The sequence below is a fragment of the Phytohabitans kaempferiae genome, assembly GCF_042433955.1.
GTDB classification, from domain to species: Bacteria; Actinomycetota; Actinomycetes; order Mycobacteriales; family Micromonosporaceae; genus Phytohabitans; species Phytohabitans kaempferiae.
The window spans coordinates 454184-684869 of sequence record NZ_JBHLUH010000004.1; the positions used below are offsets into that span (position 1 = coordinate 454184).

General features: G+C 70.8%; 214 protein-coding genes, 1 tRNA gene and 3 pseudogenes (2 of these 218 cut by a window edge). 80 read left to right on the top strand and 138 right to left on the bottom strand.

All coding sequences use genetic code 11. From position 1 onward, the window contains the following. The 3 genes in view from ACFFIA_RS03290 to ACFFIA_RS03300 are tightly spaced (at most 41 nt apart) and all read right to left on the bottom strand, a layout consistent with a single transcriptional unit that may run on beyond the window. Positions 1–214 carry the start of a glycoside hydrolase family 65 protein gene (locus tag ACFFIA_RS03290; RefSeq protein ID WP_377245000.1) on the bottom strand. It extends 2156 nt beyond the left edge of the window, so the window shows 214 of its 2370 coding nt (coding positions 1–214); its start codon is at positions 212–214; its stop codon lies beyond the left edge, outside the window. Beyond that, on the bottom strand, positions 211–954 hold the full coding sequence (locus ACFFIA_RS03295) for a beta-phosphoglucomutase family hydrolase (protein WP_377245003.1): 744 nt from the start codon (positions 952–954) through the stop codon (positions 211–213). Before ACFFIA_RS03295 ends, ACFFIA_RS03290 begins: the two co-directional genes overlap by 4 nt. Positions 955–995: 41 nt before the next feature. Beyond that, positions 996–2492 (bottom strand): multicopper oxidase family protein, encoded by a 1497-nt coding sequence (locus ACFFIA_RS03300; protein WP_377245006.1) that lies wholly within the window; start codon positions 2490–2492, stop codon positions 996–998. Between the two features lie 141 nt (positions 2493–2633). On the opposite strand from ACFFIA_RS03300, the pseudogene ACFFIA_RS03305 reads away from it, so the two are divergent. Further along, a pseudogene (locus tag ACFFIA_RS03305) lies at positions 2634–2813 on the top strand (DUF4442 domain-containing protein); the annotation flags it as partial. A gap of 316 nt (positions 2814–3129) precedes the next feature. Here ACFFIA_RS03305 and ACFFIA_RS03310 read toward each other — a convergent pair. The 3 genes from ACFFIA_RS03310 to ACFFIA_RS03320 form a co-directional block, all read right to left on the bottom strand. Then, the gene (locus ACFFIA_RS03310; RefSeq protein WP_377245009.1) at positions 3130–4059 is read right to left on the bottom strand and encodes a hypothetical protein; all 930 of its coding nucleotides are present in this window, start codon (positions 4057–4059) and stop codon (positions 3130–3132) included. 54 nt (positions 4060–4113) lie between these two features. Then, entirely contained in the window at positions 4114–5433 is a 1320-nt protein-coding gene (locus tag ACFFIA_RS03315; RefSeq protein WP_377245012.1) for an ABC transporter ATP-binding protein, read from the bottom strand. Positions 5434–5613: 180 nt separating this feature from the next. After that, complete coding sequence (locus ACFFIA_RS03320; RefSeq protein WP_377245015.1) at positions 5614–7410, bottom strand: DUF5941 domain-containing protein; 1797 nt, start codon at positions 7408–7410, stop codon at positions 5614–5616. Positions 7411–7553: 143 nt separating this feature from the next. On the opposite strand from ACFFIA_RS03320, the gene ACFFIA_RS03325 reads away from it, so the two are divergent. Further along, positions 7554–7757 (top strand): PspC domain-containing protein, encoded by a 204-nt coding sequence (locus ACFFIA_RS03325; RefSeq protein WP_377245018.1) that lies wholly within the window; start codon positions 7554–7556, stop codon positions 7755–7757. Positions 7758–8045: 288 nt separating this feature from the next. Here ACFFIA_RS03325 and ACFFIA_RS03330 read toward each other — a convergent pair whose 3' ends face one another. The 8 genes from ACFFIA_RS03330 to pdxH form a co-directional block, all read right to left on the bottom strand. After that, positions 8046–9281 (bottom strand): glycosyltransferase family 2 protein, encoded by a 1236-nt coding sequence (locus tag ACFFIA_RS03330; protein WP_377245021.1) that lies wholly within the window; start codon positions 9279–9281, stop codon positions 8046–8048. Positions 9282–9483: 202 nt separating this feature from the next. Next, positions 9484–10242 carry a DUF4230 domain-containing protein gene (locus tag ACFFIA_RS03335; RefSeq protein ID WP_377245024.1) on the bottom strand — a complete coding sequence of 253 codons (759 nt, stop codon included), beginning with the start codon at positions 10240–10242 and terminating at the stop codon, positions 9484–9486. Positions 10243–10342: 100 nt separating this feature from the next. After that, on the bottom strand, positions 10343–11509 hold the full coding sequence (locus ACFFIA_RS03340) for an acyl-CoA dehydrogenase family protein (RefSeq protein ID WP_377245027.1): 1167 nt from the start codon (positions 11507–11509) through the stop codon (positions 10343–10345). Further along, the gene (locus tag ACFFIA_RS03345; protein WP_173077469.1) at positions 11509–11802 is read right to left on the bottom strand and encodes a type II toxin-antitoxin system VapB family antitoxin; all 294 of its coding nucleotides are present in this window, start codon (positions 11800–11802) and stop codon (positions 11509–11511) included. Before ACFFIA_RS03345 ends, ACFFIA_RS03340 begins: the two co-directional genes overlap by 1 nt. A 180-nt stretch (positions 11803–11982) precedes the next feature. Further along, positions 11983–12600 carry a nitroreductase family protein gene (locus ACFFIA_RS03350; protein WP_377245030.1) on the bottom strand — a complete coding sequence of 206 codons (618 nt, stop codon included), beginning with the start codon at positions 12598–12600 and terminating at the stop codon, positions 11983–11985. A gap of 8 nt (positions 12601–12608) precedes the next feature. Then, the gene (locus ACFFIA_RS03355; RefSeq protein ID WP_377245033.1) at positions 12609–13535 is read right to left on the bottom strand and encodes an aldose 1-epimerase family protein; all 927 of its coding nucleotides are present in this window, start codon (positions 13533–13535) and stop codon (positions 12609–12611) included. Continuing rightward, the gene (locus tag ACFFIA_RS03360) at positions 13528–14781 is read right to left on the bottom strand and encodes an MFS transporter (protein ID WP_377245036.1); all 1254 of its coding nucleotides are present in this window, start codon (positions 14779–14781) and stop codon (positions 13528–13530) included. The genes ACFFIA_RS03355 and ACFFIA_RS03360 overlap by 8 nt, the downstream gene beginning before the upstream one ends. Beyond that, positions 14778–15401: a pyridoxamine 5'-phosphate oxidase gene (gene pdxH, locus ACFFIA_RS03365; protein ID WP_377245690.1), complete on the bottom strand. Its 624-nt coding sequence runs from the start codon at positions 15399–15401 to the stop codon at positions 14778–14780. The genes ACFFIA_RS03360 and pdxH overlap by 4 nt, the downstream gene beginning before the upstream one ends. Before the next feature lie 212 nt (positions 15402–15613). Here pdxH and ACFFIA_RS03370 point away from each other — a divergent pair, with 212 nt between their 5' ends. From ACFFIA_RS03370 to sepH, 3 genes are all read left to right on the top strand, one after another. After that, on the top strand, positions 15614–16720 hold the full coding sequence (locus tag ACFFIA_RS03370; RefSeq protein WP_377245039.1) for a citrate synthase 2: 1107 nt from the start codon (positions 15614–15616) through the stop codon (positions 16718–16720). 177 nt (positions 16721–16897) lie between these two features. Further along, positions 16898–18025 (top strand): phosphoserine transaminase, encoded by a 1128-nt coding sequence (serC, locus tag ACFFIA_RS03375; RefSeq protein WP_377245042.1) that lies wholly within the window; start codon positions 16898–16900, stop codon positions 18023–18025. A gap of 158 nt (positions 18026–18183) precedes the next feature. Continuing rightward, entirely contained in the window at positions 18184–19263 is a 1080-nt protein-coding gene (gene sepH / locus ACFFIA_RS03380; RefSeq protein ID WP_377245045.1) for a septation protein SepH, read from the top strand. An 81-nt stretch (positions 19264–19344) separates the two neighbouring features. Here sepH and thpR read toward each other — a convergent pair whose 3' ends face one another. The 5 genes from thpR to ACFFIA_RS03405 all read right to left on the bottom strand — a co-directional run bounded on the left by thpR (position 19345) and on the right by ACFFIA_RS03405 (position 23894). Continuing rightward, on the bottom strand, positions 19345–19908 hold the full coding sequence (gene thpR / locus ACFFIA_RS03385) for an RNA 2',3'-cyclic phosphodiesterase (RefSeq protein WP_377245048.1): 564 nt from the start codon (positions 19906–19908) through the stop codon (positions 19345–19347). Positions 19909–20009: 101 nt separating this feature from the next. Further along, on the bottom strand, positions 20010–20486 hold the full coding sequence (locus ACFFIA_RS03390; RefSeq protein ID WP_377245051.1) for a hypothetical protein: 477 nt from the start codon (positions 20484–20486) through the stop codon (positions 20010–20012). A gap of 128 nt (positions 20487–20614) precedes the next feature. Then, positions 20615–21901 (bottom strand): MFS transporter, encoded by a 1287-nt coding sequence (locus tag ACFFIA_RS03395; RefSeq protein ID WP_377245054.1) that lies wholly within the window; start codon positions 21899–21901, stop codon positions 20615–20617. 71 nt (positions 21902–21972) lie between these two features. Then, positions 21973–22422, bottom strand: a complete 450-nt coding sequence (locus ACFFIA_RS03400) for a MarR family winged helix-turn-helix transcriptional regulator (RefSeq protein WP_377245057.1) — start codon at positions 22420–22422, stop codon at positions 21973–21975. Positions 22423–22481: 59 nt separating this feature from the next. Then, entirely contained in the window at positions 22482–23894 is a 1413-nt protein-coding gene (locus ACFFIA_RS03405) for an NCS2 family permease (protein WP_377245060.1), read from the bottom strand. Between the two features lie 150 nt (positions 23895–24044). Between ACFFIA_RS03405 and ACFFIA_RS03410 the strand changes: the two genes are divergently transcribed. Next, positions 24045–24248 (top strand): DUF2530 domain-containing protein, encoded by a 204-nt coding sequence (locus ACFFIA_RS03410; protein ID WP_377245693.1) that lies wholly within the window; start codon positions 24045–24047, stop codon positions 24246–24248. 3 nt (positions 24249–24251) lie between these two features. On the opposite strand, the gene ACFFIA_RS03415 is transcribed toward ACFFIA_RS03410, so the two are convergent. Next, positions 24252–25094 carry a DUF3027 domain-containing protein gene (locus tag ACFFIA_RS03415; protein ID WP_377245063.1) on the bottom strand — a complete coding sequence of 281 codons (843 nt, stop codon included), beginning with the start codon at positions 25092–25094 and terminating at the stop codon, positions 24252–24254. Between the two features lie 9 nt (positions 25095–25103). Here ACFFIA_RS03415 and ACFFIA_RS03420 point away from each other — a divergent pair, with 9 nt between their 5' ends. Then, positions 25104–26669, top strand: coding sequence for an MFS transporter (locus ACFFIA_RS03420; RefSeq protein WP_377245066.1), 1566 nt, complete (start codon positions 25104–25106; stop codon positions 26667–26669). Next, entirely contained in the window at positions 26666–27337 is a 672-nt protein-coding gene (locus tag ACFFIA_RS03425; protein ID WP_377245069.1) for a futalosine hydrolase, read from the top strand. The genes ACFFIA_RS03420 and ACFFIA_RS03425 overlap by 4 nt, the downstream gene beginning before the upstream one ends. Positions 27338–27382: 45 nt before the next feature. Here the strand turns inward: ACFFIA_RS03425 and ACFFIA_RS03430 are convergent, their stop codons facing one another. Then, positions 27383–28243, bottom strand: a complete 861-nt coding sequence (locus tag ACFFIA_RS03430) for a helix-turn-helix domain-containing protein (protein WP_377245072.1) — start codon at positions 28241–28243, stop codon at positions 27383–27385. Between the two features lie 343 nt (positions 28244–28586). Here ACFFIA_RS03430 and ACFFIA_RS03435 point away from each other — a divergent pair. Further along, positions 28587–29348 (top strand): annotated as a pseudogene (locus ACFFIA_RS03435) (1,4-dihydroxy-6-naphtoate synthase); the annotation flags it as partial. On the opposite strand, the gene ACFFIA_RS03440 reads toward ACFFIA_RS03435, so the two are convergent. After that, the gene (locus ACFFIA_RS03440; protein WP_377245075.1) at positions 29347–29733 is read right to left on the bottom strand and encodes a cold-shock protein; all 387 of its coding nucleotides are present in this window, start codon (positions 29731–29733) and stop codon (positions 29347–29349) included. The pseudogene ACFFIA_RS03435 and the gene ACFFIA_RS03440 sit on opposite strands and share 2 nt — an antisense overlap. Positions 29734–29769: 36 nt before the next feature. After that, positions 29770–30354: an HAD family hydrolase gene (locus tag ACFFIA_RS03445; RefSeq protein WP_377245696.1), complete on the bottom strand. Its 585-nt coding sequence runs from the start codon at positions 30352–30354 to the stop codon at positions 29770–29772. 129 nt (positions 30355–30483) lie between these two features. On the opposite strand from ACFFIA_RS03445, the gene ACFFIA_RS03450 reads away from it, so the two are divergent. Together ACFFIA_RS03450 and ACFFIA_RS03455 are read left to right on the top strand one after the other, a co-directional pair. Beyond that, positions 30484–32856, top strand: coding sequence for a helicase-associated domain-containing protein (locus tag ACFFIA_RS03450; protein WP_377245078.1), 2373 nt, complete (start codon positions 30484–30486; stop codon positions 32854–32856). Positions 32857–33068: 212 nt separating this feature from the next. Then, positions 33069–34112 (top strand): S1 family peptidase, encoded by a 1044-nt coding sequence (locus tag ACFFIA_RS03455; protein ID WP_377245081.1) that lies wholly within the window; start codon positions 33069–33071, stop codon positions 34110–34112. A gap of 42 nt (positions 34113–34154) precedes the next feature. Here the strand turns inward: ACFFIA_RS03455 and ACFFIA_RS03460 are convergent, their stop codons facing one another. After that, positions 34155–35051, bottom strand: a complete 897-nt coding sequence (locus ACFFIA_RS03460) for a L,D-transpeptidase family protein (protein WP_377245084.1) — start codon at positions 35049–35051, stop codon at positions 34155–34157. 116 nt (positions 35052–35167) lie between these two features. Here ACFFIA_RS03460 and ACFFIA_RS03465 point away from each other — a divergent pair, with 116 nt between their 5' ends. Continuing rightward, complete coding sequence (locus tag ACFFIA_RS03465; RefSeq protein ID WP_377245087.1) at positions 35168–36808, top strand: DNA repair helicase XPB; 1641 nt, start codon at positions 35168–35170, stop codon at positions 36806–36808. 72 nt (positions 36809–36880) lie between these two features. Here ACFFIA_RS03465 and ligD (ACFFIA_RS03470) read toward each other — a convergent pair whose 3' ends face one another. Together ligD (ACFFIA_RS03470) and ligD (ACFFIA_RS03475) are read right to left on the bottom strand one after the other, a co-directional pair. Continuing rightward, entirely contained in the window at positions 36881–37780 is a 900-nt protein-coding gene (gene ligD / locus ACFFIA_RS03470) for a non-homologous end-joining DNA ligase (protein WP_377245090.1), read from the bottom strand. Between the two features lie 59 nt (positions 37781–37839). After that, positions 37840–38778, bottom strand: coding sequence for a non-homologous end-joining DNA ligase (gene ligD, locus ACFFIA_RS03475; RefSeq protein ID WP_377245093.1), 939 nt, complete (start codon positions 38776–38778; stop codon positions 37840–37842). Positions 38779–38902: 124 nt separating this feature from the next. On the opposite strand from ligD (ACFFIA_RS03475), the gene ku reads away from it, so the two are divergent. The 3 genes from ku (at position 38903) to ACFFIA_RS03490 (ending at position 41705) form a co-directional block, all read left to right on the top strand. After that, on the top strand, positions 38903–39859 hold the full coding sequence (ku, locus tag ACFFIA_RS03480; protein ID WP_377245096.1) for a non-homologous end joining protein Ku: 957 nt from the start codon (positions 38903–38905) through the stop codon (positions 39857–39859). Positions 39860–40051: 192 nt separating this feature from the next. After that, complete coding sequence (locus ACFFIA_RS03485; RefSeq protein WP_377245099.1) at positions 40052–40966, top strand: DNA-processing protein DprA; 915 nt, start codon at positions 40052–40054, stop codon at positions 40964–40966. Further along, on the top strand, positions 40953–41705 hold the full coding sequence (locus ACFFIA_RS03490; protein WP_377245102.1) for a phosphoribosyltransferase: 753 nt from the start codon (positions 40953–40955) through the stop codon (positions 41703–41705). The genes ACFFIA_RS03485 and ACFFIA_RS03490 overlap by 14 nt, the downstream gene beginning before the upstream one ends. A 26-nt stretch (positions 41706–41731) precedes the next feature. On the opposite strand, the gene ACFFIA_RS03495 is transcribed toward ACFFIA_RS03490, so the two are convergent. Continuing rightward, complete coding sequence (locus ACFFIA_RS03495) at positions 41732–43363, bottom strand: fatty acid--CoA ligase (protein ID WP_377245105.1); 1632 nt, start codon at positions 43361–43363, stop codon at positions 41732–41734. A 65-nt stretch (positions 43364–43428) separates the two neighbouring features. Here ACFFIA_RS03495 and ACFFIA_RS03500 point away from each other — a divergent pair, with 65 nt between their 5' ends. Next, a complete protein-coding gene (locus ACFFIA_RS03500; protein WP_377245108.1) occupies positions 43429–43923 on the top strand; it encodes an NUDIX domain-containing protein in 495 nt (164 codons plus the stop codon). A gap of 3 nt (positions 43924–43926) precedes the next feature. On the opposite strand, the gene ACFFIA_RS03505 is transcribed toward ACFFIA_RS03500, so the two are convergent. The 4 genes from ACFFIA_RS03505 to ACFFIA_RS03520 all read right to left on the bottom strand — a co-directional run bounded on the left by ACFFIA_RS03505 (position 43927) and on the right by ACFFIA_RS03520 (position 48784). Beyond that, complete coding sequence (locus ACFFIA_RS03505) at positions 43927–45534, bottom strand: MDR family MFS transporter (RefSeq protein WP_377245111.1); 1608 nt, start codon at positions 45532–45534, stop codon at positions 43927–43929. 140 nt (positions 45535–45674) lie between these two features. After that, positions 45675–46223, bottom strand: coding sequence for a type 1 glutamine amidotransferase domain-containing protein (locus tag ACFFIA_RS03510; RefSeq protein ID WP_377245114.1), 549 nt, complete (start codon positions 46221–46223; stop codon positions 45675–45677). Positions 46224–46291: 68 nt separating this feature from the next. Beyond that, a complete protein-coding gene (locus ACFFIA_RS03515; RefSeq protein WP_377245117.1) occupies positions 46292–46834 on the bottom strand; it encodes a DUF2231 domain-containing protein in 543 nt (180 codons plus the stop codon). 147 nt (positions 46835–46981) lie between these two features. Continuing rightward, positions 46982–48784, bottom strand: coding sequence for a metallophosphoesterase (locus ACFFIA_RS03520; RefSeq protein ID WP_377245120.1), 1803 nt, complete (start codon positions 48782–48784; stop codon positions 46982–46984). Between the two features lie 4 nt (positions 48785–48788). Here ACFFIA_RS03520 and ACFFIA_RS03525 point away from each other — a divergent pair. Continuing rightward, positions 48789–48861, top strand: a tRNA-Thr gene (locus ACFFIA_RS03525). A 257-nt stretch (positions 48862–49118) separates the two neighbouring features. On the opposite strand, the gene ACFFIA_RS03530 is transcribed toward ACFFIA_RS03525, so the two are convergent. Further along, entirely contained in the window at positions 49119–49964 is an 846-nt protein-coding gene (locus ACFFIA_RS03530; RefSeq protein WP_377245123.1) for a PSP1 domain-containing protein, read from the bottom strand. Positions 49965–50121: 157 nt separating this feature from the next. Between ACFFIA_RS03530 and ACFFIA_RS03535 the strand changes: the two genes are divergently transcribed. Then, complete coding sequence (locus tag ACFFIA_RS03535) at positions 50122–51441, top strand: LPXTG cell wall anchor domain-containing protein (protein ID WP_377245126.1); 1320 nt, start codon at positions 50122–50124, stop codon at positions 51439–51441. 167 nt (positions 51442–51608) lie between these two features. On the opposite strand, the gene ACFFIA_RS03540 is transcribed toward ACFFIA_RS03535, so the two are convergent. From ACFFIA_RS03540 to tmk, 5 genes are all read right to left on the bottom strand, one after another. After that, positions 51609–52247, bottom strand: coding sequence for a hypothetical protein (locus ACFFIA_RS03540; protein WP_377245129.1), 639 nt, complete (start codon positions 52245–52247; stop codon positions 51609–51611). Continuing rightward, complete coding sequence (locus ACFFIA_RS03545; RefSeq protein ID WP_377245132.1) at positions 52247–52549, bottom strand: hypothetical protein; 303 nt, start codon at positions 52547–52549, stop codon at positions 52247–52249. Before ACFFIA_RS03545 ends, ACFFIA_RS03540 begins: the two co-directional genes overlap by 1 nt. A gap of 1 nt (position 52550) precedes the next feature. After that, positions 52551–52877 (bottom strand): YbaB/EbfC family nucleoid-associated protein, encoded by a 327-nt coding sequence (locus ACFFIA_RS03550; RefSeq protein WP_377245135.1) that lies wholly within the window; start codon positions 52875–52877, stop codon positions 52551–52553. A 118-nt stretch (positions 52878–52995) separates the two neighbouring features. Beyond that, on the bottom strand, positions 52996–54180 hold the full coding sequence (locus ACFFIA_RS03555) for a DNA polymerase III subunit delta' (protein ID WP_377245139.1): 1185 nt from the start codon (positions 54178–54180) through the stop codon (positions 52996–52998). Beyond that, complete coding sequence (gene tmk, locus ACFFIA_RS03560; protein WP_377245142.1) at positions 54177–56204, bottom strand: dTMP kinase; 2028 nt, start codon at positions 56202–56204, stop codon at positions 54177–54179. The genes ACFFIA_RS03555 and tmk overlap by 4 nt, the downstream gene beginning before the upstream one ends. A 277-nt stretch (positions 56205–56481) precedes the next feature. Between tmk and ACFFIA_RS03565 the strand changes: the two genes are divergently transcribed. After that, the gene (locus tag ACFFIA_RS03565; RefSeq protein WP_377245145.1) at positions 56482–57687 is read left to right on the top strand and encodes an amino acid deaminase/aldolase; all 1206 of its coding nucleotides are present in this window, start codon (positions 56482–56484) and stop codon (positions 57685–57687) included. A gap of 103 nt (positions 57688–57790) precedes the next feature. Here ACFFIA_RS03565 and ACFFIA_RS03570 read toward each other — a convergent pair whose 3' ends face one another. Next, positions 57791–58342 carry a TetR/AcrR family transcriptional regulator gene (locus ACFFIA_RS03570; protein WP_377245699.1) on the bottom strand — a complete coding sequence of 184 codons (552 nt, stop codon included), beginning with the start codon at positions 58340–58342 and terminating at the stop codon, positions 57791–57793. Positions 58343–58581: 239 nt separating this feature from the next. On the opposite strand from ACFFIA_RS03570, the gene ACFFIA_RS03575 reads away from it, so the two are divergent. Next, positions 58582–59889 carry a D-arabinono-1,4-lactone oxidase gene (locus ACFFIA_RS03575; RefSeq protein ID WP_377245148.1) on the top strand — a complete coding sequence of 436 codons (1308 nt, stop codon included), beginning with the start codon at positions 58582–58584 and terminating at the stop codon, positions 59887–59889. Positions 59890–60045: 156 nt separating this feature from the next. Here ACFFIA_RS03575 and ACFFIA_RS03580 read toward each other — a convergent pair whose 3' ends face one another. The 7 genes from ACFFIA_RS03580 to ACFFIA_RS03610 all read right to left on the bottom strand — a co-directional run bounded on the left by ACFFIA_RS03580 (position 60046) and on the right by ACFFIA_RS03610 (position 67951). Continuing rightward, on the bottom strand, positions 60046–60354 hold the full coding sequence (locus ACFFIA_RS03580; protein WP_377245151.1) for a hypothetical protein: 309 nt from the start codon (positions 60352–60354) through the stop codon (positions 60046–60048). Positions 60355–60378: 24 nt separating this feature from the next. Beyond that, positions 60379–63165, bottom strand: a complete 2787-nt coding sequence (topA, locus tag ACFFIA_RS03585; protein WP_377245154.1) for a type I DNA topoisomerase — start codon at positions 63163–63165, stop codon at positions 60379–60381. A gap of 208 nt (positions 63166–63373) precedes the next feature. Next, a complete protein-coding gene (locus tag ACFFIA_RS03590; protein ID WP_377245157.1) occupies positions 63374–63982 on the bottom strand; it encodes a hypothetical protein in 609 nt (202 codons plus the stop codon). Next, positions 63973–64506, bottom strand: coding sequence for a hypothetical protein (locus ACFFIA_RS03595; protein ID WP_377245160.1), 534 nt, complete (start codon positions 64504–64506; stop codon positions 63973–63975). The genes ACFFIA_RS03590 and ACFFIA_RS03595 overlap by 10 nt, the downstream gene beginning before the upstream one ends. A gap of 97 nt (positions 64507–64603) precedes the next feature. Then, positions 64604–66943, bottom strand: a complete 2340-nt coding sequence (locus tag ACFFIA_RS03600) for a sodium-translocating pyrophosphatase (protein WP_377245163.1) — start codon at positions 66941–66943, stop codon at positions 64604–64606. Positions 66944–67166: 223 nt separating this feature from the next. Beyond that, entirely contained in the window at positions 67167–67604 is a 438-nt protein-coding gene (locus tag ACFFIA_RS03605; RefSeq protein WP_377245166.1) for an ATP-binding protein, read from the bottom strand. After that, positions 67601–67951 carry an STAS domain-containing protein gene (locus ACFFIA_RS03610; protein WP_377245169.1) on the bottom strand — a complete coding sequence of 117 codons (351 nt, stop codon included), beginning with the start codon at positions 67949–67951 and terminating at the stop codon, positions 67601–67603. The genes ACFFIA_RS03605 and ACFFIA_RS03610 overlap by 4 nt, the downstream gene beginning before the upstream one ends. A 161-nt stretch (positions 67952–68112) precedes the next feature. Here ACFFIA_RS03610 and ACFFIA_RS03615 point away from each other — a divergent pair, with 161 nt between their 5' ends. Both ACFFIA_RS03615 and ACFFIA_RS03620 read left to right on the top strand, forming a co-directional pair. Continuing rightward, positions 68113–70395 (top strand): DNA 3'-5' helicase SftH, encoded by a 2283-nt coding sequence (locus ACFFIA_RS03615; protein ID WP_377245172.1) that lies wholly within the window; start codon positions 68113–68115, stop codon positions 70393–70395. Between the two features lie 50 nt (positions 70396–70445). Further along, entirely contained in the window at positions 70446–70643 is a 198-nt protein-coding gene (locus ACFFIA_RS03620; protein WP_377245175.1) for a hypothetical protein, read from the top strand. Between the two features lie 286 nt (positions 70644–70929). Here ACFFIA_RS03620 and ACFFIA_RS03625 read toward each other — a convergent pair whose 3' ends face one another. The 8 genes from ACFFIA_RS03625 to ACFFIA_RS03660 all read right to left on the bottom strand — a co-directional run bounded on the left by ACFFIA_RS03625 (position 70930) and on the right by ACFFIA_RS03660 (position 77553). Continuing rightward, positions 70930–71319 carry an Rv3654c family TadE-like protein gene (locus ACFFIA_RS03625; protein WP_377245178.1) on the bottom strand — a complete coding sequence of 130 codons (390 nt, stop codon included), beginning with the start codon at positions 71317–71319 and terminating at the stop codon, positions 70930–70932. Then, the gene (locus ACFFIA_RS03630; RefSeq protein WP_377245181.1) at positions 71316–71720 is read right to left on the bottom strand and encodes a TadE family type IV pilus minor pilin; all 405 of its coding nucleotides are present in this window, start codon (positions 71718–71720) and stop codon (positions 71316–71318) included. The genes ACFFIA_RS03625 and ACFFIA_RS03630 overlap by 4 nt, the downstream gene beginning before the upstream one ends. Further along, positions 71717–71935 (bottom strand): DUF4244 domain-containing protein, encoded by a 219-nt coding sequence (locus ACFFIA_RS03635; protein ID WP_377245702.1) that lies wholly within the window; start codon positions 71933–71935, stop codon positions 71717–71719. Before ACFFIA_RS03635 ends, ACFFIA_RS03630 begins: the two co-directional genes overlap by 4 nt. 162 nt (positions 71936–72097) lie before the next feature. Then, a complete protein-coding gene (locus ACFFIA_RS03640) occupies positions 72098–72679 on the bottom strand; it encodes a type II secretion system F family protein (RefSeq protein WP_377245705.1) in 582 nt (193 codons plus the stop codon). Positions 72680–72804: 125 nt separating this feature from the next. Then, a complete protein-coding gene (locus ACFFIA_RS03645) occupies positions 72805–73824 on the bottom strand; it encodes a type II secretion system F family protein (RefSeq protein ID WP_377245184.1) in 1020 nt (339 codons plus the stop codon). Further along, positions 73821–75011, bottom strand: a complete 1191-nt coding sequence (locus ACFFIA_RS03650; protein WP_377245187.1) for a TadA family conjugal transfer-associated ATPase — start codon at positions 75009–75011, stop codon at positions 73821–73823. The genes ACFFIA_RS03645 and ACFFIA_RS03650 overlap by 4 nt, the downstream gene beginning before the upstream one ends. Further along, complete coding sequence (gene ssd / locus ACFFIA_RS03655) at positions 75008–76057, bottom strand: septum site-determining protein Ssd (protein WP_377245708.1); 1050 nt, start codon at positions 76055–76057, stop codon at positions 75008–75010. Before ssd ends, ACFFIA_RS03650 begins: the two co-directional genes overlap by 4 nt. Positions 76058–76239: 182 nt before the next feature. Beyond that, positions 76240–77553: a M48 family metallopeptidase gene (locus ACFFIA_RS03660; protein ID WP_377245190.1), complete on the bottom strand. Its 1314-nt coding sequence runs from the start codon at positions 77551–77553 to the stop codon at positions 76240–76242. A gap of 809 nt (positions 77554–78362) precedes the next feature. On the opposite strand from ACFFIA_RS03660, the gene ACFFIA_RS03665 reads away from it, so the two are divergent. Together ACFFIA_RS03665 and ACFFIA_RS03670 are read left to right on the top strand one after the other, a co-directional pair. Then, positions 78363–78689 carry a hypothetical protein gene (locus tag ACFFIA_RS03665; RefSeq protein WP_377245193.1) on the top strand — a complete coding sequence of 109 codons (327 nt, stop codon included), beginning with the start codon at positions 78363–78365 and terminating at the stop codon, positions 78687–78689. A gap of 330 nt (positions 78690–79019) precedes the next feature. Continuing rightward, positions 79020–80675 (top strand): DUF262 domain-containing protein, encoded by a 1656-nt coding sequence (locus tag ACFFIA_RS03670; protein WP_377245196.1) that lies wholly within the window; start codon positions 79020–79022, stop codon positions 80673–80675. A 121-nt stretch (positions 80676–80796) separates the two neighbouring features. Here the strand turns inward: ACFFIA_RS03670 and ACFFIA_RS03675 are convergent, their stop codons facing one another. Next, positions 80797–81276 carry an NUDIX domain-containing protein gene (locus ACFFIA_RS03675; RefSeq protein ID WP_377245199.1) on the bottom strand — a complete coding sequence of 160 codons (480 nt, stop codon included), beginning with the start codon at positions 81274–81276 and terminating at the stop codon, positions 80797–80799. A 168-nt stretch (positions 81277–81444) separates the two neighbouring features. Here ACFFIA_RS03675 and ACFFIA_RS03680 point away from each other — a divergent pair, with 168 nt between their 5' ends. From ACFFIA_RS03680 to ACFFIA_RS03750, 15 genes are all read left to right on the top strand, one after another. Continuing rightward, entirely contained in the window at positions 81445–82656 is a 1212-nt protein-coding gene (locus ACFFIA_RS03680) for a helix-turn-helix domain-containing protein (RefSeq protein ID WP_377245202.1), read from the top strand. 5 nt (positions 82657–82661) lie between these two features. Continuing rightward, positions 82662–83213, top strand: a complete 552-nt coding sequence (locus ACFFIA_RS03685) for a flavoprotein (protein WP_377245205.1) — start codon at positions 82662–82664, stop codon at positions 83211–83213. A 515-nt stretch (positions 83214–83728) separates the two neighbouring features. Continuing rightward, the gene (locus ACFFIA_RS03690) at positions 83729–84658 is read left to right on the top strand and encodes a helix-turn-helix domain-containing protein (protein WP_377245208.1); all 930 of its coding nucleotides are present in this window, start codon (positions 83729–83731) and stop codon (positions 84656–84658) included. After that, on the top strand, positions 84658–84867 hold the full coding sequence (locus ACFFIA_RS03695; protein ID WP_377245211.1) for a hypothetical protein: 210 nt from the start codon (positions 84658–84660) through the stop codon (positions 84865–84867). Before ACFFIA_RS03690 ends, ACFFIA_RS03695 begins: the two co-directional genes overlap by 1 nt. Before the next feature lie 149 nt (positions 84868–85016). After that, entirely contained in the window at positions 85017–85745 is a 729-nt protein-coding gene (locus ACFFIA_RS03700) for a GntR family transcriptional regulator (protein ID WP_377245214.1), read from the top strand. Positions 85746–85872: 127 nt separating this feature from the next. Further along, positions 85873–86295 carry a hypothetical protein gene (locus ACFFIA_RS03705; protein ID WP_377245217.1) on the top strand — a complete coding sequence of 141 codons (423 nt, stop codon included), beginning with the start codon at positions 85873–85875 and terminating at the stop codon, positions 86293–86295. Between the two features lie 96 nt (positions 86296–86391). After that, positions 86392–86574 (top strand): hypothetical protein, encoded by a 183-nt coding sequence (locus ACFFIA_RS03710; RefSeq protein WP_377245220.1) that lies wholly within the window; start codon positions 86392–86394, stop codon positions 86572–86574. Then, complete coding sequence (locus ACFFIA_RS03715) at positions 86574–86789, top strand: AMED_5909 family protein (protein WP_377245223.1); 216 nt, start codon at positions 86574–86576, stop codon at positions 86787–86789. The genes ACFFIA_RS03710 and ACFFIA_RS03715 overlap by 1 nt, the downstream gene beginning before the upstream one ends. Positions 86790–86949: 160 nt before the next feature. Continuing rightward, positions 86950–87354 carry a hypothetical protein gene (locus tag ACFFIA_RS03720; protein ID WP_377245226.1) on the top strand — a complete coding sequence of 135 codons (405 nt, stop codon included), beginning with the start codon at positions 86950–86952 and terminating at the stop codon, positions 87352–87354. Next, a complete protein-coding gene (locus ACFFIA_RS03725; protein WP_377245229.1) occupies positions 87354–88763 on the top strand; it encodes an FtsK/SpoIIIE domain-containing protein in 1410 nt (469 codons plus the stop codon). The genes ACFFIA_RS03720 and ACFFIA_RS03725 overlap by 1 nt, the downstream gene beginning before the upstream one ends. After that, positions 88760–89458 carry a DUF2637 domain-containing protein gene (locus tag ACFFIA_RS03730; protein WP_377245232.1) on the top strand — a complete coding sequence of 233 codons (699 nt, stop codon included), beginning with the start codon at positions 88760–88762 and terminating at the stop codon, positions 89456–89458. The genes ACFFIA_RS03725 and ACFFIA_RS03730 overlap by 4 nt, the downstream gene beginning before the upstream one ends. A 47-nt stretch (positions 89459–89505) precedes the next feature. Beyond that, positions 89506–91221, top strand: a complete 1716-nt coding sequence (locus ACFFIA_RS03735; protein ID WP_377245711.1) for a replication initiator — start codon at positions 89506–89508, stop codon at positions 91219–91221. Then, positions 91218–91502, top strand: a complete 285-nt coding sequence (locus ACFFIA_RS03740) for a helix-turn-helix domain-containing protein (RefSeq protein ID WP_377245235.1) — start codon at positions 91218–91220, stop codon at positions 91500–91502. Before ACFFIA_RS03735 ends, ACFFIA_RS03740 begins: the two co-directional genes overlap by 4 nt. A gap of 6 nt (positions 91503–91508) precedes the next feature. After that, on the top strand, positions 91509–92900 hold the full coding sequence (locus ACFFIA_RS03745) for a site-specific integrase (protein ID WP_377245238.1): 1392 nt from the start codon (positions 91509–91511) through the stop codon (positions 92898–92900). 202 nt (positions 92901–93102) lie between these two features. Next, positions 93103–93912 (top strand): HAD family hydrolase, encoded by an 810-nt coding sequence (locus ACFFIA_RS03750; protein WP_377245241.1) that lies wholly within the window; start codon positions 93103–93105, stop codon positions 93910–93912. Between the two features lie 266 nt (positions 93913–94178). Here the strand turns inward: ACFFIA_RS03750 and ACFFIA_RS03755 are convergent, their stop codons facing one another. Beyond that, positions 94179–94610, bottom strand: coding sequence for a PH domain-containing protein (locus ACFFIA_RS03755; RefSeq protein ID WP_377245244.1), 432 nt, complete (start codon positions 94608–94610; stop codon positions 94179–94181). Positions 94611–94849: 239 nt separating this feature from the next. After that, positions 94850–95584, bottom strand: coding sequence for a Fic family protein (locus tag ACFFIA_RS03760; protein WP_377245247.1), 735 nt, complete (start codon positions 95582–95584; stop codon positions 94850–94852). A 220-nt stretch (positions 95585–95804) separates the two neighbouring features. Here ACFFIA_RS03760 and acs point away from each other — a divergent pair, with 220 nt between their 5' ends. From acs to ACFFIA_RS03775, 3 genes are all read left to right on the top strand, one after another. Then, on the top strand, positions 95805–97766 hold the full coding sequence (gene acs, locus ACFFIA_RS03765) for an acetate--CoA ligase (RefSeq protein ID WP_377245250.1): 1962 nt from the start codon (positions 95805–95807) through the stop codon (positions 97764–97766). A gap of 287 nt (positions 97767–98053) precedes the next feature. After that, positions 98054–100432 (top strand): immune inhibitor A domain-containing protein, encoded by a 2379-nt coding sequence (locus tag ACFFIA_RS03770; RefSeq protein WP_377245714.1) that lies wholly within the window; start codon positions 98054–98056, stop codon positions 100430–100432. Positions 100433–100602: 170 nt separating this feature from the next. Then, entirely contained in the window at positions 100603–100926 is a 324-nt protein-coding gene (locus ACFFIA_RS03775) for a hypothetical protein (RefSeq protein ID WP_377245253.1), read from the top strand. Here the strand turns inward: ACFFIA_RS03775 and ACFFIA_RS03780 are convergent. Next, positions 100904–102007, bottom strand: coding sequence for a C45 family autoproteolytic acyltransferase/hydrolase (locus tag ACFFIA_RS03780; RefSeq protein ID WP_377245256.1), 1104 nt, complete (start codon positions 102005–102007; stop codon positions 100904–100906). The two genes, ACFFIA_RS03775 and ACFFIA_RS03780, sit on opposite strands and share 23 nt — an antisense overlap. A gap of 60 nt (positions 102008–102067) precedes the next feature. Here ACFFIA_RS03780 and ACFFIA_RS03785 point away from each other — a divergent pair, with 60 nt between their 5' ends. After that, positions 102068–102976, top strand: coding sequence for an alpha/beta fold hydrolase (locus tag ACFFIA_RS03785; protein ID WP_377245259.1), 909 nt, complete (start codon positions 102068–102070; stop codon positions 102974–102976). A 57-nt stretch (positions 102977–103033) separates the two neighbouring features. Here the strand turns inward: ACFFIA_RS03785 and ACFFIA_RS03790 are convergent, their stop codons facing one another. From ACFFIA_RS03790 to eccB, 5 genes are all read right to left on the bottom strand, one after another. After that, complete coding sequence (locus ACFFIA_RS03790) at positions 103034–103399, bottom strand: UCP033725 family protein (RefSeq protein WP_377245262.1); 366 nt, start codon at positions 103397–103399, stop codon at positions 103034–103036. After that, a complete protein-coding gene (locus tag ACFFIA_RS03795) occupies positions 103396–106305 on the bottom strand; it encodes an SseB family protein (protein ID WP_377245265.1) in 2910 nt (969 codons plus the stop codon). The genes ACFFIA_RS03790 and ACFFIA_RS03795 overlap by 4 nt, the downstream gene beginning before the upstream one ends. Positions 106306–108129: 1824 nt before the next feature. Next, complete coding sequence (locus ACFFIA_RS03800) at positions 108130–108420, bottom strand: WXG100 family type VII secretion target (protein ID WP_377245268.1); 291 nt, start codon at positions 108418–108420, stop codon at positions 108130–108132. A 12-nt stretch (positions 108421–108432) separates the two neighbouring features. Next, the gene (locus ACFFIA_RS03805; RefSeq protein ID WP_377245271.1) at positions 108433–108750 is read right to left on the bottom strand and encodes a WXG100 family type VII secretion target; all 318 of its coding nucleotides are present in this window, start codon (positions 108748–108750) and stop codon (positions 108433–108435) included. Between the two features lie 82 nt (positions 108751–108832). Continuing rightward, complete coding sequence (gene eccB, locus ACFFIA_RS03810; RefSeq protein WP_446686956.1) at positions 108833–110104, bottom strand: type VII secretion protein EccB; 1272 nt, start codon at positions 110102–110104, stop codon at positions 108833–108835. A gap of 73 nt (positions 110105–110177) precedes the next feature. Between eccB and ACFFIA_RS03815 the strand changes: the two genes are divergently transcribed. The 3 genes from ACFFIA_RS03815 to rarD all read left to right on the top strand — a co-directional run bounded on the left by ACFFIA_RS03815 (position 110178) and on the right by rarD (position 112084). Next, entirely contained in the window at positions 110178–110555 is a 378-nt protein-coding gene (locus tag ACFFIA_RS03815; RefSeq protein WP_377245274.1) for a phage holin family protein, read from the top strand. A gap of 66 nt (positions 110556–110621) precedes the next feature. After that, positions 110622–111176 carry a GNAT family N-acetyltransferase gene (locus ACFFIA_RS03820; protein WP_377245720.1) on the top strand — a complete coding sequence of 185 codons (555 nt, stop codon included), beginning with the start codon at positions 110622–110624 and terminating at the stop codon, positions 111174–111176. Between the two features lie 44 nt (positions 111177–111220). After that, the gene (gene rarD, locus ACFFIA_RS03825; protein WP_377245723.1) at positions 111221–112084 is read left to right on the top strand and encodes an EamA family transporter RarD; all 864 of its coding nucleotides are present in this window, start codon (positions 111221–111223) and stop codon (positions 112082–112084) included. Between the two features lie 3 nt (positions 112085–112087). Here the strand turns inward: rarD and ACFFIA_RS03830 are convergent, their stop codons facing one another. Both ACFFIA_RS03830 and ACFFIA_RS03835 read right to left on the bottom strand, forming a co-directional pair. Continuing rightward, positions 112088–112813, bottom strand: a complete 726-nt coding sequence (locus tag ACFFIA_RS03830) for an anti-sigma factor family protein (protein WP_377245277.1) — start codon at positions 112811–112813, stop codon at positions 112088–112090. Beyond that, a complete protein-coding gene (locus ACFFIA_RS03835) occupies positions 112810–113304 on the bottom strand; it encodes a sigma-70 family RNA polymerase sigma factor (protein WP_377245726.1) in 495 nt (164 codons plus the stop codon). The genes ACFFIA_RS03830 and ACFFIA_RS03835 overlap by 4 nt, the downstream gene beginning before the upstream one ends. 235 nt (positions 113305–113539) lie before the next feature. Here ACFFIA_RS03835 and ACFFIA_RS03840 point away from each other — a divergent pair, with 235 nt between their 5' ends. After that, positions 113540–115648 (top strand): PhoX family protein, encoded by a 2109-nt coding sequence (locus tag ACFFIA_RS03840; RefSeq protein ID WP_377245280.1) that lies wholly within the window; start codon positions 113540–113542, stop codon positions 115646–115648. Positions 115649–115930: 282 nt separating this feature from the next. Here the strand turns inward: ACFFIA_RS03840 and ACFFIA_RS03845 are convergent, their stop codons facing one another. From ACFFIA_RS03845 to mqnC, 20 genes are all read right to left on the bottom strand, one after another. After that, positions 115931–116713: an IclR family transcriptional regulator gene (locus tag ACFFIA_RS03845; protein WP_377245283.1), complete on the bottom strand. Its 783-nt coding sequence runs from the start codon at positions 116711–116713 to the stop codon at positions 115931–115933. 273 nt (positions 116714–116986) lie between these two features. Continuing rightward, entirely contained in the window at positions 116987–117973 is a 987-nt protein-coding gene (locus tag ACFFIA_RS03850) for a polyprenyl synthetase family protein (RefSeq protein ID WP_377245729.1), read from the bottom strand. A gap of 129 nt (positions 117974–118102) precedes the next feature. Next, positions 118103–119635: an NADH-quinone oxidoreductase subunit NuoN gene (nuoN, locus tag ACFFIA_RS03855; RefSeq protein WP_377245286.1), complete on the bottom strand. Its 1533-nt coding sequence runs from the start codon at positions 119633–119635 to the stop codon at positions 118103–118105. After that, positions 119635–121158 (bottom strand): NADH-quinone oxidoreductase subunit M, encoded by a 1524-nt coding sequence (locus tag ACFFIA_RS03860; protein ID WP_377245289.1) that lies wholly within the window; start codon positions 121156–121158, stop codon positions 119635–119637. The genes nuoN and ACFFIA_RS03860 overlap by 1 nt, the downstream gene beginning before the upstream one ends. Continuing rightward, complete coding sequence (nuoL, locus tag ACFFIA_RS03865; RefSeq protein ID WP_377245292.1) at positions 121155–123107, bottom strand: NADH-quinone oxidoreductase subunit L; 1953 nt, start codon at positions 123105–123107, stop codon at positions 121155–121157. Before nuoL ends, ACFFIA_RS03860 begins: the two co-directional genes overlap by 4 nt. Positions 123108–123114: 7 nt before the next feature. Further along, the gene (gene nuoK, locus ACFFIA_RS03870) at positions 123115–123423 is read right to left on the bottom strand and encodes an NADH-quinone oxidoreductase subunit NuoK (protein ID WP_377245295.1); all 309 of its coding nucleotides are present in this window, start codon (positions 123421–123423) and stop codon (positions 123115–123117) included. A 36-nt stretch (positions 123424–123459) separates the two neighbouring features. After that, positions 123460–124221, bottom strand: coding sequence for an NADH-quinone oxidoreductase subunit J (locus ACFFIA_RS03875; protein ID WP_377245298.1), 762 nt, complete (start codon positions 124219–124221; stop codon positions 123460–123462). After that, positions 124218–124805 (bottom strand): NADH-quinone oxidoreductase subunit NuoI, encoded by a 588-nt coding sequence (gene nuoI / locus ACFFIA_RS03880; protein WP_377245301.1) that lies wholly within the window; start codon positions 124803–124805, stop codon positions 124218–124220. The genes ACFFIA_RS03875 and nuoI overlap by 4 nt, the downstream gene beginning before the upstream one ends. Then, positions 124806–126170 (bottom strand): NADH-quinone oxidoreductase subunit NuoH, encoded by a 1365-nt coding sequence (gene nuoH, locus ACFFIA_RS03885; RefSeq protein ID WP_377245304.1) that lies wholly within the window; start codon positions 126168–126170, stop codon positions 124806–124808. 206 nt (positions 126171–126376) lie between these two features. Then, entirely contained in the window at positions 126377–128815 is a 2439-nt protein-coding gene (locus tag ACFFIA_RS03890; RefSeq protein WP_377245307.1) for an NADH-quinone oxidoreductase subunit G, read from the bottom strand. 178 nt (positions 128816–128993) lie between these two features. Beyond that, positions 128994–130310 carry an NADH-quinone oxidoreductase subunit NuoF gene (nuoF, locus tag ACFFIA_RS03895; protein ID WP_377245310.1) on the bottom strand — a complete coding sequence of 439 codons (1317 nt, stop codon included), beginning with the start codon at positions 130308–130310 and terminating at the stop codon, positions 128994–128996. Positions 130311–130573: 263 nt separating this feature from the next. Beyond that, positions 130574–131374, bottom strand: coding sequence for an NADH-quinone oxidoreductase subunit NuoE (gene nuoE / locus ACFFIA_RS03900; RefSeq protein WP_377245313.1), 801 nt, complete (start codon positions 131372–131374; stop codon positions 130574–130576). Beyond that, positions 131374–132702: an NADH-quinone oxidoreductase subunit D gene (locus ACFFIA_RS03905; protein ID WP_377245316.1), complete on the bottom strand. Its 1329-nt coding sequence runs from the start codon at positions 132700–132702 to the stop codon at positions 131374–131376. Before ACFFIA_RS03905 ends, nuoE begins: the two co-directional genes overlap by 1 nt. Further along, positions 132699–133439 (bottom strand): NADH-quinone oxidoreductase subunit C, encoded by a 741-nt coding sequence (locus ACFFIA_RS03910; protein ID WP_377245732.1) that lies wholly within the window; start codon positions 133437–133439, stop codon positions 132699–132701. Before ACFFIA_RS03910 ends, ACFFIA_RS03905 begins: the two co-directional genes overlap by 4 nt. Positions 133440–133697: 258 nt before the next feature. Next, positions 133698–134372 carry a NuoB/complex I 20 kDa subunit family protein gene (locus tag ACFFIA_RS03915; RefSeq protein WP_377245319.1) on the bottom strand — a complete coding sequence of 225 codons (675 nt, stop codon included), beginning with the start codon at positions 134370–134372 and terminating at the stop codon, positions 133698–133700. 13 nt (positions 134373–134385) lie between these two features. Next, entirely contained in the window at positions 134386–134751 is a 366-nt protein-coding gene (locus tag ACFFIA_RS03920) for an NADH-quinone oxidoreductase subunit A (RefSeq protein ID WP_377245322.1), read from the bottom strand. Positions 134752–134824: 73 nt separating this feature from the next. Further along, a complete protein-coding gene (locus tag ACFFIA_RS03925) occupies positions 134825–136087 on the bottom strand; it encodes a geranylgeranyl reductase family protein (RefSeq protein WP_377245325.1) in 1263 nt (420 codons plus the stop codon). A 97-nt stretch (positions 136088–136184) separates the two neighbouring features. Beyond that, on the bottom strand, positions 136185–136412 hold the full coding sequence (locus tag ACFFIA_RS03930; RefSeq protein WP_377245328.1) for a hypothetical protein: 228 nt from the start codon (positions 136410–136412) through the stop codon (positions 136185–136187). A gap of 40 nt (positions 136413–136452) precedes the next feature. Then, complete coding sequence (locus tag ACFFIA_RS03935; RefSeq protein ID WP_377245331.1) at positions 136453–137145, bottom strand: demethylmenaquinone methyltransferase; 693 nt, start codon at positions 137143–137145, stop codon at positions 136453–136455. Between the two features lie 319 nt (positions 137146–137464). Beyond that, positions 137465–138661, bottom strand: a complete 1197-nt coding sequence (gene mqnC / locus ACFFIA_RS03940) for a cyclic dehypoxanthinyl futalosine synthase (protein WP_377245334.1) — start codon at positions 138659–138661, stop codon at positions 137465–137467. Positions 138662–138845: 184 nt separating this feature from the next. Here mqnC and ACFFIA_RS03945 point away from each other — a divergent pair, with 184 nt between their 5' ends. Then, positions 138846–140402, top strand: a complete 1557-nt coding sequence (locus ACFFIA_RS03945; protein WP_377245337.1) for a phospholipid carrier-dependent glycosyltransferase — start codon at positions 138846–138848, stop codon at positions 140400–140402. Here ACFFIA_RS03945 and paaE read toward each other — a convergent pair. The 5 genes from paaE to paaA are packed head-to-tail and all read right to left on the bottom strand — an operon-like array spanning position 140390 to position 143942. Beyond that, the gene (gene paaE / locus ACFFIA_RS03950) at positions 140390–141496 is read right to left on the bottom strand and encodes a 1,2-phenylacetyl-CoA epoxidase subunit PaaE (protein WP_377245340.1); all 1107 of its coding nucleotides are present in this window, start codon (positions 141494–141496) and stop codon (positions 140390–140392) included. The two genes, ACFFIA_RS03945 and paaE, sit on opposite strands and share 13 nt — an antisense overlap. After that, on the bottom strand, positions 141493–141960 hold the full coding sequence (paaD, locus tag ACFFIA_RS03955; RefSeq protein WP_377245343.1) for a 1,2-phenylacetyl-CoA epoxidase subunit PaaD: 468 nt from the start codon (positions 141958–141960) through the stop codon (positions 141493–141495). Before paaD ends, paaE begins: the two co-directional genes overlap by 4 nt. After that, a complete protein-coding gene (gene paaC / locus ACFFIA_RS03960) occupies positions 141954–142649 on the bottom strand; it encodes a 1,2-phenylacetyl-CoA epoxidase subunit PaaC (protein ID WP_377245346.1) in 696 nt (231 codons plus the stop codon). Before paaC ends, paaD begins: the two co-directional genes overlap by 7 nt. Next, positions 142646–142933, bottom strand: a complete 288-nt coding sequence (gene paaB / locus ACFFIA_RS03965) for a 1,2-phenylacetyl-CoA epoxidase subunit PaaB (protein WP_377245349.1) — start codon at positions 142931–142933, stop codon at positions 142646–142648. The genes paaC and paaB overlap by 4 nt, the downstream gene beginning before the upstream one ends. After that, positions 142926–143942 carry a 1,2-phenylacetyl-CoA epoxidase subunit PaaA gene (paaA, locus tag ACFFIA_RS03970; RefSeq protein WP_377245353.1) on the bottom strand — a complete coding sequence of 339 codons (1017 nt, stop codon included), beginning with the start codon at positions 143940–143942 and terminating at the stop codon, positions 142926–142928. Before paaA ends, paaB begins: the two co-directional genes overlap by 8 nt. A 280-nt stretch (positions 143943–144222) precedes the next feature. Here paaA and ACFFIA_RS03975 point away from each other — a divergent pair, with 280 nt between their 5' ends. Further along, positions 144223–145152, top strand: coding sequence for a serine hydrolase (locus tag ACFFIA_RS03975; RefSeq protein ID WP_377245356.1), 930 nt, complete (start codon positions 144223–144225; stop codon positions 145150–145152). Positions 145153–145155: 3 nt separating this feature from the next. Next, positions 145156–146067, top strand: coding sequence for a serine hydrolase (locus ACFFIA_RS03980; RefSeq protein WP_377245359.1), 912 nt, complete (start codon positions 145156–145158; stop codon positions 146065–146067). Between the two features lie 105 nt (positions 146068–146172). Here ACFFIA_RS03980 and ACFFIA_RS03985 read toward each other — a convergent pair whose 3' ends face one another. From ACFFIA_RS03985 to ACFFIA_RS03995, 3 genes and pseudogenes are all read right to left on the bottom strand, one after another. Further along, complete coding sequence (locus ACFFIA_RS03985; protein WP_377245362.1) at positions 146173–147012, bottom strand: menaquinone biosynthetic enzyme MqnA/MqnD family protein; 840 nt, start codon at positions 147010–147012, stop codon at positions 146173–146175. Positions 147013–147177: 165 nt separating this feature from the next. Further along, positions 147178–147495, bottom strand: a complete 318-nt coding sequence (locus tag ACFFIA_RS03990) for a helix-turn-helix domain-containing protein (protein ID WP_377245365.1) — start codon at positions 147493–147495, stop codon at positions 147178–147180. Continuing rightward, positions 147488–147852, bottom strand: a pseudogene (locus ACFFIA_RS03995) (type II toxin-antitoxin system RelE/ParE family toxin). Before ACFFIA_RS03995 ends, ACFFIA_RS03990 begins: the two are co-directional and overlap by 8 nt. A 186-nt stretch (positions 147853–148038) precedes the next feature. Here ACFFIA_RS03995 and ACFFIA_RS04000 point away from each other — a divergent pair. From ACFFIA_RS04000 to ACFFIA_RS04010, 3 genes are all read left to right on the top strand, one after another. After that, positions 148039–150042 (top strand): HelD family protein, encoded by a 2004-nt coding sequence (locus ACFFIA_RS04000; protein ID WP_377245368.1) that lies wholly within the window; start codon positions 148039–148041, stop codon positions 150040–150042. Positions 150043–150150: 108 nt separating this feature from the next. Beyond that, complete coding sequence (locus ACFFIA_RS04005) at positions 150151–151314, top strand: 4-hydroxybenzoate 3-monooxygenase (protein WP_377245371.1); 1164 nt, start codon at positions 150151–150153, stop codon at positions 151312–151314. 55 nt (positions 151315–151369) lie between these two features. Beyond that, positions 151370–151633 (top strand): hypothetical protein, encoded by a 264-nt coding sequence (locus ACFFIA_RS04010; RefSeq protein WP_377245374.1) that lies wholly within the window; start codon positions 151370–151372, stop codon positions 151631–151633. On the opposite strand, the gene ACFFIA_RS04015 is transcribed toward ACFFIA_RS04010, so the two are convergent. Beyond that, a complete protein-coding gene (locus ACFFIA_RS04015) occupies positions 151630–152412 on the bottom strand; it encodes a DUF6082 family protein (protein ID WP_377245377.1) in 783 nt (260 codons plus the stop codon). The two genes, ACFFIA_RS04010 and ACFFIA_RS04015, sit on opposite strands and share 4 nt — an antisense overlap. A gap of 367 nt (positions 152413–152779) precedes the next feature. Here ACFFIA_RS04015 and ACFFIA_RS04020 point away from each other — a divergent pair, with 367 nt between their 5' ends. Genes ACFFIA_RS04020 through ACFFIA_RS04030 form a run of 3 tightly spaced genes read left to right on the top strand, consistent with a single transcriptional unit; the run spans position 152780 to position 156517 of the window. Next, positions 152780–154225, top strand: a complete 1446-nt coding sequence (locus ACFFIA_RS04020) for an FAD-binding oxidoreductase (RefSeq protein ID WP_377245380.1) — start codon at positions 152780–152782, stop codon at positions 154223–154225. Next, a complete protein-coding gene (locus tag ACFFIA_RS04025) occupies positions 154222–155259 on the top strand; it encodes an FAD-binding oxidoreductase (RefSeq protein ID WP_377245383.1) in 1038 nt (345 codons plus the stop codon). The genes ACFFIA_RS04020 and ACFFIA_RS04025 overlap by 4 nt, the downstream gene beginning before the upstream one ends. A 10-nt stretch (positions 155260–155269) precedes the next feature. After that, the gene (locus ACFFIA_RS04030; protein WP_377245386.1) at positions 155270–156517 is read left to right on the top strand and encodes a (Fe-S)-binding protein; all 1248 of its coding nucleotides are present in this window, start codon (positions 155270–155272) and stop codon (positions 156515–156517) included. A gap of 89 nt (positions 156518–156606) precedes the next feature. Here the strand turns inward: ACFFIA_RS04030 and ACFFIA_RS04035 are convergent, their stop codons facing one another. Genes ACFFIA_RS04035 through ACFFIA_RS04045 form a run of 3 tightly spaced genes read right to left on the bottom strand, consistent with a single transcriptional unit; the run spans position 156607 to position 158908 of the window. Then, positions 156607–156894, bottom strand: a complete 288-nt coding sequence (locus ACFFIA_RS04035) for a hypothetical protein (protein WP_377245388.1) — start codon at positions 156892–156894, stop codon at positions 156607–156609. After that, positions 156891–157424, bottom strand: coding sequence for a SigE family RNA polymerase sigma factor (locus tag ACFFIA_RS04040; RefSeq protein WP_377245391.1), 534 nt, complete (start codon positions 157422–157424; stop codon positions 156891–156893). Before ACFFIA_RS04040 ends, ACFFIA_RS04035 begins: the two co-directional genes overlap by 4 nt. Beyond that, positions 157421–158908, bottom strand: a complete 1488-nt coding sequence (locus ACFFIA_RS04045; RefSeq protein WP_377245394.1) for a sodium:solute symporter family protein — start codon at positions 158906–158908, stop codon at positions 157421–157423. The genes ACFFIA_RS04040 and ACFFIA_RS04045 overlap by 4 nt, the downstream gene beginning before the upstream one ends. Before the next feature lie 38 nt (positions 158909–158946). On the opposite strand from ACFFIA_RS04045, the gene ACFFIA_RS04050 reads away from it, so the two are divergent. The 4 genes from ACFFIA_RS04050 to ACFFIA_RS04065 all read left to right on the top strand — a co-directional run bounded on the left by ACFFIA_RS04050 (position 158947) and on the right by ACFFIA_RS04065 (position 161950). Beyond that, a complete protein-coding gene (locus ACFFIA_RS04050; RefSeq protein ID WP_377245397.1) occupies positions 158947–159141 on the top strand; it encodes a DUF3311 domain-containing protein in 195 nt (64 codons plus the stop codon). Between the two features lie 16 nt (positions 159142–159157). Then, a complete protein-coding gene (locus tag ACFFIA_RS04055; RefSeq protein WP_377245400.1) occupies positions 159158–161344 on the top strand; it encodes a carbon starvation CstA family protein in 2187 nt (728 codons plus the stop codon). Beyond that, entirely contained in the window at positions 161341–161523 is a 183-nt protein-coding gene (locus ACFFIA_RS04060) for a YbdD/YjiX family protein (protein ID WP_377245403.1), read from the top strand. Before ACFFIA_RS04055 ends, ACFFIA_RS04060 begins: the two co-directional genes overlap by 4 nt. 244 nt (positions 161524–161767) lie before the next feature. Continuing rightward, complete coding sequence (locus ACFFIA_RS04065; protein ID WP_377245406.1) at positions 161768–161950, top strand: hypothetical protein; 183 nt, start codon at positions 161768–161770, stop codon at positions 161948–161950. A gap of 143 nt (positions 161951–162093) precedes the next feature. Here ACFFIA_RS04065 and ACFFIA_RS04070 read toward each other — a convergent pair whose 3' ends face one another. The 11 genes from ACFFIA_RS04070 to ACFFIA_RS04120 all read right to left on the bottom strand — a co-directional run bounded on the left by ACFFIA_RS04070 (position 162094) and on the right by ACFFIA_RS04120 (position 175936). Further along, positions 162094–162864: an FHA domain-containing protein gene (locus tag ACFFIA_RS04070; RefSeq protein WP_377245409.1), complete on the bottom strand. Its 771-nt coding sequence runs from the start codon at positions 162862–162864 to the stop codon at positions 162094–162096. Beyond that, positions 162864–164159, bottom strand: a complete 1296-nt coding sequence (locus tag ACFFIA_RS04075; RefSeq protein ID WP_377245412.1) for a vWA domain-containing protein — start codon at positions 164157–164159, stop codon at positions 162864–162866. The genes ACFFIA_RS04070 and ACFFIA_RS04075 overlap by 1 nt, the downstream gene beginning before the upstream one ends. After that, the gene (locus ACFFIA_RS04080; RefSeq protein WP_377245415.1) at positions 164156–165130 is read right to left on the bottom strand and encodes a PP2C family protein-serine/threonine phosphatase; all 975 of its coding nucleotides are present in this window, start codon (positions 165128–165130) and stop codon (positions 164156–164158) included. Before ACFFIA_RS04080 ends, ACFFIA_RS04075 begins: the two co-directional genes overlap by 4 nt. After that, a complete protein-coding gene (locus tag ACFFIA_RS04085) occupies positions 165127–167397 on the bottom strand; it encodes a serine/threonine-protein kinase (RefSeq protein ID WP_377245418.1) in 2271 nt (756 codons plus the stop codon). Before ACFFIA_RS04085 ends, ACFFIA_RS04080 begins: the two co-directional genes overlap by 4 nt. Next, positions 167394–168599: a hypothetical protein gene (locus ACFFIA_RS04090; protein WP_377245421.1), complete on the bottom strand. Its 1206-nt coding sequence runs from the start codon at positions 168597–168599 to the stop codon at positions 167394–167396. Before ACFFIA_RS04090 ends, ACFFIA_RS04085 begins: the two co-directional genes overlap by 4 nt. A gap of 2 nt (positions 168600–168601) precedes the next feature. Beyond that, the gene (locus ACFFIA_RS04095) at positions 168602–169585 is read right to left on the bottom strand and encodes a glutamate ABC transporter substrate-binding protein (RefSeq protein WP_377245424.1); all 984 of its coding nucleotides are present in this window, start codon (positions 169583–169585) and stop codon (positions 168602–168604) included. Continuing rightward, the gene (locus ACFFIA_RS04100) at positions 169582–170919 is read right to left on the bottom strand and encodes a GlnX family signal transduction membrane protein (RefSeq protein WP_377245427.1); all 1338 of its coding nucleotides are present in this window, start codon (positions 170917–170919) and stop codon (positions 169582–169584) included. Before ACFFIA_RS04100 ends, ACFFIA_RS04095 begins: the two co-directional genes overlap by 4 nt. Positions 170920–170974: 55 nt before the next feature. Next, complete coding sequence (locus tag ACFFIA_RS04105) at positions 170975–171781, bottom strand: ABC transporter ATP-binding protein (protein ID WP_377245430.1); 807 nt, start codon at positions 171779–171781, stop codon at positions 170975–170977. Then, a complete protein-coding gene (locus tag ACFFIA_RS04110; protein ID WP_377245735.1) occupies positions 171778–172872 on the bottom strand; it encodes a FecCD family ABC transporter permease in 1095 nt (364 codons plus the stop codon). Before ACFFIA_RS04110 ends, ACFFIA_RS04105 begins: the two co-directional genes overlap by 4 nt. After that, entirely contained in the window at positions 172836–173759 is a 924-nt protein-coding gene (locus ACFFIA_RS04115; RefSeq protein WP_377245433.1) for an ABC transporter substrate-binding protein, read from the bottom strand. The genes ACFFIA_RS04110 and ACFFIA_RS04115 overlap by 37 nt, the downstream gene beginning before the upstream one ends. A gap of 320 nt (positions 173760–174079) precedes the next feature. Then, a complete protein-coding gene (locus ACFFIA_RS04120; protein WP_377245436.1) occupies positions 174080–175936 on the bottom strand; it encodes a M14 family metallopeptidase in 1857 nt (618 codons plus the stop codon). Positions 175937–176184: 248 nt separating this feature from the next. Here ACFFIA_RS04120 and ACFFIA_RS04125 point away from each other — a divergent pair, with 248 nt between their 5' ends. Next, a complete protein-coding gene (locus ACFFIA_RS04125) occupies positions 176185–177498 on the top strand; it encodes a C39 family peptidase (protein WP_377245439.1) in 1314 nt (437 codons plus the stop codon). A gap of 61 nt (positions 177499–177559) precedes the next feature. After that, positions 177560–177982 carry a PPOX class F420-dependent oxidoreductase gene (locus tag ACFFIA_RS04130; RefSeq protein WP_377245442.1) on the top strand — a complete coding sequence of 141 codons (423 nt, stop codon included), beginning with the start codon at positions 177560–177562 and terminating at the stop codon, positions 177980–177982. Between the two features lie 84 nt (positions 177983–178066). Here the strand turns inward: ACFFIA_RS04130 and ACFFIA_RS04135 are convergent, their stop codons facing one another. From ACFFIA_RS04135 to ACFFIA_RS04145, 3 genes are all read right to left on the bottom strand, one after another. Beyond that, positions 178067–178330: a DUF4229 domain-containing protein gene (locus ACFFIA_RS04135; protein ID WP_377245445.1), complete on the bottom strand. Its 264-nt coding sequence runs from the start codon at positions 178328–178330 to the stop codon at positions 178067–178069. 8 nt (positions 178331–178338) lie between these two features. Continuing rightward, entirely contained in the window at positions 178339–178761 is a 423-nt protein-coding gene (locus ACFFIA_RS04140; protein WP_377245448.1) for a hypothetical protein, read from the bottom strand. An 81-nt stretch (positions 178762–178842) separates the two neighbouring features. Beyond that, complete coding sequence (locus ACFFIA_RS04145) at positions 178843–179340, bottom strand: hypothetical protein (protein ID WP_377245451.1); 498 nt, start codon at positions 179338–179340, stop codon at positions 178843–178845. Between the two features lie 315 nt (positions 179341–179655). On the opposite strand from ACFFIA_RS04145, the gene ACFFIA_RS04150 reads away from it, so the two are divergent. From ACFFIA_RS04150 to ACFFIA_RS04165, 4 genes are all read left to right on the top strand, one after another. Next, positions 179656–181197, top strand: coding sequence for a C40 family peptidase (locus ACFFIA_RS04150; protein ID WP_377245454.1), 1542 nt, complete (start codon positions 179656–179658; stop codon positions 181195–181197). A gap of 2306 nt (positions 181198–183503) precedes the next feature. After that, positions 183504–183734, top strand: a complete 231-nt coding sequence (locus tag ACFFIA_RS04155) for a hypothetical protein (RefSeq protein ID WP_377245457.1) — start codon at positions 183504–183506, stop codon at positions 183732–183734. Between the two features lie 228 nt (positions 183735–183962). Further along, complete coding sequence (locus ACFFIA_RS04160) at positions 183963–185366, top strand: DEAD/DEAH box helicase (RefSeq protein WP_377245460.1); 1404 nt, start codon at positions 183963–183965, stop codon at positions 185364–185366. Positions 185367–185538: 172 nt separating this feature from the next. After that, entirely contained in the window at positions 185539–186162 is a 624-nt protein-coding gene (locus ACFFIA_RS04165; RefSeq protein WP_377245463.1) for a putative glycolipid-binding domain-containing protein, read from the top strand. Here ACFFIA_RS04165 and cds1 read toward each other — a convergent pair. Together cds1 and ACFFIA_RS04175 are read right to left on the bottom strand one after the other, a co-directional pair. Beyond that, positions 186128–187240: an L-cysteine desulfhydrase Cds1 gene (gene cds1 / locus ACFFIA_RS04170; RefSeq protein WP_377245466.1), complete on the bottom strand. Its 1113-nt coding sequence runs from the start codon at positions 187238–187240 to the stop codon at positions 186128–186130. The two genes, ACFFIA_RS04165 and cds1, sit on opposite strands and share 35 nt — an antisense overlap. Continuing rightward, positions 187218–187694, bottom strand: coding sequence for an Lrp/AsnC family transcriptional regulator (locus ACFFIA_RS04175; protein ID WP_377245469.1), 477 nt, complete (start codon positions 187692–187694; stop codon positions 187218–187220). The genes cds1 and ACFFIA_RS04175 overlap by 23 nt, the downstream gene beginning before the upstream one ends. Positions 187695–187877: 183 nt before the next feature. Here ACFFIA_RS04175 and ACFFIA_RS04180 point away from each other — a divergent pair, with 183 nt between their 5' ends. Further along, a complete protein-coding gene (locus ACFFIA_RS04180; RefSeq protein WP_377245472.1) occupies positions 187878–188189 on the top strand; it encodes a BldC family transcriptional regulator in 312 nt (103 codons plus the stop codon). A gap of 139 nt (positions 188190–188328) precedes the next feature. Here the strand turns inward: ACFFIA_RS04180 and ACFFIA_RS04185 are convergent, their stop codons facing one another. Further along, positions 188329–188949, bottom strand: coding sequence for a UbiX family flavin prenyltransferase (locus tag ACFFIA_RS04185; RefSeq protein ID WP_377245475.1), 621 nt, complete (start codon positions 188947–188949; stop codon positions 188329–188331). Between the two features lie 61 nt (positions 188950–189010). Here ACFFIA_RS04185 and ACFFIA_RS04190 point away from each other — a divergent pair, with 61 nt between their 5' ends. Beyond that, positions 189011–189925 carry a terpene synthase family protein gene (locus tag ACFFIA_RS04190; protein WP_377245478.1) on the top strand — a complete coding sequence of 305 codons (915 nt, stop codon included), beginning with the start codon at positions 189011–189013 and terminating at the stop codon, positions 189923–189925. Positions 189926–189992: 67 nt separating this feature from the next. Here ACFFIA_RS04190 and mqnP read toward each other — a convergent pair whose 3' ends face one another. From mqnP to ACFFIA_RS04205, 3 genes are all read right to left on the bottom strand, one after another. Then, positions 189993–190883 (bottom strand): menaquinone biosynthesis prenyltransferase MqnP, encoded by an 891-nt coding sequence (gene mqnP / locus ACFFIA_RS04195; RefSeq protein WP_377245481.1) that lies wholly within the window; start codon positions 190881–190883, stop codon positions 189993–189995. After that, on the bottom strand, positions 190880–192343 hold the full coding sequence (locus tag ACFFIA_RS04200; protein WP_377245484.1) for a menaquinone biosynthesis decarboxylase: 1464 nt from the start codon (positions 192341–192343) through the stop codon (positions 190880–190882). The genes mqnP and ACFFIA_RS04200 overlap by 4 nt, the downstream gene beginning before the upstream one ends. Positions 192344–192446: 103 nt before the next feature. Then, positions 192447–194363 carry a S8 family serine peptidase gene (locus tag ACFFIA_RS04205; RefSeq protein WP_377245487.1) on the bottom strand — a complete coding sequence of 639 codons (1917 nt, stop codon included), beginning with the start codon at positions 194361–194363 and terminating at the stop codon, positions 192447–192449. Between the two features lie 373 nt (positions 194364–194736). Here ACFFIA_RS04205 and ACFFIA_RS04210 point away from each other — a divergent pair, with 373 nt between their 5' ends. Continuing rightward, entirely contained in the window at positions 194737–195372 is a 636-nt protein-coding gene (locus ACFFIA_RS04210; RefSeq protein ID WP_377245490.1) for a hypothetical protein, read from the top strand. 1049 nt (positions 195373–196421) lie between these two features. Here the strand turns inward: ACFFIA_RS04210 and ccsB are convergent. The 6 genes from ccsB to hemL are packed head-to-tail and all read right to left on the bottom strand — an operon-like array spanning position 196422 to position 202322. Further along, positions 196422–197402 carry a c-type cytochrome biogenesis protein CcsB gene (gene ccsB, locus ACFFIA_RS04215; protein WP_377245493.1) on the bottom strand — a complete coding sequence of 327 codons (981 nt, stop codon included), beginning with the start codon at positions 197400–197402 and terminating at the stop codon, positions 196422–196424. Next, a complete protein-coding gene (gene resB, locus ACFFIA_RS04220; RefSeq protein ID WP_377245497.1) occupies positions 197402–199054 on the bottom strand; it encodes a cytochrome c biogenesis protein ResB in 1653 nt (550 codons plus the stop codon). Before resB ends, ccsB begins: the two co-directional genes overlap by 1 nt. A gap of 1 nt (position 199055) precedes the next feature. Further along, entirely contained in the window at positions 199056–199808 is a 753-nt protein-coding gene (locus ACFFIA_RS04225; protein WP_377245499.1) for a cytochrome c biogenesis CcdA family protein, read from the bottom strand. Further along, a complete protein-coding gene (locus ACFFIA_RS04230) occupies positions 199808–200365 on the bottom strand; it encodes a TlpA family protein disulfide reductase (protein ID WP_377245502.1) in 558 nt (185 codons plus the stop codon). The genes ACFFIA_RS04225 and ACFFIA_RS04230 overlap by 1 nt, the downstream gene beginning before the upstream one ends. Next, positions 200365–201015, bottom strand: a complete 651-nt coding sequence (locus ACFFIA_RS04235) for a histidine phosphatase family protein (protein ID WP_377245505.1) — start codon at positions 201013–201015, stop codon at positions 200365–200367. Before ACFFIA_RS04235 ends, ACFFIA_RS04230 begins: the two co-directional genes overlap by 1 nt. After that, positions 201012–202322, bottom strand: coding sequence for a glutamate-1-semialdehyde 2,1-aminomutase (hemL, locus tag ACFFIA_RS04240; protein ID WP_377245508.1), 1311 nt, complete (start codon positions 202320–202322; stop codon positions 201012–201014). The genes ACFFIA_RS04235 and hemL overlap by 4 nt, the downstream gene beginning before the upstream one ends. A 102-nt stretch (positions 202323–202424) precedes the next feature. On the opposite strand from hemL, the gene ACFFIA_RS04245 reads away from it, so the two are divergent. Then, on the top strand, positions 202425–202742 hold the full coding sequence (locus ACFFIA_RS04245; protein WP_377245511.1) for an STAS domain-containing protein: 318 nt from the start codon (positions 202425–202427) through the stop codon (positions 202740–202742). Positions 202743–202792: 50 nt separating this feature from the next. Here ACFFIA_RS04245 and ACFFIA_RS04250 read toward each other — a convergent pair whose 3' ends face one another. Continuing rightward, positions 202793–203338 carry a response regulator gene (locus tag ACFFIA_RS04250; RefSeq protein WP_377245738.1) on the bottom strand — a complete coding sequence of 182 codons (546 nt, stop codon included), beginning with the start codon at positions 203336–203338 and terminating at the stop codon, positions 202793–202795. A gap of 69 nt (positions 203339–203407) precedes the next feature. Continuing rightward, positions 203408–207763 (bottom strand): HAMP domain-containing protein, encoded by a 4356-nt coding sequence (locus tag ACFFIA_RS04255; protein WP_377245514.1) that lies wholly within the window; start codon positions 207761–207763, stop codon positions 203408–203410. 186 nt (positions 207764–207949) lie between these two features. On the opposite strand from ACFFIA_RS04255, the gene ACFFIA_RS04260 reads away from it, so the two are divergent. Beyond that, on the top strand, positions 207950–209944 hold the full coding sequence (locus ACFFIA_RS04260; protein ID WP_377245516.1) for a SpoIIE family protein phosphatase: 1995 nt from the start codon (positions 207950–207952) through the stop codon (positions 209942–209944). Between the two features lie 2 nt (positions 209945–209946). Here ACFFIA_RS04260 and ACFFIA_RS04265 read toward each other — a convergent pair whose 3' ends face one another. Beyond that, positions 209947–210393, bottom strand: coding sequence for a YciI family protein (locus ACFFIA_RS04265; protein ID WP_377245519.1), 447 nt, complete (start codon positions 210391–210393; stop codon positions 209947–209949). Between the two features lie 238 nt (positions 210394–210631). Next, entirely contained in the window at positions 210632–211912 is a 1281-nt protein-coding gene (locus ACFFIA_RS04270; RefSeq protein ID WP_377245522.1) for an FAD-binding oxidoreductase, read from the bottom strand. A gap of 77 nt (positions 211913–211989) precedes the next feature. On the opposite strand from ACFFIA_RS04270, the gene ACFFIA_RS04275 reads away from it, so the two are divergent. After that, positions 211990–214077 carry a S9 family peptidase gene (locus ACFFIA_RS04275; RefSeq protein ID WP_377245525.1) on the top strand — a complete coding sequence of 696 codons (2088 nt, stop codon included), beginning with the start codon at positions 211990–211992 and terminating at the stop codon, positions 214075–214077. Between the two features lie 40 nt (positions 214078–214117). Here ACFFIA_RS04275 and ACFFIA_RS04280 read toward each other — a convergent pair whose 3' ends face one another. Continuing rightward, positions 214118–214885, bottom strand: coding sequence for an Ldh family oxidoreductase (locus ACFFIA_RS04280; RefSeq protein WP_377245528.1), 768 nt, complete (start codon positions 214883–214885; stop codon positions 214118–214120). Positions 214886–214996: 111 nt separating this feature from the next. Next, on the bottom strand, positions 214997–215938 hold the full coding sequence (locus tag ACFFIA_RS04285; protein ID WP_377245531.1) for a threonine ammonia-lyase: 942 nt from the start codon (positions 215936–215938) through the stop codon (positions 214997–214999). Between the two features lie 101 nt (positions 215939–216039). On the opposite strand from ACFFIA_RS04285, the gene ACFFIA_RS04290 reads away from it, so the two are divergent. Together ACFFIA_RS04290 and ACFFIA_RS04295 are read left to right on the top strand one after the other, a co-directional pair. Continuing rightward, positions 216040–216597, top strand: a complete 558-nt coding sequence (locus ACFFIA_RS04290; protein ID WP_377245534.1) for a DUF4352 domain-containing protein — start codon at positions 216040–216042, stop codon at positions 216595–216597. A 63-nt stretch (positions 216598–216660) separates the two neighbouring features. Then, positions 216661–217020 (top strand): STAS domain-containing protein, encoded by a 360-nt coding sequence (locus tag ACFFIA_RS04295; RefSeq protein ID WP_377245537.1) that lies wholly within the window; start codon positions 216661–216663, stop codon positions 217018–217020. Positions 217021–217228: 208 nt separating this feature from the next. Here ACFFIA_RS04295 and glpK read toward each other — a convergent pair whose 3' ends face one another. From glpK to ACFFIA_RS04340, 9 genes are all read right to left on the bottom strand, one after another. Next, positions 217229–218743: a glycerol kinase GlpK gene (glpK, locus tag ACFFIA_RS04300; protein WP_377245540.1), complete on the bottom strand. Its 1515-nt coding sequence runs from the start codon at positions 218741–218743 to the stop codon at positions 217229–217231. A gap of 134 nt (positions 218744–218877) precedes the next feature. Continuing rightward, on the bottom strand, positions 218878–219201 hold the full coding sequence (locus tag ACFFIA_RS04305) for a hypothetical protein (protein ID WP_377245543.1): 324 nt from the start codon (positions 219199–219201) through the stop codon (positions 218878–218880). A gap of 157 nt (positions 219202–219358) precedes the next feature. Continuing rightward, positions 219359–219853 carry a hypothetical protein gene (locus ACFFIA_RS04310; protein ID WP_377245740.1) on the bottom strand — a complete coding sequence of 165 codons (495 nt, stop codon included), beginning with the start codon at positions 219851–219853 and terminating at the stop codon, positions 219359–219361. An 11-nt stretch (positions 219854–219864) separates the two neighbouring features. Then, entirely contained in the window at positions 219865–221055 is a 1191-nt protein-coding gene (locus ACFFIA_RS04315; protein WP_377245546.1) for an ABC transporter permease, read from the bottom strand. Beyond that, positions 221052–221747: an ABC transporter ATP-binding protein gene (locus tag ACFFIA_RS04320; protein WP_377245549.1), complete on the bottom strand. Its 696-nt coding sequence runs from the start codon at positions 221745–221747 to the stop codon at positions 221052–221054. Before ACFFIA_RS04320 ends, ACFFIA_RS04315 begins: the two co-directional genes overlap by 4 nt. Then, the gene (locus tag ACFFIA_RS04325; protein ID WP_377245552.1) at positions 221744–222892 is read right to left on the bottom strand and encodes an efflux RND transporter periplasmic adaptor subunit; all 1149 of its coding nucleotides are present in this window, start codon (positions 222890–222892) and stop codon (positions 221744–221746) included. The genes ACFFIA_RS04320 and ACFFIA_RS04325 overlap by 4 nt, the downstream gene beginning before the upstream one ends. 41 nt (positions 222893–222933) lie before the next feature. Further along, complete coding sequence (locus ACFFIA_RS04330; protein ID WP_377245555.1) at positions 222934–224439, bottom strand: sensor histidine kinase; 1506 nt, start codon at positions 224437–224439, stop codon at positions 222934–222936. After that, positions 224436–225146 carry a response regulator transcription factor gene (locus ACFFIA_RS04335; RefSeq protein ID WP_377245558.1) on the bottom strand — a complete coding sequence of 237 codons (711 nt, stop codon included), beginning with the start codon at positions 225144–225146 and terminating at the stop codon, positions 224436–224438. Before ACFFIA_RS04335 ends, ACFFIA_RS04330 begins: the two co-directional genes overlap by 4 nt. Before the next feature lie 44 nt (positions 225147–225190). Beyond that, complete coding sequence (locus ACFFIA_RS04340; protein ID WP_377245561.1) at positions 225191–226423, bottom strand: efflux RND transporter periplasmic adaptor subunit; 1233 nt, start codon at positions 226421–226423, stop codon at positions 225191–225193. 242 nt (positions 226424–226665) lie between these two features. Here ACFFIA_RS04340 and ACFFIA_RS04345 point away from each other — a divergent pair, with 242 nt between their 5' ends. Further along, positions 226666–227217, top strand: coding sequence for a hypothetical protein (locus tag ACFFIA_RS04345; protein ID WP_377245564.1), 552 nt, complete (start codon positions 226666–226668; stop codon positions 227215–227217). 98 nt (positions 227218–227315) lie between these two features. Here ACFFIA_RS04345 and ACFFIA_RS04350 read toward each other — a convergent pair whose 3' ends face one another. Then, positions 227316–228557: a CynX/NimT family MFS transporter gene (locus ACFFIA_RS04350; RefSeq protein WP_377245567.1), complete on the bottom strand. Its 1242-nt coding sequence runs from the start codon at positions 228555–228557 to the stop codon at positions 227316–227318. 41 nt (positions 228558–228598) lie between these two features. On the opposite strand from ACFFIA_RS04350, the gene ACFFIA_RS04355 reads away from it, so the two are divergent. The 5 genes in view from ACFFIA_RS04355 to ACFFIA_RS04375 are tightly spaced (at most 29 nt apart) and all read left to right on the top strand, a layout consistent with a single transcriptional unit that may run on beyond the window. Continuing rightward, positions 228599–229258 carry a FadR/GntR family transcriptional regulator gene (locus ACFFIA_RS04355; protein ID WP_377245570.1) on the top strand — a complete coding sequence of 220 codons (660 nt, stop codon included), beginning with the start codon at positions 228599–228601 and terminating at the stop codon, positions 229256–229258. Positions 229259–229283: 25 nt separating this feature from the next. Further along, the gene (mscL, locus tag ACFFIA_RS04360; RefSeq protein ID WP_377245573.1) at positions 229284–229727 is read left to right on the top strand and encodes a large conductance mechanosensitive channel protein MscL; all 444 of its coding nucleotides are present in this window, start codon (positions 229284–229286) and stop codon (positions 229725–229727) included. 29 nt (positions 229728–229756) lie between these two features. Next, complete coding sequence (locus tag ACFFIA_RS04365; RefSeq protein WP_377245576.1) at positions 229757–229984, top strand: hypothetical protein; 228 nt, start codon at positions 229757–229759, stop codon at positions 229982–229984. A 23-nt stretch (positions 229985–230007) separates the two neighbouring features. Beyond that, the gene (locus ACFFIA_RS04370) at positions 230008–230346 is read left to right on the top strand and encodes a PadR family transcriptional regulator (RefSeq protein ID WP_377245579.1); all 339 of its coding nucleotides are present in this window, start codon (positions 230008–230010) and stop codon (positions 230344–230346) included. A gap of 7 nt (positions 230347–230353) precedes the next feature. Beyond that, positions 230354–230686, top strand: partial view of an ATP-binding cassette domain-containing protein gene (locus ACFFIA_RS04375; protein ID WP_377245582.1) — the start only. It continues 492 nt past the right edge of the window; the window shows 333 of its 825 coding nt (coding positions 1–333); its start codon is at positions 230354–230356; its stop codon lies off the right edge, out of view.

Genomic DNA, 230686 nt, shown 5'->3' on the forward strand with positions numbered 1-230686 from the left:
CGGCCTCCGCGTAGGGTAGGGGTCGCAGCTCGTAAAACGAGTTGAGATAGGTGCCCGGCAACCCGTGTGGTTCACCCTCGTCAAGGTTACCGCGGAGTCCGATGTGGCCATTGGACAGCGCGAAGACCGACTCAGACTGAGCCAGCACATCGAGGTCGAGCCGGGTCTCCCGGACGTGCCAGGGCTCGACCGGGTAAGCCCGCTCACGGATCATGGATTCTCCAGCAACTCACTGAGGTCGCGCACGACGACGTGGGCGCCGTGCTTGTATAGCGCGTCGGATTGCCCGACCCGGTCGACCCCGACGACAAAGCCGAAATCGCCGGCGCGGCCGGCCTCCACACCGGCCAGGGCGTCTTCGAAAACGGCCGCAGCCGACGGCGCGACGCCGAGCAGCTTAGCCGCGTCGAGGAAGGTATCGGGGTGCGGCTTGCCGCGCAGATTGTCGCGTCGGGCGACGATGCCGTCGACGACCACTTCGACCTCGTCGATGAGGCCCGTAACGGTCAGGATATCGCGACAATTGGCGCTTGCGGAGACCACAGCGCGACGCAATCCTGACGCGCGGACCGCCTTCAGATATGCGAGCGAGCCCTCGTAAACCTCCACGCCGTCTTCGCGGATGTGGCGGAGCAGCAACTCGTTCTTACGGTTGCCGATGCCGTTGATCGTCTCGACATCCGGCGGATCGTCCGGGGTGCCCTCCGGCAGGCTGATCCCCCGCGACCCGAGGAACGTGCGCACCCCGTCCGCCCGCGGCCGACCATCGACGTACTTGTTGTAGTCGTCGCCGGAGTCGAACGGGCGAAACGGCTCACCCGTGCGCTCGGCACGGTCGCGCAGGTAGGCGTCGAAGGTCTCCTTCCACGCGGCGTTGTGCACCTTCGCGGTCTGCGTCAGCACACCGTCCAGATCGAACAGACAGGCGGTTACACCATCGGGGAGTCCCAACACTCGGACAGAGTAACCGCTCAACGCCTGACGAAACTGCCGGCTCACCCGTGGCTTTTGTGGTGACCCTGAGTGTCCGGTCGGCCTGCCTTCTGCCCCGGCTCGACCACCACGAACTGGCCCATCATCCCCGCGTCCTCGTGGCTCAGGATGTGGCAGTGGTACATGTAGGGAACGTCCGGATCTGCATAATCTGCAAATCGCGCAATGATCCGTACGGTCTCGTTGGGCGGCAGCAAGATCGTGTCTTTCCAGCCGCTCAACTCCACTGGCGGCTTCACCCCACCGACTGACAACACCTGAAACTGCACGTCATGGACGTGAAAGTTGTGCAACGTGCCATCTTCCTTGGTGATCTCCCAGATCTCCGTCGTGTCCCGGGTGACCACCTCGTCGATCCGCCCCATGTCCATCCGCTCACCGTTGATCTGGCGGCCGGAGAGCGCGAACTTGCGCGTGGTCACGGCCGAAGCCGGACCCAAAGGCTCGATCGGCGCCAGCACCGCGGGGACCTCCGGCGAGCGCGCAAGGTTACTCTCCGCACGCAATTGGAGTACGTCGAGCATGTCCCGAATACCCGCGAAGCGGTCACTGAGGATGTTGTGAAGGTTGGTCGGAAAGCTACGCAGAGTGACGTTCTCGCCGGCCTCCATCCCGACCACGATCTCCGCCCGTTCGCCCGGCGACAGGCGGATCCGGGTCATGCTGTGGGGCGCCGGCAGCAGCCCGCCGTCCGAGCCGATCAAGGTGAACGGCCGGTCGTCCGAAAGCCCGAAGGTGTACATGCGCGAGTTCGAGGCGTTCAGCAGCCGGAGCCGCACGCGTTCGGTGCGCACGTCGAGGTATGCCCCCGGGATCCCGTTCACCAGGATGGTGTCGCCGGTCCCGCTCCCCTCCCGAAACCGGCCGCGGCTGTCGAACTGGCGGTCCTGGACGATCACCGGGATGTCGTCGACGCCGTACTCGCGCGGCAGCGCCAGCCCCTCCGAGCGCTCGTCGTCGAGGATGAACATGCCGGCCAGCCCGCGCAGGACGTGCTTGGCCGTCTCGCCGTGCGGATGCGGGTGATACCAGAGTGTCGCCGCCGGCTGGCCCACCGTCCAATGGGGCGACCAGGTCGCGCCCGGGCGTACCTCCTGGTGCGGCCCGCCGTCCATCCGCGCCGGCAGGTGCATGCCGTGCCAGTGCACGCTGGTCGGCTCGTCAAGGCCATTGACGACGTTCACCAGCACTCGCTCGCCGCGCTTCGCGCGCAGGGTCGGCCCGAGGTAGTCGCCGTCGAAGCCCCAGGTGCGGGTCGCCTCGTCCCGCCCGAAGTCCGTCCGCCCCTCCTGCGCGCGCAGGTCGAACACGCGGCGCCCCTCGCGGTCGATCCGCGACTCCGCTAGCGGCGGCACCGCGAGCCGGTTGCGAAAGTCGACCTGGCCGGCCGTGTCGAGCCCCGCCTGGCTCCACGCCACCAGCGTGGCCACGCCGCCACCACCACAGACCGCGAGTACAGCGCCGGCGCCGACCAGCGCCACGACCCTTCGTCGCCTCATCTCCACTAACTCCTTCCCTCTCTACATGTAGCTTTACTACTGGTCGGGTCGCGCGCCACGGCAAGCCGCCCATCTCCGGGCTCAATGGGGGGTCCCACTCAGGGTTACCTGCGGGTAACATCAGGCGCATGTCCATCGACGCGGCTCGCGCTCGGCGCCGTGCGCGCAACCGCCCGCCTCGGCCGTCCGGTCGCCGTGGTCGTCGCCGAGATGGAGGTGGGGACGCGGCCGGAGTTTCCGGTGCTGGTCGAGATCGGCACCGAAGACGGCGAGACGACCGCCGAGATGACGGTGATCTGGACCTTGCGACCGCAGCGCTGACTGGCGGCGGCCTTCGCCCTCGGTGCGTGCGATGCCCCTGGCGGGCGGCTACCGACTCGACGGCGCCTGTTCGTGGGTCACCGGCTGCCGGGCTGCTCTCGATACGGCCACGCCCACGACCCTCCCGGCCTCGGCGCGGGAGCTGGCGATGCGGGCGGCCACGAGCCTGGTGGTGGCGAGCGGAGCGCGGGGCGGTGCTGCGCGACCAGCACGCTCTGCGGCTGGTGCGCTCAGGCCGGCGCTGCTCGATCCGATCCCGCGGGGCGGCGGGGAGGCCGCCGGGCTGAGCGCATCGTCGCGCCCAGCCCGGCAGCGCTCAGAAGAGGTCGGCGATGATCTTCAGGATCGCGGCGTAGAAGTTGCCCTCGATGCTGCGGAAGAGCGCGAACTCCTGACCAGGGCTGCCGAAGAAGGGCCGCAGCGTCCAGGCCAGCTGCGTGCCGACAAAGCCGAACAGCAGGATCCAGATGTACAGCAGTGTCATGCTCGCCGGACGCTGACCGTCGCGCGGGGCCGGACGCGGTGGCTGCGGCCCGGCGTACAACCCGCGCCCGCCCGGATCCCAGCCTGGCGGCGGTGCCAGCGGTGGTGGCGGTGGCGCGGCGATCACCGTGGACGTCGCGGTGCCGTTGGCCGCGCCCGCGGGGAGGGCGGCCGGCACAGCCGCGGCAGGGACGGCGGAGACCGGCGTGACCGGCACCGCCTCCGCCGGAGGTGCGGCTGGCGCGGCGGGGACAGCGGCCGGCACCGCGGGGACCGGCACGGCCGGGGCGAGCAGCCCGTGCTGGTTGAGCACCTGCATGCCGCCGGTCAGGAAACGCAGCCCCACGATCGCCGACAGGGTCAGGATCGCCACGTTGAGCAGCTTGAAGAAGCCGTAGTCGGGCGCGGTGATCAGAAAGAACAGGCTGATCGGCGCGAACGCCACGGCCAGCATCGCGATCACGGTGATCGCCACCATGACCATCGCGAGCGCCTGGCGCACCGACAGGCGCGCCCCGAACACCAGGTTGAACAGGTAGAGCGTGGGCAGGCAGATCGCCAGCGTGATGAGGAAGAGCAGCGGCAGCTTGACCGCCGACGTCAACGCCATCAGGACACTGTGGAACGCGCCCAACACCGCTCCGTAGAGCGCCAGCGCGATGGCGGAGCTGGCCAGCATGTTGCCGGTCAGCTGGCCTAGCTCCCGCTCATCGACGATCTGCTGCCAGATGCTCTGGCGGTCGCGCAGGATACGCTCGATCACGAGCAAACCCGAACCATTTGCGGACATCCGCTGACGGTAGGGCAGCGAATGTGACTAGCGCCACCCCACATCGATGCGATCGCCGCGTTCGTCGAAGAAATGCAAAGCGTCCATCCGTACGGAGATCGCCAGCGGATGCCCCGCCGCGACCGCCGGGTACGGCGCCAGCCGCACCGCGAGTTCGGCCGGGCGGCGGTGGTGCCGTCCGGGGTCGCTGAGCACGCTGGTGCGGCTGCCCTGCCCGGCGGCGGGCTCGGGGCGACCCGCCTCGCCGGCCGTACGACCACCGGTGAGCCGCTGCATCACGTGCCCGAAGCGGCGCAACCGGCTGGAGCCGTTGGCCGCCTCGGCGTCGGCGACCGGGCCGCCCAGGTCGTCGACGAGGATGGCGGTGGCACCGATGTCGAGGAACGCCAGCGACTCGTGCCCGTGGTGCTCCAGGTAGCGGATGCGCCCCTGGAGTACGTCGCCCGGCGTGCCCGGCGCCACCGGTGTGAGCGCCTCGGCCCGCATGCCCACCACGATGCGCTCGCCGTGGTAGTGCGCGACCGCCCGCGCCCGTATGTCGTCCCACGGCAGGTAGAGGGCCTGCTCACCGAGGTTGAGCGCGACGTACCGGTCGAGGTGCACGTAGACCGACGCCTCCAGCAGGTTCATCCGAGGGCTGCCGAGGAACGCGGCGACGTAGAGGGTGGCGGGCCGGCCGTACACCTGAGTGGGCGTGCCGACGTCCTGGAGCACGCCCTTACGCATGATCGCGACGCGGTCGGCCATGGTCAGCGCCTCGGCCTGGTCGTGCGTCACGTAGATCGTGCTTACCCCCAGCTCGCGCACCAGGCCGGAGATCTCCGCCCGCAGCTCGGCGCGCAGACCACTGTCGAGGTTGGACAATGGCTCGTCCATGAGGAAGAGACCGGGCCGCCGCACGATCGCCCGCCCCATCGCCACTCGTTGGCGCTGGCCGCCGGAGAGCTGGCTGGGCTTGCGGGCGAGCACGTCACCGATGCCGAGCGCGCTCGCCACGTCGGCCACGCGCTCGCCACGCGGCTGCTGCTCGACGCCGGAGAGGCGCAGAGGAAAGCCAATATTTTCACCCACGGTCATGTGGGGGTAAAGCGCAAAATCCTGGAAAACCATCGCAATCCGCCGGTCACGCGGCGGAAGGTCGTTGGCAAGCTCGCCGTCTAGCAGGATCGCTCCCGTGGTCGGGTCTTCCAGCCCGGCGACCATGCGCAGCACGGTCGACTTGCCGCAGCCCGACGGGCCCAGGAGCACCATGAACTCGCCGTCGTTAACGTCAAGGCTGACGTTGTCGACGGCTACCGTGCCATCTGGAAAAACTTTGGTGACATCCTTGAGCGCGACGGTGGTCACCGTCACCTCCCCGCAGCTTCGTTGCCGGCCCCCGAATAGGTAACTGTGACGAGCGTTACGACTCCAGCCCATCGGGTAAACGTGCCATGTTCGGGGTGTGACAAGGTGATTACTGCCCAGTTCAGCTGGTTTACCGCGTAGCCACGGCTATGGTCGCCGAAACCGGCACGAAACTCCGCGTCAACGACCGGCCGCGCCGTGACTCCACGTCCGCCACGCATCGACGGCCACCAGCGCCACTACGTACAGGCCGAGCATCGCGAACGCGGCCGTGGCCGCCCCGGCGAACGCGCCCGCCACCAGCACCACCGCCCGGCCGTCCCAGCCGAGCCCCAGCCGGTGCAGGGGCGGACCCTCCACGCGCTTCTCCAACCGGGTCGTGAAGTCGCAGTGGTGCAGTGCCAGCGCGACGAGCAGTAGGTAGACGATCGGCAGCGGCACATCGTACGCCACGCCGGCGGCGGTCACGTAGAGCAGCTCGGCCGCCCGCAGCCCCGCCGGCACGAGCCAGTCGAGCGGGCCGTCGTGCGGATGCCAGGCGCCCAGCCCCGCGGCGAGTACGAGCGGGAGGAGCGCCACCACCGCCAGCTCACTCGCCCCGGACCTGGCCGTCACCAGCGCCGCCACCGCCCCGGCCAACCCGAGCCCGGCCGCGGCCAGCGGTGGCACCGCCCACCGGCGCAGGAGGTGGGCCGCCGCGCCGTCGTCCCGGTACAGCGTGGCGTCGACCGTCGCGAGCACCGGCACGCGCATGGTCAACGCTCGGGCGGTGCGCAGGACCAGCGTGTACGCGCCCGAGAGCACCGCGCACGCCAGCACCCCCACCAGGGCCGCCCGCTGGTCGAGGAGCGCGACGCACACGGCGGTGACCGCCCAGCGCGCGCCGATCGGGAAGAGGGCGGTCTGCTTGAGCCAGTACGCCGGCGAGCCCTGATCGGACTGCACGCGGTGGGAGAGCCGCCCCAGCCGCCCGCGGGACGGGGTCGCGCGGGCGGCCGCCTCGTCGTGCAGCGCCAGGTACCAGCTGTCACTCTGCTGCCGCACCGTGATCAGGAGCAACACGGCGACCGCGAGTGCCCAACCGCCGCCCCCGGCGCCCGCCGCGAGGCCCGCGTAGACGGCCGCCTCCTTGACCCGGTCGGCCATCGTGTCCAGCCAGCCGCCGAAAGGGCTGAACCGCCGCGTGTACCGGGCCAACTGCCCGTCGACCCGGTCGAATACGAAGCCGAGGTAGAGCAGCACCGCGCCGAGTAGCAGCGCGGGGCGGCCGCCGAGCCAGAAGAGCAGCGCCGCGGCGACCACGAGCGCGGCGGAGAAGGCGGTGACCAGGTTGGGCCCCAGACCCACGCGCGCGGCCCAGCCGGTGAGCCGGGGCGACCACGAGCTGACGAGGTACGTGGCGACGACGTCGTCCCGCTCGCGCACCGCCAGCCGCAGCTCCACCTCCTCCGGATGGATCTCGGCGATCGCCGCCCGCACAGCCGCGCGGGAGGTAGTGTCGCGGGCCCGGGCCGCCACGAGTTGCCGTACCCGCTGCGTGTAGATCGTGACGTCGAGGCCGCGCAGGGCCGCGGGCAGCGAGTCGAGACCGGCGCCGACCCCACCTCGGGCGGCGGCCATCAGGGCGGGCAGGTCGGGCGGGTCGACCCGCAGCGCGCCGCCGAAGGCGGCATTCGGCTCACCCGGCACCAGCCGGCCACGATCGTCGCGGACCCGCTCGCCACGGGAGCCGGCGGCCGCGTCGAGCACCAGGGCCACCGTCGTCCCGGCAGGGTTGGTCGCGAGATGACGGAGTACGGCGGTGTGCGCGACCAGGTCATCGGCGCAGATCAGCAGCGGCTCCTCGGCCGTGCTCGCGATCCCGGCCAGCCCGGCGAGGTCGGGGACCGCGACAACCTTGTCAGTGCCCGCGTCGAGCAGTTGCTCGGCGAGCTGCCCGGTCATCTCCAGCCCGGACGTGACGATGACACCTAACATCGATGAACGCCGTCCCTACCCCAGTGACGCGGGACAGGTTAGCAGCCATCAGCCTGGCTCAGGGAAAGCCCGCAATCGCTGATCAGGGCCGGGTCCGTCGCGCTGTGGAGGCGGGGAGCCAGGTCCGCCCATACCGTTGACACATGAGCAAAAAACTCGTACGACCCCGCCACAACCGGATGATCGCCGGCGTCTGTGCTGGGCTGGGCCGCCGCTTCGGCATCTCGCCGAACGCGATGCGCCTGATCTTCCTGATCTCCTGCCTGCTCCCCGGCCCGCAGTTCCTGATCTACATCGCGCTGTGGATCATCATGCCCAGCGAGGAGCGGTACGCCACGACGTACTAGATGATCCGTTCCAAGGCTGACGTGTCACGACCCCGTGAGCGTCGCCGCACGCCCGGGCCGGTCGACCGCGGCCTCCAGATCAGGGGTCGAGTCCGTGCGTGGCGAGAAGTTGACCCTGTAGGGTCAAAGAAATCGCCACGGACGCACAGCGGCCAGAGCCGGGAGTGCGTCGGGGTCGGGCTTGAACGCTTCCACGTGGGAACGGCCCTGCGTCCCGGACAGCGGGCGCCCAAAGCAGGGCGAAGCCGTCCGGACCACGACGAGCATCGCGGCAGCCCCGCTGGCCGGTCAGGAGCCGGTGGTGGCCAGCTCGCTGTCGCGGGCGTTGCTCGCCGTCGGCATGTTGACCCGCCGCAGGCTCAGCAGGCTGGAGAAGAGCCCGGCGAAGATCACGGTCACGCCGACGCCGATGCAGGTCGACGAGGGCAGCACCACGCGGAGCGCCTCGCCCAGATCCTGCGCGCCGAAGCCCCGCGCACCCCAGGCGGAGAACGCCAGGATGCTGCCGGCCAGGCCGACCAGCACGAGCAGGACACCGGCCGCGGAGCAGGTCTCCAGCCGGACCAGCCGGATCCACCGGTCGGCTTGGCGCTCGCTGGTGATGCCCTCGTTGTGCCCGTAGATCAGGGCAAACGCGCCAAACATCAGCAACTGTGCGCCGACGAGCATGGCCAGGCACGTGTAGACCAGCGTGTTGATGTCGAAGCCGACGCCGGCGACCCGCAGCGGGCCGACGGTCAGGATCGACGTGCCGATCAGGCCGAGGACGAAGAGGATCGCACCGGGCAAGATCAGCGTCTTGCGCGGCGAGAAGACCAGCAGGAAGCGCAGGTGGCGCCAGCCGTCGCGCCAGGTGCGCAGGTGCGGCGGGCGGCTGCGGCCGTCGGGCTGGAGGGTGGTCGGCACCTCGACGATGTCGTAGTTGTTGAGCGCGGCCCGCACGACCAGCTCGGAGGCGAACTCCATGCCGGGCATGCAGAGGCCCAACTGGCGGATGCGGTCGCGGTTGAAGCCGCGGATGCCGCAGTGGAAGTCGCCCACGTGGCTGAGGCTCTTGCCGAACAGGCGCCGGCCGAGCCAGGAGAGCACCGGGTTGCCCAGGTAGCGGTGGAGCGGGGGCATGGCGCCCGGCGCGATACCGCCGCGGAAGCGGTTGCCCATCACCAGGTCGTGACCGGCGCGCAGCTCCTGGATAAACGGCTCAAGATTGGACAAGTCGTACGAGTCATCGGCATCGCCCATGATGATGTACTTGCCGCGCGCCTCGGCGATGCCGTTGAGCAGCGCCCCGCCGTAGCCGCGGATCGGCGCGTGGGAGACCCGGGCGCCTGCCTTGATCGCGATGTCCTGCGAGCCGTCGGTCGAGCCGTTGTCGCTGACCAACACCTCGCCGACCACGCCCAGCTCCTCGAGCGCGCGGCGCGCCTTGGTGACGCAGACCTCGAGCGTCTCGGCCTCGTTGAGGCAGGGCAGCAGGACGGTGACCTCGATGTCGACGTCGTCCTTCGCCACGGTGCTGGCCACAGGCATACTCCCAGTCACAGTGCTGATTGTCCTTGCCGGCGCACTCTACGCGTGCTGAAACGCCGATGGATCAGACCTACCGGCGTCACCCCGTCGGCCCGCGCCACCCGCACGAGGATAGCGGGTGGCGTGGTGATCCTGGCCCACACTCCGCGCGGGCGACTCGCCCGGCTTCGATGCGTGCCCCGACCGGAGCCTGCCACTATGCGGCCGTGTAGGCGACCTTGACCTGCGTGTAGCCGAGTGATCGCAACAAGCCAGTCAACATGTTGCGTGTGTTTTCCTCGGCTCGCCGCGCCAAACCACTGTCTCGCGCGGCGCCGGTGATCCGCTCCTGGGCCAGCCGGTAAACCCCCTGCTGGCGGTTTGGATCGCCGCCGAACACCTCACCGAGCCGGTTGAGCAGCCCACGCTCCTCGGCGAAGACGTAGCTCTGCTCCAGATCGAGGGAGGCCTCGGTGAGCTGCGGCGCGGGCAGGGTGATCTCGGCGGAGGTGCGGTCGGCGGACTCGACGATCGCCCCGTCGCCGATCTTGCCGAAGTCGACGTATGCCTCGACCCGGCCCGCGCCGACGAAGAGGGTGCGCTGGTTGACCAGGAAGTCCGGCACGTACTTGCGGTCGCGCTCCAGGTCGATGACCACCTGGAAGTTGCCCTCCGCGGCCACGTAGCGGCTCAGATCCTGGATGGACTGGAGCAGCGGCGGCTGGCTGCGGTCTTTGGTCTCCTCGCCGAACGGGTTGCGCCAGCTCGGCCACAGCCCGACCGCTTGGACGCTCAGCACCAGGACGACGATCAGGCCGATCGTGCCGGCCAGCCAGAACAGCGCCCGCCCCCGCCTGGCGCGGGGCCCCTCGGGCAGGGTCTCGTGGTCGTCTTCGAACCGCGGGTCGGGCCGGGGCTCCTGCGCCGTGGCCTGGCCCTTTCGGTATTCGGGAAACTCGCTGGTCGGGTTGTCCATGTCCCGATCACCGTCCTCTTCAGACTGCCCCTTAAGAGAACGGTAAGACCCGGGTACGACACCCGCATCTTGATCATTTACGGACTTTGGCGTCCATCTTTCAGGTGAACGCGGACAGCCCGGTCAGCTTCTGCCCGATGACCAGCTGATGGATCTCGGAGGTGCCCTCGTACGTCAGCACGCTCTCCAGATTGTTGGCGTGGCGAAGCACCGGGTACTCCCCGCTGATGCCGTTGGCGCCGAGGATCGTGCGGCACTCGCGCGTGATCGCGAGCGCCTCCCGCACGTTGTTGAGCTTGGCGACGCTGACCTGCTCGGGCCGGACCTCCCCCGCGTCGGCCAGGCGCCCGATGTGCAGCGCGAGCAGGTAGCCCTTTTGCAGCTCAAGGGCCATGTCGGCGAGCTTGGCCTGGGTCAGCTGGAAGCCGCCGATCGGCCGGCCGAACTGCTCTCGTGCCACCGCGTAGTCGAGCGCCGTGTGCAGGCACTCCCGCGCCGCGCCGAGCGCGCCCCACGCGATGCCCTGCCGCGCCTCGGTGAGGCAGGAGAGTGGGCCCTTCAAGCCCCGCACCTCGGGCAGCACCGCGTCGGCGGGCAGCCGCACGTCGTCGAGCACCAGCTCGCCGGTGGAGGAGGCACGCAGCGACATCTTGTGCTTGATCTCGCGCGCCGTCACGCCCGGCGTGTCCATCGGTACGACGAAGCCGAGCACGCCCTCGTCGGCCCGCGCCCAGACCACGGCGACATCGGCGACCGGCGCGTTGGTGATCCACATCTTGGTGCCGGTGAGCAGCCAGTCGTCGCCGGAGCGGCGGGCCCGGGTCTTCATCGACGCGGGGTCGGAACCGTGATCGGGCTCGGTCAGGCCGAAGCAGCCGATCGCCTCGCCGGTGGCCATCGACGGCAGCCACTGGCCCTTCTGCTCGGGGCTGCCGAAGCGCCAGATCGCGTACATCGCGAGCGAGCCCTGCACCGAGACCAGCGAGCGCACGCCCGAGTCGCCCGCCTCCAGCTCAAGGCAGGACATGCCGTACGCCACGGCGGAGGCGCCGGCGCAGCCGTATCCGGTCAGGTGCATGCCGAGCAGCCCGAGCTTGCCGAACTCGCGGGCCAGGTCGCGGGCGGGCATCTGCCCCCGCTCGTACCACTCCGCGGCGTGCGGGCGGACCAGATCGTCGACCATCTTGCGCACGACCGCGCGGATCGCCCGCTCCTCGTCGCTGTGCAGCGAGTCGACGTCGATCAGGTCGAGGGGCGGGGCGCGCATCAGGTCAGCACCAGCACTCTCGCGTGGATCTGGTTGCGCTGCTGGAGGGCGGCGCGGAGCGCGCGGTGCAGGCCGTCTTCGAGATAGAGGCCACCATTCCACTGCACGACGTGCGGAAAGAGGTCGCCGTAGAACGTGGAGTCTTCGGCGAGAAGCTTGTCGAGAGCGAGCTCGCGCTTGGTGGTGATGAGCTGGTCGATCCGGATCGGCCGGGGTGGAATCTCGGCCCACTGCTTCAGCGTGAGCCCGTGCTCGGGATACGGACGCCCGTCCCGAACCGCTTTGAAGATCACGACGGCACGCTCCCCTCCCATGTCGCCGTACCGCTTACACCCGTTGTCGGCCGCATGCCAGCCTAGCGACCGGCGCCGACACCTCGGTTTGTTCCCTAGTGAACCCTTTTCACCGGCCACTTGCGGTCCATCCGCGCCGGCGGGCGTCGCGCTGTCCCGGTGGAAGGGGTCAGATGTCAGCTATATTGCACGCCGTCCAGTCCAATGGCCCCGGTGGATGACCTGGTCGAGTGGCCGGTGTCCCCGCTTGAGCGACGGCGACCGGTGATCCGGCGCCCGATAGCCGACCGTCATCGCCCCGATCGGGGCGAAATCCGGCGGAACGCCAAACTCCTGGCGGTACGGGGCGACGCGCTGGGGCGGGATGCCGAAGAAGCACGCCCCCAACCCCTCGTCGACCGCCGTGAGCAGGATCAGCAGGCTGGCGAAGCCGGCGTCGATGTCCCAGTACGGCGCCGGCCACCGGCCCGGGTCGCGGTCGCTCCAACCCTTGTCGGGCTCGGCGTACCGGTCGAGGTAGGCCGAACGGTTGGAGTGCGCGACCACGATCAGCGGAGCCCGCCGCATGCCCTCCAGCCATCCGGTCATGCCCTGCCCCTCGGGCGTGGTGGCCGCCCAGAACCGCTCCCGGTCGGCCACCTCGGCAAGGACCAGGAAGCCCCAGCCCTGGGCGAAACCGGCAGATGGCGCCTTCACCGCGTGCGCCAGCAGGCGCTCGATCACCTCGGGCGGCACCGGGCGGTCGGGGTCGTAGTTGCGCACCATCCGCCGGCGACGCACCACGTCGCGGAACTCCACCGCTCAGCTCACCCCTTCGCGGGGGTGATCCCCCAGGTGCCGCTCCAGGTCTGGCCGGGCTCCAACACGATCAGCCCGCGCCCGGAGCGGAACGCGTCGGGCGGGCAGGTCATCGGCTCGATCGCCACCGCGCGGCGGAACCGGTCGCCGGTGAGCGTGTCGCTGCTGAACACCTGCCACCAGCCGAAGCCGGCGTCGCCCCAGATCGCGACGCGCTCGCCGTCCGCAGTGGACAGCTCCACAGTGGAGCCGCCATCCGCGGCGCGGTCGAGGTCGGCGAAGGCGGTGTCCAGCACGGTGCCGCCGATGCGGCGGGGCGCGGTGAAGTCGTACTCGGTGCCGGCCACCTTCTGCGCGCCGATCGGCAGCAGGCGCCCGTCGACCAACACGCGGCTGCGGGCCGGCACGCGCAGCAGCAGGTCGTCGGCGCGGGCGCCAGGCAGCCGCAGGTAGGGATGGACGGAGAAGCCGAACGGGCACGGCTCGCGGCTGGCGTTGGTCACCGAGTGGGTCGCGCGCAGCCCTTCAGCACCGACCCGCCACTCGGCGCGCAGGCGCAGCGGCCACGGATAGCCCGGCTGGGCCGGCATCGCACACTCGATGGTGACCGCGTCGGCCGCCTGCTCGGCGAGCGTCCACGGCTGCCAGTTGACCAGCCCGTGGATCGCGTTGTTGCGCATCGGCTCTGTGAGCGAGAGCTGGTACGGGCGCTCGCCGAAGGTGTACTTGCCGTCGCGGATGCGGTTTGGCCACGGCGCCAGGATCTGCCCCGCACAGCCCGGCGGCAGCTCGTCGTCGCCGTATCCGTCCACGTAGTCGACCCCATGCCACCGGTAGTGCCGCAGCCCCCCGCCGACCTCGACCACCACGGCCTCGTGGCCCTCGGCCGCGATCGTCCACTGTGCCCCGGAGAGTGGGGTCTTCCCGTTATCCATCGGCTGACGATATCCGGTAGCGCAGCAATGCGGGGAAGGCCAACACCAGCGCCAACGCGAGGATCGCCGCGGCGAACCCGCCACCGGCCCAGGCGAGCGTCACGCCCCACGGCCCGGCCATCGCGCCGGCCCGCAGGTCGCCCAGGCGCGGGCCGCCCGCTACCACCGTGATGAACACGCCCTGCAGGCGCCCCTGGTACTTGTCCGGCGCGTACGTCTGGAGGATCGACTGCCGGTAGACCGCGCTCACCAGGTCGGCCGCGCCGGCACACGCGAGCAGCAGCACCACCAGCCACAGCTGGTCGGCGAAGCCGGAGAAGCCGATCGCCACGCCCCAGGCGATGACCGCGGCGGTGAGCGCGACGCCCTGGCGGCGTACCCGGCCGATCCAGCCCGAGGTCAGCCCGCCCACGACCGCGCCGATCGCGATCGCGCTGTAGAGCCATCCCACCGCGCCGCCGCCCCCGAAGCGTTCCTCCGACACCTGGGGGAAGAGCGCGCGGGGCATCGCCAGCACCATCGCGATCAGGTCGATGGCGAACGAGAGCAGCAGCACCGGCGTGGTCGCGAGGTAGCGGATGCCGTCGACGACGCTGCGCAGCCCCATCGACGCCCGCTCCTCGCCGGGCGGGATCGGCGGCAGCCGGTACGTGGCCCAGAAGGAGATGGCGAAGAAGAGAACGTCGACGCCGTAGGCGACCGGGAGCCCGGCCTCCGTACCCATGGTCCCGAAGATCAGGCCCGCGGCCAGCGGGCCGACGACGGCGCTGGCGCTGGTGGTGGTGTGGCTGAGGGTGTTGGCCGCCGGCAGGAGGTCGCGCCCCACCAGCCGGGGGATGATCGCCTGGCGGGTCGGCGAGCTGATCGCGAACGCGACCGTCTGCACCGCCACCAGCCCGAGCAGCAGCGTCGGGCTCTCCACGCGCAGCACCGCCTGGACGAGCAGGCCTGCGGTCGACGCCCACATCAGCACCGAGCTGGCCAGCAGCAGGCGGCGGCGGTCGACCGCGTCAGCGACCGCGCCGCCCCACAGACCGAAGACCATCAGCGGTACGAGTCCGGCGATGCCCAGCAGCCCGACCCAGAACGAGTCGTCGGTGATCGCGAACATCTCCACCGGTACGGCGACCGCGGTGAGCTGGAAGCCGAAGAAGGAGACCGCGTTGCCGACCCACATGCGGCGGTATGCGGGGATGCTCAGCGGGCGGACATCGATCGCCCAACGCTTGGTCAGGCTCTGCGTCAAGGGGCCAGCCGCTCGATGATCCACACTCCCTGGTCGGTGCGGCGATATCGCAACCGATCATGCAACCGACCCGTCCGCCCTTGCCAGAACTCGATCGTGTGGGGCACGACACGAAAGCCGCCCCAGTGGTCGGGAGTCGGCACGCCGTCGGGGAACCGCTCGCTGGCATCTTCGTACGCCCGGTCGAGCGCGGCGCGGTCCGGTACGACCCTCGACTGAGGGCTGGCCCAGGCGCCGAGCTGGGACTCGCGGGGGCGGCTCGCGAAGTACGCCTCGGTCTCGGCACGGGGCACGCGGGTCACCTCCCCGGCGACCACGACCTGCCGGCGCATCGGATACCACGGGAAGACCAGGCTGGCGTACGGGTTGGCGGCCAGCTCGGTGCCCTTGCGCGAGGCGTAGTTGGTGTAGAAGACGAGCCCTCGTTCGTCGTACCCCTTGAGCAGCACCGTGCGCCCGCTGGGCCGGCCGGCCGGGTCGGCGGTCGCCACGATCATCGCGTTGGGCTCGGGCAGGCCGGCGTCGACCGCGTCGGCGAACCAGCGGTCGAACTGGGTCCACCAGTCCGGCGCCAGGTCGGCGGGGGAAAACGCGTCGCCGCTTCCGTAGTCGCGGCGCATACGGGCGGGCTCCGGTGTGTCAGCGATCACTGTCCCATCCTCTTGGCCCGAGGGGTAACCCCCCGTTAACTCGGCGGAAAAGGGATGATGTCGCATGTACCACAAGACCCACTGCTCGCAAAGTTAGTTACTCACCAGGCAAGATGACACGCACCTGCCGCGATCACCACGTGGCTTGCTGTCAGTGCGGACAACAGATCCAGGAGAGCGATATGTCCGACTTCAAGCCGGGACTGGAAGGCGTGATCGCCTTTGAGACCGAGATCGCCGAGCCCGACAAAGAGGGCGGCGCACTACGTTACCGCGGCGTCGACATCGAAGATCTGATCGGCCAGGTCTCGTTCGGCAACGTGTGGGCCCTGCTCGTCGACGGCCGGTTCGGCCCCGGGCTGCCGCCCGCCGAGCCGTTCCCGGTGCCGGTGCACTCCGGCGACATACGGGTCGACGTGCAGTCGGCCGTAGCGATGCTCGCGCCGTACTGGGGGCTGTCCCAGCTGTTGGACATCTCCGACGTGCAGGCGCGCGAAGACCTCGCGCGCGTGTCGGTCACCGCACTCTCCTTCGTCGCGCAGTCGGCGCGCGGGCTGGGCCTGCCGGCCGTGCCGCAAAAGGAGATCGACAAGGCCTCCACGATCGTCGAGCGGTTCATGAAGCGGTGGCGCGGCGAGCCCGACCCGCGGCACGTCAAGGCCGTCGACGCCTACTTCATCTCCGCCGCCGAGCACGGCATGAACGCCTCCACCTTCACCGCCCGGGTCGTCGCCTCCACCGGCGCCGACGCGGCCGCCTGCATCTCCTCCGGCATCGGCGCACTCTCCGGGCCGCTGCACGGTGGCGCGCCCTCCCGCGTGCTGCACATGATCGAGGCGGTCGAGCGCAGCGGCGACGCCGAGGGGTACGTCAAGGGCGTCCTCGACCGCGGCGAGCGGCTGATGGGCTTCGGCCACCGCGTGTACCGGGCCGAGGACCCGCGCGCCCGCGTGCTCCGCCGCACCGCCAAGGAGCTGGGCGCGCCCCGCTTCGAGATCGCCGAGGCGCTGGAGAAGGCCGCGCTGGAGGAGCTGCACAACCGCAAGCCCGACCGCGTGCTGGCCACCAACGTCGAGTTCTGGTCGGCGGTGGTGCTCGACTTCGCCGAGGTACCGGCGCACATGTTCACGTCGATGTTCACCTGCGCGCGGATGGGCGGCTGGAGCGCGCACATCCTGGAGCAGAAGGGGCTCAACCGGCTGGTGCGCCCCTCCGCCACGTACGTCGGCCCGGCGCCGCGCAAGCCCACCGACGTGGAGGGCTGGGACACCGTCCCACACGGCCTCTGAGCAGTGGATCTTCGGCGGTCGTAGGGAGCCGGGCGCGGCGGCGTCCGGACCGAGTCGGCACGGCTCTCGACCCGCGCCGGCACGCGACCGAGCGATCCACCGGGCACGGCGTGCCCTTGCTTACACTCCGGCGGGCCAGGCCCCGGCTCGCCGGAGTGAGGTGGGAGGATTGCCGCCGTGGCTGACACACCCAGCATCCGGATCCCCGACGACCTCAAGCCCACCGACGGCCGCTTCGGCTGCGGGCCGTCCAAGGTGCGTCCCGAGTCCGTGTCGGCGCTGGCCGGCGTGGCGACGACCTACCTCGGCACCTCGCACCGGCAGAAGACGGTGCGCGACCAGGTGGCCCGGCTGCGCCGCGGCATCGCCGATTTCTTCTCCCTCCCCGAGGGCTACGAGGTCGTGCTCGGCAACGGCGGCACCACCGCCTTCTGGGAGGTGGCGACGTTCGGGCTGATCCGCGACCGGGCGCAGTTCGCGAGCTTCGGCGAGTTCGGTGCCAAGTTCGCCTCCTCGGTCAAGGCGGCACCGTTCCTCGGTGACCCGACCGTGCGCAAGTCCGACCCGGGCTCGGCGCCCTCGCTCGAGGCCGAGGCCGGCGTCGACGCCTACTGCACCCCGCACAACGAGACCTCCACCGGTGTGGCCGTGCCGATCAAGCGCGTGGCCGGCGCCGACGAAGGCTCGCTGCTGCTGGTCGACGCCACCTCCGGCGCCGGCGGCCTGGATGTCGACGTGCGAGAGACCGACGTCTACTACTTCGCCCCGCAGAAGTGCTTCGGCTCCGACGGCGGCATCTGGATCGCCCTGATGTCGCCCGCCGCGCTCGCCCGGGCCACCGAGATCAAGGAGTCGGGCCGCTACATCCCCGCCTTCCTCGACCTGGTCACCGCGATCGACAACTCGCGGCTCGAGCAGACGTACAACACGCCCGCCCTCGCCACGATCTTCCTGGCCGCCGAGCAGACCGACTGGATGCTCTCCCAGGGCGGGCTGGCCTGGGCCGCCAAGCGCACGGCCGAGAGCGCGGGCATCGTCTACGGCTGGGCCGAGCGCTCCTCGGTGGCGACACCGTTCGTGAGCGACCCGGCGTTCCGCTCCAACGTGGTGGCCACTGTAGACTTCGCGGACGGCGTCGACGCCTCCACGATCGCCAAGGTGTTGCGGGCCAACGGCATCGTCGACACCGAGCCATACCGCAAGTTGGGACGCAACCAGCTGCGCATCGCGCTCTTCCCGGCCGTCGAGCCGGGCGACGTCGACGCGCTGACCGCCTGCATCGACTACGTGGTAGAGCGGCTCTGACAGCCGCGAGGCCATCCCTCAATGGGGGCAGGTCACGCGACATGCGGGTGTGACCTCCCCCCATGGGGAGCTAGATCGGCGTACCGTGTGCCAAAGACATCTCTGGCGGAGCTGGCTGGAGGTGGCGGAGGCCAGCGAAGCGGGACGGAGGCAACGCGATGCGGCCAGTACGCTTCGTCGCCCTCTCCGAGGACGGCCAGGCCTTGGTGCTCGCCGACGAGGTGGGCCGCCTACTCGCGCTCCCACTCGACGAGCGGATCTCCACCGCGTTGCAGGGCGAGCCTGGCGCTGGCCCGGTCACGCTCACCGTCGCCGGCACCGGCCACGAGCCGGCCCCGACCCTGTCTCCCCGCGACATCCAGGCCCGCATCCGCGCCGGTGAATCGGCCGACGACGTGGCGCGGATCGCCGGCGTGCCGGTCGACCGCGTGCTGCGCTACGCCGGCCCGGTCCTCCAGGAGCGGGCGATGCTGGCCCAGCACGCCCGCCGCACGCGCCTCAAGACCTCCGAAAAGGGCGCGCCGCTCGCCGAGGTGGTCGATGGCCGCCTCGCCCAGCACGGCATCGACTCCGAAAAAATCTCCTGGGACGCCTACCGGCGCGACGACGGCACCTGGCGGATCGTGGCCACCTGGCCCTCCGGCAAGGCCACGGCGCAGGCTATCTGGGAGCTCGACAAGACCCGCCAGATGGTGTCCCCACACGACGACATGGCGCAATACCTGTGCGCCGAGCGCCCGACGCAGATCCTCGGGCAAGACCCGCCGGCCGAGCGCAGCGGCCACGGCCTGCCCGGACCGTCGCGCACCGAGCCCAGCCGGGGCGGCCACGGCCTGCCCGCCGCGGGCGACAAGTCGCGCACCCGCGACCCGATCCGCGCCGGGCGCGACGCCCTGCTCGCCTCGCTCGACCGCCCGGTCAGCTCGCCCGGCCGAGGCCTCGACCCGGCCGCCGCGTCCACCGAGGCCGGTCGCCAGCGCCCGGCCGCCATGTCCGGTGGCGCGGCAGCGTTGCTCGGCGGCGGTCAGGGTTCGGCGTTCGACGACGACAGCGACCTCCCCAAGGAGGTGCCGGCCGTGCCGTCGCTGGCCGTGCTCCGCCCTCGGCGCACCACGGGCGGCCCGGCCGCCGCGGCCGCGAGCGAGTCGACCGAGCCCGGCGGCAAGCCGCGCAAGCGCCTGCCCAGCTGGGATGACGTGCTCTTCGGCACCGGCCCGGCGGCCCGCGAGACCTCCTGACCCCGTTGGGCGCGGTCGCCGTGGCCCTCCACGGAGGGTGAGGCTGCGGGAGCAGCGGCATGGACCACAGCCCCGGAGCCATCAGAGCGGCCAGGCGCCGATCCGGTCGTAGGTGGGGTTGGGGCCGGGATTGCTGCGCATCAGCACCACCTCCGAAACCGTCCACGATGGACCCTCGTAGGCGTCGAGCGCGGCCCGGTCGGCGTCGACCGCCACTCGGTCGATGCGCTCGCCGGGGCGGGCCACGGTGAGGTGCGGGCGGAGCGGCTTGGGATCGTATGCGAGGCGGGCCCGCTTGAGCTCCCGGCGCACGACCCGGCTCAGGCCGCCCAGCGCGGATATGTCACCGCCCACCCCGGCCCACAGCAGCGTGAACTTGCCCCGTCCGAAGCGGCCGCCCCCGGTGAGCCGCACCTCGAAGGGCGAGGCCAGCGCGGCGGCCCGCTCGACGGCGGTGGCGGCGTCAGCCAGCCGGTCGTCGGGCGCGTCGCCGAGGAACGCGAGTGTCACGTGCCAGTTGACCCGGGCGGCGACCCGCGTGTTGACGCCGTCGCGCAGGGCCTGGCTCACGCGAAGCCCTTCCACACGCGCCGCGAAGTCGTCGGCCACGTGCTCCGGCGGATAGAGCGCGACGAACAGCCGCAAGGTCTAACGCCCGCCCGCCGAGCAGGTGCCGGCCGGCGCGTCCAGCGGCCGACAGGTGGCCGTCAGCCGCTGGTCGCCGGCAAAGGTCTGTGGCGACCGCACTAGTGATCCTGGTGGCGGGGCGTGGTGGGACGGAGGTGGAGGCCGGCCGCCTCGAGCTCGCCTTCGACGCGCACGCGCTCGATCTCGCGGTCGACGCCCTCCAGCTCGTCGAGGTGCTCGGGGACGCCGAGGCAGCGGCTGGCGAGGCGGAGGCGGTCATCGTAGGCAAGCAGGACCGCGGCGTGCCAGACCTTGGAGTGAGTGGCGATGCCGAGGCGATGGCGGTCGAGCCGGCGCAGGTCGGCCGCGATCTGCTGGATGCTCGGCTGGTGCTGGTCGAGCGCGGCGAGCGACATGCTCTGCTGGCTCAGCGTCTGGTCGAGGCGGTGGAGCGCACGGCGGTCGCGACGGTCGTGCAGGCGGCCCCGCAGGTGGCTGGCCGCGCCATCAGCGAAGATGACGAGGGCCACCACGCACGGAAGGAACACCAGCGCCAACAGCGCCAGTGCCAGCACGACCCCGTGCACGACGGCCACGACCCTTCACGCTAGGCCGAACTTACGACTATCGCCAGCAGTTTCAGCTGACGCCCAACGGACAACCCGCACCCGCTGTGTGGCGTGGCGGGGCTCACATCCACCACGCCACACAGCAAAGCACAGACCTACGACACTCCCGCGTGGATCACGTACACCTGGGGCGTCGGGCGGAACCGCAGCCGCAGCCGACCGCCCGTACGGCGGAGCTGCCAGGCCAGTGCGACCAGCGCGGCGGCGACCGAGATCAGGCCGCCGAGCCAGATGCTCGCGCCAGCGCCGAACTTCTCCGCCACCAGGCCGATGAGCGGCGCACCGATCGGGTTTGTACCCAGGAAGACCAGCACCCACAGCGCCATCACGCGCCCCCGGTAGGCCGGGTCGACGCTGAGCTGGATGCGCTGGTTGGACGCCTGCGCGAAGTACACCATGAAGAAGCCGGTCGGCAGCAGCAGGAGCGCCACCAGCCAGTACGCCGGCGCGAGGCCGACCAGCGTGCCGAGTGCGCCGAAGGCGATGGCAGCGCCGATCACCACGTACGCCGAGGGACGCTCCCGCCGCCCGCTGCTCGCCAGTGCCCCGCCCAGCGCGCCCACCGCGAGCGCCGTGGTGAAGAGGCCGAACGAGGCGGCGCCGGTGTTGAAGACGGTCTTGGCCAGCGCGGCGAGCGTGAGCTGGAAGTTGAAGAGCACCATGCCGATCACCGAGATGAGCACCAACGGCATGACGAGGTCGGGGCGGCGGGCGACGTACTTGAGGCCGTCGGTCACCTTGGCCGCGGCCCGCTCGTCGAGCGGCGGCAGGTCCTGGCGGTGCAGGTCGGCCGCGTTCATCCGGGCCAGCATGAGGAGCGGGGCGAGCGAGCTGACCGCGCTGATCATGAAGACCGGACCCACGTCGAACACCGCGATCGCCACGCCGGCCAGCGCCGGGCCCACGATCCGCGCGGTGTTGAAGGTCGCCGCGGAGAGCGAGAGCGCGTTGGGGAGCAGCGACATGCCGACCAGCTCGGAGACGAACGCCTGCCGCACCGGCGTCTCCACCGCGTTGGCGATACCGAGCAGCGCGGCGAAGACGAATACGTGCCACAGCTCGGCGGCACCGCTCAGTACGAGGATGCTCATGCCGAGCGCGAGCACGCTCCACGCGGCGTTGCCGATGAGGAGAAGCAGGCGCTTGTCGTACCGGTCGGCGAGGCGGCCGGATAGGAGCGTGAGCAGCAGCACGGGCGTGAACTGGAGCGCGGTCACCACGCCGAGGGCGGTGGCGGAGTCGTCCGACAGCTCGAGGACCAGCCAGTCCTGGGCGATGAACATCATCCAGACACCGATCAGCTTGATCAGCTGACCGACGGCGAAGAGCCGGTAGTTACGAACTTTCAGGGACTGGAATGTGGTGCTCAGCTTTGCCCGCACTTGAGAGTGCGCCCCCTCACCGGTGATACGCGTCATCCACAGTGGACGAAGCGAGCACCGATGGGGTGCCGTCAGGCGCGGGCCAGCTCTCGCAGGATCTCCGCCGCTCGCCGTAGCGTGTCGCGCTCCTCCGGGCGCAGCTCGGCTAGTCGGCTGGCCAGCCACTCGTCGCGCGCCCGCTCGAACTGCCCGAGCATCGCGCGACCGGCATCCGTGGTCGCCAGGATGACCTGCCGTCCGTCGGTCGGGTGGGGCGAGCGCTGCACGAGGCCGCGCTCCTCCAGCTTGGCGATGATCTTTGTCATCGTCGGCGGCTGGACCCGCTCAACGTCGGCGAGCTCCCTGGGTGTCACCGCTCCGGCCAGCTCGATGCTGGTCAGCGCGTTGATCTGGGTCGCCGTGAGGTCACCGACGGGCCGGGTCTGCCGGACCCGCCGGTTGAGCCTGGTGATCGCATCGCGCACCATCGGCGCGAGCTGCACAGCGGTTACTGGCACCGCCATCACCGTCCGCTCCGTCACGGTCGTTAGCATAACTAATAAGCTAGGCTAACGACCAGCCAATATGACTGCGGTCACGCTCAGAAGACCAGCGTCTCGATCGGACCGCGCAAGAAGTACAGCACGAACAGCAGGCCGACGGCATACAACAGGGGGTGGACCTCGCGTGCCTTCCCCTTCACCAGCTTGATCAGCACAAACGTGATCACGCCGGCCCCGATCCCGTTGGAGATCGAGTACGTGAAGGGCATCAGCACGATCGTCAGGAACGCCGGGATGGCGATCTCGTAGTCGGTCCAGTCGATCGTCCGTACGGCGGTCAGCATCAGGAAGCCGACGATCACCAACGCGGCCGACGCCGCCTCGAACGGCACGATCTCCACCAGCGGCGCGAGGAAGACCGCGACCAGGAAGAGCGCGCCGGTCACCAGGTTGGCCACGCCGGTGCGGGCGCCCTCCGCGACACCGGCGGCACTTTCGATGTACGAGGTGTTGCTGGACACACTCGCCGCACCACCGGCGGCGGCCGCGACCGAGTCGACGAGCAGGATCTCCCGGGTACGCGGCGGCGTGCCGTTCTCGTCGAGCAGTTTGCCCTCCTGGCCGACCGCGACCATGGTGCCCATCGTGTCGAAGAAGTCGGTGAGCAGCAGTGTGAAGACGAACATCAGCGTCACCAGCACGCCGGCCCGGTCCCACGCGCCCAGCACGTTGAAGTTGCCAAGCAACGACAGGTCCGGCGTCAGGTCCCAGTTGGACGGCCACTGCGGCACGTTGAGCGACCAGCCGTGCGGGTTGCCCTCGGGGCCGCCGGCCGGGCCGACGTCGGCGAGCGCCTCGACGACGAACGCGAGCGCGGTAGTGCCGAGGATGCCGATGAGGATCGCGCCCCGGACCTTGCGTACGATCAGCAGCAACGTCGCCAGCAGGCCGATCACGAAGACCAGCATCGGCCAGGTGACGATCACGCCGCCGATGCCGAGCCCGAGCGGCGGGGTACCGGCGTTGCCCTTCACGAAACCGGCGTCCACGAAGCCGATCAGCGCGAGGAAGAGCCCGATGCCCACGCCGATGGCCGTCTTGAGCGGAGTGGGCACCGAGCGGAAGACGGCGGTACGCAGGCCGGTGAGCACCAGGATCGCGATGATCACACCCTCGATCACCACGAGACCCATCGCGTCCGCCCAGGTCATCTCCGGCGCGATCTCGTACGCCACCAGCGCGTTGACGCCGAGTCCGGCGGCGAGCGCGAGCGGGAAGCGGGCCACGACGCCCATCAGGATCGTCATCACGCCGGCCACGAGCGCGGTGGCGGCGGCGATGGCCGGGATGGCCAGCTTCGCGTTGTCGCCGTCGGTGGCGCCGAAGAGGATCAGGGGGTTGAGGACGACGATGTAGGCCATCGTGAAGAACGTGGCGAACCCGCCCCGGACCTCGCGACCCAACGTCGATCCACGGGCGGATATCTCAAAGAACCGGTCGAAGCGGCCCACGGAACCTCACCTATGATCATGAATACGGTTCCGCGCATCGTCCCAGATCAGTAGGTACCGAGGAAGCACCGGCAAGTTACAAAGCCGTACCCTTGCCTCGTGTCTGATCAACACAAGCCACTACCCCGGGTGGAGCCGCTCGATCCGCCGATGGTGCCCTTCGCCGTCGCCGGCATCGTGGGCTGGGCGGTGGCCGGTCTGGTGCTGCTGGTCTTCTTCCGCGGTTGGCTGGAGGACAACGGGCACACCGACTGGCTCTGGACCTGCCTGGCCGGTTTCCTGCTTGGTTTTCTCGGCCTGGCGGTGATGCTGCGCCACGACCACAACCGAAGGCGGCGCCGCGGCGAGTCGTAGCGGTCAGCCGTGCCCGTACGGCTCGGCGGGCTCGCCAGCCTCGACCGAGCCGGGCGCGCGGCTCACCGCGACCGCCTCGACCTCGCTGTCGTCGTACACCGTGGACAGCTCGTCGACCGGCGCCTCGGCCTCACGGGTCGCCTCGGAGTGCGCGCCGCACCCGTGGTCGACGCTGACCGCGCGGCCGTCGTCGGGGGCGTAGAGGTTGCCACACACGCCGAACGCCTGCCGCAGCGAGCCCGCCAGCGGGAGGTAGAAGCCGCACGAGCCGCACCGGGCCGAGCGGGGGGCGGCGGTCGAGATGGGCGCGTCGGGGCCGTGGTCGCCGTCGTACCACCGCTGGGCGGTCTCGCTCCGCCCCTCCTTCGACATCACCCGCGGGCGGCCGAGCCCGAGCTCCCAGCTGACCTCCTCGACCGCGGGGTCGTCGGAGAGCATGTAGCCCGGCGCGAGCCGGTCGTCGTCGGGCGGCGTGGGGAGCAGGTCACCGACGCCGAGATCGCCGGGCTGGAGCCGCTCCTGCCACGGGACCCAGCCGGGCGCGAGGAGGGCGTCGGGGCCGGGGAGCAGCACGGTCTCGCAGATCGTGACGTGCTTGCTGCGCGCTACGCGGGTCACCGTGACGGCCCACCGCCAGCCGCGGTAGCCGGCGAGGTGGCACTCGAAGAAGTGCGTCACCACGCGGTCGGCCTCGGCCACCACCTCGATGTGCTCGCCCACGTCCGAGGCGTCGACCTCGGTGATGGCGGAGCGGGCCAGATCCACCGCCTCGGCGCAGACCTGGTCGAGACGAGCGGCGCGAACGGCGGTGGTCCTGGTCACGCCGGCTATTGTGCCATGCGCCAAAATGGTGGGATGCCGCTGTTGCCATCGCTCGGCCGAGCTGTCGGCTCGATGATCCGGTGGACGCGGCTCCTCGGGCGCGGCTCGCTCCGCAGCGGCCGGTGGGCGGGGCGCAAGGTCGGCGCCGTGCGCACCAAGGGGGCCGGCGGCGAGATCGGCATGACCCGCCTGCTCGACCTGCACGCCGCGTCGTACGCGGGCGACATCCTCATCGCGATCGGCCTCGCCGGCACCATCTTCTTCAGCGCGCCGATCGGCGAGGCGCGCAGCGGGGTCGCCATCTACCTGCTGGTCACGATGATCCCGTTTGCGGTGCTCGCGCCGGTCGTCGGCCCGCTACTCGACCACTTCCGCCACGGCCGGCGGTACGCGCTCGCCACCACCATGCTCGGCCGCGCGTTCCTCGCCTGGCTGATGTCCGACTACATCCACGGCTTCGGGCTCTATCCCGCGGCGTTCGGCGTGCTCGCGCTCTCCCGGGCCTACGGCGTGGCCCGCTCAGCCGCCGTGCCCCGGCTGCTCCCCGAGGGCATGGGGCTGTCGCAGGCGGCCGCGCGCGCCGGCGTCTACGGCATGATCGCCGGCGCCGCGGTGACGCCGATCGGCCTGCTCGCCTTCAAGTTCGGGCCGCAGTGGCCGCTCCGGGTCGCCTCGATCATCTTCCTGGTCGGCATGGTGGTCGCGCTGCGGCTGCCGCCCAAGGCCGACTCCGACCCGCCAGAGGCGCTCCCTCGCCCGTTCGCCGCGATGGGCCTGCGCCGCGGCGACCGCGCCCTCACCGGCCGGCTCGTGATCGCCACGCTTATCAGCAGCGCGGCCCTCCGCGGCCTGTACGGCTTCCTGCTGCTCTTCCTCGCGTTCGCCATCAAGGCCGGCGACCTGACCACGATGTTCCTGGGCCGCGACGTGGGCGACGAGCTGGCGCTAGGCATCGCCGGCGGCGGGCTGGCGGTGGGCGGCTTCCTCGCCACCGCCATCGGCACGCGCATGCGCATCCACCGGCCGGCCGCGCTCCAGTCCAGTGGGCTCATCATCGTGGCCGGCGTGGCGGTGCTCGCCACGCTGAAGTTCTCGCTCGCGATGGTGGCGCTGCTCTGCCTGGTGACCGCGTTCATGAGCGGCATCTCCAAGCTCGCCGTCGACGCTTCCATCCAGGAGCGCATCGGCGACCGGCAGCGGGCCAGCGCGTTCGCCCACTCGGAGACCGTGCTGATGGTCGCCTGGGTCGCCGGCGGCGCGCTGGGGCTCATCCCGTTTCAGGGGCGCATGGGCATCGCCGTGGTCAGCGTCGTCGCGGTGGTCGCCGCCGTCCGGGCCGTGATCGTGGCCGGCAAGCTCCGCAAAGACAAGCTGCACGGGCGCGCCGACCCCAGCGTCGACTCGCCACCGCCCGCCTCCCCGCAATCCTCGTCTTCGCCGTCGACGCCGCCGGATGCCCCGCCGCCCCCGCCGGCCCAGGCCACGCGGCGACGGCGCGAGGCGCCCCCGGAGCCGGCCCCGAAGCCCGCCGAGGAGAAGGACGCGGGCCCCCCGCCCGGCTTCCACGTCTACCGTCCGTCGTCCGGCCCGCCCACATGACCCTGCTCGTCGTGACGGCGGTCGAGGCGGAGGCCCAGGCCGTACGCGCCGGACTGCGGCAGCCGGTGGCAGCCGCCTCGGGCGCCGAGCCGCCGCAGAGAGCGCCCGTGACCGTCGCCGCCGCCGGCGTGGGCGCCGCCGCCATCGCCGCCGGCACCGCCCGCCTGCTCACGCTCGCCGAGGCCGCCGGAGACCCGTACCAGGCGGTAGTCCTCGCCGGCATCGCCGGTGGCTTCCCGGGCCGCGCCCCGGTCGGCGCCACCGTACTCGCCGCCCACAGCATCGCCGCCGACCTGGGCGCAGACTCCCCGGAGGGTTTCATCCCGCTCGACGACCTCGGCTTCGGCACGACGATCGCGCCCGCCGACCCCGCCCTCCTGGCCCGCCTCCGGGCCGCCCTCCCCACCGCGATCACCGGCGACATCCTCACCGTCAACACCGTGACCGGCACGGCCCAGGGCGTGCAGACCCTCGCCGGCCGCTTCCCGGCCGCGGTCGCCGAGGGCATGGAGGGGTACGGAGTGGCGCGTGCCGCCGCCGCCGCGAGCGTGCCCTTCGCCGAGCTGCGCACCATCTCCAACGCGATCGGCCCCCGCGACCGCGCCGCGTGGCGCATCCCCGACGCCCTGGCCGCCCTGACCGCCGCCGCCCGCGCGCTCGGCGCCTAGCCGGCCCTTTCGGCTTCCGCTCGACCCTTTCGGCGCCTCGACGCTCTAGCCCTGAGGGGCGTCCGCCGGCCGTGCTCCACCGCGCCCGGCCGCACCGCCTCGTCTCAGCACCAGGGCCACGGCGCGCCAGGAATCGTCCTCGAACCCGCACCGGCGCAGGAACGCGGCTGGCAGCCCGGCCCCGACGACCGCTCGCGCCACGATGCCGGAGCGTGCCACCTCCGCCGCGAACTCCCCGACCAACCGCCGCCCGATCCCCAACCCGCGCAGCCCGGCCGCCACCACCACACCATCGAGCAGCACCTCGCGCAGCCCCGCCGGCTCCTCCGGATGCGCGGCGCGCACCGTAGCCCGCAACTCCCCGACCGTCTCCCCATCCGCTGTCTGTGCCAGCCACCGCCAGATGCCGCCCACTTCGACGCCGGCGTCATCTGCGCGACGGACCCGAAGCCCTCGCCGCGCCCACTCCCGGTGGCGCCGCCGCCCCCGCCGCGTGCGGCTCAGGTCATAGGTGTACTCCGGCGGCTCCAGCGGCCAGGCCGCCCGCGGCAGTCGGTGCCAATGGGCCCACCAGGCACCTGCCCAGTCGGTCAGATCCTCCACCGGCCGCACATCCAGGTGCGCCGGGTAGTGCCGCTCCGCCCGATCCCGCAGCTCCTCGCTCGGCACCGCCTCGACGCCATCGCCGCTCTCGACGCCGCCGCCCAGCGCCAGCGCCGCCCCCGCCGCCCGCACCAGCCGCTCCACGGTCCGGAACCGCGGATCTGTCACCAACCCGGCCTCGATGCGGGTCACGGTGCTCTTGGGAAGGCCCGCCCGCTCCGCCAACTCCCGCTGGCTCAGGTCAGCGCGCCGCCGCAGCGCGCGCAGGGCGACGCCCAGCTCGATCCCGCCTGTCTCCGCCATCACAGAGCAGCGTGCCGACCCTCCGCCCGCGCTTCAAGGCCGCCCCGATTCCTGTGGATAACCCCGGGGGGGGACGGGACCAGGTTGCGTTTACGAGAAGCTGTCGAGCTGGGCGCGTGGATGCGCCCAGGCCGCGTGGGCGCACCGGTGCGCCCAGCTCGACAGCTTTCCTGAAACAGCCCTCGGGCTCGGCGAGACGCTCAAGGTCCGGCGAGACGCTCAAGGTGGTGCCCGAGGACGCGAGCGACGTCAACGGTCAGGCCGGATTCCCGGCGGCCGGTGGGCGAGTCGGCGCTGGTCGGGGGCGGCGGGGTTGAGCGGTGGTAGGGGATAGCGTGGGGGCGTGGCGCTCTCACTCGCGATCTCGCCCTGCCCCAACGACACCTTCGTGTTTCACGCGCTCGTGCACGGCCTCGTGCCGGGCGCGCCGGCGTTCGACGTGACGTACGCGGACGTGGACGTGACCAACACGGCGGCCGAGAAGGGGGCGTTCGACCTGGTCAAGGTGAGCTATGCGGCGCTGCCCTGGCTGCTCGACGACTACCACCTGCTGCCCTGCGGCGGGGCGCTCGGGCGGGGCTGCGGGCCGCTCGTGGTCACCAAGGAGGCGCGGGCCGACCTGAGCGGGGCGACGATCGCGGTGCCGGGCGAGCGGACCACGGCGTACCTGCTGATGCGCCAGTGGGCGGCCAAGCGACCGCCGGCGAAGGTGGAGGTCGTGCCGTTCGAGCAGATCATGCCGGGCGTGGCGGCGGGGCGGTACGACGCCGGGCTGGTCATCCACGAGGCGCGCTTCACCTACCAGCGGCACGGGCTGACCGCGCTGGCCGACCTCGGTGAGTGGTGGGAGGCGGAGACCGGGCTGCCGATCCCGCTCGGGGCGATCCTGGCCCGCCGCGGCACGGTCGACCCGGAGGCCGCGGCGGAGTGGATCCGGGCTTCGGTGCGGTACGCGTGGGCGCACCCCGAGGCGAGCCGCGACTATGTGCTGGCGCACGCCCAGGAAATGGAGCCGGACGTGGTCGACCAGCACATAGCGCTCTACGTGAACGGATTTACCGAAGACCTCGGCAGCGAGGGACACAAAGCGGTGGAGACGCTGCTCAGGTCTCCAGCTCTTTAGCCACCGCGTGCACGACCTGGGCGACCATCTGGGCCGTCTTCTTGTCGGGGAAGCGGCCGCGGCGCAGGTCGGGCATGACCTTCGCCTCGAGCACCTTGATCATGTCTTCGATGAGGCCGTGCAGCTCCTCGGCGGGGCGCCGCCGCAGCTCGGCGACCGATGGGGGCGCGTCGAGCAGCGTCACGCCCATCGCCTGCGCGCCCTTGCGGCTGTCGACCACACCGAACTCGACCCGCTGACCGCTCTTGAGGTCTGTGACGCCGCCCGGCAGCGCATTTTTGGGCAGGAAGACGTCGCCACCCTCGTCACTGGTGACGAATCCGTAGCCCTTCTGCGCGTCGTACCACTTCACTCGACCCGTAGGCACCGCTGACCTCAACTCCGTTTGCGGGATTGCTGATTGTCACAAGGCTAACCGGAGCAGGCCCGTCAGCGCGCCTCGGAATCCGTTCAGGTCATCCAGCACCTCGCTGGCACCGGCCGCCCACAGCTCTTCTGCTGAGCACGGGCCGGTGGCGACGCCGAGGCCGGGGATGGCGGCGGTACGGGCGGCAACCATGTCGGCCACGTGGTCGCCTACGTAGAGGCGCACGTCATGCTCGGTCAGTGCGGTCGCCTTGCCCTCGGCGAAGAGGTCGCCGACCACCTCGTCGACCGCGAGCCCAAGGTGCTCCAGGTGCAGGCGGGCGAGCCGGCCGAGCTTGGACGTGACAACCACCACTCTGCCGCCGACCGCGCGTACGGCTCGCACCGCCTCCTCCGCGCCCGGCAGCAGCACCGTGGGGCCGATCGCGTACGTGGGGTAGAGCGCCCGGTACGCCTCCACCGCCTCCTCGACCTGCTCGGGCGCGAACCACAGGCGCAGCTCGTGGCGAAGCGGCGGGCCGAGGCGAGTGACCGCGGCGTCGGCGTCGACGTACACACCGGTCCGGGCGGAAAGCTCGCGGTAGGTGGCGGCGATGCCGGGGCGGGAGTCGATGAGAGTCATGTCGAGGTCGAACCCGACAACCAGCGGATCAGCCACGCCGGCGCTCCTCCCCAGGCAGTTTGTCGATCATCGTCACACACGCGAACGCCGGCCGCACCATCACACCGCCTCGGCTAGCGTTGAACGACGATGGCCACCACACTCGCCGACCACCTGCGCTCGCTGCCCGACCAGGCGCTGGCCGGGCTGCTCCAGATGCGCCCCGACCTCGTGCTGCCCGTGCCGTCCGACATCTCGGCGCTGGCCGTACGGGCGCAGTCGCGGGTATCGGTGGCGCGCGCGCTCGACGGGCTGGACCAGTTCACACTCCAGGTGCTCGACGCGGTGCGGCTGACCCGCGACCCCGACGACCACACCACCTCGGTCGACGCGGTGCTGGCGATGGCGAAGGGCGAGACATCGGCCGTACGCGAGGCGCTCGGGCGGCTGCGTGACCTGCTGCTCGTACCCGGTCCGGATGGCGCTCTGCACGTGGTTGCCGGTGTCGACGAGGTCTCGTCGCCGTACCCGGCGGGGCTCGGCCGACCCGCCGCCGAGCTGGACGCGGCCGCGGCGGCCCTCTGCGCGGACCCGGCCCGCCTGCGCCGGACGCTGCTGGCAGCGCCGCCGGCGGCGCGTGCGGTGCTCGACCGCCTCGCCGCCGGCCCGCCCGTGGGCACGCTCACCAGCGGCACGGCCGCCGCCGACTCGCCGGTGCGGTGGCTGATCGACAACGGGCTGCTCGTGCGGATCTCCGGTGACGCGATGGAGCTGCCCCGGGAGATCGGGCTGCTCCTGCGCCGCGACTCGGGGCCGCTCGGCCCGCTGCACGTACGCCCACCGGTGATCGGCGAGGCGGGTCCCCGCGCGGCCCGCGAGCCCAAGGCCGTCGACTCGGCCGGGGCGGGGCAGGCCATGGAGGCGGTACGGCAGGTGGAGGCGCTGCTCGCCGCGCTCGACGCCGAGCCGGTGACGATGCTGCGCTCGGGCGGGCTGGGCGTGCGCGACCTGCGCCGGCTGGCCAAGGCGACCGGGCTCGACGAGCCGGCCGCCGCGCTGCTGCTGGAGGTGGCACACGCGGCCGGGCTGGCGGGCGAGGGCGAGGTGCCGGCCGCCCGGGTCGGCGCCGAGTTGATTTTCCTGCCCACCGCCGCATACGACACCTGGCGCGCGCTCCCGCTCGCCCGCCGCTGGGAGCGGCTGGCCGCGGCGTGGCTCGCGATGACCCGGCAGGCCGGGCTGGTCGGGCAGCGCGACGAGCGAGACCGGCCGATCAACGTACTCGCGAGCGACGCGGAACGCGCCGGTGCGCCAGCCGCCCGCCGCGCCGTGCTGGAGGTGCTCGCCGGGCTGGAGCCGGGCACCGCCCCCACCGCCGACGAGGTGCTCGCGCTGCTCGCCTGGCGGGCGCCGCGCCGGGCCAAGGGCCGGGAGGTGGCCCACCGCGAGGTGCTCACCGACGCGGCGCTGCTCGGCGTGACCGGGCTGGGCGCGCTCACCACGTACGGGCGCCTGCTCGCCAGCCGGGAAGGGCGCGAAGACGACGACCCCCTGGGCGTACGGGCGGGCGAGGCGCCAGAACTCGCCGACGCGCTCGACGCCCTGCTCCCCGCGCCCGTCGACCACGTACTGGTGCAGGCCGACCTGACCGTGGTCGTGCCCGGGCCGCCCGAGCCGGCGCTCGCCGCCGAGCTGGAGATCGTGGCCGAGCACGAGTCCGCCGGCGGCGCGAGCGTGCACCGGGTCACCGAGGCGAGCGTGCGGCGCGCACTGGATGCCGGCTACACCGCCGACGACCTCCACTCGCTCTTCCGCCGCCGCTCCCGCACACCGGTCCCGCAAGGGCTGACCTACCTCGTCGACGACGTGGCCCGCAAGCACGGCGGGCTGCGCGCGGGCGGTGCCGGGGCGTACGTGCGCAGCGACGACGAGGCCCTGCTCGTGCAGCTCCTCGCCGACAAGCGGCTGGGCGCGCTCACCCTGCGGCGGCTGGCCCCGACCGTGCTGGTCACGCCGTACCAGATCGGTCGGTTGCTGGCCGCGCTCCGCGAGGCCGGCTACCCGCCGGTGCACGAGGACGCGAGTGGCGCGGCGGTGCTGACCCGTGCGAAGTCGCGGCGGGCGCCGATGCGTACGCCGGCCGCGCTCCGCACCGACCCACTCGGACCGCCGCCGCTCACCCCGCCCCGGCTGGCCGGCATCGTCGAGCAGATCCGGCGGGGCGACGCGGCAGCCCGGGCCGCCCGCCGTGCGCCGGTGACCGTACGGGCCGCCAACGGGCACGGCGTCGAAGGGCTCACCGCCGTGCAGGCGCACAGCCAGGCGCTGGCCGTACTCCAGCAGGCGGTGCGCGACAAGGCGCTGGTGTGGGTCGGGTACGTCGACGCGCACGGCGCCACCGCCTCCCGCCTGGTGCGGCCGGTGTCGATCGGCGGCGGCTACCTGCGCGCCGAGGACGAACGCACCGAGATGCTGCACACCTTCGCGCTGCACCGGATCACCGCCGCGGTCCTCGACGACTGAGCCCTTTCGACGGTCCGGTTTCAGCCGCTTTCACCATCCCGACCAGGTCATATCGCCGGCTTCGGGGTCATATTGCGGCATACATCAACCGCATATTAGTTCTTGTGAATTCTTAGATGTGATGGAAGTCTTCTTCACATCTCGGCACCAAAGCGGTCGAGATCACCCATCACGTCCCCGACGTGTGCCCAAAACACCCCCTGGAGGCTCACGTGAGACTCAACCGACCCGCCGCCATCCTCGCGGCACCGGTACTCCTGCTCGGCTCGGTGCTCTGGCCGTCCGCCGCGCAAGCCGCTCCAGAACCTCTCCTCGCCGCGGCCGCTGACCAGGCCACCAGCCTCAGCGCGGACCTCGGCAGCCGCTCAGCCGGCGCGTACATCGACCTCGCCACCGGGCGCATGGTGGTCACGGTGACCGACGCCGCCGCCGCACGCCAGGTGCGGGCCGCCGGCGCCACCGCCAAGACCGTCAAGTACAGCGCCGCCCAGCTCGACGCCGTTACCGCGAAGGTCGCGAAGACCGTCGACATCCCCGGCATCGCCCGCCACACCGACGTGACCACCAACCAGGTCGTGGTCACCGCCGACAGCACCGTCACCGGCGCCCGCCTCGACGCGGTCAAGGCCGCCGTGGCAGCGGCCGGCGACGCGGCCCGCCTGGAGACCACGTCCGAGAAGTTCCAGCTCTTCATCGCGGGCGGCCAGGCCATCTACACCGGCGGCTCGCGCTGCTCGCTCGGCTTCAACGTGCGTACGTCGAGCGCGCTCTACTTCGTCACCGCCGGCCACTGCACCAACGCCGGCACGACCTGGACGAACGGCTCGGTCACGCTCGGCACGCGCGCCGGCTCGAGCTTCCCGGGCAACGACTATGGGATCGTCCGGTACACCAACACGAGCATCGCCCGCCCCAGCGCGGTGTGGCTGTACTCGGGCAGCAGCACCCGGTCGATCACCTCGGTCGGCAACGCGACCGTCAACCAGTCGGTGCAGCGCAGCGGCAGCACCACCGGTGTACGCAGCGGCCGGGTGACCGCGACCAACGCCACGGTGACCTACCCGCAGGGCACGGTCAGCGGCCTCATCCGCACCACCGTGTGCGCGCAGCCGGGTGACAGCGGCGGCTCGCTCTTCTCCGGCAGCGTCGGCCTCGGCCTGACCTCCGGCGGCAGCGGCAACTGCACCACCGGCGGCACGACCTTCTTCCAGCCGCTCAACGAGGTGATGTCGGTCTACGGCCTGAGCCTGGGCTGACCGCTCGCCGAAACGACACCGGCCGCCGGCCGGGCGCCTGGATCAGGTGCCTTGCCGGTGGCCGAACACGTAAACCCGCGTGCCGACCTTGCCGAGCTTGTAGAACGCGCGGGCGTCGGAGGGCAGCAGGTTGATGCAGCCGTGCGAGCCGATCGACTTCGTGTGGATGTACGTCGTGGTCTCGTGGAAGCCGATGCCCCCGTTGAAGCGCTGCCAGTAGGGCAGCCACACCTCGTACGGGTTGGACCACTCCTTGAGCGCCTTGTTTCGCACCGAGTACGCGCCGGTCGGGGTCGCGTAGCCGGGCATGCCGGTGCGCGTGACGGTGGGCCCCAGCACCACCTTGCCGCCCTGGATCGCGAAAACGGTCTGGTGGGTCAGGTCGACGCAGAAAGTGGTACCCGATCCGGTCTTGCACTTGCTCGTGTCGGTCGCGGCCAGGCGCTTGGCGACGTCGGCCGTGGTGGGACCGGCGCGGCCGGCGGCCGGCCGGATGCCGTAGCGCTGCTGGAACTTCTTGATCGCCGCGCAATCGGCGGCCGACTGCCTGCCGTCGACGGTGACCGCCCCGAACGTGCCCAGCTTGGCCAGCGCGGTCTCCACCTCGCGCTGGTTTTCCCCCTGCGGGCAGCCGGGCGTGGTGGTGGTCTTTGGCTTCGGCGCCTTGGTGGTGGTCGTCGGCGTCGGCTTGACCGTGGGCGACGCGGACGGGCTCGACGGCGGGGTCGTGGGAGACGCGGACGGGCCGGGCGACGCGCTCGCCCCCGTAGCGCCCTGCCCCGCACTCACCGACTGGGCGTCTCCCCCAGCCTGGCCAGATTGCGACTCGAGCGCGCACGCACCGGCACCGACCAGCACGACGACTGCAACGGCGGCCAAGCGCAAACCTTTGTCAACCACGGCGCCCTCCCCAGAGCAGTTGTCGTGACGTAGACGCATGACAGTGCCGGTCTGGTTGCGTCCGAATGAAGACTTTCTTCGCGGCAGTGTGACCTAGGGAGGCAAGTCTGGAGGTCGTGCAACACTGGAGGGTCTGCGTGGAGTAGGGGGCGATCTTGAACGGCGGACCATTGATCGTGCAGTCGGACAAGACCCTGCTGCTGGAGGTCGACCACCCCGACGCGCTCGCCTGCCGCATGGCAATCGCGCCATTTGCCGAGCTGGAGCGCTCGCCGGAGCACGTGCACACCTATCGGCTGACCCCGCTCGGCCTGTGGAACGCGCGGGCCGCCGGCCACGATGCCGAGGGCGTGGTCGACGCGCTGCTCCGCTTCTCCCGCTACCCCGTGCCGCACGCGCTGCTGGTCGACGTGGCCGAGACGATGGACCGGTACGGCCGGCTCCAGCTCGTCAACCATCCGACACACGGGCTGGTGCTGCGCGGGCTCGACCGGGCGGTGCTGGTCGAGGTCGCCAAGTCGAAGAAGCTCGCCGGGATGCTCGGCGCCAAGATCGACGACGACACGCTCGCGGTGCACCCCTCCGAGCGAGGGCGGCTCAAGCAGGCGCTGCTCAAGCTCGGCTGGCCGGCGGAAGACCTCGCCGGATACGTCGACGGCGAGGCGCACCAGATCGATCTCGCGCAAGACGGCTGGCAGCTCCGCTCGTACCAGCAGGAGGCTGTCGACCACTTCTGGGCTGGCGGCTCGGGCGTGGTCGTGCTCCCCTGCGGCGCGGGCAAGACGCTGGTCGGGGCGGCCGCGATGGCCCAGGCGTCGGCGACCACGCTCATCCTGGTCACCAACACCGTCGCCGGCCGCCAGTGGAAGCGCGAGCTGCTCGCCCGCACCTCACTGACCGAGGAGGAGATCGGCGAGTACTCCGGCGAGCGCAAGGAGATCCGCCCGGTCACGATCGCCACGTACCAGGTGCTCACGACCCGCCGCAGCGGCGCCTTCACCCACCTCGACCTCTTCAACGCGCGCGACTGGGGCCTGGTCATCTACGACGAGGTGCACCTGCTGCCCGCGCCGATCTTCCGCTTCACGGCAGACCTCCAGGCCCGCCGCCGGCTGGGGCTCACCGCGACCCTGGTACGGGAGGACGGCCGCGAGGGCGACGTCTTCTCGCTGATCGGGCCGAAGCGGTACGACGCGCCGTGGAAGGACATCGAGGCGCAGGGCTGGATCGCCCCGGCCGACTGCACCGAGGTGCGCGTCACGCTCTCCGAGGAGGAGCGCATGGCGTACGCGACCTCCGAGGCGGAGGAGCGCTACCGCTTCGCCGCGACCGCCCGTTCCAAGCTCCCGGTCGTGAAGGCGCTGGTCGAGCGCCACTCCGACGACCAGGTGTTGGTGATCGGGGCATACATCGACCAGCTCCACCAGCTCGGCGAGGCGCTCGACGCCCCGATCGTCCAGGGCTCCACCACCAACAAGGAGCGGGAGCGGCTCTTCGACGCGTTCCGGTCGGGCGAGGTCCGCACGCTCGTGATCTCACGGGTCGGCAACTTCTCGATCGACCTGCCCGAGGCGGCGGTGGCGATCCAGGTCTCTGGCACCTTCGGCTCGCGGCAGGAGGAGGCGCAGCGCCTCGGCCGCGTGCTGCGCCCCAAGTCGGACGGGCGGCAGGCGCACTTCTACACGGTGGTGTCGCGGGACACGATCGACACCGAGTACGCGGCGCACCGCCAGCGATTCCTGGCCGAGCAGGGATACGCGTACACCATCGTCGACGCCGACGACGTGCTCGCCTGAGGCTTCCGGGCGGATCGTGTTGGACGCGCGGCCTCGTGCGATCGGCTTCGTCGGTGCCAGTCGGGCCGTCACTCACTGACTGGGCAGCGAAGGGCCGGGGGCCAGCAGGTCTTCGAGCAGGTCGCCGTACTCCTCGATCCGCTCCAGCACCTCGTCTGAGGTGAACGCCCGCGCCGCCCCTGCCTCCACCTCGTCCCAGGTCAGCGGCGTGGAGACGGTCGGTGTGGGCTGGGCGCGCAGCGAGTACGGCGCGACCGTCGTCTTGGCCGCGCTGTTCTGGCTCCAGTCGATGAAGACCTTGCCCGGCCGCAGCCGCTTCGCCATCTTTGAGGTGATCGACCGGGAGTGACCCCGCTCCACCTCCTCGGCGATCCGCTTGGCGTACGCGGAGACCTCCTCGGCCGACTGCGTACCCGCGATCGGGCAGCTCAGCTGCATGCCCTTCTTCCCCGAGGTCTTCGGATAGGCGGTCAGCCCGTCCTCGGCCAGCCGGTCGCGCATCAGCACCGCCACCGCACAGCACTCGCGCAGCCCCGCCGGCGCGCCGGGGTCGAGGTCGACCACCATCAGGTCGGGTTCTTCGCCGACCCGCCACTGCGGTGTGTGCAGCTCCAGCGCGGCGAGGTTGGCGAGCCACACCAGCGTCGGCAGGTCGTCGGCGACCACGTAGTCGATGGTCTCCCGGTCCTTGGTCGACCCCGGCACCGGCATCGTCTCGACCCGCACCCAGTCGGGGGTACCGCCGGGCTTGTTCTTCTCGAAGAAGGACTGCCCGCCGACGCCGTTGGGGAAGCGGATCCGGGTCAGCGCCCGGCCGCGCAGGTGCGGCAGGAGCACGGGCGCGACCCGCGTGTAGTAGTTGATGACCTCGCCTTTGGTGAAGCCGGCCGACGGATAGAGCACCTTGTCCAGGTTGGACAGCTCCAGCGCCTGCCCGTCGACCTCGACCCGGATCCGCTGCTCCTTAGGCATTGCTTACCCCGCTCCGTCGCTCGGCGCCAGTCCGCCGCCGTGGTCAAGGCCCGTCCTGCTCATCCGTCCACGTCCTCGGGTCGCATGTCTGGGCGCAGCCGCAGGAACCTTGGGAAGCGCAGTCTCCCGTCTGGCGTGCGCTGGCCGTACTTCACCTCCACCACGATCTCCGGTCTTACCCAGATCGCGCCACGGGCATCTTCACGCGGGATTTCGTCGCCGAACGGTGACGGCGCGTCCCGCCGCGGCTCCAGCTCCCTCAGCAACGCGCGCTCGGCCGCGGCGCCGATGCCCCCGCCGACCCGGCCGCGGAACACCAGCCGCCCGTCCGGCCTCGGCACGCCGACCAGGAGCCCGCCGACCTTCCGGGCGCCCGGCCGCCAACCGCCGACCACGAACTCGGCGGTGAACTCCGCCTTCACCTTCACCCAATCGGGGGAACGGACGCCGGGCCGGTAGATCGAGTCGAGCCGCTTGGCGACCAGGCCCTCCAACTGGTTCTCCTTCGCCGCCTCGTAGGTCGCCGGGCCGTCCGGGAAGCTCGGCGGCACCGCCCAGCACGGCCCGGCGAGCGCCAGCGACTCCAGCGCGGCCCGCCGCTCCCGGTACGGCCACGCGGTCAGATCGACACCGCGGAGGCGGAGCAGGTCGAAGATCATGTACGTCACCGGGATGCTCGCCGCCAGCCGGGCCGCCCTCGCCTTCTCGCGTACGTGCATCCGCTCGGCCAGCGCGGTGAAGCTCGGCCGCCCCGCCTCATCGAGCAGTACGACCTCGCCGTCGAGCACCGCGTCGTCGAGGGCGGTACCGAGGCGGGCCAGCTCGGGATAGGCGGCGGTGATTTCCGCACCGGACCGGGCCCACATGCGCGCGGCGCCCTGGGCGATTTCGGTAATCGCGCGTACGCCGTCCCATTTGAACTCGTACGTCCATCCGGAACCGGCCGGAAGCCGCTCCCCGGTGGTCGCGAGCATTGGTTTCAGCGGCGCACCAGCCACGATCTCACCATAGATCCACTCTGAAGCCCTCGCGTCCCGTTCGATGCGGTGTAATCCTGGTGAGACCGGGCTGTGGACGCACGGCGGGGGTTCCGAGCAGGCCAGGGATAGGGAGCCGGTATTTATGCGCGCGATCTGGAAGGGTGCGGTCTCGTTCGGCCTCGTGTCGATCGCCGTGAAGCTCTATTCGGCGACAGAGGAGAAGGACATCCGCTTTCACCAGGTTCACCGGGAAGACGGCGGGCGCATCCGATACAAGCGCACCTGCTCGATCTGCGGCGAAGAGGTCACCTATGACGACATCGCCAAGGGCTACGACATCGGCGGCGGCGAGATGGTCATCCTCACCGACGAAGACTTCGCCGACCTCCCGCTGAGCACCTCGCACGCGATCGACGTGCTGGAGTTCGTGCCGGCCGACCAGGTCGACCCGATCCTCTACAACAAGGCGTACTTCATGGAGCCCGAGGGCGCGGCCACCAAGCCGTACGTCCTGCTCCGCGACGCCCTCGCCGACGCCGACCGGGTAGCGATCGTGAAGGTGGCCCTGCGGCAGCGCGAGCAGCTCGCCACGCTGCGCGTACGCGAGGGCGTGCTGCTGCTCAACACCATGCTGTGGCCCGACGAGATCCGTAAGCCCGACTTCAACTTCCTCGACGAGAACATCGAGGTGCGCCCGCCGGAGCTGGCCATGGCCGGCTCCCTGATCGACTCGATGGCCGGCGACTTCGCCCCGGACGACTTCAAGGACAACTACCGCGAGGCGCTCCAGGAGGTCATCGACGCCAAGGTCGAGGGTCGCGAGGTCGTACAGCCCGAGGAGGTCGAGGAGGCCCCGGCCGCCGCGGTCGACCTGATGGCCGCGCTGAAGGCGTCGGTCGAGCGGGCCCGGGCCGCGCGCGGCGAGGAGGGCGGCGAGCCCACGCCGATCTCGGCGGCCCGGTCGGCGAAGAAGGCGGAACCGGCGAAGAAGGCCGAGCCCGCGAAGAAGGCGGCCGCCAAGAAGGCCGAGCCCGCCAAGAAGACCGCGGCGGCGAAGAAGGCCCCGGCCAAGAAGGCGCCGACCAAGAAGACGGCCTGACCGGCTACTCCGTCGCCCTGGGATGCGCCGGACCCGCTGCCACGACCATCCAGGCGTCGCGCCGTCCTTGACAAAGACCCTAAAGCGAACATACGTTCGACCAACGACGGCTACGCGTCATCGCGGGCGTCGGGCGACGACATCTCGAGAGGGTGAAGGCACGATAGCTGGATGGGCCCTACGATCGTGAACGTGGATGGGGCGACGATCGAGCGGGCGGCACTGGTCGCTCTGCTGCGCCGCCCCGGCACAAGCTGGTCGGAAATCGCTCTCAGCATCCAGGAGATCGGGAGCGCCGTCACCGTCCTCGATCGCACAGTCGGTCGATCTGACACTCTCTTCCCCGAGACCGACTCTGTTGAAGAGCTGATCACTGCTGCAGCTCAAGAGATCGCGGGCTGGCAGGCCGGGGGCATCGGCGTACACGCCTTCTTCGACGACACCTACCCCGCTCAACTGCTCGGCGTCAGGGAGATGCCGCCGCTGCTGTTCACTCGTGGCGACCTACGCCTCCGTGATCGCGCGGTCGCGGTGGTCGGCAGCCGCAGCGCCACGGCGGAAGGATTGCGCATCGCCCGCGCGGTCTCGACGTCACTGGCCAACCGAGGAGTGACGGTCGCCAGCGGGCTCGCCAAGGGCATCGACACCGTCGCCCACACCTCGACGCTGGAGGCTGGCGGACGCACCGTGGCCGTCATCGGCACCGGCATCCACCACTACTATCCGGCCACAAACCGACGACTCCAGGACCAGATCAGCGAGGTCGGCCTCGTCCTCAGCCAGTTCTGGCCCGACTCACCACCTACCAAGCAAAGCTTTCCCATGCGTAACGCGGTCATGAGCGGCTACGCCGCCGCGACCGTTGTCGTCGAGGCCGGCGAGAAGAGCGGTGCCCGCATCCAGGCCCGCCTTGCCCTTCAGCACGGCCGCCCCGTCGTACTCACCAGCCAGGTCATGCAGTGCGACTGGGCCAAGTCGTTCGCGGAAAACCCTGGTGTCTACACGGCGCATGGCACGGTGGATCTGCTGGAGGCCGTTGACGACATCCTTGGCCGCCTCCCCACCGAAGCCGGGCTGGAGAACTTCCCTGACCTTGCCCTCCACTGACAAACGCTGGACCGCCATCCGCCAGTATGTCGAGGTACAGCGCAACTATCTGCGCAACCCGCTGCCGCCGCATCCCTGGATTTGCCCCATTTGTCGCGGCGTGCGCACCGAGGGCTATCCCCTCTGCTTCCGCTGCCAATCCCATCGAGACCGTTCTGGGGGCGTCCTCGCCGACCTTGTCGTGCCGATCTCCTACTCTCCCCGCACTGGCCAGCATCACCACAACCTGCGCACCTACAAGGGCACCGTCTCGTCCGAGCAGGCACAGTGGAGCCTGCTCGCCGTCTTGCTGCTGTTCCTGCACGACCACGTTGGCTGCCTCGCGAAGCGAACCGGCGCTGCCCTGACGCATGTCACGGCGGTTCCCAGCACTCGCCGCCGCCCCGGTCAGCATCCCCTCGCCTCACTTGTCGGCTCTCGGCTGGATCTGCCGTGGATCGCCAGTTCCGTCAATCCCCAGTACGGTCCGGACGACCGCGAGTTTCACCCGGACTGGTTCACCCCGACCCTGCATGACGGACCGGTGCACGCGCTGATCATCGAAGACACGTGGACCACTGGAGCGCGGGCCCAGTCGTTGGCTTACGCGCTCAAGACCGCCGGTGCCGCCACGGTCGCCACCGTCGTCCTGGGCCGACATGTGGACACTGAGTATCCGCCGTCAAAGCGCCTTCTCAGCGCGATCACTGGCCCCGTCTTCGACACCACTAGATGCTCGCTAGAGGATCGTTTGCCCTGACCCCAAAGACCGTTTGAGTCGCTTCCTTACCGGAGCTCGGTGACCTCCAGAGCGCCGTCGGCGTAGTTGGAGCGGACGCGCTTCTTGTCGAACTTGCCGACGCTCGTCTTCGGTACCGCCTCGATGAAGGCCCACCGCTCGGGCAGCTGCCACTTGGCCACGCGCTCGCCGAGGAAGTCGCGCAGCTCCTCGGCGCTCGCCGTCGCGCCCTCCCGGAGCACGACGGTGGCCAGCGGGCGCTCGTCCCAGCGCTCGTCGGGCACGCCGACCACGCACGCCTCCAGCACAGCGGGGTGGGCCATCAGCGCGTTTTCCAGCTCGACCGAGGAGATCCACTCGCCGCCGGACTTGATGACGTCCTTGGCGCGGTCGGTCAGGGTGATGAAGCCGTCGGCGGAAAGCGTGCCCACGTCGCCGGTGCGGAGCCAGCCGTCGCGGAACTTGTCGGGATCGGGGACGTCCTCCCCGATGTACCGCGATGTGGTCCACGGCCCCCGGACCTCCAGCTCGCCCACGGACTTGCCGTCGGCGGGCATCTGCTCGCCCAGCGGGCCGACGATGCGGGCGGCGACGCCGGCGGGCACGCGCCCCTGCGTGATCCGGTAGGCCCACGCGTCGTCACCGGTCACGCCGGCGGGCGCGCGCGAGACCGAGCCGAGTGGGGACATCTCGGTCATACCCCACGCATGGATGACCTCGATGCCGTAGCGCTCCCGGAACGCCGCCATCAGCGCGGGCGGGCAGGCCGAGCCGCCGACGATCACCTCCTTGAGGGAGGAGATGTCGGTGTCGTTGCTGTCCAAGTAGGACAGCACATCGGTCCAGATGGTGGGGACGGCGCCGGCCTTGGTGGGACGCTCGGACGCGATCATCTGGGCGATCGGTCCACCTTGAAGGAAGCGGTCGGGCATCACCAGCGAGGCGCCCGACATGAACGCGGCGAACGGAATGCCCCACGACATCGCGTGAAACATCGGCACGATCGCCAGCTCGCGGTCGGCCGGGCTGAGGCCGAAGCCCTCGGGCGCGCAGACCTGCATTGAGTGCAGCCAGATCGAGCGGTGCGAGTATGCCACGCCCTTGGGATGGCCCGTCGTGCCCGAGGTGTAGCAGAGGGCGGCGGCGTCCCGCTCGTCGAGCGTGGGCCAGTCGAAACGCTCCGGCTTGTCGCGCAGCAGGTCATCCCACCGGTGTAAGGCAACACGGTCGCCCAGCGGCGCCGGATCTCCCCCGCCGACCACCACCACGTGCTCCACAGTGGACATCGTGGGCAGCACCTTCGCCAGCAGCGGGATCAGCGTGCTGTCGACGATCAACACGTGGTCCTCGGCGTGGTTGGCGATGTACGTGATCTGGTCGGGAAACAGCCGCAGGTTGAGCGTGTGCAGCACGGCGCCCATGCTCGGCACGGCCAGGTAGGCGACCAGGTGCTCGGCGTTGTTCCACATGAAGGTGGCGACCCGCTGGTCGCCGGTCACGCCCAGGTCGTCACGGAGGGCGTGGGCGAGCTGGGCGGCCTTGGCGCCCACCTCGGAGTACGTCATGCGGCTGCTGCCGGCGCCGGTCCAGGTGGCCACATCGGCACTGCCGTGCACGGTGCTGCCGTGCTCGAGGATGCGGGAGACGAGGAGCGGGGCGTCCATCATCGTGCTACGCATCCCCCGAATCTAGTGGCCTGGATCACACCAACGGAAGGGCTCGGGGCAGGCCCTAGGATCGGGCCGTGGCGAGCATCCCCTGGGCGGAGTCCTACCTCGGCCAACTGCGCGCGCTGGCCGGCGACCGCACCCTGCTCTTCGTCGGCGCACGCGGCATCGTCTTCGACGACGACGGTCGTGTGTTGCTGATCCGCCGCCGCGACAACGGCATCTGGGCGGTCCCGGCGGGCGCGATGGAGCTGGGCGAGTCGATCGCCGAGTGTGCGGTGCGGGAGGTGTACGAGGAGACCGGGCTGCGCGCGGCCGAGGTGACCCCGTTCGCCTTCTACACCGGCCCCGCGTACACGTTCACCAACATGTACTCGGACACCTACCAGCTCTTCGTGACCGCGTTCCGGATCGACCGGTGGGCGGGCCAGTTGGCACGGGTCACCGACGAGACCATCGACGCGGGCTTCTTCCACCCCGAGGAGGCGCCGCAGCCGCTCTCCCGGAGCGTGTACGAGTCGCTCGCCGACCTCGCCGCCTTCGAGCGCACCGGACAGATGGTGCTCAAGTAGCGCTCAGATCAGCGTCTGGGCGCGGGCTTCCGCGTTGGCGGCGCTCTCCTCGTCGGTGGTGGGCGCGGCGCCGCGCAGCTCCCGGTCGGGCAGCGCGAGCGTCACCCCGACCGCCACGATCGCGATCAGGCCGGCGATGAGGAAGACCATGTGCAGCGCGTCCACGAACGACATCTGCACCGCCTCCCGCAGCGGCCCGGGCAGCGCCCGGATCACCGCCGGCTCGTTGATCGAGAAGTTCGCCGCGCCGCCGGACGCCTGCAGCCGCGCCGCCTCCTCGGGCGTGAGCCGGCTGATCGCGCTCGGCAGCCGCTCGGCGAGGTCCGCGCTGAGCCGGGAGGAGAGCACCGCGCCGAGGATCGCCACGCCGAACGAGCCGCCCAGCGAACGGAAGAACGTGACGGCGGAAGTGCCGGCGCCCAGGTCGCGCATGTCCACCGCGTTCTGCACCGCGAGGACCAGCGACTGCATGCTCAGGCCGAGCCCCACGCCGATCACGACCATGTAGCCGAACGCCAGCCACAGCGACGTGTCGACGTGCAGTTGGGTGAAGAGCAGCATGCCCGCGGCCAGCACGACAGAGCCGGCTACCGGAAACCACTTGTACCGGCCGATCCGGCTCATCGCCCGCCCGGTGAGCACCGAGGTGACGATCACGCCGGCCATCATCGGCAGCATCAGCAGGCCGCTGCGGGTCGGCGTCGCGCCCTTGACGATCTGGAGATACAGCGGGATGAAGATGATCGAACCGAACATCACCAGACCGAGTACGAACCCGGCGGCGTTGGCGAGCGCGAAGGTGGCCCGGCGGAAGAGCTTCAGCGGCAGGATCGGCTCACTGGCGCGCCTCTCCTGGAGCAGGAAGAGCGCCGCCGCCACGCCGCCCGCGACGAAGAGCCCGACGATCGTGGGCGACCCCCACGGATACTGGTTGCCGCCCCAGCTCAGCCCCAGCAGCAGGCAGCTCACCGCGGCAACCATGAACGCCGCGCCCAGCCAGTCGATCGCGTGCCGGCGGCGGTGAAACGGGACCAGTCGCATCACGTGGTAGCAGACGACGATCGCCAGTACTCCCAGCGGCACGTTGATGTAGAAGATCCACCGCCAGTTGTGCTCGGCGAAGTAGCCGCCGACCAGCGGCCCGGCGACCGAGGCGATGCCGAAGACCGCGCCGAAGAGGCCCTGGTACCGGCCACGCTCGCGGGGTGAGACCACGTCCGAGATGATCGTGAACGCGAGCGTCATCAGCCCGCCCGCGCCCAGCCCCTGGATGCCGCGCGTGACGATCAACTGGGTCATGTCCCGGGACAGCCCGGCGAGCAGCGAGCCGGCCAGAAACGTACCGATGGAGAAGAGGAAGACCGGGCGGCGGCCGTACAGGTCGGAGATCTTGCCGTAGAGCGGCGTGGAGGCGGTCGACGCCAGCAGGTACGCGGTGACGACCCACGAGTAGTGATCGATCCCGCCGAGTTCACCGACGATGGTGGGCAGTGCCGTACCGACGATGGTCTGGTCGAGCGCCGCGAGCAGCATGCCGGTCATGAGGCCGGCCATGAGGAGGAGGATCTGCCGATGGCTGAGGCCCGGCCGGGTCTCGTCGGCGGTGGTCATGGTGCCAGTCTCAACCTGTTTGCGGTGGTTGGGACCTGAACCGCGCTTTCCCACCAGCGCTCAGCCTCCGCCCAGGGCGACCCGCGCTTTCCACCGGCGCTCAGCCTCCGCGCGAGGCGACCCGTGCGGAGGCCGCCACCTCAGTGCTTGCCCTCGGCGATCTCCTCCACCATCTTGTCGCAGAAGGCCGGCAGGTCGTCGGGCTTGCGGCTGGTCACCAGGCCGTTGTCGACGTGCACTCGCGCGTCGACCCAGTTGGCGCCGGCGTTGCTCAGGTCGGTGCGGAGGCTCGGCCACGAGGTGACGGTGCGACCGTCCACCACGCCGGCCTCGACCAGCATCCAGGGGGCATGGCAGATCGCGGCGACCGGCTTGTGCGAGTCGAAGAACGACTTCACGAACCGCACCGCGTCCGGATGGGTCCGCAGCGCGTCTGGGTTCGCCACGCCGCCGGGCAGCACGAGCGCGTCGTAGTCGTCCGGGTTTGCGTCGGACACCGTCCGGTCGACCGGGTACGTGCCTGACTTGTCCAGGTGCTGGAACGCCTGGATCTGCCCCGGCTTGATCGAGATCAGCTCGGGCTGGCCGCCCGCCTGCTCGATCGCCTCCCGCGGCTGCGTGTACTCGACCTCCTCCACCCCGTCGGTGGCGAGGAAGGCTATCCGCTTGCCCTGCAATTTCGTAGGCATTGTCTTCCGACCTCCTCTCCGCTACGTCCTTCCCCCGCGTGGGGTGAGCAAACGTGCGGGAGGACTCCTCAGCGCCTGTCCCAGGTGGACGCGGTGCGGGCCGAGCGGGGGGCGCGGGGCTGCGGTGGCCGTGGTCGCCGAGCGTCGATCGGGAAGATCACCTCAGTCGGCAGGTCGTCGGCCGGCTCGGCGCCGATCCGGAAGTCGCGGACCATCGAGGCGCCCAGCCAGGCGCCGTATCCACCGGCCGCGAGCGCGACCAACTCGACCAGGAAGATGCCGGCCGTGGGCGCACCGGCCTGGTTGTCGACCCGGGCCAGGCAGACGATCGCGAAGAGCGCGACCATGCCGAGGTTGACCAGCTCGTACGCCACGACGCGCCGCTTGCCCGCGCCGGCCGGCACGTCCCACAGGTCGACCAGCCCGGCACCGACCGCCAGGATCGCGGCGAACAGCCCGGCCACCAGCGTCCAGTAGCCGACCTGGCCGAGGAAGCCGAGCCCCAGGAGCGCGCCGAAGTCGAAGAGGACGGCGACAACGATCAGCCCGAGGGGCAGGGTCATCATCAAGGGGTGAACCGGATGACCGGAGATGTTGAGTCGCGTCTGCATGATGCCCGCACTTCCGACCGGTAGGCGCTGTCAAAGACGTCGATGCGGTACCCGAGGAGCCGTCCACCAAACATACGCGCCTGAGCAGCCGTCCCACCCCTCCTCACCCGCTCGCGTGCACCATGCGGTACAGAGCGTCGCCGCAGCTCAGCGGATCACCACCGGCGGCTCGGCCAGGCGGGCGGTCAGCGGGTCGGTGGGCACGACCCAGGGCGAGTCGGGCGTTCCCTCCGGATTTGCCCGCCAGCCGCGGCAGACCCGGTCGACCGCGATCGGATAGATGGTCATCGTGCCGTCGGCGGCGATGTGTATACGCAGGAAGCTCTTGGCGTCTTCGATGCCCTGCCCGGCGAACAGCTCGTTGAGATTGGCCCCGAGAGAGCCCGCCACCAGCAGGTACGTCGCCACGAGCAGGCTGGCCGCGTAGCCGACGATCGGGCCGTACACGACCGCGGCGGCGACCACCGGCAACGGCCACGGCCAGTCGACCAGGGGAAGCTGCAACCACGCCCACGTGCCCAGTACGGCCAGCCCGACATGGGCGAGCCCATGCGCGACACCGAGCAGCCACTGCCGCACGTGGCGTTTGCCGCTCGCGCTGGGCGGCTTGGCGAAGAGCACCGCGCCGGCCAATGTGACCAACACCATGATGGCGAGCGGGATGCTGAAGAGGCGGGTCTCGCTGGCGCCGTTGCGGTGCACCACGCCGACCATCGGCAGCATCAGCAGCGTGTGCAGCAGGCCGAGCATGACGGCGAAGCCGGGGTTGCGCAGCGGCAGCCGCCGGAGGATGCCCCACGAAAAGCGGCGGGAGCGCTCGGGCTCGGGGTAGGTGCCGGCCAGGTCGTACGGCAGGCTGCGGCTGGCCCGCCGGGCGAGCGTGTCAGGCGGTGGCACCGAGATGCGGCCGGGCAGCTTGTGCGTGGGGTAGAGGTAGGCACCGCCTCCGCCGCAGGTGACGAGCTGCCGCTCGGCGTTGGCGTAGCGGGCGTAGTGATGCAGGTCACCTGCGATGATCACCGGGACGCGGGCACCGGTCGGGACGATCACGGTGCGGATGAAGTAGTCGACCGCGTCGTACGCCTCGGGGTTGTCGACCGCCTTCACCCAGGTCGGCGCCGGCACCACCAGCACCACGCGGTCGTCGGGTCCGAGCTGGCGGGCCGCCTCTTCGAAGTAGATCAGTTGTGGGTCGTCGAGGTAGGCCCCGAACTGCTCGTCGATGCCGAAGAGCCACCAGCCCGCGGGCAACTCGGTCGCGAAGTACGACCGGTTTTGCTCGGTGCGCCAACCCCCGATCTCGCCGTTCTTCCGCCGTGCGAAGAGCCGCAGGAAGGCGGTCAGCCCGTCGTACCAGTCGTGGTTGCCGGCGATCGCGAAGAGCGTGGGGCGCGGGCCCGAGGCCGGCGGGCTGGGGAGCGCGGCCTGGTAGGGGCCCTTGCAGCGGTCTTCGTAGGCCGCCCCGCTCGCGGTGGGGTAGACCTGGTCTCCCCCCATCACCAGCACCTGGCCGCGGGGCAGTCGCCGCCCGTCGACGTCGAGCTCCGGCTGACCCAGGAGGTACGCCACCGAGTACGTCGCGTCGAAACCGTCGCCGAGGTCGGCCACGTAGTCGAGCCACAGCTCACCGTCGATCCCCGGCTGCCGGTAGATCCGCCCGGGCAGCGCGTTTTGCAGCTCGCGCTTGTCGAGGTAGGCGCCGAAGAGGATGGCGAGGAGCGTGCGGACACCGGTGCTGAGCAGGAGCAACGGCGCCAGCCAGGGGACCTGCTTGCGCGGGGTGAAGCCGAGCTCGAGGGGATCGAGGGTGCGCGGGCGCGGGGGCGCCGTCGGCTGAGCGTCGTTCACCGCTGGCAGCCTAGTCGCGGCAAGTGTCGATGCGCTGCCCCCGGGTAGCCGATGGTGGGAACCGGTGCGACCCGACGGGCGGCGTGCCGTACACTTGACCACCGTTGCCGCCTTAGCTCAGTCGGCAGAGCGACGCACTCGTAATGCGTAGGTCGACGGTTCGATTCCGTCAGGCGGCTCGGGGCATGACAAAAGCCCTGGTCACTTCGGTGACCAGGGCTTTTTGTCGTCCTGTGGGGGACGCGGGGGCGCCGCCCCCGCCAGATGTGCCTAGGGCGTGTCTGGTGGATCTTGTGGGTGCGAGGCGAGGTCCAGGCGGCGGTCCGGTGGTGCCGGGCGGAAGGTCGCATACCGGTGTTGTATGTGGCCTTTCGTCCGGTGCCGCCGGGCGCCGTCTGGGCCCGCCGCAGCCCCGCAAAGATCCACCAGACACGCCCTAGCTTCCGTACGCCTCGTCGTGTGCCTTGCGAGGGCCGCAGACCGAGGCGCGGCTGCACATGCACCGCGACCCGTCAGCATCCATGCGCACCACCACCGAGTCGCGCGGGACGCTGTGCGCCACCACGCGGCCGTCACCCTCCGGTGTGGACACTCGGCTGCCCACGGCCGGCGCCGACGCCTGAAACTTCTGGTAGAGCGGATGCTCGTACTTGAGGCAGCACATCAACCGTCCACAGGCGCCGGAGATGCGCAGCGGGTTGAGCGGCAGATCCTGGTCTTTCGCCATGCGAATGGTGACCGGCTCGAAGTCGGTCAGGAACGTCGCGCAGCACAGGTCGCGGCCGCACGAGCCGATGCCGCCCTGCACGCGGGCCGAGTCGCGGGCGGAGAGCTGGCGCAGCTCGACCCGGCACCGCAGTGTCGCGCCGAGGTCGCGGACCAGCGAGCGGAAGTCGACCCGGTGCGGCGCGGTGAAGTAGATGGTGGTGCGCGCGCCATTGGCCCCGCTGCCGCCGGACTCCTGCACGTGGTCGACGGCCACCACCTTCATCGGCAGGTCGTGCTCGCGGATGAGCCGCTTGGCCGCCACCTTCGCCTCGGCCTTGCGCTTGCGCTGTGCCTCGTCGCGGCGCAGGTCACGCTCGGTGGCCAGGCCCGCCAGCTTGGGGAAGCCGTCGGTCTCCTCGCTGACCCACTGCGGCGCCCACACACACTCGGCGACCTCGGTGCCGTCGTCGGTCGGCACCAGGACCCGGTCGCCGACCTGCGGGCGGAACTCGCCGGGGTCGAGGTAGTAGAGCCGGCCGTACCGGTTGAAGCTCACCGCGCAGAGCATCCCCATGACCCCACCCTACGGCGACATCCGGCCCCCACTGAAGCCTAACCATTCGGACGATCCGGCCCGTCCGTACGAACGGGACCTATCGCCACGCCGCAACCGCGCTCAGATGCCTTCGTTGGGCTCCGGCGTACGCCCCCGCCCTCCGGAGGTCGCCCCCGTGCCGCTGTCCAGGATCGCCGCCATCGCCGTCGCCAGCACGCTCGTCGTCGGGCCGGCGCCCGCCGTCGCCGCGCCGGGCTGCGAGACCCCCACCGGGTACGCCGCCGGCGCGGGCGCCGAACTGTTGGCCCTCACCGCGCTCGACCTTCGCCCGCTGGGCCTGCCCGTCGGCCCGGTCGCCGACCTGCGGATCGGTTCGAGCCGCTCGGCGATGGACACGCTCGCCGGCCCGGTCAAGGCGGCCGCGGCGGCGCGCTACCTCGACGCGGAGGTGCTGGGCATCGACCTGCCCGGCGGAGGGCAGCTGTCCAAGTCGGCGTACCAGCAGGCGCCGCCGCACAACGCGAAGGCGGTGACCGTACCCGCCAACCGCTTGAACCTCGGCGTGGCCTCGGCCGGCACGGGCAACCTGTCGGCGTACGCCACCTGGAACTCCGGACTCGCCTGCGGCACCAAGCCCGCGGAGGCGACCCGCACGAACGCCACGGTCGCTGGCGCGGACGTGCTGGCTGGTCCGGGAGGGGTGGCGCTGGTGCGGATACCGGCCGCCCTGCGCACCCGTACGGCCACCGGGCTGCACGCGGGGGGCAGCCCGGTGGCCTCCGCCTCGGCAGGGCTGGCCGAAGCGCGGCTCTTCGCCGGCACCCCCGCCGAGATCAAGGTGAAGGTGATCCGCTCGGCCGAGCTGACCGTGGGCGCGGACGTGACGTACCGAGCGCCGATCGTGGAGGTCTCCGCCCCGGGTATCGGCAAGCACCGGCTCGACGCGCCCGGTCAGGTGCTCGACGTACCGCTGGACGGGCTGGGCGGCCTGCTCGGCGTGCTCCGGCCGGAGCGGCTGCGCGGCGTGACCGGGCGGGGCGAAGCGGGACCGCTCGGCCTCCCGATCCTGCCCACCACTCCGCTGCTGGAGGCGGGCGGCCTGCCCGCGGTCGGCCAGGGCGGCTCGCTGCTCCGCGTGACCGTGGGCACGGTGAAGAAGGACGTGAGCGAGGAGTCGGTACGCGCCGAGGCGACCACCGTGCGGCTTCAGGTGGCTACCCGCCCGCAGGACGACCGCGAATCGTCGAGCGTGGTGGACCTCCACCTCGGCCGGCTCGACGCGCAGGTACTGGCACCGCGCCGCCCGGCTCCGCCCACGACGCCGCCGGCCACACCGCCCGCCGGCGCGGCCGGTGGACTCCCTGTGACCGGCGCGAACGTCGGCTGGGTCGCGGCCGCCGGTGCACTACTGGTCGTGATAGGCGGCTCTCTCCTGATGGCCGGTCGGCGGCGGCGCGGCTCGGTTCGTCCCATTCACGATCGCACTTACGGATGATTCCTTGAACCTGCCCACGACAAACGTCGGACAGCGGCGTTGAGTGGGATGTCCACAGACCTGCGGGGGGTGCAGGAAAGGGCCACGGCGTCGCCGCCGGAGCAGCCGGAGTGCACCAGCTGCTTCTGAGCGCGACGCCGTTGCCATTGGTGGAAACGGCCGGGAGATCAGGCCCGGGTCGTGCGTCCGAAGGCCACCGGCCCCGTGTCGGGCGGCTGGTACGGCAGCTCCGCGAGGTCGCCGCTCCACCGCCGCAGCAGTGCCTCGGCCCGCTCACACGCCGCGTCGACCGCCTCCAGCACGCGCGCCCCGATCTCGGCGGCGGCGACGGCGGCGGGCACACCGATCGGGTCGACGGTGACGGTGACCGCCTCGCGCGAACCGAGCACCGCGGCAAGCTCGCGGGCCAGCCCGTCACGGCTCTCCTCGATCCACTCCGCGACGGCCGCCGAGTAGCCCTCGGTCGCGGCGACCTTGCCGGCCATCTCACCGAGGTGGGCGGAGAGGGCCGCCCGGTGTGCCGCGAAGACCTCCGCACCTGCCCCCTCCCACGAGCCGCTGTCGGCGATGGTTTCGCTCCGCTGCTCGTACATCTGGATGAGGCTCCGCAACGACGGCCCGGCGGCGGCCAGCGGCGCGGGACGGAGCCCGGCGATGGTGCTGGTCGCCGCGCCCGGAAGGGCGCCGAGGCGGCGCAGGAGCGGCCAGATGGGGTGACCACCGGGCGCGCCGGTCGTGGTGAGCGCGGCGTCGACCCGATCGAGCAGCGCGGTGGCCGAGCCGGCGAGCTGGTCGAGCGCGTCCATCACGCCTCCCCGACGCGGCGGCGCGCGGTGTCGTCGACACCGGAGTAGTCGGCGGCGGTGGCGTGCAGCGCGCCGGCCACGTCGGCCAGCCGGGCGCTCGCGACGGCCGCCTCCCGCCCCCGCGCGCCGAAGGCGTCGAGCCACTGGCGGTGCAGCGCACGCCCCATCTCGCCGAGCCGCCCCGGCCCGCCCGCGCCGAACGAGGAGGCCGGCGGCTCCAGGTGGGCCAGGCGCCGCCCGGCCGCGGTGAGAGCGTCGGATGCCTCGTCGAAGCCGGCCGCGAGGTCGCGCAGAGTGTCCATCTCAGACCTCCCGCAGCGGGCGGTAGCCGGCGAACATCTCGGCGTGCAGCTTTTCCCGCGCCCAGCGCGCGGCGTCGCCGGCGGCGGTCACCGCTGCCTGGATCGAGTGCGAGAGCTCCGCGCCGCTCCTGCCCTGGAGTGCGCCGGTGATGCGCACGTCGGTGATCGCCCCGGCAGCCGTGATCACGAGCTCGACCAGCCCGTCGGGCGAGTGCACGGTGACCTTCAACCCGCGGGCCGCCTGGTCGAACTCCTCTTGAAGCGCTTCGATACGCCGGTAACGCTCCACAGCTTCCTCGATCCAGCCCTCGTCGATCTCACGCCCCATATGCAGGCCCTTTCACCCGACGTGGCAACTCGACCTCAGACCGTACCGGCGAGGGCAGCGGCGCGCTGCCCCGTCTTGTCCGTCGTCCGTGGGCTTTTCGGGAGCGTGGTGAGCTGGGTCAGCCGCGCCAAAGGGCGAGCATCATCGACTCGACGGCGATGCGCGGCTTGACATTGGCCTCGATCGCGTCGCGGCAGGCCAGGATCGCCTCCAGCCGCCGCAACGTGCTCTCCGCCGTCCACCGCTCGGCAGCGGCCGAGGCGAGTGGCGCGGTGTCGGTGTGTACGGGCGCCACCGGCGCGCCAAGCTTGACCGTGAGCACGTCGCGATAGAAGCCGGCCAGGTCGACCAGCGCGCGGTCGAGCGCGTCGCGCTGGGCCCGCGTGGCCCGCGACTTCTGCCGACGCTCAAGGTCTTTGAGCTGGCCCGCGGCGCCCCTGATCGCGCCGGCCGCGCCCCGCCCCGTGCCGCCGGCACCGAGCGCGGTCTCCAGCGCGGACCGCTCGGCCGCGTCGGTCTCGGCGACGGCCGCCTCGGCCTCCGCCTCGGCCGCCTCGATCAGTGCGGACGCCGCGTCGAAGCAGGCCCCCACGCCGGTCAGCCGCCGAGGCACGGCGAGCACCGCCTCGCGCCGCTTGCGCGCCTCCGGGTCGCGGGCCAGGCGCTTGGCCCGACCCACGTGCCCCTGCGCGGCGGCCGCGGCCCACTGCGCGACGTCTTCCGCGACGCCGTCGCGCCCGGCCAGGACGGTGGCGACGGCGCTTGCCGGCGGCTGCCGCAGCGGCACGACCCGGCAACGCGACCGGATCGTCACCGAGATGTCGTCGGGGTGCGTGGAGGGCGTGCAGAGCAGGAAGACCGTGCGCGGCGGCGGCTCTTCGATGGCCTTGAGCAGCGCGTTGCCGGCGGCCTCGGTGAGCCGGTCGGCGTCTTCGATGACCACCACCTGCCACCGCCCGCCGGACGGGGCGCTCGCCGCCCGCAGCACCAGCGCGCGCATCTCGCCGACGCCGATCGAGAGCCCTTCCGGCACCACGAGCCGCACGTCGGCGTGCGTGCCGGCGAGCGTCGTGTGGCAGCCGTGGCACTCGCCGCAGCCGGTGCCGTGCACGCACTGGAGGGCCGCGGCGAAGGCGCGGGCGGCCACCGACCGGCCCGAGCCGGGCGGGCCGGTGAAGATCCAGGCGTGCGTCATGCCGCCGCCGGACCCTCCTTTGAGGATCTCGTCGCCAGCGGCCGCCGCCCGGCGCAACGTCTCGACCGCCTCGTCCTGCCCGACGAGATCGGCGAACACGCCACTCATGACGGCCTCCGCTCCAGGTCGGCCTCGGCCACGGTGTTGAGCGCCTCCGCGATCTCGTGGGCCGGCGGCTCGTCGGGGATCAACTCGCCGACCCGCTCCACCACCGCCGCGGTGATCTCCTCCGCCGGCCGGGTCGCGTCGAGCACCAGATAACGCTTGGGCTCGGCGGCGGCCAGGTCGAGAAACGCGTACCGCACGCGCTCGTGGAACGCGACCGACTCGCTCTCCAGCCGGTCGGCGGCGCCCCGGCGCGCGGCCCGCCCCAGCCCCACATCCGGCGGCACGTCGAGCAGCACCACCAGGTCGGGCTTGAGGCCACCGGTGGCCCAGGTGGAGAGCCAGGAGACCTCGTCGACCGGCAGCGTGCGCCCGGCCCCCTGGTACGCCAGCGACGAGTCGACGTAGCGGTCGCTGATCACCACGGCGCCGCGGCTGAGCGCGGGGCGTACGACGGTCGCCACGTGGTCGGCCCGGTCGGCGGCGTAGAGCAGTGCCTCGGCGCGTGGGGAGAGCCCGGTCTGCTGCTTGCCGAGCACGAGGCTGCGGATGCGCTGCCCCACCTCGGTCGCGCCCGGCTCGCGCGTGACCACGACCTCGCGACCCTCCGCCCGCAGTGCCTCGGCGAGCGCGTTGACCTGCGTGGACTTGCCTGCGCCCTCGCCTCCCTCGAAGACCACGAACGTGCCCCGCCCGACCAGCCCTTCCCCCGGCGACAGCGGGCGGCCACGGATCGAGCCCCAGAGGTCGGCCAGCACTGGAACGCCCGGCTTGTCGTCCATCTGCCGGAAGGCGCTGATGCCGGTGAAGATGCCGAAGATCCCGGCCGCGAGCAGCAGCAGCCGGGTCGAGGAGATCGAGATGCCCAGGTCGGCGATGGTGATCTGGCGGGAGCCGCCGAGGCCGACCAGGCTTGACGAGAGCGCGATCGCGAGCATCAGCACGACCCGCACCGCGGTCTGCACGAACGCGAAGACCCGCCCGCGCACCTCGTCGCCGACCTCGCCGCCGAGCAGCGTGACGCCGGAGAGGAAGGCCATGCCCGCCCCGGCGCCGACCAGCAGCGCGCCGAACACCGCCATCGTGAGGTGGATCGCGCCGGCGAGCACCAGCACCGAGCCGCCGGCCAGCACGATGCTCATGCCGAACCAGCGCCGCCGGGACAGGTCGCGCACCACCGCCGGCCCCAGCCCGATGCCGACTCCCAGCCCCACGAAGAGCGTGCCGAAGAGCAGGTAGAAGGCGGCGTCACCGGCGTTGAGCGAGCGGGCGAAGAACTGCGCGGTGCCGATCACGACGCCCCCGCCCGCGAAGGCGCCGAGGATGCCGAAGACCAGCCCGCGCACGAGCGGGGTCTTGCCCACGTACTGCCAGCCCTCGAGGAACTGCCGCAGCATGCTCTGCCCGGTGTGCTTACCGTCGTGGGCGCGCCCGCTGATCTCCTTGATGCCGAAGTAGACGACCAGCGCCATCGCGAGGCGGGAGAGCGAGTTGAAGTAGAGCGCGAGGTTGGACGCCTCGGCCCACTCCGGCGGCGTGGTGTTGCCCGAGCGCACGATCCGGTCGAGCGCGGCGATGCCGAGGCCGGCGAAGACGGGCGTGATGCCGTACGTCGTGATGAGCGTGAGCTGGTTGGCGGTCTCGAGCCGGGAGCGCGGGATCAGGTTGGGGACCGCCGCCTCCTTGGCCGGGATCCAGAGCAGCGTGACCGTCTCGATGAGGAACGTGGCGATGGCCGCCCAGCCCACCGTGATGCCCGCGTTTTCCGAGAACAGAGCGACGACCGGGATCGACGCGAACAGCACGAAACGCAGCAGGTCGCAGATGACCATCGTGAGCCGGCGGTCGAAGCGGTCGGCCATGACACCGGCCACCGGGCCGAGCACCAGGGCCGGCAGCAGCCGGACGGCGATGACCGAGCCGAACGCCAGCCCTTTGGCGGCGCTCCCCGAGACCTGGGCGGACGCGAACGTGGCGGTGGCGAGCAGGCCCAGCCAGTCACCGAGCGAGGCGACGCCGGTGACCATCCAGAGCCGGCGGAAGGGCCGGATGCGAAGAACCGACCGAAGCGCACCAAAACCGGACAGGTCAACCTGGGCCGACGACGATGCCTTCGTCGACGCGTCAGAGCGGCTGTCGCCACTGTCGTCGCGGGGATTCGCGTCGATGACCGTTGTCCCTCCGCCTGCGAGCTTTCGCTGACACTCTAAACGCGCGCCCTGACCGCCCTGGTGGCGCGCTCGACAGTGTGATTGATACGCGAAGGAGTTTCGCTTTCCCGCCTTGAACAGTTAGCGTGCTCCTGTGACGCCGACCGCCCGCGACGCACTTCGAGAACGCCTGGAAAAGGCCACTGCGGACCTCGATCCGCCGTTCGCGGTCGTCGATCTCTCGGCCTTCGGCGCCAACGCCTCCGCACTGGCCCAGCGCGCCGCCGGCAAGCCCGTCCGGGTCGCCAGCAAGTCCGTCCGCAGCCGGGCCCTGCTCAGTCGCGCGCTTGTCACGCCCGGCTGGCGGGGCGTGATGGCGTACACGCTCGGCGAGGCGATCTGGCTGGTCCGCGCCGGCGTGACGCGGGACGCGCTGGTGGCGTACCCGACCGCCGACCGGGCCGCGCTGCGCGAGCTGGCCGCCGACCCTGACCTGGCCACGGCCGTCACCCTGATGGTCGACGGCCTGGAGCAGCTCGACCTGGTCGACGTGGTCGCCGCGCCCGGCCGCCGCGCGGAGATCCGGGTCTGCCTCGACCTCGACGGCTCCTGGCGCCCGCTGGGGCTGCACATCGGCGTGCGCCGCTCGCCCCTGCACACGGCCGCCGCCGCGGGCGCCGTCGCGCGGGAGATCACCGTCCGCCGCGGCTTCCGGTTGGTGGGGCTGATGGCGTACGACGCGCAGATCGCCGGGCTCGCCGACGCCCCGCCCGGGCAGAGCCTCCTCGGCTCGGCGATCCGGCTGATGCAGGGCTGCTCGTACCGTGACCTGCTGCGCCGCCGCGGTGCCACGCTCGCCGCGGTGCGGGAGCACGCCGACGTCGAGTTCTTCAACAGCGGCGGTACGGGCAGCGTCTCCGCCACCGCCGCCGACCCGGCCGTGACCGAGGTGACCGCCGGCTCCGGGCTGTACGGGCCGGCGCTCTTCGACGGATACCGGGCGTGGCGCCCACAGCCGGCGGCGTTCTTCGCGCTCGGGGTGGTCCGCCGCCCCGCACGCGACTTCGTGACGGTCTCCGGCGGGGGCTGGATCGCCTCCGGCCAGACTCACGCGAGCCGCCAGCCGGTGCCGTGGCTCCCGGCGGGGCTGCGGCTCGTCCGCACGGAAGGCGCCGGTGAGGTGCAGACGCCACTGCGCGGTGCCGCTGCCGATGGCCTGCGTGTGGGCGACCGAGTGTGGTTTCGCCACGCCAAGGCCGGCGAACTCTGCGAACACGTCAACGAACTGCACCTTGTGGACGGCGCGGAGGTGGTGGACACGGTGCCCACCTACCGCGGCGAGGGCCAGGCTTTCCTGTGAGCGCCGGGAGTCCGGGAGCCTGCCGCGCAGCCGGCCGGGTCGGGCCGGCACCACACGAGCGAGCGCACCCGGAGACGCGGTGAGCGTGGGCCGCGCGGCGCCGTCAGGCGTCGACGTGGCGGTGGAGGTATTCGCGGATCAGGGCCTTGGCCTCGCCGAGCACCGTGTCGTCGCCATCCGGATGGCGGCGGAACGCGAGCTTGATCAGGGCGTCGGACGCTTCGACGGCGATCTCCATGGCAAACCGCAGCCGGCCCGTGTCGGCCACACCGAACTGCTCGACCAGCACCTGAGCGACCCGCCCGGCGATCACCGCGTTGTTGTCACGCTCCTCGTCGAGGAGGTGCACGTCGACGACGTCACCGAAGTGGAGCGTGCGGAAGCCGGGGACCGAGCGGTGCATCGCGATGTACTCGTCGATGGCCGCGTCGACGCCATCCCACCAGTCGGCGAACGAGCCGCCGGCCCAACTGCTGGCGAGGCGCTCGAGGTATGCCTCCATGTTGCGGAGCGTGAGCGCCTGCACGATGGCCCGCTTGTCCGGGAAGAACTGGTAGACCGATCCGATGGCGACGCCGGCGCGCTCGGCGAGCAGGGTCGTGGTGAGCCCTTCGTAGCCCACCTCGTCGACGAGCTCGGCGCAGGCGTCGAGCATCCGCTGGACACGCGCCACACTGCGTCCCTGGACCGGGACGCGGCGCAGCGGCCCGACGGTGATGGTCGCGGTAGATACGGTCGCGGTAGATGTCGACACTCGTCGCCACTCCCTTTCGAAGCCTTCGACGATGAGAACGTTACTCAGGTCAACGAGCGAGCCCGGCCCACGGATCGCGGCTGTTTACGCGAAGTGGTCGCCACTGATATGAATGCTACTCAAATTAGCCGGAGGGTCGGATGGCCTCGACGACAGTCACGTGGCGCAACTGGGCCGGCAACCAGCGCGCCACACCACGCGTCATTTCCCGCCCTACCAGCATCGACGAGGTAACAGCAGCCGTACAAGACGCGGCCGCCGAGGGGCGTCGGGTCAAAGCGGTCGGGAGCGGGCACTCATTCACGGATATCGCCCTGGCGGATGACGTACACATCGACCTCTCGGCCATGGGATCCACCCTTTCGGTCGACCTCCAATCGAGGGTCGTCACCGCCCCCGCCGGCATGTCGCTGCGTGCGCTCAACGCGGCGCTGGCCACGCACGGCCTCGCGCTCCCCAACCTCGGCGACATCGACGCGCAGACGATCGCCGGCGCCATCTCGACCGGCACGCACGGCACCGGCGCGGCGTACGGCTGCCTCTCCACGTTTGTCGCTGGCCTGACGCTGGTCACCGGCACCGGCGAGGTGGTGAGGTGCGGCCCCGGCCAGCACCCGGAGGTCTTCGCGGCCGCCCAGGTGGGGCTCGGCGCGCTCGGCGTGATCACCGAGGTCGAGCTGCGCTGTGTGGACGCTTTCGTGCTGCACGCCGACGAACGCCCGACGCCACTCGACACGGTGCTGGCCGGGCTGGCCGAGCACATCGGGGAAAATGACCATTTCGAGTTCTACTGGCTGCCGTACACCGAGCGGACACTCACCAAACGCAATAACCGCGTCCCCGCCGACGACCGTCCACTGTCGAGGCTGCGGGCCTGGTGGGACGACGACTTCCTCCAGAACACCGTGCTCGGCGGCCTCTGCCGCCTCGGCCGCGTGGCGCCCGCGCTCGTGCCCACGATCTCCCGCACCGAAGCCCGCGTACTCACCCCCAGGGTCTACACCGCACGGTCGGACGCGGCCTTCGTCAGCCCGCGCCGGGTCCGCTTCACCGAGATGGAGTACGCCCTGCCGCGCGACGCCCTCCCCGACGCCTTCGCCGGGCTGCGCAGGGTCGTGGCGTCGCTGCCCTTCAAGGTGCTGATCCCGGTCGAGGTGCGGTTTACCGCGCCGGACGACATCTGGCTCTCGCACGGCTACGGGCGCGAGTCGGCGTACATCGCCATCCACCAGTACGTGGGCGTCGAGTACGAGCCCTACTTCCGGGCGTTCGAACGAGTGGCGCAGGATCTGGGCGGGCGGCCGCACTGGGGAAAGCTGCACTATCGGGACGCGGCCTCGCTGCGCCCGGCGTATCCACACTTCGACGACTTCCTCGCGGTGCGCGACCGCCTCGACCCGGGCCGCCTCTTCGCCAACGAGTACACCGAGCGCGTGCTGGGCGCCTGAGCCAGCCAGGGTCGTGTGGACGCGGAGGGCGAGGCCGCGGGAAAGCACCCCAAGAAAACGCTCCGCTGCGCTCCATGTTCCCCGGGGACCCCGCGCGGCGGTCCGGAGCACGACGGACGTCGCGGCAGCCCAGATCTGTCCCTCGGAACAGCCCGGCTACGCGGCCAGGCTCGGATGGCGGCGCTCCCAGTCGCGGCGGACCGACTGCGGCAGCGACAGGCTGCGCCACTCCCGGCGCAAGGTGGGCACATCGAGCCAGGTGCGCAGCTCGTCGTAGGAAAGTGCCTCGCGGAGCACGATCTCGTACATCCGGCGGAGCGCGGCTGGCTTGTCGAGGTCGAACACTCGGTCGGCGTGCCAGAACATGCGGTGCGGCAGCCTCACCCGGCCCCTGACCGGCCCGTGGAAGCCGGACAGGCTGTGGATGACGACGGCACGCTTGTCGGGGACGTCGTGGCCATTCACGCGCCCATCGTACACATGTTCGAACTACTCGGCGGGCCCGGCGGCCTTCTTCGCGGCCGCCTTCTTCGGCGCGGCCTTCTTCGCGGGCGCGGCCTTCTTCGCCGCGGTGGTCTTCTTCGCGGTGGTCTTCTTCGCCGCCGCGCCATCCGCCGCCGTGGTCTTCTTCGCCGCGGCCGCCTTCTTGCGCGGCTTGGCGGGACCCCGGGCCCGGCGGTCGGCGAGCATCTCCGAGGCCTGCTCGATGGTGAGCGACTCCGGCGTCTGGTCGCGCTTGAGCGACGCGTTGGTCTCGCCGTCGGTCACGTATGGGCCGAAACGCCCGTTTTTGATCGTCAGCGGCTTTTCGGTGACCGGGTCGACGCCCAGCTCGCGCAGCGGCTCGGCGGCCGCGCGCCGCTGGCGGGTCTTCGGGGCGGCCAGCAGCGCCAGCGCCTCGTCGAGCGTGACCGTGAAGATCTTGTCTTCGGTGTCGAGCGAGCGGTAGTCGTCGCCGCGCTTGACGTACGGCCCGTAGCGACCCGCCGCCGCCAGGACCTCGTTGCCCTCCGGGTCGGTGCCGACCAGCCGGGGCAGCGTGAGCAGCTTCAGCGCCTCTTCGAGCGTGACCGTCTCGGGCGACTGTGAGCGCAGCAGCGAGGCGTTGCGGTCGCCGGTCGAGACGTACGGACCGTAGCGGCCGGACTTGAGCACCACCGGCTCGCCGGTCTCCGGATGCTCGCCCAGCTTGCGCTCGCCGCCGCCGCCGAGGAAAAGCTCCTCGACCTTCTCCGGGGTCAGCTCGTCGGGCGCCAGCCCTTCCGGGATGGAGACGCGATCGTCGCCCTCGGTGGCCGGCTCGGCGTCGGGCAGCGTGCGCTGGAGGTACGGCCCGTAGCGGCCGACCCGCACCACCACGTCGCGCCCGTCGTCGTCACGGAAGAGCGGGATCGAGTTGACGCTGCGCGCGTCGATGTCGCCGAGGTTTTCGGTGACCATCTTCTTCAGGCCGCCGGAACGCGCGATCGAGCCGTCGTCGCCGACCGGAGAGCCGAAGTAGAAGGAGGTCAGGAAGTCGATCGCCTGGGCGTCGCCGGCCGCGATCTCGTCCAGCTCGTTTTCCATCGCGGCGGTGAAGTTGTAGTCGACCAGCCGCGGGTAGTGCCGCTCCAGCAGCCCCACCACCGCGAACGCGAGGAACGACGGGATCAGCGCCTGCCCGCGCTTGGCGACGTAGCCGCGGTCCTGGATGGTCGCCATGATCGACGCGTACGTCGACGGGCGCCCGATGCCCAGCTCCTCCAGCTGCTTGACCAGCGACGCCTCGGTGTACCTCGCCGGGGGCTGCGTGGTGTGCCCCACCGCGGCCAGCTCCTCGGCGGTCAGCGGCTGGTCCTTGACCAGGTTGGGCAGCCGCCGCTCCTGGTCGTCGGCCTCGGCGTTTTCGTCGTCGGAGGACTCGACGTACGCGCGCAGGAAGCCCGGGTCGGTGATCGTCTTGCCGGTCGCCCCGAAGTCGGCCTCCTCGCCGGCGGTCGACACGGCCCGGATGCGCACCGACACCGACGAGCCGATCGCGTCGGTCATCTGCGAGGCGATCGTGCGCCGCCAGATCAGCTCGTAGAGCTTGAACTCCTCGGTCGCCAGCTCCTTGGCCACCTCGCCCGGCGTGCGGAAGTTGTCACCGGCGGGGCGGATCGCCTCGTGCGCCTCCTGGGCGTTCTTCACCTTGCCGGTGTAGCGGCGGGGCTCCGGCGGCACGTTGCGCTCGCCGTACAGCTCGGCGATCTGCCGGCGGGCCGCCGCGAGGGCGGTTTCCGACAGATTGACCGAGTCGGTACGCATATAGGTGATGTAGCCGTTTTCGTACAGCCGCTGCGCGACCCGCATCGTCTGCTGCGAGGAGAGGCGCAGCTTGCGGGCGGCCTCCTGCTGGAGCGTGGAGGTGATGAACGGCGCGTACGGCTTGCGCCGGTACGGCTTCTCCTCCACGCGGGTGACGGTGAACGGCCGCCCGTCGAGGCGAGCGGCCAGGCCACGGGCGCCGTCGGCGTCGAGGTGGACGACCGCCGCGCCCGGCTTCACCCGCCCGGTCGTCGGCTCGAAGTCCTTACCGGTGGCGATGCGGTCGCCATCGAGGGCGATCAGCGTCGCCCCGAACGTGCGCGGGCCCTCGACCTGTCCCTGGACGGCCAGCGTCGCGGCCACGTCCCAGTACTCGGCCGTGCGGAACGCCATCCGCTGCCGCTCGCGCTCCACGACGATGCGCGTGGCGACCGACTGGACCCGGCCGGCCGAGAGCCGGGGCATGACCTTCTTCCACAGGACCGGCGAGACCTCGTACCCGTACAGGCGGTCGAGGATGCGGCGGGCCTCCTGCGCGTCGACCAGGTCGCGGTCGATGTCGCGCGGGCTGGCGATCGCCGCCTGGATGGCCGACCTGGTGATCTCGTGGAAGACCATCCGGCGGACCGGCACCTTGGGTTTCAGCGTCTCCACCAGGTGCCAGGCGATGGCCTCGCCCTCGCGGTCTTCATCGGTGGCGAGGAAGACCTCGTCGACCTCCTTGACCAGCGAACGAAGCTTGCGGATCTGGTCTTTCCGGTCGGGAGAGACGACGTACAGGGCGGCGAACCCGTTGTCGACGTCGACGCCGAGCCGGGCCCAGGGCTCCTTCTTGTGCGAAGCCGGCACGTCGGCGGCGTTGCGCGGAAGGTCACGCACGTGGCCCAGGCTCGCCTCCACGACGTATCCCGGGCCCAGGTAACCCGAGATCGTCTTGGCCTTCGCCGGTGACTCGACGATGACCAGACGGCTGCTGGCGTTGCTCGGCACTTCTCTCCTGACCTCTACCTTGACTCCCGTGCCCCCGGTAACAGAACCGGACGGCAGATGTCCAACGTAACGCGCCGTCGGTCCGGCGGTTGCGCAGACCGGTCGGCGACACCGTACACCGAACCGCAACCCAGACGTCGGCTACCGCCACGCCGGGCCAGCCTCCGTTTCGTCGCCCGGTGCGCTCGCCTGCTGCGGTTTCCCCCGATCAAGCAGGCCATTCGGCCGGCGGGGCGGCAGCCGGGCGGTCGCCCACAAGCTCCGCCAGACGGCCGAGGCGGCGCCGGCCGGTGATGCGGTAGGCCGGCCCGCCCGCCCGCGGCCCGAGCAGCACCGGAGGCAGCCCGACCGCGGCCAGCGCGGCGCCCACCACCTCCCAGCACGGCTCGTCGGAGGCGCCCAGCCGGAGCACGTATCCGTGCTGGTCGGGGCCACCGGCGGCGGCCGCCCACAGGCGCAGGCGGGAGCCGTCGAGGTGGAAGCCGGGCGGCGGGCGCTTGACCGCCGTGCGCAGCCAGCTCGCGCCGAGCGCGGCCAGCGTGGTGGCGTACGCCGTACGGACGACGAGCTGTCCCTCGACGGTGGCCAGCTCCCAGGTCGCCTGGAGGCCACGCAGGGCCAGCTCGGCGATGAGCACGTGTACCCGCCACGCCCCGTCGACCTCGACCGAGACTCGAGCGGTGCCGCCCATCCGCACCACCTGCCCCGGCCCGGCGAGCAGGCCGGACAGGTCGGCTGGGGTCGGGTCGTGGGCCTCCACCCCGAAGAGCGAGAGCTGCCGCCGGGTCGGCTCGTGAGCGCCCGGGGTCAGCGACACTCCGGGACCTCGTCGAAGGCGGCCCGCAGCTCCTCCGAGTCGAGCGAGCTGGTGTCCAGGGCACTCTCGTTGTATTCGGTGGTGAGCGTGCTCATGACCGACTCGACGCCGTCGTAGAAGGGGTCGGCACGCCCCGAGTCGAGCCCCTGGATGCCCTGGCGGGCCCGCCCGTACGCGTCGCGCACCGCGGTCAGCGAGCGGAGGAATCCCGTGGCCACCGCCTCGCCGCCGTCGACGTCCGGCACGCCCGCCTGCTCGACCTTGGCGCGGGCCGCCTCGCTGGCCGACTCGGCGCCGCTCAGCAGGCGCACCAAATTTTCCTTGGCCTGCGCGGGCGTGGTCTTGGCGGTCATCTGCTGCTGGGTCCGGCTTGCCAGGTTGTTGATCTCGGAGCGCCAAGGGCTCAGCGCGGTGCAGACGTTGGCCGCCCAGGCCCGTGGCGACGGACCTCCCGCGCAGCCCGCCGCGACCAGCAGCGCGAACGCCGTCGTGAGTGCGACCAGAGCCGCGCGGGGCGTACGCATGCGTTGCAGCGTAGCGGTTTGCGAAGGATGCATCAGCAATGATCAGGGCGCCCCGTACACCCACGGGACGCCCTGATCGAGTGGTAGAGGTTGTTTCTCAGGCGTTCACGCGCTCCTGCTCGGCGTCGGTCGCGCCGCTACCGGTCCCTTGGTCACCCATGGCGACCGGCTTGCGCTTGCTGAACGCGACCGCCGCGACGACGACGAGCAGGGCCACGACCGCGATCGTGATGCGCAGCGCGTCGTTCTGGTCGGTGCCGATGCTGTACGTGACGACAGCCGGGGCGATCAGCAGCGAGACCAGGTTCATCACCTTGATCAGCGGGTTGATCGCCGGGCCGGCGGTGTCCTTGAACGGGTCACCCACCGTGTCGCCGATGACCGTGGCGGCGTGCGAGTCGGAGCCCTTGCCGCCGTGCGCGCCATCCTCGACCAGCTTCTTGGCGTTGTCCCAGGCACCACCGGAGTTGGCCAGGAAGACCGCCATGAGCACGCCCGTGCCGATCGCGCCGGCCAGGTACGCGGCGAGCGCGCCGGCGCCCAGCCCGAAGCCCACCGCGATCGGTGCGAGAACGGCCAGCAGACCGGGGGTGAGCAGCTCGCGCTGCGCGTCCCGGGTGCAGATGTCGACGACCTTGCCGTACTCCGGGCGCTGGGTGCGGTCCATGATCCCGGGGAACTCGCGGAACTGGCGGCGCACCTCCATCACGACCGCGCCCGCCGAGCGGGACACCGCGTTGATGGCCAGGCCGGAGAAGAGGAACACCACCGCGGCACCGATGATCAGACCCACCAGGTTGCGCGGGTTGGCCACGTTGAGCAGCTCGTCGATCGACAGGTCGGAGCCGGCGTCGGCGAGCGAGCTGACCACCGTGTCCTGGTACGACCCGAAGAGCGCGGTAGCGGCGAGGACGGCCGTCGCGATCGCGATGCCCTTGGTGATCGCCTTGGTGGTGTTGCCGACCGCGTCCAGCTCGGTGAGCGTGCGGGCGCCCTGCTCGTCGATGTCGCCGGACATCTCGGCGATGCCCTGCGCGTTGTCCGAGATCGGGCCGAACGTGTCCATCGCGACGATCACGCCGACGGTGGTGAGCAGGCCGGTGCCGGCGAGCGCGACGGCGAAGAGCGAGAGCGTGATGGAACCGCCGCCGAGCAGGAACGCGCCGAACACGCCAGCGCCGATGAGCAGCGCCGAGTACACGGCCGACTCGAGGCCGACGCTGATGCCGGCGAGGATGACGGTGGCCGGGCCGGTCTCCGAGGTCTTGCCGATGTCGCGCACCGGGCGCTTGTCGGTCTCGGTGAAGTAGCCGGTCAGCGCCTGGATCGCGGCGGCGAGCACGATGCCGATCACGACCGCGCCGATCGCGATGAGCTGCGGGTTGCCATCGAGGTCCGGCACGCCCCCACCGAACTCGCTGAAATCGCTGGGCAGGTAGAGGAAGGAGGCGATGGCCACCAGGACGGCCGCGAGGGCCGCGGAGATGTAGAAGGCCCGGTTGATCGCGGTCAGGCCGGAACGGTCCGAGGCGCGCAGGCGGGTGATGAACACACCGATGATCGCGATGATCGCGCCGATGCCGGAGACGATCAGCGGGAAGACCAGGCCGTCCTCGCCGAAGGCCGCCCGGCCGAGGATCAGCGCGGCGACCAGCGTGACGGCGTACGACTCGAAGAGGTCGGCGGCCATACCGGCGCAGTCGCCGACGTTGTCGCCCACGTTGTCGGCGATCGTCGCGGCATTGCGCGGGTCGTCCTCGGGGATGCCCTGCTCGACCTTGCCGACCAGGTCGGCGCCGACGTCGGCGGCCTTGGTGAAGATGCCGCCGCCGACCCGCATGAACATCGCGAGCAGCGCGGCGCCGAAGCCGAAGCCCTCCAGCACCGTGGGGGCGTCGCCCTTGTACAGCAGCACCACGAGCGCGGCGCCGAAGAGGCCCAGGCCGACTGTGAGGAAGCCGACGACGCCGCCCGTACGGAAGGCGATCTTCATCGCCTCCTCACGGCCGCCCTCGCTGGCCCGCGCCGCGGCCGCCACCCGGAGGTTGGCCCGCGTCGCCAGCGCCATGCCGGCACCGCCGATGAACGCGCTGAACGCCGCGCCCACGACGAAGAACGCCGAACGACCGATCTTGACGAGCGTCTCGTTGTCGCTGTCACCGTGCACCGGAAGAATGAAGAGCAGCACCACGGCCAGCACCACGAAGATGCCGAGAGCCCTGAACTGGCGCAGCAGGTACGCCGAGGCGCCCTCCTGCACGGCGCCGGCGATCTCCTGCATGTTGGTGGTGCCCTTGCCGGCCGCCAGCACGGCCCTGACCAGGGCTGCCGCGAAGCCGAGCGCCACCAGCGCGATGACCGCCGCGATGATGACGTACGTAAGGTTCGAACCGGTGATGGACAGCCCGCCGCTGTCGGCGGCAAAGCTTTCGGACATCTATGTCCTCCTGAGCCGTTGCGTTTCCGCCCAGCCGGCGGACGAACCGGCGGAGCGCCTGCACGCGATTGCGCAACGAACCCTGGCGCCCGCGCACCCGGGTTCTTGCAGATAACCCGGGTACTGTAGCGGCACACCGTGTTCATGCTCACACCGCCCAGCAGGTGTGTGACGGTGATGTTCGCCGCTGTGTTAGCTGGTTTGGCCCGCGAACGACCGCGGTTTACTTCCCGACGGGCCAGACCATCCGCACTTCCGTGCCGATGCCGACATCCACGGGGCGAACCTGTAGATCATCAACAAACCCGGCAAGCAGCGCAAATCCGACACCAACCGTCAGAGCCTCGTCGGTGAGCGACTCGTTGGCCAACTCGTCCGGCGGGAGTGCGGTCAGGCCCAGCCCTGCCTCGATCGGGGCACGGTCGATCACCCGCACCGTGTAGCTGGCGTCGTCGCTCATCTCCATCTGCACGAGGTCGGGCAGCCCGTACTGCCGGTGCAGCGCCACCGCCCGCGTGCACGCCTCGCCGATCGCCAGGCGCACCTCGTCGAGCAGCTCCTCGGCCACGCCGGCGCGCCGGGCCACGGCCACACCGACCAACCGGGCGGTGCGGACATGCACCGGTGCCGGCGAGAACGCGAGTCGGACCGTCGACATCACGCGCTTGGGCCGGCCGCGTCCGTCGCCGCCTCTACCGAGGGATACAGGGGAAATACCTGGTCCAGGGCGGTGATGCGGAAGATCTTGAGGAGCGGCTCCTTGTCGCACGCGAGCGCGCATCTGCCGCCGAGCGGGCGTAGCCGCCGGTGCGCGCCGACCAGCACGCCGAGACCGGTCGAGTCGAGAAAATCGACCCGGTTGAGGTCGACCACCACGCTCCGCGCGCCGCCGTCGATCAACTCGTTGAGCCGCTCACGTAGGCGCGGCGCCGTGTAGACGTCGACCTCGCCGCCAACCTCCAGCACCGCGTGCTCGGCGACGGCACGGGTCGCAAGCGAGAGCTCCATCGGGGCCTCCGTGTACAGCCGCCACTACCTACCATTTTCCGGTCCTCCCGGGCATCTAACCATCGACACGGCCTGCGCGGTGAGCCGCCCGGCCAGCACGTTCAGGTTTCGGCACACTCACCTGTTTGGGTTTTCCGCACACCAGTGCGAGAGTGCATGGCGTGACGACCGTCGCCGAGCCGGCTGAGCTCCTCCGCCGATTGCGCCCCGACTCCGTCACCCACATCGAGCGAGTGCCCACCCGCGCCGGCGAGACCGTGCCCTGGCCGGGCTGGGTGCCCGACCCGCTCCGGGCGGCCTTCGCCCAGCGCGGGGTCACCGCGCCGTGGCGGCACCAGGCAGAGGCGGCCAGTCACGCGCACGCCGGGCGCCACGTCGTCGTCGCCACCGGCACGGCCTCCGGCAAGTCGATGGCCTACCAGCTCCCCGCGCTCGCCGCGCTGCTCGCCGACCCCCGCGCCACCACTCTTTATCTGGCACCGACCAAGGCACTCGCCGCCGACCAGTTGCGCGCCGTCGCCGCGCTCGACATCGATGGAGTACGACCTGCGTGTTACGACGGCGACACCCCGCGCGAGGAGCGGGAGTGGATCCGCCAGCACTCCCGCTTCGTGCTGACAAACCCGGACATGCTGCACCACGGCATCCTCCCCGGGCACGCGGCCTGGGCCACGTTTCTGCGGCGGCTGCGCTACGTCGTTGTCGACGAGTGCCACAGCTACCGCGGCGTCTTCGGCTCGCACGTCTCCCACGTGCTGCGGCGGCTGCGGCGGGCGGCCGCCCGCTACGGTCGCACCCCGGTCTTCGTGCTCGCCTCGGCCACGTCGGGCGACCCGGCGACCTCGGCCAAGCGGCTCACCGGCCTGGTGGTCGAGGCGGTCACCGAAGACGCGTCGCCGCGAGGCGGGGTGACGTTCGCGCTGTGCGAGCCGGCGCAGCAGCCGGTCTTCGAGGGCGGCGGCGACGCCACGCCGGTGCGGAGGTCCGCGCTGCGGGAGAGCGCCGACCTCCTCGCCGACGCGGTCATCAACGGGGTACGCACGCTCGCCTTCGTCCGCTCCAGGCGCGGCGCCGAGGCGGTGGCGACCATGGCCCGCCGCTCGCTCGACGAGGCGGTGCCCGGGCTGGGCGCGCGGGTCGCCGCCTACCGGGGTGGCTACCTGCGCGAGGAGCGGCGCGAGCTGGAGGCCGCCCTGCACTCCGGCGAGCTGCTCGGCCTCGCCTCCACCAACGCCCTGGAGCTCGGCGTCGACCTCGTCGGCCTCGACGCGGTCGTGATCTGCGGCTGGCCGGGCACGCGCGCGTCGCTGTGGCAGCAGGCCGGGCGGGCCGGGCGCAACGGTCACGAGGCGCTGGCCGTGCTCGTCGCCCGCGACGATCCGCTCGACACCTACCTGGTGCACCACCCCGAGGCGCTTTTCGGCCGCCCGGTGGAGGCGACCGTGCTCGACCCCGCCAATCCGTACGTGCTGGCGCCCCAGCTCTGCAGCGCCGCCTACGAGGCCCCGCTCACCCGCGCCGACCTGCCGCTCTTTGGCCCCGAGGCGGCGGCGGTGCTCGACGAGCTGGTGGCGGAGGGCATCCTGCGGCGGCGCCCCAGCGGCTGGTACTGGACCGGCAAGGAGCGCCCCGAGGTCGACCTGCGCGGCACCGGCGGCCTGCCCGTGTGCGTGGTGGAGGCGGCGACCGGGCGGCTGCTCGGCACCGTCGATCCCGGCTCGTCGCACTTCATGGTGCACCCCGGCGCCGTCTACCTGCACCAAGGCGAGTCGTACATCGTGGACGACCTCGACCTCGACGACGCGGTCGCGCTGGTGCACCGCGAGGAGCCGGAGTGGTCCACGCACGCCCGTGACGTCACCTCCCTCTCCGTCGTGTCGGTGCGGTCCTATGTCGACGCCGGGCCGGTCGGCCTCTTCTTCGGCGACGTCGACGTGACCAGCCAGGTGGTCTCGTACCAGCGACGCCGCATCGGTTCCGGCGAGGTGCTGGGCACCTGGCCACTCGAGCTGCCGACCCGTGAGCTCCGCACGACCGCGGTGTGGTTTACGCTCTCGCCCCAGTCGCTGGAGGCCGCCGGCGTGGATGACGTGCCCGGCGGTCTGCACGCGGCCGAGCACGCCGCCATCGGGCTGCTGCCGCTCGTGGCGACCTGCGACCGCTGGGACATCGGCGGCCTCTCCACGGCGGGCCACCCCGACACCGGCGCGCCCACCGTGTTCGTGTACGACGGCCATCCCGGCGGTGCGGGCTTCGCCGAGCGCGCGTACAAGATTGCCGCCGCGTGGCTCCAGGCCACGCGCGACGCGATCGACGGATGCGCCTGCGAGACGGGCTGCCCGTCGTGCGTGCAGTCGCCCAAATGCGGCAACGGCAACAACCCACTGTCCAAAGCCGACGCCGTACGTGTCCTGGACGTGGTGTTGTCGTCGCTACCCCGTTAAATCCTGCTCACATGCTTCGACGAACATGGATGGCTAGGTAGCGTCGATCCGTGGCCAACACGATCGCCGAGACCATAGAGATCCTCTATGGAATCAACCAGGAAACCCTCACCACCGACCAGCAGATCGCACTAGCCCAGGCATACGCCGCGTTCGCCCAGGCGGAGCGCCTAGAGATGATCAACCAGCGCCTGTACAGCATCCAGCAGGTGCTGAACGGCCTGGCCCTGCGAGTGGCCCAGCCGTAGAGGTTGCCCGCCCCGGGGCTTGTTTACGATGGGCGTGCCCCGGTCTGCGGCAGCCGGCGTGCGCCCTGCTGCTCTGCACCTTGGGCCTCCAGGTCGGCGCCAAGCCCTCGCGCGGCGGGCCAGCCTTCACACGGTGCCCAACCCGGATTTGGCTGACCCGTCATCCGGCGCGCACCGGGTCCGCGCGAGCCGCCGCACTGGCGCTCTTGATTTGGCTGACCCGTCATCCGGCACGTACCGGGTCCGCGCGAGCCGCCGCACTGGCGCTCTTGATTTGGCTGACCCGTCATCCGGCGCGCACCGGGCCCGCGCGAGCCGCCGCTCTGGCCGTGCCGTAGAAGCCGGGCAGGGGCGCCGCCTCGACCTCGACGCTGACCACCAGGTCAAGCCCGTCCACTGTGCAGGCCGCGAGCCGGCCGCCATTTCGGGACACAAGCTCATCAGCGCGGGCGCACGCCGTCTCGGGGCCTTCGAGGACCCTCATCGCGCCCGCGAGCGCCCCCAGGTCGGCGGCCGTGCGTGCCTCGTGGCGGGCCACCCTCGCCGCGCCGACTGCGGCACCGGCAAGGCCCAGGCCGATCAGGATCAGGCCGACCGCCAGGACGACGATGGTCGCCGCGCCTCGGTCGGCCGGCCTGCGCCGTGTGCCTCTGCCGTGGCGCGGCCGCCTGGTCATCGGCCCGCTCCGGTCGAGCCCGGCTCCATCGCCGCGACCGCCGTGGCGGCGACCGACGCGCCGGGGAGACCGCCGCCGACCGCGCGCACCGCGGCCCGCACGGTCACCACCACCGTGTCTCCCTCCACCGTGACCGAGACCGTGGCCCCCGCCGGAGCGACGCGCTGCCCCGCCGCGGCGGCGTCTTCACCGCGGGCACCGGCCAACGCCGCCTCGCGGGCCGCGTCGACGCACTGGGCCTTGGTGGTCACCGCGCTGACCGCCGTCAGCCCGCCGAACAGCAACAGCATCAGGGCCGGCAGCCCGGCCGCCATCTCGGCGGTGAACGACCCCCGGTCACCGCCGAATCGCCGTTCGCGACCAGCTCGGCGATCGCGACCGGGCCACCGGCCCCGGCTCACTTGAGCGCCCCTTGGATGATGCCGCTGAGCGCTCCCTGGATGCTGCCGCTGGTAAGCACCTTCAGCAGAACGCCGGCGAATGCGACCGCCGCCATGGTCCCGACGGCGTATTCGGCCGTGTTCATCCCGGCGTCAGCCGGGACCCCTCGCCGCCGCGCCGCGATCCCCCGTGACCCGGCTCCCCGCAGCCGAGCGATCAGTCTGCGCACACGAATCCCCTCTCTTCGTCCTGTTTCTCGCCCACCGGGCTGGTGGGCTTCCCGCCCACCCGGCTGGTGGGCGAAGCCTTGAATCCCGTGCCTCCGCTGAGCCTTTGATCCCGCGGGGGCCACTGCGGTCGCGGTGGCCGCCAGGTCGCGCCCAGCGGTGCCGGCCGCTCAGAGCACGTCGCGTAGTACGGCCACGAGCACCGGCACCAGGCCGGCGAGGATGAACGCCGGCAGGAAGCACAGCCCCAGCGGCAGTACGATGAGCACTCCGGCCCGGCGGGCGGCCGCCTCGCTGGCCACGGCACGGTCGGCGCGCAGGTCGTCGGCGAGCCGGGTCAACGCACCGGCCAGGGCGGCGCCGCTCGCGCTCGACCGCACCGCCGCCTGCGCCATCCGCCCGGCGCTGGCCACGGTCGTGACGTGCGCCCACGCCTCGGCTGGCTCGGCGCCCAGGCGGAGCGAACGGGCCACGCGGGCCAGCCGCTCACCGAGCGGCCCACCGATCGCCTCGGCCACGGCGGCGGCCGCACGGTCGACCGGTGCGCCCGCGCGCAAACCCGCGGCCATCAGGTCTGCGGCCAGCGGTAGATCGGCCACCTCGCGGAGCCGCCGGGCGCGGACCTCGGGCGGCTCCAGGCGCCGCAACTGCCGATCCAGGACCACCGCCACCGCAGCACCGACCGCCAGCCCCAGCACGCCACCGACGAAGAGCGCCACCGCGAAGCCGCCAAGCCCGGCGGCGAGCCGCATCGGATCGGGCCGCCACCGCGTGCGGGCGGAGGCACTGGAGGGCCGTCGCCGCTCCGGCCGGGCGCGCAGCCCAACCGCGACCGCGGCAGCCGCCAGGCCCGCGATGACCACTGCTTCCACCGCCGTCATCGGTCACTCCGCACGCCCACTCGAACCACGCCGGCGCCGCTCTCGCTCGCGGGGCGCGGCCTCGGTCGAGGCCTCCGCCGGCCGGCGTCGCGCTCCGCCGCCGAGGCGGTCACCTGCATCGGGCCCGCCGCCTGGAGCGCTTCGTCACCGCCGGCCGGTCGAGCGCGCTGCCGGCCGTCTCCCGCACTGTGCCCGGGATCGCTGGGATGCCCCGGAGCTCGCGAGGACGGCGCTGGCTCCGGCCGGGCGGTGCCTGCGGCCGCGAGGCGATCGGCCCAGGTGAGCCCGCCGACCTGGAGGACGATCGCGCCCACCGCGCAGGCGGCCCCGATCGGCGAATGGAGCAGCACGCCCAGCGGGTCGACGCCGATGCTGTAACCCAGCACGATCCCGCCCACCGGCAGCCCGGCGAGCAGCCACGCGGTCGCCCGCGCGCCGGCCGCCTGGGCCGCCGCGGCCGCACCGGCCCGATCGATCGCCCGAGTGTCGGCCTCGATGCGCTCGATCAGGTCGGCGATCGGAGCGCCGGTGCGCTCGGAGAGCCGCCACGCCGCGTCGGTGAGCTGGGCCATCCGGCGGTCTTCGATCCCGACCGGACCCGTCACCGCACCATCCGAGGCGCCCGCCAGTACGGCGGCACCGGAGACTCCCGAAGGCGGCAGGCCGGCCCGGAGGTCGGCGGCCAGACCACACAGCGCGTCGAGCGACCGCGTGCGCATCGCCGTCTCGGCGCGGGATGCCCGGCGGCGCAGCACGGCACGCGCGGCGATCGCCCCGTAGGCGCCCACGGCCACCCCGGCGACCGGACCGGCGAGCAGCACGCCAGCCAGCGCCGCGAACGCCACGGCCAGAAGCATCGCCCGCCGGCTGGAAAGCACCTCCAGGCGCGCCCGGAGGCTGGGCCCCGCCGGCCGAGGCGGGCTCATCAGCCGGGCCTGCCGGCTGCGTCGCGGCCAGCACAGCACCACCGCTGCGGCTCCCAGGCAGGCGGCGGTGACCCACCACCGCGCGGTCACGGCCGGGACCCTTCGCCGGCGAGGACCGGCGGCACCAGCACCGACCGGTCGAGGAACATCCTGGCCAGCGCCTGCGCCGCCGGCCCTGGCCCGTGCCCCCGCCGCCACGCGGGCAGTACGGTCACGAGCCGCTCGCTGCCGGCCGGCATCAGTACGCAGATCGAGTCTAGGATCCGCCCGCCCCGCGTACGCCGCACGTGCAGCACCAACTGCAACGCGGCGGCCGCCTGGGCGTGCAGCGCGGCCCGAGGCAGGCCGCCGAGGAGGCCGAGCGCCTCCAGCCGGGCCGGCACGTCGGCGGGCGAGTTGGCGTGGAGCGTGCCCGCGCCGCCCTCGTGACCCGTGTTAAGCGCCGCGAGCAGGTCGACCACCTCCGCACCTCGGCACTCGCCCACCACCAGTCGGTCGGGGCGCATCCGCAGTGCCTGGCGCACGAGGTCGCTAAGCGTCACGGTGCCCATCCCCTCCACATTGGAGGTCCGCGCCTGGAGGCCCACCACGTGCGGATGCACCGGGCGCAGCTCGGCGGCGTCTTCGACCAGCACGATCCGCTCGTGCTGCGGCACCAGGGCGAGCAGTGTGTTGAGAAGCGTGGTCTTGCCCGAGCCGGTGCCGCCGGTCACCAGGTATGCCAGGCGTGCCCCCACGATCGCGGCCAGCAGCGTGGCGATCGGCTCGGGCACGGTGCCCTGCTCGATCAGCTCGTGGAGCGAGAACGGCCGCTGCCGGAAGGTGCGCAGCGACAGGTACGGCCCCTCAGTCGCCACCGGTGGCAGCACGGCGTGGAGCCGCGTGCCGTCGGGCAGGCGGGCGTCGACGTACGGGCTGGCGTCGTCGAGGCGCCGCCCACACCCCGCCGCCAGCCGCTGGGCTAGCCGCCGCACCTCGTCGGGACCGCCGAGCACAGTGGACACACGCTGCAGCCCACTGCCCCGGTCGACCCACACATCGCGGCCGTTGACCAGCACGTCGGTGACCGCCGGATCGGTCAGGTAGGGCGTCAGCGGTCCGGCCCCGACAAGGTCGCTGTGCACCTTGCTGGCGAGTCGCAGCACCGCGCTGTCTCCGAGGACCGCGCCACCGGGCTCACCGCGCACAGCCGAGACCACGGCCGACGGCGTCGCCTCCACGCCCTCTATGGCGAAGCGCCGACGCACCCGGCTCGCGAGATCGACCTGGCCGGTCATGCCGCGGCCGCCATGGACGTGCCGGTCAGCTCCGACACCAGGCGCTGGCAGAGCACAGCCAGCGGGCCGCGCCCCTTGGACGCCGGCGCCTCACCCTTCTCCAGGCTGCGGGAGAGCGCCGGCTCAGGACGGAGCGTGCCCGCGAGCGGCATGTGCAGCGATTCGGCGATGTCTCGGGCGCCCAGCCGGCCGGGCGTCGGGCCCCGCACGATCAGCGCGAGATCGGTGCAGTGCACTCGGGCGAGCGCTGCGATGCGGCCCGCGGCGGCGGTCGCCCGCAGCTCGGCGGGGACCACCAGGTAGACCCGGTCGGCGGCCTGCAACGCCACCACCGCCGCCTCGTCGAACCGCCGCGGCAGGTCGACCACAACCAGATCGCAGGCGCGCCGGCCGGCGTCCATGGTCGCCGCCATCGCCTCAGGTGGGAGGCCGACCAGCTCGCCGCGATCCCACGAGAGCACCACGAGACCACCACGGTTGGGCAGCGCGCCGACCAGCGCGGTGGCGTCGATGCGGCCGTCGGCCTGGCTGAGCGCCGGCCACCGGAGCCCGTCGATCTCCTCCCAGCCCATCACCAGGTCGAGGCCGCCGCCGAGCGGATCACCGTCGACCAACAACGTGCGCAGGCCGGCCCGCTTTGCCGTCACGGCCAACGCTGTGGCGAGCACGCTCGCGCCGGCACCGCCCCGCCCGCCGACCACGCCCAGCACCCTGCCGTGCCCGAGGCTGGGCAGCCGCTCGGCGAAGCGCTCGGCCAACCACCCCTCGGCCGCCGGCAGCATCGCCACATGCTCGGCGCCCAACGCCTCGGCCAGCGCCCACGGATCACCCCCGTACGCGGAGGATCTGCCAACGAGGACGACACGTGGGCGGCGCGGCAAGGCTGCCCGGAGCGCGACCCTGGCCTGGTCGACGCCGATGAGGACCAGCGGCGCGGCCTGATATCGCGGGCGGGCGGCCGCCGCATCGGGCGCGAGGTCGAGCTCGGAGCCGCCGGCGGCCGCGATGCGGAGCAGTTCTTCGAGAAGCTCCTCGTCGGCGGTCACCAGCAAGGGCAGGCGGCGGGCGGTGGGCAGTGACATTCGCTGCTCCTATGGCGAGGGCGGGGATGGCCAATACCGTCCCGCCGCCGCCACGCCGCGCCAATGCCACCAAGATCCATCTGTGGATAACTGGGCCGCCTGTGGATAACTCCCACGGAGACGGCTGATCTGCTAGGGCGAGCGGGTCACCCGCCCCAGCTGATGTCCCGCGCGATCCGCTCGTAATGCCTGGCCAGCTCGCTTTCGATCGGCTCGAGACGCGCTTCGGTGAGAGCGACCGTTGGGGCGTGCTGTGGCCGTTCCCGAATCATCCGCCACCGCAAGCCCGACGGCGGATGCGATGCGAAAAGCGATGCATCATCGCGGACGGAAAGCTGGCGCAGCGCCGGCAGGCTGGCGGCGGCAGACGCCCGCGCTTCGTCGGCCGACCCGCGCCACTCGGCCGGGCCACGCCCCGCGCGGGCGTCGCGGCGCACCACCATCTCCACCGCGTCCACCACCAACAGCACATCCGCCAGGCTCGCGGCGGCCGTCGAGCCAGCCACCTTGGCGGACATCTCGTCGGCCAGGTACTCGGCGCGCTGCGCGTCGCGCTGCCCCAGCCCGACCAGCACCACGTGGGCCGTGAAGAGCAGGCGCGCCAGCATCCGCTGCACGACCTCCGCTAGCAGGACGCCCAGCCCGCTGGTCTCCACCATGCTGGATTTCACTGGCCGCACCAGATCGGCCGCCGCACCCAGCATCGTCAGGGCCGGCTGGGTCAACAGCCCGCGCCGCACGTCACCACTGACGAAGTGACCCAGCTCGTGCGCCACAAGCGCCACCCGCTCCTGCGGTGACAGGACCGCCCACAGTGGCAGGCCGATGCAGAGCACGCGGGTGCGGCGCAGCCCGACCGCGGTTGCGTACGCACCGAAAGCACCATCGACGGCCACCACATCCGGCACCGGCGCGCCCACCGCCGCCGCCACCTCGCCGACCAGCCTGAACAACGCCGGTGCCCGCTCCCGGTCAAGCACCTCGGCCGAACTGTCGAGCCGCCCGAAGCGGGGCCGCAACGCATACGCCAGCCCCAGCGCGGCCAGGCCGAACGGGATGGTCAGCGCCGGAAAGTCGTGCACCAACAGCCACACGCCGCAGGCGACCAGAAGCGCCACAAGCACCAGCAGGAGCAGCGACGCCACAACGGTCACGGCCCGCGAGAGGCCACCTCCGCGCCGGTCGATGCCCTCCGAAATCAACTGTTGGAACGTATGACGCGTCAGCCGGTACGCGAGGCGGTGCGTGCGCCGATCGACCCACTGCCAGCCAAACTCGGGGTGGCGGCGGGCCGGCTCGTAGCGGTCGAGACCCCACTCGCAGCGGGGGCACCAGGGCTCGGCATCCCGAATCGACGTGGTCGCCACACCGCAGCGGGCACAGGCGCCCGCCGCACGCGGACCGGGCGTGACCTGGGCGGACACCGGCGCTGGCGGCGCGCCGCCCTCCGCGCTGGTCACCGAATCACACTCGCCCGCAGGATTCCCATGGCGCGTACGGTACGGCTCGCACCATGCCGCAACCAGACCCGAACGACGCGAATCGAAATGCGAAAGAGTTTTGGCCCCTGAAGATCCACATCAGACGGATCAGGGCTCTGACCTGCGACGAAAGCGCTTCCACAACGAGGACGACCCCCGCCGGGGGGAGGCTGGTCAGTCGTAGGGCTGAGTGGTAGCGAGTGCTGTTCTGCGTGGTCAGGCGCATCGGTCGTGCGGTCCAGCGCGGTCGGTCGGGGCCGCGCAGGACGGCGTTCGCTGACTTTCTGCTGACTCGCTGATCTTGCGCGGATTGCCGCTGCTACAACGGATTACCGCCCCGGGCCGTAGGTCCGGGGCGGCTTGTCGTGGCGGCGGCTTGCCGCGCATAACTGGCGGTGGCGGGGCGGGATCTCCTCGGTCGGGCAGGCTCGCCCCTGCCCGGGGTTCTCCGGCCGGGTCAAGGCTCGCCGAAGGCGACCGCGAAGCGGCTCGGCCTTGGCGCGGTCGGAGGTTCTCGGGCAGCCGTCCCGGTGCCCGACCGAGGAGATCCCGCCGAGTGACTTGGCCTCCCCTGATCTCCGAGTAGGGCCGGGGTCCGGGGCAGAGCCCCGGCAGGGAGAGCGTGGTAGCGTCTCGCGCCAATCGTCGTCAGGGATCGGTGCGTGGTGATTGGGTGGCTCAGGAGGGGGCGGGCGTCGTGCCGCTGTCGTCCGCAGTGGCCAGCTCTGGTCACCGAACAGAACGGGTTCGTGATGCCGTGCGAGCCCTCTGAACACCCGAGCCCTTGGGTGCTGCTGATGGAGCTGTCCGCCCGCTGTGCCGAGTGTGGCGCCGCCTATCCGGGCAACTTCGCCATCGAGGCGGACACCCCGCCGCCATTCGCATGGGCACATGAGGCGAAGAAGACCGTCTGCTCCTGTAAGCCTGCATGGCCACAACTCATGGTTATGGTCGACGGTCAGTGGCACCTCGGCTACCCAGGGACGGACGGTGATTGGACTGTTGATGGGGCGGAGGAGCGGGCATTCTGCCGTAAGTGCGGGGCCTACTTCCTCGGTCACCTGGTGGTCGACCCTGATGACACCTCGCATCTTGTCGATCCCGATGAGGCGTAGCTGGTGCGGCGCGCCGCGGGCGCCCGAGGACGGGCCGGAGGCCCGCCCGCAGGGCGATCCGCGAGCGCGTACGGTGCGCCGCGCTTGCGCGGCGCCTTGATCCCTACGAGATGGTTTCGGCAGGCCGCGGCAGGCCGCCGGGCCGTCCATCCAGGGCCCTCAAGCCTCTGCCAACACTGATCAATCGCCGGAAGGCGGAAGTGGGGAGCCCTGCTCTCCAGCAGCGCACCGCCGTCCGAGGGCTGTCACCGCTGTTGTCGGGAACTCGTCCGTATTGGTGCGGGTTGGGCTTTTATCGATATAGTGAGCCCTCGTCGCGACGGAGGATCGATGGCAGACCCCACCAACTTTGGTCATGATCGGCTTGCTCACCTTCTTTCCGATCGGCTGCTGAAGGTTCCGAGGTTTCAGCGCAGCTACTCCTGGGATGACGCGAATGTAAAAGAATTCTTGGACGACCTTGAAAATGCCCGCTCAGGTAAGCAGTCATACTTCATGGGGACAGTCGTACTGGCGTCAGACACCGAGCATTCGAGTCGTCAGCTGATTGTCGACGGACAGCAGAGGCTGACGACTACCGCAATTCTCTTAGTCGCGATCCGAGACCGACTGAAACAGCTTGGCAAACACGACCATGCCAACGCTGTAGATGAAACCTACCTGCGCCGGTTTGAGCTAATGCAAGAGGAGCGCGTTACCCGTCTCATCCTGAATCCAGTAGATGCACCATCATACGAACGTATGCTATCCGGCAAATCCGGTACACCTAATCATCCTGTCGTGCGCTGTTATGAGATATGCAAGGGCCATCTCATGGATCTCGCGCCGGGCGACTCGGATTACAAGATCCTTCTCGACATGGTCGATCAGCTTGAGCGGAGAGTACAAGTTCTACTGGCACTCGCCAGTGAGCTATCTGAAGCCTACGTCATTTTCGAGACGCTGAACGACCGTGGGGCAGAGCTGACGACGGCCGATCTCCTAAAAAACTATCTGTTCAGCCAGGCGGGGCGAGACTACTTGGCGCTAGTAGAGCGCAGTTGGACAACTATCTCATCTGCGTTTGACAAAGCGGACGACCTAGTCAAGTTCATCCGGTACGAGTACATGTCAATTCACGGTAAAGTTACTATGAGGAACCTCTACAAGTCCCTGCAGGGAACGATCGGGAAGACGCCGGTAGGCATCAGAGAATATCTACTCCGGCTTGAGCGAGCTTTAGTGTCGTACCTAGCACTACGTGAACCAGACAACAGCCACTGGACTGGAATCAACACCGATGTTCGCGACTCATTGATGGCGAACCGAAGGTTTGGCTTTGAATCGAGTACCCCACTGCTGCTCGCCGCCTTTCGTTCCTGGGAAACCGAGAAGGCTGCCAAGCTAGTGAACAAAGTTACTGGTTGGTCCATCCGATCCGTCGTGGGCGGAAAAATCGGCGGCGGGCAGTCCGAGGAGGCCTTCTGCGCTGCCGCATTGGCTGTGGCGGGCGGAAAGGCCACGACTCAGGATCAAGTGCGGTCCCACCTGAGCCATGTAGTCCCAAATGATGAGGACTTCACCCAAGCCATCCAGGCATACGGCCCACTTTCCTTGGCGCGTGCTAAGTATTTGCTTGCGCGGATCGAGCGGCAAATAATTCTAGCTGGCGGTGGCAATGCTGAAGGACTGCCTGATTGGAGCAGTACATCCGTCTCGGTTGAGCACATACTCGCCGACTCAATGACCCGCCAGAGTTTCGAATCCGATGATGAGTTCACCGAGTTTGCTACCATGAGAGCAAGAATTCACAATTTGACACTCCTTGAGAAGTCTCTCAATAGGAATCTGGCGGATAAGCCCTTCGTTGAGAAGCGGGAAACCTATAGCAAATCGAAGTTCACTATGACGCGCCAAGCCGGAGAACCCGCTTCAATGGATGTCAAGGCTATTAGAGAGCGCGGGAGACTGCTGGCCCGTTACGCTCCAGCGGCCTGGCCGTTATAGCTCCGCCTTAACCACTCTCAGTGCCACCGCCGAGCGCCAGCCGCCACAAACGGCCCGTTTGGCCGCGTCTACTACTTAGTTGTTGGAGGGCTTGAACAGCTCGTGTACCACGACTGGATGTCTACTTTGTCGGCTCAGTTCCATGTTCGGCGTAGACGCCTCGCTCGCCGTTCTTGGCGTCGATAGCGGTGCGTATGCGGCGCGCGAGTCTGGCGATCGTGTACCAGTCGAGATCGTCGCCTGCAACGAAGCGCCACTCGGCTAACTCGCCGTCTGGAAAGGTGATCTGCGCTCGGGCGTCGTCGCCGAGTTCGCCGCCATCAAAGATGAAAAGTAGCTTGTCGCCTTCGTCCATGATAGGTGCCCAGTCCACGACCAGGAGGCCGGCGATCGGGGGCGTTAGGCCGAGTTCTTCGGTGATTTCGCGGATGCATGCGGCGCGAGGTGATTCGCCAGGCTCAACAAATCCGCCTGGGATGTCCCAGTACTCCTTGTAAGTCGGGCGCACAAGTAGGACGCGTCCAGCCTGGTCGGAGATGAGCGCGCCTGCGGCGACACGGGGAGTGGCCGTTGGTGGGCCTGCTTCTGAGGCTGCCGTCACAGGGGCAGCGTAGGTGAGAGACGAGTTGTTCCGGCTCAAGCAGGGTGGCGATGGCTTCCGTCGGGCGAAACAGGAGCTGTACACGCGGGCGTATCAGAGCCGGCGTCTATAGGCATCGCGGGATCGTGGGTGTGAATCGCCAAGGGCTCGTGCGATGGTTGGTGGGTGGTGTCTGGATCGGTTGGGGAGCGGATCGCGGCGTACCGGCGTCGTCGTGGGCTGAGCCAGACGGCGCTGGCCGGGCTGGTTGGCCGCTCTGAGTCGTGGTTGTCGCAGGTGGAGCGTGGTATCCGGTCGGTTGATCGGCTGTCCGTGCTGCTGGACATGGCGAAGGTGCTGCGGGTCGAGGTCGAGGCGTTGACCGGAGTTCCGTGGCAATATGCGCCCGACGGCGGCTCTGTCGCCGGTGGCCTGGGCGGGGTTCGCCGGTTCTTTACGCAGTACGACAGCTTATTTCCCGCAGAGCCGGTCCAGCGGATCGACGTGGCCGTGGTGCGGTCGGACGTCGTGCGCGCGCACGCGGCGTATCAGGCAGCGCGGTATGAAGAGGTGATCGGCGGGCTGCCCGAGTTGCTGGGCGCGGCTGATGTCCTGCATCGGTCGGCTCGTAGCGATGTCCGGCGCGACGCGCTGCTTGAGTACGTGTCGGCGTACCTGGTGGCATCGAAGCTGCTGACCAAGATGGGCGCTAGTGACCTGGCTCTACTTGCGGCAGACCGTTGTGCGACAGCGGCAGTTGACGCGGAGTCGCTCGCCGCGCGTGGCACGGCGGCCTACCAGGTCGTGTGCGCGTTGCTGCGAAGCGACCGACCGGAGGACGCCGAGTCCTTGGCGGTGCGGATGGCGGAGGAGGTCCAGCAGCACGCCAGGCAGGATGCGCCGACCCTGGTGTCGGTCGCGGGGGCGCTGTGGCTAATCGCGGCGGTGATCGCGTCTCGTCGGACTGACCGGATCGAGGCGCTACGGCGGCTGGATCTGGCGGACGGCCTAGCCGATCTACTCGGCCACGATGCCAACCATGCGTGGACAGCGTTCGGACCCACCAATGTGGCCATTCATCGGGTGTCCGTTGCCGCCGAACTCGGTGATCCGGCCGAGGCGTTGCGGCTGGCCGCGCCGGTAGAGCCAGACCGGCTGCCGGCTGGGCTGAGCAGCAGGCGGGCTCAGATCCACCTTGATCTCGCGTGGGCGCACGCGCAACGCAAGCGCGATGCCGATGCGTTGCTGCAACTGCTTGAGGCGGAGCATCTGGCGCCGGAGGCGGTCCGGTACAACGTGATCATTCGTGAGCTGGTGCGCGAGATGCTGGGCCGTCATAAGCGCGGGGTCAAGAGCAGCGCCTTGCACAGCCTTGCGGTGCGGGCCGGCGTGCTTGACTAGCTGGGATGGGCGATACGGATATCACGCTGGTCGTGTGTGGCGCACCACTGACGACAAGGACCCCAGATTTGGTCGGGGCACTGCTGGCGGATGGATGGCGGCCCACGGTGGTGGGCACGCCTTCGGCGTCCGCTTGGCTGGACGTCGAGGCAGTGGCGCGGCTGACGGGTGATGCGCCGCGGTTCGACTTTCGTTCGCCAGAGCAGGCGAAGCGTGGTGGTCCGCCGGCGGCAGTGGTCGTTTGCCCGGCCACCTTCAACACGGTCAACAAGGCGGCGGTCGGCGCTTCGGACACGTACGCGCTCGCGGTGCTCTGCGAGGCGATGGGGACCGGCATACCGACTGTGCTGGTGCCGATGGTCAACAACAAGCTCTGGGGGCATCCCGCCTGGGCGGGAAGCCTCGCGGTGTTCCGCAATGCCGGTGTGGCGCTGGTCGACATTCGCACCGGGCATCCTGACGTCGAGGCGGTAATGTCAGGTACCGGCGGTGATGTTGTGGCGCGGTTCCAGCCCGCCTGGGTGATCGCGCAGCTCAAGCGCCTCCTGCCGCGCTAACCGCGCTCCTCCCGCACATTTCTGCTGGCGCTGACCCGCACTTTTGTGCGGGTCATTTTTCGGTACGGGGTTGGCGCCACCAAAGCCTTCACGATGCGTAGCACGACGAAATCCCACACGACCCAAGTCAATGGCTGCCGCTGTTGACGATGTGGGAGCGCAGACCAGGAGGCGAGACCACCAATGAGTACGGCGGACGCAAGCGCTCAGACGTCCTGCGTTTCGTGTCGCGGGCGCGGCTGGAAGTTCGTGACCCACCGCACCGAGTTGCGGGCGTTGGCGTTGTCGTGTGGTGGTCGGGTGGTGTCGCGGCGGTCGTGTGTGGACTGCTCGGGTTCCGGTCGGGTGTCGGTGGGTTCGTGATGCCGGCGTCGGGGCGGGCGTGAATCGGTGGGCCGGGGGCGTTGGGTTTCTGGTTGCCGCGATGTTGCCCCGCCCGCTCCGGCGTCTTCCCCGTGTTGGTCGAGGTCCGGGGGCGCCTTGGCGTGCCTGGCCCTGATGCAGGAGGTTTTTTGGTGCCGACGAAGCGTGAGCAGTTTCAGCATTCGGTTCGTGCTCGGTATTTGGGTGAGCGGATGCGTCGTCTGCGTGAGGAGCGTGGGTTGACGTTGAAGTACATCGCCGCCTACCTCGGCGTGGAGTTCTCCACGCTCGCTAGGTATGAGCGGGCGGAGTGGCCGTTCCGCGCCGATCACGTGACGGCGCTGCTGGATGTGTATGGGGTGTTCGAGGAGCGTCAGCGTGAGGAGTTGTTGGCGTTGGCGCGTAACGCGTGGCGGGTGTGTGCCTGGGAGGTGGCCGGGGTCAGGGACAGCGATTCGGCGGGGATCAACGAACTGCCGGTCATGGATCACTGGTGGATCCAGGCCAAGGCCGAGGAGTTGTGCGTGTACGCGCCGGTGTTGGTGCCGCCGTTGCTGCGGTCGCGGGATTACGCGGAGGCGTTGATCCGGTTCCGGGAGCCGCAGATGGCGATGATGAAGGTGGAGGCGCTGGTTCGTCAGATGGTCGAGCGGCAGCAGGTGTTGGACGACCGGCCGCCGATCCGGCTGACGGTGATCTTGGAGGAGGCGGTTCTGTCCCGGCGGATCGCTGGTGACGCGGTGACGTTGGCGCAGTGGGAGTACCTGTTCCGCGCGGTCGATCGGCCGCATGTGACGGTGCTGGTGTTGCCGACGAAGGCTGGGTTGCATCACGGTGTGGATGGTGGGTTCACGGTGTGCCGGATGCCTGCGCCGTATCCGCCGGTGGCGTTGCTGGACCAGTTGACCGGGCGTGCCGTGATCGAGGCTGACGCCGCCGTCCGCTACAGCGAGGTGTTTGACAAGTTGAAGGAGGCCGCGTTCGGCCCGGGCGAGTCGTTGGCGCTGGTGGGCGAGGTGGTCGATCAACTACGCGGCGTCTCCGGGCGGGTGTCGGTCGAGGCTGAGGCGGTGACGCTCTGATGGTGACGATTCCGTTCGATTCTGACGCCACCAGGGCCGCAGTCACCGCAGCCGCGCAAGCGGTCGCCGCTTACGCGGACCGGCACGCGATCACGATCACCGCTGAGCAGTGTGAGGACCTGGCACAGACGCTGATCGGTCAGTATCAGGCGTTCGAGGCCGGTGTCCGGTACGCCACGCCCCCGCCCTCGTCCGAACCCGGTACGTAGGTCTCCCCTGACGTCTTCTGCCGCTGTCACGGCTGTTCGTGGCGGCGGCAGACTCGTGTCCGGGGTGGACCCAGTCTTGTTGGCTCATGCTCACAGGCACTACGCTCCTGTGTTGACATGTGATCACTGATGTTGCTGGGTGGTGGCCTGTGGCCGGCTATGAGGTGCCAACGCCGAAGTACCTGCGGGTGTTGAACACGCTACGGGAGCGGATCGAGTCCGGCGCCTACCAGCCGGGGGCGGCGCTGCCATCGGAGTCGCAACTGTGTACCGAGTTCGGCGTCTCCCGCCCCACCGTCCTCAAAGCCCTCGGCATCTTGAAGCAGGACGGGTGGATCGAGTCCCAGCAAGGCAAGGGCTCGTTCGTCCGCGGCCGCCCACCGGCGGGCCGGGGTGCGCCGCAGTATGCGCAGGATGCGATGGAGTTGGACGAGACGGCACAGGTGGAAATCCTGCACGTCGGCCCCGTGCTGGCGTCGGCGCGGATCGCGGCGGCGCTGGCGATCCCGGAGGGCACGCCGGTGTACGAGCGGCGGCGCCGGACGGTATCTGAGTTCGGGCCGGTCGACCTGGTCTGCACGTTCGTCCCGGTGGAGGTCGCGGTGGGTACGGCGGTCACGAAGCCGGAGCCGATCGCGGGGACGTTGACCGAGCACATCGGACGGCTCAAGCAGTTGCGGGCGGACTACGCCACCGAGCATCTGACCGCCCGCACCGTCACCGCCGAGGAGGCCGAAGTCCTGGCGGTGGAGGCGGGTGAGGCTGTCCTGTTGGTGACGGTGACCCTGCATCAAGCCTCTGGGGAGCCGATTCTGGCCTCGCAGATCGTCATGCCCGGTTCGCGGCACGAGATCGAGGACACCTACCCGTTGCCCTGACCTGCGGTCGGGCATTGACGGTTTGCGCTATCTGAAGTTTGTCTATCTTCTCCTCGCCTGTGTTTACAAGCCGAGCTAGCTTGTAAGCACAACAGGTTGTGTCTTGGTTGCATGTGAGGAGAAGCGAGTGGTTCCCCTGTCGTTGAAGGTCCCGGTCCCGTTCGACTACGTCTTCCCGCACGGCGCGCTCGGCCTCGGCGTGGACGCGCAGTTGGACTTCGACCGGCGTGGTCAGGCGGACGATCAGGCGCGGGACAAGGACTCCGGTGAGCGGGTCTGGGTCGTCCGCGTCATGGATCTGGACCCGGAGGCGGGCCGGTTCGGCCGCTCGACCGAGGTCAAGGTCAAGGTGATCGCGCCGCATCGTCCGGTGCTGCCCACGTCCACGGTGCCGGGCTATCCGCCTGCGGTCGCGTTCGACGGGCTGACGTTGACGCCCTATGTGGACTCCCAGCGGTGCAAGTCAACCGGCGGCTGTAAGGCGCGGATGGCGTACTCGCTACGCGCTACCGCCGTGCTGCCGGCTGCCATGTCGGCTCCGGTTGCTTGATCGCAAGGACTGTTCGCGGGGCGGGTCTTCCTCCGCCAAGAAGCCGGCCCGCCCCGCTCCCAACCCTGTTCCCCTCGTTTGGAAGGGAGGGCCGTGGTGCCCACCGTAATCCACCTGCTTCGGCCGTCGACGGGTCGTGGGGAGGTGTGGCGGCACTGCGAGATCTGCGACGACCTGGTCGCCATGCCACCGCACGCCACCATCTGCGACGCCTGCACCACCGTCACCGCCCCCGCCTACCGGCTCCGACTCGTCAGCGACGCCGAGGGGTGGTCGTGATGACCGGAACCTCGTTCGCCGCCGACCTGTCCGCGCTCCTGCGGTCGATGCCCGGCCTGACCGCCTCGGACGGCGAGCGGGCCGACTGGTTCGACCGCAAAGCCGACCTGCTCCAGCGCATCGCCGCCACCGATGGCCATCTGTCGGCGGAAGCCGTCGAGCTGGCCGGGATCGCCCGGCAGCGCGCTGCTGCACTGCGGGAGGGCCGGTCATGAGGTGCCTTCCCCGTCTATTCGGCCGGTCGCGGCCGGTGCTGGTGGATGAGATCCGTTGCCCGCACTGCCGGCGTTGGGTCAAGCCCCGCCGGTTCGACCTGCAGCACATGGCGTGCAAGACCTGCCGGCGCACGCTCGCCCGGCCGGGGTGGTGGGTGCTGTGACCCGACGTCGCATCACGACCGTGCATCGGCTCGCGGCGCCGGGCATCCTGGCCGCGCGGGAGCTGTACACGGGCTGCCCGGGCGACGTGCTCCGGGTCGCCGCCCTGGTGGAGATCGCCGCCGCAGCGGCGACGCTGGCCCGGACCGTCGTGCGGCTGCGGCATTTGGATCCGGCGGTCATTACGCCGCACGTCACGGACCCGACCGACCTCCGGGCGGTGCTGGGCCGGGGACAGTGGCTGCCCACCATGACCGGCCACGTCCCCGCACCACCTAAGGACCGGCTTCCTGCTGACCGGGCGTCAGCGTCGGTCCGTCGTCGGCAGGCACGGCGGGCCAGTGCGGCCGAACAGCTCCCGCTGCTACCGGCCAGCGGTAACGGCTCGGGTGGTGACCGCTGATGCCGCTGATCAACGTCATACCTGGGGACAAGATCCCGACCGCGCCGCTCAACGTCCGGATGCCGATGGGGCGGCTGCCCAGCTGGCTCCTACTCATCGTCTGGACCGTCCGAGGGCTGGCCCGCCTCGTCGTGCTGGCGGTCCAGTACTGGTGGCTGACCGTCCCGGCCGCGCTCGCGGTATGGGTACGGGCCGAGCACGGGACGGTGGTCCTGGGCGGCCTGGTCCTCGTCATCACCGGCGGCTGCCTGGCCTGGTGGCGCCTGCATCCCGCGTCGTGGCTGCGGTTCGGCTGGCATCCGATCGTCGGCCGATGGCGGCGACTGTGGGTCTACCGGCGGCGCTGGGCGGCTGCGATGGCTACCTGCGGCCTAGCGACCGTCTTCGACGGCGACCGGTACATCCCCCGCCTCGGCCGCGTCCGCTCCAGCCGCTACGGCGACGAGGTCACCGTGCGGCTGTTGCCCGGCCAGGTCCCCGACGACTGGGCGACGGCTGCGCCGAGGCTGGCGTACACGTTCCGGCTCCGCGACGGACGCGCCTACGCGACCAGCAAACCGGACCGGGTCACGCTGCGGTTCCTGCGACGCGACCCGCTCGCCGCCCTCGTCGCGCCGCTACCGATCGCAGGAATGCCGGACTTCGCCGCCCTGCCTCTCGGGGTCCGTGAAGACGGGGAGATCTACCGGCTGCGGCTGACCGGCACACAACTGCTCATCGCGGGGGCGACGAACTCGGGCAAGGGCTCGGTCATCTGGTCGCTGATCCGAGCCCTCGCCGGCGGAATCCGGACCGGGCTGGTCGAGCTGTGGGTCTTCGACCCCAAAGGCGGCATGGAACTCGCCACCGGACAACCGCTGTTCGCCCGGTTCGCCTACGAAGACCCCGACACCATGGCCGGCGTCCTGGAAGAAGCCGTCAAACGCATGCGCCAACGCGCCACCCGACTACGCGGCATCACCCGCCAACACATCGCCACGCCCGGTGATCCGACGATCGTGATCGTCGTGGACGAGCTGGCCGCGCTCACCGCCTACATCACGGACCGGAAGGTCAAGGAACGCATCCGCGAAGCACTCGGCCTGCTGCTGTCCCAAGGGCGGGCGGTCGGCCTCCACGTCATCGCCGCCTTGCAGGACCCGCGCAAAGAGGTGCTGCCGTTCCGGGACCTGTTCCCTACCCGCATCGGCCTGCGCCTGACGGAGAAGGAACAGGTGGACATGGTCCTAGGCGACGGCGCCCGCAACCGCGGAGCGTTGTGCGACCAAATCCCCGAAACCACCCCTGGCGTCGGCTACGTGGCACTGGACGGGGTCCGGGAGCCGGTCCGGGTGCGGTTCTCCTACCTCACCGACCACGACATCGCCCACCTCGTCCACGACTACGCCCGGCCGGGAGGTGCGGCATGAGGACGGAGCGGATCGAGGGCGTCGTGCTGGTCCTCATCCTCCTGGTAGTCGGCGGGCTGGCCGGGGCGGCGTCGTTCACCCACGTCCACGACTGGACCATGCACAACTCACCCGCCGGTACCGGGGACTGGTTCGGCTGGGCCAACGCCGCCATCTCCGAACTCATCCCCCTCGCCGCGCTGCTGACCATCCGAAGGCGGCGTCGGACCGGCGGCAGCACCGGCTACCCGATGTTCCTGCTCGTCGCTGCCGTGTGCCTGTCCCTGGCGGCGCAACTCGCGGTCGCCAAACCGGGCCTGTCCGGCTGGCTGCTGTCGGCCGTGCCGGCGCTGGCGTTCCTCGGCCTGTCCAAACTCGTCCTCACCGTCCCAGCCCCACCATCCACACCAGAGCCCGCCAGGACGGACCAGGACGGCGACCGTCCCGAGCCCGTACCGGTGCAGGTCAACACCGAGGACGACCAGGACGGCGTCACCGTCGACCTCATCCAAACCGCACGACAGATCGCCAACGAACACCAGACCACGACCGGACGGCCGATCACTCGCGACGAACTACGGGCCGCCCTACGGGTCGGCAACAGCACCGCATCAGACCTGCTGCGCCAGATCCGCCAACGCGACAACCGGACGGCGCTCGTGCCGGTGACCGGCTTCCCCTCTCGCAACGGAACCTCGGCCGGAGGTGACCAGTGACCGACCCGCACCCCGTCGACCCACGACCCGGCTCCCGCGCCGCCCGGATGCGCCAACCACTCGCCAAAGACGCACTGCGACTGCTCGCCGAACAACACGGCGTCTGCACCCGCCCCCTCGCCCTACGGCGCACCGACACACACACCGGACTCACCGAAGTCGTGGAAGTGCCATGCGGGGCGCGGCTGGCCGCCAAGTGCAAGCCCTGCGCCGAACGCAACCGCCGCCTCCGCATCCAGCAGATCCGGGAAGGCTGGCACCTGGCCGACGAACCCGCCATCCAACCCGACCGACCTACCGACGAGGTGTTGGAGCTGATCCGCTACCGGGCACACCTGGAATTCGCCCGCGAACAGCTCATGTACGAACCGATGACGCCCGACGAGCGGGCCGCGCAGCTCGCCGACATCGACGGCGCCATCACGGAGATAGACGAACACTTGGCGCAATCCAGCCTGCGCGGACACCTCACCCCACGCGACCGCGACGACAACCGGCCACGCCGCAAACGCTCCACCAAACGGCGGCAAGACTCCCCGGACCTGCCCCGCCTCCCGGTCGACAACCGGACCGTGGGCCGGGTCTACGCGGGGAAGACGGGCAAGACACACCGGCCCTCGATGCTGGTCACTCTCACTCTCGACTCCCACGGACCGGTACACCAACACATCCGACGCGGCGCCTACCTCCTGCCCTGCGAATGCGGGCAACGGCACAACCAACGAGACGACGTGCTCGGCACACCCATCGACCCCAACACCTACGACTACCGGCGGGCCGCACTCGACGCCATCCACTTCGCCCGCGTCCTGGACCGCTGGTGGCAGAACCTACGCCGGGCGGCCGGATGGAACGTCCAATACGCCGGCGCGGTCGAGCTGCAACGCCGGCTGGCACCCCACGCGCACTTCGCGATCCGCGGCACCTTACCCCGACGCCTGCTCAAGCAAGTAGCGGCCGCGACCTACCACCAAGTGTGGTGGCCCAACTTCGACCGACCGAAGTACACAGTGGACCGGCCGCCGGTCTGGGACACCGACCAAGGCACCTACGTCGACCCACGCACCAAACAGCCTCTACGGCCTTGGGGCGAGGCGCTGGACGACCTGGAAGAGACCGACGCGGAACCGGCCTACGTCGCCCGCCTCGGCCGCATCGACGCACGCGGCATCGAAGCCGGCGGCAAAGACACCGAACGGGCGATCCGCTACGTGACGAAGTACGTCACCAAGGACCTGACCGAGCACGCCGCACCGCAGTCCGACGCGCAGCGGGCACACTTCGACCGGCTCCACGCCGAGCTATCCACCCTCCCGTGCTCGCCGACGTGCGCTAACTGGCTGCTCTACGGCGTCCAGCCGGACGGCGTCAAGGCTGGCCTGACGCCCGGCCGCTGTTCCGGCAAGGTGCACCAGCGGGCCACCCTCGGCTTCACCGGGCGGCGTGTGCTCGTTTCACGGCAATGGTCGGGCAAGACCCTCGCCGACCATCGCGCGGACAACCGGGCGTGGATCCGCGCCATCCTCAGCGGCGGCCTGGCCGACACCGAGGACGAGGGCCAGGAGCACGCGGGCCGGTACAGCTTCGAGCTGGCACGGCCCGACGACCCCGACATCCCGCCCCTCGAACACCGCATCCTGCGCGCCGTCTCCGCACGCATCCGATGGCGAGCAGACCTGCACAGAGCGAAGCAACGCCTTTCGGCAATGACAGAAGCCACGACTGCGACAGCAAGCCACGAGCGAGCGGAGCAGAGCGCATGACCCACCAGCGAAAGGACCGAATGACCAACGTCATCCCCCTCGTCCCCCGGCGCGGCGACACCTCCACGACCCGCGCCGTCTACACCGTCAAGGAAGCGGCACGGCTGCTCTCCATCTCGGTCAGCTCGGCGTACGCCCTGGTCCGCTCCGGCGACATCCCCGCCGAACGGCTCGGCCGGCGCTGGGTCATCCCCCGCGTCCGCTTCCACGCCTGGCTGGACGGAGCGACGCAGTCACCGAGGCAACCGACCGGTACCGATGACCCGCGAAAGGGCTGGTGATCAGGCATGGGCTTCGTCAACAAGACCCCGGCGGGCACCTACCGGGCGAACTGGCGGGACGCGACCGGCAAGCAGAAGGCGAAAACGTTTCGCACGAAGAAGGAGGCCAACGCCTACCTGGCCGACGTAGAGAGTGCGGTCAACCGTGGTACCTATGTCGACCCGCACGCGGGCAAGGTGAAGTTCGGCGACTTCGCGGCGCGCTGGATCGAGGCCCGGTCGGTCGAGGCGCGGACGGCGGAGCGCACACTCTCCGTGATGCGCACCCACGTCCTGCCCCGCTGGCGTGACTGGCCGCTATCCAAGATCGAGTTCATGGCGGTGCAGGAGTGGGTGAGTGGGCTCGGCCGGGACCTGGCACCGGCGACCGTCGCCAAGTGTCACGGTCTGATGCTGATGATTCTCAGGACCGCTGTGCAGGCCCGCCTGATCGCCGTCAACCCGGCGGAAGGCGTCAAGGTACCTCGCAACCGGGCCGGCGACGTCAAGCCCGCCACGATCACGCGGGAGGCGTTCTTCGGCAAACTCCTGCCGGCTGTCCCGCCGGCTCACCGGGCCATCGTCTGCACGGCGGCCGGGGCTGGCCTGCGCTGGGGCGAGTGCGCCGGCCTCCCCTGGACCGCCGTCGACCTGGAGCAAGGCGCGCTCAAGGTGGCTCAGGTCGCGGTGGAGACGCACGGTGGCATCGCCATCCGGCCGTACCCGAAGAGCCGCGCGGGTGTCCGCACAGTGCCCATCCCGGAGTTCCTGAGCGAGGAGCTGGGCAAGCTCAAGCGAGACCACACGCTCGTCTTCGCCGATCGCACAGGACACCCGATGCGCCGATCCAACTTCCGGCGCCGCGTCTGGCTCCCCTCTCTGGTCCGGGCCGGCCTACTGGGCACGATCGCTGAGAAAGGCCCACACAAGTACCTCGCCACCTGGCCAGACGACGAGGGGATCGAGTGGTCGGCCGAGTTCACGACGCACAGGGAGGCGGTCGCTCACGTCGCCAGCAAGGCCGCGGGCGGCCTCCGCTTCCACGGCCTGCGGCACTCGTACGCGACCTGGCTCATCACTGACGGCGTGCCGGTCAACGTCGTCCAAGCGGTCATGGGACACGAGCAGGCGTCGACGACGCTCAACCGTTACACCCACGCGCCCGACGACTACGCCAAGCGGGTCCGAGACGCGCTCGCTGACGATCCGCTGACTTTCCGGCCCACCAAAGATCCACATCAGACGGATCAGGGCTCTGACCTGCGACGAAAGCGCTTCCACAACGAGGACGACCCCCGCCGGGGGGAGGCGGGGGTCGTCTGGGGTCCGGCTCCGGGGGGGTCGAGCCGAAACCCACTCAGCGGTCACGGGGGGTGCAACCGCCGAGAGCCTTCACGGACACGTCGCGTAGGGACGTGAAACCGCGTCGTAAACAAGCATGCCTGAGCGAACCGGCGCGCGTCGAGTGGCGTTTGCCGCAACTATCACGACACGCCGACTCAATACGGTGATCCGGGTCGCCGTGTCGCTGATCGGCGGCTCAGATCCGCAGGCCGGCGGCGCGACGGCCGTGACCCCGGGCACCCGCTGACCTTACGCCATCCCGCTACACTGGCGCGTCGTGGGCCGGAGTGCCGCCTTTTTTGACCTGGACAAGACGGTGATCGCTAAGTCGAGCGCATTGGCGTTCGGCCGGCCTTTCTACCGGGACGGGCTGATCACGCGCAGAGACGTGGTCAAGTCGGCGTATGCGCAGCTCATGTTCCGGCTGGGCGGCGGCACCGACGAGCAGAGCATGGCGCGCACCCGTGACTACCTGGCCGAGCTGTGCAAGGGCTGGCAGGTCGACCAGGTCCGCCAAATCGTGACCGAGACGCTGCACGAGCTGATCAACCCGTATGTCTACGCCGAGGCCGCCGCGCTCATCGAGGAGCACCAGGCGGCCGGGCGCGACATCGTGCTGGTCTCGGCGTCGGGCGAGGAGATCGTGCGGCCGATCGGCGAGTTGCTGGGGATCACCGACGTGATCGCCACGCGGATGACGATCGAAGACGGGCGGTACAACGGGCAGGTCGAGTTCTATGCGGCCGGCCCGAGCAAGGCGGTCGCGGTCACCGAGATGGCCAAGGAGCGGGGCTACGACCTCGGCGAGTCGTTCGCGTACTCCGACTCGATCAGTGACGCCCCGCTGCTGGAGACCGTCGGCCATCCCACGGCTGTCAACCCCGACCGCGCGCTGCGCCGCCTCGCCACCGAAAACGCCTGGCCGGTGCTGGAGTTTCGGCACCCGATCCCGATGGGACGGCGGCTGCGCGAGCGGCCCGCGGTGCCGGTGGCCGCGGCCGCGATCGGTGTTGGCGTGGGGGTCGCGATCGGCATCGCCTGGTACGGGCGCCACCGCCGCACGCGTACCGCGAGCACGAACCAGTAGTCACTCACCGTCACACAATCTTGCAAAGGCTAGCGATCAAGGCCGGACGGGCGTAGAACAAGAGGTGCGGACCCCGCTCGTCGGGCTCCGTGCACGGCCACCGGGCACCCACGCGCGACCAGCCGCGGCAGGCGCGTTGCGGCGGCACCCTTGAGGACCGCTGACAACGACTTAGTAGGTGCACGCTTGGTAACCCGGCCGGACGTGTGGTGACGGCGCCTCATCAGTGGGGCGCCGTCCACGTGTAAGGAGCGAGGGCTGCGGGATCAGGCCGGCGCGAGTCGGAGCGCGGCCGCGTGCCGCTCGCGCAGGTCGTGGTAGACCGCGCGAAACGCGCCCGGCTGGTTGTGGAAGTCGACGCCCTGCGCCCACAGCGACGTCGGCACGTCAGCACCGCCGACCCGCTCGATCAGCACCGTCATGCCGCTCGGGATCTCCAGCCGCCCGATGCGGTGCGCCCCCTCGTGGAGCCGGATCTGCTCGACGTCGCACCAGGCGATCGTGCGGGAGCGGATCAGCCCGCGCACCCGCACACCGTATGCGCTGACATAGACGCCCATCCGCGCGATCCGCCAGCAGCCCACCGCCCACAGCGCGGCCAGCCCGAGCCCGAGCAGCAGGACACCCAGACCGCTCAGCTCGAACAGCTCGACCGTGCTCCAGCCGAAGATGGCGAGCGCCGCCAGCTCCCACACCATGATCAAACGGCGGCCTCGGCCGGGGGTATACGGTCGCAGCCATCGAAAACTCACTCGCCAAGGCTAGCTTCCGTTTAGGGCGATCGGGATAGTCGGTCCGGGCCAAGGCCTGTTACATAAGGGCATGGCCGGCCTGCGGCGGCACCAGACGCAGCCTGGGCTCCGCCTCGGCTCGACCGACCCCTACCCCCCGTGACCGCGAGCGCGACGCGCACACCGCGGGCGTCCACAAGGGAGCCTCAGGAGACCGGCGCCGTGGCGGCGGCGACCTCCTCCAGCTCCTCGGCCGCCACCTCGACCGCTTGGGCGTAGTGGCGCAGCCAGGCGCGCAGGCCGTCGGGCGTACCGGTGGCGAAGGCGTTGGCGGCGCCCACGTACTCGGGCTCGCGGGCCAGGTGCCCGACCTCGACGGCGAGCAGCCCGCGCGGGTCGAAGCCGCTGGCGATCAGCGTCAGCCGCGCCGCCGCCCGGGCCACCACGCCGGACGGACCGGCGAAGGGTCGGAGGGCGAGCAGCTCACCGTGTACAACGGCGGCGAGCACCAGCGGTGACACCTGGGTACCACCGCTGACCAGGTGCATCAGCGCGTCCAGCCGCGGGCCGGGCGCGGTCGGGCGCCCCAGCGAAGCCTCGTCCACCAGTTCGCGGGCGGCGAGCACGTGTACGCGGGCCAGCACCTGCCGGGGCGCGCCCGACCACCGCTCGGCGAGGCCGCCCAGCGCGCCGGCGACCCGCAGCGCCCCCTGTACGACGGGATCGGTCACGGTGCCCGCGCGGACGGCTTCGCGCTCGTGGGCGTACCCCTCAAGAGCGGCGCTGGCCACCGCGGACCTGAGGCTGACCTCGGCCGCCACCTGCCCGCCCTGGCGCCGCAGCGCGCGGTGTCGCATGGCGGCGTCAGCCCGGTCGCGCGCGGACGCCACCGCCGCACGAACGTCGGCGAGGTCGAGGAGCGGTGCGAGTGGATCACCCATAGTGGCCAACCGTAACCGCGTGACCAGGGGTGCGCGAAACCTGCTCGGGACTGTTCGTAACAGGCTCGAAACGGCAAGATATGCGCAGGCGCGCCCGGCCGCCGCAACGATCGCCACGCTCGGCGATCGGTCCAACCCGCGCGGCGGTGGCTGGCCCGCGCCCGCACTAACCTCACTGAACAGTAGAGATTGACACTGACCCCGCAGGAGGAGCCGAGTTATGAGCGAGACCCTGGAGAACCTGCTGCAGGAGAACCGCCAGTTTCCGCCACCGGAGGCGCTGGCCGCGGAGGCCAACGTGACCGCTGCGGCCTACGACGAGGCGGCCGCCGACCGGCTCGGCTTCTGGGAGACCCAGGCGCGGCGGCTGACCTGGGCGACCCCCTGGGAGAGCGTGCTCGACTGGTCCAAGCCGCCATTCGCCAAGTGGTTCGTCGGCGGGCAGCTCAACGTGGCGTACAACTGCCTCGACCGGCACGTCGAGGCGGGCCGGGGCAGCAAGGTCGCCATCCACTGGGAGGGCGAGCCGGGCGACACGCGCACGATCACGTACGCCGAGCTGCACCGCTCGGTCTGCCAGGCGGCCAACGCCCTCACCGCGTTGGGCGTGACGGCCGGTGACCGGGTCGCGATCTACATGCCGATGATCCCGGAGGCGGCGGTCGCGATGCTCGCCTGCGCCCGGATCGGCGCCACACACAGCGTGGTCTTCGGCGGCTTCTCGGTCGACGCCCTCTCCGGCCGTATCCAGGACGCCAGCGCCAAGGTCGTGATCACGGCCGACGGCGGCTACCGGCGGGGCAAGCCCTCGGGGCTCAAGTCGATCGTCGACGATGCCGTCGCCCTGTGCCCGACGATCGAGCACGTGCTGGTGGTCCGCCGCACCGGCCAGGAGGTGGCCTGGGGCGACAAGGACCTGTGGTGGCACGAGACGGTCGAGCGGGCGAGCCCGGAGCACGTGGCCCAGCCGTTCGACGCCGAGCATCCGCTCTTCATCCTCTACACCTCGGGCACGACCGCGAAGCCCAAGGGCATCCTGCACACGACCGGCGGCTACCTGACCCAGGTGAGCTACACGCACCACGCGGTCTTCGACCTCAAGCCGGACACCGACGTCTACTGGTGCACGGCCGACATCGGCTGGGTGACCGGCCACTCGTACATCGTCTACGGGCCACTCTCCAACGGCGCCACGCAGATCATGTACGAGGGCACGCCGGACACGCCGCACAAGGGCCGCTTCTGGGAGATCGTGGAGAAGTACAAGGTCACGATCATCTACACCGCGCCCACGCTCATTCGCACGATGATGAAGTGGGGCGACGACATCCCCGCCAAGTTCGACCTCTCCTCGCTGCGGATCCTGGGCAGCGTGGGCGAGCCGATCAACCCCGAGGCGTGGATGTGGTACCGGAAGCACATCGGCCGCGACGCCTGCCCGGTCGTCGACACGTGGTGGCAGACCGAGACCGGTGGTGTGATGATCTCGCCGCTGCCGGGTGTGACCGCCGCGAAGCCGGGCTCGGCGATGTCCCCGCTGCCCGGCATCAGCGCGGACGTGGTCGACGACCAGGGGCAGTCGGTGCCCAACGGCGGCGGCGGATACCTGGTGCTGCGCGAGCCGTGGCCGTCGATGCTCCGCACGATCTGGGGCGACGACCAGCGGTTCATCGACACGTACTGGTCCCGCTTCGAGGGCATGTACTTCGCTGGCGACGGCGCCAAGCGCGACAACGACGGCCACCTCTGGCTGCTCGGCCGGGTCGACGACGTGATGCTGGTGTCCGGCCACAACATCTCCACCACAGAGGTGGAGTCGGCGCTGGTCAGTCACCCCAGCGTGGCCGAGGCCGCGGTAGTGGGCGCGACCGACCCGACGACCGGGCAGGCGATCGTGGCCTTCACGATCCCGCGCGGCCACGTCGACAGCGAGGGCGCCGCCGGCGAGGCACTCATCGCCGAGCTGCGCAACCACGTCGCGAAGACGCTCGGCCCGATCGCCAAGCCGCGCCAGATCATGCTGGTAGCGGAGCTGCCGAAGACCCGTTCCGGAAAAATCATGCGGCGGCTGCTTCGCGACGTCGCGGAGAACCGGTCGCTGGGCGACGTGACCACGCTCCAGGATTCGACGGTCATGGACCTCATCGCGTCCGGCATGAAGAGCGGCAAGGACGAGGACTAGCGTCCGTTCGGCCGGCGCCGGCCGTGACTACACCGGATAGATCAATACGCCGATAGGACCAAAGAAATATGGGCGGGCCCAGTGCGGGCCCGCCCATCTTTTTGTGACATAACGGGCGCGCTGATCAAATGGACGACCGTGAAAGGCTTCCCACCGCGCACTCAACTGTTTAGGTTTCACTCTGGCCCCAAACGTTTGGGCCAGCCATACGGACGTCGCCCGCCGCCAACCTCGCGGCGGTCTTGGCGTCCTACAAACCGGAGGTACCACTCGTGCGTAAAGTCATGGTGGGCCTGCTCACCGTGTCGCTCGCCTCGGGCATGGGCGTCTCGCTCGGCTCGTCGGCACTCGCGGCACCGCCGGCAGATTCGCCCGCTGCGGCCGCGCCGAAGGGCGAAGCCCCTCGACGTGACGAACTACCCAACCCCCTCGAAGACAAGCGGCGTGACCTGCGGGAGCAGGGCCTCACCGACGTCCTCAGTGGACGGGCGAAGCCCGAGTCGCGCAATGGCAGCACCGTTGTCAAGGTCGGCCAGTCGGACGGCACCGGCCCCCTCGCCAAGAAGAGCGGCAAGAACGGCAAGAAAGACCAGTACGTCGAGCTCTCCCGCGAGAAGACGGACCGGCTCTTCGTGATCCTGGCCGAGTTCGGCAACGAGCGGCATCCGGACTACCCGGACATCGACAGCGACCCGTCCGTCCCCGGACCGCAGCGCTTCGACGGTCCGCTCCGCAACGAGATCCCGGAGCCCAACCGAGCGGTTGACAACTCGACGGTGTGGCAGGCGGACTACAACCGCGAGCACTACGAGCAGCTGTACTTCGGCACCGGCAAGGGCGTGGAGTCGGTCAAGACGTACTTCGAGGCGCAGTCCTCGGGTCGGTACAGCGTCGATGGCACCGTCACCGACTGGGTCAAGGTGCGCTACAACGAGGCCCGGTACGGCCGCGACGTCTGCGATGTCTGCGACGGCCGCAACCCGTGGAACCTCGTGCAGGACGCCGCCAACCAGTGGGTCGCCGACCAGAAGGCCGCCGGCCGCACCGATGCCGAGATCGCGGCGGAGCTGAAGACCTTCGACCAGTGGGACCGGTACGACCACGACGGCGACGGCAACTTCAACGAGCCCGACGGGTACATCGACCACTTCCAGATCGTCCACGCGGGCGGCGACGAGGCGGACGGCGACCCGTGGCAGGGCGAGGACGCCATTTGGAGCCACCGCTGGTACGCCTTCGTCGACCAGGCCGGCATCACCGGTCCGGCCACGAACCCGCTCGGCGGTACGCAGATCGGCGACACCGGCATCTGGATCGGTGACTACACCGTGCAGCCGGAGAACGGTGGCCTGAGCGTGTTCGTGCACGAGTACGCGCACGACCTGGGCCTGCCGGACGACTACAACGTGCTCAACGGCGGCGACAACAACAACGAGCACTGGACGCTGATGGCGCAGAGCCGCCTCTCGGCCAAGGGCGACCAGGGCATCGGTACCCGTCCCGGCGACCTCGGGGCGTGGAACAAGCTTCAGCTCGGCTGGCTCGACTACGAGATCGTGGTGGCCGGACAGAAGCGGACGATCAACCTCGGTCCGCAGGAGTACAACAGCGCCAAGCCGCAGGCCGTGGTGGTGGTCCTCCCGCAACGGGCGCGGACCATCGACAACGGCGCGCCCTTCGAGGGCGAGAAGCAGTGGTTCTCCGGCAACGCCGACGATCTGCGCAACTCGCTCACCGCGCCGATCGACCTCACCGGCAAGTCGGCGGCCGCGCTGACCGCCAAGGTGCGCTACGGCATCGAGGCCGGCTACGACTACCTCTACATCGAGGCGTCGGAGGACGGCAGCGCCTGGACGCCGCTCGGCGGCACGGTCGACGGCCACGACTTCAGCAGCGACAGCGCTGGCCGGCCGGCGATCGACGGCGAGAGCACCGGCTTCGCCGAGGCGCAGTGGGTCGACCTGTCGGTGCCGCTGGACGCATACGCGGGCAAGTCGATCCAGCTCCGGTTCCGGTACGTCACCGACGGTGGTGTGTCGGAGGGCGGCTTCTATGCTGACGCGATCACGGTGACCGCCGATGGCGCCGCCGTGCTGAGCGACGGCGCGGAGGGCGACGGGCCGTTCGTGCCGGCGGGCTTCACGGCCATCCCCGGCTCGGAGACCCGCTACTTCGACAACTACTACATCGCCGGTCACCGCTCGTACGTCTCGTACGACAAGTACCTCAAGACCGGTCCGTACTTCTTCGGGTACTCGTCGAAGCCGGACTACGTCGACCACTACGCGTACCAGCAGGGTCTGCTCGTCTCCTACTGGGACACGTTCTACAGCGACAACGACACGTTCGAGCACCCCGGCGAGGGGCGCAACATGATCATCGATGCGCACCCGCGCCCGTTCTACCGGATCGACGGCCAGCCGTGGCGGGCCCGGGTCCAGGTGTACGACGCACCGTTCAGCCTCACCAAGGCCGACTCGTTCACGCTCCACGTGAACGACAAGCCGTCGTACATCCGTGGTCAGGGCGCGCAGCCGCTGTTCGACGACACCAAGAAGTACTGGTACGAGGAGCTGCCGAACCACGGGGTCAAGCTGCCCGCGGTCGGCGTGAAGATCCGCGTGGTGTCGGTCGACGGCACCGCGATGAAGATCCGCGTCTCCTGATGCCACTGGCGGGGCCCGGCGCTTGGCCGGGCCCCGCCGCCTTTCCGGAACCGATCCGGCCTGCCCTTCGTCTGATTAGAGTGGCTTTGCGGAAACTTGCGGTGCTGGCGGCGGCGGTCGTGCTGGCCGGATGCGCGGGCCCCACAGACAGTCCGGGAGAGGGAGGCACCGTGAGCGAGCCTCCGTCGAGTTCGTCCCCTCCTCTGAGCTCGTCCGCTCCCCCGACGGCGAGCCCGCCCACCGCACCGCCGAAGTCGCCGAGTGATCCCCGCCCGCCCAAGGACGTGCTGGTCGGCCGGGTCACGCGCGGTGGCACCGGCCCCTGCTACGGGCTGGAGACCGACGACGGCAAGCAGTACGCCCTCTACAACGCCGAGGGGATCTCGCTCGAGGTCGGCACCACGATCCGCGTGCGGACCGCCCCGCTGCTCCTGAAGATCGACTGCGGCCCGGGCGAGCCGCTGAGCGCGGTCACGATATCCCGAGTCGGGTAAATCCGTACTTGTTGCCGCACGGCGGTCCCTCGGCCAGCCCGAAGCGCCGCTCGTCCAGGTCGAGCAGCACGGAGTAGACCGTCTCCGCCTGCTCCAGCGGCTCGTCCCGCTCGTCGACGTGCCGGCAGATCGCCATCGGATAGCCGCCGTGGTCGCGGAAGACCGCCTCGAGGTCGTCTTCGTCCGCCTTGCGCCCGGCGATCCGGTCGCTGAGCAGCCGCCGTGCCCGCGCGCCCCGGAAGAACGACGCACCGCCGAAGTCGCGCTGCCGATCGTGTACCGGCAGCGGCGTCTCGATGTGGTTGGCGTGCGTGATGAACCCGTCCACCGGATGCAGCACGCCGAGATCGCCCGGCACCACCTCGACGTCGATGACCTCACCGCCGTACCGGCCCGCCTCGCCGGCCTGGCCGAGCAGCAGGTTGAGCGACGCGCCACGGGGCGTGCGCGCGGCCACGCGGAGCGCGCCGCCGAGGTGGTCTGCCTCCAGCACCGCGCGGAGCAGCACGTGGTACGGCACCACGCCCTCGCCCGGCCCGTCGCGGTCGCTGCCGAGCATGTTGAGACACACGCCCAGCCCGGCCGAGTTGAGCCCCGCCTTGGCCAGCATCCCCGCCTCGGCGAGCGTGATCACCTCGAAGCCCCGCTCGTCGCGGGTCTGGAGCACGATCATCGCCTCGCGCTGGGCCGGATGCCAGTCCCAGTTCTGACCGAGCAGCGTGTTGCCGCTGGTGGTGTGCGTGTCGAGTACGCCGATCGAGGTGCAGCCGCCGTCGCGCCGCTGGCCGTAGATCAGCTCGGTGCGGCCGTTGAGCGCGTACAACTCCTCGACGCCCGCCCCCGCGCCCTCGGCCACCGCGTCGAGCATCGCGGCGACCCGGGGATGCACGGCGGTGGAGGCGCGGCGGAACTCGGCGCCCGCGGCCCGTACAGCCGTGGCGTCCAGCCCCGCCTGATCGTGGAATCGTCGCAGGTAGAGGCGCACGTTGGCGGCGATGAGGGGAGCCGCGGCGGCGCCGTACGCCGCGCCGCACTCCGCCGGTGTGCCGGACACGGAGATCACCGAGATAGGCAGGGTCACCCTCTGAACGGTAGTAGCGTGTCCAGGTCATTCGCGTCGTCTGACCGTACGCTGGGCGCCATGGACGACTCTTGCGTGCTGGTGGACGGGCCCTGGACGCACCGTTTTGTCGGGGCCAACGGCACGCGCTTCCACGCCGTCGAGGTCGGCACCGGCCCGCTGGTGCTCTTCCTGCACGGCTTTCCGGAATTCTGGTGGGCCTGGCACGACCTGCTGCCGGGCGTCGCCGACGCGGGCTTCCGCGCCGTCGCGGTCGACATGCGGGGGTACGGCGCGAGCGACAAGCCGCCGCGCGGCTACGACGGCTACACCATGGCGGCCGACATCACCGGGCTGATCCGGGCGCTGGGCGAGCGCTCCGCGGTGATCGTCGGCACCGGTTTCGGCGGCATGCTCGGCTGGACGGCGGCCGCCTTCCACCCCAAGATGGTGCGGCGCCTCGTCGTGCTCGGCGCCGCCCACCCGCTGCGGCTGCGCGCCGCGCTCTTCGCCGACCCGCGAGGGCAGTTCTCCGCCTCCTCCATCACCCTCAAGTTCCAGATCCCGCGGTACGAGCATGTGCTCACCAAAGACGACGCCGCACTGGTCGGCACGTTCCTGCGCCGGTGCGCGGGGCCGGCGTGGGTCGCCAGCGCGGGATACGCCGACTACGAGCGCCGGTGCCGGGAGGCGATGCAGATCCCGCAGGCGGCGTTCTGCGCGCTGGAGGCTTACCGGTGGGCGTTTCGGTCGGTGTTGCGGCTGCACGGATACCGCTTCGTCAAGGCGCTCCAGCAGCCGCTCGTGACGCCGACACTCCAACTGCACGGCGCGCTCGACCAGGCGATCCTGCCGCGTACGGCACAGGGCTCGGGGCGATACGTGATCGCGCCGTACGAGTGGCGGGTCCTCGACGGGATCGGGCACTTCCCGCATGTGGAGGCGCCGGAGGTGGTGCTGGGCGAGGTGCTGAGGTGGGCCAAGTCGTAGCTCGATGCTCGGAGTGTGCTTTGTGGACGCGGTGCCCCAGGCGTCCCCGCGCGGGCTCTAGACGCGGTGCTCGCGCAGGTCGGTGACCTCGTTGGCGGGCGCCCAGCCCTGGTAGACCCCGAAGTCGAACTCCTCCAGGCCGAGTGACTGCGCCACCGGCCAGCGCCCGCCCGTGTACTCCACGCGCAGCCAGGTGTCGTGCTCGGCCAGCACGATGAACGGCTCGCCCTTCCAGGTGCAGGTCGTACGCACGTAGGCCACGTCTTCGAGCTCGGCCACCGGGAGCACGCGGACGAAGCGCCCCGGCCGCACCTGCTCGAAGTCGTCGCCCGGCCCCGGCTGGTACAGGCGCATGTTGTCGCCGTCGGGGCTGGCTTCGTACTCCCGCCCCCGCCAGCGGGCCACGTAGCCGTCGCGCATCATTCGTCGCCGACCTTTCGCCAGGTGGGCGCGTCGGCGTCGAGGAGCGCGATCAGCTTCTCCGTGCCGTCGGCGGTGATCCGCCACAGTTGGGCACCGTGCGGGAGCCGAGCACTGTCTACTTTGAACTCCGCGATCACGTCGCCGCTCTCGCTCGGCGCGAAACCGTTGCCCCGGAACGGCGCCCGCTCGATGACCCAGCCCTCCATCGCGCGCATGGCCGGCTCGTTCTGCCCGCCGTACGGGATCCGGTAGAGGCTGGGCCGGTAGGCGGGCCACCGCAGCACGAAGATCTCGTCGGCGTCGTGCTTGAACGCCGAGCCCGCGTAGCCCAGGCCCAACGCCCCGTACACCTTGACGGGCGTGTCGAGGTGGGCGACCTCGTTGGCGCGGTGGACGAAGCCGGATACCCGGTCGTATCCGCGCTCCAGGTAGTAGTCGACCTGGCTGGGCGCGACCGCCTTCTGCATCAGCGTGGGCTGGCTCGGATCGGGGGTCGCGGCCTTCTTCACCGAGCGCGCGGCCGACTCGAGCTCCTCGGTGTCGCCGCCCAGCCCGACATCGGCGGCCCAGTTGGCCAGCGCGAGGATCTGCGCGCCGGGCAGCTTGGCGCCGACCGGAGTGCTGGGATTGACCGCGAAGGCCCACGCCGCGTCCGGCCACGCCTTGATGAGCTGCATGAACTTGACGTCGATGGTCTCGATCGTCTCGCCGAGGTGGTCGCGGAGGCGGTCGATCGAGGTGAAGACCACCACGTACGGCTCGCCGTCGATCGTCTCGGTCAGCCAGGCGAAGCCGGGCTCACCTGGGCGCGTGCCGTCGGCCGAGACCGGTGAGACCGGCAGCAGCACCTTGGCCAGCAGCAGCGTGGAGAGGAAGTTGTCGGTGCTCCCCTCGGCGGCTGCGGCTGCCAGGGCCTTTTCGACGTCGTTGGCCGCCTTGAAGTCGATCGGCGGCGGCTGCGGCAGGGCGGCCGGCAGGGGCGGCTCAGGTCGCTGCGGCGACTGCCAGGGCTGGGCCGGCACCTCCGGCGCGGCGGCGGCGCCCCACGGCTGGGCGAGCGCCGGGGCGCCAGCAGCGGCGGACTCCCGAGGCTGGGCAAGGGCTCCCGCTCCCCAGGGCTGGGCCAGCGCCCCCGCGGCCGACGCCGGCGCGACCCTGGCCGAGGCCCCTGCGGCGGACGCCGGCGTGGCGCTAGCGGGCGGCTGGGCGGGCGCGGTGCTCACAGCCGGCGCTGCGTCTGGGGCCGGCATCCCGGTGGCGGTTGGCTCCCATGGCTGGGTCGGATTGCCGGTGATGGCCGGATCCCACTGCTGCGTCGGCGCCCCCGAGGCCGACGGCGGGGCCTGCCCGCCCGCAGCCGACGGGGTGGACGCGGCGGCGGACTCCCAGGACTGGGAAGCTGGCGGCGTGTCCCAGGGGCGAGGCACGGCCGCGCCCGGCTCCGCACCGGCGACCGTCTCGTTGCTGGGCGGGGCGCTGGTGGGCGAGGCGCTGACCGGTGGCGTGGGCGGCGGGTTGATGGGCGGGAGGTTGGCGCCGATCGGGCCGAGCGGGATCGCCGGACCCGAACCGGCTACGCGGCGCGGGAGCCCACCGCTGGCACCTCCAGAACCAGCCGGTTCATCCGGAACGCGCTTCGGCAGCCCACCGCCGAACCCGCCCTGGCCGATCACACCGTCGGCGACGCGCGGCGAAAGACCGCTGCCAGCGCCTGAGTCGGGCACGCGCCGAGGGAGCCCGCTGCTGGTACGCGAACCCTCGAACGCCTGGTCAGGCTGGGGCACGGCCGGCGGTGGCGTGGCCGCGAGGTGCGACACCGCACTGCCCGGTGGTGCCCCGGGCGGGGAGCCGGAGAAGCCGGAGCCAGCCGGACTGGTCGGCGCGGATCCCTGGAAGCCGGAGCCGTCCGGGCCGCTCGCCGTCGAGCCCGCGAAGCCGGAGCCGCCCCGACCGGTGGAGGCAGGACCTGGGAAGCCGGGGCCGCCAGGCTCGTGCGGAGCTGACGGCTGGCCGGACGTGGAGGTGCCACCTGGGGTGGCGAGACCGGTGGGCCCGTTTAGCCCGCCGCCCGGTGAGGCTCCCGCCGGCGACGAACCACCTGCGCCGAGTCCACTCTGGCCAGGCCCGCCCGGGCCACCGGAAGCGCTCAAGCCGCCCGGCCCGCTCGGGCCGCCTGGGCTGCTCAAGCCGCCGGGAGTGGTCAGGCCGCCAGGAGTGGTCAGGCCGCCGGGAGTGGTCAGGCCGCCGCCGAAACCGCCCCGCCCCTCGCCGGTGAAGCCATCTGTGGCCGGTGTCGTCAGGCCGCCAGGGCCAGGTGCGGTGTGCGCGCTCTGAGTCGACGCCGTCTGGGCACCGCCCATGCCGAAGCTTGCTCCCGCCGGGCTCGCGGCCACGGCGGCAGGGCTGGTCGGCTCAAGGCCGGGCGGCGCGATGCGACCGGGCACGACCGCCGTCGCGCGGGCACGGGCCGCCGACTCCGCCCTCTCCAGGCGGGCGCGGGCGGCCATCGAACGGCCGGGCAGCCGCACGTCGCCCCGGGAGAGCTGGGTCACGAACCACGCCGGCAGGTATCCCTCGATCGGCAGACCGGGGTTGACCGCGAGCCACCACTCGAGGTTGGGCCATGCGGCGGCCAGGTCCTGATAGGGCATGCGACGGGCGGAGCCGGCGTTTTCCGCCAGGCACGCCTGGAGCGCGATGCCAGACGTGAACGCGAGCACGTGCGTGCGCCCGCTCGTCGTCCAGGTGCCCCAACCGACCGGCGCCTGGCCGGTGATCGAGTCAGCGGAGACCGGCAGCAGCAACTCGGTGCGGGCTAAGATCCGGAAGTACTCTTCCTGATCGCCGCCACGCAGCGCGTCGCGCATGGCGGCCTCGGCCTCGGTGGCCGGCTCCCATTCGGTCACGGCCACCTCCTCTCCGCCGTACAGGCCACATGCATCGCGTACAACCTACAAGGTAAGAGCAAGATCACAATGGCCGGCTTGTATCGGGTGCCACCTGCTGAGCGCTGACACCGCTCGCTCTCACCCTCCCATGTGACCCGAGCCCGCCGACAGGCCCATCCCACCCCTCGCTGACCTGCCGAAACCGGACCACTCGACGGCCCGCCCAGCCAACGGCCGGCCGGGGGCACGGGCCCAAGGCAGACACGAACGTGAGGCAAACCGGACCGCGCCAGCGACGCCGAACGATGAAGCCCCGATCGGCCAGGCCCGGCGCCGCCGAGCGCGAGCCCGACGGCCCAGGCGTCTGCCGCGACAACGAGCACGCCGCAAAGCCCGCCGGGCGAGAGCTGACCAAAGCTAGATCTTTCGCGGTCAAGGTTCGCGCCTTCCGTCGCGGTTCGATTCTGGCGGTGACAGAGGGAGCTGCCGCGATGCCCGTCGCGCTCCTGGCCGCCGCTCCCGCAGCCTCACCCTCCGCGCCCCCACGATCCCGACCTGGCCCAACGCGGACGGGCCTCGGTCCCGGGCACCATCCTGTAGATCTTGAGTCTCACGACAAGATGTTGTCCGCAACCAGCCTGTGGCCGCCCTGGGCGGCAGGTCGGGTCCATGTTCAAGAGACCTGTCGAGTTGGGCGCACCAACGCGCCCAATCGCCGGCACGCTCCCTCAGCTCCGCGATCGGTCGGGATAGTTCGTTGGACCGGCGGCCCGGTCCGCCCACCGTGCAGGACAACCCCTGGATCAAGACGAGTTACGGCTGCTATGACGCCACAGGTCGTCTAGAGAGTTTCGGTGTCGGGGTGGAGGGCGTGATCGAGCGTCCGTGGCGGCGCGTGGCGACAAAATCGGGGGACTTGCTGTTACGCCCGTAGCGGGAGGCAGCAAAAGTCAGGGATGTTGTCGGGATCTTGGCGGGAGGGCGCCCAGGATTCCGGGGCTTTAATGCCTACCGTCAGGTAGCGCCCCGGGGGCCGGCGGCGACACGCGGCGGCGAGCAACCGGGGCGTCGTGCCTGCTTTCGGGCTTGCGGTGAGCCGACAAATCGGCAGAATGCGGCGGTCTGTGGTGACCATTGTGGACGGGGCCAAGAGCCTGACTCCGAAGCTCTCAAGACGGCTTGTGGCGCCAATAGCAGCCATGAATAGCAGCCATGACTCGTCTTGACCCGGAGGCTGCCTGCCCGGTGGGCAGTCCGATCGCGAGGCTGAGGAAGTGTGCCGGCGGCAGACCGTGCGCCGCACGCGCGCCGGTGACACAACGCGAGTTGGCGCGTTGACGCGCCCAACTCGACAGCTCCGCCCCGGGCCGAGGCCCACGTCGGGCCGGGTCGCGATCGAGGACGCGGAGGGTGAGGCTGCGGGAGCAACGGTCAGGAGCACGACGGGCATCGCGGCAGCTCCCCTCTGTCACACCAGGGGCGAACCGCAACGGACAGCACGAACCTCGACCGCGAAAGATCTCTAGATCCGGCAGCCTCGCCGTGATCACCGCGGCGTGGGGCGCCGGCTCGCCGCGCCGGCGTGCAGCCTGATGGCCGGGCCTCCACCTCGAACTCTCTCCAGAGACCCTTCGGGGTCGAGGTCTAAATGGATCGCGCAGCGTCCACGCGCGCCGGGCTAGCAGCAGATCGCGGTACGGCACCGCCCTCATCGGGACAGTTCAATACCACGATCCGCCGAAACTGCTCCCGGACCTCGCCGAACCGAACAAACCGGCAGAAAGCAGCCATCCGCAGGGGTCATCGTGGACGGGTCCGAGACCCCGACCCCGAAATCTCTTCCTAGAAGCGGCCAGCCGCCCGGCGCTCGGTCTCGTGGTAGTCGGCGGCGCTCTCGTCGACCGCCAGCTTGATCTCGCGGAGGATCGCCTGGAGGTCGCGGGAGGCGCGGCGCCAGGTGGCCTGACGGGCGTCGTAAGCCTCGCGGGCGGTGCCCTCCCACGTGGCGACCAGTGGAGCGGCGTCGCGCTCGAGCTGGCCCAGGTGCGTGTCAAGCAGGCCGAGTGCCTTTTGGATGTCGGCACTGGCCTGGTGCAGGGCGGCGAAGTTGACCACCAGCCGGCTGTCACTCATCGGACACTCCCCTCAGAGCGGCAACTCAATGCCGCGGTGGGTCGCGGCGAGCCGCGTGGCCGCCTGGCTGTCGGCCGCGTCGTAGCCCTGGCCGGAGGTACGCAGCGCGGCCGCGGTCTCGGCCAGCGTGCGCTGGATGGCCGCCTGGTCGTCGGCCCACTGCGCCTTCACCTGCTCGAACGACCGCCCGCCGGCGCCCTGCCAGGCACCGCGCAGCGCCTCAAGCTGGGCCATCAGCCCCTTGAGCATGGCCTCCAGATCGCCATTGACCTGGTCGAACCTGGCCGCGGTGCGCTCCAGCACCACCGCCTCGGCCTCCGTGCGCTCCACGGCCACTCCCCTCGCCGACCCAGCACCAACCGCCACCGACCGTAGCGATCCCCGTACTCGATCGACAGACCCTGTGGATAACTCAGCCTCCGAGCGGGGCGCGGGCGACGGCCGGGTCCAGGCGTACCCCCTCCGGCACCAGCGCGACGACGGCCGGTGGGAGGCGGAGGGGGCGCGCGTCGCCGTACCCGAGGAGGGCTGGCACCTCGCGGTCGGAGAGGGCGTGCCGCCGCCCGCGGTCGGTGACCAGATAGATGTCGCCGGCCTCGACGAGCGCCGCGGTGCCGGGCGGTACGACCACGCCGGCGCGCGGGACGGCCGCGCCCACCGACACCTCCGCCACCCCGGACTCGCCGGGCACCACCGCGCACACGGCGGCCCCGGGCGCGGCGAGCGGCGGCGTGGTGGTGGGCAGGCCGGCCGCGTCGGGCGGGATCGCGCGCGGGAGGTCGGCGTACGCGCCCTGGGAGAGCCGGATCGGCTCGCGCTGGTCGTGGTCGGTGAGCAGCAGGTCGGCCTGGAGCTGTGTGATGGGGGCCAAGCCGGCCCGGAGGGCGACCGCGTACTGGCGGCCGCCGCCCTGCGACTCCACCACGAAGACGTCGCCGACCGCACTGCCCGGCACCACCGACTGTGCGCCGCCCGCGATCGGGACCCGGGCCAGCTCGGGGCCGGCGGGAAGCGCGGCGAGCAGGGCCGGCGTGACGGTGGCGGGCCGCTCGCCGCTCCAGCCGAGCGCGGAGAGCACCAGGTCGGTGTCGCGGATCAGGTGGCGGCGCTGCTGCCAGACGAGGTGCAGGTCACCGCCGGCGCGCACCAGCAGCCCGTGCTCGCCCAGCGGCGCACCACCGGCGGGCGCGGCGCCGACCAGCACCGCCACATCGTCCGATGTGGCGCAGACGGACCAGGCGCCGGTGGTCAGCCGCCGCCGGTCGGGCACGGCGTCGGGGGCGTGCTCTATCCCGAGGGGTACGCCGCGTGGCACGCCCTCGATCGCCTCCCGCGACACCAGCACGGTCTGCGCACCGGGGCCGAGCACGAGCAGCGCGGAGACGTGGTTGGGCACGGGGTGGAGCGTGCCCTCGCGATGCACCAGGCGCGCGCCGCTCTCCCGCTCGACGAGCACCGCCGGCCCGTCGAGCCACCGGGGCGAGCCGCTGCCGGTGATCGTGCCGTGCAGCGCGACGGCGCCCAGCGCGATGGCCGCGACGAGCACGCTCGCCAGCGTCGCGCCCGCCGCGCGGGGGAAGGGCGAGCGGCCGGGATCGGCGTCGCGCAGGACCAGGGCGGCCACGACCCGCTGCACGAGGAACTGGTGCGAGTGGAGCTGATCCTGACGGGACGGCACACGCACCCCCAAAGACCCGCGGGCTCACAAACGCTAGCGCCCCCCACACGTTGATCGCTGTCCCTTACTATCCCCGGCCATGGGCATCCTCATCCGCCTCGCGATCAGCGCCTTGGCGCTGTGGATCACGACGGTCATCGTTCCCGGGATCACGCTCTCCACCGATTCGATCGGTGAGGCGATCCTCACGCTGGTGATCGTCGCCGCGATCTTCGGTGTGATCAACGCGGTGCTCCGGCCGATCATCAAGACGGTCGGCTGCGCGTTCTACGTGCTCACACTCGGCCTCGTGGCGATCGTGGTCAACGGCGCGCTCTTCCTGCTCACCAGCTGGATCGCGGGCAAGCTCGACCTTCCGTTCCACGTCGACGGCTTCTGGCCGAGCGCCGTCGTCGGCGCCCTCCTCGTCGGCGTCGTGAGCTGGGTCCTGAACGCGCTGGTCGGCGACAAGGACTGACCACGGGCTGGGAATTGGCCGGCGACCAGCGGCAACACGCACGGTAGCGTCGGAGGCGTGCCGAGCATGCACCCCGACGGTTACCTCTTCTCGTCCGATCCGGCCCTGGTCGACGCCGACCTGGTCTACACCTGGCTCTCCACCGACGCCTACTGGGCGCTCGGCCGTCCCCGCGAGATGGTCGACAGGTCGTTCGCCGGCTCGCGCCTCTTCGGCGTCTACCGCCCCGACACGGAAGGCCACCCCAACGCGCCAAGCCACCCCAACGCGGAAGGCCACCCCAACGCGCCAAGCCGCCCCGACGCGCCAAGCCACCTCGCCGGGCCAAGCCGCCCCGAGGCGGATGGGCGGCCGGGCGCGCAGGTGGCGTTCGCGCGGGCGGTGACCGACGGGGCGACGTTCGTGTGGCTCTGCGACGTGTACGTCGACCGGGCCGTGCGCGGTCGCGGCCTCGGCACCTGGATGGTCACGCAGATCCGCGACGAGCTGGAGCGCGAGGGCCTACGCCGCATCCTGCTCGCCACCGCCGACGCCCACGCCGTCTACGCGAAGCTCGGCTTCACCCCGCTGGCCGAGCCGGACCGCTGGATGGAGTACCGGCGTCCCCAGGCCGACCAGTGAGCGAGCTCAAGCGCGGCTACCTCTTCGGCATCGCGGCGTACGTCATGTGGGGCTTCTTCCCGCTCTACATCCGCGTGCTCCGCCCGGCCGGCGCGATGGAGATCCTGGCGCACCGTGTGGTGTGGTCGGTGGCCTTCGTGGCGCTGCTGCTGACGGTGGTGCGCCGCTGGCGGTACATCCGGGAGCTGGCCCAACGCCCCGGCAAGCTCGCCGGCATCGCGCTGGCCGCCGCGCTCATCGCGGTCAACTGGGGGATGTACATCTTCGGCGTCAACTCCGAGCGGGTCGTGGAGACCGCCCTCGGCTACTTCATCGGCCCGCTGGTGATGGTGCTGCTCGGCGTCGTCGCGCTCCGCGAGCGGCTCAACCTGGCGCAGTGGAGCGCGGTCGGCATCGGCACGCTCGCGGTGGCGGTACTGACCATCGACTACGGGCGGCTGCCGTACATCGCGCTGACGCTGGCCACGAGCTTCGGCGCGTACAGCCTGGTCAAGAAGCGCCTCGGCGTGCCGGCGGCGGAAGGGCTCTTCATCGAGTCGGCGGTGCTCGCGCTGCCCGCGCTGGCGTACCTGGTGTGGCTCACCTTGACGACCGGTGGCACCTTCGGGCAGGGGGCGGGGCACACCACGCTGCTCGTCGTCGCCGGCGCGGCCACCGCCATCCCGCTGCTGCTCTTCGCCGGGGCCGCCAACCGGATCCCGATGACGGGGATCGGGATCCTCCAGTACATCGCGCCGATCCTCCAGCTCGGCTGTGGCGTGCTGGTCTTCCACGAGCCGATGCCGCCGGCCCGGCTCGCCGGCTTCGCGTTGGTGTGGCTCGCCCTGATCATCTTCACCGTCGACGGGCTGCGTACGACCCGCCGCCGCGTCGCCGAGCGCGAGGCCGAGCACGCGCTCGTGGCGTGAGCCCTACGGGACCTTGTACTCAAGCAGCGGCGTGCCGTCCTTCTTGGTCAGCGCCAGCCGCGCCAGCTGATCCGGCGTGAAGCTCGTGATCGCGGTGAAGGCGACATCGGCACCGGGAGCCACCGCCCACGAGCCGATCTCCTCCTTCTCGCCCTCGGAGTCCCAGGCGATGAGCCGGTACGTGTACCGCTTGCTCTCCCCGCTCTGCGTCGGGTACGCGCAGTGCATCGTGACCACCGTGCCCCACTTCGTCGGCGTGAGGCCGACCTCGGCGGTGACCGGGATCTGGCCGACCACGGACTTCATCGCCACCATGCGGGGCTCGGCCACACCGGGCGTCGTGGCCTGCGCCACGGGCGACTGCTGCGTGCCCGCCGAGCCGCCGTCGCGCAGGATGCCCGCGCCGAAGCCGGCGAAGAGCGCCAGGCAGGCCGCGGCCAGCAGGCTGCCTGCGCTGCGCCACCGCCGCGCGGCCCGCTCCTTGCGGCGGGCGCTGCCGACCGCCGCCAGCAGCTCGGGCATCCGCGACTCGGCGGAGGGCGCCGACGCGATCTGCTCAAGGCCCGCCGGGTCGAGCCTCCCGAGGAGACCCGGCAACACGGCGACCTCGCCGACCGCCTCGCGGCAGGTGGGACAGTCGGCGAGATGCCGCTCGTACGCGGCACGCTCGCTCGGGGACAGGGCACCGAGCACGTAGGCACCGCTGTCGTACGCGTAGTCGCACCTCATCTCGTCACCCCCATCTCCTCCAGGACCAGGCGCAGCGAACGCAGCGCGTAGTGGGTACGCGACTTCACCGTGCCCGGTGGTACGCCGAGCCGGGAGGACGCCTCGGCCACCGAACGCCCCTCGTAGAAGCACTCCACGAGCACCTCACGGTGCGACGCGGAGAGCCGCCTGAGGGCCTCGGCGACGGTCCACGCTTCGACCGCCCGGTCTGCCTCGTCCACCGCGGGCGGCGGCTCGGGCAGCTCGTCCGTGACGATCTCCCCGACCCGGGCGGAACGCCGCCGCCACGCGTCGATTGCCAGGTTGCGCGCGGTGGTGAACAACCACGCTCGCACCGAGCCGCGTTGCGGATCGAGTGCCTCGGGATGCCGCCACGCGCGCAGCAGCGTTTCCTGCACAAGGTCCTCGGCTCGTTGCCGGTCGCCCCCGGCCAGCCGGAGTGCGTGAGCGAAAAGCGCGTCGCCGTGCTCGTCCTGCAACGCGCGCAGCAACTGGGCATCCTGGTCGGTCAAGCCACCCCGGCCTCCTCTCGATCAGTCTTACGCAGGGATCCGCCGGTCGGTTCACATCCGCCGCCTGACGTTGGTGTTCATTTGGCGTTCATATGGGATCTGAGCAGCGCTCACGGGGCGCTCCTAGCGTCCGGCACGCGTGCTCTCTCGACCGCGGCCAGCAGTCGGCGCGGCCCTCCCGGGCACGCACCAACCAGCGAGGAGGCTCTTCTTCATGAGCGAGCGACCGCGATTGCTTCCGATACTTGGCCAAAGCCACACCGGACGCAGCGCGATGACGTGTATGTACCGCTGCGGCAACGCGTGTGACCACCCCGTCCCGAACGAGTCGGAAAACCCGTACTTCGGTGACGTCGTCCAGGCCGAGGTGTCCCGTCGCGGGGTCGTGCGGGCCGGCGCTGTGGGCGCCCTCGTACTCGGCTTCGCGGGCGCCGGTGCGGCCGCCGCGGCACCGGCGCTGGCCGCGCCGGGCGGTGCCGGGGCGGCGCCCGACGTGGAGGCGCTCAAGGCGTCCCCCACCAAGGGCGCGCTCACGTTCAGCACCATCCCGCCGAACCGGCTCGACAACTTCGTGGTGCCAAACGGCTACGACCACTCGGTGGTCATCCGCTGGGGCGATCCGGTGGTGCCGGGAGCGCCCGCGTTCAACCTGAACCGGCAGACCGTGCACGCCCAGTCGAAGCAGTTCGGCTACAACAACGACTTCGTCGCGGTGCTGCCGCTGGACAAGAAGGGCGACCGCGCCCTGCTGGTGGTCAACCACGAGTACACCAACGAGAACCTGATGTTCCCGGGCTTCACCAGCCTGGACGCGCTCTCGGTGGAGCAGATCCGGGTCGCCATCGCCGCGCACGGCCTCTCCGTCGTGGAGTTGGAGCGGGTCGGCGACACCGGCGAGTGGCGGCTCGCCACCAAGGGCGCCCTCAAGTACAACCGGCGGATCACCGCGCACCAGACCCGCTTCGACGTCACCGGCCCGGCCGCCGGCTCGGCGTTCCTGAAGACCGCGGCCGACCCGCGCGGCAAGGTCGTCATCGGCACGCTCAACAACTGCGCCGGTGGCGTCACCCCGTGGGGCACGATCCTGAGCGGCGAGGAGAACTTCAACCAGTACTTCGTCGGCGGCGACGGCGTACCCGAGGCGGACAAGGCGAAGCTGGCCCGCTACGGCATCAGCACCACCGCCCGCTACCCCTCCGACAGCCGCAAGTGGGACCGGGCCGACGAGCGCTTCGACCTCACCAGGCACCCCAACGAGGCCAACCGCTTCGGCTGGATCGTCGAGGTCGACCCGTTCGACCCGGAGGCGCGGCCGCGCAAGCACACCGCGCTGGGCCGCTTCAAGCACGAGGGCGCCAACGTCATCGTCTCCCGCAGCGGGCACGTCGCGGCGTACATGGGCGACGACGAGCGGTTCGACTACCTGTACAAGTTCGTGACGGACAAGAAGTTCCAAAAGGGCAACTCGTGGCAGGCCCGCGAGCACAACCTAACGCTGCTCGAGTCCGGCACGCTGTACGTCGCCAAGCTCGACTACACCAGCGCCAGCGAGATCGACGGCTCGGGCAAGCTCCCCTCCGACGGCGCGTTCAACGGCTCGGGCCGGTGGATCCCGCTGGTCCGCGGCGACAAGTCGTTCGTGCCGGGGATGACGGCCGCCGAGGTGCTCACGTTCACGCGGCTCGCCGGTGACGCGGTGGGCGCCACCAAGATGGACCGTCCCGAGGACGTGGAGCCCAACCTGGTCAACGGCAAGATCTACGTGGCGCTGACCAACAACACCAACCGGGGCACCGGCTCCAACCCCAAGGCTGACGAGGCCAACCCGCGCACGGCCAACCGGCACGGGCACATCCTCGAGCTGACCGAGGACCGGGGCGACCACACGAGCGAGACGTTCACCTGGTCGGTGCCGATCGTCTGCGGCGATCCGGCGGACCCGGCCACCTACTTCGCCGGATACGACAAGACCAAGGTCTCGCCGATCTCGTGCCCCGACAACGTGGCCTTCGACGGCGCCGGCAACCTCTGGATCTCCACCGACGGCAACGCGCTGGGCACGAACGACGGCCTCTTCGCGACGCCGGTCTCCGGTCCGGAGCGGGGTCACCTCAAGCAGTTCCTCACGGTGCCGCTGGGCGCCGAGACCTGCGGCCCGTTCATCACCACCGACAACCAGTCGGTCTTCGTCGCGGTGCAGCACCCCGGCGAGATCACCGGCGCTTCGATCGAGGCTCCCGCCTCGACGTGGCCGGACGGCGACTACGCCAAGCCGGGCGTGGTCGTCACCTGGCGGCTCGACGGGAAGCCGATCGGCAGCTGACGGCTGCACTCTGAAGGGCGCCCCCGGTGTCGGCGGGGGCGCCCTTCGCGTCTCCAGGCGTCCCGTCACGCTCGGGGCCCGAGGCCGGTTCGGTTCAAGAGACAGATCTGAGCTGCCGCGCTGTCCGCCGTGCTCCAGGCCGCCCCGGCCAGTGGGGATATGTCGAGGACATATCCCCTTGCGGCCGGTTTGAAAGGGCTATGTCCCTGACAATCGCCCACGCAGCCGCCGGGTCCGGCGAACCAGCGCCCCACGCGCTGTGGCGGCCCCCGCCTGTGGTGGTCAGGCGTCGGCGGACATCGCGTCGGCCAGCTCCTTGGCGACGGTGGCGAGCCGGTTGCGCACCACGCGCGCCGTCGTCATCAGCTCGGCCGCCGGCATCGCGCACGCCAGCACCACGCGGCGCTCCATGTCCTTGTCGGTGCTGACGAGCACTGCGGCGCAGCCGACGCCCTGCCGGTACTGCCCCATCTCCAACTGCATGCCGCGCCGGTCACCGGCGGCCAGGTCGGCCTCGAACGCCTCCGGCGTGGTGAGCGTCTGAGCGGTGAACGCCCGCATCCCCCACTCCTTGAGGTACCGGAAGCGCTGATCGGGCGTCAGCGTGGACAGGAGGGCCTTTCCCAGCGCCGTCGCGTGGGCACCGTCGTCGAACCCGGGGACCAGATCCTCGAGGTATGGCGAGCGGGGGCCCTCCGCCGCCGCGGTGACCGCCACCCGGCCGCCCACGAAGCGGCCCACGTAGTGGCTGTAGCCAGTCTCCATCGCGGCCCGCCGGAGCGACTCGCCCACCGACGGCGGCCCGCGGAACGCCGCCACCAGCTCGCGGTAGCGGTCGGCCACCTCAAGACCCACGATGTACGTGCCGTCCTCGCGCCGGATCACGTAGCCCTCGTACGCCAACGTGCGCACGAGGTGGTAGGTCGTCGCGACGGTCAGCTCGCACCGCCGCGCGATCTGCTTCACCGTCAGGCCCCGGGGTGCCCTGCCGACCGCCTCCAGGACACGCAGCGCACGCGAGACGCTACGGATCAGATCCGAAGGTTCCGCCAAGGGGTCGCGCACAACCACCTCCGCCGGCCGGGGACTTACACCATATGAAATACCGCCCGAGAGCGAAATGCCCGTTCGGATCGAAGCCATCAGATGTACGGCGACCGTCGGTGGGCGAGGCGCCACGTTGCGTTGATTTACCCCGATTTTCCGGGGCTTATGTCCACATTCGATCTTCACATTTTGCAGATGTAAATTTCTATGTGTCCAAGGTCGACAATCGTCCGTACGGGCAAAGCAGCCCCACGGTGAAGTGACGGGAGCGCTCCCGATTGGCGCGGACGGTCAGCTGGTGCGATCGGCGATGAAGTCACAGAGCGACTCGAGCGCCCGCCTCGGCGAGCCCTCGGGCAGCGGAGCCAGCCGCGACCGCGCGTCTTCCGCGTAGGTGCGGACGGTCTCCCGGGCTCGCTTCAGCGCCGGCGACTCGCGCAGCAGCCCCAGCGCCTCGGCGTGCAGCGCGTCGTCGGTCACCGGCCCCGCCGACAGGATCTCGCGCAGCCGGGTCGAGGCGGCGTCGGAGTCGTCGGAGGCCAGCGCGTACAGCACCGGGAGCGTGGGCACGCCCTCGCGCAGGTCGGTGCCGGGCGTCTTGCCGGACTGGGCCGAGTCGGAGGCGATGTCGAGCAGGTCGTCGGAGAGCTGGAACGCTACCCCGATCGTCTCGCCGTATCCCGCCAGGGCCTCGGTGTGCTCGGGCGTCGCGCCGCCGAACATCCCGCCGAAGCGCGCGGACGTCGCGATCAGCGACCCGGTCTTCTCCGCGATGACGTCGAGGTAGTGGGCGACCGGGTCATGGTCGCGCGGACCGACCGTCTCGGCGATCTGGCCGTGCACCAGACGGGCGAACGTGCGCGCCTGGAGCCGCACCGCCTCGGGGCCGAGCTCGGCGGCGATGTCGGCGGCCCGGGCGAAGAGGTAGTCACCGACGAGGATGGCGACCGAGTTGGTCCAGCGGGAGTTGGCGCTGGGGGCGCCGCGCCGCACGGCCGCCTCGTCCATCACATCGTCGTGGTAGAGCGTGGCCAGGTGGGTGAGCTCCATCACCACCGCGGCGGGCACCACCAGTGGCGCACGCGGGTCGCCGAAGTGGGCACCGATCGCCACCAGCAGCGGCCGGAAGCGCTTGCCGCCGGCATCGACGAGGTGGCGCGCCGCCTCGGTCACGAAGGGGTCGGCGCTCTTCACGCCAACGCGCAGCTCCTCCTCGACCACGGCCAGCGTATGCCGCACCGAAGCCTCGAGTGCGGGATCGACAAAATCGAGCCCGATCGACGTTAATCCGCCCGTACCCTGCACCCCGCCCACGTTCCCACGATGCCACACCGCCCACGAGGGCGGTGTGGCAGGGAGCGCTAGAGGAGCTTCCTCACACCGTGGCTACGGGATGGAGGCAGCCCTTCACCGGACGAACTCGGCGGCGTTGGCGGTCAGGTCGAGCAGCGGTGCCGGCGCGACGCCCAGCACCAGCGTGGCGACCACGCCGATCATGAGGGCCGCCGCAGTCAGGCCGCCGGGGACCAAAACCGACGGCGTGGTCTCCTTGGGCTCGGAGAGCCACATGAGCACCACCACGCGCAGGTACGGGAACGCCAGCAGCATGCTCGTGACCACGCCGAACACGACCAGCCACGCCTCGCCGGATTCGATGGCCGCCCCGAAGACCGCGAACTTCGCGATGAAGCCGCTGGTCAGCGGGATACCCGCGAACGCCAGGAGGATGAACGTGAAGATGCCGGCGAACAGCGGCGAGCGGCGCCCCAGCCCGGCCCAGCGGGACAGGTGGGTCGCCTCGCCGTCGGCGTCGCGCACCAGCGTCACGATGGCGAACGCGGCGATGACCGTGAAGCCGTACGCGACGAGGTAGAACATGGTGCTGGAGAGGCCGTCCTTGGAGAGGGCCAGCACGCCCACCAGCAGGTAGCCGGCGTTGGCGATCGAGGAGTAGGCGAGCAACCGCTTGATGTCGGTCTGCGTCACCGCGAGCACCGCGCCCACCAGCATCGTGAGCACCGCGATCACACCGAGCACCGGCGTGTAGTCCCAGGCGGCGCCGTCGAAGGCGACGTACAGCACGCGGAGCAGCGCGCCGAACGCGGCGACCTTGGTGCACGCCGCCATCAGGCCGGTGATCGGCGTCGGGGCGCCCTGGTAGACGTCCGGCGTCCACACGTGGAACGGCGCGGCGGCCGCCTTGAAGAGCAGGCCGATCGCGACGAGGGCGATGCCGCCGAAGAGCAGGAAGGTGCTCTGGTCGGACTCGCGCACCGCGTCGTGGATCGTGCCGAACTGGAGGCCACCGGCGAAGCCGTACACCAGCGCGATGCCGAAGAGGAAGAACGCCGACGCGTACGCGCCGAGCAGGAAGTACTTCAGCGCCGCCTCCTGGCTGAGCAGGCGCCGCCGGCGGGCGAGCGCGCACAGCAGGTACAGCGGCAGCGAGAAGACCTCCAGCGCCACGAACATGGTCAGCAGGTCGTTGGCGGCGACGAAGAGCATCATGCCGGCGATGGCGAAGACGGCCAGCGGGTAGATCTCCGTGGCGCCCTGCGCGCGGGTCGCCTGGCGGCGGTCGGCGTCCGAGCCGACCGTGATCGCCGCCTGGGCCACGAACGCGCCGCCCTGCTCCAGCGAGCGGTCGCCGACCAGCAGCAGCGCCATCAGCCCGAGCAGGATGATCGCGCCCTGGAGGAAGAGCGTCGGCCCGTCGATCGCGATGGCCTCGCCAGCGGTGAGGACGCGAGTGTCCGACTTGACGACCACCATGACGAACGCGGCGACGAGGCCGAGCAGCGCCAGCACGAGCTGGGCCGAGCGGCGGGCGGCCTTCGGCAGCACCGCTTCGAAGAGCACGCCCACGCAGGCGACACCGAACAGGATCAACATCGGCGCCACCGCGCCGTAGTTGATCGGAGGAAGCTTGAGGTCTTCCATCAGCGCGATGCCTCCTGAACGGCGGGCGCGGGATCAGACTTGTCGACGTCCTGCAACGTTGCCTGGACGGCGGGGTTGATGACGTCGGTGACCGGCTTCGGGTAGAAGCCGAGCAGCAGGATGAGCAGGATCAGCGGGGCGACGACGACCTTCTCCCGCAGGGTGATGTCGCGGCGCATGCCCTCGACCTTGGTCAGCGCCGGATTGAGCGTGCCCTGCGTGGTGCGCTGCACCATCCACAGCACGTACGCGGCCGCGAGGATGATGCCCGCGGTGGCGATCACCGCGACCGGCTTGTTGACCGTGAACGTGCCCAGCAGCACCAGGAACTCGGATACGAACGGCGCGGTGCCGGGTAGCGCGAGCGACGCGAGACCGGCGAAGAAGAGCACGCCGGCGAGCAGCGGTACGAGCTTGCCCGCGCCGCCGAAGTCGCTCACCAGCGCCGAGCCGCGCCGGGCCACGAACATGCCGACCACCAGGAAGAGCAGGCCGGTGGCGAGGCCGTGGTTGACCATGTAGAGCACCGCACCGGTGCCGGCCTGAGTGGTGAACGCGAAGATGCCGATACCGATGAATCCAAAGTGGGCGATCGACGTGTACGAGACCAGGCGTTTGAGGTCGTTCTGCCCCACCGCCAACAGGGCCGCGTAGATGATGCCGATCAGTGCGATGGCCAGCGCGTACGGCGCGAACCAGCGGGACGCCTCCGGGAAGAGCGGCAGGCAGTAGCGGAGGATGCCGAAGGTACCGACCTTGTCCAGCACGCCGACGAGCAGCGCGGCCGAGCCGGCGGGCGCGGCGCGACCGGCGTCCGGCAGCCAGGTGTGGAACGGGAAGAACGGCGCCTTGATCGCGAACGCCACGAAGAAGCCGAGGAACAGCCAGCGCTCGGTGTCCGTCGCGAACTCGGCCGACAGCAGGTCCTGCCAGTCGAACGTACGCCCGCCCAGGACCCACAGCCCGATCACCGCGGCCAGCATGAAGAGGCCGCCGACAAGGGAGTAGAGGAAGAACTTCACCGCGGCGTACTGGCGCTGGTGGCCGCCGTACGAGCCGATGAGGAAGTACATCGGCACCAGCATGATCTCGAAGAACACGTAGAACAGGAACACGTCGCCGGCGGCGAAGACGCCGATCATCGTGCCCTCCAGCGCGAGGAGCAGCGCGAAGTAGACCGGCACGCTCCGCTTGGAGCTTTCCGCGTCGTGCCACGACGCCAGGATCACCAGCGGTACGAGCACCGCGATCAGCAGCAGCATGACGAGCGCGATGCCGTCGACCGCGAACGTGAAGCGCGCGTCCCAGGCCGGGATCCAGGTGTACGACTCGCGGAACTGGAACCGCGCGCCGCCGGCGTCGTACGCGATCCAGAGCAGCCCCGCGAGCACCGCGACCGCGATCGACCAGATCAGCGCGACCCGCTTGGCGAGTTCCGGCTTGGTGCGTGGCAGGAACGCCACCACCAGCGCGCCGACGAGCGGCGCTCCGGTCAGAAGGGACAGGAACGGAAAGTCACTCACGCCAACCATCCCAGCTGGAGAGCGAGGAACGCGGCCACGACCAGCAGCGCACCGGTGAGCATGGACATCGCGTACGACCGCACGAAACCGGTCTGCAGCCGGCGGAGCCGGCCCGACCCACCCCCGACGGCGGCGGCGAGCCCGTTGACGAGCCCGTCGATGCCGCGGTTGTCGAGGAAGACCAGCGCCCGGGTGAGGAAGATGCCGGGCTTCTCGAAGACCGCCTCGTTGAACACGTCCGCGTAGAGGTTGCGCCGCGCCGCCATCACGACCGGGCCGGCCGGCTGCTCCTGGAGCGCCGTGCCGTTGCGGAACAGTGCATACGCCAGGCCGGCACCGAGCACGGTGACCACGATGGAGAGTGCGGTCACGGCACCGTGCGACAGGACCGCCTCGTGGTGCCCCTCGTCCGCACCGAGCACCGGCGTCAGCCAGTCGGCCACGCTGGTCGACATCAGCCAACCGGCCGCGACCGAGCCGACCGCCAGCAGCACCAGCGGCACGGTCATGATCGCCGGGGACTCGTGCGGATGCTTGATGTCCTCGGTCCACCGCTTCGGCCCGTGGAACGTCAGCACGAAGAGCCGCGTCATGTAGAAGGCGGTGAGCGCGGCGCCGAGCAGCGCGGCCATGCCGAAGAGCCAGGCGGTCCAGCCCTCCCGCGCGAACGCGGCCGCGATGATCGGCTCCTTGCTGAAGTAGCCGGAGAGCGGTGGCAGGCCGATGATCGCGAGCCAGGCCAGGCCGAAGGTGGCCCAGGTGATCCGCATGTACCGCCACAGCCCGCCGAACCGCCGGATGTCGGTCTGCTCGTTCATGCCGTGCATGACCGAGCCGGCACCGAGGAAGAGGCCGGCCTTGAAGAAGCCGTGCGCGAGCAGGTGGATGATCGCCAGCGCGTACGCGCCGCCACCCAGACCGACGCCCAGGAACATGTAGCCGATCTGGGAGACCGTCGACCAGGCCAGCACGCGCTTGATGTCGTCCTTGGCGCAGCCGATGATGCAGCCGATCAGCAGCGTGAGCGCGCCGACGCTGACCACGACCGTCTGGAGCGTCTCGTTGGCCGAGAAGATCGGGTTGGAGCGGGCGATCAGGTAGACGCCGGCGGTGACCATCGTCGCGGCGTGGATGAGCGCGGAGACCGGGGTCGGGCCCTCCATCGCGTCCGGCAACCACGCCTGGAGCGGGAACTGGCCGGACTTACCGGTCGCGCCGAGCAGGAGCAGCAGCCCCATCGCCAGCACCACGCCGGAGGAGAGCGCGCCCACACTGTTGAAGACGTCGTCGTAGTTGGCGGTGCCGAGCTGCTGGAACATCAGGAAGATGGCGATCACGAAGCCGGCGTCGCCGACCCGGTTCATCAGGAACGCCTTCTTGCCCGCGGTCGCCGCCGCCGGCCGGTCGTACCAGAACGCGATCAGCAGGTAGGAGGCGAGACCCACGCCCTCCCAGCCGAAGAAGAGCATCACGAAGTTGTTGCCGAGGACCAGCAGCAGCATCGCGGCGGCGAAGAGGTTGAAGTACGCGAAGAACCTGCGGCGCCCCGGGTCGTGCTCCATGTAGCCGACCGCGTACAGGTGGATCAGCGCGCCGACACCGGTGATCAGCAGCACGAACACCGCGGACAGCGGGTCGAAGAGCAGCCCGAAGTCCACGTGGAACGAGCCCACCGAGATGAAGTCGAAGAGCGTCACCTCAGCCGACTTGTTGTCCAGGCCGCGTAGCTGGAAGAAGTAGGTCAGGCCCAGCACGAAGGTGACGGCGATGCTGCCGACGCCCAGCCAGTGCCCCCACTTGTCGGCCCGCTTGCCGAGCAGCAGGAGGATCGCCGCGCTGGCGAGCGGGATGGCCACCAGCAGCCAGAAGGTGGACAGGAAACCATCGGCAGCGGCGTAGTCCGCTGCGAGGGCAGGCACAGCAGACGCGTTCGACAGTTTTGCGTGCATATCCGCCTCAGTACTTCAACAGGTTGGCGTCGTCGACACTCGCCGATCGCCGCGTCCGGAAGATCGACATGATGATCGCGAGCCCGACCACGACCTCGGCGGCGGCTACCACCATGACGAAGAACGCCAGGATCTGGCCGTCGAGGTTGCCGTTGATCCGGCTGAACGTGACCAGCGCGAGGTTGGCCGCGTTGAGCATCAGCTCGATGCACATGAACAGCACGATCGCGTTGCGCCGGATCAGCACCCCGACCGCACCGATGGTGAAGAGCACCGCGGCGAGAACCAGGTACCACTCTGGATTAGACGGACTCACTTCACAGTCCCATCTTCATTCGACAGCTCGCTTCGCTCACTTGTCGGTACCCTTCGGCGCTGTCTCGCTCGAGGTCAGCTCACGGGCGGGCAGGATCTGGGAGATGCTCTTGTCGGTCAGCGTGCCGTCCGGCAGGCGGCCGGGGGTGGCCACCGAGTCGGACGTGGCGTACACACCGGGGCCGGGCTTCGGGCCGGGGTAGTTGCCCGGGGCGAAGCGCGCCCGCATGATCTCCGGCTGCGTGCGCTTCTCGCCGCGCCGCCGCTCGATGTGCGCCAGCACCATCCCGCCCACCGCCGCGGTGATCAGCAGCGCGGACGTGACCTCGAAGGCGAAGACGTACCGCGTGAACAGGATGGACGCGATGCCCTGGACGTTGCCGTTGGCGTTCGCCTGCTCCAGGCCCACCGCCTCGACGCCGGACAGCCCTCGGTAGACGCCGGTGCCGACCAGCCCGGCGAAGCCGATGCCGAGCACGACCGCCGCGAGCCGCTGTCCGCGCAGCGTCTCTATCAGCGAGTCGGAGGCGTCCCGGCCGACCAGCATCAGCACGAAGAGGAAGAGCATCATGATCGCGCCGGTGTACACGATGATCTGCGCCAGCCCGATGAACGGCGCCGACTGGAGCACGTAGAACACACCGAGGCAGAGCATGGTCAGCACCAGCCACAGCGCGGAGTGGATCGCGTTGCGGGCGAAGACCATGCCTAGCGCACCGATCAGCGCCGGCCACACGAGGATCCAGAACGTGACCGCCTCGCCGGTCGCCATGCCACCGGCAGCCGCGATGGCACTCATGCCGCACCTCCCGCGGGCCCCGAGCCGTCCGCGGTGTGCTGCTCCGACCAGGGGGCCCGCTCGGCGCCCGCCGAGGTGCCCGGGTTGGTCAGCGCGCCGATGTAGTAGTCCTTCTCGGTGTCGCCGAGGTACATCGGGTGCGGTGGCTGGTCCATGCCGGGCAGCAGCGGCGCGAGCAGCTGCTCCTTGGTGAAGATGAGGTCACGGCGGCTGTCCCGGGCCAGCTCGTACTCGTTGCTCATGGTCAGCGAGCGAGTCGGGCAGGCCTCGATGCACAGCCCGCAGAAGATGCAGCGGGCGTAGTTGATCTGGTACACGCTGGCGTACCGCTCACCCGGCGAGTACCGCTGCTCCTCGGTGTTGTCGCCGCCCTCGACGTAGATCGCGTCCGCGGGGCAGGCCCAGGCGCACAGCTCGCAGCCGATGCACTTCTCCAGCCCGTCGGGGTGCCGGTTGAGGATGTGCCGCCCGTGGTAGCGCGGGGCGGCCACCGGCGTCTCGAACGGGTACGCCGTGGTCACCGTCTTGCGGAACATGTGCGCGAAGGTGACGCCGAACCCCTTGAACGCTCCGATGGCGCTCATCTAACTCTCCTTATCCGCAAGGTCCGCGCCGGAGCCCGCGCCGACGTTCGCCGGCTCGCGCTCGGCCACCGCGCGGCGGGCGCGAGGGCTCGGCGGGACCTGGAGGTCCATCGGCGGGAGCGGGAAGCTCCCCGGTGGTCGGTTGCTGGCCTGCTGCTCCAGCGTCGGTGCCGGCGGCTGCTTGCGGGTCGGCCAGAGCAGCGCGAGCAGCAGTACGGCGAGAATCGCTCCCGCGATGATCGAGTACCGCTGAGTGTCGGTGATGTCGGCGTTGCGCAGCACCTGGATGCCGGCGAGCGACATGATCCAGACCAGGTTGATCGGGAGCAGGATGCGCCAGCCGAACCGCATGAACTGGTCGTACCGGGGCCGGGGCAGCGTCGCCCGCAGCCACACGAAGGCGAAGACCAGCAGCACGACCTTGATGAAGAACCACAGCAGCGGCCACCAGCCGGAGTTGGCCCCGGCCCAGATCGTGGTGATCGGCGCCGGCGCCCGCCAGCCGCCGAGGAAGAGCGTCGCGGTCGCCGCCGACATCGCCACCATCGAGACGTACTCGGAGAGCATGAAGAGCAGGAACTTCAGCGACGAGTACTCGGTCATGTAGCCGGCGACCAGCTCGGACTCGGCCTCGGGGAGGTCGAGCGGCGGCCGGTGGGTCTCACCGATGATCGCGATGAAGAAGATGATGAAGCTCGGTGCGAGCAGGATCGCGTACCAGCCGGGCGCACTCACGGTCGCCCCGAAGATCTCGAACTCCTGGCCGCTCTTCTGTGCCGCCACGATCTGGCTCGTCGACATCGTGCCGGAGAGCATGAACACCGCGACGAGCGAGAGCCCCATCGAGACCTCGTACGAGATCATCTGGGCGCTCGACCGCAGGCCGCCGAGGAGCGGGTAGGTCGAGCCGGAGGCCCAGCCGCCGAGCACGATGCCGTACACCGCCATGCCGGAGCAGGCGAGGATCAGCAGTACCGCCACCGGAATGTCGGTCACCTGGAGCGGCGTCTGGTGGCCGAAGACGCTCACCATCGGCCCGAACGGGATGACCGACAGCGTGGTCATCGCGCAGATCACCGCGATGGTCGGCGCGAAGAAGAAGACCACCTTGTCCGCCGTACGCGGCATGATGTCTTCCTTGAACGCGCCCTTCAGGCCGTCGGCGAGCGTCTGGAGCAGGCCGAACGGGCCGGCCTGGTTGAGGCCCGGCCGCACGGCCATGCGCGCCACGACCCGCCGCTCGAACCAGACGCCGAGCAGCGTGCAGACCATGCCGAACGCGAAGACGAAGACGACCTTGATGAGAACCAGCCACCACGGGTCGTTCCCGAAGTCCTGGAGCGTCGGGTCCTGGGCGACAATCACAGTGCTTGCCTTTCGTTCGCGACTGCGGGGCTCGCAGGCGGACGCCCGCGCGCGGCGCCAAGCCGTCGAAGCTCACTCCTCGCGCTCACAGTGCTTGCCTTTCGTTCGCGACTGCGGGGCTCGCAGGCGGACGCCCGCACGCGGCGCCAAGCCGTCGAAGCTCACTCCTCGCGCTCACAGTGCTTGCCTTTCGTTCGCGACTGCGCTCACAGTGCTTGCCTCTTCGAGAGCCGCACCACCGCGCCAGCCGTGACGCCGAGCGCCCGCCGGACGGTCGAACCGGGTGAGTTCGTCGGCAGCCAGACCACGCCGTCCGGCATGTCGGTGATCGCCACGGGCAGCGTGATCGCGCCGCGGTCAGTGCCGACCGTGACCGGGTCACCGTCGGCGACTCCCAGCGCCTCCGCCGGGCCCTTGGCGAGCCGGACCACCGGCGGGCGGGCGGTGCCGCCCAGGTGCTCGTCGCCGTCGGTCAGGCTGCCCAGGTCGAGCAGGTGGTGCCAGGTCGCGAGCACAGCCTCGCCGGCGCCGAGCGTCGGCTGCGGCTGGGGCGCGGTGACCGGCGCGTCCGGCCGCTCCGACCGGGTCGCCGGCAACGAGCCCAGCTCGCGGCGGACCAGGTTGACCTGGCCGGTGCCGAGCGCCACGCCGAGCTGGGCGGCCAGCGCGTCGAGCACGCGCGCGTCGTTCATCGCCGGGGTGGAGAGCACCGCCTCGAAGGTGCGCAGGCGCCCCTCCCAGTCGACGAAGCTGCCGGCCTTCTCGACCACGGGCGCGACCGGGAAGACCACGTCGGCGCGGCGGCTCACCGCGCTCCGCCGGACCTCCAGGCTGATCAGGAACGGCACCTCGTCGAGCGCCTGCTCGGCCAGCCGCGGGTCGGCCAGGTCGGACGGGTCGACGCCGGCCACGATCAGCGCGCCCATCCGGCCGCCGGCCGCAGCCACGATGATCGCGTTGGTGTCCTTGCCGACCTGGCTGGGGATGACCCCGGCCTCGAGCTCCCAGGCGCCGGCCAGTTCGGCACGCGCCGCCGCGTCGGTGACCAGCCGCCCGCCGGGCAGCAGGTTGGGCAGGCAGCCCGCGTCGACCGCGCCCCGGTCGCCCGCGCGGCGCGGGACCCAGGCCAGCTTGGCACCGGTACGCGCGGCGAGCGCGGCGGCCGCCGACAGTCCACCAGGGACGGTCGCGAGCCGCTCGCCGACGATCAGCACCGCGCCCTCGGCCCGCAGCGCCTTCTCGATCGACTCGTCTTCGGCCAGCGCCTGGGCCTCTTCGCCGGGAGCGACGAGGGCGACCGACGCGCCGACCTTCTCGAAGCCGCGGGTCGCGTACGGCGCGAGCGCCAGCACGCGAGTGCGGTTCTTCGCGGCGGCCTTGCGCAGCCGCAGGAAGAGGATCGGGCACTCCTCCTCCGGCTCCAGCGCGGCGATGACCACGACCGGCGCCTTCTCGACGTCGGCGTAGGTCACGTCCGTGCTGCCGACCACCGTGGACGCGAGGAAGTCGGCCTCCTCCGTGGAGAGCGGGCGGGCCCGGAAGTCGATGTCGTTGGTGCGGAGCGCCACGCGGGCGAACTTCGCGTACGCGTACGCGTCTTCGACGGTGAGCCGCCCACCGGTCAGTACACCGATGCCGTGCGCGCCGTCGCGGGCCTTGCGCAGCCCCTCCGCCGCCACCGACAGCGCCTCGGACCAGGCCGCCTCACGCAGCTCGCCGGTCTTCGCGTCGCGGATCATCGGGTTGGTGATCCGGTCGAAGGCGGTGGCGTACTGGAAGCCCCACCGGCCCTTGTCGCAGTTCCACTCCTCGTTGACCTGCGTGTCGTCACCGGCCAGCCGGCGCATCACTTTGCCCCGCCGGTGGTCGGTGCGCTGCGCGCAGCCGGCCGAGCAGTGCTCGCAGACGCTGGGCGAGGAGACCAGGTCGAACGGGCGGGCGCGGAACCGGTACTGGGCGCCGGTCAGCGCGCCGACCGGGCAGATCTGCACGGTGTTGCCGGAGAAGTAGGAGTTGAACGGCGCGTCGCCCTCACCCTCCTCGTCGGCCTCGCCACCGAAGAACTCGTCCCGGTACACGTTGATCTGCTCGCCGGAGGAGCGGTCCATCAGGTCGATGAACTTGTCGCCGGCGATCTCCTCCGAGAAGCGGGTGCAGCGCTGGCAGAGCACGCACCGCTCGCGGTCGAGGAGCACCTGCGTGGAGATGTTGATCGGCTTGGGGTACTCGCGCTTGTGCTCGTGGAAGCGGGAGTCGGAGCGGCCGGTGGACATCGCCTGGTTTTGCAGCGGGCACTCGCCGCCCTTGTCGCACATCGGGCAGTCGAGCGGGTGGTTGATCAGAAGCAGCTCCATGATCCCGGCCTGCGCCTTCTTGGCCACCGGGGAGGTGAGCTGGGTCTGGACCACCATGCCGTCGGCGACGGTCTGCGTGCAGGAGGCGACCGGTTTGCGCTGCCCCTCGACCTCGACCAGGCACTGCCGGCAGGCGCCCGCGGGCGCGAGCAGCGGATGGTCGCAGAACCGCGGGATCTCGATGCCCATCTGCTCGGCGACCCGGATCAGCAGCGCACCCTTGGGCGCGGTCACCTCGACGCCGTCGATGGTGAGCTTTACCGTGTCCGCCTTCTTGGCCACGTCGGTCATTGCTTACCTTTCGCTCGCGACTGCGGGGCTCGCACGCAGGCGTCCGCGGCGCGGCCCAAGCCGTCGAAGCTCACTCCTCGCGCTCGCATGTGCTCACCTTTCGCTCGCGACTGCGGGGCTCGCACGCAGGCGTCCGCGGCGCGGCCCAAGCCGTCGAAGCTCACTCCTCGCGCTCGCATCAGTGCGCCCCAACCAGCTGCTTGCCAGAGAGCCTCGGCGCCTTCCGGCCCTCGATGTAGTCCAGGTAGTCCTGCTTGAAGTACTTCACCGAGGAGGTCACCGGGCTGGTCGCGCCGTCGCCAAGGCCGCAGAACGAGCGGCCGAGGATGTTGTCGCAGGTGTCCAGCAGAGTGTCCAGATCCTGGTGGGTACCGGCGCCGGAGAGGATCCGGCGGTAGATGCCCACCATCCAGTAATTGCCCTCACGGCACGGGGTGCACTTGCCGCACGACTCGTGGTGGTAGAACTCCATCCACTTGTACGTGGCGTAGACCGGGCAGTCCTGGTCGGAGAAGATCTGCGTGGCCGTGGTGCCGAGGATCGAGCCGGCGGCTGCCACGCCCTCGAAGTCGAGCGGCACGTCGATGTGCTCGGCGGTGAGGAGCGGAGTGGACGAGCCGCCCGGCGTCCAGAAGCGCAGCTCGTGGCCGGGCTGCATGCCGCCGGCCAGCTCGATCAGCTCGCGCAGCGTGATGCCGAGCGAGCACTCGTACTGGCCAGGGTTGGCGATCCGGCCGGAGAGCGAGTAGATCATCGGGCCGGCTGACTTCTCCGTGCCCATGCTCTTCCACCAGTCGGCGCCGCCGAGCACGATGTACGGCACGCTCGCGATCGTCCCGACGTTGTTGACCACCGTCGGGCTGGCGTAGAGGCCGTGGGTCGCCGGGAAGGGCGGGCGCAGCCGGGGCTGGCCGCGGAAGCCCTCCAGCGAGTCCAGCAGCGCCGTCTCCTCGCCGCAGATGTATGCGCCCGCTCCACTGTGGACGACAAGGTCGAGGTCGTGGCCGGAGCCGAGGATGTTGCTGCCGAGGTAGCCGGCCGCGTACGCCTCCCGCACCGCGTTGCGCAGCCGCCGCGCGGCGTGCACCGCCTCACCGCGGATGTAGATGAACGCGCGGTTGGCCCGGATCGCGTACGACGCGATGATCACGCCCTCGACCAGCGAGTGCGGGTCGTGCGTCATCAGCGGCAGGTCCTTGCAGGTGCCCGGCTCGCCCTCGTCGGCGTTGACGACCAGGTAGTGCGGCTTGCCGTCGTTCTGCGGGATGAAGCCCCACTTCAGGCCGGTGGGGAAGCCGGCGCCACCCCGGCCGCGCAGGCCGGAGTCCTTGATGAGCTGGATCAGGTCGTCGGGGTGCGCGGTGAGCGCCTTGCGCAGCGCCGCGTATCCGTCGAGCTGCTCGTAGACGCCGATCCGCCAGGCCTCCGGCGACAGCCAGCGCTTGGTGAGGACCGGGGTCAGCTTTTCCAGCGTCTCCCGGCGAGGGGTGCTCACAGTGCCTGCCCTTCGTTCGCGACTGCGGGGCTCGCGAGCGGACGCCCGCACGCGGCGCCAAGCCGTCGAAGCTCACTCCTCGCACTCACAGTGCTTGCCTTTCGTTCGCGACTGCGGGGCTCGCGAGCGGACGCCCGCACGCGGCGCCAAGCCGTCGAAGCTCACTCCTCGCGCTCACCGTGCTTGCCTTTCGTTCGCGACTGCGGGGCTCGCGAGCGGACGCCCGCACGCGGCGCCAAGCCGTCGAAGCTCACTCCTCGCGCTCACCGTGCCTCCTTGAGCTGCTTCTCCTGCGGCTTCGGCGTGTCGCCTGCGGGCTTGAGGTCGCTCGCCGGCTTGTTCGCCGCCACGCCGGCTGCCTCGGCCGCCGGTGCGCCATCGCCCCGGGACGACTTGATCGGCGTGTCCGGGTCGAAGCCGGTGACGCTGACGCCGTACTCCTGGGCCAGCCGAACCCCACGCAGAGTGGGATCGCCGGCGGGGCCGTCGGCCATCGCCTCCTCGCGCGGCTCGGCGAAGCCGGCGAGCTGGATCGACATCTCCTTGAGCGTGCAGAGCCGCGCGCCGCGGGTGGGCTGCGGGCGCTGCCCGGCCTGGAGCTGCTCCACCAGGTGCACAGCGGTGTCTGGGTCGACGCGGTCGAAGAACTCGTAGTTGACCGTCATCACCGGGCCGTAGTCGCACGCGGCAAGGCACTCGGCGTGCTCGAACGTGATCTTGCCGTCGCTGGTCGTCTCGTCGTGCCCGACGCCCAGGTGCTCGCTCAGCCGGTCGTAGATCGCCTGGCCACCGAGCACGTTGCACATGGTGTTGGTGCAGACGCTGACCAGCCAGTCGCCGGAGGGGCGGCGCTTGTACATCGTGTAGAACGTGGCCACCGCCCCGACCTGGGCCTTGGTGATGCCCAGCATCTCGGCGCAGAACTCCACGCCGGCCGGGGAGACGTGGCCCTCCTCGGACTGCACGAGGTGCAGCAGCGGCAGCAGCGCCGACCGCGACCGGTCGGCCGGGTAGCGCGCGATGATCTCGAGCGCCTTGTCGCGCGTCGCGTCACTGAATCCCACTAGCGGTCACACCCACCCATCACCGGGTCGAGAGAAGCGCCTCCGGCGATCACGTCGGCGATCAGACCGCCCTCGGCCATCGCCGGGATCGCCTGGAGGTTGATGAAGCTGGGCTCGCGGTAGTGCACCCGGTAGGGCCGCGTGCCGCCGTCGGAGACCGCGTGCACACCGAGCTCGCCCCGGGGCGACTCGATGCCCACGTACACCTGGCCGGGCGGGACCCGGAAACCCTCGGTGACCAGCTTGAAGTGGTGGATCAGCGACTCCATCGACTGACCCATGATCTTGGCGACGTGCTCCAGCGAGTTGCCCATGCCGTCGACGCCGATGGCGAGCTGCGCGGGCCAGGCGATCTTCTTGTCGGCCACCATGATCGGGCCGGGCCGGAGCCGGTCGAGCGCCTGCTCGATGATCTTCAGCGACTCGCGCATCTCGGCCATGCGGACCAGGTAGCGGCCCCACACGTCGCCGGTCGGCGTGGTCGGCACGTCGAACTCGTACGTCTCGTAGCCACAGTACGGCCTCGTCTTGCGCAGGTCCCAGGCCAGGCCGGCGGAGCGGAGCACCGGGCCGGTCACCCCGAGCGCCAGGCAGCCGGTCACGTCGAGCACCGCGACGTCCTTGGTGCGCTGCTGCCAGATCGGCTGGCCGGAGAGGAGCGCCTCGTACTCCTTGAGCTTCTTCGGCATCAGCTCAAGGAACTCGCGGATCTTGACGATCGCCTCGTCGGGGACATCCTGCGCGACGCCGCCCGGCCGGACGTACGCCATGTTCATGCGCAGCCCGCTGACCATCTCGAAGATCTCCAGGATGTACTCCCGCTCGCGGAAGCCGTAGAGCATCATCGAGATCGCGCCGAGCTCCATGCCCGTGGTGGCGAGCCAGACCAGGTGCGAGGAGATCCGGTTGAGCTCCATCATGAGCACCCGGATCGTGGTGGCCCGCTCGGTGATCTGGTCCTCGATGCCGAGGAGCTTCTCCACCGCCAGCGCGTACGCCGTCTCGTTGAAGATCGGCGACAGGTAGTCCATCCGGGTCACGAACGTCGCGCCCTGCACCCAGTTGCGGTACTCGAGGTTCTTCTCGATGCCGGTGTGCAGGTAGCCGACGACGACCCGCACCTCGCGGACGGTCTCGCCCTCGAGGTCCAGGACCAGCCGGAGCACGCCGTGCGTCGACGGGTGCTGCGGACCCATGTTGACCACGATCCGCTCGTCCTGGATCGGGTCGGTGCCGCCGACGACGGTGTCCCAGTCGCCGCCGGTGACGTTGAAGACCTTGCCCTCGGTGGTCTCGCGCTCGGTCGCGTATCCAGGCGTGGCGGTCATTGGTAGCTCCTCCGCTTGTCCGGCGGCGGTATCTCGGCGCCCTTGTACTCCACGGGCACCCCGCCGAGCGGGTAGTCCTTGCGCTGCGGGTAGCCCTCCCAGTCGTCCGGCATGAGGATCCGGGTGAGGCTGGGGTGGCCCTCGAAGATGACGCCGAAGAAGTCGTACGTCTCCCGCTCCTGCCAGTCGGCAGTGGGGTAGACCTGCGTGACGCTCGGCACTCGCGGCTGCTCGGCGGTCACCGCGACCTCCAGGCGCACCTGACGCCGGTAGGTCATCGAGGTCAGGTGGTAGACCACGTGCAGGCGACGCTCGTCAGCGCCCAAGTAGTCCACACCGGACACCGAGGAGCAGAGCTCGAAGCGCAGCGCCTCGTCGTCGCGCATCACCTGGCAGACCTCGGCGATCCGCTCCGCCTTGATGTGCAGCGTCAGCTCGCCGCGGTCGACCACGACCTTCTCGATCGCGTCTTCGATGCCGGGGAACGCCTCGGTGAGCGCGTCGTACACGTCGTCGAAGTACTCGCCGTACGGCCGGGGCGAACCGGCCGGCTGGAGGCGGCGGCGCACCAGCCCACCGAAGCCGGACGTGTCGCCCGAGCCGTGGATGCCGAACATGCCGCGCCCGGCCGGGCTCGCCGGCGGGTACTCCGCGGGCGCCCCGGCGGTGGCGCCGACCGGTGTGGCCTGCACGGGCACGCCGCCGCCCGGCTCCTCGCTCGGCTTGTTGGGTTCCACGCTCACCAGGCCCACCTTCCGTTCGCGACTGCGGGGCTCGCCTGCTGGCCTCCGCGATTCGCTGCGGGCCGTCGAAGCTCACTCCTCGCGCTCACCAGGCCCACCTTCCGTTCGCGACTGCGGGGCTCGCCTGCTGGCCTCCGCGATTCGCTGCGGGCCGTCGAAGCTCAAGCTCGCATTCCGGCTCGGCGGCGATGCCCGCGGGAAGCCACACGTCGGCTACAAGGCGCCGCCGACCCGGAACGCTCGTCCTCGCGCTCACCAGCGGCCTCCACCCTGGAGGTGCCTCTGCTCCTGCATCCACTTCTCGATGCGGAGCTGCTCCTCGCGTCCCTCGCGCACGGCCTGCGTCCACTCGGCGCGCTTGGCCTTGTCGGAGTGGTACGACGAGGGCATCGAACCGGGTGGCACGACCGGCACGTCGCCGCGGGCCTTGCGGGCCTCAAGCATCTTGCGGCCGTTGGCGCCGAGCGGCTCGTGCATGATCTTCTCGCGGAGCTTGAGGATCGCGTCGATCAGCATCTCCGGCCGCGGCGGGCAGCCCGGCAGGTACATGTCGACCGGCACGACGTGATCGACGCCCTGCACGATCGCGTAGTTGTTGAACATGCCGCCGCTGCTCGCGCAGACGCCCATCGACAGAACCCAGCGGGGCTCGGCCATCTGGTCGTAGATCTGGCGCAGCACCGGGGCCATCTTCTGGCTCACCCGGCCGGCGACGATCATCAGGTCGGCCTGGCGGGGCGAGGCACGGAAGACCTCCATACCCCAGCGACCCAGGTCGTAGTGCGGCGCACCGGCGGCCATCATCTCGATCGCGCAGCACGCCAGCCCGAAGGTGGCGCCCCACGTCGAGGTCTTGCGGGTCCAGTTGACCAGCTTTTCGACGCTGGTCAACAGGATGCCGCTCGGCAGCTTCTCTTCGATTCCCATGGCGCGTCAGACCTCAGTCCCAGTCCAGCCCTCCGCGCCGCCAGACGTAGGCGTACGCGATGAAGACCGACCCAATGAAGAGCAGCATCTCCACGAACCCGAAGATGCCGAGCATGTCGAAGGACACGGCCCACGGGTACAGGAAGATGATCTCGATGTCGAACACGATGAAGAGCATCGCGGTCAGGTAGAACTTGATCGGGATCCGCCCGCCGCCAACCGGCTCCGGCGACGGCTCGATACCGCACTCGTACGCGGCGAGCTTGGCCTTGTTGTAGCGACGAGGGCCGAGGATCGGCGCGATCGCGACAGAGAAGACCGCGAACGCCGCGGCGAGGGCGAAGACCCCGATGATGGGTACGTACGGCGAGAGCGACATCCTCTTTCCCCTGCTCGTCCTTCCCTGCCTGCGGCTACTTCGATCGATTCACACTATTCACCCGCGTGTGGGCTCACACCGCGGGGGCCACCCTGGTCATGGCGTTGATGACCCGGTCCATCGCGTCGCCACCGCGCGGATCGGTCAGGTTGGCCAACAGCTTGAGCACGAACCGCATCAGCGTCGGGTGCGGCATGCCGTGCCGGGTCGCGATCTTCATGATCTGCGGGTTGCCGATCAGCTTCACGAAGATGTTGCCAAGCCGGTAGTAGCCGCCGTAGCGCGCCCTGAGCTCGGCCGGATAGCCAGCGAGCGCCCGCTCGCGGGCCGGCCCGGCCGGTCGGGAGAGCGCCTGCACCGCGATCTCCGCGGCCAGCTCGCCCGACTCCATCGCGTAAGCGATCCCTTCGCCGTTGAAGGGGTTGACCATGCCGCCGGAGTCACCGACGAGGAGCACCCCCCGGGTGTAGTGCGGCACCCGGTTGAAGCCCATCGGCAGCGCGGCCCCGAGGATGGGGCCGTCGGCGTTGGCCTCGTCGGCCATGCCCCAATCCGGCGGAGTGCTGCCGAGCCAGTCGGTCAACAGCCGCCGGTAGTTGGTCTTGCCGAACGCGGCCGAGGAGTTGAGCACGCCCAGACCCACGTTAACCCGGCCGTCGCCCATCCCGAAAATCCAGCCGTAGCCCGGCAGCAGCTTGTCGGCCGCCTCCCGGCTGCGCAGCTCCAGCCAGGACTCGAGGTAGTCGTCGTCGTGCCGCAGCGGGGAGCGGTAGTAGCGGCGGACGGCCACGCCGATCGGCCGGTCTTCCCGCTTGGCCAGCCCCATCGCGAGCGGGAACCGGCCGGAGACACCGTCGGCGGCGATCGTCAGCGGCGCGTGGAACGTCTTCTCCTCGCCGTTGACCTCGGCGACCACGCCCACCGCCCGGCCGGTGCCGTCGAGCACCGGACCGGTCACGTTGGCCTTGGTCTGCAGCACCGCACCGGCCTTGACCGCCTGCTTGGCGAGCATGTCGTCGAAGTCGAGCCGGGTGCGCACAAGCCCGTAGTCGGGGAAGCTCGCCAGATCCGGCCAGTCGAGCTCCAGACGCACGCCGCCGCCGATGACCCGCAGGCCCTTGTTACGCAGCCAGCCCGCCTCCGGGCTGGTGTCGATACCGAGCTTCACGAGCTGCTTGACGGCGCGCGGGGTGAGCCCGTCGCCGCAGACCTTCTCCCGGGGGAACTCGGTCTTTTCCAGCAGCAGCACGCGCAGCCCGTGCTGGGCCAGGTGGTACGCCGTTGTGGAACCACCCGGACCGGCGCCCACGACAATGACGTCGGCTTCGTCGGTCACGGTGCCACCTCCGATCCGGTGCGCTCGTGAAATGCTTCACAAGCGTTTCCGAATGGAGTCTAGAACCGGGCCACGGGGCCCACTTGGTTAGGCAACCCTAACGTTCATGGACAGCCGCGATTTCGCTGGCCACGGGGCCCTCGCCGGTCGGATCGGCCGCCGCCGGATCCAGTTCCGTCACCTTCTCGCCATCGAAGTGCATCCCTGCACGCCCGAGCGCGGCCGTCAGGTCGGCCGCCAAGCGCTGCGCGGCCTCCGGGTGCTCCTCGGCCAGCCGCCGCATCTGCGCGACCATGTCCGCGATCGCGTCGTACTCCCCCGCCATTCGCGCAGCATAACGCCAGGTATGCCCGATTTGCGGCTATCTAACCGCGCGTCGCTCGGTGCAGCGCGACGATGCCGCCGGTCAGGTTTCGCCACCCCACGCCGCCCCAGCCGGACTCGCCGATCATGGTCGCCAGCCCCGCCTGGTCGGGCCACGCGCGGATCGACTCGGCGAGGTAGACGTACGCGTCGGGGTTGCTGGAGACGCGGCGGGCGACGGCCGGCAGCGAACGCATCAGATAGGACATGTAGACCTGCCGGAACGGCTCAAGCGTGGGGTGGCTGAACTCACACACCACCAGCCGCCCGCCCGGCCGCGTGACCCGGGCCAGCTCGCGCAGGGCGGCGGCCGGCTCGACCACGTTGCGCAGGGCGAACGAGATGGTCACCGCGTCGAAGGCGGCGTCCGGAAAGGGCAGCCGCAGCGCGTCACCGGCGAGCAGCGGCACGCCCGGCCGTACCCGCCGCCCGGCCTGGAGCATGCCGATCGAGAGGTCCAGCCCCACCGCGTACGCCCCGGAGGCGGCCAGCTGCTGCGTGGAGACCCCGGTGCCGGCACCGACGTCGAGCACGCGCTGCCCGGGCGCCAGGTCGAGCGCGGCCCGGGTCGCCTTGCGCCAGCCCCGGTCGCGGCCGAAGGAGAGGACCGTGTTGGTCAGGTCGTACCGCTGGGCGACGCCGTCGAACATCGCGGCGATCTCGTGCGGCTGCTTGTCCAGGTCTGCGCGGGTCACGGTCCCATCATCGGATACCGGAAAACGCCGTGGGCGGGGCGGTCTCCCACCTCGCCCACGGCGGTCTTGCTCTATGTAAACGACCGGCGCACGGTCGAGACGCACAAACACCATCCGGGGGCCCACCGGGACGGTGCCAGACGCGAGGACGCTAACCGGCGTTCGCGATCTCACGCGAGTCCTGGTTCGTTACCGGAGGGAGACCTGAACGTGACCTCGGTACCGGTTTGTCCGCATTGATGGCGAATTATCCGGCCACTGGCTCGTCCAAGTCCCATAAAGATCCAACGAACCGCTCGGCAAGTCCCGACCGTTCGGATTACGTGGTCTCCACCAACGGCAGCTCGATGCGGCTGCCGGCACCGCCGCCCGGGAGCGCGATCGAGGAGAAGTGGGAGACCACGCGGTCGTCCACCGGGTCGTCGGCCGGCGTGCGGTGCACGGCGAGGTGGCGGTAGAGCGTGTCGCGCTGCGCCGGCACGCGCCCCGCCGACCGGATCATCCAGATCAGCTCGTGCAGGTTGGACCGGTGCCGGGCGCCCGCCGAGGAGATCACGTTTTCCTCGAGCATGATCGAGCCGAGGTCGTCGACGCCCATGTGCAGCGAGAGCTGGCCCGCCTCCTTGCCGGTGGTGAGCCAGGACGCCTGAAGGTGCGCCACGTTGTGGAAGAAGATCCGGGCGACCGCGATCAGCCGCAGGTATTCCACCGTCGTGGCCTGCGTGCGCCCTTTGAGGTGGTTGTTTTCTGGCTGGTACGTCCACGGGATGAACGCCCGGAACCCGCCGGTGCGGTCCTGCACGTCACGGATCATCGCCATGTGCTCGATCCGCTCGGCATTGGTCTCGCCGGTGCCCATCATCATCGTCGCGGTCGACTGGACGCCGAGCCGGTGTGCCGCCTCCATGACCTCAAGCCAGCGCGCGCCGGACTCCTTCAGCGGCGCGATCGCCTTGCGCGGGCGCTCGGGCAGCATCTCCGCGCCGGCGCCGGCGATCGAGTCGAGCCCAGCCGCCTTGATCCGCACGATCGCGTCTTCGATCGAGACGCCCGAGACCTTGGCCATGTGCAGGATCTCGCTCGGGCCGATCGAGTGGATGGCGAGCTGCGGGTAGGCCGCCTTGACCGAGGAGAAGAGCTCCTCGTAGTACTCCACGCCGTAGTCGGGGTGGTGGCCGCCCTGGAGCATGACCTGCGTGGCGCCGAGCGCGACCGCCTCGCCGCACCGCCGCAGGATCTCCTCCATCGGATGCGTCCAGCCCTCGGCGTGCTTGGGGGCGCGGTAGAACGCACAGAACTTGCACGCGGTCACGCAGACGTTGGTGTAGTTGATGTTGCGGTCGATGAGGTAGGTCACGATCCCGTCGGGATAGCGCCGGCGGCGCACCGCGTCGGCGGCCTCGCCCAGCGCGTGAAACGGCGCGTCGGTATAGAGCAGCAGCGCCTCTTCCGGCGTGATTCGCCCGCCGCCGGCCCCCCGCTGCAAGATGTCATCGATCTCGGCGCTCGCGTTCACAAAGCCGAGACTACGGGAAGGTGAGACCACCGTTATGCTGACGCCGCGTTCTGTGAAGGTCGCCGCACCGCAGGCTCATTGTGTCAACTGTGCGATGGCCTCGCGCGCGCTTGCCCAAATCGCCTCAAGCCCGGGCAATTGGCTCCTAGTCTGACGGCTGACCGCCACCGGAAGCGAGGCGATCGTGACCGCCACCCTCGACAATGACGTGGAGGTGGGGCCAGAACCCGCCGGCCCGCCCCGCCGCCGGCGTCTGAAGCAGCTCGGCAGGCTCCTCAAGCGCCACAGCGCCCTGATCACACTAGTCACACTCGGCGGCGTCATCCGGGCGCTCTTCATGGTTTCGTACAAGCCGGCGTTCTGGTACTTCGGCGACAGCGGCGTGTACATCCAGATGTCGGAGCAGAAGGACCTCATCGCCAGCCCCACGCGAGCACTTGGCTACGTGGTGGCGCTGAAGATCCTCGAGCCCACCGGCACGTTCATGTCGCTGATCCTGCTCCAGCACTTCGGCGCGCTCGTGCTGGCCGTCGCGATGTACGCGTTCCTCCAGCACCGCGGCGCCCCCAGGTGGCTCTCCTGCCTGGCCGTCGTGCCGGTGCTCTTCGACTCGCTCTTCCTCACGGTCGAGCACTACCTGCTGCCCGACCTGATCCTCACGTTCTGCCTCAGCCTGGCGATCATCGTCGCGCTGTGGAACAGGAAGCCCGGCTGGATCGCCAGCGGCGCCACCGGCTTCCTGCTGGCCTGCGCGTGGTTCACCAAGCCGACCGCGCTGCCCGTGGTGATCCTGGTCGGGCTGCTGCTGCTCATCCGGTGGGTCGGCTGGCGGTCGTTCGTGGCGTACGCGGTCACGTTCCTCACCCCGTACCTGCTGGTCATGAACTGGATCGGCGACCGCCAGAGCGTCTACGGCTCGCAGTCCGGCATCGCCCTCTACGGCCGGGCCGCGATGATCGCCGACTGTGCGACCCTCGACCTCACACCGGAGCAGCGCTACCTCTGCCCCACCGACAGCTTCGACCGGGCCGACGCGTACTTCTGGACCAGCCCGCCGAAGCGGCGCTACCTGGCGTACACGCCGGAGGGCGCCAAGCTCTACACCGAATTCGCGGTCTCCGTGATCCGCCAGCAGCCAGGCGACTACATCCGCTCGATCAGCAAGGAGAGCCTGGCGCACTTCATCCCCGGCTTCCGCCTCGGCCCCGACAACGACTGCCTTCGCCAGCGGTGGGCACCGCCGGAGCAGTTCCGCGACGAGCTCACCGTGCCGCACCGCTGCCCGCCGGCCCAGGCCCGGGGCGACTTCAAACGGTGGGCGGCCGACCCGCAAACCGGACCCGAGGCAACCCCGGTGACCAAGGCGCTGAACTGGTACGGCAAGTACGTGCGGCTCATCCCCACCACGCTCTCGCTCAGCCTGCTGCTCACGATCGGGGCGCTCATCTCGGGCGTACGGGTCTTCCGGCAGCGCCTGCCCGGCCCGATCGTGCCCGGCCGCATCCGGCTCGACACGGTCCTGCTGCTCTCCACCGGAGTGGGTCTGACCCTGCTCACGGTCGCGATCGGCATGTACGAGGCGAGATACGCGATGCCCGCCCTGCCACTCGCCTCGCTGGGCGCCGCGCTCGCTCTCTACGGCCTGACCTTCGGGCGGATACGCCCCGAGTCGGAGACCACGGCCGAGTCAGGTCCAGAGCCACCGCCCGAGAAACCGAAGGCCGAGCCTCAGGCGTCGTAGTCGACCACGAGCCGCTCGGTCTCCGGGCTGGACTGGCAGGTCAGCACGTATCCGGCGGCCAGCTCGTCGGGCTCCAGCGCGAAGTTGCGGGCCATCGTCACCGCGCCCTCGACCACCTTCGCCCGGCAGGTCGAGCAGACCCCGCCCTTGCAGGCGAACGGCAGCTCCGGCCGCGCCTTCAACGCCGCGTCGAGCACGCGCTCGCCGGCGCCCATCGTGAAGCTCGACGCCCGCCCGTCCAGCAGGATCGTCACCTCGGTGCCGCCCCGGCCGTCGGGCTCCGGCCGCCGCGGCGGCTCCGGCGCCTCGTCCACATGGAAAAGCTCCGTGTGTACGGCCCGGTCCGGCACGCCTCGCTCGGCGAGCACGGCCCGCGCGTCGTTGACCATGCCGTACGGCCCGCAGAGGAACCACTCGTCGATCCGGTCGCCGGGCACGATCGTGTCGAGCAGCTCGGCGAGGCGTGCCCCGTCGACCCGGCCGGAGAGCAGGCGCGCCTCACGCGGCTCCCGGGAGAGCACGTGCACCACGTGCAGCCGCTCCGGATAGGTGTCCTTGAGGTCGGCCAGATCCTCGGCGAACATGACGCTGCGCGCGTACCGGTTGCCGTACACGATCGTGAACCGGCTGGCTGGCTCGACGGCCAGGGCGGTCGCGACCAGCGCGAGTACCGGCGTGATGCCGGACCCCGCGACCACCGCACCGTAGTGGCGGACCCGGTCCGGCGCGAACGCCGTGGTGAAGTGCCCCAGCGGAGGCATGACGTCGACCGTGTCGCCGGCCCGCAGCGAGCGGGCCGCGAAGGCGGAGAACGCGCCGCCGGGGATCTCCTTGACCCCGATCCGCAGCCGCCCGTGTGCGGCGAGGTCGGCGGGGGTGGAGCAGATCGAGTACGACCGGCGCACGTCCTCGGCCTCGGCGGCGAGCCGCACGGTCAGGTGCTGCCCGGCCCGGAAGTCGAACGTCTCGCGCAGCTCCGGCGGCACCGCGAAGGTCACCGCGACCGCGTCGTCGGTCAGCCGGTCGACGGCCCGCACGCGCAGCGGATGGAAGACCGGCCGGCGCCGCACCGGCTTCTTGAGCACGACTGTCATAGCGCCTTCATGTGGTCGAACGGCTCGGCACACGCCCGGCACCGCCACAGCGCCTTGCACGCGGTGGAACCGAAACGGCTCAGCTGCTCGGTCTCCGGCGAGCCGCAGCGGGGACAGCGCACGCTCAGCGTGAGCGCGACCGGCCCGGTGCGGTGGGGCGGGGCGATGTGCGCGGCGGTCAGCTTCGCGCGACCCGACTCGCTGATCCAGTCGGTCGTCCACGGTGGACCGAAGACGGTGCGCACCTCCGCGTCCGGATGGCCCACCGCCGCCAGCGCGGTGCGGATGTCGTCGCGGATCACGTCCATCGCGGGGCAGCCGGTGTACGTCGGTGTGATCGTCACGGTCACGTGCCCGGTGCCCTCGTCGACGCTGACGTCGCGGAGGATGCCCAGCTCCTCGATCGTGACGACCCGCAGCTCGGGGTCGACCACGGCCGCCGCGGCCTGGCGCGCGCTCACCATCTCGCCCCCGGATGCGCCCGGTGCAGCACCTGCATCTCGGCCAGCAGGTACGACAGGTGCTCGGTGTGCACGCCCGCGCGACCGCCGCCCGGCGCCCAGCCGTCGGCCGGCCGCGTCAGCGTCGCCTCGGCGAGCACGGGCTCCACAGTGGAGAGCCACTCGGCGCGACTCACCTCGCCGGCGGTCAGCTCGTGCGTGTACGGCCACAGCTCGTCGACCGCGTCCTGCATCCGCCGGTGCGACTCCTCGGTGCCGTCGCCGAGCCTGATCGTCCACTGTGCACTGTGGTCGAGGTGGTACGCGGACTCCTTGCGCGCCTTGCCCGCGATCGCCGCCAGCCGCTGGTCTTCGTGGCTCGCCAACCTCGTGTAGAGCGGCAACTGGTACGCCGAGAGGAAGAGCAGCTTCGCCATCGTGACCGCGAAGTCGCCGTTGGGCAGCTCGACCAGCAGGCAGTTGCGAAACTCCCGGTCGTCGCGGAGGAAGGCGAGCGCGTCCTCGTCACGCCCCCGCCCCTCGACCTCGCCGGCGTACGTGAGCAGCAGCCGCGCCGCCCCCAGCTGGTCGAGCGCGATGTTGGCGAGGGCGACGTCCTCCTCCATCTCCGGCGAGCTGGCGTGCCACTCGGCGAGCCGCTGCGCGGCGATCAGCGCGTCGTCGCCGAGTTCGAGCAGGCGGTCCACGTTCATAGGTACTGGGTCCCCTCGGGGACGTCGTAGAAGGTCGGATGGCGGTAGACCTTGTCGGCGGCCGGGTCGAAGAAGGCGTCCTTCTCGTCCGGGCTCGACGCGGTGATCTCGGCGGCCGGCACGACCCAGATCGACACGCCCTCCTGCCGGCGTGTGTAGAGGTCGCGCGCGTTGCGCAGCGCCATCGCCGCGTCCGGCGCGTGCAGGCTGCCCACGTGCCCGTGCGACAGCCCGCGGCGGGGCCGGATGAAGACCTCCCAGAGCGGCCAGTTGCCGTCAGACATCGGCGGCTCGCTTCTTGGCGTACGCCGCGGCGGCCTCGCGGACCCAGGTGCCCTCGTCGTGGGCCCTGCGGCGGTGGGCCATCCGCTGGCGGTTGCACGGGCCGTCGCCCTTGATGACGCGCATCAGCTCGTCGTAGTCGGGCTGCGTGTAGTCGTGCGCCTGGCGCTCCTCGTTCCACCGCAGGTCGGGGTCGGGCAGCGTCAAGCCCAGCACGCCGGCCTGCTGCACGCACATGTCCACGAAGCGCTGGCGCAGCTCGTCGTTGGAGAAGCGCTTGATCTTCCAGGCCATCGACTGCTCGGAGTGGGTCGAGTCGGCGTCCGGCGGGCCGAACATCGCCAGCGAGGGATACCACCACCGATCGATCGCGTCCTGTGCCATCGCCCGCTGCGCCTCGGTGCCGTGCGACAGCGTGTGCAGGATCTCGAAGCCCTGCCGCTGGTGGAAAGACTCCTCCTTGCAGATGCGGATCATCGCCCGCGCGTACGGCCCGTACGAGCAGCGGCACAGCGGCACCTGGTTGACGATCGCGGCGCCGTCGACGAGCCAGCCGATCGCACCGACGTCGGCCCAGGTGAGCGTGGGGTAGTTGAATATCGAGCTGTACTTCTGCCGGCCGGCCAGCAGCAGGTCGACCAGCTCGTCGCGGCTGACGCCGAGCGTCTCGGCCGCGGCGTAGAGGTAGAGGCCGTGCCCCGCCTCGTCCTGCACCTTGGCGAGCAGGATCGCCTTGCGCTTGAGCGTCGGCGCGCGACTTATCCAGTTGCCCTCCGGCTGCATGCCGATGATCTCGGAGTGGGCGTGCTGGGCGATCTGCCTGATCAGCGTTTTACGGTATGAATCCGGCATCCAGTCGCGCGGCTCCACCTTCTGGTCCGCCTGGATCACCGCGTCGAAGTAGGCCGCATCGCCGTGAGCCGCCCCGGTGTCACGAGCGGCCGCCTCGCGGAGTGCGACCTCGGCCGCCTCAACCTCGCCCAAGAGGTCCGGGATGTCGTTGCCGTACACCTCCCCAGTGTTACAGCTCAACGATTGCTTGGCCAGCATGTGTAATAGGTCAGCGCGGAAAGTAGTCGTACGATTACCTTAAGTATCCACAGTGGAGTGAGCAGCGTCACGGACGCATCGGTAATACCCACATCTATTGGACTATAAGCACTCAAATACGGTGCACTCCGAGGGAATGCCCAGCTTTGAGCCCCTCGCGAGTCGACGTTGGACCCGTAGACTCCACACGGTCGCCCCCCGGGCGCACACCCCTCGGCACTGAACACCATGGAAGCCCTTCATGCGTCCTCGCGCGATGGTGCTCGCGATCGCCGCGCTGATGGTCGGCGGCGGAGCCCTGTTCGCCGTCCCCGCCATCTCGGCGCGGATTGGTGACGAGCCCTTGACGCCGGCAGCCAGCGGCGCCGGCGCGGGCGGCGCTGTGCCTTCTCCGCTACCGTCGAGGTCGCCATCGCCATCCCTCGCTTCGTCGCCGGAGACATCCGTGGCCACCCTCTCCGCCGGACCGGTCAAGGTCTCCGTGGACGGCTTCGCAGCGTGGGCGCTGCTCGACCGAGCCACCGGCGAGATCGCCGGCTCCGACAACATGACGGCGACAAGCTCCACCGAGTCGATGGTCAAGGTCTGGCTCGTCGCCGACTACCTACGGCGCACCCCTGAGCCCACGGCCGAGCGGCTGGCCCAGGCGAGCACCGCGATCCGCGACAGCGACGACGACGCGGCCCAGGCGCTCTACCTCGCGGGCGGCGGCGACGAGGTGGTCCAGCGGATGATCTCGATGTGCGGGCTGACCGACACCAGCGTCGCCCGCCCTGGCTGGTGGAGCTACACGCAGATGTCCCCGCGCGATGCCGTGCGGCTCGGCGAGTGCGTGAAGAACGGCACCGCCGCCGGCCCGAAGTGGACCGCGTGGGTCCTCAAGGAGATGACCCTCGTGCGCGGCACGACCGCCGCGGAAGACCAGCACGAGACCTCGGGCGGGGGCCGGTGGGGCATCATCGACGGCCTCCCCGACGAGATCGTCGAGCAGGGCGTCGCCATCAAGAACGGCTGGACGTCGATCTGGGCCGATGGCAACTGGCACGTCAACTGCCTCGCCGTGGCCGACGACTGGGTCCTCGCCGTGATGCTGCGCTACCCGACCGATCGCGGTCTCGACTACGGCGCCGACATCTGCCGCTCCATCACCGAGCAACTGGTCCGGAGGTAGTCGATGGCGGGTAAGCGGCAGACCGGCCGCTGGGTCTTCTGGCTGCTGGGCGGCACCGCGCTGCTGGGGCTGGTGCTCGCCGGTCTCGGCCTGCGCACCCTGCCCGGCTCCCCGATCGCCGCCGAGGCCGCTTCGCGCAAGCAGACCGTCTCCCCCTCGGCATCCGCGGCCGCCGACAAGCCGAAGCCGTCGCCGACTCCCTCGCCCAGCCCCACGCTCAAGCCGCTGGCCGTGCAGCCGGCGGAGGTCAACATCGACGCCTCCGGCTGGTGGTCGTGGGCGCTGCTCGACCGGCGCACCGGCAAGGTCTACGGCTCGTCCAACATGACGCAGACCAACACCACCGCATCGCTGATCAAGTCGTGGATCGCCGCCGACTACCTGCGCCGGGCGGCGGAGAAGGGCCAGACCCCGACCGACGCGCGCATGCAGCAGGTCACGATCATGATCCGCGACAGCGACAACCAGGCGGCCCAGTCGCTCTGGGAGGCGATCGGCGGCTCCGCCTCGATCGGGCGGCTCATCAAGACGTGCAAGCTGACCGACAGCAGCGCCTACAAGAACATGTGGAGCAACACGCGCCTCTCCGCCCGCGACACCGCCCGGCTGGGCGCCTGCATCGCCGACGGCCGGGCAGCCGGCAAGACGTGGACCAAGTGGCTGATCAACGAGATGCGCGCGGTGCGCGGGGTCGGCGACTTCGGGATCCGCAAGGCGTTCCCGGTGGCCACGGCGAAGGACATCGCGATCAAGAACGGCTGGGTCACCCGCGACGCGCTCGGCGAGTGGCACGTCAACTGCCTCGCGATCGGCGACGGCTGGACGATGGGCGTGATGACCCGCTATCCGGCGAGCCTCGGCTACACGCACGGCGCCGAGATCTGCCAGAGCGTGGCCGAGCAGTTGAAGCGCTGAGCGGGTCGCCCAATCTCGGGCTGCGCCTGGCTCTCCGGTCAGATTGCGCCTGGCTCCCGGGTCTGCGCCCGCCCGCTCTCGGGTCTGCGCTCGCCGGCTCTTGGGTCAGAGTGAGAAGAATGCGGGTCCGTCGGCCGGCAGCGCGGGCACGTCGCCCCGCTCGGCGGCCCGGCCAGCAAACTCGCGCAGCCCCGACACCTGCCGCTCTCCCAGCGAGAAGTCGAGCACGCGGAAGTACGACGCCAGGGTCGCCGCGTCGAACGGCTCCCACCTGGCCGCGCTGACCGCCACGTCGTCCAGCTCGGCGAGGCAGAGGTCGCGCGAGTGCAGGAACGACTCGTGCACGTCCTTGACCACGCCCGGATGGTCGGCGGCGAAGTCGCGGCGTACCGCCCACACGGCGAAGACCATCGGCAGCCCGGTCCACTCCCGCCACGCCTGGCCGAGGTCGGTGACGGAGAGCCCGCGGCGCGGCGCCTCGTACAGCGCGCGCAGTGCCACGTCGCCGATCAGCACGCCGGCGTCCGCCTCCAGCAGCATCTGGGTCAGGTCGGGCGGGCAGCTGAAGTACTCCGGGCGGGCCCCGTAGCGGTCGCCGAGCAGCATCTGCGCCAGCAGCACGCCGGTGCGGGAGGTCGAGCCGAGCGCGACCTTGGCGCCGTCGAGGTCGGGCAGCGGGCGCGTGGAGACCACGTTGACCGAGAGCACCGGCCCGTCGCTGCCCACCGCGAGGCCGGGCAGGAGCAGCAGGTCGTCGGCGTTGCGCAGGTACTCCACCAGCGAGATCGGCCCGATGTCCAGATCACCGGCGACGAGCGCGGCGCTGAGCCGGTCGGGCGAGTCCTTGTGGAGGTCGACGTCGATGAGAGCGCCGGAGCGCATCAGGCCCCAGTAGATCGGCAGGCAGTTGAGGAACTGGATGTGGCCGACTCGTGGACGCCTCATGATCCCCACCGTATCGGCCGGTACGGGCCCGGAATCAGGCGGATGGCGTAGAAGTGGCCCACGCCGCAGGCGCGGGGGGCACCGCGAGCTGCCGCGCGGGGGCGCGTCACCTGCGGCGCGCGATGGTCCGCTCAGCCGTCGCGCCCATGGTGGTGCCTCGCCCGCTCAGGCGATGGCAGCTACGTCTCCATCCTCGAAGAAGATCGCCTGGTGGAGCCGTCCGCCAAGCGCGGCGGCGAAGCGGGCCACCACGTCCAGCCCGGAGATCTGCCCCTGCTCGATCTGGGACACTCGCCCCTTTGTGATGCCCATCCGCTCGGCGACCTGCTGCTGTGTCAATCCGCGGGCCCGACGCACCTCGCCCAGCCGATGCCCGATGACCTGCGCCAGCAACTCGCCCTTGCCGGCGTCCACCGCCTCCTCGCCGCCGGCTCGCCGCACGTGCTCAGCGCGGACTTCCTCCCAACGCACATAGCTATTCACCTGACGCCTCCCGTTGCGCCCGTTCTTTCAGATACAGCTCGTATCTCTGCTCGGCCAGCGGAATCGCCTTCTCATACCAGGCATTCCACTGCCCTGCCTTGTCGCCGGCCACGAGCAGAATGCTCGATCGCCATGGGTCGAAGACAAACAAGATCCGGACCGTGCCCGGCCGGAGCTCTTGAGATTTACGATCTTCGAGCCGGAGATCGTATCGACCAATGGGCGCCCGAGGGTCGGCCCGATGTCGGCCAGGAGGTCGATGGCTTGCACGACCCTGGCGTGTGTCGCCGAATCCAGCCCACCGATCCACTCAAGGACCTCGTCGACCAGGAAGACATCCCACTCGCCCGCGACCACGAGACGAGTATAGCGTTCGCTATACCTGTGCGGGGCAGGCAAAATCTGCTGGAAGTGACCATGCGCGGAGGGTAATGTCTATCCCTCGCTCGACGGCCGTGGTGAGAATGCACCGCATCGGACGTCCCTACGCGCCGAGGCCGACCGCCTTGGATACGCGAGCAGTCTCTGGACCACTGCTGAAGGATGACCGTGCCCGCACAGGATCTGGACACCGAACTCTCCGCCGAACGACAACACCTCACCGCCTCGCGGGCCGCCCTCAAGCGGATGCGCGAGCGGGCCGAAGCACTCTTCGCCACCGGTGACCAGGTGGCCGGCGACGCGTACGCGGCCGAGACGCTCGGGCGTACCCTCTCCCGCCGCGTGGCCGAGCTGGCCGACAGCCCCGACACGCCGCTCTTCTTCGGGCGCCTGCGCTTCACCGACAGCGACCACCACATCGGGCGGCGGCACGTCGTCGACGCGAGCGGGGAGCCGATGGTGCTCGACTGGCGGGCGCCGATCTCCCGGGCGTTCTACCGGGCCAGCGCCCGCGACCCGCAGGACGTACGCGTGCGGCGGCGGTTCGGATACAGCGGCGGCTCGCTGACCAGCTTCGAAGACGAGCACCTGGACCGGGGCGAGGAGCTGGGCACCGCCAGCCGCATCCTGACCGCCGAGATCGAGCGGCCGCGCGTGGGGCCGATGCGCGACATCGTGGCCACCATCCAGCCGGAGCAGGACGAGCTGGTGCGGGCCGACCTGGCCGACTCGGTCTGCGTACAGGGGGCGCCCGGCACCGGCAAGACGGCGGTCGGGCTGCACCGGGCGGCGTACCTGCTCTATCTGCACCGCGAACGGCTGCGCCGCAACGGGGTACTGATCGTGGGCCCCAACCGCGCCTTCCTGTCGTACATCTCGGCGGTACTGCCCGCGCTCGGCGAGGTCGAGGTCGCGCAGAGCACGCTAGAGGATCTGATCGAGCGAGTGCGGGTACGCGCGACCGACGCCCCAGAGGTGGCCGCGCTCAAGCACGACGAGCGGATGGCCGGGGTGCTGCACCGCGCGCTGTGGGGCAACATCCGCAAGCCGGAGGCGCCGATCGTGGTCTCCGACGGCTCGTACCGCTGGCGGATCGCCGAGGAGCCGCTGCGCCGCGTGGTCGACGAGGCGCGCCGGGAAGGGCTGCCCTACGAGACCGGCCGCGAGCGGGTACGCGCCCGCGTGGTCAGCCTCCTCCAGCGGCAGAGCGAGGCCCGCCGCGGGGATTCGCCGGGCGACGCGTGGCTGCGGAAGATGGGGCGGGCGAAGCCGGTGACCGAGTTTCTGGACGCGGTGTGGCCGGCCGCGACCCCCGAAGGGCTGGTGTACGGGCTGCTCTCCGACGCCGGCACGCTCGCCCGCGCGGCCGGCGACGCGTTCACACCCGAGGAGCAGCGCGCCCTCCTGTGGGCCAAGCCGGCGCGCACGCCCAAGGCGGCCCGGTGGAGCGCCGCCGACGCGGTGCTGATCGACGAGGCGGCCGGGCTGATCGAGCGCCCCACCGGCTTCGGCCACGTGGTGGTCGACGAGGCGCAGGACCTCTCCGCGATGCAGTGCCGGGCCATCGCCCGCCGCAGCGAGCACGGCTCGATCACCCTCCTCGGCGACCTCGCCCAGGGCACCGCGCCGTGGGCCGCCATCGACTGGCGGGAGTCGCTGCGCCACCTCGGCAAGCCGGACGCGCCGGTGGTGCCGCTGACGGTCGGCTTCCGCGTACCCGATGCGGTCGTCGCCCTCGCCAACCGGCTGCTGCCGGCGCTGGCGGTGGACGTACCCGAGGCGCGGTCGCTCCGCCACGACGGCGAGCTGATCCTGCGTGCGGCGGCCGACCTGGACGCCACGACGGTGGGCGAGGTCCGCGCGGCGCTGGCCCACGAGGGCTCGATCGCGGTGATCGCGGCGGACGCGGCGGCCGACCGGCTGCGGGCGGCGCTCGCCGAGGCCGGGGTCGAGGTGTCTGGCCTCGATGACGAGACGACGCGGGTCACGGTGGTGCCGGCGAGCCTGGCGAAGGGTCTTGAGTTCGACCACGTGGTGGTGGTCGAGCCGGCCGAGATCGTGGCCGCCGAGCCGCGCGGGCTGCACCGGCTGTACGTGGTGCTCACCCGGGCGGTCTCGCGCCTCTCGGTGGTGCACGCGGAGCCGCTTCCGGCCGCCCTTGTGTAAGGAACGTTGCAATGTAATTGTGTGGCAAGCGGGGGCCCGAGGTCTCCTAGGCTTCCGTACGACGGAAGGACCTACCGCTGCCGGGCCGATCGAGGGCAGCATGCTGGAATGCGTACCCAGGTTGCGATCGTCGGCGCCGGGCCCGCCGGCCTGATGCTGGCCCACCTCCTGAAGCTCGGCGGCGTCGACTCCGTGGTGATCGAGCGGCGCGGGCGCGACCACGTCGAGCGGCGAGTGCGTGCTGGCGTGCTCGAACACCCCACCGTCGAGCTGCTGCGGGAGGCGGGCGTCGCCGACCGCCTCGACCGCGAGGGCATGCCGCACCACGGCATATCGCTACGCTTCGACGGGGCCGATCACCGCATCGCGCTCACCGACCTCACCGGCAAGAGCATCACCGTGTACGGGCAGCAGGAGGTCGTCAAGGACCTCATCGCGGCCCGGGTCGGTGCCGGCGAGCCGCTGCTCTTCGACGTCTCCGACGTGGTGGTGGACGCGGCGGCACCACTCGTGACGTTCACCGATGCCGACGGCACGCCCCAGCGGCTGGAGTGCGACTTCGTCGCCGGCTGTGACGGGTCGCACGGGGTCTGCGCCGGCCGGGTCGAGGCGACCGTGCACGCGCACGACTACCCGTTCGCCTGGCTGGGGGTGCTGGCCAAGGCGCCGCCGTCGCACAGCGAGCTGATCTACGCGTACCACGACCGGGGCTTCGCACTGCACAGCATGCGCACGCCCGAGATCACCCGCCTGTACCTCCAGGTCGCCCCCGACGAGCGGATCGAGGACTGGCCGGACGCCCGGATCTGGGACGAGCTGGGGCGGCGACTGGCGGCGGACGGCTTCACGCTCGCGACCGGCCCGATCCTGGAGAAGGGGATCACCACGATGCGCAGTGTGGTGACCGAGCCGATGCGCCAGGACCGCCTCTTCCTCGCCGGCGACGCGGCCCACATCGTCCCGCCGACCGGCGCCAAGGGCATGAACCTGGCGATCGCCGACGTATGGGTACTGGCCGAGGCGCTGGGCGCGTACTTCCGGGAGGGGCGCACCGACCTGCTCGACGCGTACAGCGACACCTGCCTGCGCCGGGTCTGGCGGGCCGAGCACTTCTCGTGGTGGATGACGAGCATGCTGCACCGGGCGCCGGATGCGGACGAGTTTCAGCGGCGGCTGCAACTCGCCCAGCTCCGGTACGTCGCCACCTCGGAGGCGGCGGCCACCAGTTTGGCGGAGAACTACGTTGGCCTGCCCCTCCAGCGGCACGGCTGAATCACTGTCCACCCTGGAGGATCACCGGCTTGTGCCATCGGTAATCTCAGGCCTTGTGTCTCTTGACAATGGCGGCCCATTCGGCAAGATCGAAAAGCGCGTGGGCTCGACCCCACGCGAGCGAGGCAGTGTCGATAACGGGACCTGTCCTGACATCTTCCTGCTGAACGACGGGCGGTACGCCGTGATCGGCACGGACGCCACGGCCGAACTGGAGGGGCAGCTACCCTCCGACGCGGGCCGGGCGAGCCACGAGCGCATCGTCGTAATCAGCCGGGAGACACTTCTGCACGCCAAACGCGACATCCCTGACCTTTAGCCGGACGGCTTCGTCACAGACGGCGCATCCGAGTCCAGTCGCTCCCAGCGCCTGGGCTCCGCTTCACGCCCGAGATCGGTGGAACGCGCCGCGGCGACCAGGTCGTCGTACTCTCCGCAAATGCGGTTCGCCACCTCGGCGAAGGTGTGCTCCGGTGTGCCGGGCACCAACGACGTGCGGGCCTTGGCCGCGGCACGCCAGTACTCGCGCATCAACGAGCTGGTGAAGATGTAGCGCAGGTGGTTCTGCATCTGCCCGTCGGTGTAGTCGCTGATACGCAAGCCCAGCCATATATGTTGATAGATCAGGTTGGCGTACAGGTACTGCCGCTCTTTCTCGTGCGAGGCACTGGGATCAAGCGGTGGCCACACGGCCGCCAGCGAAGGATCATCGATGCTCATCCGGATGAGATCCACATGGAGCATTCGCAGGCTGGCTTCGGCACTGCGATGCAACTCCACACGAGACTGATTGAGTGACTCGCGCTGCATGGCGAGCTCGGCCCGTTGCAGCGCCAACTCCCTTGATTGCAGCCACAGCGTAACCACCAGTGCCGCCAGCGCCAGTCCGGACACGATCGCGTTGACCACACCGAAACTGTCGCCGACGTTTGCCCGGTCGGCCCAGCCGGTCGGTGTGCCAAAGCCTTGCAGGGAAGCCACAGCCGCGAGCCCAACCAGCAGGATAGCCAGCACGACCAGCACGGCGACCCCAATCCACTTCCCGGCGTAGACCGCCGCTTCGAGACCCGCCTCCCGACCCTTCGAGCGCGCGGTCATGGTCGTTCCGTAGCGAATCCAGGACTTGCATCCGCGACCGGAACAGCAGCCACCGTAGACTGCAATTGCAGCTCGAAATACAATTCCCGGTCGGACGCCGACCGATCTTCCGTTTCCGATCGAAAGCCTTTGCACCAGACACTGTCCCACCCCATGGGTACATAGTGTGCTAACCTCCGCAAGGTTGCCAGTGCGGAGGCATGAGCGATTAATGAAAGCCGCCTTCCCGACATTCATGTGCCACGCTTGTCAATGCGAATTGCAATACGCCTGATCGCCATATTGCAATTAGCGGTATATCCGGTGCGCGGACCATGGTCAACATCAGGTGCGACTGCTAGCGTCTGGGCAGGGAGGAGGCCCCCGAATGTCCCTCGCCGACCTGCGCGACGAGCTGACCGCCCGCCTCGGCGCCGACGGGCTGGTCACCGATCCGGCGCACCTGCGGACGTACGAGTGCGACGCGCTCACCGGCTACCGGGTCGTGCCCGCCCTCGTCGTCCTCCCCCGCGACGCCGCCGAGGTCGCCACCGCTGTGCGGGCCTGCGCGAGGTACCAGGTGCCCTTCGTCGCCCGGGGCGCGGGCACCGGCCTCTCCGGCGGGGCGCTGCCGGTCGCCGACGGCGTGGTGATCTCGCTCCAGCGGCTCCGGCGCGTGGTGGAGGTCGACCCGGTCGACCGGCGGGCCACCGTCGAGCCCGGGGTGACCAACCTCGACATCAGCCGGGCCGCCGCGAAGTACGGGCTCTACTACTCGCCCGACCCGTCCAGCCAGCAGGTCTGCACGATCGGCGGCAACGTGGCGGAAAACTCGGGCGGGGCGCACTGCCTCAAGTACGGCTTCACCGTCAACCACATCCTCGCCGTCGACGTCGTCCTCCCCGACGGGAGCACCACGCGGCTCGGCGGAGACGCGCCGCACCTGGCGGGGTTCGACCTGCTCGGCGCGTTCGTCGGCACCGAGGGCACGCTCGGCATCGTGACCGGCGTGGTCGTGCGCCTGCTGCACACGCCGGCGACCGTCCGCACGCTCGTCGCCAACTTCGACTCCACAAAGGACGCCGGTGACGCGGTGACCGCGGTGATCGCGGAGGGCATCGTGCCGGCGGCGATCGAGATGATGGACAACCTCGCGATCCAGGCGGTCAACGCGGCGGTCGACGCGGGCTTCGACCCCGACACCGCAGCCGCGCTGATCGTGGAGCTGGACGGGCCGGCCGACGAGGTGGAGGCCCGCTTCGCCGACCTCACTCGGCTCTGCGCCAGGGCGACCGAGGTGACCATCGCGCGCGACGCCGAGCACCGGGCGAAGATCTGGCAGGGGCGGAAGGCGGCGTTCGCGGCGGTGGGGCGGCTCAGCCCCAACTACTTCGTGCAGGACGGGGTCGTCCCGCGTACGCGGCTGGGCGAGGCGCTCACGCGGATCGCGGAGATGGGCGACGCGGCGGGCATCCGCGTGGCAAACGTCTTCCACGCCGGCGACGGCAACCTCCACCCCCTGGTGCTCTACAGCGAGGCGCGCGGCGAGCACGATCGGGCCGAGGCGCTCTCGACCGCCATCGCCGAACTCTGCGTCGAGCTGGGCGGCTCGCTCTCCGGTGAGCACGGCATCGGCACCGACAAGGCGTGCTCGATGCCGCGGATGTTCTCCGAAGACGACCTGGCCACGATGGAGCGGCTGCGCGCGGCGTTCGACCCCGAAGGGCTCTGCAACCCGGGCAAGGTCTTCCCGACCCCGCGGCTGTGCGGGGAGCGGCCGGGGCCGTACCGCCCGCATCCGCTGGAGGCGGCCGGCGTCATCGAGCGGCTATGAGGCCCACCTCCCTCGCCGAGCTGCGCGACGCCGTACGGGACACGCGTGGCACGCTGCTGGTCCGTGGCGCGGGCACCGCCGAGGGCTGGGCCGGCGCGCCCGACGCGACCGACCACGTGCTGGAGACGGCCGGGCTGACCGGCGTGGTCACGTACAACCCGGCGGACATGACCGTCGCCGTGCGGGCCGGCACGCCGCTGGCCACGCTTCAGCGGGAGCTGGCGGCGAGCGGACAGCGGATCTCGCTCGACCCGGCCCGCGCGCCCGCCGGTGCGACGGTCGGCGGGCTGGTCGCCACCGCCGACTCTGGACCGCTGCGGCACGCGTACGGCGGCCCGCGCGACCTGCTCATCGGCGTTACCGTGGTGCTCGCCGACGGCACGGTGGCCCGCTCCGGCGGACACGTCATCAAGAACGTCGCGGGATACGACCTCGGCAAGCTGCTCTGCGGCTCGTTCGGCACGCTCGGGGTGATCGCCGAGGTGGTGCTCCGCGTACATCCGCTGCCGCCGGCCGCCCGCACCGTCTCCATCCCCTGCGACGCGGCGGAGGCCGTGGAGATCACCGGACGCGTGTTGGAGGCACGGTTGGAGCCGTCCGCGCTGGAGTGGTGCGGCGGCGAGCTGCTGGCCCGATACGAGGGCGTGGAGTCCAGTGTGGAGCGGCGCGCGGCGGCCACGCCCGGTGGCACGATGCTCTCCTTTCTGGAGGCCGAGGCGGCCTGGCGGCGCGTGGCCGCGGTGAGCGACGGCGACCTGGTGGTGCGCTGTGGCAGCCGGCCCAGCCAGCTCCCCGCCGTCGCCAAGCACGCGACCTCTCTCACCAGCAGCGCGGCGGTGGGCGTACACACGCTGGCGGTGACCGACGTGAGCCGGCTGCGCGAGGAGTTCGCACAGGTGACGGTGCTCCGCCGGGCGCCGGGCATCCCCGCCTGGGGCGAGCCGCACGCGGCCGTCCCGCTGATGCGCGCGGTCAAGCGGCGATTCGATCCGGAGGGCCGGCTCGGCCCGGGACGGTTCGCGCCGTGGTTCTGAGGGAGGTGCGGTGGCTTTCGACGTAGACCTGGCGCTGCTCGACGAGTGTGTCCACTGTGGCTTCTGCCTGCCCACCTGCCCGACGTACGTGATTACCGGCGACGAGGCCGAGTCGCCGCGTGGCCGCATCTACCTCATGGACCTCGCCACGCGCGGTGAGGCGCCGGTGGACGGGCCGGTGACCCGCCACCTCGACTCCTGCCTTGGTTGCCTCGCGTGCGTGCCCGCCTGCCCGTCCGGCGTCAAGTACAACGCGCTGATCGACTCCGCCCGACCGCAGCTCGACCGCGAGGTGCCCCGCGACCGGTTCTTCCGCTCGATGGTGTTCGCGCTCTTCCCATACCCCCGGCGGTTGCGTGTCGCCGCGCTCGCCGGAGTGCTCTACGAGCGGCTGGGCCTCCGCTGGCTGACCCGCCGCTCAGGGCTGCTGCGCCGGATGCCGGCACGCCTGCGGGCGCTCGAAGGACTGCTCCCGCCCGTGCGCGTGCGGGACCTGCTGGGTCGTACCAGGGAAACGACGCACGCCGCACCACGACGCGACGTGGCCCTCCTGGCGGGCTGTGCCCAACGGGTCTTCTTCAAGCCGGTCAACGACGCGACCGCGCGGGTCCTCGCGGCCGAGGGCTGCCGCGTGGCCGTGCCCAAGGGGCAGGGCTGCTGCGGTGCGCTGAGCCTGCACACCGGGCGCGACGCGGAGGCGCGGGAGTTCGCGCGCCGCACGGTCGACGCCTTCGAGAGGTACGAGACGGTGGTCGTCAACGTGGCGGGCTGCGGCTCGGTGCTCAAGGAGTACGGCGAGCTGCTCCGCGACGACCCGAAGTACGCCGAGCGGGCAGCCGCCTTCGCCGGCCGCGTGCGTGACGTGAGCGAGGTGCTCGCCGAGCTGGAACCGGTCGCGGAGCGCCATCCGCTGCCGCTGCGGGTCGCGTACCACGACGCGTGTCACCTGGCCAACGCGCAGCAGATCACGCGCGAGCCGCGCGACGTGCTGCGCACGATCCCGGGCGTGGAGCTGGTCGGCGTGGCCGAGGAGAAGATCTGCTGCGGCTCGGCGGGCGTCTACAACCTGCTCCAGCCGGACACCGCCGAGCAGCTCGGGCGGCGCAAGGCGGAAAACCTGGCCGCCGCGCGCCCCGACGTGATCGTGACCGGCAACGCCGGATGCCTGTTGCAGATCCGCCGGTACGCCGAGAACGGCCCGCTTATCATGCACCCGGTGGAGCTGCTGGACCACTCCATTCGTGGGCTGGCACCGTGACCTCCGCCGCGGCGCTGCCGAGCAGTTGGAGCGCGCGACCGGAAGGGCTGCCCGGCTCGGCGTGGTAGACCTGCCGCCGGTCCGTTCGCCTACGGCGGGATCACGCCGCCGGTGGCGGTCGGGACCGGCTGGTTGATGCGGGAGCGGTCGTCGAAGATGATCGGGTCGTGGTCGCGGGTCTGGTTGAGCGCCCAGAGGCCGATCAGGTCGGCGAGCGCGAAGACGATGGCGATCAGCACGGCCAGGATGAGCCGCCGCCGGCGCTCGCGCCGCCGCCACTCGGCCCGCGCCTTCTTGTACGCGGGCGGCGCGGCCTCGATCCCCGCGGCGAGCGCGCCGAGCGTCTCCCGCAGTCTCTCTTCCGTGCTCCGGCTCATCGGCGTTCCTCCAGGACCCGCGTGAGGGCGGCCATCCCGCGCGACGTGTGCGACTTCACCGCGCCGGCCGAGATGCCCATCGCCTCGGCGATTTCCGCCTCCCGCAGACCCAGCCAGTGTCGCAGGACGAGCGCCTCCCGCTGCCGTGCGGGCAGCTCCTTGAGGGCCGCGACCAGGGCCCGCTGGTCGTCGTGGAGCAGCGCCTCCGCCTCCGCCGAGCTGCCCGCCTGCGGTGCCGCGTCCGGGGTGCTGTGCTTGCGTACGACCTGTAGGTGGCGCAGCCGCATCCGGGTGAGGTTGCAGACCACCGAACGCAGGTACGGCACCGCCGCATCCGCCCCGCGCAGCTTCTTCCACCGCCGGTACAGCTGGTAGAACGCCTCCGCCACGATGTCCTCCGCGTCGTCGGCACCGAGCAGTACGGCGAGGCGGACCATCGCGGCGTACTGCGTCTGGAAGAGCCCCGCCAGCGCGGCGTCGGCCTCGGTGGCGGCTCGCGCGGCGGCCTGTGCCTGGGTCAGTGGTGTCATGCGCGCACCGCCTCCTCCGAGCGGGCGAAGAACGGCGTGAGCCCGACCGCCACGACCATGTTGAGCGCGAAGGCGACCACCGCGGCGTACACCGGCACCTGCACCTCGCCGAACCCGACCGAGACCACCGAGGAGAAGCCGCCCCAGACCACCAGCAGCGTGCCGGTGGCCATGCCCACCGCCCAGCCGGCGAGCAGTGCCCACCGGTGCAGCCGGGTGGTGAAGAGGCCGATCGCCACCGCCGGGAACGTCTGGAGGATCCAGACCCCGCCGAGCAGTTGCAGGTTGATCGCGTCCTGGTTGCGCAGGCCGAAGACGAACGCCACCGCGCCGACCTTCGCGGTCAGCGACACCGCCTGGGCGATCCGGGTCTGGTGCTTCGGGGTGGCGGTGGGGTGGAAGTACTCGACGTAGACGTTCCGGACGAAGAGGGCGGCCGCCGCGATCGACATCACCGCCGCCGGTACGAGCGCGCCGACCACGAACGCTCCGAACAGCACGCCGGTCAGCGCGGCCGGCATGAGCTGCTCCACCAGCAGCGGTACGGCCGACTCGGCGTTGCCCGGTGGCGCGTCCACGCCGGCGGCGAGCGCGGCGATGCCGAGTACGCCGAAGAGGCCGAGCACCGCGGTCCATGCCGGCAACGCGATGGTCACCTTGCGCAGCGTGTCCGGCCCGGAGGCGGCGAAGGCGGCGGTGAGCACGTGCGGGTACACCAGCAGCGCCATCGCCGAGCCGAGCGCGAGCGTGGCGAAGGCGGGGAAGAGCGCGGGCTCCAGCGCGAGCGCGGTGTGCCGGGCCGCCGCCGTCTCGAACATCCGCCCCGGGCCGCCCATCTCGTCGAACACCACCGCGACCACCGCCAGCGTCGCCCCGAAGATCGCCGCGCCCTTCACGATCGAGATCACCGCTGGCGCGCGCAGCCCGTGCCGGTACGTGGCGATCGCCAGCACCCCGAACACCGCGACCAGCGCGAGGTCGCCGGCCAGCCCGCGGGGGTACAGCCCGCCCGCGGTGAGCACCGCCCGGATGCCGAGGAGCTGGAGCGCGATGTACGGCATCGTGGCGAGAATCCCGGTCAGCGCGACCGCGAGCGCGAGCGGCGGGGAGTCGTACCGCCCCTTCACGTAGTCGGCGACCGTGATGTAGCCGTTGTCGCGGGCCGCTGTCCACAAGCGCGGGAGCAGCACGAACGCGAGCGGATAGACGATCACCGTGTACGGGAGCGCGAAGAAGCCGAGCGCGCCGGCGCCGTACACCATCCCCGGTACGGCCGCGAATGTGTACGCCGTGTAGATCGTCCCGCCGAGCAGCAGCCAGGTGGTGGGCGCGCCGAACTGCCGGCCAGCCAGCGCCCAGCCCTCCAGTGTGGGCAGCGAGTCGTCCCGCCGGAACCAGCGGGCACCGACCGCCACCAGTGACGTACCGCCGACAACGGCGAGAAACGCGGCCACGGTGGCGAGCACGAGATCTCCCTGAAACATCGGGTAAACCGAATGCGCTGGTTGGGCAACTCTGCCATGTGACGTGGAACACCGCACGGGTGATCGCGGCGGGCTGTCTCGCCGCGCCGTTCGTCGCCCTGCTGTGGGTGCCCTTCTACACCGGCGGCGGTCCCTCCCTCGCCGGTGTGCCCTTTTTCTACTGGTATCAGATGCTCTGGATCCCTTTGAGTGTTCTACTCATGCTCACCGCCTACCTGTTGCTGCGCCGCTAGCTCTTGGAGGCCCCCTGTGACGACCACTACGCCCACGAGCCCGCCGAGCACCCCCGCCCGCCGGCTCAACCCGAGATCGGTCGCGATCTGGACCGCCGTCGCCATCGCCGGCGCGATCGCCTGGGGCGTGCTCGCCCTGTCCCGCGGTGAGGAGATCAACGCCATCTGGCTCGTGGTGGCGGCGCTCGCCTCGTACGCGATCGCGTACCGCTTCTACGCCCGCTTCATCGCCCGCAAGGTGCTGAAGGTCGACGACACCAGGGCCACGCCCGCGGAGCGGCTGGACAACGGCATCGACTACCAGCCGACCGACCGCCGCATCCTGGCTGGCCACCACTTCGCCGCGATCGCCGGCGCCGGGCCGCTGGTCGGTCCCGTGCTCGCCGCGCAGATGGGCTACCTGCCCGGCACCATGTGGATCATCTTCGGCGTCATCTTCGCCGGCGCCGTGCAGGACATGGTGATCCTGTTCTTCTCGATGCGGCGCAACGGCAAGAGCCTCGGCCAGATGGCCCGCGACGAGATCGGTACGGTCGGCGGCATCGCCGCGCTGGTCGCGGTCTTCTCCATCATGATCATTCTGCTGGCGGTGCTCGCGCTGGTGGTGGTCAACGCGCTCGCCAAGTCGCCGTGGGGCACGTTCTCCATCGCGATGACCATCCCGATCGCCCTCTTCATGGGCTTCTACCTGCGGATGCTCCGCCCCGGAAGGGTCATCGAGACCACCGCGATCGGCGTCGCGCTGCTGCTGCTCGCGATCGTGGCCGGCGGCTGGGTACAGGAGTCCGGCCTCGCCGACACGTTCACGCTCAGCCCGGAGACGCTCACCATCTGCCTGATCGTGTACGGCTTCTTCGCCTCGGTACTCCCGGTCTGGATGCTCCTGGCACCACGCGACTACCTCTCCACGTTCATGAAGGTCGGCGTGATCGGGCTGCTCGCCGTCGGCGTGATCATCGCCGCGCCGGTGCTCCAGACCGAGGCGGTGACCGACTTCGCCCGGGAGGGCAACGGTCCGGTCTTCTCCGGCGAGCTCTTCCCGTTCGTCTTCATCACGATCGCGTGTGGCGCGCTCTCCGGCTTCCACTCGCTGATCTCGTCCGGCACCACGCCGAAGATGATCCAGAAAGAGTCGCAGGTACGCCTCGTCGGCTACGGCGCGATGCTGATGGAGTCGTTCGTCGCCGTGATGGCGCTGATCGCCGCCTGCATCCTGGAGCCCGGCCTCTACTACGCCATGAACGCGCCCGCCGGCCTCCTCGGCTCCACAGTGGAGAGCGCATCAACGGCGGTGGCCAACCTGGGCTTCACCATCACGCCCCAGGATCTCAGCGCCGCGGCCGCCGCGGTCGAGGAAGAGACACTGGTCGCCCGCACCGGTGGGGCGCCCACACTGGCGGTCGGCATGTCGGAGATCTTCTCCAGCGTGATCGGCGGCGACGGGCTGAAAGCGTTCTGGTACCACTTCGCCATCATGTTCGAGGCGCTGTTCATCCTGACCACAGTGGACGCCGGCACACGCGTCGGCCGGTTCATGCTCCAGGACACGCTCGGCAACATCTGGAAGCCGATCGGCCGGGTCAGCTGGAAGCCGGGCCTGTGGGCCACCAGCGCCGTCGTCGTACTCGCCTGGGGCTACTTCCTCTACACCGGCGTGACCAACCCGCTGGGCGGCATCAACCAGCTCTTCCCGCTCTTCGGCATCGCCAACCAGCTACTGGCGGCCGTGGCCCTGGCGGTGGCCACCACGATCCTGGTCAAGAGCGGCCGCCTCAAATGGGCCTGGGTGACCGGCATCCCGCTGGCCTGGGACGCCACTGTCACGCTGACGGCGAGCTGGCAGAAGGTCTTCTCCGACAACCCGGCGATCGGCTTCTTCGCCCAGCGCGAACGCTTCGCCGAAGCCCTCGACCGCGGCGAGGTGCTCGCCCCCGCCAAGAACCTCGACGACATGCGGGCCGTGGTCACCAACTCCACTGTGGACGGAATCCTGTCGGCGTTCTTCGCCATCCTGGTCATCCTCGTGATCGCGAACGCGGCCTGGATCTGCTGGAAGGCCATCCGCGCCCGCGCGCCACTCCCCACCACCGAGGCGCCGTACGTGAAGTCGAAGATCGTCGCCCCGGCCGGCCTCTTCGCCACGGCCGAGGAGAAACGCGAGATGGCCGCCGCAGCGGCGACATCCCCCGGGGAACGCACATGAGGCGCGCCCTGGCGGCCGTCCGCTGGTACCTCCGCGAGCTGACCGGCGAGGCGCAGTACGACCACTACGTCGAACGCCACGGCCGCCTCCACCCCGACCAGCCCTTGATGTCCCGACGCGAGTTCGAGCGCTGCCGCACCGACCGCCGCGACGAAAACCCGACGGCGAGCTGCTGCTGACCCTCCGTGCCCGCCTCGTCCGCCCTCCAGGTTGGGCGGGGCGGGCACATCGCCCTGTGACAGGCGCTCCGTCCGAGACTTGACAGCCCTCTACCCGTTCGGCTGGTGTGGTCCGCGTCACCTACCGGAACACTGAGGCATCAGCCACCACATTTTCGTGGCCATACCGTTGCTTAAAGTGACACCGCCAGGGGGTGTGCCTAGCATGGGCGCTATAGCGTCACCGCCAGCGAGAGGGCCCGCCATGTCCACCGCGATCGTCAAGACGCGCGAGGAGCTGCTGGAGTGGCGTGACCGGCTGCTCAACCAGGTCGGCATGTCCAAGGAACGCCTGTACGACCTCGGCCGCGACTTCGACCTCCAGCCCGAGCAACGCAAGATTTACGAGCTCGTCCGGAGCATCGACTACCTCCTCGGCGATGACTAGCCCCGAGGTCACCGAAGTGTTGCGGTTGCTTGACTATGACGTCGCCCCGAAGACCGCGCCCCCGCAGGACAACATCGCGCGTCTCCACGCTTACTGACGCCCTGCGGTCCGCGACCCGCCGGTACGGCAGGTCGCGGGCCGGGTCAGACAGTGTGGACGGTCAGGGCGGTCCAGGCCCCGAGGTACACGATGTCGCCGTCCTTCAGCGCCACCGGGACGTTGGGGTCGATCGGGTTGGAGCGGGGGTCGTTGAGGTACGTGCCGTTGGAGGATTCCATGTCGACCACGGCCCAGCCGCCCTCCTGCGGCACGAGCAGCGCGTGCACGTGGGATACGCCGGGGTCCTCCGGCGGGCCGACCAGGTCGATGTCCGGGTTGACGCCGCGCGAACGGCTGCGCCGGCCGATGACGATCTGCTGGCCGGTCAGGTCGAAGCGGCGCTCGGCCACGAAGCGGGGCATCGCCAGCGAGCCGGCGTCCTCGCCTCCCATCTCCTTGACGACCTCGAAGTAGGCGGCGTCCGCCCGTACGACGACCTGCCACGGCGCGGAAGCCGCGCCAGAAGCCGTCGCGGAAGCCGGACCCGCGGCGGAAGCCGCCGCCGAGGGCGCGGCAGGGCCGGAGCCGGAGGCCGCCGCCGAGGACACGGCCGGCGCGGAAGACTCCGCCGTGGACTGGGCCGTCACCGGCGGAGCCAGCAGGAAGTCGTAGCCGTCCTCCTCGCAGAAGCGGCCGGTCTTCGGCGTCCCACACACCGGGCAGGGCGTACCCGCGTCACCGGCCGCGGGGGTCTCCGCGGGGGCGGCCGCCGGGGGCGCGGCAGGTGCAGCGGCCGGGGCGCCACCAATCCGCGCGCCGCACACCTCGCAGTAGTCGAGGGTTGCCGAGTCGTGGCCCTTGGGGCAGGTTGCCATCAGCCCTCCTCCGGCTGCTTCTTCTTCACGCGTACGGTCTTGGTGCTGCGCACGTTGGTCAGCTCCGCGTCGACGCCGGCGACCTGCCGCTTCAGGCGTACGGTGCCGGTGGGCGCGTCCACCACGTCCACCACGCGGGCGAGCAGCTTGGCCGTGCCCTCGTGGCCGGACTCGTTGGCGAGCTGCACGGCGCGGCCCAGCTTGGCGGTGGCCTTCTCCACGTCGCCCTCGTCGCGAGCCTGAAGACCCTCCTGGATGACCGCCGCCAGCTCAGCCTGCCCGGTGTAGTGGGCGACCTGCGGGTTGATTTTCGTGGAGAGCGCGGTGTCGTCGGTCCAGCGGGCGAGCACCAGCTTCTCGGTCAGTACCGAGCCGCCGCTCACCAGGCTGAACCGCGCGGCCAGCACCTCCTCGCCGACCACGTCGGGCTCGACCTCCACGGAGATGTGGTAGTCGCGGCTCTCCGCGCCCCACGCGCCGGTCGGATAGTCGCCGATGCGGGCACTGACCTCGGCGCGGCGGCCGGTGAGGTCTTCGACCTGGGGGTACACCTGCTTGACGAAGCGGATCTTCGAGCCGGCCGGCGTCCACACACGCAGCGAGACGTCCGCGACCGACTTGCCCATCGCCGCCTCGGTCATCGCGCGGAAGGCGGCGGGCAGCTCGGACGGGTCTTCGAGGCCGTCTGCCGTACCGAGGAGCGTGGAGGCCACCTTGCGCAGCTCGGTGGCGACCCAGTCGGTACCGACGCCCCGGCTGTCGCAGATGAACTTCCCCTCGCACGCGTCGAGTACCCGCTGGAAGTCGGTCGGCGTCTCGTGCTGGTTCTGCCCGTCGGTGAGCAGGATCGCGTGCTTCACCTCGGCGTTCTGCCCCGCGAAGAGGTAGTTGGCGAGGTCGAGCCAGCGGCCGATGGCGGTACCCCCGTCGGCCCGGAGGCGGGAGACGGCGGCCTTGGCCTCGGCACGGGTCTGGGGGTTGGCGGGGACCATGCGGGTCTCGCCCGGATAGATCATGTGGGCGCCGGCGGTGCCGGCCACGACCGCGAACGCCACGCCGTCGCGGAGCGTGTCGATCGCGACGGCGGTCGCCTTCTTGGCCTCGGCGATCTTCGTGCCGGGCATCGCCATCGAGCCCGACGTGTCGACCAGGATGACCTGCGCGGCACTCAGCGCCGTCGAGGCTTCGCGCAGGTCGCCGCCCTGCGCGGTCACCGTGACGATCGCGTCGACGACGCGGCCGCCCTCGGGCAGGTACTCGTTCTGGTCGACCTCGGCCGTGAACTGCGCGGTCATGGGGCGGATCCTCCTAAGGCGGGGAAGGAGAGTACGGCGACGGCGATGTTGTCGTGGCCACCGCCGTCGAGGGCCACGGCGGTGAGGTGGCGGGCCACCTCGATCGGGGTACCGGTGGCGGCGGCGGCCAGCTCCGCTGGCTCAGAGAGGTAGTGATGCAGCCCGTCCGAGCAGAGCAGGAGCCGCCCCTCCCCGCTCGGCCGCAGCGAGCGCACCTGCGGCTCGGCGTCGTCAGAGTCGGCGCCCAGCCACCGGATGAGCGCGCGGGACGTGGGGTCGGCCTCCACTGTGGCCGGTGCGGGCCGCCCCGCCGCGAGCTGGCCAGCGATCGAGTCGTCGACGGTGAGGCAGTCGGGTTCGGGGCCGAGCCAGTACGCCCGGCTGTCGCCGATCCAGCCCACAGTCACCGCGTCGGCGGTGACGATCCCGGAGACGTACGTGCAGCTCGGCGGCGTGTCGCTCGCATCGGTGCCGGCCGCCGCGCGGGCTGCTTTCGCGGCGGCGTGGGCGCCCAGCACGGTCGCATCGGCGGGATCGGCCCCGGAGGTGAGCGCGTCGAGCAGCGCGGCGACCCCCGCCTCGGCGGCACGGTGTGACGCCGCGTCGGACCGGGTCGAGGTGGAGACCCCGTCGCACACCACCGACACCAGGCCGCCGTCGTACCGGCCGATCACCACCGCGTCCTCGTTGCGCGGGCGGCGCCGTCCCCGGTCGGTGACCGCACCGACCGTGGTCAGGTCCAGCTCCGCGTGGTCGCGGCCGACCGAACGCCGCCGCCCGCAGTTGTCGCAGTACATCTCCGTGCCGGCGGCCCCGCACCCCACGCAGGCGAGCCCGGCGCGCGAGGAGAGCCACACCGTGGGTACGGGCTCGACCGGGGCGGCCTCGCCGGTCATCAGGTTGCGCCCGCAAACCTCGCAGAACTTGTGCTCCGGCTCGCTGGGCGGGCCGTGCTCCGGGCACATTCTCATACGAGCGTCCGGGGGCGTACGCTGTTGGCCCGGTCGACCAGCGCGATCCTCGTGTCCGGGTCGCGGGCGATCTGGGCCATCGTCCGGTACGCCCGCTCCAGCCCGAAGCGCAGCCCCCGCTCGGACAGCTCGTGCCCGAGCACTCGCGCGCCGGTCGGCAGCCGGTGCGGCGGAAGGTGCGTGGCGGTGAGCCAGGCGAGCGCGGCCTCCAGCATCTCCACGGTCAGCCGCGCCTGCCGTTCGACGTCGAGGCCGAGGCGCTCCAGCCGCCCGGAGGCGCGCAGCAGGTCGTCGGCGTGCGTCGGCTGGCTTCCCGCGTGCAGGCTGGCGCGTACGGCGGCGACCTGCGCGGTCACGTGGTGGCTGGAGTTGTCCGGCACCTGGTCGAGTACGGCCAGCGCGCCGCCCCGGTCGCCCGCGGCGAGCCGGATGCGGGCCAGCCCGAACGCGGCGCTGATGAAGCCCCGGTCGACCCGCCACACGCGGTCGTACAGCCGCTGCGCCGCCTCCCTGTCGCCGGTGCACTCGATCGCGGCGGCCAGGGCGAGCCGGGCGGCGGGCTCGCCGGGCAGCTCGCTGTAGACGGCGTCGAACGCGACCCGCGCGTCACCGGGACGGCCGGCGGCCATGGCGGCGATGCCCCGGTACCAGTCGACCCGCCAGTCGAACGGGTCGGCGGCGGCCAGCTCATCCAGCCCGGCCACCGCCCCGGCCAGGTCGCCGGCGTCGATGCGGGCGCGGACCAGGCGGAGCGCCACCTCGGTGCTGTGTACGGGCGGCGACTCGAGCTGGCGCACCAGCTCGGCCGGGTCGGTGCTGCTGAGCGTGGCGAGGAAGCCGGCGCCCGGGTCGAGCACGTCGACCTGGGGCAGCGGCAGCGCGGCGGCGACCCCGGCGGGCTGGAGGTCGACCACCACCGCCTCGCCGCCCACCTCGCCGGCCGCCGTGCCAAACGCCCGCCGCTCCGGCGTGAACTGCCGGGACACCACCGGCCGGGGCACCGCGTCGTTGGCGGAGAGCACCTCGCGGAGTACGCCGAGCAGCTGGTCGCTCATGTCGGCCGCGGACTGGAAGCGCCGGGCCGGGTCGGGGTGCGTGGAGCGGACCAGCAGCCGGTAATACGACTCCTCCTGGACGAGCAGTGGCACGTCGCCGCGATCCGGCAGCTTCCCGGCGTACGTGCTGGAGAAGCCGCGGAACTCGAAGCTCAGCACCGCCAGCGCGCGCCCGACGGTGTAGATGTCGGCGGGGATCGAGGGGCCCACGTCGGCCACCTCGGGCGCCTGGTAGCCGGGCGTGCCGTAGACCGCGCTCACGTCGTCGTCGATCCGGCGTACGGCACCGAGGTCGATGAGCTTGAGCTGCTCCTCCGCGTGGATCACGTTGTCCGGCTTGAAGTCGCAGTAGAGCAGGTCGCGCCCGTGCAGGTAGCCGATGGCGGGCAGCACCTCCGCGCCGTACGCGAGCACCTCGGCGAGCGGCAGCACGCGGTGCCCCTCGGAGCGGCGGGCCATCAGCATGTCACGCAGCGACTGCCCGCCCACGTACTCCATGACGATGTAGCCCACCGGCTGGCCGGTCTTCGGGTCGGGGTGCTGCACGAAGTCGTGGATCTTCACGATGCTGGGATGGTCGATCTCGACCAGGTAGCGCCGCTCGGTCACCGCCGCCGCCATCGCGTCCGCGTCGGCGGTGTTGATCAGTCCCTTGAGGACGACCCAGCGGTCGCTCACCGAGTCGCTGACGTTGCGGTCGCGGGCGAGATAGATCCAGCCCAGTCCGCCGTACGCGAGCGCGCCGAGCACCTCGTACCGGTCGTTGATGAGGTCGCCCTGGTTGAGCCGGGGCAGGAAGGAGAAGGGCGTGCCGCAGTTGGGGCAGAAGCCCTCGCTCCGCCCCGGCTTGCCGTCGCGCCCGCGCCCGACCGGCTCCTCGCACTTGCTGCAGTAGCGGCGCCCCTCGGAGACCTTGGGCTCGCGCATGACCGCGGTGGCCGGGTCGCGCAGCGGCACGCGGGGCAGCTCGATGAGGCCCGCGCCCAGCCCGCCGCGCGAGGCGGCGCGGCTGCGGCTGGAGCCGCGCGTCGAGCCCCGCCCGGTCGCCGTCGCGATCGAGCCGGACGCCGTCGCGACGCTCACCGGGGGCGTGGCGGAGGACGCCGGGCTGGCCTGCGCCGGCACCACGCCGGCCGGCGCCCGCCGCCCGCACTCGTCGCAGTAGCCCTCGGCCCCGTACGAGCCGGAGCAACCGGACCGGACACACCTCATGGATTGCCCCTCTCCGTGAGCTGGTTGAGATAACGCTGGTAGGCGACCACCGCACGCGTGGCGGCGGGCAGGTCGCAGGGGCTGGTGTAGAGCAGGTCCCGCGCGGCGCGGTGCTTGGCGGCCAGCTCGTCATGCTCGACCAGCCCCATCCGACCGGCCCGCGCCCGGTAGGCGTCCAGCCGGCCGCGCAGCTCGGTGCGGCGCTGCATCAGCCCGTCGGCCGCCTCGAAGAGGTGCGCCGCGCGCTCCTTCGCCCGCGCCACCGAACGCTCCACAATGGACAGCTCGTCGACCAGCCGCAGCCACCGCCCCTCCCGCTGCAACTGCCCGAGCTGCGCGAGGTGCGCGCGGAGCCCGCCGGTCGCGTCCGGCGCCGGCGGCAGGCCCGTATTCGCAATCTTGGCCTCCGCCATGGCATAGGCCTCGCGCGTCTTCGCCTCCGCCGCGGCCACCTCGTCCACCGCCGTGGTCAGGCTCTGGATCCGATCCGGGTACGCGCTGCGCAGTGCCGCCAAGCTGGCGATCCGTGCGGTCAGCGCCTCGATCTCGGAGACCAGCCCGGGCGGCGGAGCGCTCGCCCCGATCGGGTCGAGCAGCGCCTCGGCGTGCGCGTCGCTCAGCTTCTGCGCCAGACCGTCCACATCGGAGCCCTTGAGCGCGTCGCCGCCCAGGTCCACAGCACCGGCGCGGGCCTTCTCCAGCGCGCTCAGCGGCTGGGCGTAGGCGGTGGCGATCCGCGCGCTGGCCGCGTCGACCTCGCCGAGCGCGCGCACCACCTCGTCGGCCACCGTCTCCAGGTCGCTGGCGAGCCCCGGTACGGTCTGCCACGACGCTGGCGTACCCCCGGCGAGGCTGTCGAGCACCAGGCCCGACGCGCTCAGCCCCACGATGGGATGCCGCAGCACCGAGGTGAGCAGGCGCAGCTCGCTGTCACCAGGCCGGGAGCGCTCCGCGCGTACCGTCTTGGCCCGGTCGAGCTGGGCGCCGAGCGCGGTGAACTGCGACCACAGCACCTCGACGGCGGCCAGCACCTCGTTTGCCACCTCGGCGGTACGCCCGCGCAGCCCGCCACCGCGCAGCAGTACGAGCGCGGGATGCGCGTCCATCTCGAACATCGCGGCGGAGATGCGGTCGTACGCCGCGACGAGCCCGACGATGGCCCGATCGACCTCGTCGCGGCTCATCAGCGGCGGCGTCGACACGGTCAGTCCCGGTAGCGCGGCGCGGGTGGTGGCGGGGTGTCACCGAGCGAGGAGAGCCACGTCTCGTACACGCGGGTCCAGGTGCCGTTCGAGCGGAGCTGGTCGAGCACTCCGTTGACGAACCGGACGAGGTCGGTGGCCCCCTGCTTCATCGCCATGCCGTACGGCTCCTCGGTGAACCGCTCCGGCAGGATCTTCGTGCCCTTGTCCTGCTCGGCGAAGCCGGCCAGAATCGCGTCGTCGGTCGAGACCGCCTCCACCTGAAGCTGCTGGAGCAACACCAGGCAGTCGAGCGCGTCGCTGGCGGAGACCGGGAGCGCGTCGGGCGCCTTCGCGGCGATGTTGCGGATCGAGGTGCTGCCGGTGGCGGCGCAGACCTTCTTGCCGGCCAGGTCTTCGATCCCGTTGATCGGCGAGTCACCGGCGACCAGGATGGCCTGCCCCGCCGAGAAGTACTCGGTGGAGAAGGCGATCCGTTCCCACCGGTCGCAGTTCATCGTCATGCTGCGGATGACGATGTCGACCCGACCCTCCTGGATCGCGGCTTCCCGGTCGGCCGTGGTGATCGTGCGGAAGAGCACCTTGTCGGGGCTGCCGAAGATGGCCCGGGCAAGCTCGCGCGCGAGGTCGATCTCGAAGCCGACCAGGTTGCCGGTCTTCGAGTCGCGGTAGCCGAAGCGGTAGTTGTTTTGATCCACGCCGACCACGAGACGACCGGCCCGCTGGATCCGCGCCATCGTCGAACCCGACGGCATCCGCCCCGCGGGCGGTAGCGCGCCGGTCGGGCGGAAGCTGGCCCGCGGGTCGCACGAGCCGGCCGGTGCCACAGGGCTCGTGGGGAGCACCGCCGGGTCCTGTACGCCGACCGGGCGCGCGGGCTCGGCCGGGTCGGGGCCGGACGGCAAGGGCTCGGTGCCCCCACAGCCGGCCAGTACGAGGGCGGCCAGCACTGCCGCCGCGGCACGGACACTCGTTCGCTTACTCATCGGTACTCCGCCAGTCGTCGCTGGATGCCGACCGCCGCGCCGATCATGAGCAGCGCGGCGAGTACCGCGACCCCGATGTCGGCGCCGGCGAGCGAGTTGCCCGCCCCGCGCACCTCCTGCCGGAACATCTCGCTGTTGTGCTCGATCGCACCGGCGAGCTGCTCGTCGAGGCGGTTGGCGATGCTGGCGGTGCTGTTTTCCTCGGTACCGACCGAGGCGGTGACCGCTTCGGCGTACCGGCCGTCGTTGTCGAGCTGGCGCACCTGCTCGTGTGCGGAGAGCCAGTTTCGCGCCTCGGCCAGGGCGGCGTTGAGGGCCTCTCGCGTGGGCCCGTTCGCGTCGAGCGGGGCGAGCAGTCCGCCCGACCCCTCGGGGCCGGCGAGTTCGCCCATCACCCGCACGTAGTCGTCTTCGAACGCCTGCCCGTTGCCCCGCGCGACAAGCGTCAGCGACTCGTCGGCGCGGGCCTGGAGCGCGGCGATGCGGGCGTCTGCGAGGCGGGCCACCTCTTCCGAACCCTGGTCGCGGCTCGCCTCCAGCCGCCCCGCAATCACCAGCGCGGAGACGCCGAGCCACAGCACGACCGCGACGGCGGCGACGGTGGCCACCACCAATCCGATGTTGAACACGCGGTTGGTGCGTCTGGTCAGATATCGCTGGACCACCACGAGCGCGGCGATCGTCAGCACGCCGAGCGCCACCGCGAACCACGGGAAGGCGCCCGCGTCGTCGCGCGCCTCGTCCAGCTCGGCGGAGACCGCGTCGTACAGCTCCTGGGCGGCGGGGAGCAGCCGCTCGCGCATCACGCCGGACGCCTCGCGCAGGTACGCGCCGCCCACCGGTACGCCCTGGCGGTTGTAGACCCGGGCGGTCTCCACCAGGCCGGTGTAGACGGGAAGCTGCGCGGCGATCCGGGCCACCGCGTTGGCGCCCCGGCCGTCGCCCGCGCCACCGCCGGAAACGATCGCTAGGGCGGCCGCGGCGTCGGCGATGTCGGCCTGGTAACGCTCACGCAGCGCGACCGGCTCGACGCCACCGGTGAGGAACGCGCTCGCGGCGGTCGCGTCGGCATCGGAGAGCGCGCGGTAGAGCCGCTGCGCCGCGACCGTCAGCTCGCCGCTGCGCGCCACCGCACCATCGACGAGGTCGGCCCGCTGGCGTACACCGACCGCACCGGCGACCCCGGTCGCCAGGCCCAGCACGACGAGCGCCACGGTGGCGAGCCTCAACCGGCCCGGGGTACCCCGGAATCGTCCCGCCGCCCGCTTGCGCAGCCGGGCCGCGGGTGCGGCGGCCGGTGCCCGGGTTGCCGGTTCGCGTACGAGAGTCGTCACCGTCACCACCTCGGGGATCAAGGTAGCCAACCGCATCAAGACGTGCGCGGGCGGCTCAAGTGCTGTGCGGGAACGAGCGTACCGGGACGACCAGCGGCCCATGATCGCCGTCGATGACGCGTACGCGCGCGCCGTAGTGGGCCGCCAGCAGCTCCTCGGTCAGCACCTCGCGTGGCGGCCCGCTGGCGGCCACACGGCCGTTGGCGAGCAGCACCATCCGGTCGGCGTACTCGCCTGCGATGGAGAGGTCGTGCATGGTGGCGAGCACGGTCAGCCCACGGTCCCGGCGCAGCTCGTCGACGAGGTCCAGCACATCCTGCTGGTGGCCGATGTCGAGTGCGGTGGTCGGCTCGTCGAGCAGCAGCAGCGGCGCGCCCTGGGCCAGCGCCCGGGCCAGGAACACGCGCTGCCGCTCGCCGCCGGAGAGCGTGGCGAGCTGGCGGCTCGCGAAGCGCTGGAGGTCGAGTCGGGCCAGTACCTCGCCGGCGGCGGCCAGGTCGGCGGTGGACTCGCGGCCGAGCGGCGGGATGTAGGGGTTGCGGCCGAGCAGCACGTAGTCGAAGACGGCCATGCCGGCCGGCACCACCGGTGACTGGGCGACGGTCGCCACGAGCCGGGCCCGCTGTCGCCTCGGCATGCGCTCGGTGTGCGTACCAAAAAGAGAGATGGCACCAGCGGCGGGGAGCAGGCCGCCGACGGCGCGCAACAGGGTCGACTTGCCGGCGCCGTTGGGTCCGATGACGGCGACCCACTCGCCGGTGGCGACCGTGAGGTCGACGCCGTCCAGGATCGTGGCGCCACCGAGGGTGACCCGCACGCCGAGCGCGTCCACGGCGTGCGCCGGCTGCTCCTCGGCGGTCACAGCGCGACCCGCTTGGTCGTGCGCAGCACCAGCACGAAGAAGGGCGCGCCGAAGAAGGCGGTGACCACGCCGATCGGGATCTCCGCGGGGCTGGCGACAGTGCGCGCGACCAGGTCGGTGAAGGCGAGGAACGCGCCCCCGAAGAGCACCGACAGCGGCAGGATCACGCGGTAGCTGCCGCCAGCGAGCAGCCGGATCGTGTGCGGCACGATGATGCCCACGAACCCGATCAGACCGGACACCGACACGGCGGCGGCGGTGCCCAGGCTGGCGGCGGCGAGCAGGATGTACCGCGAGCGCTGCGGATGCAGGCCCAGGCTGCTCGCCTCGTCGTCGCCCACCGACAACACGTCGAGCTCACGCCGGAAGATCAGCAGCACCGCGCCGGTGACGACCGCGTACGGCAGGATGACCAGCACGTCGTGCCACCCCGCGGTCGCCAGCCGCCCCAGCAGCCAGGAGTAGACCTCGCGGATGGCGTCGACGTTGCGCTGCATGAGGTACGTCTGGCCGGCGGCGAGGAAGGCGGAGACCGCCACGCCGGCGAGGATCAGCGTGGCCGGCGAGCGGTCGCGGCCGCCGGTGACGCCGAGGAGGTACGTGAGCAGGACCGCCCCGATCGCGCCCAGGAACGCGGCGACCGGTGTGGTGAGCGGGAGCCCCGAGGTGACGTCGCCGCCCGCCGACCCGGTGCCGATCCGGAACGCGATCACCGCGGTCACCGCCAGCCCGGCGCCGGCCGCCACGCCGAGCAGGTGCGGGTCGGCCAGGGGGTTGCGGAAGACGCCCTGGTAGCAGGCGCCGGCGATCGCGAGCATCGCGCCCACGAGCAGCGCCAGCACCACGCGCGGCAGCCGGATCTCGGTGACGATCGCGATCTCCCGCTCGTCCAGCCCGCTGTGCAGGTGTACGCCGGGGATGAGGTTGAGCACTTCGGCCGCGACACTGCCCGGAGGCAGGTTGACCGGGCCGAACGCCAGGCCGGCGAGGGCCGCGACGACGACGGACACGACGCCCGCGACGATCCAGCCGGCCCGGCGTTCCCAGGAAGCTGTCACGCGGGGGCCTTGGCCACCGCGTCCGTGATCGATTTCACCAGGTCGACCACGCGCGGGCCCCAACGCGACGCGATGTCGTCGTCGAGGGCGATCACGTCGCCGTTCTTGACCGCGGTGATGTTCGCCCAGCCGGTACGCGCCTTGACCGTCTCCAGCGACTGCTGGCAGCACTTGGTGTCGGCCAGGAAGATCAGGTCGGGGTTCGCGCTGATCAGTGCCTCGGGCGAGAGCTGCGGGTAGCCGCCCTTCTTGCCGTCGGCGTCGGCGGGGTCGGCGATGTTCTCCAGCCCGGCGAGCGAGAAGAGCGCGCCGATGAACGTCTTGCTGGTCACCGAGTACAGCGTCGGGTCGAGCTCGTAGTAGTAGGTGAGCTTGGTCGATCGCTGCGGCATACCTTCGACCAGCTTGGCGATGTCGTCCTTCATCCGCCGCACGGTGTCGGCCGCCTCGTCCGGATGCCCGGTGAGCTCGCCGAGGTCGGTGAGCTGCTTGTAGGTGTCGTCCAGCGTGGTCGCGCTCGCCGCCACGTACACCGGGATCTTCAGCGTGGTGAGCTGGTCGACCACCTTGTTGGTGTCGTTGGAGAGCACCACCAGGTCGGGCGCCTTGGCCGCGATGGCCTCCGCGTTGGGTTGGAAGCCGGACAACTCGGACTTGGGCGCCTCGGGCGGGTAGTTGGAGTTGTCGTCGACCGCCGTGACCTGGCTGCCCGCGCCGATGGCGTAGAGCATCTCGGTGGCGCTCGGCGAGAGCGACACGATCTTCTCGGGGCGCTTGTCGAGCGTGATGTCGCCCACCGTCACGGGGTAGGCGGCGGGGGCGTCGGCCGCGCCTGCGGCGCCCGGCTCCTCGTTTTCGCTCGCGCATCCGGCCAGCGCGAGGGCGACCGCGGCGACGACCGCTGTGAACTGTCTCTTCACTTGTCCTCCTGTCGGTCGAGGATCCGGTGCTTCGCCGACAGGAGAAAGAGGTGCCACTCCGCCCGCGAGGCGCCCTTCCTCGAGAGCGCTTGTTCGCGACCATCCGCAGGCGACCTGGCTAGTCCGCCCGGTTTGCACCGGTACGGCATCACAGTTGCGGGACAGCTCCGGTTTGGGCACCGGATTCGCTGCGGCTGGTCGACTGCACCGTACCTCAGCGTGGAACCCGGACCCCCTGGTCAGTGGCGTTCGCCTCGCCCCTCGACGGATGTGGGCCCGGGGCTTGACGGCCCCGGGCCCACTCCTGTGGGAACTGCTGGCTACGACGAGGTGATGGTGACGTTGTCGACCGCCGCCTCCACAAGGCTCGCGGTCGAGGCGTCGGTCGCCTCGATCAGGATGCGGATGGACTGGCCGGCGTACGCGGTCAGGTTGACGTTAGCCGTCGCCCAGGAGCCGTTGCGGTTGCTCGCCGCGCCCGCCTGGGTCAGGACCGGCGTCGTACCGCCGGAGTGCACCACGCTGACCCGGAAGAGGTCGGCCGAGGAGGAGTTCGAGCCGTGCGCCAGGTACCAGGCGAACGACAGTGACAGCGTGCCGCTCGACGGGAGCGTGACCGCGGGCGAGCGGGCGCTCGTCAGGCCGCCGTCGATGTCGTAGTCACCGGCGCTCGTGCCAGCCAGGCGGCCGGTCACCAGGTCGTTGCTCCCGGCGAACGGGGCGAGTTGCTTGGCGCCACTCGAGTTGGTCGCCTGGGCCGTACCTCGCTCCCACTGGCCCAGCGTGGCCGTGTCGGTGCCGGACGGGTTGACCGTCCAGCCCGTGTTCGTCTCGAACGTGTCCGACCACACGGTCGTGCCGCCGCCGGTGCCGCAGTACTGCGCCTGCTTGCCGGTCGCCCGGTACGGGCAGTCGGCGTACTCGCTCAGGATCAGCACCGCCTCCCGGTTGCGCGAGGTCTGCGCGGGGATGACCTCGTCCGGCGGGTAGAAGCCGCCGCCGCCCGCCGAGCCGGGGTACATCTCGAAGGTGTACGCCCAGATGCCGTGCTGCCCCCACATCCAGTCGATGCTGTCGCCATCGGTGATGTAGAGGTCGGAGGACTGTTCCGGCGTGTACCCGTTGGTGGCCGCCATCTGCTGCCCGATCGTGCGGAAGACCGCTTCCTGGTCGGCGTTGAGCCCCGGCGCGGTGTTGGCGGTCGTGTAGCCGAACGGCCAGAGGACCAGCTGCGAGTACGTGTGGAAGTCGATGTTCGCCTTGATCTGCTGTACGCCCCCCACCACGCGGCTGTTGACGAAGTCGCGCAGCCGCTGGGTCTCCGGCGCGGAGAAGGCGGACGGGCCGCGGTACGTCTCGGAGCCGGTCGAGCCGGACGAGCCGCCGCAGCAACCCCAGTTGTACGACCAGTTGCGGTTGAGGTCGGTGCCCACATTGGACGAGCCGGAGTTGGGCTGGCGGTTCTTGCGCCACGAGCGGTACGAGCCGGTGGCGATGTCGTACTCGCTGCCGTCCGGGTTGACCGTCGGCACGATCCAGATCTCGCGCGTGTTGACGATGTTGGTGATCCGCGAGTCCGAGCCGTAGTTGTCCGTGAAGAGGTTGAGCAGGTAGATCGCCATCTCCACGGTGAGGTGCTCGCGCGCGTGCTGCTGCGAGTTGAAGAGGATCTCCGGCTCCGCCTCGTCGGTGGCGACGTTGTCGGAGATCTTCACGGCCATGATGTCGCGGCCCTCGTACGAGTTGCCCAGCGTGATCCGGCGGGCGATGCTCGGATGGTCCGCCACCACCTGGTTGACCACCGCGTTCAGCTCGGCGTAGTTGTGGTACGCCGAGTCGGCCGGCGGGAAGTCGAGCGTGGTCATGCCGCCTGGCGCCGCGACCGGCACGGGCACGACCTGGAAGCCGAGCTTGCGGATCGCCAGCACCTCGGACTGGATCGCCGAGACGTAGATCTTCCCGTGCTCGATGTAGTCGATGGCCGCGCCGGTGCGGGCGATCGCGTCGCGGTCCGCGAAGGTGCGCGGACCGACCACTGTGTACTGCGCGGCCACCTCGGCCGTTTTCGGGCCGGGATCGGGCGTGGCGCTACCCGGGCTGCTGGTGATCAGCAGTAGCCCGGCCGCCAGGGTCGCACCGAGTACGACGACGCGGCGGGGCTTCAGACGGATGGACATTCATGACCTCCTGGGGTTGGGGAGATCCCATGTGTTCCGAGCCTCTTTGGACTGGACCGCGCGGCGCCCCACGCCCCGCGTCCTCCCCGTGCGGTCCGCGGACCGTGCGGGGGTCGAGAAGGTTCGTTGAGGAAACTGCACCACATCCGCGCCCTCGGACCGTCATGCCAATGTGGTCGTCCCGCCGACAAAGATTTACCGGGCATCCGACTATGGCGAAACTTCCCTTCAAACGGGATAGTGACGGGATGGTCAGAACCACCGCCGTAGCCGTCACGGCCCTCGCCCTGCTCGCCCCCGCGGTGCCGGCCGTCGCCGGAGGGGCCACGAGCCACGACGAACAGATCACCTTCCAGCGCTGGTCCACGTACCAGGACTGGCGCGGCGGCACGCACGAGGGCACCTTGGCCCTTCCCGGCGTGCGTACGGGCATCACCATCGGCCGCCCGGCCGGCACCTACGACTACACCGATCCCCACACCGGTACAACGAAGACCTGGTCGTACGCGACCTGGACGTCACCGGTCCGCAAGGTCGGCTTCGACGCCAGCGAGCTGGTCGCCTCCTGGAACGCGGAGACGCCCGCCGGCACCTGGGTCCAGATCGAGATGCAGGGGACGTACAACACCGGCGACCGCACCCCCTGGTACGTCATGGGGCGCTGGGCCTCCGGCGACCAGGACATCCGCCGCACGAGCGTCAACCGCCAGGGTGACCCGTGGTCGACCATCTGGACCGACACGTTCTCCATCGACGACGTGGCCAACGGCGTGATGCTCCGCGCGTACCAGCTGCGCCTCACCCTCTACCGCGCGCCCGAACAGTGGCGCTCCCCCCGCGTGTGGATGGTCGGCGCGATGAGCTCCTACGTGCCCGACCGCTTCACCGTGCCGCTCAGCAAGGGGCGCATCGCGTGGGGGCGGGAGCTGCCCGTGCCTCGGTACTCGCAGAACGTGCACGAGGGCCACTACCCCGAGTACGACGGCGGCGGGGAGGCGTGGTGCTCGCCCACCTCGACCGAGATGGTGGTGGAGTACTGGGGACGCGGCCCGTCCGAAGAGGACACCGCCTGGGTCGATCCCACGTACCCCGACCCGACCGTCAACCACGCGGCCCGGATGGTCTACGACTACACGTACGACGGCGCCGGCAACTGGCCCTTCAACACCGCGTACGCGGCGACGTACCCCGGGCTGGACGGCTTCGTGACCCGGCTGCACTCGCTCGACGACGTGGAGCGGCTCATCCGCGCCGGTATCCCGGTGATCACCAGCCAGTCGTTCCTCGCCAGTGAGCTGGACGGGGCCAACTACGGCACCGCCGGACATCTCTTCGTCGTGGTGGGCTTCACTGCCGACGGCGACGTGGTGGTCAACGACCCGGCCTCCTCCTCCAACGAGGCGGTGCGCAACGTCTACCCCCGTGAGCAGTTCGAAACCGTGTGGCTGCGCACCAAGCGGATCAACGCGACCGGCGGTGTCTCCGGCGGCAGCGGCGGCATCGCGTACCTCATCAAGCCGTGGTGGAAGCCCTGGCCGCAGGTAGCGGGCCTGCCGCATTAGGGCGGTGTGGCGGGCCTGTCGTGTTGGCGGCGGGCCCGCCCACTGGTGTATTGGGTTGACCATGACCGACGTTCAACCGCCCGAGAGCCACGCCGACCTCCTCGACCGCCCACTCTTCGCGCACCTGGCGACCGTGCGCCCCGACGGCGCACCGCAGACCAGCGTCATGTGGTTCGGCTGGGACGGCGGGCGCATCCGGATGACGCACACCAAGACCCGCCAGAAGTTTCGCAACCTCACCAGCGAGCCGCGGGTCGCGCTCAGCATCGCCGACCCCGAAGACGGCTACCGCTTCCTCGAGGTGCGCGGCGTCGTCGAGAGCATCGAGGACGACGACGCCGAGGCGTCGTTCTACAAGGAGCTCCAGCACCGGTACGGGATGGACTACCCGATCCGCGACGCGCCCGTGCGGGTCGTGATGACGATCCGGCCCGAGGCATTCGTCGCGGTCACCGGCGGCGGCGTCGTGGCGCGTACGCCCTGACGCTCCACATCTCGGAGGCGTCGGGCGAACGGCCGGATACCGGTACCTTTCGCCCGGCGTCGCCGGTCGTGGTGCCGGACGGTGCTAGGCGTCGCCCTTCGACTCCTCGTCGCCGGCCAGCGCGGCGCGGAGGCGCTCCTTCTCCGCCTTGCGCCGCTCCGCGGCCCCGGCCATCTGGTTGGCCACCTGGTCGCGCAGCCCGCGCAGCAGGAGGAACGAGAAACCCGCCGACGCGACCAGCGCGATCATCAGCTTGATGAAGATGTCGAGCTCGATCGGCAGGAGCGCGGCGAAGACGGCCACGAACAGGCCGACGCGAGCCAGCGTGTACTTGATTACCGGGCTCATGCCCTTTCCTAACCCGTCCGGTGGGCCAGCCACCGGATGCCGTAGAACCAGATCACCGCGTACGCCAGTGCGAACGCGGTCGCGGCCAGCGCGCCGGACCAAAGCTGCCCCGCCTCGTTGAACAGGCCGGCGACCAGCAGCCCGAAGGTGAGCGAGACCGCCGCGCCGACCAGCGCGACGACCACCCGGACGGCGCCGTAGGACCAGGCGCGGAACTCCTCCACGAACGCCCACGCCGGCAGGATCACGGCCAGCCAGCCGGAGGCCCTGCCGAACTCACCGAAACCCAGCAGCGCGAAGCCGCCATCGAAGACGAGCAGCGCGAGGACGCCGATCACCAGGCCGGCCAGGACCAGGCCCAGCAGGTCGGTGACGGCGAGGATGCGCCCGTCGGCGTCGCGCCGGGGAAAGGTGCTCTGCGCCTCAGTCATGACCCATCGAGGGTACTGCCGCCGCCGCGACACCTCGTGACCAGGCCGTACCCGTGCTGTTTCGACCGTTTCGCCCGGCCCTCAGGCCCAGACCTGCTGGGGGGTTGCACGCCGCTCGGCCAGTGGCAGCGGCGGGTCGTACACGCGCACCACGTTGTCGTCCGCGTCCCGCTCGACCGGGCGGAAGCCGGCGTCCCAGATCAGATGGAGGATCTCCTCCCGGTCGGCGCTGGGCGGGGCGACCAGGTCGTCGACGCCGAAGTTGAGCGCCAACTGGGCCAGGGCCGGTGTGTGGACCGCCGTCGAGCAGGTCACATGGCGGGGGCCGATGATCGCCAGCCGGGCCACCGCGAACTCGCGGAGTGTCTCGGCCGGCGAGGTGGGCTCCCTGTCAGGAATCTGACCACCGCCGATCAGGAAGGTCACCCGGTCGCCGTGGTGAGCCGCGCGTCGATCGTTGGCGAGCCGGCCGAGCCATGCAAGATCGTCGCTGCCGGCGAGCTCCTCGCTGTCCCCACCGGTGACCCGGTCACCTGCGTAAACACGCTCTTCGATCTCTTTTCTGCGCGCCGCGTCCATGACGCCGAGCCTAGAGGATCTTTTTGGAGGGGTACCGCCAACCGGGGCCGACGCCGAAGCCCTCGATCGCCGGACGCGCGGGCCGCCGCGGGCATGTGGACCGCGGAGGGTGAGGCTGCGGGAGCAGCGGTCTTGCCCACGATGGACATCGCGGTAGCCCTGATCTGTGTCTTGGCACATCAGGGCTGTTGTGGACACTCGCCACCCCCCGTTTGTTAACGAGTTCTCAGGTACCCGTTACCTCCTCGCCGATCGACATCGTTGCTGCCGTGCGGTAGGACAGAATGGGACCGCGAGCGGCTTGGGGAGGCGCGAATGGCGAAGCGCAAGGGCAGGCAACCGGCGCGCCGTCGTGACGGGTTCATCAGCCCTGTCCTCCGGCCCGTCGCCTGGTCGGCCATGCTCGGCGCTGCCGCCGCGGCCGCGTTCGCCGCTCCGGTCTACGCCGACCCGACGCCCAACACGATCCCCGACGCCGGCTCGCGCCCCGCGACCGTCGGCTCGTTTCAGCTGCCCGGCGCCACCGCGCCGGCGACCGGGAGCGGCTTCACGCCGCCCTCCACGGTCACCGGGCCGCTCGCCACGCAGATCTACAACGCCGAGGTCGAGCTGGGCCTGCTCAGCGAAGACCTGCTGAAGAAGCGCGAGGAGCAGGCGCTCGCCCGCACCGATCTCGCCATCGCCCACCGCCAGCTCGACGAGGCGCGGGCCGCGCTCGCCGAGGCCGAGGCGGATGCGGAGAGCGCCGCCGCCCGGGCGATCAAGGAGGCGGCCGAGCTGCCGCCCGGCGCGTTCGGCTCCGACCTGCACGGTCTGAGCGAGCTGGCCCGCATCCAGCGCGGCGAGTCCTCCACCGCCGGGAGTGACGCGGCCGAGCACAGGGTGTCCCGCGCCAAGGATGCCGAGCGGGTCGCCCAGGAGGCGTACAACACGGCGCTGGCCAAGGAGCAGACGCTCGTCGGCCAGTTCACCACCCTCGAGGCCACGCTCAAGACCAAGGAGTCCGCGCTCCTCGAGGTCAAGGAGCGCAACGCCGCCCAGCTCGCGGTCATCGAGCGGGAGCGTGAGGCCCAGGAGGCCCGGCTCGGCGCCGACTTCCTCAACAGCGACAACATCGCCGGGCTCGCCGCCGACCCGCGAGCGATCAAAGCGGTCAACTTCGCGCTCGGCGAGCTCGGCAAGCCATACGTGTGGGGCGCCGAGGGTCCCAACGCCTACGACTGCTCCGGCCTGATGTGGGCCGCCTACCGGCACGCCGGCTACACGCTGCCCCGGGTCTCCCGCGACCAGTACGCGGGCACTCGCTCGCGCGTCGTCAGCACCTCCGCGATGCTCCCCGGCGACCTGGTCTTCTTCAGCTCCAACGGCACGGCGAGCGGTATCCACCACGTCGGCATGTACATCGGCGATCGCAAGATGGTCCACTCGCCCAACAGCCGCGACGTGGTCAAGGTCTCCACCGTCTGGTATTCGCGGCTCTTCGCGGCCACGCGGATCTACGGCGCCGTCCCCGCGCCGACGACCCCGCCCACCACGCCGCCGACGACCCCGCCGACGACCCCGCCGCGCACCACGCCGCCGGCCACCACCAAGCCGCCGACGACTCCGCCGCCCACCACGACACCGCCGACGACGCCGCCCACGACCGCGCCGACCACGCCGCCGACGACGCCGCCCACACCCACGCCGGACCCGGAGCCGACCACGCCGGAGCCGACGCCCAACCCGCCGACCGATCCGGCGGAGGAGCCGTCCAACCCGCCGTCGACCACCAGCGCCGTCCCCGCGACGTCCGAGCCCGAGCCGAGTGGGTCCGCTTCTTCCGGTGCGTCCGCTGAGGCAACCACTGGCGGATGAGCCGTCACCTCGGCGCCTGTCCGCATTGTGGACCCCTGAGCGCGGTGTGTCGGCTGGTCGGGCAGGTAGACGCCCACTACCCGACTCCGGGTGTCCGCGCGCCGGGCGATGTGGCACGGTAAACCTGAAGGACGCTCCGGTCCGGCCGTCACCGGTCCGGTGCGGCGGGGGATCGGGAGGCGATGATGGACGAGCGACACGATCCGCCGGCCGCCGGAAAGACCGGCGAACCGACGGGCCTCGGGGCTGAGCTGCCGCCCCTACCCCCTCCCCCACCGGTGGGCACGATGCTGCCCGAGCCCTCAGGAGAGCAGTTGCCGGAGGCGTACGAGATGCCGCCACCCCCACCGCAGGGCGCCCTTTGGCCCGGCTTCGCCGCGCCGGCTCCCGAGGCGGAGCCGGTGGGACAGGATGGCGGCTCTGCCACGCCGGTCCGGGGGTCGGCTTCGGTGAGTGCCCCGCCCGCGTCCGCGGGCGTGCCGCCGGTTTCGGGGCGCGCGTCCGCGGTCTGGCCCAACCCTTCGGCGGGGCCGGCGCAGCCAGCGGGGCCGGGCGGGCCAGCGTGGACCAACCCGACGCCCAACAACCCGCCGGAGCCGGTGCTGCGCCCGCGCCCGGGGATCGTGGGGCGCGCCTCGGTATCCGGCTCGGGTCCGGTCAGCCCTTCCGACCTCGCCGAGGTCCCGGCGTCATTTGCGAGCGGGCGCACATACCGCGCGGGTGAGTCAAGTGCCTCAGCGGGTGAGTCGCCCGTCTCGCCAGCGGCACTGCCCGCTTCGGCACTGCCCAGCTCGGCGCCGCCCGCGCCGGCCACGCTGCCGCCGGCCGTCCCATCGGCGTACTCGGCTGCCGCGCAGGCACCTGCCGCCTCGTCGGGGTTCGCGGCGCCGACCGACGCTGGCTCGCCGGCGCAGCCGGTGTCCGGCTCCCCCGCCGGGTCGGCCGGGCTGCCCGCCCCGGTGAAGGCGCCCCTTTCCGGGCCTCCGCTCGAACGGCGCCAGCCGAAGGTGCCGCAGACCGACTCGCCCTGGTCGGCGTTCGAGGTGCCGTGGCGCGACTCGGCCGGCGGGTCCCGTGGTGGGCAGCAGCCCGAGGAGGAGCGCGTGGGCCAGGCGCAGCCGCCGGAGCCGCCGCCCGCTCGGAGTACGCCCGCCTACTCGATGCCCTCCGCCACGCCGACGCCGCCCGGTGGCGCGCTGATCCCACCGCCACCACCGACCTCACCAGCCCCGGCCGGCGCGGCTGGCACCGGCGCGGGACAGGCGGGCGAGTCGGAACACCTCGTGCCGCCGCAGCGCTCCGCGCCACGCGCTGACTCGCTGATCTCCGCCATCGGTGCGCGGGCCCGCGCGAGTGTGCCCGGCCTGGGTCAGGTCTCCGCCGAGGAAGCGGCGAAGGCGGCCGGGGCCACGCCGCCCTCCTCTGGGCGTGCCCGCGTCTACCGGGCCGGTGCCACCGAGCCCGAGCCCTCGCGCCCGGAGCCGACCGAGCCGCCCCCAGCGCCCACGCCGGAGCCGCCCGGTCCTGGGCCGGCGCCCAACCCGTTCCCGCAGCCGGAGCCGGTACCGCCGGTGCCGATCCCGCCGCAGCCCGGACCTGAGCCTGGTCCCGCACCGAGGCCGAGGCCAGGGCCGCCGCAGCCGGAGCCACCGCCGCCGTTCCCGCCGCCTCCGCCGATGATGTCGGTGCCGCAGGTGGTACCTCCGCCGCCGGCCGCACCGGTACAAGCGGCGGCGCCCCACGGGTCGGCCACGCCACCCCAGCCCGCGCCGTACCCCTTCGCGCCACCGCAGCCCGCGGCACCTCCGCCGCACGCCGGGCCACCCCACGCCGCGACGCCACCCCACGCCGCGACGCCACACAGCGCCCAGTTGCCACACGGGGCACGGCCGCACGCGCCGTCACCTCACGCGCTGCCGCCACATGCCGCCTCGCCGCACGCCGCAACCCCTCTGCCGCAGGTCACGCCGCCGCACCAGGGCGGGTCGCTGCATGGGTCGCCGGTGGTGCCGGCGGCTGCCCTGCCGAGTTGGCCGCCGGCTGGTAACCCGACCGCGCCGGGCCGGTGGAGTGCGGTCGACGAGCCGCCGCCGGTCCGTGAGTCGGGCGGTCCACCGCCGCCGCAATCGGTGTCCCCGCTCTTCTCGCCGCCGCCGGCCGCCAAGCCGGAGCCTCCCCCAGAACCACCTCCCCCACCATTAAGCAGCGCACCGCCGGTAGCGACCTCCTCCGAGTACGGGGAGTGGGCGCGCGAGCAGCGTCCACCGGGGACGGTCTACAGCGGCTCAGATGCCGGTCCGCCCCAGATGACCATGGCGGTCCCGGCCGGAGCCAGCCCGCTGGAGAACTCGGGCTCACTGACCGGCCACATCCTCTCTCAGGGGCACAGCGACGGCCCCGCGCCCACCGCCAATACCGCCAAGGTCTTTTTGGTCATGGCACTGGTGCTGGGCTTCCTCGTCGTGGTCGGTGCGCTGGTGGTCCTCGCCACCGGAGACGCCTTCAATGACCTGTTCGACGGCTTCCTCAACAGCTGATCAGCCGCGCCACTCCCGGCCGCCGGATTATTCCGATTGGTGAGCCTCCCCACGCCCGGGGTATTGCGTGTGGCGGTACGCGCGGCTGCCCGTACACTTGTCGAGATCTACTGACCCTGCGCGCTCGACGATGGCGCGTCCTTGGGCGTTCTTTGGGGCGAATCACCGGCGGCCGATCATGGCCGTGGCGGGGCCACGCGAAGAATCGCCCCCCGCTGAGAGGTTTACTTGACCACGTTCGCTGATCCCAGCACGTTCCCATCCGTCTTCGAGTCCTCCACCGAGACCACCTTCGCCGACCTCGGCCTCCCCCTGCCGCTGGTTCGCGAGCTGGACCGGGAGGGCATCCTCACTCCGTTCGAGATCCAGGCGGCCACCGTCCCCGACGCGCTGGCCGGCCGCGACGTGCTCGGCCGGGGGCAGACCGGCTCCGGCAAGACCCTGGCCTTCGGCCTCCCGCTGCTCGCTCGCGTCGCGGAGGGCGAGCGGGCTCGGCCGCGCCGCCCCCGAGCGCTCATCCTCGTGCCCACGCGTGAGCTGGCCATGCAGGTCGCCGACGCGCTGCGGCCGCTGGGCCGGGCGGTCGGGGTCTTCCTGACCACCGCGGTCGGCGGCGTGCCGTACGACCGGCAGATCGACTCGCTGCGCCGTGGCGTCGAGGTGCTCGTGGCCACGCCCGGCCGCCTCAAGGATCTCATCGAGCGCGGCTCCTGCTCGCTCGACGACATCGCGGTCACCGTGCTCGACGAGGCCGACCAGATGGCCGACATGGGCTTCCTGCCCGACGTCACCGAGCTGCTCGCCAAGACGCCCGAGCGTGCCCAGCGGCTGCTCTTTTCGGCGACGCTCGACGGCGACGTGGACACGCTCGTGCAGCGCTTCATGACCGACCCGGTGACGCACTCGACCGCCCCGCCGGTGGCGACCGTCACCACGATGGATCACCACCTGCTGCTGATCCCGCCGCACGACAAGTTCGGCGTGACCGCCGCGATCGCCGCCCGTAAGGGTCGGACGATCATGTTCGCCCGTACGCAGATGGGCGTCGACCGGCTGGTCGGGCAGCTCGCGGCGGTCGGCGTGCGGGCCGGCGCACTGCACGGCGGCAAGACCCAGCGGGCGCGCACGCGCACGCTCGCCGAGTTTCGCGAGGGGCGCACCAACGTGCTGGTCGCCACCGACGTCGCCGCCCGCGGCATCCACGTCGACGGCATCTCGCTCGTGGTGCACATCGACCCGCCCAAGGACGCCAAGGACTACCTGCACCGGGCCGGTCGCACGGCGCGGGCCGGCGAGTCGGGCGCGGTGGTGACGCTCGTGCTGCCCAAGCAGCGCAAGCCCACGCTGGCGATGCTCCAGCGGGCCGGTGTCGAGCCGGGCCAGGCCCGCGTGCGGGTTGGCGACCCCGCGCTGGCCGAGCTGACCGGGGCCCAGGAGCCGAGCGGCGTGCCTGTGGTCGAGGAGCCCACGCCGCCGCCGGCACGCCGGACCGACCGTCCGCGCGGCTTCCGCCACGACGGCCGCCCGCGCGGTGACCACCCGCGGGGTGACCACCGTGACCATCCGCGGGGCGAGCGCCCGCACGGCAACCGGCGGCACAACGACCGTCGCCCGGCGGCCCGCACCCGCTAGTCCTACCAAGTCGATCATGGTTTCTGCTGCGGCGGAAACCATGATCGGCTTTCCATGCGGCGGCTCTGGCGAGGGCGGGTCGCCCGCACTCGACCCGCTGCGCCCGTCGGAGACGCCTTGATCGGCGGCGCAAGGGCGACGCGGTCGTCGCTACGGCGGTAGCGTCTGCGGCATGGCGACGCTACCCAAAGCACTGCTGTGGCAACGCACCGACACCACCGGCACCGACCTGGCGCTCGTGGACGACCGGCGTGGGCTCCACGCGCGTGGTGTCGCGACCGCGACCGACCCGATCCCGTTCGTCTGCCGCTACGAGCTAGTCACCGACGAGACCTGGAGCACCGCCCACCTCGACGTGAGCGTCGAGGGCGCCGGCTGGCTGCGCACACTGCGGCTGGAGCGGGCCGCCGGCCGGTGGCGGGTCACCACCGCCGAGCAGGGTGACCTCGACCGAGTGCTCACCCAGGCCGGTCACGCCCCGGCCGGGCTGCCCGGCACCGAAGAGCCTGACCGGCTGCACGGCGCGATCGACGTCGACCTCGCCGGCGCCCCACTGCCCAACACGCTGCCCATCCGGCGGCTGGGGCTGCTCGACGCGCCGGCCGGCACGAGCCACAAGCTCACGATGGCGTGGGTCCTGGTGCCCAGCCTCGAGGTGCTGCCGAGCGACCAGGTCTACAGCGTGGTCGACGAGCGGACGATCCGCTTCGACATCGACGGTTTCGGCGCCGATCTCGCGGTCGACCAGGAGGGCTATGTGCTCACCTATCCGGGCCTGGCGGCACGGAAGGCATGACCCCCGTCGCCAGGAAGCGGTCGAGCACGCCGAGATAGGGCGCAAGGTCCAGCCCTTGCGCGGCGACCCACTCGTCCGAGTAGTACGTGTTGGCGTACCGCTCGCCGCCGTCGCAGAGCAGCGTCACCACCGACCCCTCCACGCCGGCCGCCCGCATCTCGGCGATCAGGCCGAAGGCGCCCCACAGGTTCGTACCCGTGGATCCGCCGACGCGGCGCCCGAGCAGTGCGGAGGCCGCACGCAGCGCGGCGAGTGAGGCGGCGTCCGGCACGCACACCATCCGGTCTACCAAGGTGGGCTGAAACGACGGCTCCACCCGCGGGCGGCCGATCCCCTCGATCCGCGAGCCCAGCCCCGTCTCGTGACTCCAGTCGCCCGCCTCCCAGGCGGGATAGAAGGCCGAGTTTTCCGGGTCGACCACGCACACCTTGGTGGGGTGCCGGCAGTAGCGGGCGTATCGGCCGATGGTGGCGCTCGTGCCACCGGTGCCGGCGCCCACGACGACCCAGAGTGGCACCGGATGCCGTTCCAGGGCCATCTGGGCGTAGATCGACTCGGCGATGTTGTTGTTGCCGCGCCAGTCGGTGGCCCGCTCGGCGTACGTGAACTGGTCCATGAAATGCCCACCGGTGTCCTCGGCGAGCCAGCGGGCCTCGAGCACGACGGAGGTCGGGTCCTCCACCAGGTGGCACTTGCCGCCCTGAAACTCGATGAGCGCCACCTTCTCCGGCGAGGTGGAGGCGGGCATCACGGCGATGAAGGGGAGGCCGAGCATGCGGGCGAAGTACGCCTCGGAGACCGCCGTCGAGCCGGACGACGCCTCCACGATCGTCGTACGCGGGCCGATCCAGCCGTTGCACAGCCCGTAGAGGAAGAGCGAGCGGGCGAGCCGATGCTTGAGGGAGCCGGTGGGGTGGACGGACTCGTCCTTGAGGTACAGGTCGATGCCCCAGTCGCCGGGGAGGGGAAACGGCAGCAGGTGCGTGTCGGCGGAACGGTTGGCGTCGGCCTCGACCTTGGCGATCGCGTCGGTGACCCAGGCGCGATCGGAGTCATTACACCGATCGAGGGTTTCCATCCTCGGACCGTAACAGGGGCTGCGGCCGATCCTCCCACTTGGTGGACAGGGCGATGGCGGTGCGCGTGGAGGCGACCCCGGCGGTGCGGTTGAGCCGCACGATCAGGCTCTCCAGCTCGGCGATCGTGCCCACGCGTACCTTCAGCAGGAACGACTCGACGCCGGCCATGAAGTAGCACGACTCGATCTCGGGTATCCCACGCAGCGCCTCGAGCACGTCGTCGGTGTCGCCGCCGGAGTCCTGCACGAGGCCGATCAGCGCGGTGACGCCGAGCCCGATCGCCTCCGGCTCAGCATCCGCGCGGTAGCTACGGATCACCCCGCCGCTCTCCAGCTTTCCCACCCTGTCGTGCACCGCAGGGGCGGAGAGGCCGACCTGCCGGGCCAACTCGGCATAGGAGAGCCGGGCATTCGCCCGCAATAGCTCCACAAGCCTCAGATCGATGTCGTCCACCGGTGGTAGACATTAACAGTCGGGGAGGTGAGGAAGGCTCGCAAATCCTACTGCCTAACTTCCCAGACAGTGCGTTTTCCCTGTTTCCCGGACACGGCACGCTCGCGGTGCTGTAATGACCGTACGTCCCTATCGAGGCTGTCGGGCATACCTACAGCCATCGTGCGACGCGAGGGAGGGGCCGTGGACACTGGAGATCGTCTGCTGACGCCGGGCGAGGTGGCTGCGCTGTTCCGCGTCGATCCAAAGACCGTGACCAGGTGGGCGGCCGCGGGCCGGATCGGCAGCATCCGCACGCCGGGAGGGCACCGCCGCTTCCGCGAGTCGGAGGTGCGGGCACTACTGGAGGGCGAGGGCGAGCTGGAGGAGCTGCGCGAGGAGCAGCCGCCTCCCGCCGCCAACCGCCCCCGCAACGACGGGCCTGGCGCACACTCCGGCCCGCCACGCAGCCCTGGGCACCACACGCCCAGCCCCGGCAGCGTCAACATGCGCTGAACCCGCTGGACGCGGAGCGGGTCGCGCGGTGATCCGCCCCTCATCGACCCGGGACCCTAAGGACCTGCACTCGACGCCGGTGATGGCCGGCTTCGCGAAGGCGCCGCTGCCCCGCAGCCCTCGGTCGCGGGGCAGCGCGCTAGGAGCCGAGCTCACCTCGCCAGCGGCGGAAGAGTGAGTGAGGTACGTCCAGCGCGTCCAGCACCTTGCCGGCCACGAAGTCGACGAGCTGCTGCGCGGACGCGGACGCCCCCGCCCCGTAGAAGCCCGGACTCGCCGGCAGCACCACCGCACCGGCGTCGTGGAGGGCGATGAGGTGGCCCAGGTGGCTGCGCGTCACCGGCGTCTCCCTCGGCACCACGACGACCCGGCGGCGCTCCTTGAGGTTGACCTCGGCCGCCCGCTGGAGCAGATCCTTCGACAGACCGATGGCGATCCCGGCGCAGGCGGCGGTGCTCGCTGGGACGACCACCATCCCCCTGGCGGAGTACGAGCCGCTGCTCGGCCCCGCCGCCAGGTCGCCGGCCGGCCAGTGCAGCACGTCGGCGCCGCCCAGGTCCCGCCCCAGCCAAGCGGCCAGATCGTCCTTCCAGTGGGCGTCGCGGAAGGGCGCGCCCGTCTCGTCGAGGATCGTCAGCCGGGCCGCGCGGGACACCACGAGATCGACGGACTCGCCCGCGTCGAAGAGCCCACGGAGTACCGCCGCAGCGTACGGCGTGCCTGATGCACCAGAAACACCGACGATCCACGGATTCCGCATTGATCCAGCCTAGGGCTAACGTCGGCCAAAGCTGATGTTGGCCGGACAGCAGGAGGCTGCGATGTTGTCGTCGATACCCCTCGATCTCCACTGCCCGATTCATCCGGTTATCTCACCCTACGCCGAAGATGCCCACGAGTGGCTCGACGGCTGGACCCGCGAGCACGGAATCCCCGACGTGTACGCCGACCGTCTCGCGGAGGGTCGCATCGCCCGGTACGCGGCCCGCCTCTACCCCGACGCGAGCGCGAGCGACCTGCGCGTGCTCTCCGCGCTCTTCACCTGGTTCTTCCTCATCGACGACGAGTGCGATCGGGCCAGCGTGCCCGAGCCGGAACGAGTACGCGCACTCGTCGGCGGCGCTCTGTCCCTGCTCCGCACCGGCACCGGCAAGCTGCCCGGCCCGCTCGGGACCATGCTCGCCGACGCCTGGCGCGAGCCACACCGCCGTATGCCGGCGCGGTGGCAGGCCCGCTTCGTCAGCGCGGTCGAGCATCACCTCGGCGGGGTGGTGGTGGAGGCTCGCAACAAGGCGAGCGGCCACCGACCGGGCGTCGAGGAGTACGTGGAGCTGCGCCGGGCCACCTCGGCCGCGTACGTGTCCCACACGCTCATCGACTTCGCCGGCGGCGAGCTGCTGAGCGAGTCGTTCTACCGTCACCCGGCCGTGCGGGCGTTCAGCCGTACGGGCAACGACCTGCTCTCCTGGTTCAACGATCTGCTGTCGCTGGAACGGGATGCGGCCACCGCGGGCGGGCACAACCTCGTACTCGCCCTGGCCACGGAGCGCGACCTGACGATCGAGGAGGCGGCCAGCGTGGCCCGCGAGCGGTGGCACCGGACCATGCGGCAGTTTCCCGCCCTCCGCGAGGCGGTGCCGCCACACGGCCCGGCCGGGCGCACCTACCTGGACGGGGTGGAGCACGGGGTGCGCGGCACGATGGACTGGTCCTTCGAGAGCGCCCGCTACACCTGAGCCGCGACTGGCGTTCGCTCCCGCTGAGCCGTGGATCAGGCGACGCAGTCGAGAGCGCGCTACAGGCTCAGGCGACGAAGTCGAGGAGGGCGAACGCGAAGAGTGCGATCCCCACGAACCCGTTCGCGGTGAAGAACGCGCGGTTGACCCGGGACAGGTCCGTGGGCGTGACCACCACATGCTGGTAGCCGAACGCGACCGCGGTCAGCGCCAGCCCGACCCACCATAGCCAGCCGAAACCGACCAATTCGCCGTAGTAGATAAACAGGGCGAACGTCACCAGGTGCACCACTGTGGACAGGCCGAGAGCAAACGGTATCCCGTACCGCGCGGGGACGCTGCGCACCCCGATCTCCCGGTCCACGGTGGTGTCCTGGCAGGCGTAGATCAGGTCGAAGCCGCCGATCCACAGCCCCACCGCGGCGCCCAGCACCCATGCCGGCCACGAGCCCTCGAACGTGCCGGTCACCGCCAGCCACGCGCCCACCGGCCCCACCGCCTGCGCGAGCGCGAGGATCGCGTGCGGCCAGTCGGTGAACCGCTTGCCGTACGGGTAGACGACCAGCGGCACCACCGCCAGTGGCGAGAGCACCAGGCACAGCGGGTTGAGCAGCGCCGCCGCGGCGAGGAAGACCACGAGCGCGACCACCGCGCCGGTCCAGGCCGTGCGGACCTTCACCGCCCCGGTCACAAGCTCTCGCTTGGCGGTACGGGGATTCTGCGCGTCGATCCGCCGGTCGATGATCCGGTTGGCGGCCATGGCGAACGTACGCGCCCCGACCATCGCGACCGTGATCAGCAGCAGGTCGACCCAGCGCACCCCGCCGCCCACATGGCGCATCGCCGCGAGCGCGGAGAGGTGGGCGAACGGGAGTGCGAAGACCGAGTGCTCGATGGCGACGAGGCGGAGGAACGCCTTCACGCCGGAGCCCGGCCGCGTCTTGCCGACGGCGGTCACGAGATCCCGTACTCTTTCCAGCGCTTGTCGACCAGCGCCCTGACCTCGGGCGACATGACCGCCTCCGGTGGCCAGCCGCGCGTGTACCCCTCGGTGGGGAGCTTGCGGGTCGCGTCGACGCCCGCCTTGCCACCCCAGAACTGCTGGTAGGACGCGTGGTCGAGGTGGTCGACCGGCCCCTGGGTGAGCAGCAGGTCGTGGTCGTAGTCGACGTTGCTGAACGCCCGGAACGCGACCTCGTTGTAGTCGTGCACGTCGCAGTCGTCGTCGACCACCACGATCAGCTTGGCGAGCGAGAGTAGGTGGGCGCCCCAGATGGAGGACATCACCTTCTGGGCGTGCTTCGGGTACCGCTTGCGGATCGAGACGACCACGCAGTTGTGGAAGACGCCCGCCTCCGGCATCGAATAGTCCACGATGTCGGGGATGAGCAGCTTGAGCAGCGGCAGGAAGATCCGCTCGGTGGCGTGCCCGATCGGCCCATCCTCCTGCGGCGGCTTCGACGTCACGATCGAGTGGTAGACCGGGTCGCGCTGCGTCGTCATGCACTGGACGTGGAGCACCGGAAACGGCTCGACCGGCGTGTAGAAACCGGTGTGGTCGCCGAACGGTCCCTCGGGGAGGCGCTCGCCCGGCTCGACGTACCCCTCCAGCACCACCTGGGCGTGCGCGGGCACCTGGAGCGGCACGGTCAGACAGTCGACCATCTCCACGCGCTCGCCCCGGAGGAAGCCGGCGAACAGGTACTCGTCGATGTCACCGGGCAGCGGTGCGGAGGCGCTGTACGACACGACAGGGTCGCAGCCGAAGGCGATCGCCACCGGCAGCCGCTCGCCCCGCCGCTCAGCCACCGCGTGGTGGGCCGTCGAGTCCTTGTGGATCTGCCAGTGCATGCCCAGCGTGGTGGGCGAGTGCTGCTGGAGCCGGTACAGGCCGAGGTTGCGCTTGCCGGTCTCCGGATGCTTGGTGTGCGTCAGCCCGTAGTTGTGGAAGATCCCGCCGTCGTCTGGCCAGGTCTGCAGGCCCGGCAGGCGCCCCAGGTCGACGTCGCCGTCCCGGTAGACCACCTGCTGGCAGGGCGCGGTCTTGACCTTTTTCGGCGGCACCGACTTGAGCTGCATGACCTTGCCGAGGCCCTCGCGGATACCCGACCAGCCCACCGGCAGCTCCGGCCTGACCAACTCGCCGATCCGGTCGCCGATCTCGTCGACACTCTCCACGCCAAGCGCCATGGCCATGCGCCGCTTCGTGCCGAAGAGGTTGATCGCCAACGGCATCTCGCCGCGTGTGGGGCGCTCGAAGAGCAGCGCCGGCCCGCGTGCGGCCACCGTGCGGGTGACCACCTCGCTGATCTCCAGCGTCGGGTCGACCGGCACCGTGACCCGGTGCAGCTCACCGGCCCGCTCGAGCGCCGCGAGAAAGTCCTTCAGCCCCGTGTACGGGAATCCGCGTACCGCCATGGCTGCCAGTCTCGCCTACCGGTACGAAACCCCCACGACGCGGGTGGCCGCCAAGTCAGGTGCGACACCTGACCCGACGGCCACCCGAGGTGGAACGCGGTGCTCAGTAGACGTAGAAGAAGGACTCCCAGACGCCGAATGCCGTGCGGCTGGCGATCAGCGGCTTGGTGCCCGCGCTCTCCGCCGAGACGATCAGGCCGTTGGCCCACGACTGGAGCGCGATCGTGCCATCGCCGAGGTGGTAGTACCAGTAGATCTGCCAATCGGCGATCGCGGTGCGGCTGGCGATCAGGGGGCTGGCGCCGGCGGCCTCAGCGGTGACGTACTTGCCGTTGGCGTGGGCACGCAGGGCGATCGCGTCACCGCCCAGGTCGATCATGTCGAACTTCTCCCACACGCCGACGGCGGTGCGGCTGGCGATCAGCGGCTTGGTGCCGCCGCTCTCCGCCGAGACGATCTTGCCGTTGGCCTCGGCCCGCAGGCTGATCACGGAGACCGGAGCCGCCCAGCTGAACTTCTCCCAGTCACCGATCGCCGGACGGCTGGCGATCAGCGGCTTGGTGCCCGCGCTCTCCGCCGAGACGTACTTGCCGTTGGCCCGGGACAGCAGGCTCACCGTTCCGTCATCGTTGCGGATCAGCTGGAACTTCTCCCAGTCATTGATCGCCGGACGGCTGGCGATCAGCGGCTTGGCGCCCGCGCTCTCCGCCGAGACGTACTTGCCGTTGGAGCGGGCCTTGAGCGAGATCGTGCCGTCGCTGTTCTGGATGACGTCGAACTGCTCCCACGTGTTGACCACGGTGGCGTTGGCGATCAGCGCCGAGGCGCCGCCGCCCGGCGTCGAGACGACCTTGCCGTTGGCCACCGCGCGCAAGCCGGTGGTCGCCGGCAGCCCGGTGCCGATCCGGAGCAGGCGGTCGGTCGTGCCGGAGCCCAGGTTGCGCACGGCCGCGCGGCTGGCGCCGCCGACGATCGTGTTGCGGACCTGCTGCGGGCTCAGCGCCGGATTGGCCGCGAGGACCATCGCGGCGGCGCCCGCGACGTGCGGGCTGGACATCGACGTGCCGGTGGCGCGGGCGGTCGCCGTGTCACTGGTGTTGATCGCCGAGACGATGTTGTTGCCCGGCGCGAAGATGTCGACACAGCTACCGTTGTTGGCCCACGACATCCGGAAGTCGGCCTCGTCGGTGCCGCTCACGGTGATCGCCGCCGGCACGCGCGCGGGCGAGACGTTGCAGGAGTTGAGCGGGTAGCCCTGCGCGTCGCCGTTACCGGCCGAGATCACGTAGGTGATGCCGGAGTTGATCGACGCCTGCACCGCGGCGTCCAGCGCCGGGTCGATCCCGCCGCCGAGGCTCATGTTGGCCACGGCCGGCTTGATCGCGTTGGCCGTCACCCACTCGACACCGGCGATGATGTCGGAGGTGCGACCGAGGTTGGTGCAGCCGAAAACCTGCACGGCGACCAGTTGGACGCCCTTGGCCACGCCGTAGTCACGGCCACCGAGCGTGCCCGCGACGTGCGTGCCGTGGCCGTAGCAGTCGTCGGCGACCTCGTCGCCGTCGTCGGGCACGGTGTCGACGCCGTAGCTGGCGCGTCCCTCGAACTGCTCGTGCGAGATGCGGATGCCGCTGTCGATGACGTAGGCGCGCACGTTGCTCGCCGTGTTGGGGTAGGTGTACGACCGGTCGAGAGGCTGCCATTGCTGGTCGATCCGGTCGAGGCCCCAGGACGGCGTCTGGTTTTGAGTGTCCGTGGTGGAGATCCAGCGGTCCTGGTGCACGGCCGCGACCGCGGGGTCGCTCTTCAGGCGCTTTGCCTGCGCCGAGGTCATCTTCGCGGCGTAGCCCCGCACGCTCTTGGTGAAGGTGTGGCGGACGGTGCCACCGTATGCCTGGGTCAAGGACTTGGTGTCGGCCGTAACCTCGGCCGGCTTTGCCTTGCTGTCCTTGAGCACCACGATGTAGCTATCCGGAATGACCTTTCCGTTGTCGGGGTGAACGGCCGACGGCCGCTGCACACCACCACGGTCAGACGGATCAGCGAGGGCCGGAGCACCGACCACGACAACGCTCGCAGACGTCGCCATGGCGGCAAGGACGATTCCGGCCGCAGCCGAGCGACGCGCTCGGCGAAGATGAGACACGACAGACTCCCCGTAGGATCAGCGTCCACTGTAGAGGGGTGGACCGACACTGCCTTCCGGCAAAAGACGAAGCCCATCTTCGTCTATGAAACCGACCAAGGGCTCAGCCGTTCGGACGAACCGCGCTGAACGGAAACAGCCCATTGGGTGAATCACCGCGAACGCTATTGTCGGTTTGTCAAATGTGGGACATGTCAGGTGGCGCCGTGCGGCGCGGCGCCTCGCAATCGGCGGGCTGTGCATCGCGATGCTCGTCGTCGCCGAACCCGCCGAGTCGACAGGCACCGGCTATTACCATCATCTCGGCGCCGGAACCATCGACGAATGGACCGGCGTGGTCGGGAGGCTGACCGTACGCGACGCCGAGGTACGCGCGGGCACGCACGACTTCGTCGCCGCCCGCTTCATGGCAAAGCGGGAATCCGACGGACAGACCGCCTGGCTCGAAGCGGGATGGGCGGAAACCGGTTGGTCCGGGGGCGGCCGACAACGCGTCTACACGTACGACACCAACCGCCGCGCGTGGACTTTCTACAACCAGTACCCGCTCCGGGACGGCGATGAGATATGGATTTCCGTACACACCACGCGCGACGGAGTGTGGGAGGCGTGGCTCTGGTGGCGAGACGGCTGGCACCTGCTGACGAGCCAGCATCTGCGCACCACGCGAGCCCACCTTGAGCAGTACGTGGAAGTGCACGTCGACGGTGCGGGGAGCATCGCCGTACCCCGTATCACGGTCGACAACGTGCAGGTGCGTGACGGCGACGCGGTCCGGTACTGGCGCGAGGCCGACGTGCGCACGGCCACCGGGGGCGGCTCGGGCGGCTACTGCCTCGACTGGGCCACCCGTTTCGACACCTGGAACGCCGGCACTTGCTGACGCCTGGCAAGGGCGGCGCGCCGGCCCGTGGTCCGAAGCGCGCCGCCCATGCTCCCGCTGCGCCGGTGGTGTCGGCAGGGTGTGACCGACGAACTCCGCCGCCCGCCGTGCCCACGCGGCCGAGAGTGTCAACTGGTCCCGCACGTAGACCCGGGTAGCGTCGTTGACGTTGCGGAACACGACCAGCCACGTCTGACCGCCAGAGTTGGTGACCGGTGCCACCGTCGGGTCGGACGCCGCCGGATCCGGCCCTTACCCCGTTGCCCCCGCCGATCCGCTTGTCCAGCAACCGGTCCACCGTCACTCGGCGATACCCCGCACCAGTCGTCGGGCCCGCCGTGGCGTACCCGGATACGTTCGCCCTCAGCTCGATGGGCGCGCTGCTGTGGTTGGCGAAGGTGACCTCGCCATTCGCCGGCAGCTTCAACGAAACTACGTTTGACGCCGCGCCGGTCACGAAATCCATCACGCTATGCAGACCAGTGCCGCCCGCTGGGTATGCCGCGACCCAGCCTCCAGCTGTCGCGCCGAAGACCGTGAGATTTACGAAACGCGGCGGTCGCACCCGCTGGCACTACTCCACTGGTGACCGCGAATGCCTTGGTCCCATTGGCGGGAATCGCGCCGGGCGGATTGCAGGGCGGCTGCGATGGATGGGTCGGTCGAGGCAGTTGGCCGTGTCGAACAGCCAGGTGTGGCTACCCGTAGTTCTTAACGATCCAGCGTTCCAAAGTACGCGTTGTCAACCTCGGTAGGTTGGCCGCCGCACCAGCCTCAAGCACCCTGCCGGTGCCGGCGATCCACTTCCACGCTGACGTATCCGAAGTGGACGCTCGCAGCGACAGGCGGCCGCAACCTCGTAAGCGGTGGGTGAACGGCCAACAGGCCAACCACGGCCTGTCGCTGCGAGCGTCCGAGCGGCATCATCCAGCCCCGCGCACCGCGCACCATCGCTGCGTTCAATACCGTGACAGCGCGATCACCATGCGTCAATATAGCGAAGGCTCGATGTCTTACACGGACGAAAGGTCCGATTAGCTCGATGCGGGCTACAAACCCCCGTACGAGTGCAGGCCGGTGAAGAAGATGTTGACGCCGAAGAGGTTCATCAGCATGGTGAGCCAGCCGATGATCGCGATCCACGTCGCCGTCGTGCGCTTGACGCTCGGCGTGGCGCGGGCGTGCAGGTATCCGGCGTACACGATCCAGGAGATGAACGCCCAGACCTCCTTGGGGTCCCAGCCCCAGTAGCGCCCCCACGCCGCCTCGGCCCAGATCGGCCCGGCGATCAGCGCGCCGAAGGTCCAGATCGGAAACGCGAACGCGTGCAGCCGGAAGGTCAGCCGGTCGAGCGCGGCGGCCTCTGGAACGCGCCGCCCCAGCGTGTACGGGAAGCTGCGCTTGCCCTGGTCGTAGCCGCTGCGGATGAGGAACATCGCGGCCGGCACGAAGCCGAGCAGGAAGATGCCGGAGGAGAGCACCGCCGCCGCCACGTGCACGATGAACCAGCTCGACTTGAGCGCGGGCACCAGCGGGGCGACCTCGGTGTAGAGCACCATGCCGGCGATGCCGAGCAGCACCACCATCGCGGTGGCGACGAAGAGGCCGAGGTGGCGGATCGCCGGGCGGCGGGAGAGCACGACCAGCCAGGCGGCGGTGCCGACGAACGTCACCGAGAGCACGAACTCGTACATGTTGCCCCACGGCATGCGGTCGGCCGCGATACCGCGGGTCACGAGCGCGCCGAGGTGGACGAGGGCGGCGAGGGCGGTGACCGCCACGGCCGCCCAACCGGCCAGTGTGGCCCGGTCGCGGCGAGGTGCGGGCTCGGCGACCTCGACGACCGGCGGCAACTCCTCGGCCAGGGCGGTCGACCCGCCGCCGACCGCCACGAGCTCGCGCGCCGGCCGCGCCGCCGCCCGCCCGATGTGGCTGCGGTTGCCGAACGCGTACTCCGCGGCGTGGCAGACCATCGCCGCCACGTAGGACATGATCGCGACGACCAGGAGCTGATCGGACAGTGCGGACATCAGCGCTTCACGCTGCCTTCCTTCATCGCTCGCTCACCGCCGTCGGGTGCGGGCGCCGCCGTCCCCGCTCGCTCCACAGCCTCGATGATCTGCTTGAACTCCTCGGCGAAGCCGGAGTAGTCGGTGCGCGGCAATCCACCGGCCTCGACCAAACTACTACGTCCCGTCGTTGAAGGGGAAGTCACCCGGAAGAAGACCCTCCGGCGCCTGCCGACCAGCGAGAGCAGCAGCCCCACCAGGCCGATCGCGGCACCGCCGAGCGCGATCTCCTCGCCCGGGTCGTGCCGGACGGAGAGCGTCGCGTACTCGCGCGTGCCGAGGAACTCGACCGAACTGCCATCGTCGAGCGTCATCTTCTCGCCGACCCGCAGCAGCTTCGCCTCGCCCACGCGCTTGAGCCGCCCACTGTCGACCTGCCGCTGGTCGAGCCGGTAGACCGAGCCCGGGATGCCGGCGTCGAGCCCCAGGTTGCCCCGGTAGGCCCAGAGCATCAGCGCGGGCGAGCGCTCGGCGGGGTACGCCGACCGGGTGAACGGCGGCTCGTCGGGCGCGGTCGGCAGGTAGAGGCCCTCGAACGCCACCTGCGCGTTGGGGTCGCGCTCGCCACCGGCCTTCGGGTCGACGTTGGCGTCCGGGAACGCGGCCACGCCCTCGCTGGTCAGCATGCCGTCGATGGACAGGAACGGCGCGACCGTGGTCTGCGCCTGGCCGTACCGGTCGGTGTAGCGGACCACCGGCGCGTACCCGTGGCCGAGCAGGTAGACGCTTGCCCCGTCGAGCCGCAGCGGCGAGTTGACCGAGAAGGCGCGCGGCGGGCCGTCGTCGACCCGTACGGTCGCCTTGAAGGAGGAGGGCTGGCCGCTCGGCAGAAACTCCGCCTCGAAGTCGGTCAGCTCAACACAGAAGCGGGGCAGGTCGGCCGAGTTCACCCGCGGGCCGAGCCCCGACTCGTCAAACTGCTGGAGCGTGTTGCAGAACGCGGTGTCCTGGCCGGCGACGAGCAGCCGGTTGCCGTGCCAGCCGTACCAGGATCCGAAGCCCACTCCAGCCAGCACGGCGAGCAGCGCGAAGTGGAAGAGCAGGTTGCCGCTCTCCTTGAGGTACCCCTTCTCGGCGGAGACCGTGTCGCCACGGACCGCGACCCGCCAGCGGCGCTTGCGCAGCACGGCGCCGATCTCCTCGGCGCCGCCCACCGGGTCGGTGAGGGTCGCGTGCTGCGGCAGGCGCTCCAGCCGGGCCGGCGCGGCGGGCGGGGCGCCGCGCATCGCCCGCCAGTGCTCGGCCAGCCTCGGCACCACGCAGCCGACCAGCGACGTGAAGAGCAGCAGGTAGATCGCGGAGAACCACACCGAGGCGAAGACCTCGAACATGCCCAGCCGGTCGAGCACCGGCGCGAGGTCGGGATTCTCGATGAAGTACCGGTTGACGTCTTCGATGTTGACGCTCCGCTGCGGCAGCACCGAGCCGGGGATCGCCGCGACCGCGAGCAGGAAGAGCAGGATCAGCGCGGTCCGCATGCTGGTGAGCTGCCGCCACGAGTTGCGCAGCAGCGCGAGCACGGGATGGACCCGCCGCGGGCCGGGCGCCCCCGCCGAGGTGCGCTCCTCGGTCGCGACCGGGCGGTCCCCGGGGAGCGTCTTCTTGAGGTCCATGTCAGATGCTGACCTCTCCCACGCCGACCGTGGTCTGCAACCAGATCAGGAAGGTTTCCCAACCGCCGGTGATCAGCGCCAGACCGACCACGATCAGGAGCGCGCCACCGGCCCGCGTGACCCAGCGGCTGTTGCGCCGGATCGCCTTGACGACCCCGAGCATCCGGCGGAAGCCCAGCCCGAAGGCGACGAAGGGCAGGCCAAGTCCCAGGCAGTACGCCACCGCCAGCACCACGGCCCGGTCGGTCTTGCCGCTCACGCTGGCCATCGTCAGCACCGCGCCGAGCGTCGGGCCGACGCAGGGAACCCACGAGAGGGCGAAGACCGCGCCGAAGACTGGTGCCCCGATCAGCCCGGCGTTGGGCAGCCGGTTGATCCGGAACTCGCGCTGCATCCCTGGTACGAGCCCGAGAAACGCCAGCCCCAGCACGATGATCAACGCGCCGCCGATGATCTCCAGCACGCGTCGGTTGCCCAGCAGCGCGCCGGTGGCGCTGGTGAAGAGCACCGCGGTCAGCGTGAACACGACCGTGAAGCCAGCGATGAAGAGCGAGGTGCCGGCGAGCACGCGGCGCGTCCGCTCGGTGCCCGCGTCGAGCTCGGCGCCGGAGAGCCCGGTGACGTACGACAGGTAGCCGGGCACCAGCGGGAGCACGCACGGCGAGAGGAAGCTGACCAGGCCGGCGAGGGCCGCCGCGCCGATCGCCAGCGCGAGAGGTCCGCCGTTGGCCAACTGCCGGAACGTCTCGCCCATCAGCTCGCCTCGGCCGCCAGACGCGCGACCACCGGCTCGAACTCGGCCTGCTGCACCGCGCTCCGGATCACCACCGCGATCCGGCCCTGGCGGTCGAGCACGATGGTGGCCGGGATGGTGTTGGGCGGGATGTCGAAGTCGAGCGCGAGCTTGCTGGACGGGTCGAGGACGCTCGGATAGCTCACCCGGCCGTCCTGGAACGCCTTCGCCCGGTCACGGTCGTCGCGGATATTGATGCCGATGAAGCGCACGCCCTGGCCCTTGGTGGCCTCGTACGTCGCCTCCAGGTCGTCGATCTCGGCCCGGCAGGGCGCGCACCACGAGCCCCAAAAGTTGATCACGACGACCTGGCCGCGATCCTGGCTGAGGTCGTACCGGCCGCCGTCGAGCAGCTCACCGCTGAGCGCCGGGGCTGGCGGGCGCTTGTCGGCGGCGCACTCGATGTAGCCCGCCGAGTTGGCCGCGCAGTCGTCCTCCCACGTGGACCCACCGCACGCGGTGAGCGTGGTGACGGCGAGGAGCGCGGCAAGCACGAATGCCGGGGCCCGGAAACGCATCAGGCGCCTTTGGCCGTCCGGGCGCCCGGGGACATCGCGACCAGGTGCGCGGCCGGCTCCGAGTAGCCGACGCCGACGATCTTCGCGTCTTCGAAGTGGAACGACGTGAGGCTGGCCAGGCTGCACTGGCGGCGGCGAGGGTCGTGCCAGAGCCGCTTGCGCTCGACGTACCGCCGGAGGATCCACACCGGCAGCTGGTGCGAGACGCAGACCGCCTCGCGCCCCTCGGCCGCTACTCGGGCGGCGTGCAGCGCGGCGAACATGCGCTCGGCGATCTGCTTGTACGGCTCGCCCCACGAGGGGGTCACCGGGTCGCGCAGGACCCACCAGTTGCGCGGGTCGCGGAACGAGCCATCGCCCGGCCCGACCCGCTTGCCCTCGAACCAGTTTGCGCTCTCGATCAGCCGCTCGTCGGTCGCCACCGGCAGCTTGAACTGCGCGGCGATCGGTTCGGCGGTCTCCTGGGCGCGCTCCAGCGGGCTCGCCACCACGTACGAGATGTCGCGATCGGCCAGGGCCTGCGCCGCCGCCTTGGCCATCTGCCCGCCCAGCTCGGAGAGGCGGAAGCCGGGCAGCCGGCCGTACAGAACCCGGTCTGGATTGTGGACTTCCCCGTGCCGCAGCACGTGCACCACGGTCTTGCTGGTCATGACCCGCTCCCCGCTGCCGCCGCGGCCGCCGCTGCGGGCAGCGCCGCGGATATCACTTCCAACGCGTCGTCGCCGATCGCGGTGGATACGAACCATGATTCGAACGCGCTGGGCGGCAGGTAGACGCCCCCGTCCAGCATCGCGTGGAAGAACGCCTTGAACGCGGCCACGTCCTGCGTCTTCGCGCTGTCGTAGTCGACCACGTCAGTGGCGGTGAAGAAGATCGAGAACATGCTGCCCGCGTACGCGAGTCGGTGTGGGACCCCGGCGGCGGTCAGCGCCTCGCTCGCGAGCCCGCCCACGACGGTGGCCGTCTCGTCGAGCCGGCGGTAGACCTCGGCGTCGGCGAGGCGCAGGCTGGCCAGCCCGGCGGCACAGGCGAGCGGGTTTCCGGAGAGCGTGCCGGCCTGGTAGACCGGCCCGGCCGGGGCGAGGCGCGCCATGATCTCCGCGCGGCCACCGAAGGCCGCCGCGGGCAGGCCGCCGCCCATGACCTTGCCAAACGTGTACAGATCGGCGTCGACTGGCTCAAGCTCGGCCCAGCCGCCCCGAGCCACGCGGAACCCCGTCATCACCTCGTCGACGATCAGCAGCGCGCCGTGCCGGTGGGCGATCTCGGCGAGCGCCTTGTTGAAGCCGTCGCGGGGCGCCACCACGCCCATGTTGCCCGGCGCCGCCTCGGTGATCACGGCCGCGATCCGCTCGCCGTCGGCGGCGAAGGCGGCCTCGACGGCGGCGATGTCGTTGTAGGGCAGCACAATCGTCTCGCTCGCGGCCGCGCCGGTGACCCCCGGCGAGTCGGGCAGCCCGAGCGTCGCGACGCCCGAACCGGCGGCGGCGAGCAGCGCGTCGACGTGCCCGTGGTAGCAGCCGGCGAACTTGACGATCTTGGAGCGGCCGGTGAAGCCGCGGGCCAGCCGGATCGCCGACATGGTCGCCTCGGTGCCGGAGTTGACCAGGCGCACCTGGTCGACCGGCGTGCGGGCGACGATCTCCTCGGCCAACTCGACCTCCCCCGGCGTGGGGGTGCCGAAGCTGGTGCCCCGGGCGGCGGCCGTCTGCACGGCACCGACCACCTCGGGATGCGCGTGGCCGTGGATCAGCGGCCCCCACGAACAGACCAGGTCGACGTAGCGACGCTCGTCCGCGTCGTACAACCACGGACCGTCACCGCGCATCATGAAGCGGGGCGTGCCGCCGACCGCTCGGAACGCGCGCACAGGTGAGTTGACCCCGCCCGGCACGATGGCGCGGGCGCGGTCGAAGAGGGCATTGGATGCCGGCGTGTCGCTCGCAAGCTCGCTCACAGTGCAGCCATTCTGACAGCGGTACCTGGAGCGGAGGCAGGGCACCCCGGTACTGGGCTGCACCGCCGGGCGACATCCACTAGATCACGATAGGCTGATCGGGTGGAACGTCCGGAGTTGTCCATCGCGGTGCTGCGCGATCCCGACGAGACTATGCTCAAGCTCGCCGGCGAGATCGACATGCTCACCGCGGCCCGACTCTCCAGCATCGTCAACGAGATCCTGACCGAAGCGCCCGTGCGAATCGTGCTCGACATGGCCGGCGTCACGTTCTGTGACTCGCAGGGTCTGGGCACGATCGTGGTGCTGACCAAGAAGGCGAGCCACACGCAGAGTGTGCTTCTGCTCACCAACGTCGGCGACTTCCTGCTGCGTGTGCTGGACATCACCGGCCTGCGGTCGGCACTCACGATCCGCTGACCCGCGCATCTCACGGCAGGTAGTGCCGTGAGCACGCGACGAAGCGCTGCCTAGCCCCAGCGGGCCTGCTCCAGCAAGGTCACCGCCCGGTCGCGACTGTCGGGGTCGGACGAGCGGAGCAGGGCGGTCGCCTCGTCGACCGCCTCGGTCAGCGCGCGCCACTGCGCCTCACGCTCGCGTACCACCTCGGACTGCGCCTGGAGCTGCTGCGTCTTGATCCACAGGTCGACGAAGACCGAGACCTTGGCCCGCAGGACCCACGGGTCGAACGGCTTTGTCAGGTAGTCGACCGCCCCGACCGAGTAGCCGCGCAGGGCGAGCTGGGCGTCTCGGTCGGCGGCGGTCAGGAAGATGATCGGCACGTGGCGGGTGCGCTCCCGCCGCTTGATGTGGCTGGCCGTCTCGAAACCATCCATATCTGGCATCTGCGCGTCGAGCAGGATCACCGCGAAGTCGTCGACGAGGAGTTGCTTGAGCGCCGCCTCGCCGCTCTCCACCGCCACCGTGTGCACCGGCAGGCCCTGGAGGATGGCTTCGAGCGCGACGAGGTTGTCGCGCCGGTCGTCGACCAGCAGTGCCTTGGCGACACCCATCAGGCAGAGCCTTCCTTTGCTCGCTCGCTCGACGTCGGCCCGCATGAGCCCCGTCTCCGCCGCTCACCCACGTTACCCATCGCGGCCGCCACCGTTGACCCAGGCGGCCATCATCTCGATCAGCTCGTCGAGGTCGACGGGCTTGGTGATGTAGTCACTCGCACCGGCGCCGATCGCCGACTCCTGGTCGCCGGGCATCGCCTTCGCCGTGAGGAAGACCACCGGCAGCTCGGCGAAGCGGTGGTTGCGGCGGATGGCACGGGTCGTCTCGTAGCCGTCCTGGTCCGGCATCATCGCGTCCATCAGCACGATGTCCACCTCCGGGTGCTCCGCCAGCAACCGTACGCCATCGACCCCGTTGTCCGAGTAGAGAACGGTCATGCCGTGCAGCTCCAGGGCACTGGTCAAGGCGAAGACGTTACGCACGTCGTCATCGATGATCAGCACTGTGGCGCCGTCGAGCTGGCGGGCCGCGGGCGTGGCCGGACGCTCGTTTTCCTCCGGCTGCCGCAGCATCGGCATGTCGGCGAGGGCCGGCAGGTTGGACCTGGTCACCGGCAGGGTCATCGGCAACGGCGTCTGCACCGACTCCGGCAGCAACACGTCCGGCAGCAGCAGCGTGAACGTCGAGCCGGAGCCCGGCGTCGAGGAGACCGTGATCGTGCCGCCGAGCAGTCGGGCCAGGTCACGGCTGATCGACAGCCCGAGGCCGGTGCCGCCGTATCGCCGGCTGGTCGTGCCGTCTGCCTGCTGGAACGCCTCGAAGATGAGGTCGAACTTGTCTTCGGAGATGCCGATGCCGGTGTCGGCGACCGTGAACGCCACGAGCGGTCGCGACGACGCCGTCTGCTCCTCCGGTGCGGCGGGCGCGATGCGCAGTGTCACCGAGCCGCTGTCGGTGAACTTGACCGCGTTGGAGAGCAGGTTGCGCAGGATCTGCTGGAGCCGCTGCGCGTCGGTGACCACCGCCGCGGGCAGCCCGGGCTCCACGGTGACCGCGAAGTCGAGCCCCTTCTCCTCGGCCTGCGGCGTGAACGCCTGCTCCACGTACCCCCGGATGTCCTGGAGGTTGACCTCGGTGGGCTCGACGTCCATCCGGCCCGCCTCGATCTTCGCCACGTCGAGGATGTCGTCGATCAGCGAGAGCAGGTCGGACCCAGCACTGTGGATGGTGCGGGCGAACTCGATCTGCTTGTCGGTCAGGTTGTGCTCGGGGTTGTCGGCGAGCAGCCGGGCCAGCAGGAGCAGCGAGTTGAGCGGCGTACGCAGCTCGTGGCTCATGTTGGCGAGGAACTCCGACTTGTACGCCGACGCCCGGGTGAGCTGCTGCGCCTTCTCCTCCAGACCCATCCGGGCCAGCTCGATCTCCCGGTTTTTCGTCTCGATGTTGGCCTTCTGCTCGGACAGCAGCTGTGCCTTGTCTTCCAGCTCGGCGTTGGTGCGCTGAAGCTCCGCCGACTGCTCCTGCAACTCGTGCGCCAGCCGCTGCGACTGGGAGAGCAGCTCCTCCGTACGCCGGTTGGCCTGGATGGTGTTGAGCGCGATGCCGATCGTGGAGACCAGCCGCTCCAGGAACGAGATGTGCAGGTCGGAGAAGGCGTTGACCGAGGCGAACTCGATCACGCCGAGCATCTCGCCCTCGAAGAGGATCGGCAGCACCACCACGTCGCGGGGCTTGGTGGTGAGCAGCCCTGAGCGCAGGGTCAGTGCGCCGGTCGCGTCGGTGCTCACCCGGATCATCCGGCGCGAGACGGCCGCCTGGCCGATCAGCCCTTCACCGGGGCCGAAGACCACCTCGTTGGTACGGGTCACGTAGCCGTACGACGCGGCCAACCGCAGCCGCGTGGTCGCCTCGTCGTTGTCGACCAGGAAGAACGCGCCCAACTGCGCCTCGACCAGCGGCGTGACCTCGCCCATCAGCATCCGGCAGACCTCGCCGAGGTCGCGCTGGCCCTGGAGCAGGCCACCGATCCGGGCCAGGTTGGAGTCGAGCCAGCTCTGCTCGGCGTTCTTCCGCGTGGTCTCGCGGAGCGCGACGATCATCTGGTTGATGTTGTCCTTCAGCTCGGCGACCTCGCCCTGGGCCTCGACCGTGATCCGCTGGGTCAGGTCGCCCTTGGTGACCGATGTGGACACCTGCGCGATCGCCCGCAACTGCGTGGTGAGCGTCGCGGCGAGCTGGTTGACGTTTTCGGTGAGGTCGCGCCACGTACCCGAGACGCCCTTGACCCGTGCCAGACCGCCCAGCTTGCCCTCGATGCCAACCTCGCGACCGACCCGGGTGATCTCCTCGGCGAACGAGGAGAGCTGGTCGACCATCGTGTTGACGGTCTGCTTGAGTTCGAGGATCTCGCCCTCGGCGTCCACTGTGATCTTCTGTGAGAGGTCGCCCTTCGCCACGGCCGTGGTGACGCTCGCGATGTTGCGGACCTGGGCGGTGAGGTTGGAGGCCATGAAGTTGACGTTGTCGGTCAGGTCGCGCCAGGTGCCCGCGACCCCGCGCACCTGCGCCTGACCGCCCAGCTTGCCCTCCGTGCCCACCTCACGGGCCACACGCGTGACCTCCTCGGCGAACGAGGAGAGCTGGTCGACCATCGTGTTCATGGTGTTCTTCAGCTCCCAGATCTCGCCCTGCGCGTCGACGGTGATCTTCTGGGAGAGGTCGCCCCTGGCCACGGCGGTGGAGACCTGCGCGATGTTTCGCACCTGGGAGGTCAGGTTGGAGGCCATGAAGTTGACGTTGTCGGTCAGGTCGCGCCAGGTGCCCGCGACCCCGCGCACCTGCGCCTGACCGCCCAGCTTGCCCTCCGTGCCCACCTCACGGGCCACACGCGTCACCTCGTCGGCGAACGAGGAGAGCTGGTCAACCATCGTGTTCACGGTGCTCTTCAGCTCAAGGATCTCGCCCCGCGCGTCCACAGTGATCTTCTGCGACAGGTCGCCCTTCGCCACCGCCGTGGTGACGCTCGCGATGTTTCGCACCTGGGAGGTCAGGTTGGAGGCCATCGAGTTGACGTTGTCGGTGAGGTCGCGCCAGGTGCCGAGTACACCCTTCACCTGCGCCTGACCACCCAGCTTGCCCTCCGTGCCCACCTCACGGGCCACACGCGTCACCTCGTCGGCGAACGACGAGAGCTGGTCAACCATCGTGTTCACGGTGCTCTTCAGCTCAAGGATCTCGCCCCGCGCGTCCACAGTGATCTTCTGCGACAGGTCGCCCTTCGCCACCGCCGTCGACACCTGCGCGATGTTTCGCACCTGGGCCGTGAGGTTGCCGGCGAGCTGGTTGACGCTCTCCGTCAGGTCGCGCCAGGTGCCCGCGACCCCGCGCACCTGCGCCTGACCACCGAGCTTGCCCTCCGTGCCCACCTCACGGGCCACACGGGTCACTTCCTCGGCGAACGAGGAAAGCTGGTCGACCATCGTGTTCATGGTGTTCTTCAGCTCGAGGATCTCGCCCTGCGCGGCCACCGTGATGGTCTGCGACAGGTCGCCCTTCGCCACGGCGGTCGACACCTGCGCGATGTTTCGCACCTGCGCGGTCAGGTTGGACGCCATCGAGTTGACGTTGTCGGTGAGGTCTTTCCAGATGCCCGCCACGTTGGGCACCTCGGCCTGACCGCCGAGCTTGCCCTCGGTGCCCACCTCGCGGGCCACGCGCGTCACCTGCTCGGCGAAGGTCCGCAGCGTGTCGGTGAGCGAGTTGATCGTGTGCGCCAGCTCGGCGACCTCGCCCTTCGCCGAAACGGTGATCTTCTGGGAGAGGTCACCGCGGGCGATCGCCGTGGTCACCTGCGAGATCGACCGCACCTGGCTGGTGAGGTTGGAAGCCATCGTGTTGACCGAGTCGGTGAGGTCGCGCCAGGTGCCGGCGACGCCGCGCACGTCCGCCTGGCCGCCGAGCGCGCCGTCGGTGCCCACCTCACGGGCCACGCGCGTCACCTCGTCGGCGAACGAGGAAAGCTGGTCGACCATCGTGTTGACCGTGCGGCCGATGCGGAGGAACTCGCCGCGCAGCGGGCGACCGTCGATCTCCAGCGCCATGTGCTGGGAGAGGTCGCCGTCGGCCACCGCCACGATGACCCGGGAGATCTCGGTGGTCGGGCGCCCCAGGTCGTCGATCAGCGAGTTGATCGCGCGGGCGTGGTCGGCCCAGGCGCCGTCGACGCCCTCCTCGTCCAGGCGCTCGGTGAGCCGGCCGTCCCGTCCCACGATCCGGCTGATCTTGCGTACCTCGAGGTTTTGCCGTTCCTGAAGCGCCACCACGTCGTTGAATGCGTCAGCGACCTCGCCAGCCACTCCGGCCCGGCGGGGAAGGCGTACTTTAAGGTCGCCGCGACGCACCCGCCGCAGCGCGTCGGCCAGCTCATTGAGAACGGCGGCCTCGTCGGAAGCCGGCCGGGTGCTCACCTGCTTTGCCGTGGTCATGCAAATCCTCGCTCACCTTGGGTGGTTCCCCACATCATGGCGCGTCGTGGACGGCAGAAGCGAGCGCCAGGCTTGGATGAACCCGGTCAGGCGGTAGAGGATGCAAGCGTGTCAGCGGAGGCCAGAGGGGGGTCCCCAAACCAGGGGCAGGCATGGGCGAAGCGTGCGCCGAGCGGCAACGCCCCGGTGGCGGAGCACGTCCGCCGGGTCAGGCTGCCCGCGGACCGGCGTACTCCGGCGGCGGCCCGGGCCGTGGTGCGCTCGGTGCTGGCCGAGGCTGACCTGGACGAACTGCTCAACGAAGCCCTACTGCTGACCACCGAGCTTTCCACCAACGCGGTGGTACACGCGGGCACGGAGCTGGACATCGAGGTCATCGCGGGCTCGACCGGGCTGATGGTCACGGTCACGGACTACGAGGCCAGTCCGTCGGAGAGCCTGACGGCGGGCCCACGTAACAAGGAAATAGACATTTCGGACGTATCGGAACGCGGGCGCGGGCTGCTGCTAGTCGACCACTTCGCCAGCCGGTGGGGTACGACACACATGCCGACCGGCAAGGGCGTCTGGTTCCGGCTGGACCGCAAGGACGTACCGTCCGCCGAGACGGCCGCCGAGTCGCCCACCCCGACCGCCAGCGTGCTCACCTCGCTGCTCCAGATCGTGCCCGAGCCACACGCCGACGACGCGCTCGGCGACTTCGCGGGGCACCTGCTCTCCCGGGTCGCCGAGCTGGTGGGCGCCGCCGGCGGTGCCATCCGCCTCGACCGAGGCGAGGGCGGCGGGGCGCAGCTGCTGGCCCGGTACGGCCGCCTGCCCCGGCCCGGCGCCGAGCTGCTGCGCGTGCCGCTCGCGGTCAACCGCCCGTACTCGGGGGAGCTGGAGCTGGACGTCGCGCCCTCGGGATACGCCGGGCCGCTCGCCTCACTCGCCGCCGAGCGCCTCGCCCTGCACCTGGAAAACGACCGGCTGCGGCGGGCTGACGTACGCCGCCAGACCTGGCTGACCTTCCTCGCCGAGGCGAGCGAGCTGCTCGCCCAGTCGCTCGACGTCAACCTGACGCTGGCGCTAATCCCGCAGCTCGTCGTGCCCCGGCTCGGTCAGTGGTGCGCGGTGCACACGACCGACGAGTGGGGGCGGCTCCAGCTCGCCGCGGCCACACACGCCGACGAGTCCACGCTGCCGCAACTGCACGCGATGTTTCAGGAGACCGGCCCGGAGTCACCGATCACGCGGCTGCGGGAGGCGTCCCGCAGCGGCTCGCAGGTACCGCTCGGCCCGCCGCTGGAGGGCTTCGCCGTGCCGCTCGCCGCGCGCGGGCAGCGCCTCGGCACGCTCGCGGTCGGCCGTCACCAGCGGCACCGCCACGACGCCGACGAGGTGGCGATCCTCGAAGACGTCGCCCGCCGAGCCGCGCTCGCCGTCGACAACGCCCGTATCCACGAGGAGCGCCGCCGAGTCGCGCACACGCTCCAGCAGTCGCTGCTGCCGCCCGTACTCCCGGTGGTGCAGGGCATCGGCTTCGCCGCCGAGTACGTACCGACCGGCGACGCCGCCGAGGTGGGCGGCGACTTCTACGACGTGGTCCCGCTGCCCGACGAGCGGTGGCTGGTGGTCGTCGGCGATGTCTCCGGCAAGGGCGTGCAGGCGGCGGCGGTCACCGGCCTCGTCCGCGACGTGATCCGCGTGCTCGTACGCGACGGCAAGCCGCTGCCCGAAGCGCTGGGCCGGCTCAACGACACGCTCGTCGAGCGGGGCGGCGGGCGATACTGCACGCTCGCCCTCGCCGCGGTCGGCCGGGGCGACGGCGACCAGCTCGACGTCTCCCTGCACCTGGCCGGGCACGACCGCCCGGTCCTCGTACGGGCCGACGGGCGCGCCTCCTTCGTGGGCACCGGCGGCACCGCCCTCGGCCTGCTCGACTCCATCGCGACGCCGGTCGCCACCGTGCCACTCGACCCGGGCGACGCGCTGGTCTTCTACACCGACGGCGTGACCGAACGGCGGCGCGGGCGCGAGCTGTTTGGCCCGGAGCGGCTGCGTGACACGGCGGCGCCGCTGGCCGGCTACTCCGCCGACATCGTGGCCGCCCGCCTCCGGACGGCCACGATGGGCTTCTCCGCCGAAGCACCGCGCGACGACATCGCGATCCTGGTGCTCCGCAACGAGCCCGAGGCGTGACCTCAGCGCTCGGAGACCTGGCTCCAGACCTGGCGGTCGCGCTCCCGCTGGTCTTCGGTGAAGTTGACCAGCTCGTCGCTCTCGCCGATCTGGCGCACCTCCACCACGGCTTCCTCGCCCTGTGGGATGCCGACCATCGGGCAACGTGAGGCCCACTCGATGGCCTCCTCCCTGGACCGCACCTGGATCAGGTAGAAGCCGGCAATCAGCTCCTTGGCCTCGGCGAACGGCCCGTCCACCACGCTGCGCTTACCGTCGCGGTAGATCACGCGGGCGCCGGCCGAGCTGGGATACAGCCCCTCCCCGGCGAGGAGGACGCCGGCCTTCGCCATGTCTTCGCTGTACTTCACCATCGCGGCGATGAGCTCCTCCGGCGGCTGGCTGATGGCGTCGGGATCGCCACTCTCGGGCGGCGGCGGGTCACCTTTGAGGATCAGCATGAATCGCATCGTTCGACTCCTTCGTCGTCACTCTTGGGCCCGTACCAAAGACTCTGCCGTTGCGGGCCGGACTCCAGGCGGCCCCTGGCGACGCCTGGGCCCGGCACGGCCCGGCAATACAGGCCCTGGACCCTGTCTCCCGGATCTCGGTGAACGAGACGAGGTCCGCGAGAAAGACCCTGGCCACCAATGGCTCTACCAGGGCGTCGAACGACGCGCACGCCGATCGACACACGACCGGGAAAAATCAGGCGCCGAAGAATCGGCCCGGCGCCAGGCGGCCGGCGGGGTCGAAGCGCGCCTTGACCCGGCGCACGAGATCGGGGCTGGCCATCGGCCCCCAGAGGTCGACCGCGTCACGGATCGCGGGCGGGGCGGAGACCACGACGCACGAGCCGGCGCGGGCGAGCAGCACGCCGCGCACCGCCTCCAGCACGGCGGCGACCCGATCGGGGTGAGCATCGCCGGGAAGGGCCGCGTGGATCACGCCGGTGCCGGCCGAGCCGCGCACGGGCACCGCCGCGCCGGCCGCGTCGCGGATCGCGTAGATGGCGGCGTGCAGGTCGGCGGAGGGCACGGTGACCCGCAGCGCGACATCGTCGGGGCCGAAGGGATAGCGCCCCCACCAGGGCGGCGGCTCGGAGCGGATCGAGGCGTCGCCGCCGAGCAGGTCGGCGACCCGGGTCGAGCGCTCCAGCACCTCGCCTGGCTCCCCCTCCACCAGCACCGCGAGCGTGCCCGGCCCGCGCGGCGCCCGCTGGCGGGGCACGAGCACGGGCCGGCTGGCCGGCAGGTCGAGCTCGACCGCCGCCGTCTTCACTCGGCTGCGCAGCACGGGACGGACCAGGTCGTACAGCTCGAGTGGCGTCCAGACCGAGCGCCGCACCCAGGCCCGCGACGCGGGCTCGGGCAGCACCTTGACCGTGGCCGAGACGATCACGCCGAGCGCCCCGGACGAGCCGCTCAGCAGCCGGCCCATGCCCCGGTCGGGCGCGCCCTCCGCGCCCCGGCCGCCGGAGTGGGTCAGGACGCCGGCGGCGCTGATGTAGCTGACCCCGGCGAGCTGGTCGGCGACCGACCCGTAGCGGTGGGCGAGCGGGCCCGCCTCGTCGCTGGCGATGACGCCGCCGATGGTCGCGCCCGTCGACGGGCCGTCGAGCGCGAGCCGCCAGCCACCGCGGGCGAGGGCCGACCGCGCGGCGCGCAGTGGTGTGCCTGCACCGATCTCAGCCGCTCCCTCGGCCGGCGCGTGGTGCCACACCCCCGCCAGCCGGCCGGTGTCGAGCAGCAGGTCGGCGCGGGCCGGGCGGCAGCCCCAGTCGAGCTTGGTGGCCGCGCCCCGGGCCACCACCGCCAGATCATGCTCGACGGCGAGGCGGACGATGGCCGCGACGCCGTCGATCGTCGGAGGTGCGGCGACCCAGCTCGCGGGCGTGCCGGCCACCGTGTCAGCCGGCCCGCCGAGCCGCGCGAAGCGCATGCCGCAGATGTCGACGAGGCTCCGGAAAAGGGCGCCACGCGTCGTCATCGAACAAGTGTACGAATAACCTCGGCCCTCGCGCCAGCCCGCCGACACTTTCATGACGCCCGGTAACGTGGGCGTCCGTGACGACCGAAACCGCCGCGACCCCGCCCGTCGCCAAGCGCCTCCCCGCTGAGCGCACCCACCACGGCGACACCGTCGTCGATGAGTACGCGTGGCTCGCCACCAAGGACGACCCGGACACGATCGCGTACCTCAAGGCGGAGAACGCCTTTACCGAGGCGACGACGGCACACCTGGCCGACCTGCGCGACACGCTCTTCGAGGAGACCCGGCGGCGCACCAAGGAGACCGACCTGTCGGTGCCCACGCGCAAGGGCGACTTCTGGTACTACACGCGCACGGTCGAGGGCCAGCAGTACGGCATCCAGTGCCGCCGGAAGGTGCGCGACGGCGAGAGCGAGCCACCGTCCACCGAGGACGGCACGCCGCTCGACGGCGAGGAGATCCTGCTCGACGGCAACGCGCTGGCCGAGGGGCACGACTTCTTCGCGCTCGGCACGTTCGACATCAGCCCCGACGGGCGGTGGCTGGCCTACTCCACCGACTTCGCCGGCGACGAGCGCTTCACGCTGCGGGTCAAAGACCTGAGCACCGGCGAGGTACTGGCCGACGAGGTGCCCGACACGTTCTACGGCAGTGCCTGGTCGGCCGACGGCTCGACACTCTTCTACCTGACCGTCGACGAGGCGTGGCGGCCAAACCGCGTGTGGCGGCACACCATCGGCAGCGCGGCCAGCGACGACGTGGTGGTCTACGAGGAGAGCGACGAGCGCTTCTGGGTCGGTGTCGACCTGACCCGCTCGGAGAAGTTCATCGTGATCGACGCGCACAGCAAGATCACGAGCGAGGTGCGGGTGATCCCGGCCAGCAACCCCACCGGCGAGCCGGCCATCATCGCGCCCCGCCGGCAGGGCGTGGAGTACTCGATCGAGCACCACGGCCACCGCTTCCTGATCCTGCACAACGACGGCGCGGAAGACTTCGAGCTCGCGTACACCTCGGCCGACGCGCCGGGCGACTGGGCGACGATGATCCCGCACTCCCCCGGCACGCGACTGGAGGGCGTCGACGCCTTCGCCAACCACGTGGTGGTCTCGCTGCGCAAAGACGGGCTGACCGGGCTGCGCGTGCTGCCGGTGGGCTCGACCGACACGTACGACATCGACTTCCCCGAGCCGATCTACAGCGTGGGCCTGGAGGCCAACCCGGAGTACGGCACGTCCACCGTGCGCCTGCACTACGCCTCGTTCGTCACGCCCGACTCGGTCTACGACTACGACCTCGTCACCCGCCGGATGGTGCTGCGCAAGCAGAGGCCGGTGCTCGGCGATTTCGACCCGGAGGCGTACGAGCAGCACCGCGACTGGGCGCTCGCCGACGACGGCACGCGCGTGCCGATCTCGCTGGTCTGCCGCGCCGGCACGCCCAAGGACGGCTCGGCCCCGGCGGTCATCTACGGCTACGGCTCGTACGAGGCGAGCATGGACCCCTGGTTCTCGATCCCCCGCCTGTCCCTTCTGGACCGTGGCGTGATCTTCGCGGTCGCGCACATCCGGGGCGGCGGCGAGATGGGGCGCCGGTGGTACGAAGACGGCAAGATGCTGGCGAAGAAGAACACCTTCACCGACTTCGTGGCCTGCGCGCGGCACCTGGTCAAGACGAGCTGGACCGCCACCGACCGGCTGGTCGCCCGGGGCGGCTCGGCCGGCGGCCTGCTGATGGGGGCGGTGGCCAACCTCGCGCCAGACGCGTTCGCCGGTGTGGTGGCGCAGGTGCCCTTCGTCGACGCGCTCAACACGATCCTCGACCCGTCGCTGCCGCTCACCGTCACCGAGTGGGAGGAGTGGGGCAACCCGCTCGACGACCCCGAGGTGTACGCGTACATGAAGTCGTACACGCCGTACGAGAACGTTTCCGCCGCGGACTATCCGGCGATCCTGGCGGTGACCAGCCTCAACGACACGCGTGTGCTCTACCACGAGCCGGCCAAGTGGGTCGCCCGGCTGCGCGCCACGGCACCGGGCGGCGAATACCTGCTGAAGATCGAGATGGGCGCCGGACACGGTGGCCCGAGCGGTCGCTACGACGCCTGGAAGGAAGAGGCGTTCGTGGCGGCATGGATCCTCGACCGGCTGCGCCGGGCCTGAGGCATGAACGCCGGTCCGGCCAGGCAGCGGCGCCGGGAGATCACAAGCGGGCTGGGCCGCCCGGCAGGGCGGCCAGCTCGGACCAGAGCCCGCCGTCGACCGGCACACCGTCGCGCAGGCGGGCCGCGCGTGTGGCCGCCTCCGCCTCACCGGGCACGGCGGCCGCCGCGAGCAGCGCGCACAGCCGCTCGGCGTGCTCGCGAAACTCCTCCACCGGCCGAAACGCGGCGACGTCGATCGCTACGACGACCATGCCGCCGCTCTCCTCGTACCCCGACGTGAGGGCCATGACCTGGATCATGAGGGCCAGGCTGGCGGCGGGGTCGACGTCCGCGACCAGCGGGGATCGGCCGGCGGCGCGGGGCGCGGCCCAGGCCAGCGGTCGTCCGGGCCGCATCGCGACGCCCACCGCGCCCTCGACGGCGAGCGCCCGCACGTAGCCGCCCAGCCGCCCCACGTCGCCGCAGTTGCCGACCGTGGCGCTGGCCACGCCGTACTGCCGGGCCAGCCGCCGCACGTGCTCGACCGCCGCCCGCCCGGCAAGCTCACCGAAGCCGCCGAGCCCGTCCACCACGGCCGCCGCAGCACGCACCCCGCCCAGTCGCGGGACCGCCTTGGGGTCGATCTCGCCCGTGCGCACCTTTTCGAGGTACGGCACGAGCCGGCGCACGCCGTACTCCTCCTGGCCGACCAGGTCGGACTCGACCATCGCGGCCGCCACCACCTCCGCCCCCGCCCGCGTGGCGCCGGCCGCGAGCAGCACCTTGGTGGCGACCGCGACCAGGTCGTGGGCATGGATCACCCTCATGCTTCCCTCCGGGAGAGCCGCGTTCCACCGGACGGAACACACATCCATAGAGATGTGTCATATTATGAGGGTCAGGGCGGAAGCCGTAAACTCGGACAGGTCCCAATATGATCAGGAAAGTGACGTGATCAATAGCTGTGGGTCGACATTGCCGCCGGAGACCACAGCGACGGTACGCCCGGGCGGCAGCTCGTCGCCGTGGAAGAGGCGCGCGGCGGCGGTGATCGCGCCGGTCGGCTCGACCACAAGCCGCCCCTCCCGCACGATCCGGGCCATCGCCGCGCGGATCTCGTCTTCGCTCACGGTCACGATGCGGTCGAGCCGTTCGCGCAGGTGTGCGAAGGTCAGCTCGGAGAGGTTGACCCGCACTCCGTCGGCCGCCGTGCGGTAGTTGAGCTCGGTCGGCCAGGCCACCAGCTCACCCTTGGCCAGCGACTCCCGGGCGTCGGCCGCCAGCTCGGGCTCGACGCCGACCACCTTGGCGTGCGGCAGCAGCGCGGTGATCGCGGTGGACACGCCCGAGGCGAGCCCGCCGCCACCGACCGGCACCAGCACCACGTCGACGTCCGGCAGGTCCTCGGCGATCTCCAGCCCGACCGTGCCCTGGCCGGCGATGACGTCCCGGTGGTCGTACGGCGGGATGAGCACCAGCCCGTCCTCGGCCGCCCGCTCCTGCGCCACGTCCAGCCGCTCCGGCGGCGGCACCAGCACCACCTCGGCGCCGAGGGCACGTACCTGCTCGATCTTGACGGCCGGCGCGACGTCCGGGATGACCACCACGCAGGGGGCGCCGGCGCGACGGGCGGCGTACGCGAGAGCCTGCCCGTGGTTACCCGACGAGTGCGTGATCACTCCACGGGCTCGCTGCTCCTCGCTGAGCCGGGCGACCGCGTTGGTGGCGCCACGGAGCTTGAACGAGCCGACCGGCTGGAGGCTCTCCGGCTTGAGCCATAGCTCCTCGTCCCACCTGGCCGGCAGGAGCGGCGTGCGGAAGGCGACCCCCGCGATGTCGCGGGCGGCGGCGCGTACGTCGTCGAGCGAGATCAGCTGCATGGTGTACAGAGTGCCCGGAGGTGGCCGCCGCCCCGAGGCCGGGCCGCCCGCTTATCACGAAGCGGCTCCCGCAAGATAGGACAAAAGCCTAGAATCACCCAATGGAACCATCGGACGGCGAGTCGGGTCGCGGCGCGCGTGTCGCCGTGCTCATCGGCGCGGCCATCGTGCTCGTCTCGCTGTGCTCCTGCGTAGCCGCGGTCGCAGCGGTGGTGACCTGGGGCGACGACGTCTACCGCCGGCTCGTGCACGACCGCGGCGAAACGGTGGCCCTCGGCCAGGCCGGGCGGGACGGCGCGTTCGAGTTCACGGTGAGCCGGATCGACTGCGGGATCGCCCAGATCGGCGATTCGTTCGTCAACCAGACCGCGATCGGGCAGTACTGCCTGGCCGAGCTGACCGTGCGTAACGTGGGCAAACGCCCCGCGATCTTCGAGGACGCGCTCCAGCGGGCATACAGCCCAGACGGCGCCCGCTACGCAGCCGACAGTGCCGCCGGCATCCTCGCCAACTCCGAACATCAGCTCTTCCAGAACCAGATCAATCCGGGCAACCGGGTGACCGGCGTCGTCGTGTACGACATCCCGCAGGACAGACACATCGCCGAGTTGGAGCTGCACGAGTCGGAGGACTCGGCCGGGCTTAGAGTGACCTTGTAGGTCCCCCTCTCCTGCGCGAGGGCAGCCGGTGGAGTACCTTCGTCCCCGTACGGGAGGTAGCGAATGTCCTTGACGGTGAGCACGGTGCAGCAGGGCGACACGGTCGTCGTGACGGTTGCGGGTGAGCTCGACATGGGCACGGCGCCGCAGTTGCAGGACCAGATCACTGACCTGCTCGACAAGAGGCGCAGCCGGCTGGTGTTCGACCTGGCCGAGCTTTCGTTCTGCGACTCGACCGGCCTCTCCGTCTTCGTTCGCGCGAAGAACAACTGCGACGAGGCGGGCGGCATCTTCCGGCTGGCCGCGCCCCAGCGGGGTGTCCTGCGGATTCTCGAGGTCAGCGGGCTGGTCGAGGTGCTGGAGACCTACCCCACGGTCGAGGATGCGCTGGCGGCGGGGGCCGCGGCGCCCGCTGCCGACTGAGCGCTGGTCGACCCTCAGGGCGCTCGGCGTCCCGTCGTGCTGCTCCTGTGTGGCGCGTTTCGCGCGTGACAGTGCGCCACCTCCGCATCGACCCGCTCGGGTGACCAGCCGACCACCAGGTCGGCGGCCGGCCGCGCCGCCACGTCCCCCGGTCGAAGACCTCGATCGAGATCCGGATACGGCCGGTGAGCCTGCCGCGCGAGGGCGGTCACACGTCGACCCAGTCCAGGGTCCGCCGCACCGCCTTCTTCCACTTCGCGTACCCCTCCTCGCGTCGCTCCTCCGACCAGGTCGGCGTCCACCGCTCGCTCTCGTTCCAGTTCTGGCGCAGCTCGTCGGTCGACTTCCAGAAGCCGGTCGCGAGCCCGGCCGCGTACGCCGCGCCGAGTGCGGTGGTCTCGGCGACCACCGGGCGGCTCACCGGCACACCGAGGATGTCGGCCTGGAGTTGCATGCAGAGCCGGTTGGCGGTGACGCCACCATCCACTTTGAGCACGTCGAGGTGTACGCCGGAATCCTGCTCCATCGCCACCGCGACGTCGCGGCTCTGGTAGCAGATCGCCTCCAGCGTCGCGCGGGCCAGGTGGGCGTTCGTGTTGTACCGGGAGAGCCCGACGATCACGCCGCGTGCGTCGGACCGCCAGTACGGCGCGAAGAGCCCCGAGAAGGCCGGTACGAAGTAGACGCCCCCGTTGTCCTCGACCTGCGCGGCGAGCGTCTCGCTCTGCGCTGCGCCGCTGATGATGCCGAGCTGGTCACGCAGCCACTGTATGGCCGAGCCGGTGACCGCGATCGAGCCCTCCAGCGCGTACACCGCGGGCGCGTCGCCGAACTTGTAGCAGACCGTCGTGAGCAGGCCGGACTTCGAGCGGACGAGCGACGTACCGGTGTTGAGGAGCATGAAGTTGCCCGTACCGTAAGTGTTCTTCGCCTCGCCCTCGGCGAAGCAGACCTGGCCGACGGTGGCCGCCTGCTGATCGCCCAGGTCCGCGGTGAGCGGCACCTCGCCACCGAACGGGCCGCCGGGCAGGGTCACGCCGTAGCGGCTGGGGTCGGACGACGGGCGGATCCGCGGCAGCATCGCCCGCGGGATGCCGAAGAACGAGAGCAGCTCGTCGTCCCAGTCGAGCGTCTCCAGGTTCATCAGCATCGTGCGGCTGGCATTGGTGACGTCGGTGATGTGCACGCCACCATCGACCCCGCCGGTGAGGTTCCACATCAGCCATGTGTCGGTGTTGCCGAAGAGGGCCTCGCCGCTCTCCGCCGCGGCTCGGACGCCGTCGACGTTCTCCAGGATCCACTGGATCTTGCCGGCGGAGAAGTAGGTGGCCGGGGGGAGGCCGGCCTTCTGCCGGATCACGTCACCACGTCCGTCGCGGTCGAGCGCCGCGGCGATCTGGTCGGTCCGCGTGTCCTGCCAGACGATCGCGTTGTAGTACGGCCGGCCGGTGCGCCGGCTCCACACCACGGTCGTCTCGCGCTGGTTGGTGATGCCGAGGGCGGCCAGGTCGGAGGCGTGGAGACCGCGGTTGTTCATGGCGGTGCGGATGACGGCGGACGTGAGCTCCCAGATCTCCACCGGGTTGTGCTCGACCCAGCCGGCCCGGGGCAGGATCTGCTCGTGCTCGAGCTGGTGGCGCGCCACGTCGTTGCCACTGTGGTCGAAGACCATAAATCTCGTGCTCGTGGTGCCCTGGTCCACCGCGGCGACGAAGTCAGCCATGCTCGTTCTCCTTCAGGTTCCGGCCTCCACAGTCTCCGCCCCGGCCTGAGCCGGCTCAGGTGGCCCCGCCGTGGGCAGGAAACGGCCGAACGGAGTTGGCATGCGGCCGCGCCCGGACACGTATGGATCCAACCTCACTGACGCCCGCGCACCGCGGCGACGATCGCATCGACGGCGGTCACCGGCAGCGACATGGCGATGTCCCAGGTCTCGTCGTCGTGCCCGACCATGATGGTCGCGGTGTCGCCGTCCGCGGCCCAGTGCACGCGCGAGCCGGCCGACTCCCCCACGTGCAAGCAGCGTCGCGCCGCCCAGTCCGCCTCCCGGATCTGACCGAGCGTGGCGAGGGCGGCGGGCGTGGCACGGAGGTTGAGCTCCCAGCCCGACGCCTGAAGCTTGACGGCGACGAGCGTGGGCTCGCCAGGACCGGAAACAGGATCGACCGTCACATCCACCACGTGCGCCATGCTGCCAGGCGCCGCCGTCTTCTCCGCGCGGCCCCTCGGCTCCCGCATGTGGCGGTGTCGGGCCGCGCTGGGACGACGCCTCGCGGGCTCCGGCGCGGGATGCGCCGCTGGTCTAGCGGCCTTCGTCGCCCGCCAGCCGTCACCGCCCCTACTCGGTCCTGGTGACGGTCGACGCGGTCACCGTGCCCTCGGCGTCGGCGGCGCCGGACTCCACGCTCACCTTGTCGCCGGCCTTGAGGTCTTCCAGGGCGCCCGGCACGCGCACGTCGGTGTCGCCGTTGGTGCGGACCGTGACCAGCTCGCCCGACGCCGTCTCCACGTAGACCGTCGTGCCGTCGACCAGCTTCACCGTCCCGGTGGTCGGCGCCTGCGTGTCGCCCTGGGGACCGGTGCCGCCCTGCGTGCCGTTGCGGCCGCCGCCTGGATAGGCCGTCGGAGGGGTGAAGCCGCCCTGCCCGCGGAGCCCGCCGCCCGGGCCGGTCGCGGTGGCCGGCGTCTCGCCCCACGCCTTCTGGACCTCGATGCCGGCCACGAAGCCGCCCACCAGCACCAGGGCCACGGCGAGGACGATCGTCCACCGGTTCCACCAGCGGCGGCTCGCGGCGGCGGCCAGCTCGGCATCCAATGTGGAGGTGGTCAACACAGGCTCCCGGGTCACTCGTAGCGGAGGGCGTCGATGGGGCGGAGGCCGGCCGCTCGGTTGGCCGGCACGCTGCCGAAGAAGAGCCCGATCGCCACCGACACGCACAGCGCGAGCGCGAGCGAGCTGGGCACGACCACCGGCCGCACGCCCACGATCGTGAAGTTGCTGCCGATCAGGGCGGCGGCCACTCCCAGCCCGCCACCGAGGAGGCTCAGCATCGTCGCCTCGGCCAGAAACTGGGTCAGGATGACCCGCCGGGGCGCGCCCAGCGCCTTGCGGATGCCGATCTCGCGGGTCCGCTCGGTCACCGTGACCAGCATGATGTTGGTGATGCCGATGCCGCCCACGAGCAGGCTGATGCCGGCGACCGCCCCGAGCAACGTCGTGAACGTGTCAGCGGTCTCGGTCTGGGTCTCCAGCAGCTGCGACGCGTTTTGGATGCGGTAGGGCTGGGTCGTCGAGGAGGCGGGCACATCGATCCGCTGAGACAGGATCAGCGAGATCTGTGCCTGCGCGTCGGACACCTTCCCCGGACCGGTGGCCTCGATCACGATCGAGTTGAGCGGGCCGAAGCCGGTCAGGGCCTGCCGCACCGCGGTGAGCGGCGCGATCGCCACGTCGTTGGCGTCGAGAAAGCCGCTGGCGCTGCTCTTCTGCTCCAGCACGCCCACCACTGTGAAGAGCGCGCCGCTCACGGTGATCTCCTGCCCGAGCGGGTCGGTGCCAGGAAAAAGCTCCTCCGCCACGGTCTGCCCGATCACAACCACGCGCCGGCCCCGCTCCAGGTCGTCAGCGGTGAACCCGGCTCCTCGGCCGACCGGCGAGTTGGAGGCGCCGAAGTAGCTCGGATAGCTGCCCACGAACTGCTGCACCGAATGATCGGTGCCCTGGTAGGTGAGCGTGGCCTGCGTGCTGGTCACCGGCGAGACCGAGGCGACGTCGGGGGCGAGCACCGGGTCGTCGAGCGCCTCTGCGACGTCGAGCGTGAGGGCACCGCTGCCGCCGACGGCCTGCACGGTCAGCGTGTTGGTGCCCAGCGCCTCGATCCGCTCGGCGACCTGGCGGGCCGAGCCGTTGCCCACCGCGACGAGCAGGATCACCGCCGCCACGCCGATCAGGATGCCGAGCATGGTGAGGCCGGAACGGAGCTTGTTGGCGCCGATGCCGCGCACGGCGAAGCGCAACACCTCGAAGATGCTCATGTCAGCACACGCTCCTGGCGCACGTCGGTGGCGATCTGACCGTCGAAGAGCCGGATCAGCCGGCTTGCCCGCGCGGCCACGTCTTCCTCGTGGGTGATCAGCAGGATCGTGCGGCCGGCCGCGTGCAGCGCGTCGAAGATGCCGAGGATGTCCTCTGTGGAGCGACTGTCGAGGTTGCCCGTGGGCTCGTCGGCGAGCACCAGCGCCGGCTCGGTCACCAGCGCCCGGGCCACCGCCACGCGCTGCTGCTGGCCGCCGGAGAGCTGGTTGGGCTCGTGATCCGCCCGGTCGGCGAGCCCGACCATGTCGAGCGCGACCCGCGCCCGGCGCCGGCGCTCCGCCGCCCTCACCCCCGCGTACGCCAACGGAAGCTCCACATTGGCCAGTGCGGTGGTGCGCGGGATGAGGTTGAACGACTGGAAGACGAAGCCGATCCGCCGGTTACGCACCAGCGCGAGCTGGCGGTCGTTTAGCCTGCTCACGTCGACACCGTCGAGAAGGTATCGCCCGGCGGAGGGGATGTCGAGGCAACCGAGAATGTTCATCAGAGTGGACTTGCCGGAGCCGGACGAGCCCATGATCGCCAGGTATTCGCCCCGCTCGACCGTCAGCGAGACTCCGCGCAGGGCGTGCACGGTGGCAACTCCCTCGCCGTAGACCTTCGTTACCTGGCGGACGTCCAGCACGCTCACCGGCCACCCCCGAGCCGCGCACCGCCGCCGGGCGGGCCACCGCCGCCCTGGAACCCACCGCCGGGGAAGCCGCCGCCGGGCAGGCCGCCCTGGTTGGTCGAGGTGGTCGGCATGTTGATCACGACCTGCTCGCCGACGGTCAGACCCGACGTGATCTCCGTGGCGCTGTCGCCTTCGAGCCCGATCTCGACCGGCCGGGTCACCCGCTGGCCGCCCTCCACCACGGTCACCATGTGGCGGCCGCCCACGCTGGTAAGGGCGGCCGGGTTGACGTACACAACATTGTCGACCTGCCCCACGGTCACGGACACGGAGACGCTCTGCCCCGCGCGCACCCCCTCGGGAAGCTCGTCGAGCGAGAACGTCACGCCGTAGGTCACGACGTTGTTTTGCGAGGTGGCATTGGGGTCGATGGCTGCGAGCTTGGCGACGACCTCCGTGCCGGGGAGTGCGTTCCACGTGACGGCGCCGGTCTGGCCGGCCTTGAGCCTGGTGGCGTCGGCCTCGCCGACCGATGCGGACACCTCCAGCCGGCCGAGGTCGGCGATCTCGATGAAGCCGGACCCGCTCTCGCTGCTCCCGCCGGTGGAACCGCCCGAGGCCGCCCCGCCCACCGAACCGTTGACCGCGGTGACCGTGCCGGCCATTGGCGCCTTGAGCGTCGTGCCGGCCACACCGTCTTCGGCCTCCTCGACCTCGCGCTCGGCCTGGCTCACCTGGGCCTCGGCCTCGGACGTGTCGCTGCCGGCCTCCTCGGCCCGGTCGAGCGCGTCCTCCGCGGCGTCGAGATTGGCCTCCGCGGCGTCGAGCTGCCGCCGCGCCGCCTTGTCGTCGACCGTGGCCAGCACCTGGCCCTTGCTCACCTTGTCGCCCACCTGGACGCGGATCTCGGTCACCGTGCCGGAGGTGCCGAACGAGGCACTTGCCGTCGATGCGCTCCGCACGGTGCCGGACGCGGTGACCGTCGCGGTGACAGTGCCCTGGGCCACCGGCAACGTGCGAGTGCTGCCGGTGCCCGACTCGGCCGCCTCGGCGCTGGCGAACGAGGTGTAGGCCCAGGTCGCGGCGCCCGCGACGGCCAGCGCGAGCACAGCGTTGACCAGCACGGCCGGCGACAGCCTCAACCTCGGGAGAGAGCGGAGCATGGGCGACAGCTTGAAGGAGCCGGCTCGGAACAACCCCTGGGCTAGCTCAAAGCTGCCTGGGAACCTGTCGGCAGCAGCACGCGGAACGCGGACCCCCGCCCCGGCCTGGTGTCCAGCTCGACGCGACCGCCGTGGCTGCTCACGATCGCCGCCACAATGGACAGACCGAGCCCCGAGCCACCATTGCGCCGGGCGCGGCTCGGATCGGCCCGGTAGAGCCGCTCGAAGATGCGCCCCGCGTGCTCGGCGGGCACGCCCGGCCCGTTGTCGGACACTTCGAGCACGGCGACCGGCGAGCGCCTGGGCAGGTCGCCACCGACCGAGGCGGCCAGCGAGCGCGGCGGTCGATAGGCCCCCAGCCGCCCCACGCGCACGGTGATGTCGGCCTGTGGCGGCGTGTGCTGGAGCGCGTTGGCGACCAGGTTGGTGGCGACCTGGCGGAGGCGGTGCTCGTCGCCGAGCACGGTCACCGGCTCGAAGCCGCACTCGTCGTCACCGCCGAACCCGGCCAGCCGCACCGGCCGGTCGGGACGGCGGGCATGCGCGTCGCGGATCGTGTCGGCGGCGATCGCGAGCAGGTCGACCGGGCGGCGCTGCGGCTCGCGCTGGCGGTCGAGGCGGGCCAGCAGCAGTAGGTCTTCGACCAGCAGCCCCATCCGCGCGGCCTCGGACTCGATGCGCGACATCGTCTCGTCGAGCCCGGGGCCGGGCGGGGCGCCACCGCGCCGGTACAGCTCGGCGAAGCCCCGGATGGAGGTGAGCGGCGTGCGCAGCTCGTGCGACGCGTCCGCCACGAACTGCCGGATCCGCTGCTCGGAGGCGGTGCGCGCGGCCACCTCCGACTCGATGCGGTCGAGCATGGAGTTGAGCGCGATGCCCAGCCGCCCCGACTCGGTGTGCGGGTCGGCGTCGTCGACCCGGCGGGTCAGGTCGCCCGCCGTGATCTCGGTGGAGGTGCGCTCCATCCGCGTCAGCGGGCGCAGGCCGATCCGCACCACCGACGCGGCGACCAGCCCGAGCAGGAGCAGCACGACGAACATCACGATCAGGTCGATGACCAGCAGCAGGTCGGCGGTGGCCTCGACCTGCCGCAGCGAGACGGCCGGCACGGCCACGGTGCCGTCGACGCGCTCGACCACCACCACGCGCCAGTGGTCTTCGCCGTCGACCGACTCCACTGTGAACGGCTCGCCGCCCGCCCGCTCCAGCAGCTCGGTGAACGCGCCGACGTCGGGCGGCGAGATGCCCTCGACGTCGGAGGTCGGCAGCGGATTGCCCGCCGCGTCGTAGGAGAGCATCGTCTTGTACGGATCGAAGCGGCCGCGCGGAAACGGATCGGGGCGCACCAGCCGCGCCTGCGGTGGCCGGGACACCGACTCCATGCGGCTCATGCCGGTGAGCTGGTCGTCGATCTGGTTGGTGAGGTATTGCCGGAGCAGCAGGATGCCCGCACCGTTGGACGCGATCAGGGCGACCGCGGTCAGCGCGGCCACCACGACGACGAGGCGGGACCGCAGCGTCCAGTGCCGCCACCTGGGCAGTCTCACTCGTCTGGCGCCCGGGGCAGGCGCAGCGCGTATCCGACGCCCCGCACGGTGTGGATGAGGGGCGGCTCCCAGCAGTCGATCTTTTTGCGCAGGTAGTAGACGTAGGACTCGACGATCCGCCCGTCGCCGCCGAAGTCGTAGCTCCACACACGGTCGAGGATCTGTGTCTTGCTGACCACGCGCCCGGCGTTGACGAGCAGGTAGCGCAGCAGGTTGAACTCGGTGGGCGACAGGTCGACCAGCCGCCCGCCGCGGCGCACCTCGTGCGCGTCCTCGTCGAGCTCCACGTCGGCGTAGCGCAGGATGCCCTGGTCGCCCTCGCCGTCGGGCTCGATGCGGCTGCGGCGGAGGATCGCCCGGATGCGGAGCACGACCTCCTCCAGGCTGAACGGCTTGGTGACGTAGTCGTCGGCGCCGACCGTCAGCCCGGAGATGCGATCTTCGACCGCGTCGCGGGCGGTCAGGAAGAGCACCGGCACGCCCGAGCCGGAGCGCAGGCGCTGGGCGACCTGGAACCCGTCGAGGTCGGGCAGCATCACGTCGAGCACCACCAGGTCGGGCTCGAACTCGGCCGCGACGGCCAACGCCTCGTGCCCCCCGCTCGCCACTCGCACCTCGAAGTCGATGAGCCGCAGCGTCGCGGAGAGCAGGGCACAGATATTGGGCTCGTCGTCGACGACGAGCACTCGGGTCAACTTGCCAGCCACATCACCCTTCTACGGGAACTGCCTCAGAGTTTGCTGGGAACTTCCTAGGCACCAGCTATGACGATCTCATCGCCCTCGATGAGCCCACTTTTGATCTCGGTGTGCTGATCGCCGCGCAGCCCGACCTGCACCGCGCGGGTCTCGTCGCCCGCGGCCGTGCGCACGAGGACGGTGCCGTCGCCGCGCACGGCCGTCGATGGCACGCGCAGCACGCCGGTGACCTCGCTCGTCCGGACCCGGATGCTCGCGCTCTGCCCCACCAGGAGGTCGGTCGGCACCTCCTCGAAGGCGAACACCGCGCCGTATCGCACCATGTCGCCATCGACGGCACCGACGGGGCTGACCCGGACGACGCGCGCCGCGAACTCCTCGCCGGGCCGGTTGGCGAGCGTGACCGTGGCGCTCAGCCCGGCGGCGAGGTGGCCGGCGTCAGCCTCGGGGAAGTCGGCGGACACCTGCATGCCGGCCACGTCGGCCAGGGAGACGAAGGTCTGCCGCGCGGTGACCTCGGCACCGACCGCGCCCGCCACCGACAGCACCTTGCCACCGATTGGCGCTGTGATCTTCGTGCCGGCCAACTGGTCCTCGGCTTCGGCGAGCGCCAACTCGGCACTCGTGACCCGCTGCCGGGCCGCGAGCACCGCGTCTGCGCCCCGCGCACCGCCGCAGTCGGGGCTCGCTCCGCCGCCCGGCACGGAACCGCCACCGGGGCGCGCGGTGCTGCCCGGGCTCGCCGGCGGGCTGGACCGTGACGGCTGGCTCGGCGCTGGCGGCACGACGGAGCGGGACGGCGACGGGGAGGTGGACGGCTGGCCGCTCGGTGACGGGGACGGGGACGCCGTCGGGTTCGGGCCGGGCGTCGGGGTGGTGCCGCCGGTCAGCGCCACCGGCACGACGGCCGCGGTGCCGGTGGCCGAGACCGCGCAGGTGCCCGAGCCACCGTCGAGCGCCGCCTCCGCCTCGGCGAGCGCGTCCTCTGCCTCGGCGAGCGCCTCTCGCGCGTCGTCGACCCGCTCGCGTGCCTCGGTGGCGTCGATCTCCGCGAGCACCTGGCCGGTCTCGACCTGGTCACCGGCACGCACGCCGACCACGGTCACCGTGCCGTCGGTGGCGAAGCCGAGCGTGCGGGTCTGCGCCGGCTCGAGCGAACCGGTGGTCGCGACGGCCGTGGCCACATCGCCCCGGTCGACCCGCGCCGTGCCGCTCTGGGCCGGCGGCGCCGGCTCACCGGCGGTCAGCGCGTATGCCCCCGCCCCGGTGAGGACGACTGCTGCCACGACAAGACCGCACACGAGCCACCGTGTGCGGCCGCGCCATCTCTTCCGGCGAACGCCCATGGGTCGTCAGTCTCGACGGCTCACCTCGCAGAGGGCTGAGGCGTACCTCGGAGTTTCCTCAGAGTCGATTCGAAGCGTTTTCTGAGGTTGGTCTGACGGGGCGTGAAGGTACAGGCGGTTGTATATCCCGGCGTGCCGTAGAGGCCCCCGATCCGCGGCACGACAAAGGATGGAGGACCCACGTGTCTCTGCGCACGCGATGGACGCTCGCACTGGCGGCCGGATCGGCGGCCCTGCTCCTCGCCGCCGGATGCGGCTCGGACGATGACTCCGGCGCAGACGCGGGCGGCGGCCCCGGCGGTGCCTCGGCATATCTCGACTGCCTTCGAGAGCAGGGCATCGACGTTCCGGACACGTTGCCGTCCGGCCGCCCGGGCGGCTTCCCGTCGGGCCGGCCGACCGCGTTTCCGAGCGACCGGCCGTCGGGCGCGCCGGGAGGTATCGGCGGTCCGGTCGGCAGCGCACCGCCCGGGCGGATGGGCGGCTTCCGGCCCGAGGGGGTCGACGACGCGACCTGGCAAAAGGCGCAGGAGGCGTGCGCTTCGGCGCGGCCGAGCGGCGCACCGGGCGGCGGTCCCGGCGGAGCCAACCGCGAGGCCGGCGCCGCCTACCGCAACTGTCTCGCCGACCGCGGCGTCGACCTGCGGGCCAATCCGAGCACCACCGACCCCGAGGTCGCCGAAGCCATCAAGGCATGCGAGGTGCTCCGTCCGGCCGCGACCCCCACTCCATGACCGGCACACCAGTTGCTGCTCGCCACACGCGGCGACCGGCCACACGCGGTGAAGCAAGCCCGCGAAGGCACGCCGGGAAAGGCGACGCGCGAGGGAGGTCAGTCCTCGACAAACCGGGGGCGGGCGACCGCCAGACCCGCCACGATCTGGACGACAGCCGCGCCGATGAGGAAGCCGAGCGGGAGGTTCCAGCCGCCGGTCAGCTCATACAGCGCGCCGACCACCAGCGGGCCGAGCGCCGCGATCAGATACCCCAGGCACTGGGTGAAGGCGGAGAGCGCCACGGTCCCCTCGGGCGTGCGGGCGCGCAGGCCGATCGCCACCAGCGCCAGCGGAAAAGCGCCCTGGCCGATCGAGAGCAGCACGACCCAGACGACGGCGCCGTCGTGCGGGGCGATGGCGAGGCCGACGTAGGAGGCGATCATCGTGGCCGACAGGCCCAGCACGAGCGGCCGCAGGTTGTTCAGCCGCATCGCGAGCGCGGGCATCACCAGCGCCACCGGGATGCCGACCGCGGTCACGCCGGCGAGCAGCAGGCCGGCGGTCTGCGGCCGATAGCCGGAGTCGCGAAAGAGCTGGGCCAGCCAGCCCATCGTCGCGTGGCCGCTGAGCGCCTGCGCTCCGAAGTAGATCGCCATCGCCCACCCCACTCGCGTGCGGGCCGGGCGCACGCGGGCGGCCAGCGGTGCGACCGCGGCCTGCGTGGTGCGGCGGCGAAAGACCGCGGGGAGCCACGGGAGCATCGCGATCACGGCGAGCAGCGACCACGCGCCGAGCCCGGCCCGCCACGAGCCGAAGGCGTCCGCGATCGGCACGGCGGAGGCGGCGGCCACCGAGGCGCCGATGGTGAGCGAGACCGTGTACGCGCCGGTGACCAGCCCGGTCCGGTGCGGGAAGTGCTGCCGCACCAGCAGAGGGAGCAGGATGTTGGCGACCGCGATGCCGGCCAGCGCGACTGCGCTCGTCGCGATGAAGACGACCGTCGAGCCGGTGGCGACCCGCACCGCCTCGCCGGCCAGTAGCGCGACCATGGCGGCGAGCACGATGCGGCCAGCGGTGAAGCGGCGGACCAGCCAGGGCGCGAGCGCTCCGAAGGCGGCGAAGGCGATCGTCGGCATCGTCGTCACCACCCCCGCCATCGCGCCGGAGAGGTGCAGGCCGGTGCGCACCTCCTCGAGCAGAGCGCCGAGGCTGGTGATCGCTACTCGCAGGTTGAGCGCGACGAGCAAGATGCCGGCGAGGATCAGGGCGGTGCCGCGCGGGCGGGCGGCTGGACCGGTCTGGATGGCGGCGGGGACAGGGGCTGCGAGGGTCGATGCTGGCGGAGCCACGGCCTCCATCTTAAAATCATGGGATGATTTATGGTCGGGTGATGTAACCGATGACACTCGCCACGCGCTCGCGTCCCACGCTGGTGCGACAGGTGATCGACCAGCTTCGCGAGCAGGTCGCGAGCGGCGAGTGGCCGGTGGGCAGTCGCATCCCGACCGAGCCGCAGTTGGTCGAGGCGCTCGGCGTGGGGCGCAATACGGTGCGCGAGGCGGTGCGCGCGCTGGTCCACGCCGGCGTGCTGGAGTGCCGCCAGGGCTCGGGGACATATGTGATCTCGGCCGACGAGATGACCGGCGCGGTGACCCGCCGGCTGGCCGGCGCGCAGGCGGCCGAGGCCGTCGAGGTGCGGCGGGCGTTCGAGGTGGAGGCGGCCCGGCTGGCGGCCTTACGCCGTACCCCGGAAGACATGGCGGCGCTCGACGGCGCGCTCGCCGACCGCGAGGCCGCGTGGCGCGCGGGCCGGGTCGAGGATTTCGTCGAGGCCGACGCGGTCCTCCACATCGCGATCGTGGCCGCCGCGCACAATACGATGCTGGCCGAGCTGTACGCCTCGTTCGCCAAGACGATGCTGCGCCCCTCGATCGCCGCGTTCGTGGGCGACGAGCTGCACTCCGAGGACCGGGGTGGCCACGACCGCCTGGTCGAGGCCATCCGGGCCGGCGACGCCACGCTGGCAGCCGCCGAGGCTGGGGCATTTCTGGAGGTATGACGCCAAGACCACTACGGTGCTGGGCATGCTCAAGGGTTTCAAAGACTTCATCATGCGCGGCAACGTGGTCGACCTCGCGGTCGGCATCGTCATCGGTGCCGCGTTCACGGCGGTCGTGACGCAGCTGACCGACTCCTTCCTCGAACCGTTCATCCAACTGCTCGGCGGCGGCCAGGAGCTGTCGGGCAAGTGGACCGTTCGCGATGCGACCTTCGACTGGGCCGCGTTCGTCAACGCCGTGATCACCTTCCTGCTCACCGCCGCGGCCCTCTACTTCCTCGTCGTCCTGCCGATGAACAAGCTCGCCGAGCGCCGCCGCCGCGGCGAGGAGCCGCCGCCGGCCGCACCGAGCGAGGAGGTCAAGCTGCTCACCGAGATCCGCGACGCGCTGCTCGCCTCGCGCGTGCCCGAACAGCACCTCGGCGCCGTCGACAACCTCGTCAACCGGGATCGACCCAGCCAGCGATAGTCGAACATCTGTTCTATACAGTGCCCCGCATGGAACAGCGAAAGCACTGGTGGAACGGCAAATGGGGGCGGCTCGCGCGCCGGGATGTGTACCTGCGCGCCGATGCCGACCAGTGGTTCGTGGAGCAGCGCGCGGGCGGGGCCGAGGGGATCTCCCGCTTCTACGAGTACGACAGCGAGGACGAGGCGTACGAGACCGTCCGCGCGCTGCTGAGCGGTCCGGACGAGTGGCGCTCGCTAGATGGCGATGCCATCTAGGTAGCTGTGCTACCTTCTCCGGCGTGGATCAGGAGCGGCGGGCACAGTGGCTGCGAGGCGTGCTCGACGTCTGCGTGCTCGCCCTGCTCGGCCGCCGCGAGTCTTATGGCTACGAGATCGCCCAGGCCCTCGATCGGGCGGGGCTCGGCCAGATCCAGGGCGGCACGCTCTACCCCGTCCTGCTGCGGCTCCAGCGCACCGGCCTCGTCGCGGCGCACTGGCGCGACGGCGAGGCGGGCCCCGCGCGCAAGTACTACCAGCTCACTCCCTCCGGCGAGGAGGCGGTGCGCCAACTGTCGGCCGACTGGCGCGGGTTTGCCGGCCGGGTCGACGAGCTGCTGTTCCCGCGATGGAAGAGGTGACCAGCCCATGATCGACGAGAGGTGGCTGCAGGCGCTGGGGCAGGAGCTCGCCCGGCACCAGCTCGCGCCGGAGGTGATGCGCCACGTGGTGGCCGAGGCCGCCGCCCACCTGCGCGACAGCGGACAGCCGGCGCTGCGCGCCTTCGGCACGCCGCAGGGATACGCGGCCGCCGTCGCCGACAGCCTCGCCAGCCAGCGCCGTCCACCACGGCGTCCGCCGGGCCGCGTCCGCCTCCAGGCCACCAAAATCACCAAGAGGTACGGGCGCCGCGTGATCCTGTCGCCCACCAACCTGACCGTCCACGCGGGCGAGGTGGCCGCGATCGTCGGGGCCAACGGC

Coding starts and splice junctions, on each gene's coding strand:
- ACFFIA_RS04000 (WP_377245368.1), top strand. CDS start 148,039: ATGACCGTGCCCGCACAGGATCTGGACACCGAACTCTCCGCCGAACGA.
- ACFFIA_RS03445 (WP_377245696.1), bottom strand. CDS start 30,354: ATGACTCTCATCGACTCCCGCCCCGGCATCGCCGCCACCTACCGCGAG.
- ACFFIA_RS04185 (WP_377245475.1), bottom strand. CDS start 188,949: ATGCGGAATCCGTGGATCGTCGGTGTTTCTGGTGCATCAGGCACGCCG.
- ACFFIA_RS04265 (WP_377245519.1), bottom strand. CDS start 210,393: ATGCGATTCATGCTGATCCTCAAAGGTGACCCGCCGCCGCCCGAGAGT.
- ACFFIA_RS03355 (WP_377245033.1), bottom strand. CDS start 13,535: ATGGATAACGGGAAGACCCCACTCTCCGGGGCACAGTGGACGATCGCG.
- paaC (WP_377245346.1), bottom strand. CDS start 142,649: ATGAACGTGGACCGCCTGCTCGAACTCGGCGACGACGCGCTGATCGCC.
- ACFFIA_RS04020 (WP_377245380.1), top strand. CDS start 152,780: ATGTCCCTCGCCGACCTGCGCGACGAGCTGACCGCCCGCCTCGGCGCC.
- ACFFIA_RS04355 (WP_377245570.1), top strand. CDS start 228,599: ATGACACTCGCCACGCGCTCGCGTCCCACGCTGGTGCGACAGGTGATC.
- ACFFIA_RS03725 (WP_377245229.1), top strand. CDS start 87,354: ATGCCGCTGATCAACGTCATACCTGGGGACAAGATCCCGACCGCGCCG.
- nuoI (WP_377245301.1), bottom strand. CDS start 124,805: ATGAGCGCCATCGGAGCGTTCAAGGGGTTCGGCGTCACCTTCGCGCAC.
- ACFFIA_RS03915 (WP_377245319.1), bottom strand. CDS start 134,372: ATGGGAATCGAAGAGAAGCTGCCGAGCGGCATCCTGTTGACCAGCGTC.
- acs (WP_377245250.1), top strand. CDS start 95,805: ATGAGCGAGACCCTGGAGAACCTGCTGCAGGAGAACCGCCAGTTTCCG.
- ACFFIA_RS03425 (WP_377245069.1), top strand. CDS start 26,666: ATGACCCTGCTCGTCGTGACGGCGGTCGAGGCGGAGGCCCAGGCCGTA.
- nuoN (WP_377245286.1), bottom strand. CDS start 119,635: ATGGAAGACCTCAAGCTTCCTCCGATCAACTACGGCGCGGTGGCGCCG.
- ACFFIA_RS03815 (WP_377245274.1), top strand. CDS start 110,178: ATGGGCATCCTCATCCGCCTCGCGATCAGCGCCTTGGCGCTGTGGATC.
- ACFFIA_RS03600 (WP_377245163.1), bottom strand. CDS start 66,943: ATGTCCGAAAGCTTTGCCGCCGACAGCGGCGGGCTGTCCATCACCGGT.
- ACFFIA_RS04365 (WP_377245576.1), top strand. CDS start 229,757: ATGGAACAGCGAAAGCACTGGTGGAACGGCAAATGGGGGCGGCTCGCG.
- ACFFIA_RS03300 (WP_377245006.1), bottom strand. CDS start 2,492: ATGAGGCGACGAAGGGTCGTGGCGCTGGTCGGCGCCGGCGCTGTACTC.
- ACFFIA_RS03410 (WP_377245693.1), top strand. CDS start 24,045: ATGGTGCCCTTCGCCGTCGCCGGCATCGTGGGCTGGGCGGTGGCCGGT.
- ACFFIA_RS03570 (WP_377245699.1), bottom strand. CDS start 58,342: ATGCTCGACGCCTGCGCCGAGCTCGTCGACGAGGTGGGCTACGAAGGG.
- ACFFIA_RS03920 (WP_377245322.1), bottom strand. CDS start 134,751: ATGTCGCTCTCGCCGTACGTACCCATCATCGGGGTCTTCGCCCTCGCC.
- paaB (WP_377245349.1), bottom strand. CDS start 142,933: ATGTCTGACGGCAACTGGCCGCTCTGGGAGGTCTTCATCCGGCCCCGC.
- ACFFIA_RS03420 (WP_377245066.1), top strand. CDS start 25,104: ATGCCGCTGTTGCCATCGCTCGGCCGAGCTGTCGGCTCGATGATCCGG.
- glpK (WP_377245540.1), bottom strand. CDS start 218,743: ATGGCTGACTTCGTCGCCGCGGTGGACCAGGGCACCACGAGCACGAGA.
- ACFFIA_RS03745 (WP_377245238.1), top strand. CDS start 91,509: ATGGGCTTCGTCAACAAGACCCCGGCGGGCACCTACCGGGCGAACTGG.
- ACFFIA_RS03905 (WP_377245316.1), bottom strand. CDS start 132,702: ATGACCGCCACGCCTGGATACGCGACCGAGCGCGAGACCACCGAGGGC.
- ACFFIA_RS03325 (WP_377245018.1), top strand. CDS start 7,554: ATGAGCAAAAAACTCGTACGACCCCGCCACAACCGGATGATCGCCGGC.
- ACFFIA_RS03785 (WP_377245259.1), top strand. CDS start 102,068: ATGGACGACTCTTGCGTGCTGGTGGACGGGCCCTGGACGCACCGTTTT.
- ACFFIA_RS03530 (WP_377245123.1), bottom strand. CDS start 49,964: ATGGGGATGCTCTGCGCGGTGAGCTTCAACCGGTACGGCCGGCTCTAC.
- cds1 (WP_377245466.1), bottom strand. CDS start 187,240: ATGGAAACCCTCGATCGGTGTAATGACTCCGATCGCGCCTGGGTCACC.
- ccsB (WP_377245493.1), bottom strand. CDS start 197,402: ATGTCCGCACTGTCCGATCAGCTCCTGGTCGTCGCGATCATGTCCTAC.
- ACFFIA_RS03840 (WP_377245280.1), top strand. CDS start 113,540: ATGAGCGAGCGACCGCGATTGCTTCCGATACTTGGCCAAAGCCACACC.
- ACFFIA_RS03735 (WP_377245711.1), top strand. CDS start 89,506: ATGCGCCAACCACTCGCCAAAGACGCACTGCGACTGCTCGCCGAACAA.
- ACFFIA_RS03890 (WP_377245307.1), bottom strand. CDS start 128,815: ATGACCGACGTGGCCAAGAAGGCGGACACGGTAAAGCTCACCATCGAC.
- ACFFIA_RS04325 (WP_377245552.1), bottom strand. CDS start 222,892: ATGCTCCGCTCTCTCCCGAGGTTGAGGCTGTCGCCGGCCGTGCTGGTC.
- pdxH (WP_377245690.1), bottom strand. CDS start 15,401: ATGCGCCGCGACTACGGAAGCGGCGACGCGTTTTCCCCCGCCGACCTG.
- ACFFIA_RS03740 (WP_377245235.1), top strand. CDS start 91,218: ATGACCCACCAGCGAAAGGACCGAATGACCAACGTCATCCCCCTCGTC.
- ACFFIA_RS04210 (WP_377245490.1), top strand. CDS start 194,737: ATGCTCGTCGTCGCCGAACCCGCCGAGTCGACAGGCACCGGCTATTAC.
- ACFFIA_RS04065 (WP_377245406.1), top strand. CDS start 161,768: ATGTCCACCGCGATCGTCAAGACGCGCGAGGAGCTGCTGGAGTGGCGT.
- ACFFIA_RS03760 (WP_377245247.1), bottom strand. CDS start 95,584: ATGGGTGATCCACTCGCACCGCTCCTCGACCTCGCCGACGTTCGTGCG.
- ACFFIA_RS04285 (WP_377245531.1), bottom strand. CDS start 215,938: ATGCAGCTGATCTCGCTCGACGACGTACGCGCCGCCGCCCGCGACATC.
- ACFFIA_RS03555 (WP_377245139.1), bottom strand. CDS start 54,180: ATGAGTGGCGTGTTCGCCGATCTCGTCGGGCAGGACGAGGCGGTCGAG.
- ACFFIA_RS04295 (WP_377245537.1), top strand. CDS start 216,661: ATGTCCTTGACGGTGAGCACGGTGCAGCAGGGCGACACGGTCGTCGTG.
- ACFFIA_RS03430 (WP_377245072.1), bottom strand. CDS start 28,243: ATGGCGGAGACAGGCGGGATCGAGCTGGGCGTCGCCCTGCGCGCGCTG.
- nuoL (WP_377245292.1), bottom strand. CDS start 123,107: ATGCACGCAAAACTGTCGAACGCGTCTGCTGTGCCTGCCCTCGCAGCG.
- ACFFIA_RS04085 (WP_377245418.1), bottom strand. CDS start 167,397: ATGAGGTGTGTCCGGTCCGGTTGCTCCGGCTCGTACGGGGCCGAGGGC.
- ACFFIA_RS03650 (WP_377245187.1), bottom strand. CDS start 75,011: ATGACCGGCCAGGTCGATCTCGCGAGCCGGGTGCGTCGGCGCTTCGCC.
- ligD (WP_377245090.1), bottom strand. CDS start 37,780: ATGCCTAAGGAGCAGCGGATCCGGGTCGAGGTCGACGGGCAGGCGCTG.
- ACFFIA_RS03540 (WP_377245129.1), bottom strand. CDS start 52,247: ATGGACGCGCTCGACCAGCTCGCCGGCTCGGCCACCGCGCTGCTCGAT.
- ACFFIA_RS04060 (WP_377245403.1), top strand. CDS start 161,341: ATGAGGCGCGCCCTGGCGGCCGTCCGCTGGTACCTCCGCGAGCTGACC.
- ACFFIA_RS04120 (WP_377245436.1), bottom strand. CDS start 175,936: ATGTCCATCCGTCTGAAGCCCCGCCGCGTCGTCGTACTCGGTGCGACC.
- ACFFIA_RS03495 (WP_377245105.1), bottom strand. CDS start 43,363: ATGCGTAGCACGATGATGGACGCCCCGCTCCTCGTCTCCCGCATCCTC.
- ACFFIA_RS03800 (WP_377245268.1), bottom strand. CDS start 108,420: ATGAGTGACAGCCGGCTGGTGGTCAACTTCGCCGCCCTGCACCAGGCC.
- ACFFIA_RS04040 (WP_377245391.1), bottom strand. CDS start 157,424: ATGACACCACTGACCCAGGCACAGGCCGCCGCGCGAGCCGCCACCGAG.
- mscL (WP_377245573.1), top strand. CDS start 229,284: ATGCTCAAGGGTTTCAAAGACTTCATCATGCGCGGCAACGTGGTCGAC.
- ACFFIA_RS03790 (WP_377245262.1), bottom strand. CDS start 103,399: ATGATGCGCGACGGCTACGTGGCCCGCTGGCGGGGGCGGGAGTACGAA.
- paaE (WP_377245340.1), bottom strand. CDS start 141,496: ATGACAGTCGTGCTCAAGAAGCCGGTGCGGCGCCGGCCGGTCTTCCAT.
- sepH (WP_377245045.1), top strand. CDS start 18,184: ATGCGGCCAGTACGCTTCGTCGCCCTCTCCGAGGACGGCCAGGCCTTG.
- ACFFIA_RS03575 (WP_377245148.1), top strand. CDS start 58,582: ATGGCCTCGACGACAGTCACGTGGCGCAACTGGGCCGGCAACCAGCGC.
- ACFFIA_RS04350 (WP_377245567.1), bottom strand. CDS start 228,557: ATGGAGGCCGTGGCTCCGCCAGCATCGACCCTCGCAGCCCCTGTCCCC.
- ACFFIA_RS04150 (WP_377245454.1), top strand. CDS start 179,656: ATGGCGAAGCGCAAGGGCAGGCAACCGGCGCGCCGTCGTGACGGGTTC.
- ACFFIA_RS04255 (WP_377245514.1), bottom strand. CDS start 207,763: ATGACCACGGCAAAGCAGGTGAGCACCCGGCCGGCTTCCGACGAGGCC.
- ACFFIA_RS04135 (WP_377245445.1), bottom strand. CDS start 178,330: ATGAGCCCGGTAATCAAGTACACGCTGGCTCGCGTCGGCCTGTTCGTG.
- paaD (WP_377245343.1), bottom strand. CDS start 141,960: ATGGTGAGCGCGCGCCAGGCCGCGGCGGCCGTGGTCGACCCCGAGCTG.
- ACFFIA_RS03730 (WP_377245232.1), top strand. CDS start 88,760: ATGAGGACGGAGCGGATCGAGGGCGTCGTGCTGGTCCTCATCCTCCTG.
- resB (WP_377245497.1), bottom strand. CDS start 199,054: ATGGACCTCAAGAAGACGCTCCCCGGGGACCGCCCGGTCGCGACCGAG.
- ACFFIA_RS04015 (WP_377245377.1), bottom strand. CDS start 152,412: ATGACCGCGCGCTCGAAGGGTCGGGAGGCGGGTCTCGAAGCGGCGGTC.
- ACFFIA_RS03335 (WP_377245024.1), bottom strand. CDS start 10,242: ATGGACAACCCGACCAGCGAGTTTCCCGAATACCGAAAGGGCCAGGCC.
- ACFFIA_RS04025 (WP_377245383.1), top strand. CDS start 154,222: ATGAGGCCCACCTCCCTCGCCGAGCTGCGCGACGCCGTACGGGACACG.
- ACFFIA_RS03820 (WP_377245720.1), top strand. CDS start 110,622: ATGCACCCCGACGGTTACCTCTTCTCGTCCGATCCGGCCCTGGTCGAC.
- ACFFIA_RS04270 (WP_377245522.1), bottom strand. CDS start 211,912: ATGACGACGCGTGGCGCCCTTTTCCGGAGCCTCGTCGACATCTGCGGC.
- ACFFIA_RS03340 (WP_377245027.1), bottom strand. CDS start 11,509: ATGCGCGCCCCGCCCCTCGACCTGATCGACGTCGACTCGCTGCACAGC.
- ACFFIA_RS04095 (WP_377245424.1), bottom strand. CDS start 169,585: ATGAGTAAGCGAACGAGTGTCCGTGCCGCGGCGGCAGTGCTGGCCGCC.
- ACFFIA_RS04155 (WP_377245457.1), top strand. CDS start 183,504: ATGACCATGGCGGTCCCGGCCGGAGCCAGCCCGCTGGAGAACTCGGGC.
- ACFFIA_RS04280 (WP_377245528.1), bottom strand. CDS start 214,885: ATGAGGGTGATCCATGCCCACGACCTGGTCGCGGTCGCCACCAAGGTG.
- ACFFIA_RS03980 (WP_377245359.1), top strand. CDS start 145,156: ATGGCGGGTAAGCGGCAGACCGGCCGCTGGGTCTTCTGGCTGCTGGGC.
- ACFFIA_RS03610 (WP_377245169.1), bottom strand. CDS start 67,951: ATGGAGCTCTCGCTTGCGACCCGTGCCGTCGCCGAGCACGCGGTGCTG.
- ACFFIA_RS03625 (WP_377245178.1), bottom strand. CDS start 71,319: ATGACCAGGCGGCCGCGCCACGGCAGAGGCACACGGCGCAGGCCGGCC.
- ACFFIA_RS03875 (WP_377245298.1), bottom strand. CDS start 124,221: ATGAGTGCCATCGCGGCTGCCGGTGGCATGGCGACCGGCGAGGCGGTC.
- ACFFIA_RS03450 (WP_377245078.1), top strand. CDS start 30,484: ATGGCCACCACACTCGCCGACCACCTGCGCTCGCTGCCCGACCAGGCG.
- ACFFIA_RS03755 (WP_377245244.1), bottom strand. CDS start 94,610: ATGGTGTGGGAGCTGGCGGCGCTCGCCATCTTCGGCTGGAGCACGGTC.
- ACFFIA_RS03595 (WP_377245160.1), bottom strand. CDS start 64,506: ATGCGTACGCCCCGCGCGGCTCTGGTCGCACTCACGACGGCGTTCGCG.
- ACFFIA_RS03670 (WP_377245196.1), top strand. CDS start 79,020: ATGGCAGACCCCACCAACTTTGGTCATGATCGGCTTGCTCACCTTCTT.
- ACFFIA_RS04045 (WP_377245394.1), bottom strand. CDS start 158,908: ATGTTTCAGGGAGATCTCGTGCTCGCCACCGTGGCCGCGTTTCTCGCC.
- ACFFIA_RS03830 (WP_377245277.1), bottom strand. CDS start 112,813: ATGAGGTGCGACTACGCGTACGACAGCGGTGCCTACGTGCTCGGTGCC.
- ACFFIA_RS04230 (WP_377245502.1), bottom strand. CDS start 200,365: ATGCGTTTCCGGGCCCCGGCATTCGTGCTTGCCGCGCTCCTCGCCGTC.
- ACFFIA_RS04005 (WP_377245371.1), top strand. CDS start 150,151: ATGCGTACCCAGGTTGCGATCGTCGGCGCCGGGCCCGCCGGCCTGATG.
- ACFFIA_RS04315 (WP_377245546.1), bottom strand. CDS start 221,055: ATGAGCATCTTCGAGGTGTTGCGCTTCGCCGTGCGCGGCATCGGCGCC.
- rarD (WP_377245723.1), top strand. CDS start 111,221: ATGTGGGGCTTCTTCCCGCTCTACATCCGCGTGCTCCGCCCGGCCGGC.
- ACFFIA_RS04290 (WP_377245534.1), top strand. CDS start 216,040: ATGGAACCATCGGACGGCGAGTCGGGTCGCGGCGCGCGTGTCGCCGTG.
- ACFFIA_RS04080 (WP_377245415.1), bottom strand. CDS start 165,130: ATGAGAATGTGCCCGGAGCACGGCCCGCCCAGCGAGCCGGAGCACAAG.
- ACFFIA_RS03320 (WP_377245015.1), bottom strand. CDS start 7,410: ATGTTAGGTGTCATCGTCACGTCCGGGCTGGAGATGACCGGGCAGCTC.
- ACFFIA_RS04200 (WP_377245484.1), bottom strand. CDS start 192,343: ATGGCGGTACGCGGATTCCCGTACACGGGGCTGAAGGACTTTCTCGCG.
- ACFFIA_RS03975 (WP_377245356.1), top strand. CDS start 144,223: ATGCGTCCTCGCGCGATGGTGCTCGCGATCGCCGCGCTGATGGTCGGC.
- ACFFIA_RS04235 (WP_377245505.1), bottom strand. CDS start 201,015: ATGACCAGCAAGACCGTGGTGCACGTGCTGCGGCACGGGGAAGTCCAC.
- ACFFIA_RS04225 (WP_377245499.1), bottom strand. CDS start 199,808: ATGGGCGAGACGTTCCGGCAGTTGGCCAACGGCGGACCTCTCGCGCTG.
- tmk (WP_377245142.1), bottom strand. CDS start 56,204: ATGGTCACCGGCGTCGCCTCGCTCGGTGACTGGCTGGGCCTGCTCGCC.
- ACFFIA_RS03550 (WP_377245135.1), bottom strand. CDS start 52,877: ATGGGGCGTGAGATCGACGAGGGCTGGATCGAGGAAGCTGTGGAGCGT.
- ACFFIA_RS04190 (WP_377245478.1), top strand. CDS start 189,011: ATGTTGTCGTCGATACCCCTCGATCTCCACTGCCCGATTCATCCGGTT.
- ku (WP_377245096.1), top strand. CDS start 38,903: ATGCGCGCGATCTGGAAGGGTGCGGTCTCGTTCGGCCTCGTGTCGATC.
- ACFFIA_RS03695 (WP_377245211.1), top strand. CDS start 84,658: ATGGTGACGATTCCGTTCGATTCTGACGCCACCAGGGCCGCAGTCACC.
- ACFFIA_RS03545 (WP_377245132.1), bottom strand. CDS start 52,549: ATGGACACTCTGCGCGACCTCGCGGCCGGCTTCGACGAGGCATCCGAC.
- ACFFIA_RS04145 (WP_377245451.1), bottom strand. CDS start 179,340: ATGGACGCGGCGCGCAGAAAAGAGATCGAAGAGCGTGTTTACGCAGGT.
- ACFFIA_RS04125 (WP_377245439.1), top strand. CDS start 176,185: ATGGTCAGAACCACCGCCGTAGCCGTCACGGCCCTCGCCCTGCTCGCC.
- ACFFIA_RS04035 (WP_377245388.1), bottom strand. CDS start 156,894: ATGAGCCGGAGCACGGAAGAGAGACTGCGGGAGACGCTCGGCGCGCTC.
- ACFFIA_RS03930 (WP_377245328.1), bottom strand. CDS start 136,412: ATGGCGGGGGAGTACGACGCGATCGCGGACATGGTCGCGCAGATGCGG.
- ACFFIA_RS04165 (WP_377245463.1), top strand. CDS start 185,539: ATGGCGACGCTACCCAAAGCACTGCTGTGGCAACGCACCGACACCACC.
- ACFFIA_RS04070 (WP_377245409.1), bottom strand. CDS start 162,864: ATGGCAACCTGCCCCAAGGGCCACGACTCGGCAACCCTCGACTACTGC.
- ACFFIA_RS03515 (WP_377245117.1), bottom strand. CDS start 46,834: ATGCAGACGCGACTCAACATCTCCGGTCATCCGGTTCACCCCTTGATG.
- ACFFIA_RS03640 (WP_377245705.1), bottom strand. CDS start 72,679: ATGCGGCTCGCCGCCGGGCTTGGCGGCTTCGCGGTGGCGCTCTTCGTC.
- ACFFIA_RS03370 (WP_377245039.1), top strand. CDS start 15,614: ATGTCCGACTTCAAGCCGGGACTGGAAGGCGTGATCGCCTTTGAGACC.
- ACFFIA_RS03715 (WP_377245223.1), top strand. CDS start 86,574: ATGACCGGAACCTCGTTCGCCGCCGACCTGTCCGCGCTCCTGCGGTCG.
- ACFFIA_RS03985 (WP_377245362.1), bottom strand. CDS start 147,012: ATGAGGCGTCCACGAGTCGGCCACATCCAGTTCCTCAACTGCCTGCCG.
- ACFFIA_RS03505 (WP_377245111.1), bottom strand. CDS start 45,534: ATGACCACCGCCGACGAGACCCGGCCGGGCCTCAGCCATCGGCAGATC.
- ACFFIA_RS04075 (WP_377245412.1), bottom strand. CDS start 164,159: ATGACCGCGCAGTTCACGGCCGAGGTCGACCAGAACGAGTACCTGCCC.
- ACFFIA_RS04130 (WP_377245442.1), top strand. CDS start 177,560: ATGACCGACGTTCAACCGCCCGAGAGCCACGCCGACCTCCTCGACCGC.
- ACFFIA_RS04140 (WP_377245448.1), bottom strand. CDS start 178,761: ATGACTGAGGCGCAGAGCACCTTTCCCCGGCGCGACGCCGACGGGCGC.
- ACFFIA_RS03685 (WP_377245205.1), top strand. CDS start 82,662: ATGGGCGATACGGATATCACGCTGGTCGTGTGTGGCGCACCACTGACG.
- ACFFIA_RS03460 (WP_377245084.1), bottom strand. CDS start 35,051: ATGCGTCTACGTCACGACAACTGCTCTGGGGAGGGCGCCGTGGTTGAC.
- ACFFIA_RS03510 (WP_377245114.1), bottom strand. CDS start 46,223: ATGCCTACGAAATTGCAGGGCAAGCGGATAGCCTTCCTCGCCACCGAC.